170 protein-coding genes and 3 pseudogenes are annotated in these 211,277 nt (G+C 54.2%); 103 read left to right on the forward strand and 70 right to left on the reverse strand.

Annotation, left to right across the window (positions count from 1 at the left end):
• Window positions 1-491 precede the first annotated feature (491 nt).
• From drmD to QQ91_RS13250, 5 genes are all read right to left on the reverse strand, one after another.
• Complete coding sequence (drmD, locus tag QQ91_RS13230) at window positions 492-3,680, reverse strand: DISARM system SNF2-like helicase DrmD (protein WP_166275333.1); 3,189 nt, start codon at window positions 3,678-3,680, stop codon at window positions 492-494.
• A gap of 295 nt (window positions 3,681-3,975) precedes the next feature.
• Window positions 3,976-9,525, reverse strand: a complete 5,550-nt coding sequence (locus tag QQ91_RS13235; protein WP_201277103.1) for a PAS domain S-box protein — start codon at window positions 9,523-9,525, stop codon at window positions 3,976-3,978.
• A 684-nt stretch (window positions 9,526-10,209) separates the two neighbouring features.
• Entirely contained in the window at window positions 10,210-10,749 is a 540-nt protein-coding gene (gene petC / locus QQ91_RS13240) for a cytochrome b6-f complex iron-sulfur subunit (RefSeq protein WP_166275335.1), read from the reverse strand.
• Between the two features lie 104 nt (window positions 10,750-10,853).
• On the reverse strand, window positions 10,854-11,066 hold the full coding sequence (locus QQ91_RS13245; RefSeq protein WP_166275337.1) for a YgaP family membrane protein: 213 nt from the start codon (window positions 11,064-11,066) through the stop codon (window positions 10,854-10,856).
• Window positions 11,067-11,249: 183 nt separating this feature from the next.
• The gene (locus QQ91_RS13250; protein ID WP_201277104.1) at window positions 11,250-11,927 is read right to left on the reverse strand and encodes a Crp/Fnr family transcriptional regulator; all 678 of its coding nucleotides are present in this window, start codon (window positions 11,925-11,927) and stop codon (window positions 11,250-11,252) included.
• Window positions 11,928-12,206: 279 nt separating this feature from the next.
• Between QQ91_RS13250 and QQ91_RS13255 the strand changes: the two genes are divergently transcribed.
• The 4 genes from QQ91_RS13255 to QQ91_RS13270 all read left to right on the forward strand — a co-directional run bounded on the left by QQ91_RS13255 (window position 12,207) and on the right by QQ91_RS13270 (window position 17,729).
• Window positions 12,207-13,451, forward strand: a complete 1,245-nt coding sequence (locus tag QQ91_RS13255; protein WP_166275341.1) for an HlyD family secretion protein — start codon at window positions 12,207-12,209, stop codon at window positions 13,449-13,451.
• A gap of 164 nt (window positions 13,452-13,615) precedes the next feature.
• A complete protein-coding gene (locus QQ91_RS13260) occupies window positions 13,616-15,508 on the forward strand; it encodes an ATP-binding cassette domain-containing protein (protein ID WP_166275343.1) in 1,893 nt (630 codons plus the stop codon).
• Window positions 15,505-16,608 carry an ABC transporter permease gene (locus tag QQ91_RS13265; protein ID WP_166275345.1) on the forward strand — a complete coding sequence of 368 codons (1,104 nt, stop codon included), beginning with the start codon at window positions 15,505-15,507 and terminating at the stop codon, window positions 16,606-16,608. Before QQ91_RS13260 ends, QQ91_RS13265 begins: the two co-directional genes overlap by 4 nt.
• Window positions 16,605-17,729, forward strand: a complete 1,125-nt coding sequence (locus tag QQ91_RS13270; RefSeq protein ID WP_166275347.1) for an ABC transporter permease — start codon at window positions 16,605-16,607, stop codon at window positions 17,727-17,729. Before QQ91_RS13265 ends, QQ91_RS13270 begins: the two co-directional genes overlap by 4 nt.
• Window positions 17,730-17,768: 39 nt before the next feature.
• Here QQ91_RS13270 and recJ read toward each other — a convergent pair whose 3' ends face one another.
• Window positions 17,769-20,171 (reverse strand): single-stranded-DNA-specific exonuclease RecJ, encoded by a 2,403-nt coding sequence (gene recJ, locus QQ91_RS13275; RefSeq protein WP_166275349.1) that lies wholly within the window; start codon window positions 20,169-20,171, stop codon window positions 17,769-17,771.
• A 96-nt stretch (window positions 20,172-20,267) separates the two neighbouring features.
• Here recJ and QQ91_RS13280 point away from each other — a divergent pair, with 96 nt between their 5' ends.
• The 3 genes from QQ91_RS13280 (at window position 20,268) to QQ91_RS13290 (ending at window position 23,440) form a co-directional block, all read left to right on the forward strand.
• Window positions 20,268-20,669 carry a sll0565 family protein gene (locus QQ91_RS13280; protein ID WP_166275351.1) on the forward strand — a complete coding sequence of 134 codons (402 nt, stop codon included), beginning with the start codon at window positions 20,268-20,270 and terminating at the stop codon, window positions 20,667-20,669.
• A 127-nt stretch (window positions 20,670-20,796) separates the two neighbouring features.
• Window positions 20,797-21,621 (forward strand): precorrin-4 C(11)-methyltransferase, encoded by an 825-nt coding sequence (gene cobM / locus QQ91_RS13285; protein WP_166275353.1) that lies wholly within the window; start codon window positions 20,797-20,799, stop codon window positions 21,619-21,621.
• Window positions 21,622-22,084: 463 nt separating this feature from the next.
• Window positions 22,085-23,440: an aminopeptidase P family protein gene (locus QQ91_RS13290; protein ID WP_236095890.1), complete on the forward strand. Its 1,356-nt coding sequence runs from the start codon at window positions 22,085-22,087 to the stop codon at window positions 23,438-23,440.
• 201 nt (window positions 23,441-23,641) lie between these two features.
• On the opposite strand, the gene QQ91_RS13295 is transcribed toward QQ91_RS13290, so the two are convergent.
• Both QQ91_RS13295 and QQ91_RS13300 read right to left on the reverse strand, forming a co-directional pair.
• Entirely contained in the window at window positions 23,642-23,920 is a 279-nt protein-coding gene (locus QQ91_RS13295; protein ID WP_166275357.1) for a peptidylprolyl isomerase, read from the reverse strand.
• A 42-nt stretch (window positions 23,921-23,962) separates the two neighbouring features.
• Entirely contained in the window at window positions 23,963-24,610 is a 648-nt protein-coding gene (locus tag QQ91_RS13300; protein WP_166275359.1) for a class I SAM-dependent methyltransferase, read from the reverse strand.
• Window positions 24,611-24,761: 151 nt separating this feature from the next.
• Between QQ91_RS13300 and QQ91_RS13305 the strand changes: the two genes are divergently transcribed.
• Window positions 24,762-25,874 (forward strand): histidinol-phosphate transaminase, encoded by a 1,113-nt coding sequence (locus tag QQ91_RS13305; RefSeq protein WP_166275361.1) that lies wholly within the window; start codon window positions 24,762-24,764, stop codon window positions 25,872-25,874.
• A gap of 73 nt (window positions 25,875-25,947) precedes the next feature.
• Here QQ91_RS13305 and QQ91_RS13310 read toward each other — a convergent pair whose 3' ends face one another.
• Window positions 25,948-26,748, reverse strand: coding sequence for a MauE/DoxX family redox-associated membrane protein (locus QQ91_RS13310; protein WP_166275363.1), 801 nt, complete (start codon window positions 26,746-26,748; stop codon window positions 25,948-25,950).
• Between the two features lie 502 nt (window positions 26,749-27,250).
• Here QQ91_RS13310 and QQ91_RS13315 point away from each other — a divergent pair.
• The 4 genes and pseudogenes from QQ91_RS13315 to QQ91_RS13330 all read left to right on the forward strand — a co-directional run bounded on the left by QQ91_RS13315 (window position 27,251) and on the right by QQ91_RS13330 (window position 29,580).
• Entirely contained in the window at window positions 27,251-27,646 is a 396-nt protein-coding gene (locus QQ91_RS13315) for a hypothetical protein (RefSeq protein ID WP_166275365.1), read from the forward strand.
• Window positions 27,537-28,515 (forward strand): annotated as a pseudogene (locus QQ91_RS13320) (RNA-guided endonuclease InsQ/TnpB family protein); the annotation flags it as partial. The gene QQ91_RS13315 and the pseudogene QQ91_RS13320, both read left to right, overlap by 110 nt.
• A gap of 42 nt (window positions 28,516-28,557) precedes the next feature.
• A complete protein-coding gene (locus QQ91_RS13325; protein ID WP_166275367.1) occupies window positions 28,558-28,974 on the forward strand; it encodes a heavy metal-responsive transcriptional regulator in 417 nt (138 codons plus the stop codon).
• A gap of 5 nt (window positions 28,975-28,979) precedes the next feature.
• Window positions 28,980-29,580: pseudogene (locus QQ91_RS13330) on the forward strand (response regulator transcription factor).
• Window positions 29,581-29,792: 212 nt separating this feature from the next.
• Here the strand turns inward: QQ91_RS13330 and QQ91_RS13335 are convergent.
• Complete coding sequence (locus tag QQ91_RS13335) at window positions 29,793-31,259, reverse strand: multicopper oxidase family protein (protein WP_236095892.1); 1,467 nt, start codon at window positions 31,257-31,259, stop codon at window positions 29,793-29,795.
• Window positions 31,260-31,526: 267 nt separating this feature from the next.
• The gene (locus QQ91_RS13340; protein ID WP_166275369.1) at window positions 31,527-32,072 is read right to left on the reverse strand and encodes a DUF411 domain-containing protein; all 546 of its coding nucleotides are present in this window, start codon (window positions 32,070-32,072) and stop codon (window positions 31,527-31,529) included.
• Window positions 32,073-32,338: 266 nt separating this feature from the next.
• Here QQ91_RS13340 and dxr point away from each other — a divergent pair, with 266 nt between their 5' ends.
• Window positions 32,339-33,520 (forward strand): 1-deoxy-D-xylulose-5-phosphate reductoisomerase, encoded by a 1,182-nt coding sequence (dxr, locus tag QQ91_RS13345; RefSeq protein WP_166275371.1) that lies wholly within the window; start codon window positions 32,339-32,341, stop codon window positions 33,518-33,520.
• A 66-nt stretch (window positions 33,521-33,586) separates the two neighbouring features.
• On the opposite strand, the gene QQ91_RS13350 is transcribed toward dxr, so the two are convergent.
• The 3 genes from QQ91_RS13350 to QQ91_RS13360 all read right to left on the reverse strand — a co-directional run bounded on the left by QQ91_RS13350 (window position 33,587) and on the right by QQ91_RS13360 (window position 34,599).
• Window positions 33,587-33,775, reverse strand: coding sequence for a hypothetical protein (locus QQ91_RS13350; RefSeq protein ID WP_166275373.1), 189 nt, complete (start codon window positions 33,773-33,775; stop codon window positions 33,587-33,589).
• A 70-nt stretch (window positions 33,776-33,845) separates the two neighbouring features.
• Window positions 33,846-34,337: a DUF2752 domain-containing protein gene (locus QQ91_RS13355; RefSeq protein WP_166275375.1), complete on the reverse strand. Its 492-nt coding sequence runs from the start codon at window positions 34,335-34,337 to the stop codon at window positions 33,846-33,848.
• Window positions 34,324-34,599 carry a TM2 domain-containing protein gene (locus QQ91_RS13360; RefSeq protein WP_166275377.1) on the reverse strand — a complete coding sequence of 92 codons (276 nt, stop codon included), beginning with the start codon at window positions 34,597-34,599 and terminating at the stop codon, window positions 34,324-34,326. The genes QQ91_RS13355 and QQ91_RS13360 overlap by 14 nt, the downstream gene beginning before the upstream one ends.
• Before the next feature lie 273 nt (window positions 34,600-34,872).
• Between QQ91_RS13360 and QQ91_RS13365 the strand changes: the two genes are divergently transcribed.
• Window positions 34,873-37,527, forward strand: coding sequence for a M16 family metallopeptidase (locus tag QQ91_RS13365; protein ID WP_166275379.1), 2,655 nt, complete (start codon window positions 34,873-34,875; stop codon window positions 37,525-37,527).
• Here QQ91_RS13365 and QQ91_RS13370 read toward each other — a convergent pair.
• Together QQ91_RS13370 and QQ91_RS13375 are read right to left on the reverse strand one after the other, a co-directional pair.
• A complete protein-coding gene (locus QQ91_RS13370; RefSeq protein WP_166275646.1) occupies window positions 37,524-38,516 on the reverse strand; it encodes an ABC transporter ATP-binding protein in 993 nt (330 codons plus the stop codon). The two genes, QQ91_RS13365 and QQ91_RS13370, sit on opposite strands and share 4 nt — an antisense overlap.
• 98 nt (window positions 38,517-38,614) lie before the next feature.
• Complete coding sequence (locus QQ91_RS13375) at window positions 38,615-39,814, reverse strand: DUF445 domain-containing protein (RefSeq protein ID WP_201277105.1); 1,200 nt, start codon at window positions 39,812-39,814, stop codon at window positions 38,615-38,617.
• A 258-nt stretch (window positions 39,815-40,072) separates the two neighbouring features.
• On the opposite strand from QQ91_RS13375, the gene QQ91_RS13380 reads away from it, so the two are divergent.
• The 19 genes from QQ91_RS13380 to QQ91_RS13470 all read left to right on the forward strand — a co-directional run bounded on the left by QQ91_RS13380 (window position 40,073) and on the right by QQ91_RS13470 (window position 63,862).
• Window positions 40,073-40,387 (forward strand): DUF2605 domain-containing protein, encoded by a 315-nt coding sequence (locus QQ91_RS13380; protein WP_166275383.1) that lies wholly within the window; start codon window positions 40,073-40,075, stop codon window positions 40,385-40,387.
• Window positions 40,388-40,456: 69 nt separating this feature from the next.
• Window positions 40,457-40,750 carry a DUF2973 domain-containing protein gene (locus tag QQ91_RS13385; RefSeq protein ID WP_445974543.1) on the forward strand — a complete coding sequence of 98 codons (294 nt, stop codon included), beginning with the start codon at window positions 40,457-40,459 and terminating at the stop codon, window positions 40,748-40,750.
• A complete protein-coding gene (locus tag QQ91_RS13390; RefSeq protein ID WP_166275385.1) occupies window positions 40,728-41,990 on the forward strand; it encodes a YcjF family protein in 1,263 nt (420 codons plus the stop codon). The genes QQ91_RS13385 and QQ91_RS13390 overlap by 23 nt, the downstream gene beginning before the upstream one ends.
• 246 nt (window positions 41,991-42,236) lie before the next feature.
• Complete coding sequence (locus tag QQ91_RS13395) at window positions 42,237-50,606, forward strand: type I polyketide synthase (protein ID WP_166275387.1); 8,370 nt, start codon at window positions 42,237-42,239, stop codon at window positions 50,604-50,606.
• On the forward strand, window positions 50,603-51,583 hold the full coding sequence (locus QQ91_RS13400) for a DUF6208 family protein (protein ID WP_166275388.1): 981 nt from the start codon (window positions 50,603-50,605) through the stop codon (window positions 51,581-51,583). Before QQ91_RS13395 ends, QQ91_RS13400 begins: the two co-directional genes overlap by 4 nt.
• Window positions 51,584-51,764: 181 nt before the next feature.
• On the forward strand, window positions 51,765-52,376 hold the full coding sequence (locus tag QQ91_RS13405; RefSeq protein WP_166275390.1) for an esterase/lipase family protein: 612 nt from the start codon (window positions 51,765-51,767) through the stop codon (window positions 52,374-52,376).
• A 93-nt stretch (window positions 52,377-52,469) separates the two neighbouring features.
• Entirely contained in the window at window positions 52,470-52,652 is a 183-nt protein-coding gene (locus QQ91_RS13410) for a hypothetical protein (protein WP_201277106.1), read from the forward strand.
• A gap of 543 nt (window positions 52,653-53,195) precedes the next feature.
• Window positions 53,196-54,089: a hypothetical protein gene (locus QQ91_RS13415; RefSeq protein ID WP_166275392.1), complete on the forward strand. Its 894-nt coding sequence runs from the start codon at window positions 53,196-53,198 to the stop codon at window positions 54,087-54,089.
• 36 nt (window positions 54,090-54,125) lie between these two features.
• Window positions 54,126-54,428: a hypothetical protein gene (locus QQ91_RS13420; RefSeq protein ID WP_166275394.1), complete on the forward strand. Its 303-nt coding sequence runs from the start codon at window positions 54,126-54,128 to the stop codon at window positions 54,426-54,428.
• Window positions 54,429-54,824: 396 nt separating this feature from the next.
• Window positions 54,825-57,158: a PAS domain S-box protein gene (locus tag QQ91_RS13425; RefSeq protein WP_166275396.1), complete on the forward strand. Its 2,334-nt coding sequence runs from the start codon at window positions 54,825-54,827 to the stop codon at window positions 57,156-57,158.
• A 71-nt stretch (window positions 57,159-57,229) separates the two neighbouring features.
• Complete coding sequence (locus QQ91_RS13430) at window positions 57,230-58,393, forward strand: hybrid sensor histidine kinase/response regulator (RefSeq protein ID WP_166275398.1); 1,164 nt, start codon at window positions 57,230-57,232, stop codon at window positions 58,391-58,393.
• A 271-nt stretch (window positions 58,394-58,664) separates the two neighbouring features.
• A complete protein-coding gene (locus tag QQ91_RS13435; protein ID WP_166275400.1) occupies window positions 58,665-59,381 on the forward strand; it encodes a V4R domain-containing protein in 717 nt (238 codons plus the stop codon).
• Entirely contained in the window at window positions 59,381-59,734 is a 354-nt protein-coding gene (locus tag QQ91_RS13440; RefSeq protein ID WP_166275402.1) for a hypothetical protein, read from the forward strand. Before QQ91_RS13435 ends, QQ91_RS13440 begins: the two co-directional genes overlap by 1 nt.
• A gap of 6 nt (window positions 59,735-59,740) precedes the next feature.
• Window positions 59,741-60,241 carry a bilin-binding protein gene (locus tag QQ91_RS13445; protein WP_166275404.1) on the forward strand — a complete coding sequence of 167 codons (501 nt, stop codon included), beginning with the start codon at window positions 59,741-59,743 and terminating at the stop codon, window positions 60,239-60,241.
• 21 nt (window positions 60,242-60,262) lie between these two features.
• On the forward strand, window positions 60,263-60,928 hold the full coding sequence (locus QQ91_RS13450) for a 4-vinyl reductase (protein ID WP_166275406.1): 666 nt from the start codon (window positions 60,263-60,265) through the stop codon (window positions 60,926-60,928).
• A 58-nt stretch (window positions 60,929-60,986) separates the two neighbouring features.
• Window positions 60,987-61,469 carry a 2Fe-2S iron-sulfur cluster-binding protein gene (locus QQ91_RS13455; protein ID WP_166275408.1) on the forward strand — a complete coding sequence of 161 codons (483 nt, stop codon included), beginning with the start codon at window positions 60,987-60,989 and terminating at the stop codon, window positions 61,467-61,469.
• A gap of 35 nt (window positions 61,470-61,504) precedes the next feature.
• Entirely contained in the window at window positions 61,505-61,972 is a 468-nt protein-coding gene (locus tag QQ91_RS13460; protein WP_166275410.1) for a bilin-binding protein, read from the forward strand.
• Window positions 61,973-62,010: 38 nt separating this feature from the next.
• On the forward strand, window positions 62,011-62,829 hold the full coding sequence (locus QQ91_RS13465; protein WP_166275412.1) for a tetratricopeptide repeat protein: 819 nt from the start codon (window positions 62,011-62,013) through the stop codon (window positions 62,827-62,829).
• Window positions 62,830-63,019: 190 nt separating this feature from the next.
• Complete coding sequence (locus QQ91_RS13470; protein ID WP_166275414.1) at window positions 63,020-63,862, forward strand: serine/threonine-protein kinase; 843 nt, start codon at window positions 63,020-63,022, stop codon at window positions 63,860-63,862.
• 55 nt (window positions 63,863-63,917) lie between these two features.
• Here QQ91_RS13470 and QQ91_RS13475 read toward each other — a convergent pair whose 3' ends face one another.
• The 3 genes and pseudogenes from QQ91_RS13475 to hemF all read right to left on the reverse strand — a co-directional run.
• Complete coding sequence (locus QQ91_RS13475; RefSeq protein ID WP_166275416.1) at window positions 63,918-65,351, reverse strand: FAD-binding domain-containing protein; 1,434 nt, start codon at window positions 65,349-65,351, stop codon at window positions 63,918-63,920.
• A gap of 249 nt (window positions 65,352-65,600) precedes the next feature.
• Window positions 65,601-65,771: a hypothetical protein gene (locus tag QQ91_RS13480; protein ID WP_166275418.1), complete on the reverse strand. Its 171-nt coding sequence runs from the start codon at window positions 65,769-65,771 to the stop codon at window positions 65,601-65,603.
• A 477-nt stretch (window positions 65,772-66,248) separates the two neighbouring features.
• Window positions 66,249-67,307: pseudogene (gene hemF, locus QQ91_RS13485) on the reverse strand (oxygen-dependent coproporphyrinogen oxidase); the annotation flags it as partial.
• Window positions 67,308-67,601: 294 nt separating this feature from the next.
• Here hemF and acsF point away from each other — a divergent pair.
• Window positions 67,602-68,660: a magnesium-protoporphyrin IX monomethyl ester (oxidative) cyclase gene (gene acsF, locus QQ91_RS13490; RefSeq protein ID WP_166275422.1), complete on the forward strand. Its 1,059-nt coding sequence runs from the start codon at window positions 67,602-67,604 to the stop codon at window positions 68,658-68,660.
• Here acsF and hetL read toward each other — a convergent pair.
• Complete coding sequence (gene hetL / locus QQ91_RS13495; RefSeq protein ID WP_250833354.1) at window positions 68,657-69,397, reverse strand: heterocyst differentiation pentapeptide repeat protein HetL; 741 nt, start codon at window positions 69,395-69,397, stop codon at window positions 68,657-68,659. The genes acsF and hetL overlap by 4 nt on opposite strands.
• Before the next feature lie 171 nt (window positions 69,398-69,568).
• On the opposite strand from hetL, the gene QQ91_RS13500 reads away from it, so the two are divergent.
• From QQ91_RS13500 to QQ91_RS13540, 9 genes are all read left to right on the forward strand, one after another.
• The gene (locus tag QQ91_RS13500; protein WP_166275424.1) at window positions 69,569-70,429 is read left to right on the forward strand and encodes a prohibitin family protein; all 861 of its coding nucleotides are present in this window, start codon (window positions 69,569-69,571) and stop codon (window positions 70,427-70,429) included.
• Window positions 70,430-70,546: 117 nt separating this feature from the next.
• Window positions 70,547-71,548: a tetratricopeptide repeat protein gene (locus QQ91_RS13505; RefSeq protein ID WP_166275426.1), complete on the forward strand. Its 1,002-nt coding sequence runs from the start codon at window positions 70,547-70,549 to the stop codon at window positions 71,546-71,548.
• The gene (locus QQ91_RS13510) at window positions 71,533-72,048 is read left to right on the forward strand and encodes a TIGR00725 family protein (protein WP_166275428.1); all 516 of its coding nucleotides are present in this window, start codon (window positions 71,533-71,535) and stop codon (window positions 72,046-72,048) included. The genes QQ91_RS13505 and QQ91_RS13510 overlap by 16 nt, the downstream gene beginning before the upstream one ends.
• 107 nt (window positions 72,049-72,155) lie before the next feature.
• Window positions 72,156-74,126, forward strand: coding sequence for a 1,4-alpha-glucan branching protein GlgB (gene glgB, locus QQ91_RS13515; RefSeq protein ID WP_166275430.1), 1,971 nt, complete (start codon window positions 72,156-72,158; stop codon window positions 74,124-74,126).
• An 83-nt stretch (window positions 74,127-74,209) separates the two neighbouring features.
• A complete protein-coding gene (locus QQ91_RS13520) occupies window positions 74,210-75,250 on the forward strand; it encodes an adenosine deaminase (RefSeq protein WP_166275432.1) in 1,041 nt (346 codons plus the stop codon).
• Window positions 75,247-75,789, forward strand: a complete 543-nt coding sequence (gene hpt, locus QQ91_RS13525; RefSeq protein WP_166275434.1) for a hypoxanthine phosphoribosyltransferase — start codon at window positions 75,247-75,249, stop codon at window positions 75,787-75,789. The genes QQ91_RS13520 and hpt overlap by 4 nt, the downstream gene beginning before the upstream one ends.
• A 134-nt stretch (window positions 75,790-75,923) precedes the next feature.
• Window positions 75,924-77,459, forward strand: a complete 1,536-nt coding sequence (malQ, locus tag QQ91_RS13530) for a 4-alpha-glucanotransferase (RefSeq protein ID WP_166275436.1) — start codon at window positions 75,924-75,926, stop codon at window positions 77,457-77,459.
• Between the two features lie 113 nt (window positions 77,460-77,572).
• On the forward strand, window positions 77,573-78,247 hold the full coding sequence (gene msrA / locus QQ91_RS13535) for a peptide-methionine (S)-S-oxide reductase MsrA (protein WP_166275438.1): 675 nt from the start codon (window positions 77,573-77,575) through the stop codon (window positions 78,245-78,247).
• Window positions 78,248-78,252: 5 nt separating this feature from the next.
• Complete coding sequence (locus tag QQ91_RS13540; RefSeq protein ID WP_166275440.1) at window positions 78,253-80,136, forward strand: cation:proton antiporter; 1,884 nt, start codon at window positions 78,253-78,255, stop codon at window positions 80,134-80,136.
• A gap of 131 nt (window positions 80,137-80,267) precedes the next feature.
• Here QQ91_RS13540 and QQ91_RS13545 read toward each other — a convergent pair whose 3' ends face one another.
• Both QQ91_RS13545 and QQ91_RS13550 read right to left on the reverse strand, forming a co-directional pair.
• Entirely contained in the window at window positions 80,268-80,963 is a 696-nt protein-coding gene (locus tag QQ91_RS13545; protein WP_166275442.1) for an esterase/lipase family protein, read from the reverse strand.
• A 13-nt stretch (window positions 80,964-80,976) separates the two neighbouring features.
• A complete protein-coding gene (locus QQ91_RS13550) occupies window positions 80,977-82,233 on the reverse strand; it encodes a tetratricopeptide repeat protein (protein ID WP_166275444.1) in 1,257 nt (418 codons plus the stop codon).
• Window positions 82,234-82,556: 323 nt separating this feature from the next.
• On the opposite strand from QQ91_RS13550, the gene psb29 reads away from it, so the two are divergent.
• The 3 genes from psb29 (at window position 82,557) to QQ91_RS13565 (ending at window position 84,997) form a co-directional block, all read left to right on the forward strand.
• On the forward strand, window positions 82,557-83,303 hold the full coding sequence (gene psb29, locus QQ91_RS13555; RefSeq protein ID WP_166275446.1) for a photosystem II biogenesis protein Psp29: 747 nt from the start codon (window positions 82,557-82,559) through the stop codon (window positions 83,301-83,303).
• Window positions 83,304-83,388: 85 nt separating this feature from the next.
• On the forward strand, window positions 83,389-84,363 hold the full coding sequence (locus QQ91_RS13560; protein WP_166275448.1) for an Npun_F2552 family protein: 975 nt from the start codon (window positions 83,389-83,391) through the stop codon (window positions 84,361-84,363).
• Window positions 84,350-84,997, forward strand: coding sequence for a bifunctional 4-hydroxy-2-oxoglutarate aldolase/2-dehydro-3-deoxy-phosphogluconate aldolase (locus tag QQ91_RS13565; protein ID WP_166275450.1), 648 nt, complete (start codon window positions 84,350-84,352; stop codon window positions 84,995-84,997). Before QQ91_RS13560 ends, QQ91_RS13565 begins: the two co-directional genes overlap by 14 nt.
• A gap of 82 nt (window positions 84,998-85,079) precedes the next feature.
• Here the strand turns inward: QQ91_RS13565 and QQ91_RS13570 are convergent, their stop codons facing one another.
• On the reverse strand, window positions 85,080-85,754 hold the full coding sequence (locus QQ91_RS13570; protein ID WP_166275452.1) for a DUF1997 domain-containing protein: 675 nt from the start codon (window positions 85,752-85,754) through the stop codon (window positions 85,080-85,082).
• A 233-nt stretch (window positions 85,755-85,987) separates the two neighbouring features.
• Between QQ91_RS13570 and QQ91_RS13575 the strand changes: the two genes are divergently transcribed.
• The 5 genes from QQ91_RS13575 (at window position 85,988) to QQ91_RS13595 (ending at window position 94,326) form a co-directional block, all read left to right on the forward strand.
• Window positions 85,988-86,359: a hypothetical protein gene (locus QQ91_RS13575; protein ID WP_166275454.1), complete on the forward strand. Its 372-nt coding sequence runs from the start codon at window positions 85,988-85,990 to the stop codon at window positions 86,357-86,359.
• A gap of 33 nt (window positions 86,360-86,392) precedes the next feature.
• Window positions 86,393-88,138: a phosphodiester glycosidase family protein gene (locus QQ91_RS13580; protein WP_166275456.1), complete on the forward strand. Its 1,746-nt coding sequence runs from the start codon at window positions 86,393-86,395 to the stop codon at window positions 88,136-88,138.
• 218 nt (window positions 88,139-88,356) lie between these two features.
• Window positions 88,357-89,106 (forward strand): peptidylprolyl isomerase, encoded by a 750-nt coding sequence (locus QQ91_RS13585; protein WP_166275458.1) that lies wholly within the window; start codon window positions 88,357-88,359, stop codon window positions 89,104-89,106.
• Entirely contained in the window at window positions 89,106-92,060 is a 2,955-nt protein-coding gene (locus QQ91_RS13590) for a peptidase domain-containing ABC transporter (RefSeq protein WP_166275460.1), read from the forward strand. The genes QQ91_RS13585 and QQ91_RS13590 overlap by 1 nt, the downstream gene beginning before the upstream one ends.
• Before the next feature lie 70 nt (window positions 92,061-92,130).
• Window positions 92,131-94,326: a response regulator gene (locus QQ91_RS13595; RefSeq protein WP_166275462.1), complete on the forward strand. Its 2,196-nt coding sequence runs from the start codon at window positions 92,131-92,133 to the stop codon at window positions 94,324-94,326.
• 96 nt (window positions 94,327-94,422) lie between these two features.
• Here QQ91_RS13595 and QQ91_RS13600 read toward each other — a convergent pair whose 3' ends face one another.
• Both QQ91_RS13600 and QQ91_RS13605 read right to left on the reverse strand, forming a co-directional pair.
• Complete coding sequence (locus QQ91_RS13600; RefSeq protein WP_166275464.1) at window positions 94,423-95,181, reverse strand: phosphoadenylyl-sulfate reductase; 759 nt, start codon at window positions 95,179-95,181, stop codon at window positions 94,423-94,425.
• Between the two features lie 148 nt (window positions 95,182-95,329).
• The gene (locus QQ91_RS13605) at window positions 95,330-95,752 is read right to left on the reverse strand and encodes a Fur family transcriptional regulator (protein ID WP_166275466.1); all 423 of its coding nucleotides are present in this window, start codon (window positions 95,750-95,752) and stop codon (window positions 95,330-95,332) included.
• Window positions 95,753-96,009: 257 nt separating this feature from the next.
• Between QQ91_RS13605 and QQ91_RS13610 the strand changes: the two genes are divergently transcribed.
• Window positions 96,010-97,800, forward strand: a complete 1,791-nt coding sequence (locus tag QQ91_RS13610; RefSeq protein WP_166275468.1) for a TolC family protein — start codon at window positions 96,010-96,012, stop codon at window positions 97,798-97,800.
• Window positions 97,801-97,831: 31 nt separating this feature from the next.
• Here QQ91_RS13610 and QQ91_RS13615 read toward each other — a convergent pair whose 3' ends face one another.
• Window positions 97,832-98,302 (reverse strand): DUF4079 domain-containing protein, encoded by a 471-nt coding sequence (locus QQ91_RS13615; protein ID WP_166275470.1) that lies wholly within the window; start codon window positions 98,300-98,302, stop codon window positions 97,832-97,834.
• Between the two features lie 129 nt (window positions 98,303-98,431).
• Here QQ91_RS13615 and QQ91_RS13620 point away from each other — a divergent pair, with 129 nt between their 5' ends.
• From QQ91_RS13620 to QQ91_RS13630, 3 genes are all read left to right on the forward strand, one after another.
• Window positions 98,432-99,841: an HD domain-containing phosphohydrolase gene (locus QQ91_RS13620; protein WP_166275472.1), complete on the forward strand. Its 1,410-nt coding sequence runs from the start codon at window positions 98,432-98,434 to the stop codon at window positions 99,839-99,841.
• Between the two features lies 1 nt (window position 99,842).
• The gene (locus tag QQ91_RS13625; RefSeq protein ID WP_166275474.1) at window positions 99,843-100,490 is read left to right on the forward strand and encodes a pentapeptide repeat-containing protein; all 648 of its coding nucleotides are present in this window, start codon (window positions 99,843-99,845) and stop codon (window positions 100,488-100,490) included.
• Window positions 100,491-100,940: 450 nt separating this feature from the next.
• A complete protein-coding gene (locus QQ91_RS13630; RefSeq protein ID WP_166275476.1) occupies window positions 100,941-101,297 on the forward strand; it encodes a hypothetical protein in 357 nt (118 codons plus the stop codon).
• 294 nt (window positions 101,298-101,591) lie between these two features.
• Here QQ91_RS13630 and bchB read toward each other — a convergent pair whose 3' ends face one another.
• Complete coding sequence (gene bchB, locus QQ91_RS13635; protein ID WP_166275478.1) at window positions 101,592-103,118, reverse strand: ferredoxin:protochlorophyllide reductase (ATP-dependent) subunit B; 1,527 nt, start codon at window positions 103,116-103,118, stop codon at window positions 101,592-101,594.
• A gap of 366 nt (window positions 103,119-103,484) precedes the next feature.
• On the opposite strand from bchB, the gene QQ91_RS13640 reads away from it, so the two are divergent.
• Window positions 103,485-104,276, forward strand: coding sequence for a pseudouridine synthase (locus QQ91_RS13640; RefSeq protein ID WP_166275480.1), 792 nt, complete (start codon window positions 103,485-103,487; stop codon window positions 104,274-104,276).
• Window positions 104,277-104,387: 111 nt separating this feature from the next.
• Window positions 104,388-104,858, forward strand: a complete 471-nt coding sequence (locus QQ91_RS13645) for a helix-turn-helix domain-containing protein (RefSeq protein WP_166275482.1) — start codon at window positions 104,388-104,390, stop codon at window positions 104,856-104,858.
• A gap of 51 nt (window positions 104,859-104,909) precedes the next feature.
• On the opposite strand, the gene QQ91_RS13650 is transcribed toward QQ91_RS13645, so the two are convergent.
• Together QQ91_RS13650 and QQ91_RS13655 are read right to left on the reverse strand one after the other, a co-directional pair.
• Window positions 104,910-106,370, reverse strand: a complete 1,461-nt coding sequence (locus tag QQ91_RS13650; protein WP_166275484.1) for an FAD-dependent thymidylate synthase — start codon at window positions 106,368-106,370, stop codon at window positions 104,910-104,912.
• A gap of 149 nt (window positions 106,371-106,519) precedes the next feature.
• Window positions 106,520-107,323 carry a hypothetical protein gene (locus QQ91_RS13655; protein ID WP_166275486.1) on the reverse strand — a complete coding sequence of 268 codons (804 nt, stop codon included), beginning with the start codon at window positions 107,321-107,323 and terminating at the stop codon, window positions 106,520-106,522.
• Window positions 107,324-107,536: 213 nt separating this feature from the next.
• Here QQ91_RS13655 and tatC point away from each other — a divergent pair, with 213 nt between their 5' ends.
• Window positions 107,537-108,310, forward strand: coding sequence for a twin-arginine translocase subunit TatC (gene tatC, locus QQ91_RS13660; RefSeq protein ID WP_166275488.1), 774 nt, complete (start codon window positions 107,537-107,539; stop codon window positions 108,308-108,310).
• On the opposite strand, the gene QQ91_RS13665 is transcribed toward tatC, so the two are convergent.
• Complete coding sequence (locus tag QQ91_RS13665; protein WP_166275490.1) at window positions 108,307-108,624, reverse strand: DUF3067 family protein; 318 nt, start codon at window positions 108,622-108,624, stop codon at window positions 108,307-108,309. The genes tatC and QQ91_RS13665 overlap by 4 nt on opposite strands.
• Window positions 108,625-108,904: 280 nt before the next feature.
• Here QQ91_RS13665 and petC (QQ91_RS13670) point away from each other — a divergent pair, with 280 nt between their 5' ends.
• The 6 genes from petC (QQ91_RS13670) (at window position 108,905) to QQ91_RS13695 (ending at window position 116,527) form a co-directional block, all read left to right on the forward strand.
• A complete protein-coding gene (gene petC, locus QQ91_RS13670) occupies window positions 108,905-109,447 on the forward strand; it encodes a cytochrome b6-f complex iron-sulfur subunit (RefSeq protein WP_166275492.1) in 543 nt (180 codons plus the stop codon).
• 81 nt (window positions 109,448-109,528) lie between these two features.
• A complete protein-coding gene (petA, locus tag QQ91_RS13675; RefSeq protein ID WP_166275494.1) occupies window positions 109,529-110,491 on the forward strand; it encodes a cytochrome f in 963 nt (320 codons plus the stop codon).
• Between the two features lie 324 nt (window positions 110,492-110,815).
• Window positions 110,816-112,717: an ATP-dependent zinc metalloprotease FtsH2 gene (ftsH2, locus tag QQ91_RS13680; RefSeq protein WP_166275496.1), complete on the forward strand. Its 1,902-nt coding sequence runs from the start codon at window positions 110,816-110,818 to the stop codon at window positions 112,715-112,717.
• 175 nt (window positions 112,718-112,892) lie between these two features.
• Complete coding sequence (locus QQ91_RS13685) at window positions 112,893-113,705, forward strand: carbon-nitrogen hydrolase family protein (protein WP_166275498.1); 813 nt, start codon at window positions 112,893-112,895, stop codon at window positions 113,703-113,705.
• A 369-nt stretch (window positions 113,706-114,074) separates the two neighbouring features.
• Window positions 114,075-115,910 (forward strand): N-acetylmuramoyl-L-alanine amidase, encoded by a 1,836-nt coding sequence (locus tag QQ91_RS13690; RefSeq protein ID WP_250833355.1) that lies wholly within the window; start codon window positions 114,075-114,077, stop codon window positions 115,908-115,910.
• A gap of 26 nt (window positions 115,911-115,936) precedes the next feature.
• Window positions 115,937-116,527 (forward strand): acyl carrier protein phosphodiesterase, encoded by a 591-nt coding sequence (locus QQ91_RS13695; protein ID WP_166275502.1) that lies wholly within the window; start codon window positions 115,937-115,939, stop codon window positions 116,525-116,527.
• On the opposite strand, the gene QQ91_RS13700 is transcribed toward QQ91_RS13695, so the two are convergent.
• Window positions 116,505-117,638, reverse strand: a complete 1,134-nt coding sequence (locus QQ91_RS13700) for a CapA family protein (protein WP_166275504.1) — start codon at window positions 117,636-117,638, stop codon at window positions 116,505-116,507. The genes QQ91_RS13695 and QQ91_RS13700 overlap by 23 nt on opposite strands.
• Window positions 117,639-117,837: 199 nt before the next feature.
• Between QQ91_RS13700 and QQ91_RS13705 the strand changes: the two genes are divergently transcribed.
• Window positions 117,838-119,358 carry a substrate-binding domain-containing protein gene (locus tag QQ91_RS13705; RefSeq protein WP_250833356.1) on the forward strand — a complete coding sequence of 507 codons (1,521 nt, stop codon included), beginning with the start codon at window positions 117,838-117,840 and terminating at the stop codon, window positions 119,356-119,358.
• 207 nt (window positions 119,359-119,565) lie between these two features.
• Here the strand turns inward: QQ91_RS13705 and QQ91_RS13710 are convergent, their stop codons facing one another.
• Complete coding sequence (locus QQ91_RS13710; RefSeq protein ID WP_166275508.1) at window positions 119,566-121,800, reverse strand: hybrid sensor histidine kinase/response regulator; 2,235 nt, start codon at window positions 121,798-121,800, stop codon at window positions 119,566-119,568.
• 181 nt (window positions 121,801-121,981) lie between these two features.
• Between QQ91_RS13710 and cobN the strand changes: the two genes are divergently transcribed.
• Window positions 121,982-125,800, forward strand: coding sequence for a cobaltochelatase subunit CobN (gene cobN / locus QQ91_RS13715; RefSeq protein ID WP_166275510.1), 3,819 nt, complete (start codon window positions 121,982-121,984; stop codon window positions 125,798-125,800).
• A 67-nt stretch (window positions 125,801-125,867) separates the two neighbouring features.
• On the opposite strand, the gene QQ91_RS13720 is transcribed toward cobN, so the two are convergent.
• Both QQ91_RS13720 and QQ91_RS13725 read right to left on the reverse strand, forming a co-directional pair.
• On the reverse strand, window positions 125,868-126,791 hold the full coding sequence (locus tag QQ91_RS13720) for a CPBP family intramembrane glutamic endopeptidase (protein ID WP_166275512.1): 924 nt from the start codon (window positions 126,789-126,791) through the stop codon (window positions 125,868-125,870).
• Between the two features lie 37 nt (window positions 126,792-126,828).
• Window positions 126,829-127,425 carry a rhomboid family intramembrane serine protease gene (locus QQ91_RS13725; RefSeq protein WP_166275514.1) on the reverse strand — a complete coding sequence of 199 codons (597 nt, stop codon included), beginning with the start codon at window positions 127,423-127,425 and terminating at the stop codon, window positions 126,829-126,831.
• A gap of 269 nt (window positions 127,426-127,694) precedes the next feature.
• On the opposite strand from QQ91_RS13725, the gene QQ91_RS13730 reads away from it, so the two are divergent.
• Window positions 127,695-128,429, forward strand: a complete 735-nt coding sequence (locus QQ91_RS13730) for a precorrin-2 C(20)-methyltransferase (protein WP_166275516.1) — start codon at window positions 127,695-127,697, stop codon at window positions 128,427-128,429.
• Between the two features lie 76 nt (window positions 128,430-128,505).
• Window positions 128,506-129,897, forward strand: a complete 1,392-nt coding sequence (locus QQ91_RS13735; protein WP_166275518.1) for a TldD/PmbA family protein — start codon at window positions 128,506-128,508, stop codon at window positions 129,895-129,897.
• A gap of 42 nt (window positions 129,898-129,939) precedes the next feature.
• Here the strand turns inward: QQ91_RS13735 and QQ91_RS13740 are convergent, their stop codons facing one another.
• A complete protein-coding gene (locus QQ91_RS13740) occupies window positions 129,940-131,346 on the reverse strand; it encodes a TIGR03790 family protein (RefSeq protein ID WP_166275520.1) in 1,407 nt (468 codons plus the stop codon).
• A 221-nt stretch (window positions 131,347-131,567) separates the two neighbouring features.
• On the opposite strand from QQ91_RS13740, the gene QQ91_RS13745 reads away from it, so the two are divergent.
• The 3 genes from QQ91_RS13745 (at window position 131,568) to QQ91_RS13755 (ending at window position 134,381) form a co-directional block, all read left to right on the forward strand.
• Window positions 131,568-133,049 carry a hypothetical protein gene (locus QQ91_RS13745; protein ID WP_201277108.1) on the forward strand — a complete coding sequence of 494 codons (1,482 nt, stop codon included), beginning with the start codon at window positions 131,568-131,570 and terminating at the stop codon, window positions 133,047-133,049.
• Window positions 133,050-133,099: 50 nt separating this feature from the next.
• Window positions 133,100-133,891, forward strand: a complete 792-nt coding sequence (locus QQ91_RS13750) for an MOSC domain-containing protein (RefSeq protein WP_166275522.1) — start codon at window positions 133,100-133,102, stop codon at window positions 133,889-133,891.
• 214 nt (window positions 133,892-134,105) lie between these two features.
• Window positions 134,106-134,381, forward strand: coding sequence for an N-6 DNA methylase (locus tag QQ91_RS13755; RefSeq protein WP_250833362.1), 276 nt, complete (start codon window positions 134,106-134,108; stop codon window positions 134,379-134,381).
• 14 nt (window positions 134,382-134,395) lie between these two features.
• Here QQ91_RS13755 and QQ91_RS13760 read toward each other — a convergent pair whose 3' ends face one another.
• Window positions 134,396-135,625 carry an RNA-guided endonuclease InsQ/TnpB family protein gene (locus QQ91_RS13760; RefSeq protein WP_166275524.1) on the reverse strand — a complete coding sequence of 410 codons (1,230 nt, stop codon included), beginning with the start codon at window positions 135,623-135,625 and terminating at the stop codon, window positions 134,396-134,398.
• A 56-nt stretch (window positions 135,626-135,681) separates the two neighbouring features.
• Here QQ91_RS13760 and tnpA point away from each other — a divergent pair, with 56 nt between their 5' ends.
• The 3 genes from tnpA to QQ91_RS13775 all read left to right on the forward strand — a co-directional run bounded on the left by tnpA (window position 135,682) and on the right by QQ91_RS13775 (window position 137,719).
• Window positions 135,682-136,092 carry an IS200/IS605 family transposase gene (gene tnpA / locus QQ91_RS13765; protein ID WP_166275526.1) on the forward strand — a complete coding sequence of 137 codons (411 nt, stop codon included), beginning with the start codon at window positions 135,682-135,684 and terminating at the stop codon, window positions 136,090-136,092.
• 585 nt (window positions 136,093-136,677) lie between these two features.
• Window positions 136,678-137,343, forward strand: a complete 666-nt coding sequence (locus QQ91_RS13770; protein WP_166275528.1) for a hypothetical protein — start codon at window positions 136,678-136,680, stop codon at window positions 137,341-137,343.
• A gap of 13 nt (window positions 137,344-137,356) precedes the next feature.
• Complete coding sequence (locus tag QQ91_RS13775) at window positions 137,357-137,719, forward strand: hypothetical protein (RefSeq protein WP_166275530.1); 363 nt, start codon at window positions 137,357-137,359, stop codon at window positions 137,717-137,719.
• On the opposite strand, the gene QQ91_RS13780 is transcribed toward QQ91_RS13775, so the two are convergent.
• Window positions 137,716-139,839, reverse strand: coding sequence for an EAL domain-containing protein (locus tag QQ91_RS13780; RefSeq protein ID WP_166275532.1), 2,124 nt, complete (start codon window positions 139,837-139,839; stop codon window positions 137,716-137,718). The genes QQ91_RS13775 and QQ91_RS13780 overlap by 4 nt on opposite strands.
• Before the next feature lie 706 nt (window positions 139,840-140,545).
• Here QQ91_RS13780 and QQ91_RS13785 point away from each other — a divergent pair.
• Window positions 140,546-140,851, forward strand: a complete 306-nt coding sequence (locus QQ91_RS13785) for a hypothetical protein (RefSeq protein ID WP_166275534.1) — start codon at window positions 140,546-140,548, stop codon at window positions 140,849-140,851.
• Between the two features lie 183 nt (window positions 140,852-141,034).
• Here QQ91_RS13785 and QQ91_RS13790 read toward each other — a convergent pair whose 3' ends face one another.
• The 4 genes from QQ91_RS13790 to QQ91_RS13805 form a co-directional block, all read right to left on the reverse strand.
• A complete protein-coding gene (locus QQ91_RS13790; RefSeq protein ID WP_166275536.1) occupies window positions 141,035-141,664 on the reverse strand; it encodes a CatB-related O-acetyltransferase in 630 nt (209 codons plus the stop codon).
• A gap of 25 nt (window positions 141,665-141,689) precedes the next feature.
• Window positions 141,690-142,232, reverse strand: a complete 543-nt coding sequence (locus QQ91_RS13795) for a GrpB family protein (protein WP_166275538.1) — start codon at window positions 142,230-142,232, stop codon at window positions 141,690-141,692.
• Window positions 142,233-142,310: 78 nt separating this feature from the next.
• On the reverse strand, window positions 142,311-142,826 hold the full coding sequence (locus tag QQ91_RS13800) for a DinB family protein (RefSeq protein WP_166275540.1): 516 nt from the start codon (window positions 142,824-142,826) through the stop codon (window positions 142,311-142,313).
• Window positions 142,827-142,851: 25 nt separating this feature from the next.
• A complete protein-coding gene (locus QQ91_RS13805; protein WP_166275542.1) occupies window positions 142,852-143,022 on the reverse strand; it encodes a hypothetical protein in 171 nt (56 codons plus the stop codon).
• 297 nt (window positions 143,023-143,319) lie between these two features.
• Between QQ91_RS13805 and QQ91_RS13810 the strand changes: the two genes are divergently transcribed.
• Window positions 143,320-144,792, forward strand: a complete 1,473-nt coding sequence (locus tag QQ91_RS13810; protein ID WP_166275544.1) for an aminotransferase-like domain-containing protein — start codon at window positions 143,320-143,322, stop codon at window positions 144,790-144,792.
• Window positions 144,793-145,128: 336 nt separating this feature from the next.
• On the opposite strand, the gene QQ91_RS13815 is transcribed toward QQ91_RS13810, so the two are convergent.
• Complete coding sequence (locus QQ91_RS13815; protein WP_166275546.1) at window positions 145,129-146,076, reverse strand: SDR family oxidoreductase; 948 nt, start codon at window positions 146,074-146,076, stop codon at window positions 145,129-145,131.
• Between the two features lie 304 nt (window positions 146,077-146,380).
• Between QQ91_RS13815 and QQ91_RS13820 the strand changes: the two genes are divergently transcribed.
• The gene (locus QQ91_RS13820; protein ID WP_250833357.1) at window positions 146,381-146,773 is read left to right on the forward strand and encodes a helix-turn-helix domain-containing protein; all 393 of its coding nucleotides are present in this window, start codon (window positions 146,381-146,383) and stop codon (window positions 146,771-146,773) included.
• A 130-nt stretch (window positions 146,774-146,903) separates the two neighbouring features.
• Here QQ91_RS13820 and QQ91_RS13825 read toward each other — a convergent pair whose 3' ends face one another.
• Window positions 146,904-147,728, reverse strand: a complete 825-nt coding sequence (locus QQ91_RS13825; protein ID WP_166275548.1) for an SDR family NAD(P)-dependent oxidoreductase — start codon at window positions 147,726-147,728, stop codon at window positions 146,904-146,906.
• A gap of 760 nt (window positions 147,729-148,488) precedes the next feature.
• Between QQ91_RS13825 and QQ91_RS13830 the strand changes: the two genes are divergently transcribed.
• On the forward strand, window positions 148,489-149,811 hold the full coding sequence (locus tag QQ91_RS13830; protein ID WP_166275550.1) for an alpha-amylase family glycosyl hydrolase: 1,323 nt from the start codon (window positions 148,489-148,491) through the stop codon (window positions 149,809-149,811).
• A gap of 115 nt (window positions 149,812-149,926) precedes the next feature.
• Here QQ91_RS13830 and QQ91_RS13835 read toward each other — a convergent pair whose 3' ends face one another.
• The gene (locus tag QQ91_RS13835) at window positions 149,927-150,310 is read right to left on the reverse strand and encodes a hypothetical protein (protein WP_166275552.1); all 384 of its coding nucleotides are present in this window, start codon (window positions 150,308-150,310) and stop codon (window positions 149,927-149,929) included.
• 63 nt (window positions 150,311-150,373) lie between these two features.
• Here QQ91_RS13835 and QQ91_RS13840 point away from each other — a divergent pair, with 63 nt between their 5' ends.
• From QQ91_RS13840 to QQ91_RS13855, 4 genes are all read left to right on the forward strand, one after another.
• The gene (locus QQ91_RS13840) at window positions 150,374-151,054 is read left to right on the forward strand and encodes a response regulator transcription factor (protein WP_166275554.1); all 681 of its coding nucleotides are present in this window, start codon (window positions 150,374-150,376) and stop codon (window positions 151,052-151,054) included.
• 5 nt (window positions 151,055-151,059) lie between these two features.
• Window positions 151,060-152,334 carry a sensor histidine kinase gene (locus tag QQ91_RS13845; protein WP_166275556.1) on the forward strand — a complete coding sequence of 425 codons (1,275 nt, stop codon included), beginning with the start codon at window positions 151,060-151,062 and terminating at the stop codon, window positions 152,332-152,334.
• 84 nt (window positions 152,335-152,418) lie between these two features.
• Entirely contained in the window at window positions 152,419-152,826 is a 408-nt protein-coding gene (locus QQ91_RS13850; RefSeq protein ID WP_166275558.1) for a NirD/YgiW/YdeI family stress tolerance protein, read from the forward strand.
• Window positions 152,827-153,231: 405 nt separating this feature from the next.
• The gene (locus QQ91_RS13855) at window positions 153,232-153,867 is read left to right on the forward strand and encodes a phosphatase PAP2 family protein (RefSeq protein ID WP_250833358.1); all 636 of its coding nucleotides are present in this window, start codon (window positions 153,232-153,234) and stop codon (window positions 153,865-153,867) included.
• 376 nt (window positions 153,868-154,243) lie between these two features.
• Here QQ91_RS13855 and QQ91_RS13860 read toward each other — a convergent pair whose 3' ends face one another.
• The 3 genes from QQ91_RS13860 to QQ91_RS13870 all read right to left on the reverse strand — a co-directional run bounded on the left by QQ91_RS13860 (window position 154,244) and on the right by QQ91_RS13870 (window position 158,786).
• Entirely contained in the window at window positions 154,244-156,421 is a 2,178-nt protein-coding gene (locus QQ91_RS13860; protein ID WP_166275560.1) for an nSTAND1 domain-containing NTPase, read from the reverse strand.
• Entirely contained in the window at window positions 156,418-158,043 is a 1,626-nt protein-coding gene (locus QQ91_RS13865; protein ID WP_166275562.1) for a CHAT domain-containing protein, read from the reverse strand. The genes QQ91_RS13860 and QQ91_RS13865 overlap by 4 nt, the downstream gene beginning before the upstream one ends.
• A 185-nt stretch (window positions 158,044-158,228) precedes the next feature.
• Window positions 158,229-158,786, reverse strand: a complete 558-nt coding sequence (locus QQ91_RS13870) for a YqhA family protein (RefSeq protein WP_166275564.1) — start codon at window positions 158,784-158,786, stop codon at window positions 158,229-158,231.
• 405 nt (window positions 158,787-159,191) lie between these two features.
• Between QQ91_RS13870 and QQ91_RS13875 the strand changes: the two genes are divergently transcribed.
• On the forward strand, window positions 159,192-159,731 hold the full coding sequence (locus QQ91_RS13875) for an O-acetyl-ADP-ribose deacetylase (protein ID WP_166275566.1): 540 nt from the start codon (window positions 159,192-159,194) through the stop codon (window positions 159,729-159,731).
• On the opposite strand, the gene QQ91_RS13880 is transcribed toward QQ91_RS13875, so the two are convergent.
• The gene (locus QQ91_RS13880; RefSeq protein WP_166275568.1) at window positions 159,706-160,620 is read right to left on the reverse strand and encodes a dienelactone hydrolase family protein; all 915 of its coding nucleotides are present in this window, start codon (window positions 160,618-160,620) and stop codon (window positions 159,706-159,708) included. The two genes, QQ91_RS13875 and QQ91_RS13880, sit on opposite strands and share 26 nt — an antisense overlap.
• Window positions 160,621-160,743: 123 nt before the next feature.
• On the opposite strand from QQ91_RS13880, the gene QQ91_RS13885 reads away from it, so the two are divergent.
• Both QQ91_RS13885 and QQ91_RS13890 read left to right on the forward strand, forming a co-directional pair.
• On the forward strand, window positions 160,744-161,805 hold the full coding sequence (locus QQ91_RS13885) for a serine/threonine protein kinase (RefSeq protein WP_166275570.1): 1,062 nt from the start codon (window positions 160,744-160,746) through the stop codon (window positions 161,803-161,805).
• A 118-nt stretch (window positions 161,806-161,923) separates the two neighbouring features.
• Complete coding sequence (locus QQ91_RS13890; protein WP_166275572.1) at window positions 161,924-162,631, forward strand: hypothetical protein; 708 nt, start codon at window positions 161,924-161,926, stop codon at window positions 162,629-162,631.
• 44 nt (window positions 162,632-162,675) lie between these two features.
• Here the strand turns inward: QQ91_RS13890 and QQ91_RS13895 are convergent, their stop codons facing one another.
• Entirely contained in the window at window positions 162,676-162,897 is a 222-nt protein-coding gene (locus QQ91_RS13895; protein ID WP_166275574.1) for a DUF2949 domain-containing protein, read from the reverse strand.
• Window positions 162,898-163,102: 205 nt separating this feature from the next.
• On the opposite strand from QQ91_RS13895, the gene QQ91_RS13900 reads away from it, so the two are divergent.
• Window positions 163,103-164,860 (forward strand): metallophosphoesterase family protein, encoded by a 1,758-nt coding sequence (locus tag QQ91_RS13900; RefSeq protein WP_166275576.1) that lies wholly within the window; start codon window positions 163,103-163,105, stop codon window positions 164,858-164,860.
• Between the two features lie 20 nt (window positions 164,861-164,880).
• Here the strand turns inward: QQ91_RS13900 and QQ91_RS13905 are convergent, their stop codons facing one another.
• The 4 genes from QQ91_RS13905 to QQ91_RS13920 all read right to left on the reverse strand — a co-directional run bounded on the left by QQ91_RS13905 (window position 164,881) and on the right by QQ91_RS13920 (window position 170,133).
• Window positions 164,881-165,282, reverse strand: a complete 402-nt coding sequence (locus tag QQ91_RS13905; RefSeq protein ID WP_166275578.1) for a fasciclin domain-containing protein — start codon at window positions 165,280-165,282, stop codon at window positions 164,881-164,883.
• 92 nt (window positions 165,283-165,374) lie between these two features.
• Window positions 165,375-166,670: a CO2 hydration protein CupA gene (locus QQ91_RS13910; protein ID WP_166275580.1), complete on the reverse strand. Its 1,296-nt coding sequence runs from the start codon at window positions 166,668-166,670 to the stop codon at window positions 165,375-165,377.
• Window positions 166,671-166,728: 58 nt separating this feature from the next.
• On the reverse strand, window positions 166,729-168,234 hold the full coding sequence (locus QQ91_RS13915) for an NADH-quinone oxidoreductase subunit M (protein WP_166275656.1): 1,506 nt from the start codon (window positions 168,232-168,234) through the stop codon (window positions 166,729-166,731).
• 48 nt (window positions 168,235-168,282) lie between these two features.
• Window positions 168,283-170,133: an NAD(P)H-quinone oxidoreductase subunit F gene (locus QQ91_RS13920; RefSeq protein WP_201277113.1), complete on the reverse strand. Its 1,851-nt coding sequence runs from the start codon at window positions 170,131-170,133 to the stop codon at window positions 168,283-168,285.
• A gap of 537 nt (window positions 170,134-170,670) precedes the next feature.
• Here QQ91_RS13920 and QQ91_RS13925 point away from each other — a divergent pair.
• Window positions 170,671-171,201, forward strand: coding sequence for a Gmad2 immunoglobulin-like domain-containing protein (locus QQ91_RS13925; protein ID WP_201277114.1), 531 nt, complete (start codon window positions 170,671-170,673; stop codon window positions 171,199-171,201).
• Window positions 171,202-171,245: 44 nt separating this feature from the next.
• Here QQ91_RS13925 and QQ91_RS13930 read toward each other — a convergent pair whose 3' ends face one another.
• The 4 genes from QQ91_RS13930 to QQ91_RS13945 all read right to left on the reverse strand — a co-directional run bounded on the left by QQ91_RS13930 (window position 171,246) and on the right by QQ91_RS13945 (window position 176,456).
• Window positions 171,246-172,058 carry a nitrate ABC transporter ATP-binding protein gene (locus QQ91_RS13930; protein WP_166275582.1) on the reverse strand — a complete coding sequence of 271 codons (813 nt, stop codon included), beginning with the start codon at window positions 172,056-172,058 and terminating at the stop codon, window positions 171,246-171,248.
• 116 nt (window positions 172,059-172,174) lie between these two features.
• Window positions 172,175-174,145 (reverse strand): ABC transporter ATP-binding/substrate-binding protein, encoded by a 1,971-nt coding sequence (locus QQ91_RS13935; protein WP_166275584.1) that lies wholly within the window; start codon window positions 174,143-174,145, stop codon window positions 172,175-172,177.
• 44 nt (window positions 174,146-174,189) lie between these two features.
• Window positions 174,190-175,029 carry a nitrate ABC transporter permease gene (ntrB, locus tag QQ91_RS13940; RefSeq protein ID WP_166275586.1) on the reverse strand — a complete coding sequence of 280 codons (840 nt, stop codon included), beginning with the start codon at window positions 175,027-175,029 and terminating at the stop codon, window positions 174,190-174,192.
• Between the two features lie 71 nt (window positions 175,030-175,100).
• Window positions 175,101-176,456, reverse strand: coding sequence for a CmpA/NrtA family ABC transporter substrate-binding protein (locus tag QQ91_RS13945; RefSeq protein WP_166275588.1), 1,356 nt, complete (start codon window positions 176,454-176,456; stop codon window positions 175,101-175,103).
• 570 nt (window positions 176,457-177,026) lie between these two features.
• Here QQ91_RS13945 and QQ91_RS13950 point away from each other — a divergent pair.
• From QQ91_RS13950 to QQ91_RS13965, 4 genes are read left to right on the forward strand one after another with little or no spacing between them, the layout of a single operon-like run.
• Window positions 177,027-178,757 (forward strand): diflavin flavoprotein, encoded by a 1,731-nt coding sequence (locus tag QQ91_RS13950; RefSeq protein ID WP_166275590.1) that lies wholly within the window; start codon window positions 177,027-177,029, stop codon window positions 178,755-178,757.
• A gap of 36 nt (window positions 178,758-178,793) precedes the next feature.
• A complete protein-coding gene (locus tag QQ91_RS13955; RefSeq protein WP_166275592.1) occupies window positions 178,794-179,321 on the forward strand; it encodes a phosphate-starvation-inducible PsiE family protein in 528 nt (175 codons plus the stop codon).
• Between the two features lie 28 nt (window positions 179,322-179,349).
• Window positions 179,350-181,116 carry a diflavin flavoprotein gene (locus QQ91_RS13960; protein WP_166275594.1) on the forward strand — a complete coding sequence of 589 codons (1,767 nt, stop codon included), beginning with the start codon at window positions 179,350-179,352 and terminating at the stop codon, window positions 181,114-181,116.
• Window positions 181,117-181,125: 9 nt separating this feature from the next.
• Window positions 181,126-181,983, forward strand: a complete 858-nt coding sequence (locus QQ91_RS13965) for a DUF6671 family protein (protein ID WP_201277115.1) — start codon at window positions 181,126-181,128, stop codon at window positions 181,981-181,983.
• Window positions 181,984-182,035: 52 nt separating this feature from the next.
• Here the strand turns inward: QQ91_RS13965 and QQ91_RS13970 are convergent, their stop codons facing one another.
• The 7 genes from QQ91_RS13970 to QQ91_RS14000 form a co-directional block, all read right to left on the reverse strand.
• Window positions 182,036-183,595 carry a phosphomannomutase/phosphoglucomutase gene (locus QQ91_RS13970; RefSeq protein WP_166275596.1) on the reverse strand — a complete coding sequence of 520 codons (1,560 nt, stop codon included), beginning with the start codon at window positions 183,593-183,595 and terminating at the stop codon, window positions 182,036-182,038.
• Between the two features lie 167 nt (window positions 183,596-183,762).
• Complete coding sequence (locus tag QQ91_RS13975; protein ID WP_166275598.1) at window positions 183,763-185,892, reverse strand: two-component system response regulator; 2,130 nt, start codon at window positions 185,890-185,892, stop codon at window positions 183,763-183,765.
• A 1,014-nt stretch (window positions 185,893-186,906) separates the two neighbouring features.
• On the reverse strand, window positions 186,907-187,920 hold the full coding sequence (hpnA, locus tag QQ91_RS13980) for a hopanoid-associated sugar epimerase (protein ID WP_166275600.1): 1,014 nt from the start codon (window positions 187,918-187,920) through the stop codon (window positions 186,907-186,909).
• 16 nt (window positions 187,921-187,936) lie between these two features.
• Window positions 187,937-188,716, reverse strand: a complete 780-nt coding sequence (locus QQ91_RS13985; protein WP_166275602.1) for an ATP-binding cassette domain-containing protein — start codon at window positions 188,714-188,716, stop codon at window positions 187,937-187,939.
• Window positions 188,717-188,743: 27 nt separating this feature from the next.
• Window positions 188,744-189,916 (reverse strand): ABC transporter permease, encoded by a 1,173-nt coding sequence (locus QQ91_RS13990; protein WP_166275604.1) that lies wholly within the window; start codon window positions 189,914-189,916, stop codon window positions 188,744-188,746.
• A 111-nt stretch (window positions 189,917-190,027) separates the two neighbouring features.
• The gene (mltA, locus tag QQ91_RS13995) at window positions 190,028-191,191 is read right to left on the reverse strand and encodes a murein transglycosylase A (RefSeq protein WP_236095894.1); all 1,164 of its coding nucleotides are present in this window, start codon (window positions 191,189-191,191) and stop codon (window positions 190,028-190,030) included.
• A gap of 25 nt (window positions 191,192-191,216) precedes the next feature.
• Entirely contained in the window at window positions 191,217-191,468 is a 252-nt protein-coding gene (locus QQ91_RS14000) for a hypothetical protein (protein WP_166275606.1), read from the reverse strand.
• A 157-nt stretch (window positions 191,469-191,625) separates the two neighbouring features.
• Here QQ91_RS14000 and QQ91_RS14005 point away from each other — a divergent pair, with 157 nt between their 5' ends.
• Complete coding sequence (locus QQ91_RS14005) at window positions 191,626-192,978, forward strand: hypothetical protein (protein WP_166275608.1); 1,353 nt, start codon at window positions 191,626-191,628, stop codon at window positions 192,976-192,978.
• Window positions 192,979-193,056: 78 nt separating this feature from the next.
• Window positions 193,057-194,112 (forward strand): AI-2E family transporter, encoded by a 1,056-nt coding sequence (locus QQ91_RS14010; protein WP_166275610.1) that lies wholly within the window; start codon window positions 193,057-193,059, stop codon window positions 194,110-194,112.
• Window positions 194,113-194,145: 33 nt separating this feature from the next.
• Here QQ91_RS14010 and QQ91_RS14015 read toward each other — a convergent pair whose 3' ends face one another.
• Complete coding sequence (locus QQ91_RS14015; RefSeq protein ID WP_166275612.1) at window positions 194,146-195,438, reverse strand: serine hydrolase; 1,293 nt, start codon at window positions 195,436-195,438, stop codon at window positions 194,146-194,148.
• 147 nt (window positions 195,439-195,585) lie between these two features.
• Here QQ91_RS14015 and QQ91_RS14020 point away from each other — a divergent pair, with 147 nt between their 5' ends.
• On the forward strand, window positions 195,586-196,743 hold the full coding sequence (locus tag QQ91_RS14020; RefSeq protein ID WP_166275614.1) for an NAD-dependent epimerase/dehydratase family protein: 1,158 nt from the start codon (window positions 195,586-195,588) through the stop codon (window positions 196,741-196,743).
• Here QQ91_RS14020 and rpaB read toward each other — a convergent pair.
• The 3 genes from rpaB to QQ91_RS14035 all read right to left on the reverse strand — a co-directional run bounded on the left by rpaB (window position 196,711) and on the right by QQ91_RS14035 (window position 200,015).
• A complete protein-coding gene (rpaB, locus tag QQ91_RS14025) occupies window positions 196,711-197,460 on the reverse strand; it encodes a response regulator transcription factor RpaB (RefSeq protein ID WP_349306868.1) in 750 nt (249 codons plus the stop codon). The two genes, QQ91_RS14020 and rpaB, sit on opposite strands and share 33 nt — an antisense overlap.
• Before the next feature lie 345 nt (window positions 197,461-197,805).
• Entirely contained in the window at window positions 197,806-198,978 is a 1,173-nt protein-coding gene (locus tag QQ91_RS14030; protein WP_166275616.1) for a F420-0:Gamma-glutamyl ligase, read from the reverse strand.
• Window positions 198,979-199,289: 311 nt separating this feature from the next.
• Entirely contained in the window at window positions 199,290-200,015 is a 726-nt protein-coding gene (locus QQ91_RS14035) for a TraB/TrbI/VirB10 family type IV secretion system protein (protein ID WP_166275618.1), read from the reverse strand.
• Between the two features lie 423 nt (window positions 200,016-200,438).
• On the opposite strand from QQ91_RS14035, the gene QQ91_RS14040 reads away from it, so the two are divergent.
• On the forward strand, window positions 200,439-200,993 hold the full coding sequence (locus QQ91_RS14040) for a hypothetical protein (RefSeq protein ID WP_166275620.1): 555 nt from the start codon (window positions 200,439-200,441) through the stop codon (window positions 200,991-200,993).
• Window positions 200,994-201,106: 113 nt separating this feature from the next.
• Here the strand turns inward: QQ91_RS14040 and QQ91_RS14045 are convergent, their stop codons facing one another.
• Window positions 201,107-201,541: an NUDIX hydrolase gene (locus QQ91_RS14045; protein ID WP_166275622.1), complete on the reverse strand. Its 435-nt coding sequence runs from the start codon at window positions 201,539-201,541 to the stop codon at window positions 201,107-201,109.
• Window positions 201,542-201,652: 111 nt separating this feature from the next.
• Here QQ91_RS14045 and QQ91_RS14050 point away from each other — a divergent pair, with 111 nt between their 5' ends.
• The 3 genes from QQ91_RS14050 to QQ91_RS14060 all read left to right on the forward strand — a co-directional run bounded on the left by QQ91_RS14050 (window position 201,653) and on the right by QQ91_RS14060 (window position 207,310).
• A complete protein-coding gene (locus QQ91_RS14050) occupies window positions 201,653-202,228 on the forward strand; it encodes a PepSY domain-containing protein (protein ID WP_166275624.1) in 576 nt (191 codons plus the stop codon).
• A 298-nt stretch (window positions 202,229-202,526) separates the two neighbouring features.
• Entirely contained in the window at window positions 202,527-204,044 is a 1,518-nt protein-coding gene (locus tag QQ91_RS14055; protein ID WP_166275626.1) for an efflux RND transporter periplasmic adaptor subunit, read from the forward strand.
• 8 nt (window positions 204,045-204,052) lie between these two features.
• On the forward strand, window positions 204,053-207,310 hold the full coding sequence (locus QQ91_RS14060; RefSeq protein ID WP_201277116.1) for an efflux RND transporter permease subunit: 3,258 nt from the start codon (window positions 204,053-204,055) through the stop codon (window positions 207,308-207,310).
• A gap of 73 nt (window positions 207,311-207,383) precedes the next feature.
• On the opposite strand, the gene pgr5 is transcribed toward QQ91_RS14060, so the two are convergent.
• Window positions 207,384-207,581, reverse strand: coding sequence for a cyclic electron transport protein PGR5 (gene pgr5, locus QQ91_RS14065; RefSeq protein WP_166275630.1), 198 nt, complete (start codon window positions 207,579-207,581; stop codon window positions 207,384-207,386).
• Between the two features lie 400 nt (window positions 207,582-207,981).
• Here pgr5 and QQ91_RS14070 point away from each other — a divergent pair, with 400 nt between their 5' ends.
• From QQ91_RS14070 to QQ91_RS14090, 5 genes are all read left to right on the forward strand, one after another.
• A complete protein-coding gene (locus QQ91_RS14070) occupies window positions 207,982-208,668 on the forward strand; it encodes a class I SAM-dependent methyltransferase (protein WP_250833359.1) in 687 nt (228 codons plus the stop codon).
• A gap of 88 nt (window positions 208,669-208,756) precedes the next feature.
• Window positions 208,757-209,638, forward strand: coding sequence for a DEAD/DEAH box helicase family protein (locus QQ91_RS14075; protein ID WP_166275634.1), 882 nt, complete (start codon window positions 208,757-208,759; stop codon window positions 209,636-209,638).
• Window positions 209,635-210,213 carry a Uma2 family endonuclease gene (locus QQ91_RS14080; protein WP_166275636.1) on the forward strand — a complete coding sequence of 193 codons (579 nt, stop codon included), beginning with the start codon at window positions 209,635-209,637 and terminating at the stop codon, window positions 210,211-210,213. The genes QQ91_RS14075 and QQ91_RS14080 overlap by 4 nt, the downstream gene beginning before the upstream one ends.
• 38 nt (window positions 210,214-210,251) lie before the next feature.
• A complete protein-coding gene (locus QQ91_RS14085; protein WP_166275638.1) occupies window positions 210,252-210,479 on the forward strand; it encodes a hypothetical protein in 228 nt (75 codons plus the stop codon).
• 585 nt (window positions 210,480-211,064) lie between these two features.
• On the forward strand, window positions 211,065-211,238 hold the full coding sequence (locus QQ91_RS14090; protein WP_166275640.1) for a hypothetical protein: 174 nt from the start codon (window positions 211,065-211,067) through the stop codon (window positions 211,236-211,238).
• The last annotated feature ends 39 nt before the right edge of the window (window positions 211,239-211,277 follow it).

The following is a 211,277-nucleotide window of genomic DNA, read 5'->3' on the forward strand; positions in this document are numbered from 1 at the left end:
TAGGCATCGCTCATTCCCTCCAAACATTGACAACACTCGAAGCCCCTAGAATAGCCCTCATCCCCTACCCCCTTCTCACAGGTCTGGGCGAAGGGGAACCGTCCAAAGTTGTGCATCCTACCACCTCCCCTCTCCCAAATTGGGAGAGGGGCCGGGGGTGAGGGCCAATACAAAGCGTATCTCCACCTCCCAACGCCCTCAACAGCCTTTCGGCCCATAGGCATCGCTCATTCCCTCCAAACATTGACAACACTCGAAGCCCCTAGAATAGCCCTCATCCCCTACCCCCTTCTCCCAGGTCTGGGCGAAGGGGAACCGTCCAAAGTCATGCATCCTACCGCCTCCCCTCTCCCAGTTTGGGAGAGGGGCCGGGGGTGAGGGCCTATGCAACCAGTTCTGAGCAAAGGGGAACCGTCCAAAGTCATGCATCCTACCACCTCCCCTCTCCCAGTTTGGGGAGGGGCCGGGGGTGAGGGCCTATGCAAAGTCTCTCACCCCCCAACCAAACGCTGCGGCACAATGTAGGTCACCGCCAACGGAAACAACCGCGCTGAAGGCGCAGCAAACCGCGATCGAATGACCGCCGCCTCCTGCTCAATCTCCGCCGGAATCTGCTCCACCCGCTGGCGTAAACTGCCCTGATTGCGTTCGAACTGTTCCTTTTCCGCCGAGTTAAACAGATCCAACTGCTCCACATCCGGTTGCTTTAGCTCCCGTTCGATGTGCTCCTTTAACTCCGTCAAAATTGCCGTCATATCCGCCACTTCCTTCTCACAGCGATCTTGCAACGTCTTTTGCAATGCCTCGGTGCGGGTTTGCTCCCGAACTTCTAGCGATCGCAGCAACGCCTCCTGATGACTCGGCCAAGACTCCACCAATCGCTGCTGAAAGGCCTCTGGAACCGATTCCCCAGATGCCACCGCGATCGCTTGATTCACTTGCCCCACATTGAGTCGGCTAAACCGTCCCTCCTTGAGGCTTCCCCCCGCCGTAATCACTTCCTCATGCAACCGCTGTTGATCGCCCCCCAAAATCACCAACCGTCCATAGGCAATCACCACCGGAAACTCCAGTTCATCACTGGGTACCACCCGCGCCGTCACTCGATTAAGACGCTTGCGACCTTCCCGCGACCATACCTCCGCCCGCAATAGACGCAAACACATTTGCACAAGTCGATGATTCAGATGCACCAGCACCACATCATCCCGCTGACGCGCTAAGTCCGGATCAAACACAATCGGACGAGTCTCACTGGTATGGGGATGCGCCAACCCATCGGCACAGGTTGCCCAACTGCCGCGCATTTCCGGCAACCGGAACACATCGCCCTTAATCCCTTCAATCTCAGCGGGTATCAGGGGCGGCTGATCTGCTAAATCCAACCCCACCTGCACCACGGTGGCAATATTGTCGGGTGTTAAGCGGAGTTCCAGCCGTGTTTCTCGTAGCTGTGTCCGCAAAGCCTCAATGCGATCGCGCACCGACCGCTCAAACTTCAACATCCGCCGCACCGCCTCCGACGACTTCTCCGCCTGAGCCGTATCCAAATTCACTCGCCGCCCCAGCATGGCCTCCTCTACCTGGGACGCAATCACAGGCCCCACCTTGCCCAAATCCTCACGGATGTTGTTCACCTTCAGCGCCGCCCGCATCAAAAACTCTAAATCCCCCTCCAGTTCCCCTGGTCTACTATTCGCCACATTCGCGGCATACCCTTTGCCCACGAAATGATAGATCAACACCTCATGGTGCAAGGTTCCATCTCGATCGACCCAGCCCCGCTGACCGTGCCGATCAATCCGGCCATTGCGCTGCTCCATCCGATTCGGATTCCAGGGAATTTCATAGTGAATCAGTCTGGCACAGTGATTCTGTAAATCCAGCCCCTCCGAAGCCGCATCCGTCGCCAGCAAAATCCTGACCGCTGAGAGTTCTGGCCTTGCCTGGAAAGCCGCCTTCACCCGTTCCCGCTCCTGAGCATCCATCCCCCCGTAAAGGGTCATCAACCGATCCTCACTCGCCAAATCATGACTCGCCAGCAAATCAAACAGCCATTTCTGAGTCGCTCGATACTCTGTAAAAATAATCACCCGCTGGTGCGACCATTCCCCATTAGGCTTGATATAGGTCGAGATCCAGTTCAGGAGTTCTTGAGCCTTAGCATCAGCCCGAGAGGAAGCTTGCTCTGCCCATTGCGCCATCGATTGCAAAAGCTGTTCCTCTTCAGCCGATAGCGGTTGAAACAATCGAGTGGACAAATCCACCGCATCCTCAGTGGACGATTCAAACAACCCATCATCGGCAAACTCTTCATCCACCTGTTCCAACTGCCGCCGCAGAATCCCCACTGACGGCTTAGAAAAGGTTCCCTTTCGTTTCCGCTGAGCCTGCTGAATCGAAGTTCGATGTTGTTCTAAGGTCGATCGAAAGGCTTCCGGTGATGAAAACAGACGCTTTTTTAACAGCTTTAAGACAAACTCGGTGGCATACAGTTCCGTCGCATCGTCCGCTGCGGTTTTGCGTCTCAGCTCCGTATACTCCTTCAGCCAACCATGTACCTGACGTTCCGCATCAGGGTAATCCACCGCAATCGCCTCTAATTTTCGCTCTGGAAAGCGCGATCGCCCGTCAAATTCCGCAGGCAATTCCTGCTTTAAGCGCCGAACCATAATCGTTTCTAGTTGGGTTCGATCCGGTGTTACGCCTCGTGCAAATCGCTGGGCATCCAATAGCTCCAACAACGCCGTAAAACTTTCCGGATAACCATTGTGGGGCGTCGCCGTTAAAAACAACTTATGTTCAAAATGTTGTTCCAAAAGCCGCACCGCCGCCGTCCGCTGGGAATCAATGGCATAGCGCCCCGACCCCGAAGGCGCAACATTATGCGCTTCATCCACAATCAACAGATCAAACCGACGCGGATAAATCGATTCCCCTTCTGCTGGCAGCACTTCCCGAAACAGCCGCAGGGGGCGATCGCGCTTCAAAAAATCAATCGACGTAATCAGTCTCGGAAAATGCGTCCAGGGATTCACATGAATTCCCCGACTGCGCCGCAATTCCTTCATGAGTTGACTGTCCACAATCCGAAAATCGAGGCCAAATTTGTCGCGCATCTGATCGCGCCACTGAATTTGTAATGACGATGGACAGACAATCACAATTCGCCGCACCCGCTGCCGCAGGATCAGTTCTTGGGCAACAAGCCCCGCTTCAATGGTTTTCCCTAAACCCACATCATCCGCCACCAGTAAATTCACCCGTGGCATTTGAATCGCCCGCACCACCGGATCCAACTGATAATCCTCAATATCAATACCGCTGCGAAACGGGGACTGCACATTTTTAATATCTGCGGAAGAGGCTGCCCCCCAGCGCACCGCATCAAGGAACGCATCCAATCGCCACGGATCATCAAAGCCCTTGGGGTCTGGCAATTCTGATTTTTCATACACATGCGCTCCAGGTTCGAGTTCCCAGATCACCTGCAACTCTTGCCCCAAGGCATCATCTTCCACAGAAGACAACGTAACAAGGTGCTGCGATCGCCCAAAGGATTCGATGGCAGGACTCTCTGAAACCTGAGATTGCTGCACATCAGTCACAACAAAGCGACTCTGTCGCACATCCACTAACTGACCTTGCTCGGGGATGGTTAGGGATTGAAATAGGGTCATATTTTTATTAACTCGAAGACAAAATCATAAGATTTACGAATTTTACCCAGTTTAAGCTGATTAACTCAATCCCACAATGGCCTAACGGGTATGCAACCGCTACTCCGTCTCCCCTGACCATCCTCAGGCTGTTTTGGAGATTGCGAAGCGAGGTCCACCCACTCGGTCCGTGGAGATTGGGTTTATTGCTACGGGTGCAGAGAGAGCAGTGAATGTTTTCTGCTGACGCCAGGCAAACCTGTCACAGGCAGCGGAGAGGGGGCCGAGGTGATGCGGATGATAACCGCAAATCCTCTCATGTCGATCCCCTCAGTTCCTGGACTTCAATGGCAGATTCTCCCAAAGTGAAGTAGAAGATCGTCCCCTGATCAAGCTGGCTTTCTGCCCAGATTCTGCCACCGTGGCGGTGAATAATTCGCTTACAGATCGCGAGTCCAATTCCGGTTCCCTCAAAGTCAGCCTGGGCATGGAGCCGTTGAAATGCGCCAAACAGCTTATCGGCATACTCCATCTGAAAACCAACACCGTTATCGCGCACAAAGAGGGTGCCATCCGCTAGCGTACCAATTTCAACTTGAGGAGTAGGCTGATGACAGCTAAATTTAAGTGCATTGCTAATCAGATTACTAAAGACCTGTTGCAGCAAGGTCGCATCCCCTTCCACAATGGGCAGAGCCCCAATCACAAACTGCACCGAGGGCGGTGTTTCGGAATAGCCTTGATGGAGGGCGATCGCTTCATCCACCAGATCCCGCAGTACCACAGGGCGAGACTGCATTGCTTTGCTCCCAAGCCGGGAGAGCATCAGCAAACCATCGATCAACTGTCCCATCTTATGGCTGCTGCTCTCAATGACTTGCAGGTAATGCACCACCTTCGGATCACTGAGTGCCTGGTGGCTATCCAATTGCTGCCGCAGCGCACTGACAAACCCATGGATATGACGCAGGGGCGCACGCAAATCATGGGAAACGGAATAGGAAAACGATTCCAGTTCCCCATTGGTCGCCTCTAGCTGGATGGTGCGATGGGTCAATTGCGCCGTGCGCTCCTCTACCAGCGCTTCAAGGGTACGGTTCAACTGCTTCAGGGCTTGTTGGGCCTGTTCTCGCTCCAGCTCGGCGGCAGCACGGGCCGCAAAGACTCGCAAGAGAACCTCGGCTTGCTCAGAATTCTGGAGACGTTGCTGATCAAGAACACATAGATTCCCAATCACTTGCCCCTGAGCCCCCTTTAGAGTCACTCCTAGATAGCTTTCTGCCTGCATTTGAACTAAATCAACGTCGTCGGGAAACCGTTGCTGAACGGAGTCACTACAGTAAAAGACCCGCTGCTTCAAGGTATACTCGCAGGGGGTTTTCGCGGGATGGTAGCAAAAATTCGGTTGCAAAGATCCGTTTGCCCAAAACGCTAAGGTCTGCAACTCGTCATCCACCAGTTGCGACACAAGGGCATAGGAGACCTGCAATGCCCTGGAAATATGGTTGACCAAGGCGGGAAAAAAGTCTTTGCCCGTGGTTGCGGCGGTGGCTTCCACCAGATTTTGCAGTTGTTGTTCGGCAAATTTGCGATCGCTAATGTCCAGAGACGTGCCCACGACCTTGACAATCTGCCCGGTGTCATCGCGCACTGCCTCTGCTCTGGCTTCCATGTACCCCATTGACCCATCAGCTCTAAAAAATCTCAGATCAATTTCGTAGGAAGTTCCCGCCGTCATCGCCCGCTTGATGACCTGTTCCAGTCGGGGTCGATCTTCGGGGTGAATGTAGGTCATCATCACCTCTGCAAAATCGGGTTCCGGTGCAGCCGGATCAAAGCCAAACATCTGAAACAGGCTATCTGACCAGACCATGGACTGGGTCGCTGCATCCAATTCCCAACTGCCCAGCTCAGCAATCTGTTGCGCCTGGAGCAAAGCCCTTTGACTGTGCAGAAGCTTTTGTTTTTCCTGCTCCACTCGTTGATATAACTGCGCTTGCTGAATGGCAATTTCTAACTGTCCTGCGACGACTTGAGCCAGGTGGACTTGTGCCTCTGTCCAGGTAAAGGGTCGCTGAGGGGTATTGAGGGCAAAACTGCCCCAGATCTTATCCTCCACCTGCAGGGGAATGTGCAGCCAGGCGCCGGATAAGCTGCAAGCAAGATTCTGAGTATTCTCGTTTTCCAGATTATCGAGGGCCTCCACCCGGACAATTTCCGACCGCTTGATCTGGGAGGCAAAGGGATAGTCCAGGTCTGGAATCTCCAAAGGCATGAGACGAGGACTATTGGGACTAGACTGAAATTCTGCGACGTGTTTCCAAACTCCCTGGGTGGGACAATATTGCACCACACAACAGTCGAGATCGGGCATTAATCGTGCGGTTTCAGCGGTGGCGGTGGCAAAGATCACATCCAGGTCAAGGGATTGGCGAATGGCTTGGAAGACCCGATTCAGGGATTGCTCACGCTGTAACCTTTGCTGAAGCGTGGCTTCAAATTGCTTGCGATCGCTAATATCCTGAGCAAAGGACAGCATCGATTCCAGGTTCCCCCCATCATCAAAAATGACGGAAGAGTGCCACTCACAGGTGATCACCGTGCCATCTTTACGATAGTTGCGGTTCTCAAACCGGCAGCGCTTAATCACTCCCTGCCGCAGGAGAACCATTTGATTCGACACCCAGTCAGCGTCCTCTTCATAGACAAACTGCCAGCTCGGGATATCCATGCTTTGAATTTCGGCCTCGCTCCAGCCAAAGATCTGTTCGGCTTCCTTAGACCATCGCTTAATGTTGCGATCGCGATCCCATTCAATGATGGCGAGCAAGGAGGTATCAAAATGACTGTCTAAGGCTTTGATGGACATCCGGAGTTCTTGTTCAATCCGTTTGCGATCGCTAATATCCACGATGACTCCATCCCAAACCACAGCCCCGTTCGGCTGCAGCTTAGGCGACGACTTGGCCTCCAGCCACTTCTGGCGACCCGAGGGGACCGTAAATCGATATTGCCCCTGCCAAGGCTGCAGCGACTGTGCCGAGGCTAGAATGGTGGTTTGCAAACGGGGGATATCCTCTGGATGTATCCGCGCCCAAACCGCAGACATCTGGTTCAGGCACACCTCCAGAGGCATCTCGTAAATCTTCTGGGCATTCTCACTCAGGTAGGTAAACCCATCGCGGCCATCCGCATGCAAAATATAGCGGTAGACAATTGCAGGCACATTGTCGTTCAGCTGCTGCAGGTGATCGCGATTTTCCTGAAGTGCAGTTGTCAGCTGTTTGCGTTCCGTAATATCCCGAGAGACCCCCACCAGTTCAACAACGTTGCCTGCGGTATCAAAGATGGGGGATTTGATCGTGTGGAAGTAGCGTATCGTACCATCGGCCCGTCGATTGGGTTCATCTAAGGTTTCGACGGGTTTTCCGGTGAGAAAGACCTGCTGATCGGCCTCAAGATACTGTTGAGTATGCTCATCATCATTGAAGGAAACATCCCGAATGCCCTGCAGTTGTTCCAGCGTCATACCGTAGTAAGTACAGGTTGCTTGGTTGGCATAGAGCACCTTCGAGTGGGCATCCTTGCAAAACACCATATCTTGCACCGAGTTGAGAATTTGAGCATAGCGGTGTTCACTCGCTTGCAAGGCTTCCTCCGCCCGTTTGCGATCGCTAATATCCACGATGACTCCATCCCAAACCACAGCCCCGTTCGGCTGTCGCTTGGGCGACGACTTGGCCTCCAGCCACTTCTGGCGACCCGAGGGCACTGTAAATCGATATTGCTCCTGCCAGGGCTGCAGCGACTGTGCCGAGTCTAGAATGGTGGTGCGCAAACGGGGGATATCCTCCGGATGTATCCGTTCCCAGACCGCAGACATCTGCTGCAGGCACACCTCCAAAGGCAGCTCAAAAATCTCTTGGACATTTTCACTCAGGTAGGTGAGGGCATCACTGCCGTCGGGATGTAATACATAGCGGTAGACAATCGCCGGGACATTATCGTTCAGCTGCTGCAGGTGATCGAGACTTTCCTGGAGGGCAGTTTCGAGTCGTTTACGATCGGTGATATCCAACACCGTTCCAAAAAAACCAACGGCTCGGCGCGACTCTCCCTCTCCTTCAAATTGCGCCTGTCCCTTGGCTGACACCCAGCGTTCGGTACCATCCTTCCACACCAGGCGGTACTCACTTTCATAATGGCCCTGTGATTGGGGGGCGATCGCTGCATTCACAGCACTGGCGACCCGGCTTCGATCCTCCGGATGCACCCGCTCCATCACCTGGGTTAGCGGAGTCATGGCCACATCCTCGGGTTCATCCCAAATTTCGCGCAATCGTTCGTCCATCTCGACGCGGTTCGTATCCAGGTGCAGCCGCCATCCTCCCAATTGCCCAACCTGAATCGCCAGCCTTGCCCAGGCTTCACTTTCTCGCAGGGCGGCCTCGGCTTGTTTGCGTTCGGTAATATCCGTGTGGGTGCCGATCACCCGCAGGGGCTGTCCCTCGGCAGTCCACTCAATGACCTTGCCCCGGTCGAGAATCCACTTGTAACTGCCGTCTTTACAACAGACCCGATGCTCGTTCCGGTAGACAGAGGTTTCACCTCGAAAGTGCTGCTGCAAATCGGCATAGCACCGGTCTCTATCCTCGGGATGAATGCGACTGTCCCATTCTTCCAGACCGATTCCCACCTCATGGTCAGCGTATCCCAGCATGGCTTTCCACTGCCGAGAAAAGAAAACCTGATTCGTCTGGGCATTCCAATCCCAGACTCCATCTCCTGATCCTTCAAGGGCAAACTGCCATCGGGCTTCACTTTCTCGCAGGGCAGCCTCGGCTTGTTTGCGTTCAGTAATGTCTTCCGAGAAGCACAATAGAAATTCTGGCTGTTGATGGTCATTGTAAAAGGGAATTTTCACGGTGTGGAGTAAACGCCGCCCCAAACTGTAACTATCGATTGATTCTTCAGGAATATCCTCGGGCTGGCCCCGATCAAAGGCTGATCGATCCTTTTGAAAGAAGAAATCCGCTTGATCTTTGGGGAAATGATCATAGTCTGTTTTACCGATGGCCTGATCCGCTGTGAGACCAAACAGTTGTTCGCTCTTTAGGTTCCACAGCAGCATTTTGCCAAAGTGATCCGCTCTGCCATCCTTTACAAAAACGGCAATGGGGAGGTGGTCAAGAATGGTTTTTAAGAAGTCACAGGTCTGCCGAAGGTCTGCCTCACTCTGTTTGTACGGCGTGATATCCTCAGCCACACCGACCACCTGGTATACCTGACCCAAGTCATTGACCATGGGGAAGGAGCGTTCCCGCACCCAGCGGACCGATCCATCGGGACGCATCATTCGATATTCGATCTCAGCTCCCTCTGGATTTTCGCAATTCAGGAGGGTGTCCAGGCAAGCTCGATCCTCAGGATGCACCGCCTGTCGCCATTGCTCATAGGTAGGATTAGAAGTTTGTGGGTCATACCCCAATAGCCGGAATCTTTCATCCGTCCAGGTGAATTGATGAGTGGCCTTCTCCCATTGCCACATTGCCACCTTCGCTGTTTGCAGGGCCGGTGAAAACGGGAGGGCGCTGTGCGGCGGCGCAGGTTCAGTCTGCAGGAGATCGTGAATTTTCTGCTGCAGCTTGGTTTTTTCCTGCTGAAAATCGGTTTGAGCCTGCTGCCAGCGCATCTGGAAACGGTGACGATCCCAAACGTAAAGAACGATGACCCCCAAGGTGACGAGTCCGAGGACAATCGACACTCCATGGCTCAGAGAAGCCAGAAAATCCGTCAGGGTCCCACCGGGACAGAAATTCTGAGAAATCTCTGTCCATCGTCTTGTGGGTAGCACTTCTGCAAACATAGAAAATTGTCTTTTAGAAAACCAATCGGGGAGTAGCCAGGATTGAACCTGAGACGGTCAAGCTGCTGATCTCTGGCTATTATCATACGTAAAAGGCGTCCTCGAAGCGGTGTGATTTAGAACAGTCCAGGCTGGGGAGATTATCCTGCTCTAGAGAGAAAAACCTGCTCCAGAGACTACATTCCGTGCCAATCGGCCCAGCAATAGGCCGCGAAGGGTCCTTCCACCTGCCTTGGCTCCATATCTTCGACTTGTATCAGGGTCTCATCCCCTTACTTTGTATTGCCAGTTTGGCGATCGCCGCACCTCCGAACCAACGAGGCTTGGCGTCACAGGTGGGGAGAACAGCAACGGTCCTCGTTGCGATCGCCCGTAGGGGAATCTTAACGGCGGTAGCGATCTATGCCCCTCTCAAAACCATAGACCAGACCGTATCATGCTTTGAAATAGAGCGACCCAGCATTGAACCGGTCGTCTTCGGCTACAACAAGAGGGCTGAAGGAATATCCCCTCAGCCCAGCGAGACCCAGGACGACGGTCATGCGTCTGTGTTCTGCTGTGATAAGCCTATGGCGTGGCAGAGCTAGAATGACGCTGTCATCGCGGGGAAATGAAACGGAATGTATTTGGGCCGCTGTACAGGTCGACCCAAGATAGCGCAGAGAAAGGCGCTCAGTTTCTAGCTCAGCTCCACCAAGGCCGCTGTCCTGTCCGCGGATCCAGTTCGGTCCAGGGGTATAGCCAGATGGCACCCTCCTTAACCTCAACCCGAGTCAGCTTCAAGGGTAAGGGAGCTGGCCCACGCACCACCTGTCCCCTGGAGTCGTACAAGGATCCATGACAAGGGCATTGAAACTGTTGATCCGTTGGGTTCCAAGGAAAGGTACACCCTAAATGGGTACAGTTGTCCACAATGCCCATGCGGTCCAGGCTGCCGTCCTCTGTAACAGTCAGATAGGTAGGTTCTCCCTCTAACCCTGCCACCAGGGCGCGACTTCCTGGCGCCAACGCTAACAGCTGACCGGCGGGAATCGGATTGCCCAGTTGATCCTTGGCTAACTGTCCCCCGTCTTCACTGGTTTCAGAAATCGGGAGAAAAAATTGAGTCATGGGGTAAAGGGCCGCCCCGGCGGTGACGGCAACCACAGTCCCCGTCAAGAAATTGAGAAATTGCCGCCGGGAGGGAGACGGATAGTCTGATTCGAGCGAATAGGAGTGAGTCATGCGTGCCTCTCTAAACGGGTAGCAAAAGGGATAACCATACCAGTGATGGATAAATATTTATGCCGGTTCTAGTCCATGGAACTGGCGTCTTTAAACATACGTTTCTAAGGACTGGGAGTGGTGTGGCGAGTGCTGATTCCCAGCCATTGATACAGGCCGCAGAATCCAAGCAGGCTCGTTAACAGGGCGATCGCTGCGGCAATATCCAGCCCGACCCCCAGTGCTGAATCAGCAAAGATACCGACCCCCAGGTAAAACAGCCCTGCAGCGAAGAGAAGGCGGATCACGCGATCCATCATGCCCACATTACTGATCATTGTTGACCTCTAAAAGTGATGAGATAAAAGTGATGGGAAACGAGATAGGCCTTGCCTCTGTCCCGGCCCCCCAGGACAAAGAACAATCCCTGAGGTTAGCGTGAGGAGGGGGCCTCTCGATTGGAATACATCCAGGATAGAAAAGCTGGAGGAAGGCGTCTGTGACAAAATCACAGAACCAACTTACTGGGCAAGGTGAGCGAGGGCACGCGGGTTGACCACGCGAATCATCCCGCGTGAAAGAATCAACATCTCTCTTTTTTCCATATCTTTCAGGAGGCGACTCACCACTTCTCGCGAACTGCCCAGTTCTGAAGCGATCGCTTCATGGGTAATCTGAATCTCTGAATGGCTGGGAGACACCAGCGATAGTAAATAGGCAGCAATCCGACTATCCATCCGATGAAAGACCACGTCTTCTAAAACATCCATCACCTGAATTAAACGCTGAGAGAGTAAACCAAAGACATATTGTTGCCAGACCGCCTCATGGCTCATCCAGTGTTGCAGGACCGGTGCAGGCAGCCCAATGCCTTCCACCACTGTTTCTGTGACGGCGAAGGCAGGAAAGGTTTGCGTGCTTAAAATGCACGAAGCGGTCATAATGCAGCTTTCTCCAGGCTCAAGCCGGTAAAGGGTGATTTCGCGGCCTGAGTCTCCCATTTTATAAATTCTCGCGGAGCCCGCTAGCATCAACACTAAATGCGTGCAGGTGTCTCCCTCAAGACAGATAAACTGACCAGGGGGAAGGGTCATCAACTGAGCCTGTTGGCAAAATTCAGCCTGCAATGCAGGCGCCAATTGAGCCAAAAAGGGGAACAGTGGGATCGCCTTCCCTAAAATAGAACTCTTATCCTCCATCACCATTGCCCAACACGCCTTTTTCCAAACTCTGAACCCAAACCTTTCTCAACACCTAGGGGCGGCTCGTCCCTCCTCTGGGCTAGGTCCATTATCGCGCTCCCCTCCCTACAACTTCTCCCCTAGCCCTGATCCTCTGAGTCATTTCACGCTCTGACGGCCTTTGTATCCTTTCCTGGCCAAACTTAAATAAAGGTAACGGTGTGGCTGAGTGTCAGAAAATTGGGTTCCCATAGAAAGAGGAAGCCTCCAGTGGCTGTTTCAACTGCATTCATTGACATGACTGAAGCGCCAACCCCAAAGCGAAGCCTGCCCAAGCCTCTGCGGATTGGGTTACCCATTTTGATCGTTGTCGCCATCGCCGCGGGAGTGGCTCGGCAGTTGCTGCAGCAGCCACAGGAACCGGGATTACAGCTCAGCGGTCGGATTGAGGGCTACGAAACCGATGTGGGGGCAAAGGTCGGAGGCAAAATTGAATCTATTGCCGTGCGCGAGGGCGATCGCGTGCGTTCGGGGCAGGTGATTGCCCGCCTAGAGGACGAGGAACTGCGGGCGGCTTTAACGGGGGCAATGGCTCGAATTGCGGCAGCTCAACAGCAGGTGAGTCAGGCATTCCTGCAGCTTGGAGTAATTGACACACAAATTGCCGAAGCCAAACTCGCCCAGCAGCAGGCCCAGGATGATACCGCCGGACGCATGAATGCCGCAAAGGCGGCGGTGGCGGCGGCGCAGGCGCAGCTAGCCCAGGCCCAGGCCCAGGTGAAGCAGTTACAGGCAGAGCTCAATCTAGCTCAGGCTGACCGCGATCGCTTTGCCACCTTGGTCCGCGAGGGGGCAGTCTCCCAGCAGCGCTTTGATCAGGCTCAAACTCAGTATGAGTCGTTGCGGGAACTGTTACAGGCCCGCCAAGCGGCCGTTACCACCGCCCAGGAGCAGGTCAACGTGGCCCAGGGAAACTTAACCCAGTCAGGCGCCAGTCAGCTGAATCCAGAAATTCGTGCAGCCCAGGTGCAGCGATTGCAAACTCAGCTGGCTCAGGCCCAGGCGCAGCTGCGATCGGCGCAGGCTGAGGTCGAGACGGCACGATCCTATCGGCGGGAGCTAGAAGCGCGTCTGCGCAACCTGGACATTCTCAGCCCCATTGCCGGAATCGTGCTCACCCGCACCACAGAACCTGGGGAAGTCATTGCCGCCGGGAAAACAGTGCTCACGGTGGTGAATTTAGACGAGGTCTACCTGCGAGGATTTATTCCGGAAAAAAACGTGGGGGAGGTGCGGGTGGGGCAAGCAGCCCAGGTCTATCTCGATTCAGACCCCCATCGCCCTCTGGCAGCTCAGGTGTCGGCCATTGATACCGAGGCTTCCTTCACCCCAGAAAATATCTACTTCCGCGATGACCGGGTCACCCAAGTCTTTGGCCTGAAGCTGCAAATTGAAAACCCGAATGGGTTGGCCAAACCGGGAATGCCCGCCGATGCGAGAATATTGCCGGAAGCGTCCTCCCCTTCCCCTAGGGAAGGATGAATGATCCCACCCTCAGGGACCTGCCCCATCTTCCGCCTCCCCTGGGGACCGAAGAGAGGACAGGATTCTGCAATGACAATCTAGACTGGGGAAAGGGGTGAAGGCGGATCAAAACCATCGTCGGAAGAATCTGGGAAAAAGAGAGTTGACCATGGCTCAATAACATGTTTTCCATTCAGGTAAACCAGCTCGTGAAGCACTACGGGCCCGTGGCAGCCGTCAACGGCATTGACTTTACCGTACAGCCAGGCGAGATTTTTGGCCTCATTGGCCCCGACGGGGCGGGTAAAACCACGACCTTTCAAATCCTGGCAGGGGTGATGCAGGCCAGCGCCGGAGGCGTCACCCTCTTAGGGCGATCGCCGCGGGAAGCCCGCCTCGATGTTGGCTACCTGACCCAGGGCTTTTCCCTCTATCTCGACTTGAGCATTTTAGAAAACCTGCGCTACAGTGCTGGGCTGCGGCGAGTGGCACCCGCACAATTTCGCACTCGTGCCCAGAGTCTTCTCACCCGCATGAATCTAGATCCATTTCGCCATCGCCTGGCGCGTCAGCTCTCGGGAGGAATGAAGCAGAAGCTAGCCCTATGCTGTGCCCTGATTGCTCAGCCCCAAGTTTTGCTGCTGGATGAGCCCACCACCGGGGTTAATCCCGTTTCCCGGCGGGAGTTTTGGGACCTGTTGGCGGGGGTGGCGGCCGAGGGCGTCACCATTTTGACGGCCACGCCCTACCTGGATGAAGCTGAGCGCTGTCATCGGATTGCCCTAATTTATGCAGGGCAAATCCAGCAAATGGGCACCTTGACAGAGCTTAAAACCAACCTGGGGCTGCATCGGATTGAACTGCGGGCTGAGCCTCTAGACCCTGTGGAAACTGTGCTGCAGCAGCAGGCTGCCCAACCCCATAGCGCCCTAGCCGATCTGCAGTCCTTTGGGGATCGGCTGGACATCCTCACCCCGGATGTTGATCGCGCAACGCAGGAACTCCAAGCCGCACAGATTCCAATCACCTCGCTGGAACTGAGTGACCCCACCTTGGAAAATGTGTTTGTGCACCATTTGCGTCAGCAGGGGGCTGCCCCTCCCTACCGTCCCTTTCACCACTATCGAGGATCGTTGCCGCGCCAGGGACTGGCGATCGCAGCCCAGGAGTTACAAAAAAACTTTGGCCCCTTTCAAGCCGTGAAACAGGTGCATCTGGCGGTGAAATACGGAGAAATTTACGGCCTGCTGGGGGCCAATGGGGCCGGAAAAACCACCACCATTAAGATGCTCTGCGGGCTTTTGCCTCCCACGGCCGGCACGATGAGCCTGGCGGGAGAAACCCATAACCTGCATCGGGCGGAGGTGCGATCGCGCTTGGGCTACATGAGTCAAAAGTTCACCCTCTACGATGACCTCACCATTCGCCAAAACCTGGAATTCTACTGCGGAGTCTATGGCATTCCCCGCAAGCTGCACCGAGAAAAGATTGACTGGGTTCTGGAAACCTGTGGACTGGCGGAACGAGATCACACCCTGACGGCCAGCCTGCCGGGAGGATGGAAACAGCGGGTGGCCTTTGGGGCTTCGGTGATGCACGAGCCGGATATTTTGTTTCTAGATGAGCCCACCTCTGGAGTAGATCCCCTGGCACGACGACAGTTTTGGCGATTGATTCGAGATTTTGCGCGCCGGGGGACCGCCATTCTGGTCACCACCCACTACCTGGAAGAGGCAGAGAACTGCAATCGCATGGCCTTTATGGTGGCTGGAGAAATTGTCGCCCAGGGAACCCCCACCCAAATCAAGGCCAGTCAGCCCGGACAGCTGTTGGAGCTAACCACAGCCCAAACCCAGCAGGCCTCCCAACTCCTGAAACGACAGATCGAATCCTGGCGAGTTTCGATCTTTGGCGATCGCCTCCACCTGGTTCTAGATCACCCGGACCAAGAGTTACCGCCCCTGATCCAGCATCTTCAGCAGCAGCAGATTCAGATTCAGAGCCAGCGGTCCATTCCCTTTACCCTAGAAGATGCCTTTATTGGTACGGTGCAGCGGACGGAGGGAAAGGAGTGAATCGTGTAATCTCTCAAATTCGGAAGGAATTAGCCCAGTTCAGCCGCGATCGGCTCACCGTCGCCCTGGCCTTATTGCTGCCCCTAGCTATGCTGCTCATTTACGGCTACGCCATCCGGCTGGAATCAAAAAATATCTCCCTTGCGGTCCAGGACTGGGATCAAACCCCCCTGAGCCGCAGCTATATCGAACGCCTCTACGCCACCGGTCAGTTTGTGCCAGCACCGATGGTGGGATCTTCTCCCCTCACGGCTCTAGATCAGGGCAAGGCCCAGGCCACGGTTGTGATTCCGCTGCACTTCGCCCGCGATTTGCGGGCAGGCAGCACCACGGTCCAGGTGCTTGTGGATGGGACAGACGTGAACAATGCCCGCGTGATTCAGAACAGCCTCAAGGGCGTTACGAATTTCTTTATCCAGTCTCTGCCTGACTTTTCTCGTCCAGAGGGAATTGTGGCCCGAACCCGCATCTGGTTCAATCCGGGACGGAAGGAATCGCTGTATATTGTCCCAGGGATTTTTGCCGTGGTGCTCTGGGTCTTTCCTTCTATGCTGACGGCGATCGCCGTGGTGCGCGAGAAGGAACAGGGGACGGCCATTCAGGTCTATGCCTCGGATCTCAGTTCCATGGAGTGGCTGTTGGGAAAGGGCATTGCCTATTGGATCGTTGCCGTCGCGGAGGCCGCCGTTGTCATGCTCGTGGCGCTGGTGTTATTTGGACTGAAGCTGCAAACAGGGCCCGGGCTGCTCTTGCTGGGAACCGGCATCTATCTCGGCGCAGCGGTATGCTTTGGACTCTTTGTCGGCGCCAGAACGGGCAATCAAAATGGGGCGGTGCAGGGAACCGCTATCGTGGGGTTTCTAACCTCCTTTTTGCTCTCGGGGTTTATTTACCGCCTCGAAAATATCCCCTTTCCCCTCTCCCTCGTTTCCAACATCATTCCGGCCCGCTACTACATTTTGCTCACGCGCGACGCCTTCTTGCGGGGAGCGGGCTGGTCGGGCGTCGGGATTGTCCCGCTGGTTATTCTCGGGATTGGACTGGTGCTGTTCATCGCGGCCACTAAAATTCTCAAGCGCATGGAGATCTCGGATTCATGAAGGGGCTTGCCTCTCTGAGGGAAAGCCGATTTTGGGCGTTAACGCGCAAAGAAATTCGGCAAATCCTGAAAAATCGCCAGCTCATTTTTCTACTGCTCTTTCCCCCCACTGTGCAGCTGCTGGTGTTCGGCCTGGCCCTGAGTCCGGTGGTGGACCACCTGAAGTTAGGGGTTGTGGACTATGCCAACTCGGCTGAAAGCCGTGAATTGGTCTCTGCCCTGGTGGAGAATGACGTCTTTGAAGTCACCGCCACGCCCTTCAATCAGGCGGATCTGGGCCATCAGGTCCAGAGGGGGAAGCTCAATGCGGGCCTGGTCATTCCGCCGGCCTTTGATCGCGATCTCCAAGAAGGAAGGTCTGTGGAAGTGCAGGTGTTCATCGATGGGGTCGATGCCAACACCGCCGGAATCACTCAAGGGTACATCAACCAGATCCTCAATCAATACACGCGCCGCCGCCATTCCCAGATCGCCCGCCTCCCTGTGGAAACGGCCACGCGCTTTCTCTATAATCCAGGGCTGATGAGCAGCTGGTTCTTTGTGCCGGGGGTGATCGGACTGGTGCTCACCCTGACCGGATCGCTGGTGTCCTCGGTGACGGTGATTCGTGAGAAGGATGTGGGGACCCTAGAACAGCTCCTCATGACGCCAGCGGCTGGATGGGAAATCTTACTGGCCAAAGTTGTGCCGCTGTTTGTGCTGCTGATGGGGGATGTTCTCCTGGCCTCGGCCATGGGGCGATTTATTTTTCAGCTGCCCTTTCGCGGGAACTATCTCATTTTTCTGAGCCTTTCTGGCCTCTATGTGTTTGTCAGTATTGGTTTGGGAATTTTGCTGGCGACCTTGTCTCGAACCCAGCAGCAGGTGGTGTTGACCTCGTTTTTCTTTAATGTCCCTATTATTCAGTTCTCAGGAGCGATCGCGCCCATTGAAACCATGCCGCCACTGTTTCAATTTTTAGCCTGGTTTGACCCCTTGCGTCATTACGTGACCATCGCCCGCAGCTTGATTCTCAAAGGAGAGGCAGTCGGGGCGCTATGGCCTCACATTGCGGCCCTTTTTGCCTTTGCAGTGGTGCTCATGAGCATTAGCGTCAGCCGTTTTCGCTCACAACTGATATAGAATCGGCCTCCTCCGGATCTAACGGGCCGGGCGGGGGCTTTAGCCCAGGTTCCCCAACAGATGGGCAGGATAGGCATACCAGTCGCGCAGGCGCTGAAACTCCTGCAGCAGTCCCACGGTTTTGGGAAACCCCCGGCAGGGATAGCCCATCTCCCGCAGGGCCGCCACAAGGGTGCTGGGGGCAACCCACCAGGTTTGGCCCAGGGCCAGTAAATTGATCGGCTGGTCGCGATCTTGATTCAGGTAGGTTTGCAGGTGCGATCGCAACTGCTGGGGACTGGGAAAATCGGGCTGGGCATTTCGCACATAGATGGTGCTGGGTTTGCCCAGGGCCAGCAGCCACTGCAGGTGGCTCCAGGAGGGCGGCAAGGTCCAAAGAATCAAGGTTTCACAGGGTTGGGTAGGACGGTCATACTCCACGCCATCCGTGTCCGGGGAGGGGGCTAGCTGCGGTCGATCAAACCCATAAACCAGGATATTTCCCTTGATCTCAGGCAGAAGCTGATCCCAGGGTCGATCTAAGGGCAACCAGTGGCGGGGGCGTTCCGGCCCCTCGGGAAGGGGCGGCTCCGGACACTGTAGCCAGCAATCGGCGGCCGCGGGCGGAGAGGACTGAGGGGCGGAGGGCCTTTCCCCCTGAGGCCAGGAGGGGGCAGCGTCGCTGGGGCGAAACCCCAGCAATTCCAGTTCCAGAGACCGTTCGCCATTCCAGTAGTTGTCCCGGAGTCGATAGGCAATATCAATACAGTCCGGCAAGGGGGCATATTCTCCCCAGCGCCAGGCCATGGCCTTAAAGACGGGCGCTGATTCTGAGGCAGTGGTCACGGTCAGTTTCAGATGGTTGCGCTGTTTTCCCAGTTGGGTCTGTTCAATGACGCGCACATCAGGGGTCCAAAAAACAGGCTCAGGATTGTCAATGCCGCAGGGATGCAACTGATCAATTTGGGTAAACAAATCCCAATTTAAATCCTCAAAGCGGGCCTGGGCATCAATGACGACCAGGGGCTTAAGCTGACTTGACTCCAGGCATTCCTGGGAAAATTCAATGAGCTTACTTCGCAGTTCAGGCAGCTTCTGGGCCGAAAGGGTAAAGCCTCCTGCAGCCCTATGTCCCCCAAACTTATCCAGGCAGTCCCGACAGTGGTTCAGGGCCGCGAAGACATCGAATTCGGGGATGCCCCGCGCCGATCCGCGCAGAAGGTCTTGATCCTCATCTTCTTCATAGGTGGCGATGAACACCGGCACCCCGTAGCGTTCCACCAGGCGAGAGGCCACAATTCCAATCACCCCGTGATGCCAGCCGGCGCGAACCAGCACCAACACGTGATCGCGGTGGGGATGGGGGGCCTCCAGCCCCTCTCCGCCGCGCCGAACCATGGCGATCGCCTGCTGCTCAATCTGGATACAAAGCTGCTGTCGCTCGCGATTGATCCGTTCGCAATCCGCCGCCCGATCCAGGGCAACGCTCCAATCGTCGGTGGTCAGCAGATCAATGACGGTTTGGGGGTCGGCAATGCGGCCGACGGCATTGATGCGGGGGCCGAGGCGAAACCCAATGGTGTCAGGCTTCAGGGCATCTTTTTCCCCCAGGCCACTCCCGGAAACCTGAATCAGCGCCTGCACCCCAGCGTAGCTGGACTGGGGTAACAGCTTCAGTCCGCGCTTGACCCACCGCCGATTCACGCCCGTGAGGGGGGCTAGATCGGCGATGGTGCCTAGCGTAAATAGGGCCAGCAGGGGCGTAATTTGCTTGGTCTGGCCCAAGCGCTGCGCCAAGCAAACCGCCAGCACGTAGGCCACCCCCACCCCCGCCAGGCCCCGATAGGGGGATTGGGCATCGAGCAGCTTCGGATTCAAGATGGCATTGGCGGGAGGCAGCTGAGGCGGCAGATCGTGGTGATCAGTGAGGATGACCGCTAGGCCCAGATCACGAGCGCGGGCCACGGGATCGTAGGCCGCAATGCCATTGTCAACGGTGAGGATGAGTCTTACCCCGTCCTCCGCAAACTCTTCCACAATTCGACGGTTGATGCCGTACCCTTCTGACATCCGGCTGGGAATGGCATAGTCAATCTGGGCACCCAATCCTCGCAGCGCTCGCAATAGAAGGGCCGTGCTGGTCATTCCATCGGCGTCATAATCACCACAGATCGCGATGGCGTCTCCCTGTCGAATCGCCTGCTCCAACAGGTCCAGACTGACCGGTAAATCCCTAAACTCATTCAGGGGCGAGGGGAGCTGTGCCTGTTCAGGATTGAGGAAGATCTCCGCTGCCTCCAGTTCCTCAATGCCATGGTTCACCAGGACCGCAGCCAGCAGGGGGCTTAGACCCGTATGCTCGGCGATGCGTCGAACGGTATCGGGATGGGGGGACTGAATCACCCAGCGCTGCTCCAGGGGGGTGGGCGGGGCAGAGGCAGAGGCGGCGGTAGGCAAGGCCATAAGGAATATTTCTGAGGTTGGGTACTCTAAACTTTAGTGTAGAAACTGTAGTGTAGAAACTTTTGGGTAAACCCACACCGAGATGATGAATCCCCATTGCCCCACTACGTTGCGGATGAGGCCATGACTGAGCGATCGCCCGCGGACCCTTCTGCCTCCTCCCCGGCCGCCTTCGACTTTGATCAGTCGCTGCAGGAAATTGAAGCCAAAATTGATCAACTCAAACAGCGCCGCGAGAAGATTTTATTGGCCCGTCAGGGGCAGGTGGCTCGCCAGGGGCGGCGAGTGGATCCGGAGACGCTGAACGTCATTCAAGACACCAAAGCCATCGCCGAAGACCTGAGCAAGATTGAATATCAGCTTGCCAGTGAGGTGATTGACTGGGTGGGGGAAGACTATCTGTCTTGGAAAACTCCTGGGGAGTCGTTTTGGACATTTTTTCGCTACGCAGGGATTGGGTTCCTGGTTGCGATGGCCTTGCATTGGCTGATTCGCTAATCGGGCGTCATGGGAGAACCGCAAAGATTGTTAAGCTCACCCCCGGGTCTACCAATCAGATCTAGGATCAAGAACAGATTGGACTGCCCCCCTGCGGGGCTCCCCCCTTGCTTCGGATGTGACTGCAATGACTGCCTCTTCCCCTGTGTACTCTCAGCGTGACCTTACCCCTGACCTGGCTCCGGCTGTGTATATCCTCGGAGCTGGCCCTGGCGATCCAGAGTTGCTCACCGTCAAAGCCCACCGCATCCTGCAACAAGCCGATGTGCTGATCTATGCCGATTCTCTAGTGCCGCGCCAAATGCTGGATCTGGTGCGGCCCGACTGCGAGATTATTCACACCTCAAACAAAACCCTGGAGGAGATCTTGCCCCTGATGATGGCGCGAGTGCGATCGCACCGATCTGTGGTGCGCCTCCATTCGGGCGATCCCTGCCTCTACGGTGCCGTACACGAGCAAATGCAGGCCCTGACCATGGCCCAAATTCCCTTTGAAGTGGTGCCCGGCATTAGCGCCTTTCAGCTTGCCGCCGCGCGGCTGAAGGTGGAGCTAACGGTGCCCGAACTGGTGCAGAGCATCATCTTGACCCGGATTAGCGGACGAACTCAGGTGCCCCCCGCCGAGGAACTGGCAGGTTTGGCGGCCCACCGCGCCAGCCTCTGTCTTTATCTCAGCGCTCGCCATGTGGAGGCGGCCCAAACAAAGCTCCTGCAACATTACCCGGCCCAAATGCCCATTGCCATCTGCTATCGCCTTGGCTGGCCCGATGAGCGCATTGTGGTGGTGCCCCTGGCCGAGATGGCGGCGGCGACGGAACGGGAAAACCTAATTCGCACCACCATGTATCTCATCAGTCCGGCCCTCTCTCAGCCCACAAACGAACGGCGATCGCGGCTTTACCACCCTGAGCATGATCACCTATTTCGACCCCAGGGAACTGGCTCCCCTTGACCCCATCGCTGCGGGTCGTGATTAAAATCAAGGGCACCACCGGATCTGGGGTCCAAAAGACTTGCGGACCCGTACGGCTGCACGAGTCCGCAATAGATTCAGACGGTACCTAGACATCTCCCACTAATGGTCGCTCTGAACGGACTTGAATCCTTCATCGGTGGGAACAAAGTAGAGGAAGCGACACAAACTCCACACTGTCTATCGCTACCCTCTCCAGGTTCTGCCTTGTTTAGCGTCCTGACGTCGCTCTCCTTCGGAAGCTAACTACAGGTCACAGCGACATAACCCCTGTCCAACGCAGAAATGCATCGTCTAGAACGAGTCCCCGGAAAGGGATGATTCTTGGACCTCAGTAACAAATTTAAAAATCTTTTATAAACTAAAGTCCACTACATCTATCTTTACCTGGATTCTCCGACCCAATGCTTAATTGATTCTGAAATTCTCAAGATCTATGCCGATGGACGTAACGCCTTTGCCGATTCTCCAGCAGCGACGAGCGCGCCTGAGCGACTGCTGTGCGGAACCGGTGCTCCTGTGGTCTGGAGCGCCAGTAGCGCGTAACTTTGCAGCCAATTGCTACCCCTTTCGAGCCAGCAGTCACTTTTTGTATCTGGCCGGTTTGCCCATCATGAATGCGGTCTTTGCCCTAGCCGCTGGGCGCAGCATTCTTTACTGGGATGAGGCTTCCCCCGAGGACGACCTTTGGCATGGACCCACGCCCACTCGGTGGGACCTGGCTCGATCGGCAGGCATCGATGAGGCCTACCCGCTGTCGGCCCTGGAGCAGTGGCAAGATCAAGCATTTGCAACCCTCCCTGCCCCGGACCTCCTGACCCAGCAACGGCAACGGGATCTTGCCGGGCCAGCGGTCCCTGGTATGGCCCAGCGCCATCAGATCCTGGCCGCTGCGATGATGCGCTTACGTTTGCAGCAGGATGAGTTTTCCCTGGCCCAAATTCGCACCGCGGCTGCGGTCACTGTGCAGGCCCATCAAGCTGGAATGCGGGCCACGTTGCGATCTCACACCGAAGCAGAGGTCCGATCGGCCATTGAACAGGTTTTTATATCCCACAACTTGGTTCCTGCCTACGGCAGTATTGTCACCGTCCACGGCGAAGTTCTACATAACCCCCATTACCACCATCCCCTCCAAGCTGGGGACCTGCTACTGGTGGATGCCGGGGCTGAGACGACCCTCGGCTGGGCCGCTGACGTGACGCGAACCTGGCCGGTCTCTGGCACCTTCAGCCCCACCCAGCGCGAGATTTATCAAGTGGTCCTGGCGGCCCATGATGCCTGCATTGAGGCGATCGCGCCGGGGGTAGAATATGAGGCGATTCATCGCCTCGCCCTGAAGGTCCTGGCTGCGGGTCTGGTGGATCTCAAGATTCTTCGGGGCGATCCCGAGAGCTTGGTCGATCAGGAGATTCCCAGCTATTTTTTCCCCCACGGAGTGGGTCATTTACTGGGGTTGGATGTCCATGACATGGAAGATCTCGGTGACTTGGCCGGGTATGCGCCCGGTCGCCAGCGGAGCCAACGCCCTGGATTCAGGTACCTGCGATTGCACCGGCCTTTGCAGGAAAATATGGTGGTAACGGTGGAGCCAGGCTTCTATCAAATCCCAGCCTTGCTCGGATCCGCCAGGCAGCGGGGGGAATCGGCCATTTGCTGGGACCAGCTAGACAAGTTTCGCGATGTGCGCGGGATTCGCATTGAGGATGATGTGTGGGTGAGCCCCCAAGGCCCAGTGGTGCTCACGGCTGCCCTGGCGAGCAGACCTGAATCAGTGGAGGCCCAGCTGAAATCTTAAATCGGGTGAGCTCGAACCCTGAGGAAGGGGAGAGACCAAGCCGATCCGCGGGCACACCCAGGCACACTCAAACACACCCAAACACACCAGTCAGGGTGTCAATAGTGTTGACCCTAACTTGATGTGTCTGCTTGACTCTTTTTTATCAGCGCTTTTATCAGCGCTTTGTAAGCACTGGGCTGAGGGCAGGCCGCAACTGCCTTAGCTGCGATTGGTCACCTCTAAAAGGTGATACCCGAACTGGGTTTTCACCGGGCCTTGTAAGGTGCCGACGTCAGCACTAAAGACCACCTGATCAAATTCCGGGACCATTTGGCCAGGGCCAAACTCACCGAGATCGCCTCCTCGTCGGCCGGAGGGGCATTGGGAATGGGCCTTGGCGATTTCCGCAAAGTCTGCTCCTCCCTCAATCTGGGCTTTTAAATCTTCACAAGCCTCCAAGGTGGGGACCAGGATATGCCTCGCACGGGCTTTCGCCATAGTGAATCCTCAAATGTATTGAACGGGTTGTTGCTGAGCCTATCATTTTTTCTGAGCCAGCACCGCGTAAAACGGATCGCGGCTCATCCCGCCCATCCATCCCAGAATGGCTGAGATTGCCGAGACAGATTGCACCACCTCGGGGGCGGCGAATCCCGGCGTTTTTTCAAAGTAGGACTGGACCAATTGGACCCGATCGACCTCGCGGGCATCACGCCAGGCCTGAATGGCCTTTTGGTAAAACATGCGATTGGAGAAGCTCACCAGACATAGACCGCCTGGGGTCAGGACGCGGGCAATCTCGCTGAAGACGGCCTCGGGATATTCCAGATACTGCACAGACACGGCAATCAAGACTGCATCGAAGCTGGCCTCGGGGTAGGGCAAAGCGGGGTTTTGGTTGAGGTTTTGGCGGATGTAATGGTCCAAGCGCGGGTTACGGGCAAGCTCCTCCTCATTCATGCCGTGCCCTTCCACATGGGCAAAGGTCATCTCCTTCGGCAGATGTGATACCCAGCTACTCATCAGATCTAAAAGGCGGCTGTTGGGCTGGAGGCGATCGCGGTAGAGGTCCGTCAGTTGCTGGATGAAACTGTCATCGACATGGGTGACAAACCGGGGAATATCATAGAAATCATCATCGCTGGCTGGATCGAGCTTTTGGCGCTGTTCAGGTTTGAGTAAAGGCATGAAGGCAGGATTCATAAACTGTAGAGATGACAAGCGGGGCTGCTGACCCAGGAACAGAGCGTCCTCCCCTACAATCAAAAGGTTGCAATGGGGTGAGACAATCATTCCTATTGATTTTAAGAAAGATTTCAACTGAGGGTGAACCACCGGTATGCTGCCGTTTATTCGTTCTGACTTGGCTCAACTGACGACCTACAAAGCCGATCCAGAAGGATCAGAGCGTCCTCCCACCCAGGGTCGGGTTGACCGCCTGGATACGAATGAATGCCCCTACGACTTACCGCCAGATCTCAAGCGATCCCTGAGCGATCTTTACCAGACTCAAATTGAGGCCAACCGATACCCGAACGGAGATCACCGGGCACTCAAGCAGGCGATCGCCGCCTATGCCAGCGAAGCCCTTGCCGGAGACCTGGACGCCCAGTGGATTTCTGTGGGGAATGGGTCCGACGAGCTGATTCGCTCGGTGCTGATGGCGACCTGTCTTGGGGGCGAAGGATCCGTCCTCGTGGCGCAGCCCACCTTTTCCATGTACGCGATTCTGGCGAAGACCCTGGGAATTCCGGTGGTCAGCGTGAATCGCACCCCTAGCTTTGCTATCGATCTGGCAGCGGCACAGCAGGCCCTTACGGCCCCGCACCATCCCCCGATTCGGGTGGTGTTTGTGGTGCATCCCAATTCTCCCACCGCCAATCCGCTCACCTCATCCGAGGTGGAGTGGTTGGAGAGTTTGCCAGAGGAGGTGCTGGTGGTGGTGGACGAGGCCTATTTTGAATTTAGCCAGCAGACCCTGATCGCCCAGGTTCTGCAGCGACCCAACTGGATGATTCTGCGCACCTTTTCCAAGGCGTTCCGGCTGGCGGCCCATCGAGTGGGGTATGGCGTGGCCCATCCTGAGATAATTACCACGCTGGAAAAGTTACGCTTACCCTACAACCTGACGGCCCTGTCCCTGGCGGCAGCAGAGCTGGCCATGGATCACCGCCACAGGTTACTAGAGGCCATTCCGGGTTTGCTCACGGAGCGAGACAACCTGTTGATGCAGATCAAATCGCTGCCCCACTTAAAGGTTTGGCCGAGTGCCGCGAATTTTATCTATGCGCAAGCGCAAACCCTTGCCCAGTCGGAGCAGATCCACCAGGCAATGCAGCAGCAGGGAACGTCGATACGCTTCACGGGAGGGGGTCTGCGGATCACGGTGGGATCGCCGCCCGAGAACCAGCGAACCTGGGAACGTCTGCGCCAGCTGATGCCGTCGTGTTGAACCCTTGACTCTCTGGGGATTGATGCCGGTTACGCAGATGAAAGTTGCGCAGAGGAAAGTTGCGCAGAGGAAATCAAGCCTGTTCCTGATGAAGTTGAACAATTGCAGGTGGGCGAAATTCCGGCGATCGCGCTGATGCGGGTGTCCCTTCACCAACGGCTGTGAAGATCAAAAACGCTCCCATTCCAGCCATAATCGCGTTTTCAGCAAAGCTCACGATCCCCAGGGGGGTTTTTGTATTGCCTCCCACGCAGGCGCAGTTCAACGCGAGTTTATCAATATAAACTGCCTTGAAGACTGAAATTGCGCCGCTGGTGCCGATCAAGAGGGAACTAATGCCTGTAATCAAGGGAAGCCCACCCGATAGAAATCCAAGACCCATCAGCAGTTCTGCAACGGGATAGACCTTGGCATAGGGCTTAAATCGCTTGGTGATCAAGTCATACTTCTCAAAGCCTTCCATAAAGGCATCCATATCCATGAGCTTCAGCGAGGCCAGCATAGACAGGGACACCCCCATAAAGCCGGTCATTCCCAGGGAAGCGGCCAGGGTAATCAGGCCAGCGGTTGAGAAAAGGGCGATTACCGGGGTGTAGGAATAATCGGCTGATTCTGCTGCAACGTTAAAATATTCGGCGAGGTCAGTGTAGCCCCCAATGCGCTGTTCACCAAAGAAAATCTGAGGGGTAGTGGAAACGTTGTGTTTAGCTTTGAAGGCCTCGACTTCCGCTTTGGATCGCAGTTTGTGGTCTTCAAACTCCAGGCCTTGATCCTGAAGTAAGTGGATGGTTTTGAGTCCCCAGGGGCATTCATGATCTGGCATAGACATGCGATAAACCTTCACAGAGTCCGGGGGTGCAAGTTGATTTGACATCCTTAAAGTGTCCTCGATACGTTAAAGTGTCCTCGATACGTTATTGTCCTCGCTCCTCGTCCCCAGCATGGATCCAGCATCAATTTACTGCGGTTAACATCGCAGGACCGCGCCTCTTGACCGCATTGCCCGTTGAGGGTAACCCCCACGATGGTTCCGAGCGCCAAGGGTGGGCGGGGGGAGCCTGAATCTAAACAGGCGTCAGCGTTGTAGGCAGCCCAAGCCAGGGCCTGAGATCACTGTAAACCCTCTAGTCAACTAGAGGGTCAAGGGTCCCTAGCGGGGTATCCTCACTCAAGATCCATCCCGCTGGAGAAGCCCGGTTCCAGCACCGATATGGATCCCCACTCCTATTGATCCCCACTCACCTGAACGGGGCCAGACCTATCCCACCATTGCCTCTCCCTTTCGTCCAGATCTCCACTATGTACCGGCTTTTCTGTTAGCCGTAGGGCCTGCCCCTGGCATTATTCTCTGCCCCAATCGCCAATATGCCTATGTGGTGAAGCGATCGCTCCGGGACGTCCTGCGGCGGCGTTTGCGATCTCCTGACATTGTTCAGCGGCTGCTCCAGAACAACTCACCTCCGACGCCCTTGGAAGCGAAGGCTCATCCGCTGTATCAACCGCTGCGGGAGACAATGCAACAGCTGGGGATTTCGCGTCGCGACGTGGCAGGGGCCACGGTCCTTACCACCGGAGATCCCGTGGCGGAGACCGCTCAACTCTCGCAGCAGATCCTGGACCGCGACAATCCGGCCATTGAGGGATTGCAGCTAGACCCTGACGAAGTCACCCGTGAATGCTTGTTCGATTCAGCAAGCGTTTCTCTTGCCAGCGGATGCGCCCTTCCCGAATTACCACGTTCAGGCAAAGCGGTTGACTGCGGTCAAGGCTAACTTCCCTAGGCTCAAGACCGTGAATGCTCAGGTGCTTCAGCAAGTTCTCAGGAAGCTCGATGGCGCTTGGGAGTCGTGGCGGTTGAAACGATCTGGCTTCCCTCGGTTCAAAAAGCCGAATCGGATGCGCTCCTTTGGGTTCCCTCAGATGCTCAAGACCTGCATCAGTAATGAAGGGATGAAGCTGCCGCAACTGGGTTGGGTCAAGGTTCGGTGGTCACGGCGCATCCCCGACTTGTTTGAGATCAAACAAGCCCGAATCGTCCGTAAGGCATCGGTTCATCAAGTGCAGGGATGATTTTCGGGGAAGACCTGGAGTTCCGCATGATGGCCAAAGGAATGCTGGGTCAGCATCCGCTAGATGCAGGATGGGGGCAGTTCACTCATCAAATCCTGCCTGGGGTGTGCTTCAAGCGAGAGGTGTATTACGGCAAGGTTGACCCAAGAGGGACGAGTCAGGACTGTCCTGATTGTGGTGCCAAGGTCAAAAAAGACTTGAGTGTCAGAATCTCTCACTGTTTTGAATATGGGTCAATCAAGCCAAGCGCCATGGCTGCGGCTCAAGTCATTTCCGTAGGCAACGGGGAATAGAAAATGCCTGTGGAGTCGGGGGGACAGGGAGTTCAGTCATGAAGTCTAGTCAATTAGCACTGAAGCAGGAAATCTTGGGGGCGACCCCAGGAATCTCTCTCGGTCTCAAGATGGTAGACCCTATACCGGCATCGCCCAGCCGGTGCCCACAACCATACTTTGGGGCTGAGGCTTTGGTGGCAGGTCCGACCGGAGTCATCCCAGCGAAGCGCTCTCTAGAACGGAATTGGCTTTTTAGGCAGGAGTCGCATCCCAGCTTTGACCCTACAGCGGGCTAGAGGGTTTAAAGTGGCAGTATGTGCTTTGGGAGATCAGGGTGAATGCCAGTGGCAGCGCGCTTCAGGATTGGAGAAGTTTCGAAACAAACCCGGACCTCGGTGGGGGCTTTACGCTACTACGAAAGCCTGGGCCTACTGCAATCCGTTCGCGGTGAAAACGGCTACCGCTACTATCCACCGGAGGCAATCCAGCAGGTGCAGTTTATTAAAAAGGCCCAGGCCTTGGGTTTTTCCCTGGAGGATATCCATGAGGTGCTCCATGTCCATCAGCAGGGGGATGTGCCGTGCGAGTTTGTCCGATCGCTGCTGCAGGAGAAAATCGCGCAGCTAGAGGATCAAATCCAGAAGATGCAGGCCTTTAAAGCAGAGCTTGAGGACTATCGCGATCGCTGGGCCACCACCCAGCCTCGCCCCCAACCAGGGGACATTTGTCCCCTAATTTCTACGGTTTCCCTGTAATTCTGATGCGCATTTTACTGGTGGAAGATGAACCGGATCTCGGATCGGCGGTTCAGCGCACCCTGATCCAGGAAGCCTACATCGTGGACTGGGCGCAGGACGGTTTAGACGCTTGGGGCTATTTAGAAAGCTATTGGACCCAATACACGCTGGCGATTTTTGATTGGCTATTGCCGGGACTGTCTGGGATTGAGCTATGCCAACGCCTCCGAGCGCGGCACAACCCTCTGCCGGTATTACTACTCACGGCAAAGGACCGTCCGGAGGACACCGCCGCAGGTTTAGATGCTGGCGCGGACGACTATCTGATTAAGCCGTTTCGTAAAATTGAACTATTAGCGCGCCTGCGGGCACTTCAGCGGCGATCGCCTCAGTTTCAGCCACAAAGAATTTCAGCTTTTGGAATATCTCATGCAGCATCCCCGGCAGATTGTCAGCCGAGATCAAATTCGCAATCAGCTTTGGGGACATCAAGCCGATACCATTAGTAATGTAGTGGCCGCGCTGATGCGTCAACTGCGTCGCAAGCTCTTGGAACTGGGCTGCAACGATGCCATCGAGACGGTGTATGGGATTGGCTATCGTCTTAACGTAGACCATGAATGAGCGCAAGCTATTTCGCCAGACGCGCTGGCGATTGGCAAGCGGGTATACCGGGGTGATGGGCATTATTTTGACGCTCAGCGGATTTGGGGTATATGAAGCCATTGACCATGCCCATCGGACGGCTGCGGACCGAGAACTACAGGCGATCGCATTTCGGCAGGTGAGTCAAACCTGTAACCGTCCAGATCGGCTTTGCCTTTTCACTCCACCTCCTATCCCCTCATCTCAATCGTTCCCATCATTCCCAACTCCTCATGGTCGAGGATGTGACAGTGGTAAACGGTCTTACCGGGATAATCCTTGAACGGAATTCGAATCCGCACCGTCTCTCCTGTTGGGACCAGCACAGTATCTTTCCAGGCGGGATAGGGCGTAGGCTGACCATTCCGGGCGATAACTTGAAAGGGATTTGTGTGTAGATGGAAGGGATGATCCATCACCCCCGTATTGGTAATTTCCCAGTCTTCTATGGTGTTCAAGACCACCTCCGTATCAATGCGCTGCGGGTCAAAGGGCTTGCCGTTCATTAAAAACACCATGCCCTGCCCCGGCGCCATACCGTGATTGAGCACAAATTGACGCACCCTTGTTGGATCGGGCAGAGCCTCCACTGCAATCAACCGCTGCGGGAACGATTGTGGCTGCACCTGCCCTGAATAGGTTAGCGTTGCCAAAACTTGAGGAGCGACAGAGTCGCGATCGCCCCTCATTCCTCCCATCCGGCCCCGCCCCATCATGCCCATCCGCCCCCGCCTATAGGGTAAGTTCAACAAGCGATATTGACCCAATTCCTGGGTTCCCTGAATCAGTACCTCGGCTCGCTCCCCCGGAGATAGGAGCAGTTCGGACAACTCGACGGGAACCGACAAGGGATAACCATCGGTGGCAATGAGATAAAAGGGATGCTTTTCTAGTGATAGGCGATAGAAGCGAGCATTAGAAGCATTCACCAGCCTCAATCGCGCCAATCCACCCGCAGGAATTGAAAACGCAGGATTGACCTGACCATTAACCGTCACCAGATCGCCCTCTCGTCCTGCCATCCGGCCCATCATGGACTGATGCGGCTCAACGATGAAGTCCTTTAGAAACAAAAAGATCTCCTCTGCCGCCTGAATTTCAGGGATATGATCCAGCGCGCCCCGAACCACAAAGATTCCCCCTAGCCCACCTAGAACTTGATCTGCAACATAGCCATGGAGATGGGGGTGGTAGTAGGCCAATCCCCCCCAATGATCGGGGGGAATCGAAAACTCGTAGGTAACCTGTTCCCCTCGGCCAACGCGCAGAAAAACGTTGTCGGCTGGGTCTGTGGGCGGAATGTGCAGGCCGTGGTAATGCAGGTTTGTCGGGTTGGACAGATTGTTTTGCAACCGAATTCGCACCCTATCGCCCGGTTTGGCTTCCAGACGGGGGCCTGGAATCTGGTTGTTGTAGGCCAATACCTCTATCCTTTGGCCCCCTAGCTGAATCTGACTCTGACGAGCCTCCAGATCGAGTTCTAGCACGCCATTGCGGCTGGGATAGAATGTCGATCCCCTGATTGGCGGCTTCGAGGGCGTTTGGGTTTGACCGCGACTGCACTGCGAGAGCAGGACAGCCCCGGCACTGCCTGCCGTCAACGCTAAAAATTGTCTCCGGCTGAGCGATCGCATCTCTTCCCCCTGGTGGATTATCATTACCTCGCAAGTGACATATTCCCGACGCCGACTGCTGAGGCAGTACGGCGCGGACTTCTCCTTCGGGTTGCCCTAGATTCGCGGTTTATCCTAATCGGCGCCCCAGTGAGGATACAAACCGTCCCTGACCTCATTAGGGCACACGATTATGAGATTGAAGTGAAAGGACCGCAAGTCCACCGCAGCCTCCGGTAAGGCTGAGGGGTGACTCGCCACCCTCAGTTTGGGAATTGAAGCCCCAGAGATTAGTGCCTTAGAGATTGCCGCTTAGGTGTTGTGCTCTGCAAACACTGCGGTTTTTCCTGCCTGATCAAAGGTAAAGACCTGGTAGGGTTCTCGGATATTGCCAGACTCCATGCCCGGTGACCCAAGCGGCATCCCCGGAACGGCAATGCCCACCACCTTGGGTTTCTCCGTGAGCAACCGCTTAACGTCCGCTGCCGGAACATGCCCCTCAATAACGTAGCCATCGACGATCGCGGTGTGACAAGCAGCTAAATCCTCAGGCACATTATGATCTCGCTTCACCCCTTCTAAGTTGTCCACGATTTTGTCTTGAACCTGAAATCCCTGAGCTTGCATATGCTCAACCCACGATCCACAGCACCCACAGGTTGGGCTTCTGTAGGTCGTGATTTGTCGAGCTTCGGGAGGGAGCGAGTTGGCGAGGGTCTCCCACCGAACTTCGGCGATCACCGGGTGCGGAACATCAGCGGGTACAAGGAGACTGTAAGCGCCAATGCCAATGCCCCCAGCCACAAGAATTGCCGACCCAAATCGCAACCAGGGGAGTGGGAAAGGTGTATTTGCCATTGTTCGGGAGAAGGTATTCAGGAAAAGGTGTTCAAGCAAGGGAGCGTTGGACGAGAGAACCATACCGCGCTTGAATCGGTGACGATCTCTCTTGGCTCCAGTATAGCCATTACGTCCCTCCTGGCTTGCCCAGATCGTCTCCACACCGTTAAGACCCAGGTTAGGAACATGAGACAGCTTGGCAGACCGCTTCGCTAAGGACAGTCTGTTGGACGAGGGGGCAACAGCGCTTAATATAGTCTTGCAACGCTTTATATTTTGTCGCCGTGAAAGCAATCACCCTCCTTGGGTCCACCGGATCCATCGGAACGCAAACCCTGGATATTGTGGCCTCTCACCCCGAGGAGTTTCGGATTGTGGGGCTGGCGGCAGGGCGAAATCTGGATCTACTCTCCCAGCAAATTGCCCAGTTTAAGCCGGAAATTGTGGCCATCGCCGATCCGACCCAATTGCCAGATCTGCGAAGCGCGATCGCCCAGGTAACACCGCAGCCCACTCTGGTGGCAGGATCCGAGGGAATTGCAGAGGTTGCCGCCTACGGCGATGCCCAGTCGGTGGTGACCGGGATTGTGGGCTGTGCTGGGTTGCTGCCTACCATCGCGGCGATTCAGGCTGGCAAAGACATTGCGCTGGCGAACAAAGAAACCCTCATCGCGGGAGCGCCCGTGGTTCTGCCCTTGGTAGAACAGCATGGGGTTAAGCTGCTGCCTGCCGATTCCGAGCATTCGGCCATCTTCCAGTGTTTGCAGGGGGTTCCGGCGGGCGGTCTGCGCCGCATCATCTTAACCGCCTCCGGGGGAGCCTTCCGGGATTGGCCGGTGGAGAAGCTGGCCAGCGTGACGGTGGCCGATGCCCTCAATCACCCCAACTGGTCCATGGGACGCAAGATTACAGTGGACTCAGCCACCTTAATGAACAAGGGGTTGGAGGTCATTGAGGCTCACTCCCTCTTTAATCTGGACTACGACCACATTGAGATCGTCATCCATCCCCAGAGCATCATTCACTCGCTCATTGAGGTGCAGGACACCTCGGTGTTGGCCCAGTTGGGCTGGCCGGATATGCGCTTGCCCTTGCTGTATGCAATGTCCTGGCCTGAGCGGCTTCACACCGACTGGAAACCGCTGGATCTGGTGAAATCTGGAGATCTTACCTTTCGAGAACCCAATCACGAGAAATATCCCTGCATGGGGCTGGCCTATGCTGCCGGGCGGGCGGGGGGAGCCATGCCCGCAGTCCTAAATGCCGCGAACGAGCAGGCCGTGGCTCTTTTCCTGGAGGAAAAAATTACATTTTTGGAGATTCCCCGCGTGATTGAGGCCACCTGCGATCGCTTTACAGCGCAAAATACCGCAACGCCCAGCCTGGAAGACATCTTAGAGAGCGATCGCTGGGCCAGGGCCGCGGTTCTAGAAGCAGCGGCTTCCCCCACGGCGATAACCCTTTGATTTTTTCTCTTGAGGAGGCTGGAGGGGTTAGCCCTACCCCTCCCCATGTTGAGGGTGGGGATCGGGTTACTCGGGCCGCTGATTTTTTCTAGACTGCCACAGCAAATAAAATAAAATGCCAAACTGGATTGGAATCAGGGCGGCATAGGCCCTCATCCAGTCCATGGGGACATTTAGCTGTTCAAAGCTGGTAAAGTAGGCGGTTCCTGCCAGGGCCAGGGCCAGCAGGAATAACAGACGAACTTCTTTTTTCATCGCGGTTTTAACCGATCATAGCCCACTGGCAAGGGTGACCCTCCCTGGATCGTTGATGATCGCAGCCGCCTTACCAGAGGTGTCCCAGGGGAGCCTGAGCCATCGCGGCGGCCAGTTCGCCACTGGCCTGAAGCTGCCATAGCCGCCAACCATGGTAGAGCAGCAGGACTCCCAAGCTTCCGAAAAGGACAGGCCATTGCCGGGCCATCCGTGAAAGTGGCGTGGAAATCCGCCGCCGCTGTTGAATCTCTAGCATCAGATGTCCGGCAAGGATCACAAAGAGGATCAAGACCAAGGGGCTCAATAAGTGAAATTCCATGGCCTGCTGCCAGTTCCCCTGGGCCATGGCCAGAAACGCCCGCGTCATCCCGCAAGAGGGGCAGGGGATGCCGGTAAAGTGACGAAGGGGACACTGGATCCATCCCCACGGCAGTACAGTTTCAGGGATAAACATCCGCAGCCCAGGCGTTGCGGTCAGCCCTAAGATTCCCCAGCGTCCAAACCACTCCCGGCGGGTTAAGGGCTGCAAGCGCTGCACAGATCCCCAACTAGAACCAGCCACGCTGACTATTGATGTAGGTGGCAACGAATTCCTGGTCACTTTTGGTGAGATAAATAATTCCTTCAATCAAGCCGATAATCCCCATGACCATGGTGGCCACCCCACAGGTGATCACGCCGCCCACAATCGTCACCAGCAGCATAATGAGTCCTTCTGTGGTGTACCCCAACAAAAACTTGTGAACGCCAAAGGCGCCCAACAAAATGCCACAGATTCCAGCCGCCACCTTTTTATCTGCGCCATTGCTTATGGGTCCGGTCATGACTCTTGCTCCTACACACCAATTTTGTCGGGCTTAGTATACCTTGATGTTCGACTATCGATAACGTCGGCTCCTGAACAACCCTGCGAGATCGGGGAGAGGTGCGAAAGTTTGGACGGCCCTCCCCAACAGACACCGGGGGGCATCGGGCGCGATAGAAACAGGGCGCGATGAAAAAAAATCGCCATGACCATATCGCCATGGCCATAAGGACGCGATGGCATTGGGCAATTGCTTCTATGATGAGATGCAACTGCGAAAATTGTGAAGGCTATGGAATCTGTTGCCGTACCTGGCTCATCTGCTTCATCTTCTTTGACCGCTGGGGTTCAGCGTCACGTTCTGACCAACGGCCTGGTGGTGCTCACCAAGCCCATCCACACCGCCCCCGTGGTCAGTGTCCAGGTCTGGTATCGCGTGGGCGGTCGCAATGAGTCGCCCCAGATCAACGGCATTTCCCACCAGCTCGAACATTTGATGTTTAAGGGAACCCGCAGCCGTCCTATCCAGTTTGGACGACTTTTTAGCGCCCTCGGTAGTGCCTCGAATGCCTTCACCAGCTATGACGTGACCGCTTACTACGGCACCGCTCGCCGGGATAAGCTTGGTGCCCTGTTGACCCTGGAAGCCGACCGCATGATCAATACCGTCCTTGACGCGGCCAACTTGGCGGCGGAAAAACGGGTGGTCATTTCAGAACTCCAGGGCTACGAAAATAGTCCCAGCTATCGCCTCGGTCGCCAGGTGATGCAGCGGGCCTTTGGGTTCCATCCCTACGGCCTGCCGGTGGGCGGTACCAAGAGCGAAGTGGAGACCTTTACCCTGGATCAGGTCCAGGACTACTATCGGCGCTACTACCACCCCGGCAACGCAGTGCTGGTGATCACGGGCGATTTTGATCTGGAGGGGGCCTTGGAGCGGGTGGATCAGACCTTTGGTGTGCTGCCGGGGGGGCCGGTGCCCGAGATGGACACCCCGGTGCTGACCCCGGCCATCGCCCAGTCAACACCCCTGCTTTTGGAAGAACCTGGTAGCGTTACGCTTCTGGAGCGGGTGTATCCCCTGGTGAGCAATCAGCATCCAGATGTGCCCGCCCTGGATTTGATGGATGCCGTTCTCAGCGCTGGCCATAACTCTCGGCTGCATCAGGCCCTTGTGGAAACCGGACTCGCCAGTCAGGTCAATACCTATAGCGCCACCCTGATGAATGGGGGCTGGTACGACCTCACCCTCATGGCGCCGCCGCAGACCGATCTAGATCCCCTGGAAACGGCCCTGAATCAAACCCTGCGATCGCTCTGGGAAGATCCCGTTACGGATGCCGAACTCGACCGGGCTCGCCAGCAGCTCATCACCCAGTTCATCTTTAGCAACCGGGACATCGATACCCAGGGCAGTCAGCTGGCCTACAACGAAATCACCACCGATGACTATCAATTTAGCGATCGCTATCTGGCTGCCCTCCACCAGGTCCAACCTCAGGATATCCAGCGCTTGGCCCAGACCTATCTACAGCCAGAGCAGGCCACCCAGGGAATTTTTAAGCCCAGCCAGCTGAGCGATACTCCCCTGCTGGTGAGCGGTGGGCAAACCCAGGAGGACTTTGGTCCTCACCAGCCCGTCGACCCCAGCGAGGTATCCAGCTATTTGCCCGCGGAGCAAGGCCCGGAACTAGAGGCTTCCACCGTTTCTCCAGAGTCCTTTGTACTGGGCAACGGCCTGCGCGTGGTTTTACTGCCAGACCACAGCTCTCCCACCCTCACCTTGGCAGGGCACCTGCAGGCGGGCAATGCCTACGATGCGCCCGGTCAAGGGGGCCTGGCGAGTTTGGTGGCTGACACTGTAATGGCGGGAACGGAATGCCATGATGAGCGCGCCCTCACTGAGCGGCTGGAATCGCGAGGAATTCATTTAGAGTTGCAATCCTATCGAGAGGGCGTTGAGATTGAGGGCTGTGCCCTCTCGAAGGACTATCCCCTCCTGTTAGAGACCCTGGCGGACATTTTGCAAAGGGCCACCTTCCCTGCCGAAAAAGTGGCCCTTGCCCAATCCCAGACCATGACCCAACTGCAGATGGAACTCGACGATCCGGCACGGGTCGGGCGACGCCACTTTCAGCAAGCTCTCTTTCCTGCCCCCCACCCCTTCTATGAATTTCCCACCCTGGACAGCCTGGCCAATCTTCGTCGGGAGGACCTGCAGCAACACTATCAACGAACCTATCGGCCCGAACATCTGATTCTGGCTCTGGTCGGCGACTTTGAGGTGGCGGCTATGCAGGATCATCTCCACCAATGGTTTGGGGAGTGGCAACGGCCGCTGCCCGCCCCGGCCCTGGTTTATCCACCTGTGACCCCGCCCAGTGTGTCCCAGCAGCTAAAAATCCCCCTGGCGGGGAAGACTCAGGTTTACAGCTATCTGGGGCATGTCAGCTTTAAGCGCAGCGACCCCTGCTACTACGGCGCCCTCATCTTGAATGAAATTCTAGGGGGCGATACCCTCTCTAGTCGACTGGGGAACGAAATTCGCGATCGCCTGGGCCTCACCTATGGCATCTATAGCTACTTCAGTGCAGGTCAGGAGACCGGATCCTTTGTGATTGAGCTGCAAACGGCCCCGGAAGACACCGAAGCGGCCCTACAAACCACTCTGAAGCTGGTTCGCCAATTGGTGCAAACGGGGGTCACCGCAGCGGAATTTCAGACCGTCCAGCGATCGCTCTTGAATGCCTATCCCATCGAGTTGGCCAGCCCGGATTCCGTGGCCCAGCGAATGCTACTCAATGCTGTGGACGGTCTGCCGCCGGAGGAAATGAGGCGCGTGCCGGAGCGGATTGCTGCGGTGACCCTCGATCAGGTTCAGCACCTTGCGCCCCAACTCATCTACCCCGACCAGATGATTCAGGTGAGTGCCGGATCCGGTCTTTAGCGGCTGGTGTGAATCCCCCGAGCCCGCAGCTGATGCAGGAAAAAATCCTCCAGGGACTGCCGCATCCGCGAAAGACTTAAGATCTGAGCCTGACCTGCATGGATCCCACGCAGCAGCACCTCAGGATCGCCAACATACTGTCCTCGCCATTGAGAACCGTGGAATTCGACATCCGCCATCAGGTGGCGCAGTTGCTCTGGGTCGCCGCCTTGGCCGGTCACCCGGAAGGAATCCTGCTGCTGCCCCAGGAGTTCATCCAATGAGCCCGCACACAGCAGTTCCCCCAGGGCTAAAATGGCCACGCGATCGCAAATACTCTCCACATCGGAGAGCACATGGCTATTAAAAAACACCGTTTTGCCCTGGGCCTTCAGGGAGACAATGATATCGCGCACCTGGCTGCGTCCTAGCGGGTCCAATCCCGACATCGGCTCATCTAAAAAGATAATCTTGGGATCATTCATCAAGGCCTGGGCCACACCAATGCGCTGCAGCATCCCCTTAGAATATTGGCGCATCTGCTTTTTGCGCGCCGACTTTCGATCCAGAGCCACCAGATCCAACAGCTCCGGAATGCGCGTTTTCTGAACTGACCGGGGAATTTGAAACAGGCGCGCCACAAATTCTAAAAACTCCCAGCCCGTCAGGTAGTCGTAGAAGTAGGCATTTTCAGGCAGATAGCCCAGGTACTGCTTGACCGAGCGATCGCCCAGGGGTTTTCCCAGAATCTGTCCCTGCCCCCCACTGGGATAAATAATGCCCAGCAAAATCTTGAGCAGCGTCGTTTTTCCCGCTCCATTGGGGCCGAGTAACCCAAAGGTTTCCCCGGATTGCACCGTGAGCGAACAGCTTTTGAGGGGGGTCACCACCTTATTGAGCCAAAAGCCGGTGCGATAGGTTTTCTTGAGCTGCGAAGTTCGTAAAATTGGCTCACTCGACGACAGGGGCGGATTGGCATTACCCGCTTGCGGAGCGACATCTTGAGACATAACAGGTCGAGAAATCACGCCTACATCACTCTCCAGAACACGACTGCTGATGGATTTTCCCAGTCACGGGTTGGTTGTGTATTTTTAAGTATTCCCAGCTAGCGCAAAATCAAAATCACAGACTGCAGAACCCCCACCAGCACCCCTAGAATACCGCCCAGGGCCACGATTGCCTTTAGCTCACTGCGCACAATTCCCTGAATCGCCGTTTCTAAATCCTCAGGCGCCGTTGCGTTCACCCGATCCATAATCACCTGATCTAAGTTTAAAATCGGTAAGGCCTGGGCCACAAGTTTTTCAATATCTCGCTCCAGGTAGCGCTCCAGAATACCGGCCAAATCCTGACTTACCAGAGCCAGGGATTCTTCCACCGCCGCCGAGGATCGCAGCCGGTTGAGCAAAATGGTGGCGCTCTCATCCCAATCAACCGACCGACTGAGTTTTTCAATGACCTGCGCCCCGCGATCCTGGACATAGCTGCGCACCCCCTCCCGAAAATTTCGCCTGAGCTGGCGCACAGTGCTCATGGGCAAACTCTGAAGCGAAAAACTCGAGAGCCACTCCACCAGTCGCCGCCGAATCCCCAGCGCCACAATCAGTTCCGCAATGCGCTGATTGCTGCCCACCGGATCATCAATGCAGTAGCTGCGGAGGCGGAACAGGGCGTTGCGAGCACCAAACAAGTTTGCAATGACCCAGTAGGTGCCACTGGTTTTCTCACGCAGATCAAGATCCAAGGTTTGGATGTTGCGATCGGTCAAAAAATCAATCAGCATCATACGCAGGGTATCCGGAGGGATAACCACCTCCAGCACCCAGTCAGCCAGCTTCTCCGATTGGTCCTCCGTCAGGTGCAGACCCAGCAGAACCTCGTCAAAAATTTGATTGAGCTGCTTCTTTAAAAACGATTCCCGGCGAGACAGGGCCAAGCTCAGGCGCGGAAGAGCCTGGTTGACCAGATCTCGCAGCACCTTGGCCAACACCTGGGCTGAAGAATCGGCACTGGGACCACGGCTCTGCTCCAAAGCCAGTTCCAGTAGCCACTGAATCACCATTTTTACCCGCTCAGGGGCTAGCAACCGCAAGGTAATTTTTTGCAGCTCACTCGGGGTAAGCAAGGACCCCATAATACTGTCGGAAATTCTCTGGGCCAGGCGATTTTGATTGCGAGGAATCAAACCAGGCGTGAAGGGCAGGCGCAGCCCCCCCACCTTTAGAGGCCGATAGGGCCGGAATAGCATGGTGATGGCTAGATCATTCGTAAAGTACCCAATCACACCGCCTAACAGCGGCGGCATGACGATTATTGATAGCGTCGACCAGTCCAAGCCTCTTCTCCGACCCCTAAAAATATCCGCGCCGCGTTTTTCCATTTTAAGGGCCGTCGGCCCCCTAGCTTGCAGTCAAGCTTGCAGTCCGTCCCAGGGCCTCCCCCGCAAGGGAGAGGCAACACTAGCTCCTCGCTGGCAGACTCCGCAGCTGCCCTCCCCCAGGATATTAAGAACTATGTATAAAATGAGGAAAGAATTGCTTTGCTCTCTCAGGAAAAGATTGCTATGCGGCCCTTCGACCTCCCCGATCAAGCCCTCCTTAAATCAGTTTTAGAACCACTGTTCGAGGATTTTCAGCATTGGTTTGGCCGCACACAGGTCATTCTGCAAACCCAAACTGTGGATTTTCTCAGTGAGACAGAACAAGCGGCCTTACTCCATCAACTAGATCAGGCGATGGCAGAGGTAACGGCAGCCCAGGCGTTATTTGGAGCCATGGGAGCCCAGGCAGGGGTGGAAACCACGGTCTTGATGAACTGGCATCAACTGGTGACCCAATGTTGGCAGGTGATTATGCGTTCGAGTCAGAGTGAAACGTGATAGCTTGGTAGGGGTAGCCTCACGCACGCTTTCCGTGGGTCATGTCCGGCTAGCTCTGGAGGATCAATCATGATGTGGCAGTTTCTCTATATCATCGCATTTGCGTTTTTGGCGGTGCTAGCCATTGGCAACTTAATGCGCAACCTATTTGTTCTGGGTTTAGATTCTCGGCGGCCCCCCTCGCGCCCCACTGGTCAGAGGTCGTCGGTGTCGCACCCAGAGCTTCTGGACGAAGAGGGTCGGGTCATTAATGAACCTCTTCTGGTAATGCGATCCATGAGCGTCGATGATGCACGCGAGCATCTAGATTCCCTCTATCGCCAGTCTCCCGGATCCAACGATGAAACCCTGGGCGAAGTTTAGACGCTTTTCTCCCCAACGATTAGGGGAATATTTGCCCATTCAAGCGTTGCACATCATTCCAGAGGCGCTTCGTCAGTGGTTTCAGGTAGACGAAGCCCGAATCGCCGAAATTTTAGCGCAGGTGCGCGCCCAGATCCCCACCACCGAGGTGCTGCTCCTGGGGAAACCTCAGTCGGGGAAAAGCTCCGTGATCCGGGCCCTCACCGGAGCCACTCCGGAAATTATTGGCCAGGGCTTTCGTCCCCACACCACCCACACCCAGACCTACACCTATCCCACCCGCGATCTCCCCCTGCTGGTGTTTACTGACACGGTAGGCCTTGGGGATGGCCAGGAAGACCCCGAGAAGATGGTGGAGGAGCTGATGATGCGGGTGTCTCCTCAGACCGCTGATCGCCAGGCCTGTGCCAAAATTATTCTGATCACCGTGAAGGTGAATGATTTTGCCACAGACTATCTGTTAAAGCTGCTTCGATCCATCCGCGCTCAGCATCGCGCGATTCCCACCTTACTCGTGGCCACCTGTCTCCATGAGCTGTATCCACCGAGCCAGAGCGATCACCCCCCCTATCCTCCCCTCCATCCTGAGATTGAACGCGCCGTGGCCACCCTCCAAGCGCAGTTCCAGGGGCAAGCAGATCGCTTTGTTCTGGTGGACTTTACCCTAGAGGCCGATGGGTTTACTCCCACTTTTTATGGATTAGAGGCCTTTGTAGAGGCGCTCTCTGCCCTTCTGCCAGAAGCGGAGTCTCGGCTGATTCATCAGCTTCTAGACCAAGCAGAGGCCGGAAATGCGATTGAATCGGTCTATCGGGAAGCCGGACGACGCTATATCCTCCCCTTTTCCATTGCGGCCGCCACCCTGGCGGCGGTGCCCTTGCCCCTGGCCACCATGCCGGTTCTAACCTCCCTCCAGGTTTCACTGGTGGCGCTTTTGGGCCGACTGTATGGTCAGCCCCTGAGTCCATCCCAGGCGGGGGGGGTGATCAGTGCCATTGCCGGGGGCTTTGTGGCCCAGGCCATTGGTCGAGAGCTGATTAAATTTGTGCCCGGGGTGGGAAGCGTGATAGCAGCTTCCTGGGCTGGGGCTTACACTTGGGCCTTAGGAGAAGGGGCCTGCGTTTATTTCGGGGACTTGATGGGCGGCCACCGCCCCGATCCGCAAAAGATTCAAAACACGATGCAGGAAGCCTTCAGGGCCGCCCAGGCTCGTTTTCGCAACAGTGCCTCAGAAACCTAGGGGCGCTGTTGCGCCCACCACATTGGCCAAGAGAGCATGGGCCGAGTGCAGTAAACTGGATAAGATTAAGGATACGTTACAAATTGATCTGACTGCACCGACAGTGAATCCGGTTGTAATCCCAATCCCTAATCACGTCGGGCGGCGCTGGCCGGGGCTTCGCAAAGATCCACGGCTTGGCACGCAGGGATTGCTTCAGCCCAAGGTTGATCTGCTCCTGATGGTTTGACTGTTTGCCCGGATACTATGCACAACTGCCCCACCTTTGTTGAGTTATTGCGTGAGCGCGCGCAGTCCCATCCTGATCGCCTAGCTTTTTCCTTCTGGTCTGAGGGAGAGGCTGAAACCGATTATCTGACCTATGGAGAACTAGATCGACGCGCTCGGGCGATCGCGGCCCATCTGCAGGCCCGCCAGCTAGCGGGTGCGCGGGCCCTGCTGCTTTATGCTCCTAACTTAGACTTTATTACGGGGTTCTTGGGCTGCCTCTATGCCCAGGTAACTGCGGTACCGGCCTATCCACCCCGCTCGGCGCAGATGATGTCTCGCCTAACCACCATCATTGAAGACGCCCAGGCAGCCATCGCCCTCACCTCGTCCTCTCTACTTGAGACAATTTCCCATCGCTTTCAAGATGCACATCTCACAGCCTTAGCCGACTGTTTACCAACGGACTGCCTGGATTTAGACGCCGCCGACCAGTGGCGGCCCTCCCAATTCACCCCGGAGGCGCTGGCATTTTTACAGTACACCTCTGGGTCCACCGGTCGCCCTAAGGGGGTCATGATCACCCATGGCAACCTCATCCACAACTCCCGGCTGATCAACCACGCCTTTGAAGATACGGTGGAGAGCCAGGGGGTGTCCTGGCTGCCGCCTTACCACGATATGGGGCTGATTGGCGGGGTCTTACAGCCCCTGTTCATTGGATCTAAAACCGTTCTGATTCCGCCCGTTGCTTTTTTACAGCGACCCTACCGCTGGCTGGCCGCCATCTCCAAGGTCAAAGCCACCACCAGCGGTGCCCCCAACTTTGCCTATGAGCTGTGCGCGAAGCAAATTAAGCCCGAGCAGCGATCTGAGCTTGACCTAAGTTCTTGGACCCTGGCCTTTTCGGGAGCCGAGCCGATCCGCAGCGAGACCCTGGATTTGTTTGCCGAAACCTTTGCCTGCTGCGGATTTCAGCGGGAAGCCTTCTTTCCTTGCTACGGAATGGCGGAAACCACACTGATTGTCTCCGGGGCAAAGCGGTGGCAGCGCCCGGTGCGCTGCACGGTTTCGGAGGCGGCCCTAACCCAAAACCAGATCCAGCCGGCCTCCGAGGATGTGCCGTCCAAAACCCTAGTCAGCAGTGGTCACCCTTTATTGGGCTTGAGGGTGACCATTGTGGATCCTAAAACCCATCGCGCCTTGCCCGAGGGACAGATTGGTGAAATTTGGGTTGCCGGTGAGAGTGTGGCCCAGGGCTACTGGGGCCAACCCCAGCAAACCCAGGAGAGCTTTGCTGCCTCCATTGAGGGATCCGACCCCTCTAGCCCAACCTTCCTGAGAACCGGCGACCTGGGTTTTTTGCAGCAAGGGGATCTCTACGTCACTGGGCGACTGAAGGATTTAATCATTATTCGGGGCCGCAATCACTATCCCCAGGACATTGAGGCCACGGTGCAAACGGCTCATTCCGCCTTGAGGGTAGGCTGCGTGGCCGCCTTTTCAGTGGAACAGGCAGACCAGGAAGTGCTGGTGATTGTTCAAGAGGTGGAGCGTACGGCCTTGCGCCGGTTGGACTCCGCAGCCGTCACCCGAGCCATTCGCCAGGCAGTGGTGGAGGCCCACCAGCTGCAACCCTCCGCCATTGTGCTGCTCAAAACCGGCGGAATTCCTAAAACTTCCAGTGGCAAAATCCAGCGGTTTGCCTGTCGGCAACGATATCTGGATCAATCCTTGCCAGTTGTAGGCCAGTGGCAGGCTTCAGATCCAGAGATCCAATCTTCCTCTTCGTTGCCATTGCCATCCGATCCCCCGCTGTCTTCCCCAGGACAGTCCCTCGAAACCCGCGCCATCCAGGACTGGCTGGTGCATCGATTGGCCCAGCAGCTCAACCTCAGCCCTCAAGCGGTGGATATTCGCGAACCCTTGTCCAGCTTTGGCCTGGATTCCCTCGCAGCGGTTCGGCTCACCGCCGATCTAGAGGACTGGCTGGCCCCGCGATCGCCCTGGATAGGCCCCCTCTCGCCCACCTTAATCTTTGACTACCCCACCATTGCCCAGATCTCCCAATATCTGGGAACTTGTGCCTCTCAACCCCAGGCGCCTCCGTCGGCGTCCCCGCTGCCAGGGCTGGCAATGGATGATATTGCCGTGATTGGCATGGCCTGTCGATTTCCAGGTGCAGACACCCTAGAAGCGTTTTGGCAGATCCTAGAGCAGGGGCAATCGGCCATCACGCAAGCTGCTGCGGAGCCTTCTGATCCGGACATGTTAGGGGCTGCGCCGGTGCGGCGCTTTCAGCAGCCCATGAGCGGGGGCTTTTTGCGGCAGGTAGATGGCTTTGATGCTGCTTTTTTTGGCATATCCCCCCGCGAGGCCGAGCATCTCGATCCCCAGCAACGCCTCTTACTAGAGGTGGCCTGGGAGTCCTTCGAGCAGGCTGGATTGCCGCCCCACCAGCTGGCGGGAACGGCAACGGGCGTATTTGTGGGCATCAGCAGCAACGACTATGCGCAGCTTCAGGCCAATGATGCGGCCAGCGTTTATTCAGGAACAGGCAATGCCCACAGTGTGGCCGCCAACCGCCTTTCCTACCTGTTGGATTTGCACGGCCCTTCCCTGGCCGTTGACACGGCCTGTTCCTCTTCCCTAGTGGCAGTTCATCTAGCGAGCCAGAGCCTGCGCCAGGGAGAGTGTGACTGCGCCCTGGCGGCGGGGGTAAACGTCATTTTAGATGAAGCGCTCACGGAGACCTTTCGGCAAGCTGGCATGCTGGCACCCGACGGCACCTGTAAAACCTTTGACGCCGAAGCCGATGGCTATGTGCGAGGCGAAGGCTGTGGGGTGGTGATCCTCAAGCGGCTTACCGATGCCCAGCGGGAGGGGAATCCGATTTGGGGCGTCATTCGCGGATCGGCAATGAACCAAGATGGCCGCAGCAATGGACTAACGGCTCCCAATGGACTGGCGCAACAGGCCGTAATTCGTCAAGCCCTGGCCCAGGCGCGGATTGAGCCCCAGCAAGTTAGCTACATTGAGGCCCATGGCACCGGGACCGCCCTGGGAGATCCCATTGAGGTGAATGCCCTCAGGCAGGTGTTTTTGCCCGATCGCAGGGCGAACCCTCCCTGCTGGTTGGGATCGGTGAAGACAAATGTTGGACATTTGGAAGCAGCGGCGGGAATGGCGGGCCTGATTAAGGTGCTCTTGGCCCTGCAGCATCGAAAAATTCCGCCCCACCTCCATCTAAAGCAGATCAATCCCCTGATTAACCTTGCCGGTACGCCCCTGCAAATTCCCACCCAACTGCAACCCTGGGAGGCAACGGATCCCTATGCGGGGGTCAGTTCCTTTGGCTTTGGGGGCACCAATGCCCACGTCATCCTGGGGGCCGCGCCGGATCGCCCCGCTCCAGCGCGGCCGATGCCCGGCACCGATCGATCCTTCCATTTGTTGACCCTTTCGGCTAAAACGCCAGCGGCCCTGACCGCACTGAAGCAGCGATACGCCGCCTGCCTTGGGAAGCAGGCCTGGGCCGATCTCTGCCATAGCGCCAATGTGGGGCGATCGCCGCTGACGGAGCGCTGCGTGATCCTCAGCCCCGATGTCCAGAACGCCCAGATCCTGCTGACCCATTCCCCAGATTCACCGCTTCCATCCACCCCGGCCAAGCTGATCCAGGGACCGGTGCCGCATGCGACGCCACCCACCCTGGCCTTTCTCTTTACCGGACAGGGAGCACAGTATCCTCACATGGGCCGAGAGCTGTTTGAAACCCATCCCGACTTTCGCGCCATCCTGGAGGAATGCGATCGCCTGCTGCGTCCTGAGCTTGACGGCGTGTCCCTACTGCACTGTTTGTTTTCCGAAGCGGCCCAGGAAAACGGCATTCTGGATCAAACCCGCATCACCCAGCCCGCCCTGTTTGCCCTGGAATACGCCCTTTGTCGTCTCTGGCAAAGTTGGGGTGTGCAACCCGACTGGGTCATGGGCCACAGCGTCGGAGAATACGTGGCGGCCTGCATTGCCGGGGTCTTTCCCCTAGCCGCAGGGTTGAAATTGATTGCAGCCCGCGCCCGACTGATGGAGTCGGTGCCGGTTGAGGGCGGCATGGTGGTGGTCTTTGAGTCGCCCCAGACCCTGCAGGAGATCCTCGATCATCTGGAAGAACCGCTGGTGATTGCGGCCTATAACGGCCCGGAAAACACGGTGGTTTCTGGATCGCAAGCAGCGCTGGTGCGGTTTGAGGCGCACCTGCAGCGACAGGGGATTAAGCATAAGCGCTTACCGGTGTCCCAAGCCTTCCACTCTCCGCTGATGGAACCCATGCTGGCGGAGTTTCGCCAAATTGCCGCAGCCATTGACTACCAGGCCCCACAAATTCCAATTGTGTCCAATGTGACCCGTCAGCCCATTACGGCGGCCATTGCAACCGCGGATTATTGGTGTGAGCATGTGCTGGCGCCGGTGGGCTTCTGGGAAAGCCTGCAAACCCTTGAAGATCAAAAGGTGACGGTTTTTCTAGAGATTGGTCCCAAGCCCACCCTCACGGGCATGGGCCGACGCTGTTTGGCGGGCCAGCACCAGTGGCTTCCCAGCCTGCGTCCAGGCCGATCGGACTGGCAGCAAATTCAAGAGAGTCTAGGGCAGCTGTTTCTCTTGGGGTACGACATTGACTGGCAGGGCTGGGACCGGGGCTATGGTCGCCAGCGAGTGAGCCTGCCCACCTATCCTTGGCAGCGTCGGCGCTACTGGCTTGCCTCCCTGGGACAGCGATCGCCCAGCACTCAGCCCAGTTTCTACACCGTAGCGCTACAGCCCTTGGGGCGTCCGCCCAGTGATGTCCGAGCCGGACAGTGGCTGTTTGTGGGCAGTCCGGAGCACGGTCAGGCATGTGCCGCAGTTCTCCCCGCCCACCAAACGCTACAGTTTTGCCCCGGTTCTGGGAATCGAGGCCGCGAGGATTGGATCGCGGATCTGCGCGGCCTGGATCGCACCGTGCCGCTGCTGGGAATTCTTGAGGCCAGTTCCTTATCCCCAGCGACTCTCCTCGCGCCGGACACAGCCCAGGGGTTTTCGATGGTGGCTCTCCTCCAGGCCCTTGAGGCCCTCGGCTGGCGGTCCCCTCAGCCCCGGCTTTGGATGCTCACTGATCCTGCCTCCGAGCCCCCCGCGCAGTTGGGGCTGGCGGCCCTTGCTGGCCTGGGTAAAGGCATTCAGCTAGAGCATCCGGAATGCTGGGGCGGTTTAATCCAGATGGCGGATCCGCGGTCCCAATGGCTCCAGGTGGTCGCCGAGATCAACAGCGTGCATCAGCCGGAGTCGCGCATTGTGTATCGCCAGGGCGATCGCTATGTGGACCGCTTGCTTCCCTGGAAGCCCCCCACAGATCTAACCTCTCAGCTTCCCCTGTGCCACGAGCAAGGACTGTACCTGATCACCGGGGGGCTGGGATCACTGGGACTACAGACGGCCCAGTGGTTGGTTCGCCAGGGTGCCCAAGCTCTCCTGCTGGTGGGGCGCACGGCCCCTTCTCCCCAGGCCCAGCGGATCTTAGCCAAGCTAGAGGCGCAAGGGGTGGCCCTGACGGTGATTCAGGCCGACATTGCTCAGGCGCAAACCCTGGATCAACTGCGGCGGCAAATTTTTAGCCAGGGTCGGTCCCTACTCGGCATCATCCATGCGGCTGGCGTGATCGAAGACCATGCGCTTTTAAACTTATCGGTGGATCATTGGAAACAGGTGATGGCCCCCAAGGTGCAGGGCGCCTGGCTCTTACATGAATTGAGTTTGGACCATTCCCTGGACTTCTTTGTTTGCTTTTCCTCGGTGGCCTCTGTGTTGGGGTCCCCAGGGCAAAGTCATTACAGCGCCGCCAACGCCGGTCTGGATGCCCTAGCGCACTATCGCCAGAGCCAGGGATTGCCAGCGCTGAGCATTAACTGGGGGCCTTGGTCTGAAGCGGGGATGGCGACCTCGCCCACGGTGCAGCGATCGATCCAGCGCTTTGGCCTGCAGTTTCTCACCCCAACCCAGGGCTTCCAGCAGCTCGATCTACTCCTGCGGGCGGCGCGGGATCCAAAATCGACGGTGCCAGCCCAGATTGGCTGTTTTATCGTGGACTGGGCCACCTTATCCCAAGCCCCAGGCACTCAAGGGCTGCATCCGTTCCTCAGTGCGGTGCTTGATTCGGCCTCCAGGCCACACACCAAAAGCCCATCTCCCCTTGATTTGGACCAACTTCAGCGCCTTTCCATCGATCAGAGCGCCCAGGTCCTGTTGGAGTATTTGAAACAAACCCTGGCCCGGATCCTGCAGGTGCCAGCAGCCCAGCTGCAAGATCAAGATCATCTGATGGAAATGGGGGCAGACTCTCTGATGGTGATGGACGCCATTGCCCAGATCCAGAAGGACCTGGATTTGATGGTCTATCCCCGAGAAATTTACGAGCACCCGCACCTGGAAAGCCTGGCCCGATATCTGGCCCGAGAGTTCCACAGCACTCACGGATCTTTGACACCAGAGGCGTCTGAGCCCCAGGCCCCCTCCCGGATTGCCGAGATCCCCCGCGCCATGGCCCCGCGATCCACCTCGCTGCTGCTGCCGTCCCAAAAGCTGCCGGGGGCGGTTCTGATTCTTTCCAGTCCCCGAGCAGGGTCAACGCTGCTGCGGGTGATGCTTGCCGGGCACGATCGCCTTTTTTCTCCCCCAGAGCTGCATCTGTTGCCCTTTGGCACCATGGCTGAGCGGGAACGGGATCTTTTGGAGTCTCATCTGGGGGAAGGCTTGCAGCGGGCCTTAATGGATCTTTGCCAGCTAAGTGCCGCAGAGAGTCAGGCCCAGATTCAGCGCTGGCAGGAAGAACAAACGCCCATCTACGAGATTTATCGCCAGCTCCAAACCCTGGCAGGCGATCGCCTCCTGGTGGACAAATCCCCCACCTATGCCATGCAGCTCGACACGCTGCAGCGGGCGGAGGCCCTCTTTGATCAGCCTAAATACATTCATCTGGTGCGTCACCCCTACGCCATGATTGAATCCTTTGTCAAGCTGCGGATGGATAAGCTGATTGGGGCGCCAGGGATGTCTCCTTACTCAGTGGCTGAGCAAATTTGGACCCAGAGCAACCAAAATATTCTCCAGTTTCGCGATCGCATTGACCCTCACCGCCTCCATTGCCTCACCTATGAGACCCTGGTCACCCATCCCCGTACCGCCCTCAAGGGCCTGTGTGACTTTTTGGAGATTCCCTTCCGCGACACCCTCCTCCATCCCTATGAGGGCGATCGCCTCACGGATGGGGTGCATCGCCAGTCCATGTCCGTGGGAGACCCCAACTTTCTCAAGCATCGTCAGATTGACGCCACCCTGGCCGATCAATGGCGACGGATTCACCTGCCGCAGCCGCTTCGGCCCGAGACGCAGCAGCTGGCAATGCAGTTGGGCTACGAACTGCCCACACCCGCCCTGGTCAGTCCCCCCCGCGGGGAGAGTCTCCCCGCCCCAGATCCGGCTGCTTCAGCCCCGATGCGAGAATCGGTTTTAAATGTGCGGGGACTGGACCTATGTCTTTGTGAATGGGGTCCTCGGGATGGAGATCCCATTCTCTGTCTGCACGGCATTCTCGACCAGGGGTTAATCTGGGAGCCGGTGGCCATGGAGCTGGTGGAGGCGGGCTATCGGGTGGTGGCCCCCGACCTGAGAGGCCATGGCAAGTCGGACCATGTGGGACCGGGGGGCGGCTACCATCTGCTGGATTTCTTGGGAGATATCGTCACCCTGGTGGAGGGCATGATTGATCGCCCCATGTTTGTGATTGGGCATTCCCTCGGTTCCGTGGTGGCAGGCATCTTTACTCGCCTGCGATCCCAGCTGGTGCGGCATCTTATTCTGGTGGAACCGGTTTTACCCCGTCCGCCCCAGGCGGAGGATGCCCTAGAGGCAATCCAGACCTTCTTGGAATACACCACCTCCCCACCCAAGCATACGGTGATGAAGGACTTGACCATGGCGGTGGACCGACTGCGCAAGGCCATTCCTTCCCTATCCCTGCCCTTTGCCCAACGGCTGGCTGAGCGAGGCACCAAGCCCCACGGGAGCGGTTTAATCTGGCGCTGGGACGCGGTTTTGCGATCGCGCATGAGCCTGACTCAGCAGGGGGGACCCCTGACGCGAGCGAGCTATCTGAAGATTCTCAGCGAAATTCCCGTGCCTCTAACCGCCGTCTATGGCGATCGCAGCACCTTTAATCGTCCCGAGGATCTGGCGGCTCAGCACAGTGCCCTTCCCCACGCCCAGCGAATTATTTTGCCTGGAGGACACAACATTGCCCTGGATGCCGCCTCTGATCTGGCCCAGTGCGTCCTTGATGCAGCCGATCGACTCACCTCTTCCCAGCCAACCCCATGACCCAGTCTGCTTCCTCTGCATCATCCCTGAGATCCGGACGCTTGCTCTGGGAGATGCCTCTGGCAATGGCTTCCTGGATCTTCTTCCACCTCAATAAGTGGATCATTGGCGTGGCCTATCAACAATATCTGCAGCGAAATTCAAAGCGGGCGACCACCTGGCGAGTGCTGAGCCAGGACACCTTAGCCATCCCGATTACGCTGCCCGTGCTGATGACCAAAGGTCCCCGCTGGAACACCCACGGGGTCATTGGCACCCTTGGTCCCTTTGCCCTGCAGCAGCAGATCACCCTTGAGGTGGGTACAGCCCGGCGAAGTGCCCAGTCCTGGACCATGGTCATTTATCGCTATCCAGACTTTAAAACGGTCACCCAGTTAAGCTGGCTGCAGCCCCTGGACTCCCAGGATGTGGCTACCCTGGATCTGCCCGCCGGACGCTATTCTTTGGGAATCCGCTACTACGGTCTGCGCCCCGAGGCTGCGATGCCCGGCCTGATCCTGGATGGGCAGCACCCCATTGAGGGGGTCGCCGTTCCGGCTGATCCCAATCAGGTTTACCAGTCCCTGCACCAGCGCACCAACCTGTATTACCGAGCGCTGCACTATTACATCTACCCCATGCTCCGGCTGAGATCGTACCTGCCGCAGGCCTGGGTGCAGCGCGAGTATTTGCCCGTGGGCGACCCGGATACCACCTTTTTATACGATTTTGTGGAGGCGGGCGATCAGCTTCAAGTGGAGGTGCAGCCCGATCTGTTGCCCCACTATTGGGTCTATCTCACGGGATACAACCGGGCCAGTCTGCCGGTACTCTCCCAGGAAATTACAGCTTCAACGGTAACCTCTCCCTTTGATCAGCGTGGATTTTATCTGGTTCGGATTCGTCCGAAGCGATCAAGGGTACCGGATCTTCAGCCCCAGGATATTCAGATTAGCAGGCAGGTCTCTGCTGCGGCGACGGATCGCCCCCTAGCCTAGCCGACTTCCTTTCTACCCAGTTCAAGGGGGCCTCTCCTCTGAGGAAACCAGGAGGATCCTTGGCTGTCACTGGGATCCCTTAGGCTGTTTGTGTTTCGAGCAGTTATTATGTATTTAACCCCCAGGGTGAACTTAAACCCCAGGGTGAACTCATTGGACCAGGGGCTTCCCAAGCCGCAGCATGAACGTTCTTTTAATCCATGGACTTGGTCGTACCCCGCTCTCCATGGGGGGAGTGGGTCAGGTGTTACGGCGAAGGGGGCACTTCCCTCATTTCTTTGGCTATGCCGCCTGGCAACATTCCTATGGCGACATTGTGATCCGCTTACGGCAGGAGATGGTGCAGATTGCTGACACGGGTCCCTATGCCATCGTGGCCCATTCCTTGGGGGGGGTTCTGAGCCGATCAGCTCTCCAGGACTGGAGTGGCCCTAGACCTGAGCATATTATTATGCTGGGGACGCCGAATCAGTCTCCGCGCCTAGCGGCGATCGCCCAGCCCATTCCACTCTTTCAGTGGTTTGCCGCCGAGTGCGGGGCCAATCTTGCCAGTGCTGAATTCTATCGGCATCTGGCCCCGCCACCGGTTCCCTACACAATTATTGCCGGTACGGCAGGCCCTCAACTATGGCTGAGTCCCTTTGGCGCTGAGCCCAATGATGGCATCGTTGCGCTCTCGGAAACTAAAATTCACGCGGGCGATCGCCCGGTGCAGATTCAAACGCTGCACACCTTTATGATGAATCACGGGAGTGTACAGTCTTTCATTTTAAGTCGGCTAGGTGAGGCCTGAGGGTTCACTTTTCTTAATATAAATCGGGGCTAGTGGACGTAAATATACAGCGCATCAGGGAACTTTAAATAAAACCTGTGTTGAAGATCTAAAATGAAACACCAAAAGGACCCCCAAAGGCACCTTGGGAAAGTCAGCCGTTCCAATCCCGACTCTCTGCCGCATGGCTCAAAAGAGCTGGCAAAAGACTTGTTCGGGCAGTATGTAGATTTGAACTCTGAGAACTCAGGCTTCTTCAGTCAAATCAAGCAAGGCAACGAAATCCAGCATAATTAATTGCGATTGCCCCATTGCCCGCCGTCCTGTAAGGAAGGTAGCAGGATTAACTACTACAGTTGACTGTTTTCCCCTGCAATTCCCGAATAGTACAAGATAAACCGGAAAAATACGGGGAAGAGAAGGAATTTCCAACCTATTGACAATAGGAATCCACAGACCGCTAGAACCTCCTCCGACCCTAGACATCATTTTGGCGATTGATTGCTTAGACCCGCACTTGAGGAGTAAAGATTGGCGTTTGGAAGAAAGGAGAAAACTTATACTTTAGGGCTTTATTGCATGAATACCTGGAATCTCCGTATATCAAGGATCGTCAATTGAGCTGCTTGATTAAGAAACCGTTGCAAAACTAGGCTTTCAGGCGAAAAGTAGAGTCATTATGCAACAAAGCCATATTTCTAGATTAAACAAACTGTCAAGCCTTTTAAGCCGACTATAAAAAGAGATGATTGTATAAAAACAGTCTGGATAACCGAATAGCCGCCATTTCAGGCTATAAACACGAATTATAACCATTAAAAGCTATTTGGCTTTAAAGATATGCATCTTGATTCTTACTTAAGGAGTTACCTCGAAATACCCGTCGTTTTAGGAGTAGCACTTTGTCAAGACAAAAAACCGAAGTATCTTTTTCTTGATAACCAGCTCAATAGCTGTTCAGAGAAAATACGCTTGATGGGGCGCTTGAAAGAGATTCTATTAACAACGGATAAAATTTCTGTAGATGGCGATCCCGTTGAGATGCCTATCTCCAACTACTATCTTTATCTGTACCCATTAGATGAGAAACATGATTTCCTAACCTTGGTATTACATGAAAATAATGTCATTAAGTCATTCCGAGCGAAGCAACTACAAAGAAAGCTTCGTGAGGATATCGCTTTGTCACTTCAGTATTTTCAGGAACTCTCAACCAAACGTTCGATACTGGGACAGCATGTAGGCACTGAAACGAGAGAGAGAATAGCAAGCGATAAATCTAATGGAAAATCTAATGGAAAATCAAATGAAAGAGATTCAGATTTTACGCAGGAAAATCTTTCTATCGATGAAGTACTCACAGCATTGAACGATCTGAGCAGGTTTGTGGCTCGCTACTTGGGTACAAAAATCACTTCCAATTACTGGAATCTCGCAAAGCCAGAAGATAAATACCTCAGCAGCTTTACGATTAGATATTCTGCTGAAATCAGCTACTCAGGTCAGCCTAGTGACTCTATCAATCCCTTAGGGATTTTAGCCTTGAGAAAATGGACACAGAGCTTTATGAAACTCTGCTATGGCGTTGTCAATGATATGCCAGAACGATTTGAAAAGGAAGGAATTAATGAGAAGTATAGAAAAATCATATCGATTTATACTTCCGACTACCTGCACGGAGAAGGCGCAGTCACGGGACAAGAAGAAAGTTTATTTGGGGATTTGCTCATTTAAGTATATGCATTTAAAGGATTGAGAGGACAGCTTGTCATGATTAAGAGTCCAGAAATACCGTTAATGACGAAATATTGGATAAGAAAAATACTGATAAAATATGAAGACAGGATTAACCAAAAACAGTTAGGAAAACCTGAGATCAATGCAAAAAAAATTCAAATTGATCAGCTGCTTGAACGGTTGCATTATAAACCTGAAGATCAACTAATTTGTGCAAAACAGTTAGAATCACTAGTGAATACTTATCAAGTTTATTGTAAGCAAAAGCTTCCACGGGAATCCGAGAAAATCGAACTCAAAATTTTATACGTACTGGGCTATACAGATCAAGATTAGCATGGTGGAACATTCCATAGTTAAAAATCTGAATTCAACTGGTTTTATATAAAACTGGATATCTAGCCAAGCATGCCTTAAGTAGGTAGATATTGCAGTCCTCAAGCAAAAAATCACAAAAAATTGAACCATAATCCACTAATGGTAGGGATCACATGATCTAGTTTACCAAAGCCTTCCTAGTCCTTTTTAGGGCTAGATTAGTTTAATAAACGGATCAAAATTTTAACTAGATTAGCATCCTACTGTTGCCAGAAAGAATCTATATTTTTAATAATTATTTGGTGACTTAAGAGTAGTCTTTTTAGTCGAAAGCTGTTTTGTATACTGCTGATTAGCTTATCTGTTGAGATCTATATGCGGTCACTAACCCTTTGAAAGATAGATTTATTTATAATGTATAAAAACCTGGCAGAGCCCACAAAGGCAAGTATATTAGTCGTTGACGATATTCCCGAAAACTTAGCCGTCCTGAATAAAATTCTCTCCCTCCAAGGCTATGAAGTTTGCATGGCGCTCTCAGGAGAAATAGCCATACAGTCTGCCTGTACAAAGAAGCCAGATCTAGTCTTGCTGGATATTCTTCTTCCTGACATGGATGGTTATACAGTTTGTGAAGCAATAAAGGCGATCCCAGGTTTACAGCATATCCCAATTATATTTATCAGTTCCCTAGAGGATCCTCAAAATAAGGTCCAGGCTTTTAATGTTGGCGCTGCGGATTATTTATCTAAGCCAGTTATTATTTCTGAAACAATATCTAGAATTGAGTATCAGTTAGGGTTAAGCCATCTTTACCAAAGCTTGAGCAATCAAAATGAAAACCTAAAACGAGAAATTGCAAATATCAAATACGCTCTGGATCAGTTTGCAGCTATCGCAATTACCGATGCTAGAGGTTACATTACCTATGTCAACGATAGATTCTGTCAAATTTCTAAGTATGCACCTTATGAGCTGTTGGGGAAAAACCATAGTATCGTAAACTCGGGCTATCACCCAAGGATATTCTTTCAACAGTTGTGGCAGACAATTTCTCAAGGCAATGTCTGGAAAGGTGAGATCCAAAATCGAGCAAAAGACAGCTCCTTATACTGGGTTGATACAGTAATTATTCCCATACTCGGAGAGACAGGAGATCCTTCTCAATATTTCTCAGTTTGCTACGAGATTACAGAACGAAATTATCCTGCAATGGATAAAATTCGTGCAAAACTAGCGAATTGGCATCGAACGCAAGCAGAGGAGCAGCTTCGGCTCTTAGAATCGGTTGCCATTAACGCTAATGATGCAGTAGTCATTACTAAAGCTGAACCCTTTGATCTCCCTGGACCCGAGATTATCTATGTCAATCAAGCTTTTACCCGAATGACTGGCTATTCAAGGGATGAAATAGTGGGTCAAACGCCACGGATTTTACAAGGCCCAAAGACCGACTGCGAAGCTCGCAGCAGAATCCGCAAGGCTTTAGAGTCATGGCAACCTATTCAAGTGGAGCTGTTGAACTATACGAAGGAGGGAACAGAGTTTTGGGGTGAAATTAGTATTACCCCCCTTTGCAATGAGGAGGGTGAGGTCACCCATTGGATCTCCATTCAACGGGATATAACGGAACGTAAAGAGTTTGAACTACTCCTACAGAGCCAGGCTCAAATTATAGACCAAATTCATGACTCGGTTTTAATCTTAAATCTATCGGGTCAGATTAACCGATGGAATTGTGGTGCCGTCAAGCAGTTCGGATATCTGTCAGAGCATATCCTTGGGAAATCTTTCTCAGAGCTAATGGCCGACGAGGATCAGCTTGAATTTGACCAGGTCATTCTTCCACCTCTCCTCACTCATGGTCAGTATGAACTTGAACTATCTTTAAAGACTATTCATAACCATATTTTTCCTGCTCGTCTGTCACTTTCTACCTTAAACAACGATCAGGGAAAGCCGGTCGGTGTAATCGCCTACATTATTGATATCAGTAAAAGTAAAAATGCAGAAGAGGAAATCCTGAAGAGCCTGAATCGAGAAAGAGAACTGAATGAGCTAAAGACCCGATTTGTATCTATGGTCTCCCATGAATATCGGACGCCGCTTACCACAATTCTCTCTTCGGTAGATTTGCTGGAATACTATGATCACTGCTCAGACCCAGAGGATAAACAGGCCTTATTTGGACAAATTAGAACAGCTGTTCAACGGATGACCAGTCTGTTGAACGATGTCCTACTAATGAGTCAGTCAGAAGCTGGAAAAACTTCCTTCAACCCAAAATCTCTTGACCTGATTGACTTCTGTCGTGAGCTAGTTCAGGAATTTCGGCAAAACATAAAAACATCGCACTGCCTTTCCCTTGAATTTGGGGATAGAGCGATGCCACCTGTCGAAATGGATGAGAAGATACTCCGACACATCTTTTCTAACTTGATCGCAAACGCTGTTAAGTATACTCCCCAAGGGGGCACAATAAATTTTAAAGTGGCTTTCCGTGAAGATTCTGTCCAATTCTCTATTCAAGACTCTGGAATCGGCATACCCGAAGATTCACTTCAGCAAATTTTTCAGTCATTCTTCAGAGCAGAAAATGTGGGAAGTATAGCAGGGACTGGGCTTGGCCTTTCAATTGTTAAACGACTCGTGGAAATTCATCAGGGAAGCGTAATGGTGCAAAGCCAGGTAGGTTTAGGATCAACCTTTACAGTGATTTTACCGCTCCAGTTATCAGTATTGGCATAGCCCAGATGTATTCAGAACTGCCCAGTTCACTCATATCGATTTGAGCGCATAATTGAGTAAAGGACCTGTAGATGAAACAAATTCTAGTTATCGAAGACGAACAATCCGTTCGTGCAAATATTCTTAAAATCCTAGAATTTGAGGGATTTAAGACTATTGAAGCTGAGAATGGAGAGGTTGGAGTTAGACTAGCCCGGGAGTTTCTTCCTGACCTAATTTTTTGTGATATTATGATGCCCGTCCTGAATGGTTATGAGGTTCAGATGGAGTTAGGCGAGGATCCTAGAACCAATACCATTCCCTTTATTTTTCTCACGGCAAAAGCGGAACGGGACGATATCCGGTTAGCCATGAACCTAGGTGCAGACGACTATTTAGCCAAGCCGTTTAACAGGGATGAACTTCTTGAAAGTGTATTCTCTCGCTTGGATAAGAACGCTAAGATCCAGAAAAAATTTCGAAAAAAGGTCAATAACATTCGAAATAGTATTACGAGCTCGCTACCTGCAGAACTCTTGGTTCCACTAGGAAATGTGCGACTATTTCTTGAGCAGCTTGAGGGGACTACCGATATTATACTGCCTCTGCCGATGAGGGAAAAACTACAGGAATGTATAGACTCCAGTGTACAGCTAGAGAGAATTATTCAAAATTTCTTATTTTATTCCTTATTAGAAATCGCTAGGCATGATTCTGAGCAGGCAAAGGCCATTAAAGGCTGGAGCACTATAGAAACTTCGCGGGTGATTCGTGAAATCTCTAGTATAAAGGCACTTGAAGCTCAGAGAAGTGAAGATTTGCTTCTAGATCTTCAATCGGCAAAAATCCAAATTTTGGAGGCAAATTTCGTAAAGATTATTGAAGAAGTTTTGGATAATGCCTTTAAATTTTCGTCTCCTGGAAGCATCGTTCAAGTAAAAAGTTCTGTTGACTCTGGAGATTTAAAAATCCTAATTTCTGATCAAGGTCAAGGTCTTTCTGGTACTCAAGTGAATGCCATAGCAACTTGCAAACCTCTGAGCCATCGATTGCAAGGACAGAGCTATATCGGGTTAGGACTACCTATTGCAAAGAGACTTGCAGAAATTCATCAAGGATGTTTTGAAATCCGCTGTGACAACAATTTTACAGAAGTTGAAATCAGATTACCCATTGTGTTGGAGCCTCAAAATAGTGGAGAAAGGAAAGGCAGTGAATGGATAGATTCCATGGAGAGTGTGAGCAAAAAATTTTAGGAGTCTAATGGATTTAAATTACTAATTTTGGGCAATATAGAAGTACAGCTTTCATGACTGAATATTTAAGCACTTCCTCAGGAATAAATTTTTCAAGATTTCTGGCTAGAGAACGAATTCCTTTCTATTCTGGTTAATACTCATGCCTATTTTTATTAACAATGAATAACAATTTACAACAGAGGCAAGGCTAAATAGAGGTAAAGGCCTCTTGTTTTACTAGACAAGCTACGGCAATGATAGTTTGTGATTACCCCAAGGAGTTATAAGAGTGATTGTATCAACCCCAAATAAAATAAATGAACATATTGAATTTCAAGATAGCTTTCATTCTCTAAAGCAGCGATATCCGCACAAAAAAAATCATTATAAGTTTGAAGATTTCTTTCAGCATAATCCTCAGAGTGGAACGATTACAGATTGGAATGGTGCAAGAAACATCATAGCTACAGAAGATTTCATCGTAGCATTGATTGAAGGACTTGAAAAAGAAGTGGGTAGTGCCTCAACGGTATTGCTTTACAATATTGGTCGAGAGTGGGGATATCAAGACACTGAATTATTTAAGAGCTGGTTTGAAACTGAATATAAAGTCTCAATCCAAGAAACTCATCCTTCTTTTTTATTCGAGGCTTGGTGGTGGCCTTTTACAAGTCAAGGATGGGGCAACTGGGAAATTGACCTCAGTGATCAAAGAAACGGATTTATGTTTGTCAACATTTTTGACTCTGCAGTTGCTAGAACTTTGGGTGATGTGGGTAAACCTGTATGCCATCTTTATGCCGGACTGTTTGCAGGCTTCTTTAGCAAGATTGTGAACAAAGACTTGGGCTGCATCGAAATTCAGTGCTATGCGATGGGAGAAACCTATTGTCGATTTTTGCTGGGTCGCAAAGAGAAGATTGATGCAGCCACATTTTGGCAGAATGAGGGTGCCACTGCTAGAGATATTGAAAAACGCCTAGTGAGCGGAGAGTATCTGAAGTGATGACAATATCAACATGGCATTCCTTTACAGTACAGGATTTTTTTCGTCGCATCAATTGGCAGGGACATGGCCTTATTGAGCAAAGCCAAGAAGATTCCAGAAATTTGCCTTGGCATACCCAAACAGTGGCTGAGTTTTTTGCTCTAGGTCTATGGCTAGAGACTGCTTTGGGAGATAAAAGTTCGGGCCAAAAAGTCTTCTCTTGGTCAGATAGTCTCGGAGACTGCTTACAGGCTTTTAGCTGGCATCGGCCTTTTTCTGGCGGGGCGCAGTCAATGACTGAGACGCCTCAAGCGGAACTTCAAACTTCTACTCAGCAATTTAACCTTCAAGATCTTTCAGATTTATTTTAGATTTTTATGCATACTCAACTTGAACAATTTCTGTATCAGGCAGAAGATCGGTATTTATCTTCCCAGGAGATTAACCAGTATAGTGACTGTATTTCAAACCTGGAAAGGTCTCTGACAGCATATAAGCGACTCAGGGATCAAGAAATGCATATTTTTCATATTATTGCTGATGAAGTTCAAAATGAACATCCACACGAAGACAGCATAGATCTTGGTGAATCGATTCTTCAGTGGATGTCCTTGCTTCGCTACTGCTCCATGGCAATGCTAATGAGTAATATCGACTATCTAGATCAGCAGCTGAATGGATGGTTTAAGGAAATAGTTCAGATGCGTAAAGTACAGTTTCTAGATCGGTTGATATTTGAGACTTTAAATGAGGTTGTTCTTGAAGTTTTATCGAAGGATCTAGTTCCTGCTATTCAACCTTATCTACAGCGGTTAGATGAATCTCTATTTGCCAACTCTAGCCAGTCACTGTTATCCAATAGGCTATATGTCCAATAGGTTATATTAAGAGGCTCAGATATGATTGATGTCGCTGAATTACTCAAAGCTCCTCCACTAAAAGGGAATCCCTTTGCACCCGCCACCTACATTCATGGCGAGATTGAACTGGGCTTACTGGAAACTCGTATGGGATCGCGGTTGCTAGCTCTCCCGGATACTCTCTTTAAAGCCATAGACCGAACCCTAGATGATGAAGTCGGGCCTGCTAAATCGCTTATTCAACAACAATGTGGTCGGTGGTGGGGGAAGTCATTCTATCGCCGATTTCTAGAAGAAGTGGGTGAATATTATCAAACTCCGCTTAGGGATTTGACCATGCTCCAGTTTGTGCAGTGCTTTCAGCAATGCTGGTCAACCCTTGGATGGGGAAAAATAAAAATCAGGTTTGACGGCTATCAGTACGGACTCATTGTTTTGGAAGTGCAGGGAGCAGTTTCAGAAACCTATCTTCTTCAACAAGATTCTGTATCTTGTGATATAGAAATTGGATTCTTTGGTGGATTCTTCAGTCAGTTGGCGGGTCAAGATCTTCAGGCGGTCCAAGTCTCGGGAGCATCAACAGACCAAGATAGTTATTACTTTATAGTGTCGGTAGCTGAAAAGGCCAAAACTATTGCAAGCTTGGTTGAGGAGGGCTACAACTACCACACGATTATGGAACGGTTATGCCCAAATCAAGTGTGATGAACTTACTCTTGATCTACTTAAGGAAATCTCAATATCAAATGATTATTCGCTACCCATGAGTAAACTAGTTATCCTTGAGCCCATTGGGGTTGAGTCTGCTGTTGCGACTAACGCGAACCTTCTAACTGCGCTAAATAATGAAAATATTCAGATGGTTCAAGGATGTGGAGGTCGCGGCTTGTGTGCAACGTGCCATGTCTTTGTACGGGAAGGTATGGACAACTTGTCACCCCTAAGTTCCCGAGAGAAGCGAACCTTAGGCGTTGTAACCAGTTGTAATGCTGAATCTCGCCTTGCCTGCCAAGCCCTCATTCAGGGAGACGGGGTTGTTGTTCAAGTTCCCTCAGGTTTGTACGTTACTGAAAGCACAAATTTTGAATCTATGATTGGGCAACGGGCAGAAGAGGACATTCTACATCCAGTGTCGGGGGAGATTCTTGTGGAAAAACGCAAGCTTATCACCCGATCGATGATTAGTCAGTTAGGTAATGTTCGAGACAAGTTTACGGATTATCTCAATCAAGCCTCTAATATCTAACGTAGACATTTTACCCAAATAGTGATTGAAGTACCATGCTAAAGCAGTTTAAGCAATTGGCCCTTGAAACTGAGGGGCGATATGCCACAGAGTCTGAGCTTGATTTTATCCATGTCTTTATTGAGTCTGCTCAGAATCGAATTAAGACCTACGAAAAAATTCGAAATGAGGAAGAGTCTCTGCTCGATGACATACAAGCTACAGCTATAGAGATTGATGCTCATGCCTTCTATCGAGACAATCAGGACATGCAGGCGGTCGGTCGACGCGATCGCAAGTTCTTGTTACGCCATATTGCGGCTAGCCTACTGATTGCTGATATTGACCGCCTTCGGGATGGTCTATTAATTTGGCTCAGCACTATCATGAAGGCACAGCGGGTAGAAAGATTATCGAGTATTCTTTGCCAAGCTGAACGACGAGTGCTGGAACAACGTCTAAGCACAACGGAATTTGAAACGATAAAATCCGCTTTGGCTGTGAGTCAATCTCTGATCGGCTGATTGCAAGGGCCATTTTTCTATACTTTGGAGATAAATAAATGACTAAGATATCACCTAATCTCAAGGATAAACCGTCTTCTAAGCTGCCCCTCGTAATTGATAGCGTCTCCTACGTTGGTATTGTAGGGGGTACAATAGCCTCCCTCGTAACTCAGCAAGCTGCGCTGGCTACTCTTCCGCTGTCGCTCATGTTTGTACTGCAGTTATTCAACCGCCATAGGCTGGGGTCTACGTTAAGCGACCAAATTGAAAGGGTGGATTCATTATCTCACCATAATCAGCTTCATTTAGAGAAACTACAGCTTGAGGCTCACGAAAACCAAACGGAGCTGCGTGGAATCAAAGGTAACGTTGAGCGCAACGAGCAAGAATATCTTGGATTTCAGGAGAGGGTGAACTCTAGGCTCCCGGATAATCTTCCGGAAAAACTTGAGCATTTCGAGAGAACGCTGGATACCCTCAAGGAGATTATTGCCGCGGGGAATCTAGACCAAAACTCAGCTTCGGCAGAGATGTATTTTAATCGGGGTGTTAATCAAGATTATCTAGGACATTTTAAGTCTGCAATTTCAGACTTTACTCAAGCTATTGAAATGTCTCCTAGCTATGCGTGGGCTTATTTTCGTCGAGGAAACGTAAAACTTGCTATTGGCCAAAAGCAATCTGCCTTGATTGATTTGAACTTGGCCGCAAAATACTTTTTTGAAGCAGGTGATCTGGGCAATTATCAACAGGCCAAAGATAAAGCCGCTAGCATTCATAGCCTGGATTCCTTTTCAGATTCGCCGAAGTCTACCAGCTCACCTTCTTCAGAAAACGCAAGGTATGCGAGCGTTAACGTTCTATTTGGTGAATAGCAGCAGACTTAGTTTCCTTTTACAGTCTAATCCTGGAATTCATGCTCAGTTAATGAGTAACCACCAGGTATTTCTCTCCTTTGCCCTAAAGCAGTGCTGATCTCAGCGATGGATCTCTTGAGTGCTGATATCTAGAGGTCTAAAAGATCTCCAAGGAGGAAACGATACCTTTATCTTTGGGATGTTTCCCATGCTATTAGCGCGATATAAAGTTCTCGAAGTGATAGGCCGGGGGCAGTATGGTCAGGTGTTTCGGGGTCAGGATTTAGCTACGGGACAAGTCGTCGCAATCAAAGAGCTCAGCCTCAATCATTTTTCGACCCGTGATTTCATCCGCGAAATACAAGTCTTATCTCGTTTACAGCATCCGAACTTACTGAGCTTGGTTGGGGTCGAGTATGGCCCCGCCACACGCTATATTATTATGGAATATTGCGATGGAGGTACGCTTCGAGATGTCATCGCGAGTCCAGAGCCCCTATCGCTTCTGACCAAGCTGGAGCTCATGATTGATATTCTCCAGGGACTACACTATCTTCATTGCGTTGATGTTTTTCATTGCGATCTCAAGCCTGAGAACATCTTTCTTAGTGATGCGGTTGATCGCAAGGTTGCGAAGATTGGAGATTTTGGAAGCGTACGCACTGATGTTACTTTTCGAGAGAATATAGGCGATCACCAAGGATTAGGATCTCCTGCCTACATGGCTCCTGAACGATTCTATGGTTCCTATTCTAAGACAGTCGATCTCTATGCCTTGGGCATTATTATGTATGAAACTTTCACGGGTGATCGTCCTTTTCTGGGATCGCCCAACCAGCTTGCCCAGAATCATTTAACAAAGCCTATTTCACCTCCTAAAAATCTGCCGCTACATCTACAAACGCTGGTAATGAAGGCTTTAGAAAAGCTACCTCAGCGGCGGTTTCAAACTGCAGAGGAGATGCTTCGATCTTGTCATCTCTCTCACCTAATTCTGATGGCGGAGCAGCGATCTTTTCCAGATCTCAGGGAGGATCTGTTTTCTGAGTGACCGGGTGTGCGCTAGGATCCTCTAGGCGCAAGAGCCTAAGAGATCGAGGATCCGTCTATTTGGGATTGATCGCGTTTTTTTGCTGCTGGTAGAGCCTCTTAAAGGTTTGCTGCTGCTGCTGGTGATTCACAATGGGATCGGGATATCCAACGCGATCGCGCACTGCCTTCGGAAGGTTCCCCTTCACCAGTCGCTCGCTGTCAACGGATTTCAGTTCAGGAATCCACTGGCGAATGTAGTCTGCTTCCGGGTCGAATTTTTGAGCCTGACTGGCTGGATTAAAAATACGCAAGGGTTTTGGATCCATGCCGCTGGACGCACTCCATTGCCATCCACCGTTGTTGGCCGCCAAGTCCCCATCGCAGAGCTGCTGCATAAAATATTTCTCACCCCATTGCCAGTTTAAAATCAAATCCTTAGTCAGAAAGCTGGCCACAATCATCCGGCAGCGGTTGTGCATCCAGCCGGTTTGATTGAGCTGGCGCATGGCAGCATCTACGATGGGATAGCCGGTCATCCCCGCGCACCAGGCTGCAAACTGATCTCGATTCTCACGCCAGGGAAATCCTTTCCAGACGGGACGGTAGGGACCATCAGCTAAGGCTGGAAAAAAGTAGAGCACATGCTGATAAAACTCGCGCCAGGCTAGTTCCTTTTGCCAAACTTCGACGCCGTTACGCTCCTCATCACTGCGGCAGCGGACCAGCACCTGTTCGGCCTGGCGCCAAACCGTGCGAATCCCAAGGGTGCCAAACTTCAGGGCTGCACTGAGGCGTGAGGTTCCAGGCCGAGCGGGATAGTTGCGATCTTCATCGTACTGGCCAATGGTAGTCCCTTGACAAAATTGATCCAGCTGCTGCCGTGCGGCGGCTTCTCCCACAGGAATTTCCAAGGGATTGGTCCAGATCACCTGGAAGGTCTGGGGATCGGGCAGGGCAATGGTTCCTAGCGTCTCTTCTGTCTCGGTGTGGCCTTGGAGAGCTGGAGGGGCCGGGACCGGATCCTGCTTGGGTTGGGCGCGCCAGTTTTTCCAAAAAGGGCCATAGACCGTATAGGGAGATCCACTTCCCGTCAAGATGGTGCCCGGCGGGTGCAAAAGTTGATCCCAGATTTGCTGAACGGCAATGCCCTGTTCCTTGAGCCCTGCGGCTACTTGTTCATCGCGTCGGCGTCCATAGGGTTCCACATCCTGGTTCCAGAAAACAGATCGCACCTTGAGGGCCTTGGCCAAGGCAGGAAGTCCGGTGACGGGGGACTGGTGCAGGATTAACAGATCGCTTCCGAGGCGGGCATAGCCTGCTTGCAGTTCTCGCAGGGAGTCCAGCAGAAAGACCAGTCGGGCCGGAGCCAGGTCCTCTCGATTCAAGATCGCCGGGTCCAGGCAAAAAACGCCGGTGACTTGGCGGGTTCGTTGGCAGGCCGCCGTCAACCCCAGATTATCGGCAAGGCGCAGGTCACGGCGGTGCCAGAACAAAATGCGATCGCTCATGCTTAGAAAATCCCGTTGCGCCTAGAGGATTCTATCACCGTTACACCCGAGAGGTGTCTGCGCCCTCTAGATCCCTGGTCAACCCCAAGGGTGCAGGTGTTCTGTCAAGCGCACAAAAAGGGGGCACCTGGGAAATTCTAAGCGAGCCGAAGGATAAGCCCGTCACAGGTGCTGCGACGGGTTAAGGTGGCAATGACGATCCTACGGGCTGCACCCACGCGTCTGGTTGTCGCCTCGGCAATTGGCGGATTAAGCAGCCGCGTGATTCAGTTCGATATGCAAATCCACGAGATCTGAAAACTCGTGCTCATCAATATCACCGGTGATGAAATGGGCGTAGAACCAGGAGATGCCAGCAATGAGATCGGCTTCACCCTTATGGGAGCAGGCTACTGGGTTAACGTCTTGTGAATTCATCATGAGTCATCCCTCACTGAAAAATGGATCAGTACTGAACCTTGAACAAAACCTCGTTTCGTTGCTTGTCACAATAAGGGGAAAAGGAAGGGGTTGGATCAGCGTAAATACGGAATTTAGGGAATAAAAAATTATTTCATGCCCTGTGCCTCCATGATTGCCCCAGTGCAACCGACATTGAGGCAAAACCGAGGAGGGATGCCTTAGGGATACCTTCATTCTGAGGACTCAGCGCTTCACCCTTGATCTGCAGGGGCTTGGGGTCTGTTACTGCTAATCAGGATAAATTCTCTGAAAATCAGCCACTTCTTCCGCAGAAACCCAATACTTTAAGCTGTCATGGCGCGATCGCAACAGAGTCTGAGCCAACTTAGCCGTCTTCGACTCCGGCAGGTGAGCCATCGCCAGCTCATTCCCTAGCTTTTGGTAAAACTCCTCGATCTCACGGTGCAGCCGAAAGCGGATCTGCTGCTCCACCGGCCAATTCACCCAGTCCTGGGGCCTGAGAAATACCTCGTAGAGTTGGGCCTCGGGGGTGCCTGGTTCCGGACTGTAGTCATACTCCCAGCGCACATCCGGCGGCAATGACATCAAAATGGACTCGGTCCGCCCCTGGGTTTGCAGCCCAAAAATGGTGCCGCGATCGTAGACCAGATTAAATTCCACATAGCGGCCGCGTCGATAGCGCTGAAATTCTCGCTCGCGATCGCCGTAGGGCTGATGGCAGCGCTGTTCGGCAATGGGCAGATAGGCCGGCAAAAATGCCTCTCCGCAGCCCTGCACAAAGCTAAACAGGCTCTCCCAGTCTCGACTGACCGGCCCAATCTGCTGACTCAAGCGAGCCGCTTCGCTCGCCGCCTCTGCACCGCCATAGATCAAGCCGCGATCGCTTTGGTAATCGAAGAAAATCCCCCCAATGCCTCGCTGCTCCTGACGGTGCTTGAGATAGAAATATTCATCGCACCAGGCTTTGAAAACGCGGTAGTAGTCCGGATGAGCCGCATCACAGGCCTGCTTGAGGGTGTGATGAAAGTGAAATGCATCCTCGGCGTAGGGATAGTAGGGCGTCAGGTCAGCTCCGCCCCCAAACCACCAAACCGGGCCCGCTTCAAAATAGCGATAGTTAAGATGCACCGTGGGCACATAGGGATTGCGCGGATGCAGAACCAGGGATGTTCCGGTGCCAAAAAACGGCTGCCCCGCCGCCTCTGGGCATTGGGTCAAGATACTGGGGGGCAAGGTTTCGCCCCAGACCTCCGAATAGTTAACGCCGCCCTGCTCAAAGACGCGGCCGTTACGGATTACCCGCGTGCGCCCCTCGCCGCCGCCGGGCCGCTGCCACACCTCCTCCTGAAAATGTGCAGATCCATCCAGTTGCTCCAGCGCATCACAGATTTGATCCTGAATTTGCTGCATCCATTGCTTCACGCGCTGGCGGGAATTCTGGGGAATGGCAGAAGCAGAGAATTGATCCCCTTTCCGATGGGTCCCCGGATCCGAACCCAGGGCAGACACGGGGGACTGAGCAGACTCAAGCATGGACATCAGACTCCGATAATTAAAGCGTCAACCACATAACCGTATAGCGATACTTAAAGAGTTGATCACCCTGTCGCAAAAATTCACAATCCTAAATCGGGGTAAGGCCAGGGAATGGATTGGGAAGAAAAGCACTCAAAAGTCTTCTAACCCCTACTTTCGAAGGAGAATCTACCAGGGATCCAAAGAATGGTTTAGATGGCTAAATCCTATGGAGTTCACGGGCATAGTTACTGGAACAGAGAATTTAGTGTTTAATAACTGTAGATTGATATAGCGATAGGACAGGTATTCATGCCCCCCACTTCCCTAGCCCCTGAGCAGACCAAGACCCAGGTTGAAGAAAATTTGCTGACGCCGCGGTTTTACACCACAGACTTTGCCAAGGCCGCAGCCATGGACTGGTCGCCCCAAGAATCCGAGCTGCAGGCCATGCTGGCGGAAATGAGAGCCGACTATAATCGCTTCCACTTTGTACGCAATGAGGAATTCAAACGATCCTGGGATCACATTACGGGGGAAGATCGGCAGGCCTTCCTGGATTACCTAGAGCGGTCCTGCGTCTCGGAATTTTCTGGTTTTCTGCTGTTTAAAGAGCTATCGCGGAAGCTTAAGGATAAAAACCCCCTGCTGGCCGAAATTTTTCACCTCATGGCCCGCGACGAAGCCCGCCATGCGGGATTTCTGAACAAGGCAATGGGAGATTTTAAGCTTTCCCTGGACTTAGGAGCCCTAACGAAGCGACGCACCTATACCTTTTTTCCGGTGGAATGGATTATCTATGCGGTCTATCTCTCCGAAAAAATTGGCTACTGGCGCTACATCCTGATTCATCGCCATCTGCAATGTCACCCGGAAAATCGCTTCTATCCCCTGTTCAATTATTTTGAAAGCTGGTGTCAGGATGAAAACCGCCATGGCGATATTTTCAAGGCCCTGCTGCGATCGCAGCCGAAGATGTGGAAGTCCTTGGGCGGAAGACTCTGGAGCCGATTCTTTCTTCTGTCGGTATTTGCCACCCACACCATGACGGTGGAGGAGCGGGCCAAGTTTTATGATTTGCTGGGTCTGGAGGCCGAAGCCTTTGATCGCGAGGTCATCCGCCAAACCAATGACACGGCCGCCCGCTGCTTTCCCATCAAGCTCAACGTCGACCATCCTCAATTTTTCCGGCGCTTATCGCGCTGCTCTAGGCGGAACCAAGCCCTCAAAGCCCTGGCGCAGCAGCCCAGGTTTTGGGGAGTGAAGCTGATGCTCAAGGGAACATTGATGGCGGGCATGATCTGGGATCTGATCTACCTTTACTGGCTCAAGCCCATTGATGTGGAAACCAGTCGAGGCACGATTCGTTAGGCCCCATTGCCCTCTGGCAGAAGGGCCCCGGTCAGAATCGCGTCCTCCAGGAGGGTGCCGGTGAGATCGGCCCCTTGCAAATTTGCCTCTTTGAGAATCGCCCCGCGTAAATCAGCAAAGCTAAGGTCAGCCTTGCTTAAATCAGCCCCGGTAAAGTCCGTGGGAAGGTTGCCCTGCCAACTGGAAAGATTGGCATGGCAACGACAGAGCTTGGCATGACTCAGATTGGCAGCGCAGAGTGAGGCGCCACTCAGGTTCGCGTAACTTAAATCAGCAAAGCTGAGGTCGGCTCGCCCAAGATCAGTGCGTTGATCGAGGGTGGGGCGGAGATCCACTTCAATCATGAGGGCCTGGGACAAATTGGCAGCGCTGAGGTTAACGCCAGAGAGACAGGCCTTGAGCAAACAGGCACGGGAGAGGTTGGCCTGCATGAGCTGGGCCCCGCTGAGGTCGGCCTCACGCATGATTACGGCCTGTAAGTTGGCATCGGATAGGTTAGTGCCCCAGAGCAGGGCTTCGCTCAAGTCGGTTTCCTCCAAGGTGGCGCGACGGAGGTCGGCTCGTCCCAGACGAGCCTGACGGAGATCGCAGGCACTGAGGTGGATTGCAGGGAAGGCATATCCCGTAAGTTCAATTTCAAAGAGATTGAGGTGTGAAAAGTCTCGGCATCCCTGGCTATATTGGGTGCGAAGTTCATCGGCGTCCATGGGTTTCTCCCCATTGCGTTTACCTTGCATAATCTTCCTTTATTTTTTCCTTTATTTTCTGGAAAAGTCGATGGGTTGACACCGGTTCTGTCTCCCCCTCAAAATCCTAAACCTCGGCAGGTTGGCAACCGCGCCCCTTGAGTCCCCAGATCCGAGTCCCCAAGAACTTGGACGTAGCTATCCCGGAGACCTTATTACGGTATGGAACCCAATACGAAGCTGCTTCGGCTCCTTCCCCTGGTGATCGGGCTGATCATTCTGCTTTTGCTGCAGCCTGTGACCCTGGTCGGTCCTGGAGAGCGTGGCGTGGTGACCCATTTTGGCGCAGTCGATCCTCGCCCCCTCAATGAGGGTCTGCACGTAGTTGTCCCCCTACGCGATCGCGTGGTTATTCTGGATGTCAAGGTGCAAAAGCACGAGGTTCCGGCGAAGGGGTCCACCAAAGATCTGCAAGATCTCAAAGCCGTGTTTGCCGTGAACTTTGCCCTGCGCCCCGACACCATTGCCCAAACCTTTCAGCAGCAGGGCAATCTCGGCGCAATTGTTGAGCGCATTGTGGCTCCCCAAACCCAGGAATCCTTTAAAACCGCCGTGGCTCAGTTCACAGCTGAAGAGTCGATTGTCAAGCGTCCACAACTGAAGGAAAACTTTGACCAAATCTTAAGCGATCGCCTGGATAAATACGGGATAGATATCTACGACACCAGCGTGGTCGACATTCTGTTTTCCAACGAGTTTGCCCAAGCGGTGGAGCGCAAGCAGGTGGCCGAGCAAGAGGCCCAGCGGGCCATCTATATTGCCAAGAAAGCGGAGCAAGAGGCCCAAGCTCGCGTGAATCAGGCCACGGGCGAAGCGGAGGCGCAGCGGTTGCTCCAGCAGTCCCTCACCCCAGCAATTTTGCGCAAACAAGAGCTCGATAACCAGCGTCTGGCCATTGAGAAATGGGATGGTCAGCTGCCAGGGGTCAATTCCGGTGCGCTTCCGTTTTTAGAGATTGCCCCCGACGATGAGGAGACGAACCGCTACGGAGGTGGGGCAAAACCGTCCCAGGAAGCTTTGTGATGGCGGTTCAGCCATCCCCGCCGCCCCGCGGGAGAACCTCGGCGAGAGGGCCTCAACGGGATCAATGGCCTCATCCATCCGATAGAGTAAGTGGGTGGGGAAATGGAGAGAACAAAGATGGTGAAACTTGTGCGACTTGTCCCGATGGTACTGGGAGGGATCCTGATAGCGGCCTCGCCCCTTGCGGCCGCCCCCCTACAGTTCAGGCTAGCCCAGGGCGATGATCCTTCGGCGGCAGGGCAAGCTCAGTCCAGCTTGAGCGAAGGCATTGAGCTGTACAAGCAGGGCGATGTGCGTGGCGCCATTGCAGCCTACAGCCGCGCCATTGAACTCGATCCCAGCTATGCCTTTGCCTACAATAACCGGGGGCTCGCACAGCTAGATATGGGCAACTACCAGCAGGCGGTCCAGGATCTCAGCCGCGCCCTTGAGATCAATCCCGGCTATCTGTTTGCCTACAATAACCGGGCCAGAGCCTACGAACGGTTGGGCAACTATCAGGCCGTGGTGGCCGACCTGAGTCAGGTGCTTCGGCTAGATGCGAATCAAGTTGAAGCTTACGAGAATCGCGGCGTGGCCTACGCAAACCTGGGCCAGTATGCAGCGGCTCTGCAAGATTTCAACCAATTTTTAGCCACCCGTCCCCAAAGTTCACGCACCCTCTTTAATCGCGGCAACGTGTTCGCGCGCCTTCAACAGTGGCCAGAGGCCATCGCCAGCTATAGTCAGGCCCTGGTCTTAGTCCCCGGAAATAGCGCAATTCTGACCAACCGCGGCAATGCCTACGCCCGGTCCGGAAAGCTGCAGCGGGCCCTGGAGGATTTTGAAGCCATTCTGGCCATTAAACCCAACGATGCCGTGGCCTTGCAAAATCGCGGGAATGTGTTGTTTGAGTTGCAAGACTTCAAAGCCGCCCTGGGCAGCTATGGACGCGCCCTTGATCTGCAGCCCACCCTGGCCAAGGCGCGATTTAATCGCGGGTTAACCCACGAGAAACTGGGGAATCGGCAGCAGGCGATCGCCGATGTCCAGGCTTCCCGCCAGCTCTTTGCAACCCAGGGAGATGTGACCTCCCAGGCCCAGGCCCAGAAAATCCTGGATCAATGGCAGACTCCGTAAGCCTGCCAGGAGGAGCGCACCAGCCCTTGGTGGGGGTGATTGGCGCAGGCCACGGTGATGGGGGGACCCTTCACGATCTGGCCTACCAGGTGGGGGCCCTCCTTGCTGCTCAGCGCTATCTCCTGATTTGTGGCGGATTAGGAGGGGTCATGGCCGCTGCCTGCCAGGGGGCAAAGGCGGCGGGCGGGATGACCCTGGGACTATTGCCCGGTCGTGATGCTGCTGCTGCTAATCCCTGGGTGGATATTGCCATTCCCACCGGCCTGGGCGAAGCCCGAAATTTAGTGCTGGTTCGCAGCGCCGCCGCGCTGATTGCGCTAGGTGGATCCTACGGCACCCTCTCGGAAATTGCCTTTGCCCTGCAACTGGGCAAACCACTGGTGGGGATTCACACTTGGCAGCCCCTTCGCCCCGGCGCCTCCGGTCCTGATTTTTTTCAGGTTGAAACCGCTCAAGCCGCCGTTGACTGGGCGATTGCCCAAATAAACGCCCGCTCCTAGACGGTTTCCCCTGGTCAAAAGTGTTCCCAATAACCCGCGAGGGGGGGTTAGATCTTGTATCTTAAATAAAATTTGCAAAATAATCTGTTTAAGCAACCCCTATATAAATGTATACAGAAGCCAGAATACCGGCAGAGACCATTTATTTTCAGAGCGCTGACCTCGAAGCATGGCGGAACGGCACCTATTACCACTCCTATGAAAAGCTAGGGGCCCATGTCCGGTCCCATGCCGGTCAGCCCGGCGTGTACTTTGCGGTTTGGGCCCCCCACGCCCAGGCAGTTTCCGTGGTTGGGGATTTTAATGGGTGGCAGTTTGGTCAGCATCCCATGGCCCGGAACGAGGCGGGAATTTGGGAGTTGTTTATTCCAGGCCTTCAGGCGGGAGAAAAGTACAAATACGCGATCCAAACGGGTTGGGGAGAGGTGATCCTCAAAACCGATCCCTATGGTCATCAGCAGGAACTTCGACCCGATACCGCTTCCCTGGTGGCCGATTTAAGCTATCGCTGGTCCGATGAGGCTTGGCTAACGCAGCGGCGGCAGCGCAATCCCCAGGATTTACCCATTTCGGTTTACGAAGTGCATCTGGGGTCCTGGCTCCATGACAGTTTAGATAATCCGCCCTCGGAACAACGGTCGGTTCCGGTGACCTCAAAGCCTGGGGCACGCCATCTCACCTACCGGGAACTGGGCGATCGCCTCATTCCCTACATCCAGGAGATGGGCTTTACCCACATTGAGCTGTTGCCCATTACCGAGCATCCCTTCGACGGTTCCTGGGGCTATCAGGTGGTGGGATTCTTTGCCCCCACCTCGCGCTACGGCACGCCCCAGGATTTTATGGCCTTTGTGGATCGCTGCCATCAGGCAGGAATTGGGGTGATTATTGACTGGGTGCCGGGGCACTTTCCCAAGGACGGCCATGGTCTGGCCCGCTTTGATGGATCAACCCTATTTGAGTACCCCGATCCGCGCAAGGGCGAGCATAAGGGCTGGGGAACCCTGGTGTTTGACTATGGCAAGCCCCAGGTGTGCAATTTCCTACTCTCCAGCGCCCTGTTTTGGCTGGAGAAATACCACATTGACGGCATTCGCGTCGATGCGGTGGCCTCCATGCTCTATCTGGACTATGACCGCGAAGAGTGGCTACCTAACCAGTACGGTGGCCGCGAAAACCTGGAGGCCGTCGCCTTTTTGCGCCATTTGAACGAGAAGATTTTTGAGCAGCATCCTGGGATTCTTTCGATTGCAGAGGAGTCCACAGCCTGGGAAAAGGTTTCCCATCCCACCTATGCCGGGGGGCTTGGCTTTAATTTCAAGTGGAATATGGGCTGGATGAACGATACCTTGCGCTACTTCCAGGTTCATCCCCAGGATCGATCAAACCACCATGGCAGCCTCACCTTCAGTCTCTGGTATGCCTTTAGCGAACACTTTATGCTCTCGCTCTCCCACGATGAGGTGGTTCACGGCAAAGGGCATCTGTTCCAGAAAATGCCAGGGGATGACCGTCAGAAGCTGGCCAATTTGCGATCGCTGCTGGGCTATCTGTTTACCCACCCTGGCAAGAAAACCCTGTTTATGGGCATGGAGTTTGGCCAAACCCGCGAGTGGAATGTGGAGATGGATTTAGACTGGTGGCTCCTGGACCACGATCCCCATCGCCAGATCCACCAGCTGGTTCAAGATCTCAACCGGGTCTATCGCCAGGAATCGGCCCTGTACGCTGAGGACTTTAGCTCCGATGGGTTTGAGTGGATTGACTGCAATGATCAGGCCCGAGGGTTGATTTCCTTTATTCGCAAAGACCCCGCCACCGGGGAATCGGTGGTGGTGGTTTGTAACTTCAAGCCGAATCAGTACCGGAACTACTGGCTGGGCGTTAGGGAGCCTGGACGGTATGAGGAACGGATCAACACCGACGCCGCCTGCTATGGCGGAGACGGGCTGGTGCACCCCCAACCGCTGGAAACGCGCGCCTGGGAGGCCGCGGCCTGGCCCTATGCCCTGGAGGTGAATGTTCCAGCGATCGCCGTGGTGATGTTTAAGCTCCAGAGCCCACAGCAGCCGGGCTAGGGCCGGGTTCGCCTCTGTTCTCCGGCAGGCTCTCCCAGGATTGCACTAGACTTCAGGTAGGGGGCCGTAGGGGGGCACAGACCATGAACGAGTTTATTCTCAAGGTTCCGAAGGTGGAGCTGCATCTGCATATTGAAGGCACTCTGGAGCCGGAGATGATGTGGATGCTGGGCGATCGCAATCAGATTCAGCTTCCCTACCCCTCCGTGGACGCAATACGCCGGGCCTATCGGTTTCAAGATCTCCAGTCCTTTCTGGAGGTGTACTACGCTGGCATGAGCGTCCTGCAAACCGAGCAGGACTTTTACGATCTCACCTGGGCCTACCTACAAAAAGCACAGCAGCAGACCATCCGCCATGTGGAGCTGTTTTTTGATCCCCAGGCCCATACCCAGCGTGGCATTCCCTTTCCCGTGGTCTACTACGGCATTCACCAAGCCTTGCAAGAGGCCCAGAAACAGTATGGCCTCTCCAGCCAGCTGATTCTTTGCTTCCTGCGCGATCGTCCCCCGGCATCGGCCCTGCAAACCCTGGAACAGGCACTGCCCTACCGGGCCGGCATCCGCGCCGTGGGTCTAGATTCTGCCGAACGGGATTATCCGCCCAGTCACTTTCGCTTTGTGTTTGAGCGTGCGCGGCGGGAGGGCTTTCTCACCGTTGCCCATGCCGGAGAGGAAGGCCCCCCCAGCTACATTTGGGAAGCGATTCAGCTGCTGCGAGTCTCTCGAATAGACCACGGGGTGCGCTGTATTGAAGATCCGCAACTGCTGGCTTACCTGCAGCAAACCCAAATCCCGCTCACGGTTTGCCCGCTCTCTAACGTAAAGCTGCGAGTCTTTGATCAAATGGCGGACCACAACCTCAAAACCTTGCTAGATCTGGGGATTGCCGTAACCATCAACTCCGATGATCCGGCCTACTTCGGCGGCTATCTGGGCGAAAATCTGGAGGCTGCTCAAACGGCCCTACACTTAAGTCAAGCAGAGATTGTTCAACTGCTCAAAAACGCCATTGAGGCGGCCTTTGTCAGCGCCCAGCGGCGTACCGATCTGCTCACGGAGCTCGAGTCCTTTGTGGCCCAATCGGGTCCCGTCCCGTCGGAAACGCCCTGGTCTGAGTCATGAATCCTGAACTCCAGCTACTCATTTCCCAGGAGGAAATTGCCCAAACGGTGGATGGGCTCGCCCGAGCCATTAATCAGGACTATCGGGATCAGCCGCTGATTTTGGTGGGCATTCTCAAGGGCGCCTTTGTCTTTTTGGCAGACCTGATGCGCCAGCTGCAGGTGCCGGTGCAGCGCGTTGAGCTGATTCGCCTATCCAGCTACGGCACCCGCACCCGCAGCAGCGGCACCGTACAAGTGCTCCTCGATCTCCCGCCCCAGTTGCTGCGTCATCAGCCAGTGCTGCTGGTGGAAGATATAGTGGACACGGGACTCTCAACGGCCAAGGCCTTGCAGATGCTCCAGCAGCAGCAGCCCGCCTCCCTGCGGCTCTGCGCCCTCCTCGATAAGCCTGCGCGGCGGCAGGTGCCGGTGCACATTGACTACCTCGGCTGCACCGTGCCCGATCAGTTCATTGTCGGCTATGGCATTGACTGGAAGGAGCAGTATCGTCACCTACCTGCCATCTACACCGTGCAGCAACTGGAGGCCGACGCCTGAATTGCTAAGAATTTATATCCGCTTTAGCCCAATCCTGCTGGGGATCTCTTAGGATAATGGGGAGATTTTGCGCCCTGGGCTGATGGGGCCATGATTTCTAGTTGCACCCGTCTGTCATTACATAAGGATTGCCTATGCCCTTCCCCCGTTCCAGTGGGATCATTCTCCACCCGACCTCCCTCCCTAGCCCCTTTGGAATTGGCGATCTAGGACGCGGTGCCTACGAATTTGTGGATTTTTTAGCCCATAGCGCCCAGCAAATTTGGCAGGTGCTGCCCCTGGGGCCAGTGAGCTATGGCGACTCTCCCTACATGACCTACTCGTCGATGGCTGGCAATCCGCTTCTCGTTAGTCCTGAAATCCTGGTGGAAGATGGATTTTTAAGGCCTGAGGATCTGGCCGCCTACCCAAAGATGCCCAGCGATCGCGTCAAGTATGATGAGGTCTCAGCAGCGAAGCGACCGCTCTTTCAGATTGCGGCGCACAACTTCCAGCAGTCAGCTTCTCCGGCCCAGCGCCAAGAATTCCAGGCCTTTTGCCAAGAGCAGGCTTACTGGCTGGATGACTATGTTTTTTACATGGCCTATCGAGAATCCCAGGGCGGCAAAAGCTGGCACCTGTGGGATACCCCCATTGCCAACCGCCATCCCGAGGCGATCGCCCAGGCAAAGGCGGGGCTGGAATCAGCCATCTTCTATCACACCTTCCTGCAGTACGAATTTTTCCGCCAGTGGGCCAATCTGAAGGCCTATGCTAACCAGAAGGGGATTCAAATTTTAGGCGATATCCCAATCTATGTGGCCCATGACAGCGTAGATGTTTGGGCGCATCCCGACAACTACTACCTGGATCGGCAAACGGCTGAGCCCGAGCTGATGGCCGGGGTGCCACCCGACTACTTTAGTGAAACCGGTCAGCTCTGGGGCAATCCCATTTATAAGTGGCGGCGCTTGGAACTCAATGGCTATGACTGGTGGATTCAACGCTTCCGGGCCACGCTCACCTACGTCGATCTGGTGCGCATCGACCACTTTCGGGCCTTTGCCGGATTTTGGATCGTCGAACAAGGCGAGGACGATGCCCGTCGCGGTGCCTGGATGCCGGGACCAGGAGAGCGCTTTTTTAAGGTGCTGCGCGATAAGCTCGGTGGATTGCCGATCATTGCCGAGGACCTAGGGGTGATCACGCCCGATGTCATTGAACTGCGCGATGCCTTTGACTTTCCCGGCATGAAAATTCTGCAGTTTGCCTTTGGGGAAGGCCGCTGTGATGATTATTTTCCCACCAACTTCCCCGATGAAAACTGTGTGGTTTACACCGGCACCCACGACAATGACACCACCGTGGGCTGGTTTAACAAGTTTGAGCCCCAGATGCAGGAAGACATTATGACCGGCCTGGAAACGCTGTACGAAGAAGACGTTCCGGATCTGCGAGAACTGGGCGATCACTGGGTCTTTATTTGGCTGGCCATGCAGTCCATCGCCAATCAAGCGATCTTTCCCCTGCAAGATATCCTGGGCCTGGACAGTGAGGCCCGCATGAACACACCTAGCAGTATGCAAGGAAACTGGGCCTGGCGCTTTCCGGCAGGGGCCTTGACCTCCGCCCTGGGCGATCGCCTTCGGGAGATCACGCTCCAGTGCAATCGGGGACTGCCCCCAGCCTAACTCTAGGTCAGTGGTACGATCACAAAGACCCTCAAGGGATGACCCCTCTGGGTTAATCCTCACTAGTCTTCTCTATCCACTGCCTCCCCTGATGCTTGCAAACCTTGCCCACCATGACTGCTAAACGCTGGTTCTTTGCGGTGCTTCTCTGCGGCCTGCTCCTGTTTGGCTGTCATTCCTCCCATAGTCTGGCAGATCCTAGCCTGGCCAATCGCCCTGAAGCCGCCCACCCTCCTGAGCCTGTTCTGGCGGAAGCCACCTTTGCCGGGGGGTGCTTCTGGTGCATGGAAAAACCCTTTGATCTCCTGGCAGGAGTGGTGGAAACAACGTCAGGCTACACCGGGGGATCAGGGCAAAATCCCACCTATCGCCAGGTTTCCTCCGGGGGCACCGGCCATGTGGAAGCGGTGCGGGTGCGCTATGACCCGGATCGGGTGAGCTATGATCAGCTGCTATCGGTGTTTTGGAAGAACGTGGATCCCCTAGATGCCCAGGGGCAGTTTTGCGATCGCGGCAGCCAGTACCAGGCTCGAATCTTCTACCACAATTCCCCGCAACAACAGCAGGCAGAGGCCTCCAAACAGGCCTTAGAAGCCTCCGGTCAACTTCCTGGGCCAATTACAACCCAAATTGTCGCCGCCACCCCCTTTTATCCAGCGGAAGACTATCATCAAGATTACTATCAGAAAAACCCGCTGCAATATCAGTTCTATCGCCTCTCCTGTGGTCGCGATCACCGGCTGTCTGAGCTGTGGGGGAACGCCCAGTCCGTTAGCCTGCGACCCTAAGACCCATGGAAGGGAATCTAGAAATCACCCTCCTGATTGTGATCACCGTCGTCGCGGGCATTGGTGCCCAAATCGTTGCGGCCCTGTGTAAAGTTCCCAGCATTGTCTTTTTGCTCCTGTTTGGAATTACCCTCGGACGATCTGGGTTGGGAATTGTGCAGCCAGCGCTTCTGGGCAATGGCCTGGAGGTGATTGTGTCCCTCTCCGTTGCGCTCATCCTCTTTGAGGGGGGACTGAATCTAAAGTGGAGCGAAATTTCTGAGGTCTCCGTTAGTCTGAGAAACCTGGTGACCCTGGGTAGCTTGATCACGCTCTTTGGCGCCGGAGCCGCTGCCCATTGGCTGAGTGAATTTCCCTGGCAGTTGGCCATTTTGTATGGATCGCTGGTGGTGGTCACAGGCCCCACGGTGGTGGCCCCCCTGCTGAAGCAGGTACAGGCTGACCGCCGAGTTTCCACACTGTTAGAAGGGGAAGGAGTGCTCATTGACCCCATTGGCGCCATCTTGGCCGTGGTGGTCCTGAATATTGTGCTCCAGGAGCATCCTGCCCCCCTGACGGTGGCCACCGGCCTGATCTCTCGATTGGGGCTAGGGATTGTCATTGGTGGCAGCGGCGGGTGGCTACTCAGCCGCTTTTTGCGACGGGCCACCTTTCTCTCCGATGACCTTAAAAATCTCTCCGTTCTGGCGGGGGTTTGGGGACTGTTTGGCCTCTCTCAATATCTCATTAGCGAATCCGGTCTGATGACGGCAGTGGCCGCGGGCGTGGTCCTTCGGAATGCAGAACTGCCTGCCGAGCGCCGCCTGCTGCGGTTCAAAAACCAGCTCAGCATTCTGGCCATCTCTGTCCTGTTTATCCTGCTGTCAGCCGATCTTTCCCTGCCCAGCCTGGTGGCCCTGGGCTGGGGAGGATTATTGACGGTGGCGGCGTTGATGCTGATTGTGCGTCCGCTGAACATTCTACTTTCCACCTTTCGGAGTGATTTAAACCTTCGTCAAAAGGCTTTTTTATCCTGGGTGGCACCGCGGGGCATTGTGGCGGCTTCGGTGGCCTCCCTGTTTTCCATTTCCTTAACCAAGCAGGAAATTACCGGTGGCGAAGCCATCAAAGCCCTGGTTTTTTTGACCATTATTCTGACGGTTTGCCTCCAGGGCTTAAGTGCTCGCTGGGTGGCGGGCTGGCTCAAGATACGCTCCTCAGAGGCCACCGGCGCCATTATTATTGGTTGCCATCCCCTAGGACGACTGGTGGCAGGGTTAATCCAGGATCGGGGCGAATCGGTGGTGATGATTGATAGCGATCCGGACCGCTGTCGGGAAGCAGAAGCGGACCACTTTCAGGTTTATTTGAGCAGCGCCCTGAATACGGAAGTGCTCAACGAAGCCGGTGTCACCTCCATTGGTTCAGTCTTGGCCATTACCAGCAACGCAGAGGTGAATGCGGTACTGGCCAGCAGCGTCATTGAAGAGTTTTCCCCGCCGCGGGTTTTGGCCTTTTGTCCCGACCAAGTGCGGGACAATGCCAGTGCCCCCAGCCTGGACAAGCGCATGCGGCCCGAGGTCAAGCGGGCCTTTGCTCCAAATTTCTCCGTAAAACGCTGGAATGAGTATTACGTCCAGGGAGAAATCAAGCTGCTCCATATTCCCTTACAGCAGGAGCCAGAAGCCTTTGAGCAGCAGCGGCTTCATTTGCAAGCGCTGATCAATGTGGGGCAAATCATGCCCATTTTAGTGGAGCAGAAAGACTCTCTGCGCATTTGTACTGCTCACCAGGAATGGCATCCTGGCGATCGGGTCATTGCCGCTCTGTACACCCCAAAGGGGTCGCCTGCCACTCGTTTACATCTGGAGATGAACCGGCCCCTGGCGATGCCCCTGATTCCAGATTGACCTCCTTTCCCTCTGACCTTTCAAGGACAGAGAGAGCGTCCCGGGTTCACACCAAAGATGTCCTGCTTCAGTGCCAGGTAGAGGCTTCCTGGCTAGATCCAGGATCTGGCCTTAGCCGGTCCTCTGGGGGATCAATCTAAATACTGCCCCCATTCTTCCAGAGGGGCTTGGGACCCATACCAGCGTTTTTGGGGCTGCGCGGCAGTGGGAGGCGAATGCAGGACGCCCTCAAGGGTCAGATTGTGGCCGCCGGTGAGATGGGCCGCCTGAATCGGCGTGACGCCATCCCCCCAACAGCGGCCCTCGCCGCAGGTGATCTGGTAGCTGTTGTAGGTAAACCAGTCCCCTAGGCGCCAGCTCCGCCGACCTAAAATGCTCTTGCCAGCGACACAAACGTAGTTGATTTGGGGATAAAACGCGCCGGGGTAGTTCTGATTGACAAAGTCAAGATTGTCCTGGGTCCACCGCTCCTGACTGCGGTGCGGGGTTCCCAGGGTGACCAAGGTGCTCACGCAGGAACGTCCCTGCCAGCGATCGCCGCAGTAGGGCTGGTCTCCCAGATAAATGCGGGCAATCCACCCCCCTGCGGAATGCCCAATCAGGTTAATCTGTGCCGCGCCCGTTTCCTGGATGATCTGGCGCACAGTTTGATCGAGCTGCTGGAGAATGGGCGTCACCGGTCGCCCTCCCAGGGTGATCAACCAGTCCTGCCGCCTCAGAGGGACGGTCCGCACCGGTGCCTGGGTCAAGGTCTGGAGGCGGCGCTCAAGGTCTCGATATTCCCGTGCAGCCGCCAGGTATCCCGGCAAAATGACCGTGGGTTTCATGCAAGTTTTAAGGCTAAGGGTTTGGGGTGAGGGTGGGTTCAGGGGACGCTTCCGGTTGATTGGTCGTTGTGCTGGGGGATCGGCCCTGCATGCGATCTAGATCCGCTTGGGCACGCTGGGCTAGGGCGGTATTGCCCGACTGTTCTAGGAATTGCTTCGCCTGTCTCAGGTCGGCCAGGGTGCCAGCCAAATCACCCAGTTTCGACTTTGCAGACGCCCGATAGAGGTAAGCCTGACCATACTTGGGATCAAGTCGCAGAGCCTGGTCATAGTCCAAAATGGCACCTTGCAAATCCCCTTGCCCAATCAGCTTTTCATTCCCGCGATAGAAATAGAGGCTAGCGGTTTCAGGGCCCAGATCAATCGCTTGATTATAGTCGGCAATGGCCTGTTCGGAGTTCTTCAGGGCCGCCTGGGTCAGCCCCCGTCGAAATAGAGCGGTGGGGTTATTTCGGTCTAGCGCCAGGGCTGCATTGAAGTCCTCCAGTGCCGCCTCTTCTTCCCCTAAACTCAGCTGGGCTGTGCCTCGGGCGATGTGGGCCGAAACCCGTTTGGGGTCAAGCCGGATTGCCTCTCCATAGTTGGCCCGTGCCCCCTGCAAATCTCCCTGAGCAAACCTGGCATCCCCCAGAGCCATGTGAGCCGCAGGGTCCCTAGGGGCAAGCTTGAGGGCCTGATCATAGTCGGCGATCGCCCCCTCAATGTCCTCAAACTGGGCCTTAATTTGCCCTCGACGCAGATACAGACCAGCACTCTGCTTGAGATCCAAAGCTCGGTTGAGGTCCGTCAGCGCGCCCTGAAAATTCCCCTGTCCCGCCTTAGCCTCTGCCAGGCCGAGCAGGGCGTTGGTCTGCTTGGGATCTAGCTTCAGGGCTGCCTCAAAATTCGTCGCGGCTGCCGCATATTGCTGACGGACCAGTTTTGCCCCCCCCCGTCCCAGCAAAGCCGCCGTATTTTTAGAATCTAGCTTCAGCACCGTGTCAAAGTCCTGCTCAGCGCCGCTGTAGTTATTCAGGGACCATTTAGCAATGCCGCGATTGAGGTAGGCAACGGCCAGTTTGGGATTAATCTCAATGGCGCGATCATAGGCTTTAATCGCCCCAGCATAGTCCCCTGCTTGATACTTTTTGCCGCCTTCTTGAAAGGCCGCATCTAGGGTTTGGGCCTGGACCTGCGCCACAGGCATGACCGGGAGGGACAAAAGCGCGCTGGTGAATAGCACCCCGCTCCCCACGAAGCTTGCCAGCAGCAGTCGGATGGGTTGCGCCATGGAACGCCGTCCCCAGGAACGGCATGGGGAGGTCAACGGACCCAATTGAGCGTTGAAAATCTGAGACATCATAAAAACTCCCTGGCAATCTTAATGGATTCACGCTGGTTAAACTCTAGTCAAACCCTGTGGCGCGTTATTTTCACAGCGGTCTTAAACGACCCATTTTGAACCTCTGCACCCATTTCCCCCAGGCAGAGATCGGAACAATTTAAACCTATCCTACCGAAAATCAATCCTTTCCTCAGAATTCCTACCTTCCCCAAAATCGGGGAGAAGAAACTTGTTATTGTAAAGAGTGATCCTGATTGCACCTCTAAATTGTGAATACACTGCCTACCGTCTCTGATACCAAGCGTGCGTTTTATAGCCGCCATACCCGCCCTGTCAACTCAGTGTATCGGCGCGTTGTAGAGGAACTGCTCGTGGAGATGCACTTACTTCGGGTCAACGCAGACTTTCGCTACGATGCAATCTATGCCCTCGGGATTGTGACCTCCTTTAACCGATTCATGGAAGGTTACGAACCGGCAGCGGATGTTGACAGTATTTTTGAGGCCCTTGTCCGGGCTGAGGCCCTTGAGCCAGAGACGATTAAGTCTAACGCGAAGCATCTGTTGGAGACGGTTCGGCCTCAGTCCCTGTCTCAACTGATGGACTGGTTTACCTCAGCCGCCACTTCCGGGGGCGGAGAATTTGAGTCTCAAATTAAAGCGATCGCGGATTCTCCTTCCTTCAAATATAGTCGGCTGTTTGGCATTGGCCTGTACACCCTCTTGGAAACAGTTGCCCCAGAAGCGATTAAATCCGAAGAGACCCTTAAGGAGAACCTGACGACCCTGGGCACGATCCTGCCGCTTTCCCTAGACAAGCTGACCAAGGATATTGAATTTTATCGAGCCAATCTTGAAAAGGTGCAGCAAGCCCGGCAAACCCTGGCCGATATTGTCGAAGCCGATCGCAAACGCAATGCCCAGCGCCTAGCTGAGCAGCAATCCCCCCGCGAGGTAGAAGCCAGTTCCGCCCCCTCAGAAACGGGAGAAGAATCCAGCTCTGCGCCTTCCAATTGAGGGGAGGGGCCTGTTACCTTTGGGGCTGGCCTTGAATTCATAACACGCTGAGCCCAGTTACCCCTGACCTCCTTACCTGCTGCCCATGACCCTGCCTACGACTGCAACGGTTAGCTTACTGTCGGCCAATTCCTACGCGCTTGAGGCCCTGCAAGCCCAGGTGATCCGCCTTCTGGCACCTTGGGGGGGAATCGAGTCCTTTGTCAAGCCTGGTCATCGCGTTCTGCTCAAGCCTAACCTGCTGACTGGAGCGAAGCCGGGGCGAGAGTGCACCACTCGACCCGAGTTGGTCTATGCCGTGGCTAAACTGGTGATCGCAGCTGGGGGATCCCCATTTTTGGGAGATAGCCCCGCCTTTGGAAGCGCGCTGGGGGTGGCTCGGGCCAACGGATACCAATTTTTACTCGAGGACCTCAACATTCCAGTGGTTGAATTTCAGGGGCAGCGGTACCAGAGTGTGAGTCAGAGCTTTGATCACCTCCGGCTGTGCAAGGAAGCCATGGAGGCAGACGTGGTGATTAATCTTCCCAAGATCAAGTCCCATGTCCAATTAACCCTCACCCTAGGGGTTAAGAATTTGTTTGGCTGCGTACCCGGCAAGATGAAGGCCTGGTGGCACCTGGAAGCGGGCAAAAATGCCGATCGCTTTGGCGAAATGCTGGTGGAAACGGCGCGGGCAATTGCACCAGACTTGACGATTGCCGATGGCATTATCGGCCACGAGGGCAACGGACCGAGCGGGGGCACCCCTCGTCCCCTGGGTTTGCTAGCCGCCTCTGACCATGTTTTTGCCCTGGACCGAGGGCTGGTGGAAATTTTGGGCGTGGATCCATGGCGGGTACCCACGGTGCGCATGGCCGATCGCCTCGGGTATTGCCCCACGCTTGCACAGATTCAGTTTCCCCTAGCCCAGCCAGAGGCACTGGCGATCACGGACTGGCAGATCCCTGAAAAATTGACGCCCATTGATTTTGGCGCGCCGCGGGTATTGCGATCCACCTTTAAACATCTGTATATCCGCTGGATTCGCGAGCCGCTTGCGGCCTATGCCAGTCGTTAACCCAGACCCACTCCCCTGGCTCGATCGTCTGCGCCAGGCCCAGGCCATCGCGGTCATTCGCACATCCGCCTGGCAGCAGGGGCTGTGGATGGCTCAGGCGGTGGTGCAGGCGGGGTTTTCCATGGTGGAAATCACCTGGAATAGCGATCGCCCGGCCCATCTGGTGAACCAGCTTCGCCAGCGCTACCCGGCGTGCTGCATCGGCGTCGGCACCATTCTCTCAAGCTCAGATCTGCAGGAGGCGATCGCGGCGGGGGCTCAGTTTATTTTTACCCCCCACACCGATCCGGCGCTCATTGCGCAGGCTCGTCAGCGGAACCTTCCCATGGTGCCGGGAGCGCTGACGCCCACGGAAATTATTCAAGCCTGGAGGGCGGGATCTAGCGGCGTGAAAGTCTTTCCGGCTCAGTCCGTCGGCGGCCCCCAGTACATCCACCATCTCCAAGGTCCCCTGGGACATATTCCCCTGATTCCCACTGGCGGCGTCACCCAGACCACCGCTCGCCGCTATTTAGAGGCCGGAGCGATCGCCGTTGGGGTGGCAGGCTGCCTCTTCGACCGCGAGATTCTCGCCAGTCAAAACTCTGCGCGACTGGAGCAACACCTAACGCAGTTTCGGGCCAGCTTACCCTGAGGAACTGCTGCGTCATGCCGCTGAGTCAGACTAGGCAATCATCCTGGAATCATGGATCTGCAGTCTCAGGCACCGGCTCTTCCTAGGCAAGCTGGGTGCGGTGAAAATCATCCTGCACCTTCGCCGTTAAGCGCTTGGAGACCTGACGCACAATTTGCGCCAGTACTTGATCGCCCGTGTACTGGATCAGCTTTTGGGGAAGTCGATGGATAAACTTGGGAAACTGAAGGGCAACGCCCAAATCCAACACCCATTCCACCCGCGTCAGGGGATTGTCAGGGTGAGAACCCGCATCCTCCACCAGTTCCAGGGAGGCATTAAAGTCAACCTGATAGCATTGATGGCTCCCTTCTCCGAGATCCAGCGTCTCAATTCGGTACACCCCTGCTTCCTGAGGCAATAGATGAAGCCCAATCCTTGGCTCCACTTCAAATCCGTGGGATCCGTATCGTCCCACCACAATTTCGTAACCGTTATCGCCCAGAGGATGCACCTGCATGGGCTGAGCGCAGCGGCAAAACCACCCCTGGTGAGCGTCCAGGTAGGTCATCACCGTAGCGCGATCGCCCCGCAGTTCCATGACGCCCTCAAAGGTACTGCGAAACCGTGTGGGGGATGGCTTCACCCCGTCCTCGGTCGCGGCTACCTGAGGAATAAATCCTACCCAAGGAGACAAGCGGGTTGCTGAATCTGGATGATTTGCCTTGGTCAACGTTCTAGTTCCATCTAGAGAGTCACAGACAATATCAGGCTGCATAAGCAAAGCACTTCCCCACAATGATGATACGTTAACCTTGGTTTGGTCTACAATGCCGGAACAAACCGGTCATCATCACAGACCTAGAGAAAGACCCCGTTGACGAATCGGTGGGGACCAGATGTTCCCCATCCCGTTAGTTCACAGGTGGCTTCTCCAACCTGCCTTATTGTTCCTCAACCAGAGGTGATAAGGGTCACTGTTTGCACATTTTTTTGTTTGGGATGAAAAAAATGCTACAGGATACGATTTCGTTCAAAAAGTTAGGGGTGCTGGCAGGACTGACCCTCTGGAGTTTTGCAGGAGGAAGCGTCCTGGCCCAAACCAACGCCAGCGATCTGCGTCCCTGGGAAGGCAGCCAAACCGATAGTACCTCCAACAGTCCCGAACAGGTTTTCAATGGACAGGGAACGCCCTCCTCATTATTTGACCTGATTAATCAGATTCAACAGATGAATGGCAGGAGTCCGGCTGAATATGCCAAGGAGCAAAACCGTCAATTCAACAAAGCGGTGGACAATTTCTATCAAAAGCAGCGTCAAGTCATTCAATCCCAGGAGGAAGCGGCTGGTTCTTCTTCCCCAGATGGGGCAGTTGATCCTTAGGGAAGAAGCTTTCGTATGGGGACAAATTTGGGTATGTCGATTCTTCGGTCCTGCCTAACGGCAGGATTTCTCACCCTCTCAGTGTTGCCGGCCTGGGCAAACACCAGCAGTGGAAATCAAATCATCTTAAATGGTAAAACCTATCCTGGATATTGGTTTCAAAGCTCAGCGGCCGGATCTACTACCCTGGCCATTAGCGATGGGGACCTAGAGGAGGATTTCGGGCTATACCTGTTAGATAACAGCACGCCCCAACAGCAGCCCGTGCAGTGGTATTCTTCCCAAGCGGAAACCCTCTCAGCTAATTTCCCCAAAAATGGAGCGGTGCGGTATCTAGACATTTCGCAGTTTAGCCAGCGCCTGGGGTGGCAAGTCCAGCCCCGCGGGAATGCCCTGGTGATCAATTCGGGGTCGGCTCAAGTACGGACCCTAAAAACCGGCATCCAGCCCTGGGGGCGACGCATTGTGCTAGAGCTGGATCGACCGTCTCCCTGGCGATTAACGGAGTTGACCAACAGTCGCTCGGGAAAAACGGACCGCAACTTGACCCTGACCGTGGATGCCAGCCTGGGCAGTGCCGCAACCCAGGGAGTCAACACCAACCCTGGAGGCGGCCTCCTCTCGCTGGGTATGGCCAAAAGCGGGGGGCAGACTACGCTGAAGGCCTCCTTCGCCGGGGGAATGCGCCCGGAAGTGTGGACCTTGAGTAATCCACCGCGCCTGGTGGTGGATATTCGTCCAGACCCGATGCGATCGCGCAATATTGCCTGGGCACCGGGTCTGCGCTGGCGTGAGTCCGTGATTTCCCTGGGCAGCCAGCGCTTTCCAGTTTCCTGGCTGGAAGTCAATTTAAACCAGGGAGGCTTAAAGCTACAACCCATCTGGGGGAACGATCCCAACCAGCTTGTGGGCACGCATCCTTTACTCTCAACGGCAGCAAGGGCGCAGTCTGCCGCGGCCATCAATGCCGGTTTTTTTGATCAAAAGCGCCAGACCCCCCTCGGAGCCATCCGCCGCAACGGCACCTGGATTTCTAGCCCCATTCTCAACCGTGGGGTCATTGCCTGGAATGATGCTGGGCAGGTGCAGGTGGGTCGGCTCAGTTTACGGGAAACCCTCGCCACCTCCACGGGACAAAGCCTCACCGTTGTCTCCCAGGATAGCGGCTATCCCCAGGCCGGCATTGCTCGCTATACCCCCCTTTGGGGACGAACCTACCGGCCAATCCTGGGCACCGAGCAAATCGTGACCGTCGTGGACAACCGCGTGGTGAGTCAGGTTGCCAGCAGCAGTGCCGCGGAATTTCCCATCCCCCGCAACGGATCGCTCTTGGTGGCTCGATCCTTGGATGTCAAAAGTACCCTGGCTGCGGGAACCACCTACCAGAGTCAGTGGAGTGCAAACCCCAGCAGTTTGGGGGCATTTCCCAATATTATGGGGGCAGGGCCGCTCCTGGTGGCCAATAGCCAAGTGGTTCTGAATGTAGAGGCTGAATCCTTTCAGCGTGCCTTTGAGGCTGCAGCCGCCCCTCGCAGTGCGATCGCCCAGCGTGCCGATGGAACAGTTCTGTTGGTAACCAGTCACAACCGCGTGGGTGGAGCCGGTCCCACCTTAACGGAATGGGCCAGGGTGCTCCAGGCCATGGGGGGCGTCAATGCTCTCAATCTCGATGGGGGGAGCTCCACAACGCTATACCTGGGAGGAAGACTGGTCGACCGCCATCCCGTGACGGCGGCTCGTGTCCAGAATGCCCTCGGCGTGTTTCTCGATTCCAATTAGTGTTTAAGCTTAGTGTTCAAGCTTAGACTTCCAAGAAACCTGCGATCTCTGACCCTGAGATAGGACAAGGGTGTTGAGCGCGACCGACCCTAAAGTGCGAAGTTTCTTAAACTGGGTCAACCGATCTTCGCACAATCAAAAGTACCTTAGGGTAGTCTCATAGGGAATCATGTATGTTTAACTCTATGCCGATCGCGTTCTAAATTCATCCTTGATTTATGACCAGGCAATACAAAATTGGCCAGCGCGTCTTTTCCTCTGAACTTATTATTCCTTTGCTGCAACAGTATCAGCTATTGCCTCAGTTTCTGCGAGAGTGCTTGATTGAGCAGGCCCTAGAGGACATTGATCTGTCTGCCGAAGAGGAGCAGCAAGCGGTACAGGAATTTTGCCTACAAAATCAGTTAGAAGATCCCCAAGCCCAGCAGCGCTGGCGAGATCACTATGGCATGACCCCCAATCAGCTTAAGGCCTTGGCCCTGCGCACCTTTCGGCTCCAGCGATTTAAGCAGCAAACCTGGGGGGCGAAGGTGGAGTCTTTATTTCTCAAGGAAAAGGAGAAGTTTGATCAGGTGGTCTATTCCCTGGTGCGGACTGACAGTTCAGAGATTGCTCAGGAGCTTTTTTTCCGGCTCCAGGAGCAGGAACAGGGATTTTCCGAGGTGGCGGCCACCTACTCCAAGGGGCCTGAAGCGCAAACCGGGGGGCTGATTGGTCCAGTTGAGGTCACCAAGCTTCACCCTAAACTAGCTCAGGTACTGCTCTCCAGCGAACCCGGCAAAATTCGTCCTCCCCTTCGCATTGACCAATGGATTGTCCTGGTCAAACTTGAACGCCTCCTGCCCGCCACTCTGGATGATGGATTACGGGAGCGGCTCGTTGAACAGCAGTTTCAAGATTGGCTTCGTTTGCAAATGGAACAAACTCAACTTGAAGTGATCGACCCCAGTCAGGCCGCAGTCGTGTAATGCAAACCAACTCCAACACCACCGTTACGGACTTCCTTAAAACCGTTCCTGGGTTTCGTGAGATGCCCCTCACGCGCGTCGAGGAAATTGCCGCACAGTTTCAGCCCCTGCGCTATCCTCTAGGCCGCACGGTGCTCACAGCAAAATCGCTACCGACCCAGTTTTATCTGGTTTTTCAGGGCCAAATTCGATTACTCGGATCCGACCCGCGCAATGACCAACCGGTTACCCTCAGCCTCCTCAATCCAGGAGATGCCCTGGGCTGGGTGGGGTTGGTACGTCAGGTGCCCTGCGAAACGGCCATTGCCTCCACAGACACCATCTGTTTGACTCTATCGGCTCCAGATTTTCTGGCGCTCTGTCGCCAGGAAGCAAGTGTGGCTGAATATTACAGCCATCAAATTGGTCTGGTGGAGGTGTTTGATCTGCTGGGAGAGCAGCTCAAGATCCATGCAGAGGGCCAAACCAACCTCAAGGAATTAGCCCTGACCCTTTGGCCCAGGGCGGTGCTGCATCAAGCCTGCGTTTCCCCAGAGGCGGCCCCCCTTGACCCAAGCTTGAACTGGTACATCAGCCGCGGACCAGAGCAAAGGCCGGGTTCACTGCTCACAGAGGAGCAGGTGCGATCGCCGGGGACTTCCCTCCCCAACGGGGACTACCGGCTGGTGGGCCTGCCCAGTTGGACCCAAGAAGCGGCCCGGCAGTCTTCAGCGGTGGTGACCCAGCCCGTGGCCCTGAACTGGGAAAATATTCCGGAAGCACCGGAGCGGCCTGAGCGTGCTGATCCCCAATCCCCCCGTGGGCGCAAAGACTATCCCTTTGTCAGTGGTCGCGGCCAAATTGATGCGCCCCTGGCCTGCTTCCATATGCTCAGCGAGTTTCTGAACCTGCCCTTTCGCCGTGATGTCATCCGCCGAATTTTGGTCAGCCAAATCCAGCGCCAGGGAGAAATCTCCTTACCAGTGTGCGGAGCCATTGCCGAAGTCATGGGCCTGCGTGCCAACCTGGTTCAGGTGCCCGCTAACGCCTTTGCCCAAATTCCTGGTCCAGCTCTCACCCTGGTCGATGGCAGTATCGCGGTCGTGTATGACGCCAACGCAAAGCAGGTGACCCTGGGCATTCCGGAGCATGGCCTGATCAAGCAAAAAACCTCAGCCTTTCTTGAGCATTGGACTCCAGACAGTGGGGTTTTGCTGCTGGAGAAAACCCATCAGACCCCGCAAAGGCGATTTAATCTGAACTGGTTTTGGCCCTCGATCAAAAAACATCGGGGCATCTTAACGGAAGTTTTGTTGGCATCCTTTGTGGTGCAGCTGTTCCAGCTGGCCAATCCCTTAATCACCCAGGTGATTATTGACAAGGTGCTGGTGGAGAACAGCATCTCAACACTGAATGTCCTGGGCATTTTGCTCCTGGTTGTAGCCCTGTTTGAGGCTCTGCTGGGGGCCTTTCGCACCTATCTCTTTGTTGACACCACCAATCGCATTGATCTGTCCCTGGGGGCCGAGGTCATTGATCACCTACTGCGTCTTCCCTTAGGCTATTTTGACCGCCGTCCCGTGGGAGAGTTAGCGACCCGCGTCAATGAGCTGGAAAATATCCGCCAGTTTCTCACCGGAACCGCATTAACCGTCGTTTTAGATGCGGTGTTCTCGGTCATTTACATTGTGGTGATGGTGATCTACAGCTGGCTGTTGACGATTGTTGCCCTCGCCACCGTGCCGCTCTTTGCCCTGCTCACCCTGCTAGTGTCCCCCCTCATTCGACGCCAGGTGCGGGTGAAAGCAGAACGTAACGCAGAAACCCAATCCTATCTCGTTGAGGCCGTATCGGGCATTCAGACCGTCAAGGCTCAAAATATTGAACTCAAGGCCCGCTGGCGCTGGCAGGAACGCTATTCCCGCTACATCAGTGCTGGATTTGACGCGGTGATCACCTCAACGACGGCGGGATCGGTCAGTAATTTTCTCAATAAGCTGTCTGGACTCTTGCTACTCTGGGTCGGGGCCTACCTGGTCATTAGTCAGCAGCTTTCCCTGGGAGAACTCATTGCCTTTCGAATTATTGCCGGGTACACCACCAGTCCCCTGTTGCGTTTGATTCAGCTCTGGCAAAACTTCCAAGAAACGGCTCTCTCCCTGGAGCGCCTGAGCGATATTTTAGATCATCCCCAGGAGGTGAGGGAGGAAGAGCGGGATAATATTCCCCTGCCGCCTGTGCAAGGGGCGATTGTTTACCGAGATGTGTGCTTCCGATTTAAAGACCATGGTCCCCTGCAGCTGCACAATATTAACCTCACCATAGAGCCGGGTACCTTTGTGGGAATTGCCGGACAAAGCGGATCGGGCAAAAGTACGCTGGTAAAACTCCTGATGCGCCTATACGAACCTCTGTCTGGGCAGATTCTGATTGATCGCTATGACATCAGCAAAGTGGAACTCTACTCTCTGCGACGACAGATTGGGATTGTGCTCCAGGATAGTCTCCTGTTTGATGGGACGGTGCGCGAGAATATTGCCCTGTCCCAGCCCGATGCTTCCGATGAGGAAATTATTCAGGCGGCCACGATTGCCTTTGCCCATGACTTCATCATGGAACTGCCCCAGGGCTATAACAGCCGCGTGGGAGAGCGGGGGGCAGCGCTGTCCGGGGGGCAACGCCAGCGAATTGCCATTGCACGCACGGTTCTGCAAAATCCGCAGCTGCTGATTATGGATGAAGCCACCAGCGCACTGGACTTTAACGCAGAGCGCCAGGTATTTCAAAACCTGGGCTCTGCCTTTGCCGATCGCACTATTTTGTTTGTGACCCATCGTCTGGCAACCTTGCGAGGAGCCGATACAATCTTGATGCTCGATCAAGGGCGAATTGTGGAGATGGGAACCCACGCTGAGCTGATGGCTCAGCAGGGTCGCTACTACTGGCTGTATCAACAGCAGGAAGCTGCACTCTAGCCACAAGGTCAGTCTATTCCTAGTGTTTTAATGTCTAGCCCCACTCAAACGGATCTACAAGGAGAAAGTCATGATTCGCATTTTGCTGGCTGACGACAGCATCACGGTTCGTCAGAAACTCCAATATATGCTGGAGCCAGAGGCGGATTTTGAGATTATCGGTACCGCAGATAGCGGCGAGAAGACGGTTGAGCTGGCGGGCAGCCTGGCGCCTGACGTGGCGCTTGTGGATATTGAAATGCCGAACGTGGACGGGTTGACAGCTACCAAACAAATTAGTCAGCGCTACCCGGACGTGAAGGTACTCATTCTTAGCAGTTACGGAGATGAAGCCTATATTCAGCAAGCTCTGAAGGCGGGCGCCCGCGGATATCTGCTCAAAAATACGCCTGCAGCGGAGCTGTTCCACGCCATTCGATTTGTCCAGAAGGGCTACCTGCAGCTTGGCCCCGGCCTATTTGAAAAGTACGCCCATAGTGATGCTGAGTCCCAGCAGGCCCAGGGGTTGACCGATCGCGAAGATCTCTCCTCGAACCCCGCTGACCCATCCCAGGGGCAGGACCTTCCAGTTTCCACCACCGTCCTTACGCCTGTCCCCGCTTCCCTACCGGCAAAGCAAGAGACAACCGCAATCCAGCCTTTACCGAGGGCCGAAGCCACACCGGTTCACGTAGAAGCCTTTGACCGGCCCGTGGTGCTGCGCCAGTCCCCCGTCTGGTCCCGTGCAATCGTATGGCTGATCATTTCGGTGGCGACGCTGACCACAGCCTGGGCCTTTATTTTTAAAATTGAAGAGGCCGTCCCAGCCCAGGGACAATTGGAACCGCGGGGAGCGGTGAAGGAGGTACAGGTGCCCGTGGGGGGGGTGGTGCAAAAAGTCATGGTTGAAGATGGAGACTCGGTTAAGGAGGGGCAGGTGTTGGCAACCCTTGATCCCCAAGCGGCCCAATCCGAGTTGAAAGCCAGCCAGAAGATTCGCCGAGATTTGCTGCAGGAAAACGAATTTTATCGCCGTCAGCTGAAGGGAGAATCGGGAGGCGATGTTAGCGTTGAGATTCCGGCTAAATTTATTTCGCTGACTAAAAATCGTCAGGCCTTGGTGCAGGAGAATGTGCTGTACCGGGCACAGATTAGCGGCACCACGAACCTCAGTCAATTTTCGCCGGAGCAGCGATCGCGGATTATCGCCAGTCGGACCCGCGAGAGCAGTAGTTCGCAGGCTGCCCAGTTACAGGTGGCACAGTTGCTAGAGCGAAAAGCGCAGAACGGATCTCGCCTCCAGCAAATCAAGACCCAGCAGCAACAGAACCTAACGCGCCAACAGGCACAGGAGATTGGCATCGAGAGCAGCAACAAAACCCTGACCTTTGAGAGGGCCACCCTGGTTGATATTACCGATGCCTACGAAAAAGGCGCGATCGCAGGATTACAATTTAAGCGTCAGCAGGATCAAGTTCAGGTGGCTCAGGCCACCTATGATCGGGCGGTTAAGGAACTCAATGAACTCAAGCAAGAGTACCAACGGCTGATCCAGGAAGAAAACCAGATTCGTCGGGAAGGAGACGAAATTCAAAAACAAATTGAACAAGCTCAGGCCCAGGTTGACAACACCGATTCCACCAACCAGGAAGACCTCCTGACCCGCATTGCGGAGAATCAAAAGCAGATTGACGAAATTGACAGTCAGCTCACCAAAGCAATTGTGGAAAACGAGAAGCAAATTGCAGAAATTGATAATCGCCTTAACCAAGCGCGTCTCACGCTCCAGTATCAAGAGATCCGCTCCCCCGTGGATGGCGTTGTGTTTGATCTCAAGGCCAGCAACAACTTTGTGGCCAATACCAGTGAACCGATTATGAAGGTAGTGCCCTCTGAGGATTTAGAGGCAAAACTCTACGTCACCAACCGCGATATTGGCTTTTTGCAGAATAACTATCTGCTGAAACAGGCAAAGGATCAGCCCTTGCCGGTGGATATCCGCATTGATTCCTTTCCCTACAGTGAATATGGAGATGTCAAGGGAGAAATCGTCTGGATTGGATCCGATGCCTTACCTCCCACGGAAACTCGCCCCTATCCTAGTTTTCCGGTGCGGGTCAAACTGGATAATCAACGCCTGCAGGTGCGCAAATCGGAGGAGAAACTGGCGCTGCAATCGGGCATGGCCATTAGCGCTAGTATCAAAGTCCGCGATCGCCCGATTATCAGCCTGATTACAGAGCGATTTACCCAACAGATTGAGAAGCTGAAGTTCCTGCGCAATTGAGATCGAGAAGATCCAACCTCGATTGCGGAGGGACAGCCCCCCGCTCAATATCAGGGTCTGTCATTTACGGTGAGGGGCAATTCAGGGGATTTGGCATTAGAGTGAGCTGGAATCAAAGCTATCTGATTCCTCCTGGGTTTGGGGTAAATGCAGTCCACACTCCTGCTTCATGCCCTGGAAGCGAGTTTGGCGTTCATGCTCATCCTTGTCGGTCATGGGTCGGCTGGAATGCCAGTCGCCCACCGTGGCATAGCCCATGTCCTTCATGGGATGATAGGGCAAGTCATAGGCGTTGAGATACTGATCCACCTCTTGAGCGCTCCAGGCCAAAATGGGATGAATCTTGTAAATCTCCTGCTGACGAGCGATATGTCCCAGATTTTGCCGGTAGGTGGTTTGATCTCGGCGGAGACCCGCCAGCCAGGCCCGGGCGCCCAGATCCTTCAGGGCTCGCTGCATCGGTTCCACCTTCCGAATGCGATCGTAAAGATTGAGCGCCTCCACTGTTCCTTGAGTCCAGAGTCGTCCATGAAGTGCCTCCATGCGGGCCGGACTCAGGGTGGCCTGGAAAACCTGCAAGTTAAGATGTAGCCGATCTGTTAAAGCTTGGGCAAAGCGGTAGGTGGCCGGGGGCAAATAGCCAGTATCAATCCAAATCACGGGAATATCTGGCACAATCTGGGTTGCCAAATGCAGCATAACCGCGGACTGAATGCCAAAACTGGTGGTCATCACCAGCTGAGATCCGAATACATCGGCAGCCCAGGTGATGATCTCCGCAGCACTCCGCTGGGACAGCGTTTGATTGATGGTGTCTAAATTCAATGGGTTGGCTTCGAGATTGATGCAGCTCAAGTGGATTCTCCTAAGACTTGCCCCATAGAACACTCTATTAAATTTTGGGTTCAATGCAGCGATCGTATCTCCGAATTGCCAGGCCCAGCCCGTTGCTCAATGCACTCTCTGAAGGCTCCCCCTTTCTCTCCCCTAGTCCGCCTGCCTTCTAGGTCATTTTAGCTTTAGGTTGGGGTTCATTTTGCTGCTTCTGGCAAGGAACGCACAGCCCGAAAAACTCAAGGGTGTGGTAATAAATCTGAAATTGAGAGGACCGTTGTAGCTGCTGTTCCAGGGCATGAACTGGACACTCTTCGTCCTGAAGCGCAATGGAGTTGCCGCATTGAACACAGGTCAAATGATGGCGGTCAGCCTGGGTGAGACTGTAGAGAGTTTCACCATTGGCCAGGAGGCGAGCCTGGACTGTGCCGCTCAGCTTGAGTCCCTCCAAGGCACGATACACCGTCGCTAATCCCAGAGGATGGTCCGTGCCTCGCAACTGCATATAGACCTGCTGAGCCGATAGTTCAGAATTTTGCTGTTTCAGTAGCTTTAGGACTTTATCTTGACTCCTCGGTCGCCGCGATTTCATGGGGTTCTATCGTTAACGCTACTCCCATTATCACCTGAGACCTTCCCCCCTGCTGCGATCCTTCAAACGGTGGGGTTAGTTGAGGAAGGTCGCACCAAATTTCTGGGATTTGCTGACATCCTCAGCCTTAAACTGCTATGTTTACAGAAGTTTAGATATCTAGCTCGCAAGTGCATAGGGGTCATGCATCGCAATCTCAGTCCGAAGGCAGTCTAGTCCAAAAACACTAGGCTGCAACGTTGTACAAGGTAGCGCTGATGAATGACCTAACCCGCATGGGGAATTTCCGACGAATCGTTGCTCGCCGAGCCTTACTCCTAGGAGGAGTCATCGGTGCTGGAATAATTGGCAGCTCAGTCAGCGTGGTTGAGCCCATGCCAATCTCGCCCATGTTAATCTCGACGCCCTTTGCGCCCGCCCGAGCAGAGGCCGCACCGTCAGTGGCCGCACCGTCAGTGGCCGCACCGTCAGTGGCCCAAGCCCTACCCCCGGCGTCTAGGGATCAAACCCTGACCCTGGAGACCGCCACCGAAATTGCCGAGAGAAACAACGAAGAGCTCAAGGTGGCAAAGCTTCAAGTTGAGCGCAGTCAAGCCGCATTGGAGGAATCCGAAGCCGCCAAGCTTCCCTTTGTGACCGCGAGAGGCAGCGCCTTCCGCAGCGATAATGCTAACTTCAGCCTTAACCCGGCTGCGACACCGGTGCGTTCAGGGGAGCAAGCCCAGGTGCAGCGGCAAACCCAGCTCAATGCTCAGCGTCAGCGTCAGCGGGCCCGGCAGCAGTTTCGTCAGCAGCTGCAGCGGTTACGGGTACTCCTGCGAGGAGATACGGATCTATCTGGCCAGGATAATTTTGACCAGCAGGTCACCGAACTCCAGCAGCGCGCCGGTGAGTCTGCCATTCTCCCTTCCCCCGATACAGTGGGGCCTCTATCTCCCTTTGATTCCTTTTCGCCGACCAGTGTGGCCGCCCTTAACAATCTCATTCAGAACACCATTCGAGCCAGTGTTTCGCTCAATTACAACATTCTGACTGGAGGCCAGCGTTCGGCTACCATTCGAGCCGCGCAAAAACAGCTTGAATTTGCCCAGCTTGACGTTGATCGCTTACGACTACAGCTGCGCCAAAATGTTGCGAATGACTACTACGACCTGCAAGAAGCTCGCGCACTCTTGCGAGTTGCCCTAGATGCCGTGCGCAATGCTCAGGCCTCCTTGCGCAACACGCTCCTGCGAGAACAAGCGGGCGTTAGCACTCAGTTTGAGGTGTTACAGGCCCAGGTGCAGCTTGCCAATGCCCAGCAGGCGCTAACCTTTGCCGAGGGGCTGCAACTCATCGCCCAGCGTCAACTCGCAGAGACCCTCAGCTTACCGTCAACGGTCAATCTTGTGCCCACCGATGCCGTCGCGGCCCGAGGCCGCTGGTCCATGGATTTACCCGAAAGTATTCTTGTCGCCCTGAATAATCGAGTGGAGCTAGATCAGATTCTGCTCACTCGAGAGATTGCCCAGGAACGTCGCACCATTGCTCAGGCCAGTCTACGCCCTCGTCTGCGAACCTTTGCTGGCCTCAGTGCCTCTGCCAGTGACGCGGAGCAGGGCGTGGGCGACCTTGGGTTTCAGGGAGAAGTGGGCTACAACCTCGGTCTTCAGGTGGATGTCAATACCTTTGATGGAGGGGAGTCTCGGGCTCAGGTGCAGGCTGAAGATGAGAATATTCGCATTGCCGAAACCCAGTATGCCGATCAAAAAAATCAGATTCGCTTTGCCGTGGAACAGGGCTATTTTTCCCTGGAGGAAAACCTGGAAAGCATTGAGACAGCGCGCAATGAACGGGATTTTGCCTTGGAAAGCCTAGCCCTGGCGCAACTTCGACTTCAGGCCGGCATTGGCACCCAGTTAGAGGTGATTCAGGCAGAAACTGACCTAACACGGGCCGAAGGCAATTTGATCTCGGCAATTCTTGACTATAATCGCGCCCTGGCAGCGCTCCAGCGAGCCACGAGCAATGATCTGCCGGTGCAGCCCTTCGAACCTGAAAATCCTTGAGGGGACGCTGGAATAGTCCCATTCCCCCAGACTAGGGCAAATATTTCTGGACCACAGACCATCCGGATAGGGAAACCAAAATCAAGGCAACCCCAAGGGCAACATTCATTCGAAGATGAAGGGGTCTTGCCCAGGGGCGCTGGGGATGGATCTGGCTTGCGGACCAGGCGGAGATTAGGGTTAAACCGACCACCGTAAGACCGGCCGGTAAATGCCAGGAATGGCCGAGGCTTCCGTAGTGCCCCAAGGTGCCCACCAGACCGATCAGCAGCAGTCCTAACACCAGGAGGACCAGGAGGACCCCCAACCCAAAGTGGAGACGGCGAATCCAGGGAGAGGTCGATCGTTGGCGTGACTGACGCTGCGATCGCCAGAGTAGCCCCAGCACAGCCAAAAGTCCGTAGCAAGTGACCGAGAGGCCCATGGACCAAGCTGCAATTCTCCACAGCCATAGAAAAGAGGGGAGATTGTCCGGAGTGAGGTTGATCAAGAGTAGCGCCATGAATTAATAAAAAAAGATCATCGCTGGTATCAGTGTTACCTTATAGGATGCAACCAATGCTGTGCTGGCTTTCCCGCAGCCCAGCAAGGCTCGCCTTTGGATCTCTCTCTATGTCCTGCTCCGGCTACCATGCAACCTGAGTCAACGCTGAACCAGCTCAAACAATTATGTCCTTCGGGACAACTCCCCTCCAGCTACGGAGTGTATTTCAAAAATACCCTGGTTGCACTGTGCCATGCCTTAGAAGATCATATTCTTGACACTTGCTCCTCAGATCCCCATCAGCAACCGTTGGTCCTGGTGACCTTTCAGCAGGGTAAGTGGTACTTACAGGAAGCCGACCGCTATTGGGATTTGGCTGCTTGCTGTCGCCATGTGGTGATCGCGGCAGTCCAGGACAGCGGTTTAATTGGACACCGCACTAGCCAGCGTGAGCAGGTATCCCTATGCCCGCTCGATCCCCAGGACTCCCTGGTTAACGAATGGAATCTGGTGATCCTGGCTCCCCAGTATGCGGCAATGGTGCTCTGCCATGAACTGGATGAAGCCGCCTATCATCCCCAGTCCATCCCTGGGGTGGATGCGGAGCGGAAGTTTTACGGCCTTTGGACCTTTGAGCGCGAGCTAGTTGAAGCAGCAGCCCATATCCTCATTGAGCGGATGAGGCCCTACAGTTCCCAGCAGGCTGATCAGCTCCAAGCCTATCAGGCAGCAATTGCCCAGGTGCAAAGGCCAGGGCAGATTGACCTGAGCAATGTGGTCACCCGCATCGTCTCCTATCTGCAAACCAGTCAAGAAAAGCTGGTGACCGTTAGTCGACAAACCCAGGAGATGTGGGAGCTCGAAGGGCAAGCTCTCAAGCTCAACCGCAATCTGGCTGCCAGCAAGCTGCAAGCATTTCTGAGGATGGCGCGGCGGGTCGATGAACAAGATACCGATAATCCCGTTGCCTCGCTACAGGTGGCGGCACTCAGTGAAACACTTGGGCAACTGCTGGATCTGTCCACGCTTCAACTGCGACGCCTGCGGCTGGCTGGGCTGCTGTTTCGCATTGGCCTGGCAGAGGCGCCCCAGGAGCTGTTTTTACGACCGCGGGAGCAGCTAGATGCTTCGATTCAATCCATGTGGCGCGATCGATCCCTCCTGAGTGCACGACTCTTGAGCAGCATGGCGGAACTCGCTCCTATAACCGCGATTGTGCGTCATTTTCTAGAATATTGGGATGGCAGCGGCACCCCGGATGGCCTGAAGGGGGAAGCGATTCCGATCGAGTCCAGAATTTTAGGTTTAGTGAGCTATTTTCAAGAGCTCACCCAGGCACGGGGCGATCGCCCCGCCCTGGGTTTAGGAGAGGCCCTAGAGCAATGTCGCCACCACAGCGCCTCTCGTTTCGACCCATCCCTGGTGGACACCCTGGCGAATGTTGTGCGGCTGGTTGAAATGGGACTGATGGAGCTTCCAAATCAGCCTGGCCAGCTGCCCTCTGTTTGGGTCGAAGACCCGTTAACTCCAGCCAACGCAGCAGCCAAATCCCTTTAAGATGACAGTGATTGAGACCCTCCAAGCCATTCGGGCAGGACAAATCAAAGACCTCCGGGGCGCCAATCTTGCCCAGGTCGATCTCTCAGGAACAGTGCTAACCGGAGTAAACCTGGCCGGGGCAAACCTGGCCGGAGCCAACTTGACCGGAGCCAACCTGGCCGGGGCCGATTTATCTGGGGCTGACCTCAGCCATGCCATCCTGCGCTGCAATCTCCGCGGGGCTGATTTAGGAGGATCTTGCCTGGTGGGCGCGGATCTGCGCAATGCCGATCTGCGGGCCGCGACCTGCCTAGACTGCCAGCTTGCGCAGGCGAGTCTCGCCGGAGCACTCCTCGCTGGCGCAACCCTGAGTCGACTCAATTTATCTCTGTTGGACCTGCGCGGCTGTGACCTGCGCGGCGCAAGCTTAACCCAAACGCTTTTGGTCCAGGCCGATCTTTCAGCGGCAAATGCCTCCGGGGCCGACTTCACTCAGGCCGACCTAGAAGAAGCAGTGCTGGTGCAGACGGTCTTTCGGGGAACTAACCTAACGCGCGCCAACCTATTGTGTGCCCAAATGGATCTGGCGCAGTGGGACGGGGCCTTGCTCATCGACACTTGCCTGGAGGGAACGGCCCTGGATGTGGGATCATCTCCGCAGCCCTGAGAGTCCTCCAGGGATACTCCATGGAGGGGGGGCTGTGTCCCCAGGTCACGGCTTCGACCAGGGCGTTTTGCCCTGCGAAGCGGTTTCGCTAAGGCGTTCATTCCTAGGATACGTGGCCGTTTTGCGCAACACATCTTTATAGACACAGACAGCAGTTTATGTTTGAATAGCGGTTACATTATCTCTAGGATGTTCGGTTAACTCAGGGCTCTGGGCATGATTAGCTTACCTCTGTGGGTGAATCATCCTAGTGTGGATGAGGGAGTGAGATCACGTGAGTTCCCCAGAATAAAGCGCCGGTTCTCGTAGACCTGTCGGTCTGCAAGGTGTGGATCTGCAGTGTGACAGATGGCACAGATTACAACTGACAACCATCATGGGCATTTCCTAGGGTGTCTTTTATTCTGGTAAGAATCAATCGCAGTACGACTATATTTACGGAGTCTTCCCATGAAACACCCGATTCGAGCCTGTGGCGCATTCCTGACCGTTGCCAGCCTTAGTGGAGCCACCGCCATTGCAATGATGGCTCCTCAAGTCGCAAAGGCCGAAACCCCAAGATATACCTATAGTGCTCAGATGGTGGAGCGCTATAATTCTGGCTGCCGCGAAAAACTTCAGGTTCGAGGCTACACCGAGGCTCAAGCCATCAAATTATGTCAGTGCTCCCTGACTCAAATGCAGATGCAGCATTCGCAAACGGCCGCGATTGTGATCTTGACTGGAGCACAACTCAACCCGATTAAGGATCCGCAGCTGGGTCTTCCGACCACCCTCAGCAAGTACTTTACTCCCTGCTTTGGCTAGGTCTGGTTTGGCTAGGATCTGGAGTGGATGGCCCGCTCTTGCACTCCCTGGGATGGGGGGAACCCTGAGAAGATGAAGTATTTCTAAGAGTGACCCATAAAAGTATCCGATGAAACCCTAGGGGCTTCACAGCCCCGTCACTCCAGATAAAATAAACCGCAGAGATTGACGCGAGCCCCCAGTTGGATTCAGCTGGGGGCTAGGTTTAGGGCGGCAAGTCAGCCAATCGCCTGCCCCTAGAGGATGTCCGAGGTCATCGGGCCGCCTTAGCGATTGGAAAGGAAAGGCTGGTCCCTAAGCGCCAACAGCTTCCTTGGCGGCATAAAGCACTTCAATGTTAATTTCCTGGATGCCGCGATCGCGGGCAAACTTTTCTGTATTCCGCTTGACCTTCCCGCGAACAAACCCCGGAATCTTATTTAGCTCCGCCAATCCGTCTGAAGACCAGCTTAGATCTGAATTGGCTGAGATCCCCTTAGTAATCACTTCTTTGGTATCGTGACCGCCAAAAATTTCCAGCAAATGATCCTCCATACCCAGGGTGAAGGAGTTATACACCAGGTCCGCAATTTGGTTGGTTCCCTCGTAGCCTAAAAAGGGTTTGTAGCCCACAGGAAAGTCTTGGATATGAACCGGAGATGAGATGACACCGCAGGGGATTTGCAGACGCTTCCCAACGTGACGCTCCATTTGAGTGCCAAAAATAGCGGCTGGCTCGGTACGGGCAATGGCATCACCAATTTCAGCATGGTTATCGCTAATGAGGACCTGATCACAATATTCACTGACCTGAGCATTGAACCAGTCGGCATCGTGCTTACAGTAAGTTCCCGCCCAGGCTACATGAATGCCCATCTCCCGACTGAGAATTTTAGTCATTGCCGCAGCATGGGTGCTATCCCCATAGACCACCGCTTTTTTGCCCGTTAAGTTCTGGCAGTCGATGGAGCGAGAAAACCAGGCGGCTTGAGACACATAAAGGGTTTGAGTTTCAATGTACCTTTCATAGTCCACCTGCACACCCTGCTGGTTCAGAATCCCTTGAATTCCCCGAATGAATCGTGCGGTTTCCACCACACCCATTGGCGTAATGTCAATCCAGGGCATTCCAAAATGTTCTTGGAGGTACTGCACCGTTCTTTGGCCCACTTCTCGATAGGGACAGAGATTAAACCAGGCCTGGGGCAGTTTCCTTAGGTTCTGTACCGAGGCTCCTTCCGGGATCACTTCATTGACCTCAATGTCGAGATCCGCTAACAGGCGACGAAGTTCTGTACAGTCGTGATGATTGTGAAATCCGAGCGTGGTCATCCCAATGATGTTGGCTGAAGGCTTCGAGGTTTTTTGGTCTGCGACCGTGCCGGTTTGAACCGCCTTCTGGAGATAGAACTGCACGATCTGCTCTAAGGTGCGGTCCGCAGCCTGCAGCTCATTAACCCGATAGTGATTGACATCAGCTAACAGCACATCGCTTTGGGTGGAGAGGGACGCTCGCTCTACGAAGTTTTGCAGGTCCTCTTGCAAGATGCTGGAGGTGCAGGTGGGAGTCAGCACAATCAAGTCTGGATGCTCTTCTGCGTCTTTGCGGGTGATATTGTCGACCACCTTTTCCTGGGAGCCCCGTGCAAGGACATGGCGATCGACAATGCTGGCCGTCACGGGGGTAAAGTCTCGCTCACGCTCCAGCATGGAACGCATCACGTTAAAGTAGTCATCCCCCAAAGGAGCATGCATAATCCCATGCACGTTTTTAAATGAGCTAGCAATCCGCAAGGTGCCAATGTGAGCTGGGCCAGAATACATCCAATAGGCTAGTTTCATGAACTGGAACTCCCTCGTTTCCGAGTTGTATAGTGAAAGCTAAAGCGTGAAGTGTTGTTTCCCTCCTTGAACCCGTCGCAACACCGCACGCCTTTCAGCCTATCGTCTCCCCCAAAACGCCAAGATCCCACGCAACAATATTTGATGTAACCTGCAACATCGATGAAGAAACATAAACCCCGACGGCATTGTGGGGTTGGCCCACCCTCTCCCGGCGACAGAGGCTAGACCTGGCGATCCAGATCAGCGATGCATAGCAGCAATGCAACGGTCCCCTGGGGTATGACCCTTAAATCATTTCCTGAATTGTTTAAGATGGGCCTAGCAATTCCGGATCACGATCCTTGAAGTCTAGGGTTTGAAATCATGGCAGAGCGCTTACAAAAGATTTTGGCTCACTGGGGAATTGCCTCCCGCCGTCAAGCCGAACAGATGATTCTTCAGGGACAGGTGCGCTTGAATGGCGTGACGGCCACCCTGGGACAGTGCGCCGATCCCCAGACCGATCACATCGAGGTTGAGGGCCGATCCCTCACAGCAAAGGCCAAACCTCAGAAGTATTATATTTTGCTCAATAAACCCAAGGGCGTGCTGTCGACCTGCCACGATCCCCAAGGACGGCCCACCGTCCTTTCCTTGCTGCCGCGATCGCTCCAAAACTCTCAAGGATTACATCCGGTCGGACGATTAGATCAAGACACCACCGGGCTATTACTGTTGACCAACGAAGGGCAGCTTACCTTTCAGCTTACCCATCCTCGACATCACATCTCTAAAACTTATCGAGTGTGGCTATCAGGACAACCCGATCCGGGCAAGATAAAGCAGTGGCGATCGGGAATTGATCTGGACGGTCAAAGAACCCTGCCGGCAGAGGTTCAGGTTCTTACGCCTGTCCCCGATCCCCCCCTCTCCCTCCCCCCTTTTCCCAAACCGCATTTCTGCCTACAGATTCGTTTATGGGAAGGGCGCAATCGTCAAATCCGCCGGGTCGCCGCACAACTGGGCTACGGAGTGTTACATTTGCATCGCAGTCATATCGGAACGCTTAGCCTGGAAGATTGGCCCCAGGATCGATCCTCTCAGCACAAAATCTGGCGATATCTAACCCCGACGGAGCTCAAGGATTTAACGCGTCGTCATTCTAAGGAGGAGTAGTATGATGAGAGCATCAATATTTCTTTCAAAATAAAAAATTTTATTCTGGTTGAGTTAACACTGAAAATAAGTCGTCCTTATCACTGTGTCGCTGAATTTGGTTTGTTTCCGATGTACCCCTCTCCCTCCTCCCATTCAGATGCTGCTCAATCCTTTGTCGCTATTGGCCAGCGTTTACAACAGCTGCGTCTTGATCAAGGTCTGGAGCTAGACCAAATTTCCCGTCGAACCCGGATTTCGGTCCGGCATTTAACCGCCATTGAAGCAGGGCAGCGATCCGCACTCCCGGAGCTGGTCTATATTCGCAGCTTCATTCGGCAATATGCCCAAACCTTACAGCAAGACCCGGCTAGCTTTGATCTCTCTTGCCTTGAGACCTCAAATGCGTCCACTCGCGGCAGGAGATTTCTCAACCCCACCACCGGATTAGTCTCGCAGAAAATGCAGTATCTGCTCTATGGGCTGCTAGTGATGCTGGTGGGTGGAGGGCTCATTTACTGGAATAACCGAGAGTTCCAGCCTGAACCGGTAAACTCCTTGAACCAAGTTCCCGTGGTGGAGACAGGCGATTCTCCCTCCTAGATCCCCCTGCTGGTGTTGCAGCTTAGACCTGAGTGCCCCTTAACAGCCGACTTAGGGGGCAAGGGTTCCCTTGCGCCAGCGATGCTGCTCATACCATTCGGCCACCTGGGGCATCCATGCCTTGAAGTGGGTCAACATCATTTCGGTCATGATGCGAGTCTCCATCTGCACGTCAAACTTACCGCGAATATCAAGCAGGTGCAGGATTGACCGAGCATTGCCTGACATCACCCAATGCTGGCGAATATCGAAGGGGACCAGCCCCCTGGCATGTTCCTCCGCTAGCCCTTCGTGAATGCGCTGCGCGTAGCGCTTGCAGCCCTCCATACACCAGGCCAGGTCCTGCTCACGCTGGTCCGGGCTATAGTGGTACTTTTTACCTTCGCGATCGCTGTAGTCCCCCACAGGCCGTAGATAAAAAACCTCCTCAAGATCTGTTTTTCCTTCTGCTGCATCTAGGATGCGTTTGCCCGTATAGCGGAAGGAATTGTGAACGACCATGCCGTTGGCCACAAAGTTGTGCCAGGGATCTTCGACTTCTAGGTCATAGGTCATTTGTACGCCTAAATATTCCACCTGAATCACTGGAATGGGATGGGCAATGAATGCTTTAGCTTTAGGCTGCCACTTTACGGAACTTGAAATAGGCTGAAATTCGAGAGCAAATTTATGTTCTGGGTAATTCTGGTGATATCTAGCTTTTCCCTTATTCCATGGGTTTAACTGTTCTTTTAGCCAGGATCGATGACGGTATAAACCCTTTTCTGCAACGGCCAAACCGTTACACATAACCTCTGCTGTACGGTTCAGATTAACCACATTGCCTGCGGCATCTGTCTCCAGGCCAACAGCGTCTCCCATGGTTTGCCAACCTTGGGGGGTATATAGACGGTGATTTGCGGTGCAATCTATCGCTTTGCCATCGGCTAACGTCACTCGATAAACCGGTTGCAAACCACTGCAAATAACATCTTTAATATGACTGGTTTCAAACTGCCCTGTGGCTTCATTGAGGACACGCAACCGCATTTTTTTAAGTCGTTTCTTGCAGTCTCTCCTGTCGGTCCCAAGATCCTCACCCTTATGACCACGAAGATGACGCTGCCGCTCAGAGGCTTCCCCATAAGTCCAGAGATCATAGAGTTCGCCGATGGTCTTCTTTAACTGAGGCGCTGTACGTCCTTGGGCATCAACGAAGGTGATGACACTATTGGCGGCTAAACATTGCACATCAAAGGACACATTACGGTGCGTGCGCATCTGCTGCATGGTGCTGTGCGGAAAGTAGCCAAAGTTAAGGATGATTTGCGGATGCTCCAACGGCCCATAGTGACCCCGATTTCCCTTGAGCAAATATTTGACAAGCAGCTCGCCTGCCTTTGCTTCATCGGGAAAGCGATCGCGATCTGCCCAGATAAATTCCTCAGCATAATCCTGATGCATGGCCGCATAGGCAACCTGCTGTGGATTTTGGGTTTGGGAGATCACCTCAACTCGAAATCGACTGTCCATGGCACAGACTCAATGGCTTAATCACGATTTGGCATCCTAGCATCGATGCAGTCTACGCTCCCCTGCGACCAAGTAGAACTTAAGAATTGCCAGACTTGCCGTAGACTTGCCGCAGTGAAGGCCCCTCTCGTGGCAATCCCAGTTCTCGGTCATCCCTGGGAAATAGAGAGCTGGTAGTCATCGCGAACGGCGCTGGCGTCGGGCCAGCGCCTAGCGGGGCGGGTTAACTGGGGGGGCATCGCCAAGGGCAGAGTGCGTGGTTCTTCGATGCGATCCGCTAGGCCCGTATCATCCCACCCGGGCAAGTCTTTTAAGGCAGATCGCACTTTAGATCGGATCTGGGGCTCCGGCTCGACCTGCAGCAGAAACTGAAGATACTCTTGAATCTCTTGTAAGTCGCGCCGGGAGAGATCGTCGATACAAAGCGCCTGATGCAGCTGTCGGACGGCAATTAGACGGCGCATGGGATTGTCGTGACCTAACGCCTGAAGGGAGGCTTCCCAGTCTAGAACCCCGGACGCATCTGGATCTGAAACAGCGGAGGAATGGGGGGGACGCCGCAGCCAGATCCCGGCCGCCGTCAAACCTTGCAGCATCAACAAGACAACAATCCAGCCTCGACCTGCGGTTTCGGTGACCCAAAACCCCAGTCCCAGCACCAAACTGGTACTGCCCCCCCACACCAGTGGACGGCCCAGGGGAAATTGGGATAGGCCATCGTAAAAGGTCCGACGGCGCGATCGCCATTCTGGATGGGACTGCTGAATCTGATCGCTCACCCAGCCCACAGCAACCCCACTGCCCAGAATCAGCATGAGCTTAAAATTCAACAGGAAAAGAAAGCACAGACCTATGCCCCAAAGGCCGAGGGTATAACCATTGGATCGGGAAAATTGTTGGAACTGGTCGTGGTAGAGGTCTGCCAGCCAATCCGAAAATAAAGTGGACTTCACGGCACTGTCTGCTGCTGTATGAACGATTGAGAATCCCTGTACTCTCTTATACCATTTCCCCTCGGGTCTGTTTTCCCCATTCCTGGCCCCAGGAACTGAGCTGATGCAACGCCCAGGGAAGAGTAGGCACTTGCGCTTTACAATCTTTGTTACGCTGATGTCCAGAGGCGTCACCCGCGCCAATTCTCTGTGCTGAAATAGCCTGCTTTTGTTATGACCTCTTCGATTCCGAAAGAAACGGACGTCTCTGCGCTCGACGCCGATGATCAGCTCATTGACGATGTGGAAATGTCTTTGTTTGATCATCTAGAGGAACTCCGCCTCCGGATTTTTTACAGCCTTGGGGCCATCTTGCTGGGCATTGGGATCTGTTTCTGGAAAGTGAACTGGATTGTGAATGTCCTAGAGCAGCCCGCCCACGGGGCCAAGTTTCTTCAGCTGGCACCGGGGGAGTACTTTTTCGTGTCTCTGAAGGTGGCGGGCTATAGCGGTGCCCTCCTGGCCAGTCCCTTCGTGCTCTATCAAATCATCCGCTTCGTATTGCCGGGGTTGACGCGTCGAGAGCGCCGATTTCTCGGCCCCATTGTGCTGGGGTCGACCCTTCTGTTTTGGGTGGGACTTTGGTTTGCCTATGTGGCGTTGATTCCCGCTGCGTTGAACTTCTTCATCACCTACGGAGGGGATGTGGTGGAGCAGCTCTGGTCCATTGATCGCTACTTTGAGTTTGTGCTGCTGCTGCTGTTTAGCACCGGAATTGCCTTTCAGATTCCGGTTATTCAGATTTTGCTGGGCCTGTTGGGGTTGGTTTCGGGCGGGCAGATGCTAGCGGCTTGGCGCACCGTCGTTCTAGCAGCGGTGATTTTAGGGGCGGTCCTGACCCCTTCGACCGATCCCTTGACCCAGAGCCTCTTGGGCGGTGCGGTCATCGCGCTCTATTTAGGGGGGACCGGAATGGTGATCCTGTTAACCCGCCACAGATCTGCTTAGAATTCATCCAGCAGCCATTCTGAGGCGCGATCGCCCAAATCCACGGGAATGCTCAGGGCGCGACCCAAGCGCGGCCGTTCGGCAGTTTCCAAAATGGCCTGGGTGACTTGGTCACTCACGCCCCAACCGTTGAGGTAAGTTGCAACCGCCTCCAAATGTTCCTGGTACTCATCGGCACCGATGGGAAAGGAAGCCTGCTCCAGATAGCGCCACATGACCAATACGTAGAGTTTTCCTTGCACCCGACGAAATTGAATATCGTAGGAGCGCCCCCACTTGCCAATGAGCAATTGTTGCAATTCCGTCCCCGTCATGGCTGATTACTCATGTGCAAGAGGTATGTTCATCAATTTAGCGCTCTGATTCGCATTCTAATGGCGCATTGTGATTCGCGCTTCGATCAACCTAGCCCGCATCGGTCTTCACGCTACCCCTCCCCCGTTTTGATCAGTGAGCTTGAGTCCTACGGGAAAGTTGATTTAAGTTAAGAAAGATACTTTGCGTTTATTTACATTTAGGGCGAAACAGCAGCCCAACAAGTGGGATAATACGTCAAGAAATGTTAAAAATGTCCTTCAAGATTCCGCGTAAGTCATGGCTCAAGTCTCAGGATCTCCGGATGTTCCCGATATGGGACGTCGCCAGTTTATGAACCTTTTGACCTTCGGTACGATCACAGGAACTGCCCTTGGGGCTCTGTATCCCATCGTGAAGTACTTTATCCCGCCCTCTTCCGGGGGCACCGGTGGGGGCGTCGTGGCAAAGGATGCGTTGGGGAACGACATCGTTGCAAGTGCCTACCTGGAAACCCATTCAGCTGGCGATCGATCGCTGGCCCAGGGGCTAAAGGGAGATCCCACCTATGTGGTTATCCAAGACGACCAAACCATTGGGGACTATGGTCTCAATGCCGTCTGTACTCACCTCGGCTGCGTGGTGCCCTGGAATGCCGGACAAAATAAGTTTATGTGTCCCTGCCATGGCTCTCAGTATGACAGCACCGGGAAAGTGGTGCGCGGTCCAGCGCCCCTTTCCCTCGCCCTCGTGCATGCCAACGTCTCTGAAGATGACAAGTTAGTCTTTACGCCTTGGACGGAAACGGATTTTCGGACCGGGAAGGAGCCCTGGTGGGCATAGAGGCTGAAGTTTTGCCCACCCCGGACAACCCAGGTTCGAATTCACTGATTTCAAATCAAGCTGGTTCTATTTGAGTGCACGATGAAAAAAAAGTTTTTACCGCAGGTTTGGAGCCGCGGTGCCCAATTTCTCTCTGCTTTGGCCCTGTTCCTTGCCAGCAGCCTTGTTTGGCCCCAGCCGGCTCAAGCCTATCCGTTCTGGGCCCAGGCTGCCTACGAAAATCCCCGTGAACCCACAGGCCGAATTGTTTGTGCAAACTGTCACCTGGCCGCTAAGCCCACGGAATTGGAAGTTCCCCAGTCGGTCAAGCCCGACACGGTCTTTAAGGCAGTGGTCAAGATTCCCTACGAACAAGGAGCGCAGCAGGTGCTCGGGGATGGGTCTAAGGGGCCTTTAAATGTGGGTGCCGTGATGGTACTGCCAGAGGGGTTCACCCTAGCGCCCCAGGATCGCCTTTCAGAGGAGCTTCAAGAGGAAACTAAGGGCGTTTACATTCAGCCCTACGCAGAAGACAAGCAAAATATTTTAATTGTGGGTCCGCTGGCAGGGGACGACCACCAGGAAATTGTCTTTCCCATCCTGTCGCCGAATCCCGCCGCAGATAAGTCCGTGAATTATGGAAAATACTCCATTCATGCAGGGGGAAATCGTGGCCGCGGGCAGGTCTATCCCACCGGTGAAAAATCCAATAACAATATCTTCACGGCCTCCACGGCTGGGGTTATTTCAGAAATCTCCGCCTCCGATGCCGGAGGATATCAAGTTGCCATTCAAACTGCCGCAGGGGAGACCGTGACTGAGTCGATTCCTGCCGGTCCAGAACTGCTCGTGTCTCAAGGGCAGTCCGTGGCTGAAGGCGATGCCCTCACGTCTAACCCCAATGTGGGCGGATTTGGCCAGCACGATACGGAAATTGTGCTGCAGAATCCCACAAGGGTGCTGTTTTTGATTGTGTTCTTCATTGGCATCATGCTGTCCCAGACCATGCTAGTGCTCAAGAAGAAGCAAATCGAAAAGGTCCAAGCTGCGGAAATGAATTTTTAAGCCTGCTTGGACAAACTAGCCCGACCCTGACTCTGAGGGAGGTCAAGAATATGAGGCGGTGGATCAGCATGGGTGACTCCACCGCCTCAGTTTTTTTAGAGCGCGGTGCTCGGTTGAATTCGTTGGGCGGAACGCAAGCAAGCCGATATCATAGGGCTAGCCCATCCCCGGTTAGGCGCCCAGGACTACATCCCCGGTGGCATGGAGCTTCCGCATCGTTAATCCCTTCTCCCGGATGCAATGCAGCCGAGGTTGCCAACGCCAGGAGTTGTCTTAACTCTGAGAATTACGTTAAATTTAGTTAAGATTTGTGAGCTGAATGATATGAAATCCTCTTGGAAAACGATTTTACTTTGGGTCTTGCCAATCTTGCTGATCGGATTTTTTATCTGGCAAGCAAGTTTTGCCTCCATGCCCGCTGACAACGTCAAGAACTCCGCCAATACACGCCTGACCTATGGACGCTTTTTGGAATATCTCCATGAGGGGAAGGTGGATCGAGTCGATTTGTTTGACGGTGGCAAAACCGCCATTGTGGAGTTGGGAGACGATCCCGATACCCTGTCAGGACAGATGAGTCGTTTTCAGCGCGCGAGGGTTGATCTGCCTGGCACCACGCCCCAGTTAATTGATGAGCTGTACCAGGAAAATGTGGATTTCGATGTCCATCCAGCTCGTAATACCGGTGCAGTGTGGGGCTTAATTGGGAACCTTATCTTCCCTGTCTTTTTACTGCTGGGTCTGTTTTTCCTGTTTCGCCGATCGAGCAATGTTCCCGGTGGCCCTGGACAGGCGATGAATTTTGGTAAGTCGCGGGCGCGCTTCCAAATGGAAGCAAAGACCGGCGTGATGTTTGACGACGTCGCCGGAGTCGAGGAAGCCAAGGAAGAGCTTCAAGAGGTGGTGACCTTTCTCAAAAAGCCGGAGCGTTTCACGGCTGTGGGGGCTCAAATTCCCAAGGGGGTTTTGCTGGTGGGGCCGCCAGGGACGGGTAAAACCTTGCTGGCGAAGGCGATCGCTGGCGAAGCCGGAGTCCCCTTTTTCAGCATTTCCGGCTCCGAATTTGTGGAAATGTTTGTGGGCGTGGGGGCCTCTCGGGTTCGAGATTTATTTAAAAAGGCAAAGGAAAACGCGCCCTGTATCATTTTCATTGATGAAATTGATGCCGTTGGGCGGCAGCGGGGAGCCGGTATCGGCGGTGGAAATGACGAGCGTGAGCAGACCCTGAATCAGTTGCTCACAGAAATGGATGGCTTCGAGGGCAATACTGGCATCATTATTATTGCCGCCACCAACCGTCCTGATGTCCTCGATAGCGCTCTCCTGCGTCCGGGGCGGTTTGATCGTCAGGTAACGGTGGACGCACCTGACATCAAAGGACGGCGCGCAGTGCTGGAGGTGCATGCACGCGATAAAAAGCTGGCCGAGGCCATTTCCCTTGAGGCCATTGCGCGCCGTACCCCTGGATTTACAGGGGCCGATCTAGCGAATCTTTTAAATGAGGCGGCCATTTTGACCGCGCGTCGTCGCAAGGAGGCCATCACCATGGTGGAAATCGACGATGCCGTGGATCGCGTTATTGCAGGAATGGAGGGCACTCCCCTTGTAGACAGCAAGAGCAAGCGGCTGATTGCTTACCATGAGGTGGGTCACGCCATTGTGGGAACGCTGATTAGGGAGCATGATCCCGTGCAAAAAGTCACCCTCATTCCCCGAGGTCAGGCGAAGGGACTGACTTGGTTTACCCCCTCCGAAGATCAAGCGCTTATTTCGCGATCGCAATTGATGGCGCGCATGGCTGGTGCTCTGGGAGGACGAGCAGCCGAGTATGTTGTGTTTGGCGATGCTGAGGTCACTACCGGCGCAGGCAATGACCTGCAGCAGGTCACGGCGATGGCCCGCCAGATGGTGACTCGATTCGGAATGTCAGATCTTGGGCCGCTCTCCCTTGAAAGTCAGCAGGGAGAAGTCTTTCTGGGTCGAGATTTAATGACCCGATCGGACTACTCCGAAGAAATTGCGGCCCGGATTGATGCTCAGGTGCGCGAGTTAATCCAGCACGCCTACGAAGAAGCGATTCGCATTGTTCGGGACCATCGGATTGCCATTGATCGGCTCGTAGAGCTGCTGGTTGAGAAGGAAACAATTGATGGTGAAGAGTTTCGACAGATTCTTGCTGAATACACGGTGATTCCCGAGAAGGAGCGCTTTGTTCCCCAGATCTAATCCAAGGTCTGAGCTTTTAGGCTAGCTTGAGAGCCGCGCTGGGCAGTCCAGGGCGGCTCTCGCTATTCAGGCCGTAGGATCTGAAATCAGGGTAACCTGTGCTTCAAGCATGCTAGGCTTTTGGGGTTGAGCATGCTTTCTTTGTTAGAACGGTTTAGGCTAAGAAGAAACTTTCATGAAATCCTATCTAGCGGCAGCAGTGCAGATGACCAGCTTGCCAGATTTAGACCATAACCTGGCTCAGGCGGAAGATCTGATTGAACTGGCTGTCCGACGCGGTGCAGAGCTGGTGGGGCTGCCAGAGAATTTTGCCTTTCTGGGAGATGAAGATAAAAAAATTGCCCAGGCGGAGGGAATTGCCCAACGAAGCGAAAAGTTTCTCAAAACCATGGCTCAACGCTTTCAGATCACGCTGCTCGGCGGTGGGTTTCCGGTTCCAACGGAGCATGGAAAAGTTTACAACACTGCCCTACTCGTATCTCCCAGCGGTCAGGAATTAGCCCGGTATCAAAAAATCCATCTGTTTGATGTGGATCTTCCCGATGGAAATGTCTATCACGAATCCCAAACCGTTTCCGCAGGAATTCAGTTGCCAGTGCCTTACCATTCTGATCTATTGGGTAAACTAGGCCTGTCTGTTTGTTACGATGTCCGCTTTCCGGAACTGTACCGATCCCTATCCAAGGACGGTGTGGATGTATTGTTTGTGCCCGCCGCCTTTACGGCCTTCACCGGGAAAGATCACTGGCAGGTACTTCTCCAGGCGCGAGCCATAGAAAATACAGCCTATATCATTGCTCCCGCCCAGACAGGATACCACAACTCCCGGCGTCAGTCCCATGGGCATGCGCTCATCGTCGATCCCTGGGGAGTGATTCTTGCCGATGCCGGAACTGAGAAAGGGGTGGCCATTGCGCCCATTGAACCGTCTCGGTTGCAGCAGGTCCGCTGTCAAATGCCCTGCCTCAAGCATCGGGTGGTGGGCTAGGCAGAGGACTATTCCGGGAAGGTGGACATTTGCGGGAAGTTTGATGCTATCTTAGATGCCTGTTCAGAGGGCAGGGGCTGAGGGGCTTTTCCAGAAGGGTCTTGAGTTACATCGACTTCTCTCCTGGGATAGATGTCATCAGACAGGGCTGTTCTTTGTAATCTGAGGAGCTGAAAGGCTGGGCGGACCAGGTTTGCTTCTGCAAGCTTTGAAACTTCCGGTGAGATTTCTGCGTCCTGACATCCTCTATCCACAGCGTTCCTCACGACGCTATTTCGAACTGAATCACATGAACGGAGTTCTGCAATGCGGTATTGGCTAGGGTCTACCCCGACCAAACAACCTCTGAAACAACAGGTCTGGTTATGGTTGCTTCCTAGCTTACTGGGAGGGTGGCTGTGGACAGAAATAGCCCAGGCGGCAGAGTTGCAGTTTTGGCGCTTCGAACCGGCTCAAAATCGGCTTGTCTTCAGTACCGATGTTTCGGTTCAGCCCCAGGTGCAGCTGATTCCAGATCCCACGCGCTTGGTGGTGGACCTGCCTGGAATTCAGCTGCGACAACCCACTGTGCGTCAAAGCTTGTCAGGCACCGTCCGTTCGGTCCGGGTTGGCCAGTTCGACAACTTTACCACTCGAATTGTGGTGGAACTTGATCCTGCTTACGTTGTGGACCCCAACCAGGTCAAAGTGGAAGGCACTTCGGGCAATAATTGGTCCATTGCGCTACCCACGCCTCAACGCATTGGGAGTACCCTGACGAGATCGCCTGTGTCTCCAGAGGCAGTGCAGACGCCGATTCTTCCCAGCCCCCCTTCCCCCGCTCAAAGGGCCACACCCCCTCGCGACACCGCCCCCCCTGAGATTTCTGCGCGCCCTGATCAGCCGGGATTAGAGGATATTTCCATCACCCAGGATGGGCTGTTTTTCAAAACCACGGGGAACACGCCGGAGGTCTCTGTCCAACGCAGTCGAAATCGTCGCCAGGTGGTTGTGACCCTGCGCGGATTGACGGCCAACCCCGAACTGACCCGGCGCACCTTTAATCCAGACTACTTTGGCATCCAACAACTGAAGGTTCGGCAGTCCCAGAATAGTCCATCCCAGACGGAAGTAGTCCTGGATGTCTCTCGATCTAGCCCTAACTGGTTTGCAAGCGTCAGTCGCTTTGGGGGCGTCAGCGTCTTACCCCAGGTGCGCGATCGCGCCCCACGTCCCACCAGCACCGTGAGCCTCTTGCAGGGAGAGACCCCCCAGGCTCCGGCCGCCACCTCACTGGCTCAGGTCACCCAGGTGCGGGCTGTGCAGCTCGGAGGCGATCAAATGCTGGTGCAGGCCGATCGACCCATTTCCTACCTGACAGCCTGGGAAGGATCGCAATATCGCCTCACCATTCGTGCGGCCCAACTTGCCTCTGGAGTGCAGCCACCACGGGTGGGCCTTGGCAGCCCCCTGAGTGCGGTCCAGTTCCGCCAGGATCAAACCGGGCTTTCAATTCTCTCAACCCCCGCCACAGGAGTGAGAATTGTGGGTGTCCAGCGGCGCTCCTCCGATTCCATTATTCTGCGGTTGGCCCGCGCCGGTTCTCCCGCCTCCACCGTCCAAATTCCAACGCCCGCGCCGACGCCCACAGCCCCCACGACTCCCCTACCTCGACCGGGGCGCAAGGTGGTGGTCATTGACCCTGGCCATGGTGGCAGAGATCCTGGGGCCATTGGGATTAATGGTCTTCGGGAAACCAATGTGGTTTTGCCGATTTCCCTGGACGTTTCCAGAATTTTGCAACAGCAAGGATTAACGGTCTACCTAACCCGCACCGATGAGCGTGAGATTGATCTTGAACCGCGTGTGTCCCTGGCAGAGCGGGTGCGAGCTGATGTATTTGTGAGCATTCATGCCAATGCCATCAGCATGAGTCGGCCCGACGTGAATGGGCTAGAAACCTACTATGCTCCGGGGTCATCCGCCGGGGCCAGACTTGCCCAAAGCATTCACAATAGCGTTTTGGGATCGATTAATATGGGCGATCGCGGCGTGCGGTCCGCTCGATTTTACGTCATTCGCCGCACCTCCATGCCTGCCGCGCTGGTAGAAACGGGGTTTGTCACCGGCGCCATTGACAATCCTCGTCTGGCTGATCCAGCCTTCCGTCGTCAAATGGCCGAGGCCATTGCCCGCGGTATTCTACGCTATCTCTCCGGCTCTTAAGGCAGTCAGGGATCCGTGATTGACTCGTGAATTTTTTGGCCCATCTCTATCTGGCGGAGGACTCCGAGGATCTGATGCTGGGCGGTCTCTACGGAGATTTCATGAAGGGAGTGCAGATCCAAACCTTCCCGCCTGGGATTCAGCGGGGCATTCGATTACACCAGTATATTGATGGCCAAACTGATGCCCACCCGGTCTTTCGCCGCAGCAAGCGACGGATTGCGGCGCCGCGGCGGCGGTTTTCTGGGATTCTAGTGGATATTTTTTACGATCATTTTTTAGCGGTTCACTGGGAGGACTATGCTGCGATGCCCCTATCCCCCTTTGTGGAGCGCGTGTACGCGCTGCTTGCAGCCCAAGGGGCTAATTTACCAGGACCGTTACAGCGGGTGGCTCCCCGTCTCATTCAAGAGGACTGGCTCTCATCCTATGCCAGTTTGAAGGGAATCGCGCTTACCCTCCAGCGCCTTACCCTCCGGATCACTCGTGAGAACTCGGTGCATCTTGGACTGGAAGATTTGCTCCGGAACTATCAGGAGTTAGAACAGGACTTCAGGCTATTTTTTCCAGAACTCCAGGCCTCCGTTCGCAGCTTCAGAACCGCTGACTTTGCCTGAGGCTGAGAGGGGACGGACAGCCGGGGCAAGAGGTTCCCAGGGGCAGAATGATCCCTTGATCATTTTGGATCTGCATCACGGTGCCCAGTTCGGCGGATTTTTGCTGGAGATCACGGAGCAGGGTTTCAGCCCGAGTTCCCCGTAATCGATAGGGACGAATCACATCGCAGCCTTTGCCAGCAATCGGCAACACCGTAATGGTGCGGACTGCCCGAGGCTCTAGCGTCACCTGGACCAGCATATTGTCGGTCCAGCCGGGTCTGCCGTAGGAAAAAGCCAGATTACCCAGGGAATAAAGAATCGGCTTGCCCTGGTGTAGCTCAATGCCGTAGGGGAGAGGGGGATGATGTCCAACAATAATGTCTGCTCCAGTCTCGATTAGCCGATGGGCGAAGGCTCGCATCTGGGGAGAAGGCCGAGCCTGGCCAATCTGTCCCCAGTGCAGCGAAACCACGACGGTCTCCACCTGCGATCGCACCCGGAGAATATCTGCCTGGATCAGCCGAGGGATCAGGGGGGCCGCCCCAGGACGCGTGGAGGTGGCCAGGCCTTGGAGAGAATTGTCCGTGGCGGTGTACGCGAGAAATGCCGTGCGACCGTTTCGGTGGGCAAGAATGGCTGGCTGGCGAGCCTGGGTCAGGGAAGCCCCGGTCCCCACCGTCCGCAAATTGGCGGCGGCCAAGGTGTGCAGGGTGTGCAGCACTCCAGGTTCCCCGGCATCAAAGGCGTGGTTGTTTGCCGTAGACACCACATCAATGCCAGCCTGCTGAAGCAGTAAGGCCAGGTTAGGATGGGCTTGGAAGGTGGGGGCCCAGAAGAGTGAAGACTGGCTGCCGGGGGGGGCAATCGGTGTTTCCAAGTTAACAAACGCAAGATCGGCTGACTGCAAAAGATCGATCAGGTCGGAAAAAAGGGGGGCAGCCTGAGTGAACCGGTTGACAGGCAAGGGAGGGCAGGCCAAGGTAGCGTTACCGTTCTTCACCAATGGCAGCTGGATGGTTTCGGTCCAAGCGATATCCCCCCCAAAGATGAACGTACTGGGCTGGCTTTGGCAGGGGTGAGGCCAGAGAGCCAGGGTTGTCGCTGCGAAACGTAGCAGTTTACAAATCATCAACTGGCGAAACGGTCGTGCCGAACGGCCCTGTCCCCAAGGCGAAGGCGCGCCCCCATCTAGTGACCTTCGTGGGTTTGAAGAGGGGTGATAAACTCGTTGCAAGCAAAAGTGCACGGGGCTCTTGTTCCTTGGGACAAGGGAGGGGGTAGATGGGAGTGTTCAGGTTATAGCAGGCGATTGTTGAGGTTTTCCGACGGTGTCAAATCCAATTCGTTTATTTCCAAACGCTCTCGTTCCTTTGGCTCAACTTGACGTCACAGAGCCAGAGGCGGCCCAGAACGGGATTGCACTTTCTGATAATACCCGCGTGGGTCCCTATAGCGTTTTACTCAAGGATGCGTTTGAACGGGCTAGGCCGGGGCAGGTGCTGGACCTGACACAGGGCGAGGGCAGCCTCGGTGAGCGGTTTGATCTGGTGGCCCTGACGCGCCCCTTGAGTCTGGCGGAGCAGCGTCAGGGGCTACAGCAGATTCCAGTCACCCGTGAAAAAATTGCCATCATTGTGGGACCTGACAATCCCTTTCAAGGCAGCCTTTCCCTGGCGCAAGTTGCCAAAATTTTTAAAGGGGAAATTCAAAACTGGCAGCAGGTGGGAGGCCCTGATCGGGCAATTCAGCTGATCCATCGACCCGAGTCTAATTCGGCCCGGCAAGCCTTGGATCGCTATTCAACCTTACTGCCCGTTACAGCGACGGATACCGTCATTCCAGAGGATCGAACCTCGGTCCTGATCGAGGCGCTGGGAGAGGGCGGCATTGGCTATGCCCCCGCCAGTGAAGTTCAAGATCAAGTCGATGCTCGGGTGGTGCGCATTGACGGGGTCAGCGTTGATAATCCCCTCTATCCCTTTTCCCAGCCACTGAATTACGTCTACGCCAATGCCCAAAATCCTCAGGTTCAAGACTTCTTGACGTTTCTCTCCTCAGCCGAGGCCCAAGACGCCCTGGAGTTTGCCCAGCGCCAGCCTGCGGACCCCACCCGTCTGCCCCTGGCCCCCCAGCTGGATCAGTTACAGGCTCCCAGCGAGGGCAAGGCTGAAGTTCCCCGCTCCGAAGAAGTCAACACGAACCTCTCAGCCCCCCCGACTTCGGCCCCCCCGGCTTCGGCTCCCCCGGCGCGAAGTCCGCTCCTGTACGAAGTCCTCCCGCTGTTCATCCTAGCCCTGGGACTGGGGATGATAGGGTGGTTAGCCGCCATGCGCGTGAAGCTAGAGGCAAAACGGCGGCGATCGCCGCGACCGGCCCCGAATTATGCGGCCCGGCTCCAGGCCCAAGGGCTACGAACAACACCATCAAAGTCGGCCCCGACGCAGACGGCAACCGTCCCGACATCAACGGCCACGGCTTCAAAGCAGCCATCCACCCAGGATCGATCAATGGATACGGTGATCCAGGCGGGGGAGCCCCCCCAACGGTCGGAACCAGCCCCGAAATCTGTGCATCCAGGGCATCAGCCGGATATCGACGCCGTAGACGAGGATGCCACCGTTCTACAGGGCTTCTTTGAGCCGCCAGACCCGTCGGGACCAGAAACCGTTCTCCAGTCGGCAGACTGGGACCCCTTTATCGGGCAAGACGGTGATCAGTCTTGGGTTGGAGCACCCGAGCCTGAGACAGATTCCGCCAGCCGCAGCGGTCCTGGGAACCATAGCTCCTCTGCCCCTCAATCTCCGGGCTGGAAGGAAATGGTAGATCCCTGGGAGGACTTGAAGTCCTAAGACTTCAGAAGACTTCAGAAGACTTCAGAAATCCCTTTCCCCACCCCCTTGAGGATGTCATGGTTCATCTCACCACGTTCTAACGATAGAGGGGCAAGGCTTGCAAAGGATCGCCCCGTTATCTTCCCTAGATCCCCTTGTTTAGGGGGGGATTAGGACGGAGGAGATTAGGCCATTGAGCCGCCCACAGGCATCATCAAAGACGGATTAGGCCGAAACAGGGCTGAGCAACCGATCAAGCGTGTGCAGGAGCTGCTCTGGGAGAATGGGTTTTTCCAGATATGCATCGGCTCCTGCATTTAAAAAGGGATGGGGGGCCGCTGTTAAATCTTCTGGAATCAGCACCAGCAGCTTGGTTTGGGCGATCGCGGGATCCTGCCGAATCTGCTGGATGAGGCGCAGGCAATGCTCCAGGGAGGGCTGAATATCCAGAATCACCACCAGGGGTTGCAAGATTTTCACCTGGGGAAAGGCCGTGGCCCCTTCAATCATCCAGATCAGCTGATAGCCCGCTGCCGTCAGAATGTCACAGATTAACCCCGCACTTTCATCCTGGTTTTCAATGAGCAAAATTCTGCTGCTCTCCTGGGCGGGGCTGAGTCGGGGAGCCGGAGCGGCGTGGGGGAGCCTTGGCGTTTGGTCAGGGAGGGTGACTGTAAAGATCGATCCCTGGCCTTCAGTGGATTGCACCTCAATGGATCCGTGGTGCATATCCACAAACTGCTTCACCAAAGCCAACCCCAGGCCCACACCTTCATAACTACGGTGGTAGGAGGTGTCCAGCTGCTGGAACTTTTGAAACAGCAGGGGCTGTTGCGCCTCTGCGATACCGATGCCCGTATCTTCCACTTGAAAGGTTACCGACTCCTCAACGCGCCAAACTCGCAGGGTAACGCTACCTCCAGCGGGGGTAAACTTGATGGAATTCGAAAGGAGATTAAATAAAATCTGCTTAACTCGCCGGGCGTCGGCTGTGAAGCGATCGCGGCCCGCTGAGAGGTTAATCTGGGCCTTGAGGGTAATGCCCGAACTTTGGGCGCTATCCCGCAGCATTTGCAAACTCTGATGGGCAAGGGAGGAAATGGAGAATAGCCCCATCCTCAGGCTGCCCTTTCCGGCCTCCAAATGAGAGAGATCAAGAATGTCGTTGATCAACTCCAGCAGATGTTCGCCGCTGTCGTGGATGGTTTGCAGGTAGCTGCGTTGCTTATCGGTGAGCGGCCCGAGGGACCAGCGTAACAGCGTAGCCGACATGCCGATGACGCAGGTGAGGGGCGTGCGCAGCTCGTGGCTCATGGTGGCCAGAAACTCACTTTTGGCCTGATTAGCGGCCTGCACCACCACAAGGGCCTCTTGCAGCTCTTGGGTGCGTTGCTGCACCTGATTTTCCAGGGTTTCCTTCTGTTTATGGAGCTGATGATAGAGCTGGGCCTGGGCGATCGCCACGGATAAATGCTCGCTAATTTGCTCTAGAAACGTAATGTCTGAGGGCTGCCAAGTGCGGGGATAAGAACATTGATGGGCAATGAGGAGTCCCCACAGTTGAGACTTGACCAGAATGGGCACAGCCACCTTAGATTGGACCTGGAGTTGCTGCAAGAAAGCCTGCATGCAGGGAAAGTCTTGGTAGCGGTGCTGAACATCACCAATGGATAGCACCTTCCCGCGCTGAAATTTTTGAATGGATTGGCTGGTGGGATTCCAGCAGTAACTCTCCTGGAACTCGAGAGCCGAGATCAGATCTTCATCGGCTCGCGATTCGTAGGTAACGCTCCCCAGGCTAGCGCCTGATTGTGTCGCCTTGTCCCAGGCGCGATCGTCCAATAGCCCTGGGTCGAGGGTCTGGAATTGATAGATTACCAGGCGTTCCACCCCCAGAATCTGACGCACCTGATGCGCCGCGGTGGCGAGAATTTCTGGCAGCTCTAGGCTTTGACGGATCTGGTTGGTGACGCGGTGAATCAGCCCCTCCTGGGCCAGCTGCTGGGTCAGGGCTGCATCCACCATGGGTTGACAAGTCGCGAGGGTGGGAGCTGCCGCGGTGTAGGCCTGCATCCCCCAGTCCAGCAGACTGTAGAGGAATCCTTGGACTGAGGATGAAATGACCTGGGATGGAGATTGGATCTGCGGGAGGAGACGGTGGATCTGCGCCTGGAGATCCGCCTGCCCAGGCTGCAGCTGGGACAAAACCTGCCCCACCTCCTCTGGGTCCAGATAAACCTGAACCTGAAGGAGCTGATCGGGAGACTGAGCTTGAACCTGCATTAAAATGACAAGGTCAGGGGCGATGACTGCGCAAAAGGTCCCTACTTGCAGCGCAAGGGCACAGGCTTGATTCGGAGAAAAAAGAACTTCAGCGGAGGCCGAGGCGGCCAAATCCAGCACCTGTGTCAGAAGTTGATCGAGACAAGAACGGGGAACCCAGCGTTCAAAATTGGCCATGGCTTCAGCTTGGAGGGAGTCGCCTTTACGACGGTGCGAACAACAATCGAGCCGAGAGCAAAAAGAACTCCCCTTAGTTGTAGCCTGTCGAGCCAGTAACCCAGGGAATGCACCAATTCCTTTAATCTTGAATAAAGATAAAGTTGCAGTCCTCTACAAATCGTAAGAGAGAAATTTCAGAATGCATCGTTTAGCGGCCATCCCCGGCGGGTTTGATCCGTCAACTCAGGCCGAAGGCGTCATTTTTATTGATCAAACGCCGGCCCCCATCGTGATTTTGACCGCTGCGGATACCGACATTCAGATGCTCGCGGCGGCCTTACCTACGCTGCCACCGAAGTTTCCGGCGGTGCGGGTTGTCAATCTGCTACAGCTCCAGCAGCAGATCACCCTCGACACCTATGCTGAAGCGGTGCTAGAGCAGGCACAGGTCATCATTGTGCGGCTTCTGGGAGGAAAAGCCTACTGGCCCTATGGCCTGGAAGTGATCCAGGACACTGCGGCTAAAACCCAGGCCGATCTCTGGGTTTTGCCAGGAGATGAGCACCCGGATCTAAGCTTGATGGATTGCTCAACCGTGGCCTGGCAGGACCTCAATCAGTTCTGGCGCTATTGGCTAGAGGGAGGCATCGAGAATCTTTGTCAGGGTCTTCAGTTTGTGGCCAATCGGAGCTTACAAGGGGCCTTTACCCCAGCGGCCCCCCAAAAAATTCCCCGGGTAGGCGTCCTGGCGGATGTCGCTCCGTCTCCGGTGGATCGGCCCTGGGGATGTGCCGCAGTGCTGTTTTACCGCGCCCATTATCTGGCCGGGAATCTGAGCCCCATTCGTGCCCTCTGTCAGGCCTTAGCACAGCAGGGCCTAGTTGCGTTGCCCATTTATGTGCAGTCGTTGCAAGATCCTGAGGTGCAGCAGCAGGTTCTTCAACTGATTCACACTCAGTCTCAGTCGGGAGCGCCCGTGGCGGTGATGGTGAATACCACGAGCTTTTCCCTGGCGAGGATCTCGGGGGAAACGCTGAATTTATCCCTGTGGAAACAACTCAACATCCCAATCTTGCAGGCGATTTGCAGCAGCGGCACGGAGATCCAGTGGCAGCAACAGCTCCGTGGACTTTCTCCCCGAGATATGGCAATGAATGTGGCCCTGCCGGAGGTGGATGGTCGAATTATTAGCCGCGCAATTTCCTTCAAAGGTGTAGAGCACTTTACCCAGGGGCTGGAAACAGCGGTGGTGACCTACCAACCCGTGAGCGATCGCATTGAGTTTGTGGCTGCCCTGGCCAAGGGCTGGGGGAAACTCCGGCAAACTCCGGTGGATCAAAAACGCGTGGCACTGGTGCTGGCCAACTATCCCAATCGAGATGGACGGCTGGCAAACGGAGTGGGCTTAGATACTCCCACCAGCTGTGTACGCATCCTACAGGCCCTGGATCAAGCGGGTTATTTCCTTTCCTCTGTGCCGGCTGATTCAGAGGCGCTCATGCAGGCGTTAACCGCTGGTATCACCAATGATCCCGAGGGCCGGGACTGGCGACCCGTGCATCAGTCCCTTTCCCAGCAGGATTATCTAGCGTATTTTTCGCAACTCCCGGAGGCGGTGCAGCGGGGCATTTGCGATCGCTGGGGGGCACCGGATCCGGCAGCGATCGGCTTTCCCATTGCCGGACTCAATCTGGGCCATGTGTTTGTCGGCATTCAGCCGGCAAGGGGCTACGACCTTGATCCTAGCTTGAACTATCATGCCCCAGATTTAGTCCCGCCCCATGCCTATCTGGCCTTTTATTTCTGGTTGCGGCACCAGTTTCAGGTTCAGGCAGTGGTGCATGTGGGCAAGCATGGCAATCTGGAGTGGCTCCCTGGTAAGAGCATTGCCCTATCACAAAACTGTTACCCGGAGGCGGTGTTGGGACCCTTGCCCCACCTTTATCCCTTTATCGTCAATGATCCGGGGGAGGGGGCCCAGGCAAAGCGGCGGTCCCAGGCCGTCATTATTGATCATCTCACCCCGCCCCTGACCCGCGCAGAACTCTATGGTCCTTTGCAAACGTTAGAAGCCCTCATTGATGAATATTACGATGCCCAGGCCCTCGATCCGCGCCGCCTGTCCGTCATCCGCGATCGCATTCTGGCCCTGATTGCCCAGGAGCAGCTGCACTACGACTTAGGGTTGAGCGCGTTAGGTTTGGGCACCCCAGAGGTCTCAGCCCCTTGTGATCTCGATGCATTCCTCAACCAGGCCGATGGCTATCTGTGTGAACTGAAGGAGGCCCAAATTCGAGACGGACTGCATATTTTTGGCCAATGTCCGCAGGGTCGGCAGCTGCGGGATTTAATTGTCTCCCTGGCTCGTTGTCCTGGCGCCCAGCGGCTTGGGTTAAGGGAAGCGATCGCCCAAGCTTGGTCTGTGGTCCTAGATCCAGGGGATCTGGGCGATCTGCTTTCGCCAGATCAGATCGATCGGTTTCGACAGCAGGGGGTTGAGGCTCCCCTGCGCAATCGCGGGGATGCGGTCGCACACCTAGAGGCAATGGCGGCGACACTGGTGGATCGCCTGCTGCAGGGAGATCCCCTCGAGTCCCTGATCAGCGGTGCGCCGCTGTTTCTCTCTCCCCAGGCCCCCCAGACACAGGGCCTCCGGGAAACCCTACAATGGCTACAAGCGGATTTGATTCCAGCCTTGCGCCAAACCCACGATGAAATCACGGCGCTGGTGCGTGCCCTGGCCGGAGAATATATTCCCAGCGGTGCTTCTGGTGCTCCGACGCGGGGTCGGCCCGATGTGTTGCCCACCGGACGAAATTTTTACTCGGTAGATATCCGCGCCCTGCCCACCGAAAGTGCCTGGGATGTTGGGCGAAGGGCAGCGGCGGCGGTAATTGAGCGCTATACCCAGGAGCAGGGGGAATATCCTAAAACCCTCGCCCTCTCGGTCTGGGGAACGGCCACGATGCGGACCGGGGGCGATGACATCGCCCAGGCTCTGGCACTGCTGGGCGTTCAGCCCCTTTGGGATGGCCCCTCGCGCCGGATGGTTGATTTCGAAATTATTCCCCTGACCGTACTGGGGCGTCCGCGGGTGGATGTCACCCTGCGCATCTCTGGCTTTTTCCGCGATGCGTTTCCCAATCTCATTCAGCTCTTTGACCAGGCCGTCCAGGCGGTGGCCCAACTGCAGGAGCCCGAGGATCAAAACCCGCTAGCGGCCAGGGTGAGCCTGGAAACCCAAACCTGGCTAGCAGAGGGGTTGTCCCTAGAGCAAGCCCAGCTGCGATCGCGCTTTCGAATTTTTGGATCTAAACCTGGAGCCTACGGGGCGGGACTGCAGGGGCTCATTGAGTCCCAAAATTGGATCAGTGATGGAGATCTGGCTCGGGCGTTTATGACCTGGAGCAGCTACGCCTACACTGGTCAGGCGGAGAGTCATGCCGCACCCGAGGCCTTGACCCGGCGTCTTGCGGGCCTGGAAATTGTGCTGCACAACCAGGATAACCGTGAGCATGATGTACTAGATTCCGACGATTACTACCAGTTTCAAGGAGGACTCACCGCCGCGGTGCGATCGATCCAAGGGCAAAATCCCAAAACCTACTTTGGTGACCACTCGCGGCCAGATCGTCCCACCGTGCGATCGCTTTCCGAGGAAATTGCGCGGGTTTACCGCTCTCGGGTGATCAATCCCAAGTGGATTCAGGGGGTCATGCGCCATGGATATAAAGGAGCCTTTGAAATGGCGGCAACGGTGGACTACCTGTTTGCCTACGATGCCGCAGCCCACTGCGCGGCTGATTTTATGTATGAGGGCATTGCCCACACCTATCTGCTGGATGAAACGGTGCAGGCCTTTGTGCGTGATTACAATCCCTGGGCACTGCGGGATATGGCCGAGCGGCTCTTGGAAGCCCACCAGCGAGGACTGTGGTCAGAGGCCAGCCCTGAACGGTTAGAGCAATTACGCAATCTCGTGCTGGAGGCTGAAGGGGTCATTGAGGCCAAACTGTAACCTGGCCCGCACGGCCTGCCCCCCTAGAATGTTGGCTGATGGCTTGACCAATGGCAGGAGACTGGGCTTAACCGAGGACGCGCTTCTCCGCTTGCCAATCTTTAAACAGCTTGAGAACGCTCAAAACCGTCACCGTAAGCCCCAGGACCATTGCCCCCAGAACCACAAGGAGCAAGCCATAGTCCAGGGGGGCCAAAGTCACATCCTTGGACTGGTAGAGCACCTGTTGCTGAAGTTGATCAGACCCAAGCAACAGCACCAGTAAGGGCGTGGTGACAATGAAATTGTGCAGGGCGTGGGTAAATACCGCCCACCAAAATCCATACTTCAGGCGAATATAGGCCAGAAAAAAGCCAAGGGTAACTTGGGGGAGGACTAAAACCGGCGCAAAGGCCCAAGCCCCCCGATGGTAATTGGTAATGTGGATCAGACCAAACAGGATGGCACTGCCATAAATCAGACCCTTGAGATGTCGAGCATACCAGCGATGGACATGATCCGTCCTGGTCCGCTGGGCCAGGCGAGCACCGAGACAGAAACTCAACAGAATAATCCCCAAAAGAACGCTCAGGAGAATCCAGGGCGCAGCCTGACCCAAAAAGAGAGGGCCAGCCAGACTCAGGACCAGGATGAGCGCAATGGAGAGATTGAGGGGAGAATAGCGCAGGGGCAGGCGAAAAATACTTTCCTCAAAGATCGGAGCAAACACCACCGCCAGAAAGACAAACCCCAGGAGGGGCATATTTTGCAAGATGTCTCGAAACTTATTGTCATCGAGCTTGATCACCGTGCTGCTGAGAATCTGGATCACGATCACGATGGGAATCAGCAGGGCGATCGCCAAGGAGTAGAGGCGCATGACATTGCCGAGGATTTGTCGCGGCATCAGTCCTGTCTCGGGCGCGTATCGAGGCTGGCGCAAAAAGCGGAAGAACTTCCCCAGTAAACTGCGGGTGAGGGGGGGGGAAGGGTTGTGGTGCAGGGATGTCATAGGGCTCTAAGCTACCCAGCCAAGCGGGCGCACAGGACTATAGTCGAGATTGCAAGGAAGATTTTCGAGATCGTCCTAGCCAGTAGGCCATTACAATACCGCCCACAAGCCCAAAAAAGTGGGCTGACCAGGAAATACCACGACCCGAGGGGAAGACTTGCCAAAGGATACTGCCATAAAACAGGCCAACCGCCAATGAGATTAGCGCAGAGCTGAACCGGCGTTCAAAGAAGCCGCGCAGCAGCAGGAACCCAAAATAGCCAAAAATAATACCGGATGCTCCAACGGTGATCGTCCAACCGGGGCTGACCAGCCAGGTTCCGAAGCCGCTAATTAGGGCACAGCCAAGGGTGACGGTCCAAAACCGTTGAGATCCCGAGGCGGCAATGAGTCCCCCAAACATTAAAAAGGGGGGGGTATTGGCCATAAGATGACTCCAGGAGCTATGGAGCAGGGGAGACACCAGAATACCCATTAGACCATTTACGCTGCGGGGATGAATGCCAAACCAATCCAGGCGAATCCAGGGAAAGAACCAGTCCACCAGTTCAATTCCCCACATGAGCGCCGTCAAGATGAACAGGCCATAGAATCGGGACCACAGAGCGGGAGACCGAGGAAATTTCTCATCCATAGGGGGTGTTGCAAGGACCGAAGGGTTGTCGCGGCGGGATACACAGGGCAATCGGAGCGTCGCGAAGAAAGTCCATGGCTCGAACACCAGATCTTTATCCCGACCCTCTCCGGCGCAAGAGGGTGCCGTCGACGGAGATCAATCGAATTCGCTCTCCATTTTAATGAGTCTTCCTGGCGCTTGCTAGTTCTCGCTTCATCTGGAGGCGATCGCCGTTGCGTGAGGGCCGATGGTATGGTAGATCCGCCCTCACGCAACCGACTTGCTAGATGTCTGCGATATCCCCCCGCCTCGGCCAACTTTACGGGATTAGCGTTGGACCTGGCGATCCTGAACTAATTACCGTCAAAGGTCTCAAGCGCCTGCAAACCTCCCCGGTGGTTGCCTTTCCCGCTGGGGTGCGAAGCCCTCTGGGGGTGGCCCAACGCATCATTCAGCCCTGGCTACAGCCCCATCAAACCCTGCTGCCTTTGGACTTTCCCATGGTTCAAGATGCGCCGCAACTCCAGCGCGCCTGGGATCAGGCGGCCCACAGATCGCTGCCCTATTTACAACAGGGGCAAGATATCGCCTTTGTGAGTGAAGGGGATGTGAGTTTTTACAGCACCTACACCTATCTAGCTCTCACCCTCAAGGGTCTCTGCCCGGACTTAAAAACAGAGGCAATTCCCGGCGTTTGCTCTCCCCTGGCCGCGGCGGCAGCCCTGGAGATTCCCCTCACCATCCAGAGCGATCGCCTGGTGGTGCTTCCGGCCCTTTATCAGGGAGAAGATCTGGCCGCGGCCCTGGAACAAGCAGACGTGCTGGTGTTGATGAAGGTGGGGGCGGTCTATGCTCAAGTTTGGCAACTTCTGCAGCGACTACATTTGCTGGATCGCAGCGCCCTGATTGTCCATGCCAGTCAGCCGCAGCAAAAAATCTACCGCGATTTAACCGCCTATGCCCACCTGGCCCCCCCCTATTTCTCATTGATGATTGTCCAAGTTAAGGGTGCAAAATTTTAATGCCCCTGATCTGGTTTGCCGTTGTCGGCTGTCCCTTGACGGTGGACAATAGGGGCTATCCAAAGGGGAAGTTTGCATGGCACAGGTGCTGGCCAATGCTAAAGCGCAGATTTTAGAGCTGATGCGTCGTTATCGGCATCGAGTTGATTTTCTGTCTATTCGTTTGGAAAATTCCCAATCTTCCCAGATTTTACTGCGCGGACAGCAGCCCGAGATGCTCAGCGAAACCAGCGAAGTGGGTGGACAGGTGCGGGCCTGCTACCGCGGGGGCTGGGGCTTTGTGAGCTTTAACCGTATTGACGCCCTAGCGCCCTACGTGGAAGAGGCGATCGCGGCGGCCCGAATTTTGGGGACTACCCGAACCCGTTTGGCGGCCGTTGAACCCGTGCAGTTCCATCAGCCCCTCACCATTCCTGGGAAAAATCCCCGAGAGGTTTCCATTGGCCAAAAGCAGATCCTTTGCGATCGCTATGCCCAGATCATGCGGGACTATTCCCCGCTCATCACCGGCACGGCGGTGCGCTATGGCGATAGTTTACAGCGGGTCATCCTTATTAACTCCGAGGGAACTGTGCTCGACCACAGTTGGGTCGATCTGGAGATGCGCTTCGCCGCCACCGCGAGGGATTCGCAATCGGTGCAAACCGGGCGCGAAACCACCGGATCACGCAGGGGCTACTGCGATCTGGAGCATCTTGATTCCATGGTGAAGCGGGCCGCCCAGCGGGCCGTTAACAGTTTGAGACTGCCCACGGTCAAAGGCGGACTCTATCCGATTGTGATCGATCCGGTTCTGACGGGCCTCTTTGTCCATGAAGCCTTTGGCCACCTGTCAGAGGCGGATATGATCTACGAAAATCCCGATTTACTAGAGGCTATGCCCCTGGGTCACCGCTTTGGCCCACCGGACCTGAATATCTATGATGGGGCGGCTCTCGAAGGCCATCGGGGAAGCTATCTTTACGACGACGAAGGGGTGCCTGCAACCATCACGCCCCTCATTCAAAACGGAATCCTGGTGGGGCGGCTCCATTCCCGTGAAACGGCGGGTGCTCTGGGGGCAAAGCCCACCGGTAATTCCCGCTGCCTGAACTATCACTTTCCGCCACTGGTGCGGATGACCAATACCTGGATTGGCCAGGGAACCACCCCAAGCCATAGTCTGATGGATGGGATTCAGGAGGGCCTCTATGCCCGTAATTGGCGCTCCGGTATGACCAATGGAGAAATGTTTACCTTTTCGGCCGGGGAGGCCTGGCGAATTCGCCACGGCAAGCTGGCGGAGCCGGTGCGCGATGTGACCCTGTCTGGCAACGCCTTTCGGACCTTGGCAAATATTGAGGCCATTGGAGATGATCTGGCCTGGGATGAGTCGGGCGGCTGTGGCAAGGGGGGACAAGATGGTCTGGCGGTTGGCTGCGGAGGGCCGAGCCTGCGGATTCGCGATGTGATCATTGGGGGAACCTGACGGGGGGCTGGCTCACTGGGATCTTGCTCACTGGGATCTTGCTCACCGGGACTTGCTTACCGGGGCTGGCTCATTGGGTTGCACGGCTTGGGAGGTCAGGAAATAAGAGGGGTAGCGGCAGTCTAGAGTCATCTGCACCACCTGGGGATACGCCAGGCTCCAGGGCTGGCCCACTGCGACGCGCGGCTGGTTCTGAGTTGGGGCACCGTAAAGCTGATAGCGCTGACCCGGTGACAGGCTTGCAAGCCTCACCTGCAGTTGATGGTGCTTGAACACCCGCTTTGCTCCCATGGGTTGAGCCAGCGGGTCACCCACGAATAAACCTTCCTGGGGCGAGGCCACGGATTTCCAGTAGGCTTCGAGCAGGGTTTCGCCTTGAAAATAGTGGGGAACTAGCACGTTAGGGTCGGGAAATTTTTGCGGATAGTTACAGGGTTCCACCACAGTTCCATAGCTGCCGGTAACCCCTGCTTCTAGCCAGCGCAGGATGCTCATTTGGGGACTGGTCAATAGCTGTCCGCCTAGGGAGGTCAGGTGATCGGCGATCGCACCGGGGAGATAGCGATTGGTCTGCAAGTCCGGCACCCATTTTAAACCCGTGAAATAGAACAGAATGTTGCGACGATGGCGCAGGACATCGGTTTTGCGACTGGGCGTTTGCGCGCCTAGAAACTGCACCTGCCAGAGATGGGGGGAGGGCCACCGCTGCTTGAGGTAAAAAAACTTGCCAAAGCGGACGCTGCGGGATGCGTCGGTGGTGTGAACCAAAAAGATCTGTCCTGCCGGGAAGGACCGATCGGATCTAACCCCACGGTCAATGAGATCCTTGACCTGCGCAATATTCCTGCCCGCCAGCATCATGGTGGGGCGAATCCCGTAATCGTGAAAGGGGACATGAGAAGCAGCCTGGTAGGTGGGAATGGATTGCGGAAGGCGACAAGCCGAGGGGCGCTGGCGCGCACAAAAGTTGGGGTCATAGCCTAGGGCAAAGGCACTGGTGATGCTCATGCAGTTAACCCGGATGGGTTGGGAAAAACTCAGGGCGATCGCCTCAATTTCAGTTCCCAAGGCCGCTTGCACCTGAGCATAAACCGGGGCAAACTGGGCCGGGGACAAAGTCTCTTGATCTACCGGCAGATCAATGTGAACCAGATTCTGAGGCGGAATACGGCGCTGGGTCTGATAATAGCGAGCCACCTCAACCGACTGGGGATCACGGTCGTTCACCAGCAGGGCTAAATTTTGAGCGCTCCAGGATTCCGGGGGAAGCTGAACCTGCGGCGGCCTTTGGCAGGACTTCGCTCCCGCCGCGGGAAGGGTCACCTGGAACGGTGGAGGCGGGGGATCTTGATCTGGGACGACCGTGTGATTTCCCCAGAGCAAGATCCCCATCCCGGACACCATCAACAGTCCGACCAGCATAAAAATCCAAGGCTTGCGCGTCAACATCGCAGTATCAATTCGTCAGGGTTTCTTGGGATCGATTGATCCCATCGATCATGACAAATCCCTGGAGGATTTTTCCTGATGCCATCGGGGGAGATGCCTTTGGGCGGGTGGGGTTATGGGTTGGTTTCAAAATTTGCAACCCAGCGATGGGCGGCCTTATCTCTGGATACAGTGGGGGCAGTTGCACTCAAGGAGAACTTGAAAGGGCCATGCATCAGCACATGTTTCTTGTCGGTACACTGATTTCGCTAGGAGGGCTGCCGCTGCTGGCCCAGTGGAGTCCCTTGGCCTCATCCCTCAGTCCAGCTTCCGGTGCAGCCCCCATCAATCAGACCCCCACTATGGGAGCAGATTCCCTGCAGGCCAGTACCGTCTTAACCGGCCAAAACCCAACCGACGACCCTGGCTACCTTGGGGTCATTCAGCGAACCGTGTCCATGGTCTCTAACACCTCCGCCCAGAGATTGGCCGATGAATTGGGTCTAGATATTTTAGACATTACCTGGGAAGACACGGGCCGATTTAAAAATTCTGCCGTGGGGCCTAATATTAGCGACATGACGATTCAGGTGCAGCATAAAAACCCTCGGAATGATTCCTATTCCTTGCACCTGATGCCGGTGATTCGCTTCCCGAACTTTGCCGATAAAACGGCCGATATTCCCCTGGATCAGCTCTATATCAATGTTGGCAATGAAAAAGGGCGATCGCTGCGGAAAGTTCCCCTGCAGGACGTGCTGGGAAATCTGCGGCGCTATCTCACCCGACCCAGTTCCTGGAAAGGCCAGGAAACGTCGCTCCTGGCTCCTCGGGATAGCCACGCGCTGGTAAGCGCCCAGGCCGCCTTCTTGCCTATTCCCAAGGGCGGGGAGGCCCAGTTCAACCCGGTGCTATTTAACTATCAGTCCTACGCTAAAAATCCGGCGGTGTTGACGCTGCTGGCAACCCGCGAAGGGACGAGCGTCACGGTCATTGACAACCAGCGTGACGGCTTTGAAGCCGGACGCACCTGGGGGCAGCGCCTGTTTTTTAATCAACAAGGAGAGCGAGCCAGCTTTACGGGCCAGCGAATCAGCGACTTTCAGTCCTCAACACCCGGCGGCAATCGCCCGAATCAAGATCCCGATGAGACGGAGGGATTGAATATGGTCATGCTGATTCAGGTGCCGCTCAAGCAAAAGCCCCAAGCCCGCCAGCAGTTTAGTGAGGGGGGGGGGGGCGTGATGCCCCTAGCCGCACCAACCATGGAAAAATCCGCTAGCGATGTGGAGGCAGCCGTCATCGGTCATGGGGAGGTCGAAGGCCCCTTCACCGAGATTGACAACCTGGCCATCGAGCGCGATCCGCGCTTCCCCATTCGAGTGACGGTGCAATTTTATAAAGGCACCAGCAACGGCGAAGTTTCCCGCGCTGATCTGCAGCAAATTCGCGATCAAATTGATCAGGTCTACGCCGATGCAGACTATATCGGCAGTTTGGTGGTAGAGGGCGAGACCCGTCGGCCCACGGAATACGAGGGACCCAAGCATGAGCCACCCGGCTGGTGGGATGACTTCTGGCGACGCCACGAGGCCAACACGGGGCAGTCTCGGGAAGAGGCGATCCAAATGCTGCGCAAGCTCCGGGGTAAAAAGTGGTACCCGCTTACAGAAGAGGAACTGAACCGCAATTTGCAGCAAATTCCCCAGCGCAGCCAGCAGTAAGATTCCGTGCTATACCTGGAGATCGCAACACCTGTAGGGGATGATCATCCATGGGAGTCACCGCGACTCTGAGCAGAATTGATCTGTTTCCGATTAAGTCCCTCGACGGCATCAGCGTCTCTGAAGCGCGAGTGACCACGGGGGGAAGTTTGGCCATGGATCGCGAATTTGCGCTGGTGGATGCCGAGGGCAAGTTCGTCAATGCCAAGCGCACCGCTAAAATTCATCGGGTGCGATCCCGGTACCAGATTCCCCAAAGACTCGTTACCCTCTCTACCCCGGAACTGTCGCCCCAAACTTTTTCCCTCGATCAGGAGCGATCGCAACTCGCGGATTGGTTCAGCGATTTTTTTGGGTTTCCGATTACGCTGGTGCACAATCCCCACGCCGGATTCCCAGACGATCGCAATGCGCCAGGGCCAACGGTGATCAGCGCAGCCAGTTTGGCGACGGTCGCTTCCTGGTATCCAGAGGTGAACCTGGCCAATCTGCGATCGCGCTTTCGCACCAACCTGGAATTTTCAGGCGTGGCCCCCTTTTGGGAAGATGCTCTGTTCAGCTCCCCACTGCTGGAGTCAGGGTTTCACGTGGGGGAGGTGCGGATGCGGGGGATTAATCCCTGTCAACGCTGCGTTGTCCCCACGCGGGATGCCCAAACCGGTGCAGTGCTTACAGGGTTTCAGCAACGGTTTATTCAGCAGCGCCGCGCCTCATTACCAGACTGGGCCAACCGCAGCGCCTTTAATCACTTTTACCGCCTGGCAGTCAATACAGCGATCGCTGCCTCCGAGGCTGGAAAGGTGTTGCGCGTTGGAGATGTGCTTTCAGGCGAGGATTCTTAAAAGACAGCTGATCCTTTAAGCTAGGGGCATCCAGCCAATTCAACACTGAGTAACGTCCCAATCCTTCCTTTCAGACACACTGTTCTTGATCGACAAAAACTCCGGGGAAATCGAAAATTTGCAGACTATTTGCTGCTTTATAACAGCGATTTCCCATTGGCAATCCGAAGAAGTCCACATCCTCAGCCGCTTCTATGAGCGGATGCTAAAGGAAATGCGGGACGCTGCCGGAGATTCCGGGGAATTTTATACCCCTCGTCCGGTGGTTAAGTTCATGGTGGAAGTGACAGATCCGTACCATAAAACGGATCGGTTTAGCCGAACGTACCGGGCGCGGGGTAGACCTGATCTTTCAAGGCTTACTCCGCTATGGCAGACCCGAACCGGACTATTCCGGCAGCGATGCTTCCACCGTTCAAGTCGTACTGAGTTCCACAAAAGCCGATCTGCCCTTCCTCAAAATGATTATCGAAGAGGAAAATCGCAGTGACATACTCCCGACGCTCATGCTGACGCATAGAGCGCGGGCTTCTCAGTGACTCCTGCTATTGCATCGGACGTTGCCTGAGCTTTATTGACGGAATGCCCTACCGCCAAATGTTTGATATTAATTGCTGCATTGTGGTCACGGTCAATCGTCAGTCCGCATTCAGGACAAGCATGAAGCCTATCCGAAAGCATTTTTGGGACTTTTGTACCGCATCCAGAGCAGTTCTGAGACGTACCGTTTGGATTCACTGCAATCGTCAGCAACCCAGCTCTTTCAGCCTTGATTGCGAGAATTTGCAGGAATTGACTCCACCCAGCATCATTAACCGACTTGGCTAACCTTGACTTAGCCAATCCTTTGACATTCAGCTTTTCATGTGCAATATGTTTCCCCTGAGACAAAAGTTGTTTGGCAGTTTTGTAGTGAAAGTCCTTGCGGGTATTTGAGACTTTCAGATGCACCTTGGCAACCCGTTTAATCGATTTTTTGCGGCGATTAGAACCTTTCTTCTTGCGAGAGAGTGAACGCTGCAACCGCTTCAGTCGCTTTTCCGCTTTGCGATAATGCTGCGGGATAGCAACTTCTTCACCCGAATCATCCATGAGAAACGACTTCAGCCCCATATCAATCCCGATAGTATTCTCCATTTCTGGAGTATCAGGGCTGAGCATGGGAACAGTTGAATCTTGAAGCGACAGCGTGATGTAATAGCCGTCTACTTTCTTGATGATTGCAGCCGTTTTAACTTTGAAGCCATCGGGTAAAGGACGGTGCAGAATCATCTTGAGCTTCCCAATCTTCGGAATCTGGATGAACCTTCCGTCGATATGTTCTGGCTTAACGGGGTCAGGAAACGCAATCGAACGAAACCGACCCTGTCCCTTGAATCGTGGTTTGCCGCTACGCTTGCCATTGCTATCCCCACTTAACCATCGGTCAAACGTCTTCTCTACCCGTGCAACCACATCTTGCAAGGTGTGAGAGGGAAGTTCTTTATATTCAGGAAACAGCTTTTTCGAGTTCACCAGATCCCGCTTCTGTGAATAGAAATCAGGACGGTCTTTCAACTCTGGTAGATGACAGATTAGCGCACAAGCATTAATGTCACAGCGATTTTGCTCGTACCAGTTGAACCTCTCTGCCAACCGATAATTGTATTGACGACGACACAGCTCAAGCCAGTCATCGACGGTGGCTTGCTGTTGTCGGGTCAATCTTAATCGGTACTGGTAAGCGACTCTCATATCAGCGTAGCAAATTTAACTTACACTGATTATAGCAAGTGAATCGAAAAGCATCAATGAAAAACGATTTTGTCTCCAGTGGTCGGTCTGTATCTGATATGAAAGCCCATCTGGTCTTGACGACCAAATACCGTCGTAAGGCTTTCACGGGCGAGATGTTGACTCGGTTGCATGAAATCCTGTCCGATCTATGCCAGAAGTGGAACTGTAAGTTGATTGAGTTTAATGGGGAAGAAGACCACATCCATCTGTTGTTTCAGTACTATCCACAGATGGACTTAGCCAAGTTCGTCAACAATATCAAGTCTGTATCCAGCCGAAGGGTTAGGAGCGAGTTTGCCGAACACGTCAATAGCTTTTACTGGGAGGACGTGTTGTGGAATGAGTCTTACTTCATCGCTTCTTGCGGCGGTGTCACGGTATCAGTTTTGCGCCAATACATCGAAAGCCAAAACACCCCAGACTAAAGCTTATGGGAGTGGGTTCGTCTCGTCGTCGGTGTCTTTCCTGTTGGCTTACGCCAAAACGGTCAGACACCACTCCTCGACTCACTCGCATTCTTCCCGACGCTCATGCTTCCCATAGAGCGCGGGGCTGCTGCTGTTAAAGCTCAAATCACGCCACCTAGATCGTCCTACCCAGGGCTTTTGCGGGGAAGAGGGTCAATTTTTTCCCATTGTGCGTTTGTCAAGTGCACATGAGGGGTTGCTCTGGGATTGGGAGCGCCCCTACAAGCTTCTCAGGAGTTTTCTGTGTAAACAAGACTAGATTGGTCAGGGAAAATACGGACTCCAGATATAGGAATAAAGTCTTTCATATAACTACATACGAGTGATCACTGATTTTTTTATTATTCCAAAAACAAATAAATATAGAGCGATAATTACTGTTTGTCTCTGATTAACTTGGGAACTATAAAATTGAACATAAAGAAACAAAAACCACAGAGGCTTAGGGATAAACAGATTATCAAGCCAGATAATTGCATCTGATCATCTCCCTACCTCTTGCGAAATCCATGCTTTTAGATGATACGCATAGGGATGAGTTATATGTTATTGATTGAGTCAAAAAATCAAGAGAAATACATTTCTGACTATTTGGAAGTTGACTTGCCAGATATAGTTCATGAAGTCATATCAGATCAAAAATCCGATAAAAGCAGTCGTAGCTTATTTAAGCAAGACAGAAAAAATGACGACGCATCGCAAAGAAGCAGTTTCAGTTTAAAGCAACGTCTCTACTTAGAAGATATTCACAACTTAATTCCTGAGAGAGCCCCAGGATTAAGAATTACAAAAGCTGCCATTTGTGAAATTGAAGGAAGTCTATCAATCATTGCACCGTTTTATGTGTCCGAGGTCGATTGTGAAGGCCACATGCCTGGTTTTCCATTTTTACCTTTAGCTGAAGCTGGACGTGTTCTGGCCCAGGCCGGTGCTATTTTAGTAAGCTATCACGCAAAAGTAGTTGAAAACAAGTCTGATTGGATGACTCCCTTAGTTTATAAGGTGGGAGAAGTGCTATCAGGACAGCAGGGATATTTATTCCCCAATAACACAGTCTGTATTATTGCAACAATCAAAAAGCTAAGAGGACCACTCTACAGTACCGAGTGCCACGGATATTTGGATAAAAAACATATCTTTTCAATGCCAAAAATCCAATATTTTTTGTCCGATGATTCGCGTCTTTGGCGTGGAATTAAGTCTGTGTAAGTAGAGGAATCAAATGATACTTTTTGTCTACGACTTTCAAGTTCAAGTGAATCGACTCGAAGAGTTTCAGCAGTGGGCCGCTTCAAAGGGTATGAAATTTTGGGAAAAACAGGCAGGTGTCATCCGCTACCAAACATTTCGAAAAAATACAGCATCTCTGATGAGTCATAGAAATAAGCTATTGGGTTCCGTTAAATCTCTTGACGTTTTCAGCGAAGTTGAGATTCAAGATGAAGATCATCTTGAGCGGATTATTGATAGTTCAGAATTTCAGCAGATGCAGGAAGAATTATCCTATTTCATTGATCCCAACTCTTTGACCCATTCTGTTTTACACCAAGCCTATGACTCAATGGAAAGTCGTTCAGTTGCTTAAGAGTGAGTGGATTCCAGTCCCAAGGAAGGAAAAACATAATTGCAGATAAATTCATGGGTCTGATCTGCATTTAGCGGCTTAGAAAACCAAAAACCTTGGCCAAATTCGCAGCCGATGTCCTTCAATAGATCAAGCTGATTCTGCTGCTCAATGCCTTCTGCGATCGCGTAAATACCCAGATTTCTCACTAGCGTTACAATGGCTCTCACAATCTCTGTATCGCTAGAAGAAGATGCACCAGTTCCAGCCTGATGAATGTGGCTGATAAATGAACGATCAATCTTAATCGCATCTACAGGAAATCTTTGCAGATAACTCAGTGAGGAGTAACCTGTCCCGAAGTCGTCCATAAAAATTTTGATACCAATATCCTTTAATCGTGAAAACAATGTTGCGGCGTTGTCAGGACTTTGCATCAGGGTACTTTCAGTAATTTCCAGGCAGAGGTGAGTGGGAGAAATGTGATTTTCCTGAATCGACTGAAGAATTTCAGTCATTAATTCAGGTCTTCTAAATTGACGAGCAGAAATGTTAATGCTTACGTATAGATCCGCATATTTTTCTCCGAGCGTATGCCAGCGCGTTAATTGTTTTGTTGCTGTTTGGAGTACCCACCAACTGAGAGCATTAATGAGACCAGTCTCTTCCGCAATTGGAATAAAAAAGCTTGGGGAAATCAAGCCTTGATGAGGGTGTTTCCACCTGAGTAAAGCCTCCATTCCCCTTAGCTCACCAGTACTGATAGAGATGATCGGCTGATAGTGAACCTCTAGTTGCTCGGAGCCAATGGCTCTGGTTAACTCTGTTTCCATCTTCAGAAAATTAACAGCCTGCTGATGCATCTCAGCGTCAAAAATTTCGTATCGTGTCCGCCCATTTTCCTTAGCCCTATAAAGTGCTGTATCTGCATCGCGCAGGAGTTCTTCTGGGTTTTTTTGGCTATCGATCGTGGAAAGTGCAATACCCATGCTGGCTGAAGTATAAACCTCCCGCCCCTCCAGGGAAAAGGGTTGACTCAAAATACGACTAATGCGTTCAGCAACTTGAATTACCTGCTCAATTTTAGAAATATTGGTTAGAAGTAACGCAAACTCATCCCCCCCAAATCGTGCAATCGTATCAGATGGCCTCACACACTGCTGAAGGCGCTGGGCGACCTGCTGAAGAAGCTGATCTCCGGCAGCATGGCCCCAGCTATCATTAATCAGCTTAAAGCGATCTAAATCAAGAAAAATAAGGGCAAAAATATAAGACTTATCTCTTTTTCGTATACCAAACTGATTTTCTAAGGATTGCGAGAAAAAAGAACGGTTGAATAAGGTTGTAAGGGGATCTTTCCAAGCCAAAAACTGAAGCTTGCGCTCATCTAGTTTTCTTTGGTTCACATCCCTCGCATTAATCAAGATGCCGCTGACTGAGGAGTCATGAATCAAATTGATCCCTGTTATTTCAAAGATATTCCACGAGTTCTTTTTACTTTTCAGTCGGATTTCTGTGATCCGGGAGCTTCCATGATGCCTGTTCAGATTCAAAATATTTTCGTTAAATAGATCCAGATCTTGGGGGTGAATTAATTCTTGAATTTTAATACTATTGAGAGAATTTTCTGCATAACCTAAAATTGAATTCAATGACTGATTACTATAAAAAATATTGCCATTTTTAGAAACAATTAAAATAATATCAGTACTATGCTCGATTAAGGAACGAAATTTAGCCTCACTCTCTGCAAGCGCTCTTTCAAAGGCTTTACGATCAGAGATATTTCTGGAGTTGATCACTATGCCTTGTATATTTGGATCCTCTAACAGATTTGTCCCAACAACCTCTAGATAACACCAGTCTCCTGATTTCGTCATAAATCTAAATTCTGATGTATGTGTTTTATCTGGATACTTCAGAACCGACTGAAAATCTTCTATCACTGCATTTAAGTCTCCAGGATGAATAAACTGGAATACACTTTGATTCTCCAATTCATCAGGGGTAAATCCTGTGATATCCTTCACAGAGGGACTCTCATAAAGAATGATCCCATTCACATCTAAAATTGTAATAATATCAGTACTATGCTGTATAAGAGTGCGAAATACGATATCGCTAACCGGAGGCTGAATCATAATATTAAACCACGATTTTCCGTATTAAAAATGAGAGAAATCTACATAGTCTCGTACCCAACTAGATATTACTTTGGTATCTTTTAATACCAAACTCGACGCATACAGATGAATTAATAATAGCGAAAAAATACGATAGATATTCTTGAAATTTATAATAGAAAATTCTTTAGCTAAATTATAAGTCTGCATTTCGCGGCTTCGGTCTCCCAGGGGCGATTTTAGTTTTGTAGCCCTCTAATGATAGAGTGTAAGTCTTTATACTGACGCTGCCGACAGGGTTGCGTGGGCAAGTTGCAACCTTACCCATTGAATTGTGAGCCCCCTACACCATCTCATTTATTATCTCTTTTTTGGCCCCCTGCAAAGCATCGGTTCCAGGGAGGGGGAGGGCCGCGAAGCAAAAATGAGGGTTCCCTACTCTAGGGCAAACATCGCGCCTCTCTGTGATGAACTTCACCAGAATCTCCTAATTCGCAACACAGACCCTGACCGATCCTTCCCGTAAAGTATGAAGGCTGCTATCAAAGTTGGAGAAATGTAATGAGAGTAAAACGCTACCCACTACAATTTTTAGGGTCTATTACACAACACTCCGGACAGTTTTGAAAACAGAACCTGAAACCCTTGATTTTACGTTGGAGCTAAAACGCTGAAACCCTCATTCTACCGTTCAGAATTTAAAAGTGTCCGGACTATTGTTACAGTGATTACGTCTTTACTCAGTCTGACCTTACCTGGCTACGGTCAAGTCAAAGTTAATCAAGGTAACAATCAGCAACTTATCCAAAGATTGGAACGGACGCAGCCGAATTCAGTGCGCGGGTTTAAGCTGAAGGAAAATTCCTCAGTGCAAGATATCAGTATTCAAGATTGTCAGGTGCAAAATGATGGATCGACTTGGTGTAATTACAATATTGACGGAAATTTAAAGTGGGCCTGCTACTCTGACTGGGATGGAGGCTACTGTAATGGTGACGAGAGTGATGATAATGTCCCCGGTCCGAACTAGCATCAGGGATCTTCTTTCGGTCAACCTGTCGGGAAAAGCTCACTGCAGGCGATTGGGCAGCGTAGCCTGATCGCCCCTTTTCGGTGACCAGGGGTCCATCACAATCTGTGGCGATCGCGGCGGATCCAATCGGCTTCGATCTCTCACCAGGTGTTCCTGATTCACTGGCGGGTGGAAATGAGATCAAAGCAAACGGCGCAAGGCGTCCAAGTCAGATCCGCAGAGAGCCTTAAGGTGACGGGTGATCTTTGCGATATCCCAGTGCCACCATTGGAGTTGGAGAAGGGTTTGAATGCTGTCCTCATCAAAGCGTTTTCGAATCTCGCGAGCCGGGTTACCCCCAACCACCGTGTAGGGATCCACGGATTGGGTCACCACCGATTGGCTGGCAATAATCGCCCCATCCCCAATTTGTACGCCCGGCATCAGCGTGGCGCCGTAGCCGATCCATACGTCGTTGCCGATGACCGTATCACCCTTGTGGGGCCACTCCTCCGGCATGGCTGACTCCCAGCCCTGCCCAAACACCGGAAAGGGGTAGTTGGTGAGCCAGTCGGTGCGGTGATTGCCGCCATTCATGATGAATTTTACGTCGGAGGCAATGCAGCAAAACTTGCCGATAATCAGCTTGTCGCCGATAAAATCAAAGTGGTAGAGTACGTTGCGCTCAAAGTTTTGGGGGTTGTCAACGTCGTCGTAGTAGGTGTAGTCCCCCACGATGATATTGGGGTTGGTGACCGTGTTTTTCAGATACACCAGGCGGGTTTGGCCAGTAATGGGATGGCGCGTATCGGGAGTAGGGCCATGAGTCATAACAAAATCTCAGGGGGGTTAGAGTTCAGATGGATTCATCAGATGTATTCAGTTGAATCCATTCCAAGGATTTTTGCTCCATCGCTTTGATGAAGCTATCTTTGCCATCCATGTAAGCCTCAATATCATCGGGATAGGCCACGGCAAGGCGTTGTTTGAGCTGGCTGTAGGCCTGGGCCGCTTCAGGATGGGCAATCATATAATCTCGAAAGGCCAGATGGCGCAGAACCTCTGCTGATCCGGTTGAGAACACATGGAGATGATGGGTGCGGACGCCCACTGCGTTGTGTTTGCGAAAGTAGCGCCGTCCTGGAATGCCGTACTCTCCCATGGCTTCGTAGCCACGGGTTGTCAGACGGGGAATTTGAGCATCGACCCGGTCAAGGTCTGCAACCTCTGCCAGAATGTCGATGATGGGTTTGGCGTGAATGCCTGGAATGGCGGTGCTGCCCCCATGGTGGAGGCGGACCAGGTTATTGGCTAGTTCCTCCCGAAGGATCTGACCTTCCTGCGCAAACTGGCGCGACCAGTTGGGATGATGGGGCACGACGATCACCTGCTTGATCATGGATCAGACTCCGAGGGGGATTTGCCCTTTCTAGCCTCAGTTATTTGACCGGTTGGGTGCAAGGATGCGATCGCATGGCTAAACCCGTTCCGAAGCCTCAACCCATCTGGGCATCCAGGGTAAATCCGTACAGCCAGGATCATAGCGAAGCTGCGTTAGAAGTGTCGTTAATTGACCCCGATGATGGGTTTGATGATTGAATAGATGGGTAACCAGCAGCCATTTAGGCTGCGTGCGAGTGATCCCATCCATGCTGCTTGTCCACTGGAGTGGCTGATCAAGCCAAGCTGAAGTCAGCGTCTTACTCCAGTCCAGAATTTCACAATCCGTAATCTTTCGCTGATCCCAGAGTTCGTCAAAATTGCGATAGAGATCTTCCCGCAGCTGCCCCGCAAAGGGTTTTCCGGTGAAGCGTTCCATCCAGCGGCGATCGCCAAACAGGATATGGTTGAGCGTTCCGTGAATAGATTCAAAAAACGCACCCAAATTTTTCCTGCGGACTGGATCAGGGATTTCTGCACATAACCCGTAGAGCTTTTGGTTCATCCACTGGTTATATTGTGCCAATAGGGGATAGATATTCGCTGAAGGCATGGGTTTAAAGGCCGAAGAGTTAGGTTCAGCGTGAGTATCGCTGCTCGATCCAGTACCTCACCTCTGCCTCCGACCCAAAGGATGTCGAGCGTCTAGATTGGGGATCGTAGACTTGGTAGTAGGTATTACCGTGGCGATCCTGACGCTTCTTAATTTGGGGATCGGAATGGCTGTGGATAAAGCTGGTGATCGCCATTTTAAGGTACTCCCTGACCCCGGCTAGTCCTGTCCCGCGCTTGGGGTGGATGGATGGGGAGAGGCATGAAGCGATAAGCGACGTAGGCTGCACTGAGATCCGTTCACAATTCATAGTGCTTACTGCCGATCCGGGATCGGGTCCTTCTTTAGTTCCTTAATCTTCCTCGACTTCCGCATTGTCAGCCAGAGACAGCTAAGATGAATTGTTATGAGTACAGCCTTTTTTTATCAACTGTTATGCTCGTGAAACAGGCTGATTGTACTGACACCAATTTGAGCTGAGGAGAAGAGGGGGATGATCAATCCTGAACTACCCAGTAAGCAGCGACCTCTGACACTGTACGAACAAGTCTCTGAGCGAATTCGGAACCTGATTACGGAAGGAACGCTTCAACCCGGCGATCGCCTCCCATCGGTGCGTAAACTACACCAGCAGTTATCAGTGAGCGTATCCACCATCTTGGAGGCCTATCGACTCCTCGAAGATCAAGGCTGGATTAGTGCTCGGCCCCAGTCAGGCTATTACGTCAAGCAAGTGTTAACACAAGCACCTGAAGAACCCAGTCAATTGACACTCCTGCATTCTGAGCAGCCAGTGGAAATTTCCCTCGCCTATCGGGTCTACGCTAGCAAAGGGGATTCAAGCTTGATCCAGCTTGGGGCTGCAATCCCCAGCACCGAGTTATTTCCAGTGGCGGCCTTAAATCGCCTGATGGGTCAGGTGATTCGAAGTCAGCCTCAATTGGTGCATAACTACGAAGTCCCCTCCGGTTGCGAAGCGCTCCGACATCAAGTGGCACGTCGGCTCATGGAAGCCGGCTGCTCCCTGAGCCCCAATGAGATCGTCATTACCAATGGAACGACTGAAGCACTGTCGTTGTCCTTACAAGCTGTGACCCAACCTGGCGATACCGTGGCCATTGAATCCCCGGCCTACTACAACCTCATTGAGGTTTTAAATGCCCTCCATTTGAAAGTTCTAGAATTGCCCACGCATCCCCAAGAGGGTGTTTCATTGCCAGCCTTGGAATCGGCGCTACAGCGGGATCAGATTTCGGCCTGTGTTTTAGTCGCCAATTTTAATAATCCTCTGGGAAGCTGCATGAGTTCAGATAAGAAGCGGCAGCTGGTAAAACTGTTCAGTGCCTACGATATTCCGCTGATTGAGGACGATATCTACGGTGACTTAAACTTTGAAGGAACTCGACCCAAGGCGCTAAAAGCCTTTGATACATCAGGAATCGTGCTTTACTGTGCTTCGGTGAGTAAAACCCTTTCACCAGGATTACGCATTGGGTGGAGCGCTCCAGGGCGCTATCAGAGCAAAATTGAAATCTTAAAGATGTCCATGAATTTGAGTACAGCGCCCATTCCCCAGTTAACGGTGGCCGCCTTTTTATCCAACGGGGGGTATGACCGTCATCTCCGGCACATTCGACGGGTATTCCAGCTTCAAATTGCCCAGATGACGCAGGCCATCTGTTCCTACTTCCCCTCCGAAACCAAGGTAACAAGACCAAAGGGCGGGTTTATCCTGTGGCTACAATTCCCGGATAACTTTGACGCACTGGCGTTGTACGAGGAGGCCCTCTCCCACGGCATCACCATTGCTCCAGGGGTTATGTTTTCTCCCTCAGGCAATTATCGAAACTGCTTACGACTCAATTGTGGTCTACCCTGGTCGCCCAGAATTGATCAGGCAATGCAAACCCTGGGTCATTTGTGCAAGCGTCAGTTGGCCAAACTTTATTTAGCTGCTGAACAGTAGCAAATTCCCCATCCTCTCCTCGTAGAGGCACGGCAGGGGGTCGGGTTACGAGGTGACCGGGTCTAGATCGAGGGGAAAGCGATTGACATAATGGTGAAAATTTAAAGGCTAGCTTGCAGATCAAGAGCTTATCGTCTCTGGGTTTATTCCCTGATTAAATTTTAAGACAGTCGCCTCTAGCCGCGCCAAACCACCTGGCGTTCAGGAGTAAAATAGCCGTTCAGGAGTAAAACAATGGCTCAATCAACCCAATTTTGGGACGATATCGCCAGAAAATCAGAACTCTCTTCGGGCTTTCGGGTATCTGGGAGACCTGGCGGATGATCAGGAGTTTGGTTAGGTTAAGGCCTCAGGAGAGGGACACTGAGCGATCGGGGAAATAGCTCGCTCAGCGTCCTCTAGAGAGAGTCCTTGGGCCAGATGGGCAAAGAAATCCTCTAAACGCCGCCATCCAATGGCTGTTCCCGTGGCATCGGGCGTGCGAGCAATGAATTCGAAGAACTTAAACAAGGCATAGGCATTGTGATTGAACGGGCGGATGACTGCCGCTAACAGACTGATGACCCAGGCTGGCAGGGTTTGGATGTGAGGATCCTTCTGGAGAGATTGGAAGGCAAGTTCCGCGATCTGACGATGGGTAAAGGTTTCCCTCCCACCAATCTCATGAACCGTGTTTTTCAGCGCTGGCTGGCGGATGGCCTGAACCACCACCTCTCCAAAGTCCAGGGCACTCAAGGGGTTAATCCGCCCTGTACCATCCCCAAACAGCAGCAGTTTTTCCCGCCGTTGAGCTGCGAAGAAAAATTCTGCCATGTCATTGAAGAAGCCCGTGGGAGCAAAGATGGTGTAGTCCAGGCCTGAGGTTTTGACAGCCTGAGCCACTTGTTCGCGGGCCTTGGCAATTGGACTGAGGCGGGCCATGTCAGCCCCCTTCACCACGGAGACAAAGATAAAATGCTTGACGCCTGCTTGTTTGGCGATCGCCAGGAGGTTCAGATTAGCCTGATAATCCACCTCCCAAAGGGATGGGGTGCGGCGAAAGGAACGGGTGCCAATGGATGAAAAGACAACGTCGATCCCTTGGCACAGACCGGCAAGGGTCTCAGGACGGGTAGCATGGCCGACAAAAATGTCATCACAGTGGGATGGATCGCGGAGACGACTGGGATCGCGGCAGAGGGCTCGCACCCAAAAACCATGCTGGTGTAGCGCCTCCAAAACACCGCCACCAATATATCCAGTCCCGCCGGCCACTAGAACCCTGGGTAACTTTGTGGGAGTCATGGTTTTGAATTCCATTCTTACTTTCCAGTGTAGGGGGGATCACCTTTGAATGGCCAAACCCCTGCGCCTGCTGTTGTGCTGGTTGGAGTGTGGGAATGCATGGGCGCAGTTTCCGCACCCTCCGCTGAGGAGAACAGCTTCTAGGGGCAAACCCCAAATGCGGTTGCTCCTGGACAGCCCCATTCAGTAAGACAAGCCTGGCGTCTGGTAGAGGGAGGACTGATCGCAGAGTTGCTTCAAAATAAAATCCGCCACGTCAGAACGTAATCCTAATGGGGCCTTCTATCTAGACTCACTCGCAAATGTGCTAGCTGTGCAACTGTTGCGTCACTATGGATCCGTCCCAGCCTCGTTGCCGGATTATCGGGGCGGATTACCGGATTACCAGCTCAGGCAAGTTCTCAACTACATCGAGGCCAGTTTGGCGGAGGAAATTCAGCTAGCCGATCTGGCAGGATTGCTGAACATGAGCCCCTTTCATTTCGGCCGCATGTTCAAGCAATCCATGGGGATTTCGCCCCATCAGTACCTGATTCAGCAGCGGCTAGAACGCGCCAAATATTTCCTGAAACATAGCAACCTTGCCATTCTTGACATCGCCTTGGAATGTGGGTTTAGCAGTCACAGTCATCTCAGCAAACAATTTCGTCGAGTACATGGCACAACGCCCAACACCTTTAGAAGGCAGTCGATTTAGAGATGGAGGGTCAGACAAATAACGGTTTACGTTTTGGCTCGACAGTGAACAGCCTCGCCAGAGGAGTCCTGGAAAGGTGGTTCATTGCCGAACCAGAATGGGGATCTCCGCATCCCACAATCTTCAAGACCTAGCTGTGAGTTGTTCCTGCAGGACGCATAACCAAAGGAGATGCATTTTGCTTCTCCTCACCGGGTGCTGCCAACCGAATCAGCCAGGCTAGGAGACCTGGGGCAATGCGATGGCACCACACCGCCAAGTGGCTTTGCCAGCCGACCAGGATTTCAGCGGTGTTCCGATCTAAACTGGCAACGAAAGCCTGGGCAACTTTCTGAGGTGTCATGGGAATCACCCAGCGAAATAGCCTCAGATCGCGAGTCATATCAGTATCCGTTAACGAGGGCAGAAAGGCCATGACCTGGATATTATGCGCTGCCAATTCACTACGCAATGCCTGAGTAAACCCAAGCAGGGCAAACTTTGTGGCGCAATAGGTGGCCATTGTGGGTGCGGCTAGTTTACCCATCAGGCTAGACACATTGACAATGCGTCCTTCTTCCTTGCTAACCATCCGCTTCGCAATTAGACGTGTGACGGTGTAAGTTCCAATTAAATTAAGGGCAATTTCTTCTTGGGCCTGGGATACATGAGCCTCCAAAAAGGGGACTTGATGCGCTATGCCAGCACAGTTCACCAGTAGATGAATGGGGCCATGTCGTTGCCATGCCTGGGCAATGACAATATTGACAACCACAGGTTGAGTTAAATCGAGGGGCAGCGAGACCGCCTCCACACCCAGATCCGTAATCTCTGCCGCAACCTCAGCGAGATGTTGAGCATTTCGAGCCACCAAAATGATGCGATGCAGTCCCTGCTGGGCTAATGCTAGGGCAATGGCTCGACCAATACCCCGAGACGCTCCGGTCACCAGAGCCGTTTTACCTTGAAAAGACATGTCAAATACCTCCGCAATTGAGGTTTCATGGGAGGAGGAACGGTTCCGGGTCCACAGTTGAGACCGGACCAGACTCACCACTCATGAAACGCAAACAAACGTACGAATGGAGAAAACTAGAGATTAAAGTTCGAGATTCCTAAGCGCTCAGGTCCGGTTCGGAACCGTCAATGGGGGCTTCGCCTGAGCTGCCATGAGAGAACCGAATAGTGATCAATGAGGATGAAATCATCAAACAGACCGCCCTTGGGAGAGTTGAGGATCCAGATGATGACTGAAAACACGGTAGGCTGTTTAGATTCGATCCGTGCTTTGCAAGAGTGGATTTTAGCGTAAAGCAGTAGTGTTGTTGGATGAGCCGTTGCTGATCACTGGATTTGAGATCAAACAAGCCGTAGAGAATTGCAGAGAATGTAGGACATGGACTTTAGACCTCCTAGATTCGAATAATCCAGCAGAATAACTTCACTGCCATACCCTAGCACCCGAAACAAGAACCTGCAACATTTCTTATTAAGCATTATTGAATCGTAACAACCTTTGTCTCCTGGGGGTTGACAAGGTTCCCTCCGAGAATGTTCCCGCCCCTGCCAAGGGATAGGATTTGACCGTTCAGAATAATTGGGGAACTGGGTAGATCCCTCCAGCAGACTCAGGGCGGTCCGGATCCGTGAGCAAAAATTGACACAGTATAATTCGAAGGGGATCTTCCTTGGGATCTGGCGCTATCACCTTCATCTGCTCACTGGGGGCCATGGCTATGCATAATGTTACGCTTCACGCCTTTAATTGGAGATATTCAGAAATTATCGACAAGCTCGACGCCATTCGATCTGCTGGGTATGGGGCTATCTTAATTCCGCCACCGGTTTATACTGAGCCGACTGGCGCCCCATGGTGGCAACGGTATCAACCCAAGGATTACCGCATCCTTCTTTCCTATTTGGGCGGCAAGCGCGACCTGGAACGCCTCATTGCTGCCTGTCACAGTGGTTTACCTAAATTGCAGGTCTACGCCGATCTCGTAATTAACCACATGGCCAATGAAGACCGGCCCGATCGGTTTAATTTTCCAGGGGAAGCTGAACTGGCCCGCTACCGGCAGCACCCTGCCCTCTATGAAGAGAATCGGCTGTACGGGGATCTCAGCCATGGTCTTTTCTCTCCCTGGGATTTTAACCATGCCGGTGAAATTGATCCCCATGAATGGTCCGATCGCAATTCAGTGCAATTTCAAAATCTGTCGGGGCTTCCAGACTTGAAAGACGCGGATTGGGTCCTGGAACAACAGCGGAACTTGGTGAGCGCTTTGATCGAGATGGGGTTTGACGGCTTTCGCATTGACGCTATCAAGCACATTACTGAACGCATGATTGATAACATTGCAGACCCAGCCCAGTCGCGCGATCGCTTTTGGTTTGGAGAGGTTTTGACCGGCAGCGATCGCGATGAGGACATTTTTTTAGATCCCTTCTTAAGGGAAACCTGGATCTCAGCCTACGATTTTCCCCTCTTCCAAACGATTCGGGAAGCCTTTCGCTTTGGCGGATCTCTAAGACTCCTGGCCGATCCCCAGAGCCAGGGAAACGCGCTGCCATGGAATCGCGCCGTCACCTTTGTGGTGAATCACGATATTCCCCATAATGATGGCTTTCGATTTTGGCTCTTAGATCCCCAGGATGAGCATCTTGCCTATGCCTATATCCTGGGCCGCGATGGCGGAGTTCCCCTGATATATTCTGACCACAATGAATCCCATCACCCGGAGGATCGCGATCGCTGGTTTGAGATTTACAAACGACCTGACCTTGTTGCCATGATTCATTTCCACAATGCAGTCCATGGGCAACCCATGCAGGTTCTGGCGGTGAACGATGTCGTTTTAGTGTTTCGCAGGGGAGATCGAGGAATCGTCGCCATTAATAAAAGCGGGACTCAGCAGGAGGTTAGCTTTAATACCTGGGGGTTGACCAACCCCGGTCAATATCATGACCTGATCCATCCCCAGGAACTGCAGTTATCCGGTCATCATTGCACGCTGGCGATCCCCGCTCGCACGGCTCAGATGTGGCTATTGCGTTGAACGGAAGGGAGAGACTGGGATATTCGGTCTGGGGCGTGCAGGGTTTGGAGCGTACAGAGTCTGGAGCGTACAGGGCCAAGAGAGGCCTCCATCCACCGTCCCCCCTCGCCCCTCCTCAGGAATCAATGCGATAGCGGATGAGCCTGCGAATGGTCGGCAGCGATAGATGCAGCTCATGGGCGATCGCAGCTTCAATCTCCGTAAATTCAACCAGCGGATATTCAAACTCAAGTTCCTGAAGCGCACTACCGCTGGTTTGAACGGTTACCTCGGTTCTGCCTGAGTCGCGATCAATCTCGGCATCCAGGGAGGTAATCGTCAGGGATAGGGACAGCGTAATCGGCGGCTGGACCTGAGTGCTGAGTCTTTCCGGATCCCTAGCGGGTTGACCCATGACCCAATGACTGAGCCCCGCTGATCCCAGCCAGAAACCAGCGCCGATCAGGGGAAGCGGTAACCAGAATTCCAGGCCAAGCAGGGGGAGGATTCGTTTCGCCATGATATTCCAGGGGCAATTCACACGTTAAATTGATGATAAAGCCCCTCCTCCTGGCGTTCGCAAATGAAAATTTTGTTGGTTGAAGATGATCCCATTCAGCTTGATCCGCTCAAGGCTGCGCTCCTCAAGGCCGGACATGGGGTGGATGCGGTGGAGGATGGGGCGATGGCCCAGGATTTAATGGACCAGATCGACTATGATTTGCTGATTTTAGACTGGATGCTGCCAAACTACAGCGGCGTTGAGCTTTGTCGGCGCTATCGCCAAGGGGGAAAGGTGGCACCTGTACTGATGCTAACCGCCAAAGATGCGATTGCCGATCGCGTCACTGGTCTCGATGCGGGTGCGGATGATTACCTGGTCAAGCCCGTGAATCTAACGGAGTTTTTAGCGCGGGTGCGGGCCTTGGGACGGCGATCGCCTCTCTGGCAAGGGGATATCCTTACCCTGGCAGACTTACAGCTCGATCGTCACACCCTGACTTTGCAGCGACAGAATCAGAGCCTTCGCTTGTCCAACCGCGAATTTCAGCTGATGGAATACCTGATGCGCTATCCCCGGCAGGTGTTAACCCACGCGCAGATTGAACAGGCGCTTTGGGAATGGGATCGGGTGCCCGATAGCAAGGCCATTGTTACCCTGGTCTACCGTTTGCGCCAGCGCCTGCAAACACTAGGCGCTGAGGACTGGCTGCAGTCCATCTACGGCATGGGCTATCGTCTGGCGGAGCCGGGAACGGTGTAGTCTGGATGTTTGATCGTAGCCGCCGCCGCTTGGCCCAATGGTTTACGCTGTCCATGGGCAGTATCTTGATTCTTTTCGCGGTGCTGCTTTATCTGCGAGAAGCCCGCGATCGCTTACAAAACTTTGACAGCACCCTCTATGCCACCAGCCAAACCATGATGGGGGGTCTCGAAGAGCTTGAGTATCAGGGGCAGCGGCAGGTTGATCTGGAAGATGTGCCCCTGCTGGGCCAAGACTCTCGCCTGCTTGAGACCCGCCTGATCTTTGCCCGCTGGTACAGTTCCCAGCGACAGGTGCAGCAATTTTTCGGCCCCTTTCCTCCCGAACAACTCAGGGCCCCCATGGGCTTTGTCACCCTGTCCGATCCAGACAGCTCCGATCGATTACGGCAGCTGACCCTGCCCGTGTACCGGGGCGATGTCCTACTGGGGTATGTGCAGATTGCGGCTTCGCTGTCCTCCGTCCAGGTTCCCCTCCAAAACCTCCAGATTTTTCTGACCCTGGGGGTGCCGGTGGCGCTGGGGACCATCGCGCTCACGGGCTGGTGGTTAGGCGGACGAGCCATGGCCCCCATTCGCCAGTCCTATCAGCAACTGCAGCAGTTTACCGCTGCGGCCTCCCATGAACTGCGGGCGCCGCTAGCAGGCATTATCAGCAACGCCCAAGTGGGCCTGATGGACCCCATTGATCCCCAAGAACAGTCGACTCGGCTATCCACGATTGCAGCCGTGGCCGAAGAGATGAGTCACCTGGTCAGTCAGCTTCTGTTTCTGGCTCGCCAGCCGGGCACCTTACCTGCTAACGTGCTGCAAACGGTCGATGGGCAGCAGTTTCTGCAGCAGGTCATGGACACCCTTGCCCCCCAGGTCATGGCCAAACCGTTAACCCTCCAAACGAGCTTTCCGGCATCCCCGGTGGACTTAACGGTGGAGTCTGATTTAATGCGGCAGGCGATCGCCAATCTACTGAGCAACGCCTGTCGCTACACACCCGCGGGTGGAACCATTACGGTTTCGTTGAAGCCCTCGCACCGCTGGATTGTAATTGCCGTTGCGGATACCGGTATCGGCATTGCTGCCGCCGATCTGCCCCATATCTTCGATCATTTTTATCGCTGTGATGGGGTGCGATCGCGTCAGACCGGGGGCTTTGGATTGGGACTGGCCATTGCCCGACAGATTGTTGAGGCCCATCAAGGAACCCTCACCGTCACCAGTGCACCGGAGGTTGGATCCACCTTTGAGATTCGCCTCCCCCGCACCACTGATATTTTTCTGTGACTTTTGCCTGTCACACTAAATCATCCTAGATCATGCGTGATCCCGCGGGGATCTCGCGTCTCTCACATCTACTGGAGGTGTCTCATGAAGAAACGATTCATCGGCGCAGGGGTGGTGCTGGCCGCTGCGATCGCCATTCCCACCATCGCCCTCACTCAAAGCGGTCCAGACAGCCGAGGGACTCGCCAGGCCGCAAACGTTCCCCTAAAGCCCACCGGAACCCTGGCTCAGACCCACACCAGTATCGAAGACGCGCGGGCGCCGCACAGCACCACCCTATCGGGTACAATCACCCGCATTTCTGGAGATGACTTTATCCTGGATGACGGCACTGGGAAAATTTGGGTTGAAGCAGAGTTGCGCCCCCTTCGTCGCGCTAATCTGACCGAAGGTGAAACAGTGAGCGTTACTGGCTATCTGGATGAAAACGAGCTCGAAGCCTATCGCATCACCCGCGCCAATGGCGAAACCATTGACATCCTTGATGACTAGGGGGACTCAGAGGACTGGGGGGACTCCCCAAAGGGAGCCCCCCAAGGCACGCCCATCCCTAAGCTTGCTTCTAAGCAGTAGATCGATGTTTGGGGTGGCTCTAAAGAATAGGGCAAAGAAATTTAGTGAATCATCCATGACATTACCCCAATAGCCGTGTTGAGGGGTGGATATGGTTGTTTTCTTCATTGATTGCCCCTTGCTCACTGGCCTCAGTTCCGGTTTTCTAGGGGGATTCCCGGCCTTCGGCAGGGTGTCCCCTGGGTGGGCCAAGCCCTTACTGAGACTACCCAAGCTACGGGTTGTTAGATCCTCTGTCCCCGTTTCCCTGTGATGATGAAGCGTTTTCTCCCTCAACTGACTAGGTTTTGGCACACCAGGATTCGTTCTTCCCTGGCTGTCCTCATGTCCTGCGCCAGTGGACTCTGGTTCAGTATTTGCCTGTTGGTGCTCTACGCTCTTGCTGAGCTTTCGGATGAAGTGTTAGAACAAGAAGCCTTTGCCTTCGACAAAGCTATTCTGCTGTATCTACATCAGCACGCAACTCCAATGCTGGATGCACTGATGATCCACATTACGCGGCTGGCCGATCCCAAAACCGTCGTGCCGATCGCGATCGCTGTCTTCCTCTTTCTACGATGGCGCCACCATCGTTTAGAAGCCAGGTTCTTTGCCCTCAATGCGTTGGGGGGTGTGGTTCTGAGCTATGGACTCAAACTCATTTTCAATAAGCCCAGACCCCAACTTTGGTCCCAAATGATTTCCGAAGAATCCTTCAGCTATCCCAGCGGCCATGCCCTTGGCTCAGTGGTGATTTACGGCTTTCTGGCTCATCTCCTCGCCTATCTTTATCCCCCCTATTGCTTCCTATTTTACGGCATTGCTGGGGTGCTGATCGTCGCAATTGGGTTCAGTCGCCTTTACCTTGGAGTTCACTGGCCTACAGACGTTCTCGCTGGTTATGGAGTGGGATTTCTATGGGTTTCGGTTTGCCTTATGCTGATGCGGCTCCAAAAGATAAAGGATTCAGATCCAGCGTAAATTAAACATTCTGCGCTGGAGAAGGATCGCCTATCTGCTCTTCGGACTCTCCCTGGGAATCCTGTGTGCATCCTACTGTTGCCATGGCGAATTTTCCTGCCCCGATTCTCCTGCCCCGGTATGCCTCCCAGGCGCAAAATCCCTTGATGGATCAGACGGTTTGCGTCAACTAGCACGCTACCGAACTTGGCCCACAGCTTCAGCTCTGTAACCTTCACAGGATTAAATCCAGGCAACCGCACCTAAAAAGGGTGCAAACTTAACGCACGCAAATCTGAGGGGAAAGCCCACCCCCCAGCCCCTCTCCAATTTCAGGACCCAGGAGCCGCGCACCTGGATCAAGGCAAACACAGATTTTATGAAGCTGGATCTTGCCTTAGGGGATCGCGTCCACCAAATGGGCCGCAATCCAGCCATCCTGAGAGTAACCCGCAGGAGCCTTAATCTTATACCAGCGATAGTTCCCTCGATCTCGCCCGTTATTATCGAGAACCTGAATCGGCGTGTTGCCCCTGAGCTGGTAGAGAACGGGGTGGTCAGTGCCAGGCCCTTGACGCACATTTCTCAAATAGCGGGTGGGGCCAGTCACCTTGTAAGCAGTCGGGTGTTGCGGCGTCTGACTCCCCTGGGAACTCAGCAATAAACTAGCGTTCATGGCCTGTAATTTCTCAAGGGCCAACTGTTCTTCAATCTGTTTCGCCTCAAGCTCTTGAATAATCCGATTGATTTCTTCAATCTTACCGGTTTGCTTCTGCAGAGCCTCCAAGGCTCCCCGAATTTCATTGCGCTCGTATTCCACTTCCTTGCGAGCGGCGTCGGTTTTTTGGCGGGCGGCCTCAGCTTCTCGCCATTTAAACGTGGCAAAGAGACTTAACCCTAACAGTAGACACCCCACCGAAATCACCGCGCCTGTGAGCATCCGGGTTTTCATTTGTGCAGCTTGTTGACTGCGTTGCACAAATCGGGATTCTAGATCATTTAAATCAGTATACGTTTGCGCTTCTTCCAGCAAGGATCCCCGCAGCAGCACGTTGGGATCACGTTGGCGTTCCTTCCACTGCTCGGCAGCTGCGCTTAAACTAGACCGACGCCGCAGCGAAACTCGCTCGTCCTCGATCCACCCTAAAAATCGCGGCCAGTTGCGAATGAGCGCTTCATGGGAAATCTCTATTTGATTATTCTTGGCCGTTTTATGACTCGACTGTCGGATCAGTTGGACCTGGTCTAACTTACTCAGGACCCGATCAATCCGGTCATTATCGTCCGGAATCGAATATAGGTCTTCCTTCACAATTCTCTGGCTGGTGACTTCTAAGCCCTGATTGACCCGAACCATCCGCAACAGGATTCGTTTGGCCGTTTCCCGATCCTCTGGAATGAGCTGGTTATAGAATTCATCTGCACTGTGGGCCAGCGCTTCCCGAGCTCCTCCGAGGTTTTGGTAGGTCGAATAGGTGACAACATTCTGCTCCCGCTGCTCCCAAAGTTTCAGCAACACAAATTGGAGCAGAGGTAACGCAGCAGGTTCTCCCAGCACATCGGCAATTAATCGATCAACCACACCCTCTTCAAACTTGAGTCCCACCTTTTCCGCCGGCTTTTGAATAGCATCTCGAAGCTCAGCGGCATTGAGGGGCAAAACCCGAATCTGGGCCGTTTCAAAGAATTGATAAAAGTTAGAGAGCAGGGCAACCTTGTTTTCAAAGTCACTCCGCATGGTGAGAATTAGGTAGATCTGGGGCTTCGTTTCATCCTCTAGAAGAGCCACCAAGCTGTCAATAAAGGGGGAACGATGGGCTTGCTGGCAGAGGGTAAAGACTTCTTCGAACTGATCCATGACCAACACTGCCGGGCGATGGGCAGAAAGTTCTCGGATGAGGTCGGGCAGGTCCCCTGGCTGGTGACTCAGTCGCAGAGTCTGCGATTCTATCCAGCCTGACTCAGTTTGGTCCGGTGGACACAGGCCCTTCACCAGACTACGAATCGGATCGTTGCCAGGAACCATTGCCGGGAAATAATGCCACTGATCGCTGTGATCCAATCCTCCCGCTTTAAGGTTTGGAATAAGTCCTCCCAGAACAATTGAGGATTTTCCGCTGCCAGAGGATCCCACCACAGGAAGCAAGCGTTGGGATTGGAGGCGAGTCAACAACATTTTTACCATTCGCCGCCGACCAAAGAAGAAGGGGGCATCTCCTTCTCCGAAGGCGTTGAGCCCCCGGTAAGGGCAATCTTGATCCGCTAAAAGCGGGGCCAGGGCAATATCAAATTCTGCCAGAGAGACGTCCTGACTGGCACAGTTGGCTCGTAATAAAACGGAATTCCAGTAATCTAGCAACCCCTGGGCCGCAAGGCGATCCTCATCGTTATCGAGGAAGGTTCCTGTTTCCCGCCCTTGGAGGATAAAGCGCTTAATTTCAGAAAAGAGAGGCTTGTGCGCGGCAATACGGTTGAACTTTTGCAGTAAGGCTCGATGAGCAATTCGCATGGCTGAAAAAGAGGGAAAAGAGACCTCCTTCGCCGGGATCTCTGGGGGAGGGACGGGATGATTCATGAGATTTTCGTGACGATTAACTCAAGGGTGTGGCCAATTTTTTGCAATTCATCGCAGAATTTAACGAGGCGCAGATCCACGCTGGAAAAGCGCATGAGTGCCACTCGGCGGTAAATCCAAAAGCAGTGACGAATTCTGCTGGGATTCTGGATCTCTAAGGCTTGGTCTAGGTTCTGCTCCGCCTGTTGCAGCTGGAGGAGATCGGCCTCAGAGTCCTGTTGGCAGAGGGTGGCAATCTTTTCCTTAATATCGGTCCAGGACCACTCCAATTCCTCTGTATCACGGTTTAGATTGGTTTCAATACGGCGCAGGATGGAGTCAAGGGTTTGCCAACCGTCGTGGGTTTGAATCAGGTGATTGAGCTGTTGGTTGAGATTTTCGAGGGACTGTATGCCTGCTTGCAGGGGCTGCAAGCTACTGGGATTGCCAGCGATGAGCATCAGCAGGTCCTGGTGGAGTTGATTTAATGTTTGAGCGAGACTGGCTAATCTTAATGCCTTGGCGGTGGTGGTTAAGGCCATATTTAAGCGAATTGGCTGATCGGCTAAGAGAACGGTCATGAGATAAATGGTTTTCTTCAACCGTCTTTGGTCCAACTGGGTGATAGCAGCCTGAAGTTCATTACAAGCTTCTTCTAGCTTTGCAAGCCAGGCGCAATCGTATCCTGAACAAGCGGGTTGGACAACAATAGCCTGAGCCTCATGGATCACCGCCCGCAGGGCCAATTCATACTCATAAAAGGTGGTGACGGTAATGTCATCCTCGGGAAAGAGTCGAGCGGACTTAACCAGTTCCCGGTAATATTGAATTTCAACTTGGTGGAGCAGATCGTGCAATTGTTTGTAGAATCTCAGCCACATAATTTGTGCGCAAATGGCGCTAAATTCTGACTGAAATAGCGTTACCCTACTATTGACATCAGGAATCGACAGCAGCCCCACTAAAACATCTAGTCCTTCCTGGACATCTTGCCGCAAGGAATCGGGAAAGGCAGTAAGGGGGTCTTTAATCAGGAGGATGGGTAAGTGAGAGGCGATGGCGGCCTGCGGTTCTGGGGATTCTATCTCAGGAGCCAAAATATCGCGGGGTTTTTCTAGGGTACAGCTCTGGACCTGGATTTCCAGGCAGCCTGCTTCATGGGCACTGGGAATCGATCGGCCTGCCCCTAAGGCTCGGTAAAAACCATTGGCGTAGGCGATCGCCGCTGCATCGGCAATGGTAGAGTTGGCACCAATGACGTAATTTACATGCCCCTGGATCGCCTCTGCCTGGGCCTTAGAATAGCAAGCATTCAGAAGCACGCATTCCAATGTATCTGCAACCTGCTTAAACAATCCTGCAAGAATCTCTCCGGACAGGAGAACGCTCTGGCCTTGCTGGTTTTCAATAACCAATCCGGCTTGACCCGCACCATGACCACAAAAATGCACAATGCGTGGCTTCAGTTCAAGAATTGCCCGTTCCAGATCCTCCCAGCGCACTGCGTCTCTGCGTTCGCACTTAAAATCGTCTCGGTATTTTGATTTTTTGAGTTCTTCCTCCTGAATGTTGCGCAGTTCTCGATTGAGCTTTAAAGCAGCGGTATCATCAGGATTGGCCGCAAGAAACAAAATTGTTTTCATAAATTCACCTGGACCTCAAGATCCTGCACCGGTGCATCGATTGAGGAGGGCGGATCAATCATCAATATCCATGATTGACTAGGGAACGGGGAGACTCACTGGGAAAGGGCAGGACTGACGACGAAAAGGGGAATAAATTTAAAATAAGGCGATCGCCCCGAAATTCCACAGCATTGCATACAAACTTAAAAAATGTCAGACCGATGGCTTTCCTGGGGGTCCCCGGTCTTCACTTTTTTATACTGTGACTGGAGTAAAAAGCTACTCAATGCAATCAGCAAAATTGCTCCGGCAATGTAAATTAACTCAATCGCGCTCGTCACATTCAGCCCCAACATCTTTTTGAACAGGTTTACAATCAACGCCACCACAATCACCTGCACCAGCTTGGTTTTGAGCTCCTCCAGCGATTGACTGAGCAAAATATTGATATCCTGTTCAAACCGAATATCAATTTTGGAAATGAATAGCTCATAGATCCCAAAGCTGAAAATGAGCAGAACAATTCCAATCAGGTAGTAATCGATGCCCCCAATCACATAGGAAACAATTTTGTTGGTGACTCCCCCTTCCGGATCTTGAAGATCAAACTCCAGCACCAGCCCGGCCCAAATCTCCAGTGTGCCGATCACAAAAAATCGCACTGCACTAAACAATCCAAAAATCGTCGGCAGCAACACAAAGAACCGGAAGTTCCAGATGGTCGTTTCAAAGACTCTTTCGACTTTGCGCTGAAAGCTCATGGCATCTCTCTGTCAACTAAATCGGTCTGGCCATTGCGGCGAAGGCATCCCTGCCTCACTTTTCACCCCCTTGAACCTCTTCAGTGTCTCACGTGATTGTGCCCCACCGACTTGCGGCCCCGCTGGGGAGGAGGCGATCGCAGATCTGAGGCTAATCTGCGGGAAGAGTCACCGGCCTGGAGATCCAAGGCTCTGTCCATTGCCACCACCTCGGCGGTCCAATCAAACCGGTGTTCGTAGCGATTCGCGAATCTCCATAGATCCTCCTAGTTCTGCGCGCAGCGATGAAGGGTGCATCTCCAGAGGGCTGTATGTTCAGGATAGATGAGGCATCTCGTCAATTGGAGCAAGAAGTCGTTAATATCAGAGCAACGTAGCGATTTACCGCCCTAGAAGGAGGTTGAGATGGATCGACTGCAAGTGATCACCGCCGACATCACGCAACTTCACGTGGATGTGATTGTGAATGCGGCCAACGAGCGGATGTTGGGCGGCGGTGGTGTGGATGGGGCCATCCATGCGGCGGCAGGTGCGGCGCTGGTGGCGGCCTGCCGCGCGGTCCCGGAGGTGCGTCCGGGGGTTCGCTGCCCCACGGGAGAGGCTCGCATCACCCCAGCGTTTCAGCTTCCGGCTCGGTTTGTGGTGCATACGGTGGGGCCAGTTTGGCAAGGGGGGCAGTGCGGTGAACCCGATCTTTTGGCGGCCTGCTATCGCGCCTCCATCCAGATGGCGATCGCCCATAATGCTCGTTCCATTGCCTTTCCAGCAATCAGCACCGGTGTTTACGGTTACCCGCTACCTGCGGCCAGTCAAACTGCGGTGCGCGAGTGCGCGCAGGGACTGCAACGCCATTCCTCCCTGGAGAAAATTTTGCTGGTTGCTCGCCGCCAATCCCAGGCAGATCAGATCCAGCAGAGTCTTATGGACTGGTTTTCAGGTGCTTAGCAAAAAAGGCCAGAGTTTTTTCCCAGGCATCGTTGGCGGCCGCTGGATTATAGTTTTTCCCCGAGGGGTTGGCAAAGGCATGATCGGCCGCGTCGTAGAGATAAATCTCCGCGGGTTTATCGAGCGTGTTTAAGGTTTGCTCAAAGGCGTTGACCTCAGCCACTGGAATGCCCGCATCCTGACCGCCAAAAAATCCGGCAATCGGCATTGTTAAGGGCTTTAAGATCTGCGGATCCGTTTCCAGGCGCCCGTAGTAAATCACCAGAGCATCTAGCTGATCAGGCAACAGCAGCCCCGTCTGTAACGACCAGGCCCCACCAAAACACCAGCCAATGGATCCAACCTGGGGGGACTGTTTGTCCTTGACCAAATAGTCATAGGCCTGCCGCAGGTTCTCCTGGGCAGGCTGCGGCTGGCCCATCACGCGTTGCATCAGCTGACGGGCTTGATCGGGATCCTGGGCCACCTGACCGTCGTACAAATCCACGGCAAGAACGCTGTAGCCTTCCCCGGCTAGGCGCTCAGTGACGGCCTTGATGTTGTCATTCAGGCCCCACCATTCATGGATGGCAATGATTCCCGGCAAGGGGCGATCGGCCTGGACGGGCTGGGCAAAGAAGCCTTCCACCGGCTGGCCATTGACCGTTGCATACTTCACCCTTTGGGAGGTAACGGGCTGGGCCGGGGACTGACGGGCCATTTCGGTGGCTTCGGGTTTGTCGGTTCCATGGATCTCACTCATGCGGTCTGTAAAGCTTTCTCCAGCCTCAACGGAAGCTTCGGGGCGGGCGCAGGCCGTCAGACTCAGGCCCCACAGACCCAGCAGCAAGATACGCCAGAGTTGAATTCCCTGTGCATTGCGCCAGGGGCGATCGCCGGCCACCATCATCGATTTCCTCCAGAATTACGGGTGAGGTTCCTACGCTATCACTGGTTTGACTGACTGCGATCACTGCCGGAGCGCCGAACTTCCAGGATTCTAATCCCAAGAGAAGATCGAGAACCAGGGGCTATGTTACTACAGCATCGATTTCAGATCCATCGACTTCTGTATCAGGGCGGCTTCGGAACCACGTTTCTTGCCGTTGATACCCATACTCCTTCACGGCGGCTGTGCGTGGTTAAGCAGTTCTGTCCAGCCCTGCCCAACCAGCCATCGTTTCAGATTGCCCTACGCAAGTTCCAGGAGGAAGCGGCGGTGCTAGAGCGACTCGATCATCCTCAAATTCCCCGCCTCTATGGATATTTTGAGCATCAAGGGCAGTTTTACCTGAGTCAGCAATGGATCGAGGGACAAACGCTGGGATCGTGCCTTGCTCAGGGTCCCATGCCCGAGATAGAGGTAATTCGCATTCTAAGCCAGCTTTTACCCGTATTTGAATATCTCCACGCCCATCAGGTGATCCACCGCGATGTTAAGCCCGATAACATCATCCTGCGCGATGGAGATCGCTGTCCGGTCCTGATTGACTTTGGATCGGTTAAACAGCATGGCCAGGCAGCGGTGCACCCCTCCCAGGGCGTTGCCTGTTCGGTGGTCATCGGCACCGAGGGCTTTGTCTCCCCAGAACAGGTGGCTCAGCGGGTTTCCTATGCCAGCGATCTGTACAGTCTGGGCATCACCGCCATTTGTATGTTGACGGGTAAAATGCCCCACGAAATTCCCCTGCATCCGCAGACGGGCCAGTTTTTGTGGACCTCGCTGGTGCCTGGGGTCAGCCTGGCCCTGCAGGCCTTGCTCAACAAGGCAATCGCCTTTGACCCCTGCGATCGCTATGGTTCTGCCACCCAGATGCTGGCGGCCCTGCGCGCAATAGCTTCTCAGCCACCGCCAATCACCGTGCTTGAACCAAACGGTGTCAAGTCGGGGCACCCAGGTCAGGCGGTCCGGATCGCCCCCGCGGCTGCGCGTCGACTCAGGTCGCCGTCCCTGCCCCTGAGCGTGGCAGGACTCGCCATGGTTCTTTCAGGTCTCTTTTCCTTTCAGATAGGGGTGACCGTGACAGCCCACCGTTCCGATCCAGCACCGAGCGAAATCACGGCCCTCGAGGCGGCCCTGCAGCCGGACAATTAACTCCAGGGGGCAGGCACGAAACTCTTGCTTGACAGTATTGCCAGAGAGACTATATTGGACTCCAGGTTAAAGTTTTGTAACTAACCTGAACAAGAATTACTGTGCGAGGGGATAACCCATGGACCTGCAACGAGAATTTTTTCCCCGGGTACGAAAAACTGTGATGCCGCGTCCCTACTTTGCGGAGGAGACGGACGTTCTGGGGCAAAGTGGGTCGGCTTGGGCCGTCGATGCGGCAATTTATGGCCCAAATTGGACCCTAGATCGCGATCAGGGATTGATTGAGATTTACGGCGCAGGGGCGGCAATTAGTTTCTATCATCTGCTGCCGCGCAAAAATAAGTACGAAAAGGAGGGCCTGTACTTGCGGCTGCGGCTGGCCTATCGCACCACCGAGAACGCCAACGTGAATATTCGTACTTTCTCGGGCAATCATGTCACCCTTCCTAACAGCGTGGCCGGTCACATGTACGACGATCCTGAAAACTACTGGTGGGTGACCGACGATCTGACCCTGAATATTAATTCCATCTACACCGGCGAAAAACTCTGGCTGCAGCGGGTGGACTGGGAATGGACCAGTCAGGAAGTCGTTTATGCCGACGAAGTTCCCGATCAAGAGGCCTACCTGGAGCGATCGCCGGATGAGGTGTCTCAGCTTTACGGTGCCTCCGCCATTACCGAAGATTCAGTGAAGCAATTTTTGGTGCAAAAAATTCAGTCGGATGAAGCCTTTGCCAAGCGCTGCCTAGCCCTACTCACTCAAGAGCAGCTGCTGCAAAAGGACCTAACGGAAATTTTTCAGTACAGCCGTTCTGAAGGTTAGCGAGGAGAGGCGGACCACTGTCGAGGAGTGAACAGACTGGGGCCTCAGGACAATGGCGAAATTTGATCGGAAGCAGGGGCATTTTCCAGCCAGTCAAACATAGTGTTCAGTTGCGTCAGCGTCACCAGGCCGTACTGCCACAGGATGATGGGGAGATGGTTCAACAGGAGGGCCTGCTGTTTTTGGGCCAGTTCAACCACTTCCGTCGACAGTCCCAGGTCTGCATGCAGAAACTCGATGAAGGGATGAAAGTCGGAGGAGTTCATGGGTCGCAGCGGGATTTGAGTGAATTGCGATTATTCTGGCAGCTGGGGGTGGAAGGGGGTGTGATATTCCTCACTGGGGGCAGATGTGTGAGCGTAGAGGTGATTTAAACAGCAGGGCTGGCGCGGGAACATCTCCTAGACTGGTGCTTGTGTCCCTGTGGTCCCTGATGAAACAGCAATCTGGGGTGTTGCCCGGATCGAATGGATGAACCGATCTCAACTGATGTGGCTGCTATCATCCCTGTTGCTTCTGGGTTCCCGGTCAACTCAGCCCCTGACGCCTGCCATGCCTGTGCTCCAACTCCTCACAGATCCCTTTCTCCAGCTTCCCACCTCAAATTCAGTGCGAGTGGTTTGGTTTACAGAGTTTGAGGGAACGCAGCATCTGGTCCAGTACGGTGATCAACTGCACCATCAGGTGCGGGCCACCACTCAGATGCTCAGCAAAGTTCGCGAAGATCAGCGATCGCAGGTGGGTGGGCCGAAGATCAACAGCCAGGGAGATCCCCCACCGGTCAAACGTCAGATCTGGCGACATGAAGCCGTTGTTCCCGCTCCGCCGGATATCCGCGTTCCCTATCGGGTGGTGAGCCAGGCTGCAACCGGTCAAGTGGTCAGCGATCGCTTTACCCTCTCCGCCCTGCCCACACCGGGATCTCCACAAAAAATCCTGCTCACCTCCGACCATCAGCTCAAGCCCATGACTCCGGCCAACCTGCAAAAGGTCGTTGAAACCGTGGGCCAGGTAGATGCCGTTTTCTTTGCGGGAGATTTGGTCAATATTCCTGATCGCGCTTCGGAATGGTTTGACGATCGCCGCGGGAATGCTTTTTTTCCCACCCTTCAGGGACGGGCTCACTTTAAGTTAGGGTCGACCCTATATCGTGGCGGGGCGATTATTCAATCTGCACCTCTGTTTCCTGCCATTGGCAATCACGAAGTGATGGGACGCTTTTCGAAAACTCTCTCCCTCGCAGATCAGTTCAACGATGCCGTGCCTCGCGCCGTGGCTGAGAAACGCTACCATCAGAACGTCGGGGGTTCCTCTCCAGGGCAGGGGGTGCCCCCACAGGCCTGGATTCAGGATCATTCCTTTAATGTTGATACCTATCGGGAACTGTTTAGTCTCCCCACTGAATCACCGGGCCAGGAACGCTACTATGCCCTCACCTTTGGCGATATCCGCTTAATTTCTTTATATATCACCCACATCTGGCGACCACCGGGCCTCGGGCCCCAGACCAAGGGGCGCTACCGGGAGCGGGAAAGCGACCTAGCCCATCCAAACCGATGGGGACATGGCCAGCATATTTTTGAGGCGATCGCGCCGGGCAGTCCCCAGTCGGAATGGCTCCAACAGCAATTACAGCATCCTGCGTTTCGGCGGGCTAAATACCGGGTGGTGATGTTCCACCACCCGCCCCATACCCTGGGAGACAATGGCGTCCCTCCCTACACCGATCCGGTGCCTACCGTGAAGCGTGACCCCGACGGGACGGTAAAATCGGTGCGATATCAATACCCACCCGAAGCCGACAACCTGCAGCATCATCTGCTGCCCCTACTAGAGGAGGCCGGGGTGGATCTAGTCTTCTATGGGCATACCCATCTGTGGAACCGCTTTATCAGCCCCAAGGGGATGCATTTTTTAGAAACCTCCAATGTCGGCAACACCTATGGAGCCTACACCGCTACCAATGGCCAGAGGCGCCAGATTCCGCCAGAGTTTGAGGGGCACTATGCTGCCGTTGGAGACCCCAACGGCTTAGCACCCGTCGTTCCCACCCTTCGCCCACCGGTGGACGCCCACGGACAGGTACAACCCTACATCGCTAGCAACGACATTACCGTATTCAGTATTTTGGAAACCCAGACCGGAGCCATCAGTAGCTATCAATTTGATACCCGCCTGCCCGATTCCCCAGTGATCAAGTTCGATGAGTTCTATCTGGGGCGCCATTAGCAGGGGGGTGGGGGACTCCCTTATCCCATGAGGAGCACGGTATCGATACAGTGCACAATGCCGTTTTCCAGCTCAATATCGGCTGCAACGACCGCCGCATTCTTGACTTCAAAGTGATCCTGGGACTGCACCGAGAGGGGAGATCCCTCCACGGAAATTAACGTCATGCGCTCTTGAAACCGAGATTCGCGCCACAATCCCGGCACCACGTGATAGGTCAAGATGCGGCTGAGCTGAGGGATATTTTGCAGCAGGGTTTCAACGGTGCCAGGCGGCAGTTTTTCAAAGGCACTATCGAGGGGGGCAAAAACGGTGAAGGGGCCGGGGCTCTTCAAGGTGTCCACCAGTCCAGCGGCCTTCACAGCGGCCACGAGGGTCTTTAAATGGGGATGGGCGATCGCCGCATCAATGATATCGGGCATGAATAATTGTTCCAGGTATGAATTGAGCGATGAAATCAATCAGGCTCCTCTCCTTCCCTGGGGAATTGTTCCACGGGAAGCAACAGTGAGCCCTAGCGATAGCGGGCGCTTTGAATATCGATCAACCGCGCCTCAGGACGCTGGAAGCGGTCCAGCTGAGCCTCAAAGAAAGATCGGTTGGCCCGCAGATGCTCAGGGTTCGGGTCGTCCAGGGGATAGAGCAGTGCGGTGCGGAGCGCCTGGATGACCGCCGAGGTAACGCAGTACATCGACCGCTGAAAACTAATCCCGAGCTGGACCAGCATGTCGTCCTCACCCCGACAGTGCTGTTGATAGTAGTCCACCAGGTAGGGGGGGAGAAAATGCAGCATGTCTTGCATCAGTTGAGTGGGGGGGATTCCAGCGGTGCCCACCGGAAAAACATCGGCATAGAGAATGCCGTAGTGGAAGTCCTGCTGCTGCGCGGGCACCTGCTTGACCTGAGCATTGTAGGATTTTGTGCCGCGGAAGGGAGCCGTGCGGTAAAAGATGGCCTCCACGTAGGGCAGCGCGGCCTCGTAGAGCCACATAAACCCTTTGGATTTAGGAATCAGCTCGTAGCATTCCCCGCGAATGTGGACCTGATGGTAAATGGGCCGACCGGCGATCGCAAAGATGCCATTCACCAGGAAGGTCATGGCCTCAGGCACCGTGGTCATCTTCCCTTCATCGTAGAGATCAGACATCTCTAGAAACACCGGTGCCATGACCTCCCAAAATAGACCCAGGTTGGCATAGTAGGACATTTGGCGACACTGCTCTAAAAACATGTCCGGAAAGAGGCGATAGAGTCCGAGCATGGCCGGATTGCCTCGAAAGTAAGCGCGAATCGCACGGTCCGCATTGGCCCGATATTCCTCACTATCGAGAAAGGCATCAAATTTACCTAAGCCCATATCTGGCCCATGCCAGAGCATGGACCGCATACAGGCTTCGGCAAACTCCATGTTGATGCGATCATGCCAGAGATGATGCAAGATTTTGGGCATTTTGCGGGTTTCTCCAGTGGCGATAAAGGCCCGCAGTTCGGGATGAGCATCGGCCTCCCCCCGCCAAATTCGTAGATCCGCCCCGTCTCCGGCATAGTGATTGGGCCGATCCAGGTAGGAGTCGGGCAGAAAATATTTAAAGAAGGGGAACGGGTTCAGGAACACCTGCTCTGCAATGTAGAGCAGATCTCGCCAGTAAAAATCCATCGGCACAGCATAGGCCTTGTAAATGCCGATGATCTGCATCAGATTTTCAGGGGAATCCGGCAGCATGGCTCCCCCAGCTTCCAGGCGGTGAATCACCTCGGCAAACTTATGGGTGGAGGGCGGTAGTCCGTTGGTGGGTGGGGCTTGAACCATAGTGTTGATTTCAAACAAGAGTGGCAGAGGAGAAGGAGGGGCAAACTAAACGGCGGGTCTATCCCTGGGGGAGGGTGGGAGCGGTGGAAGAAAGGGCCGCGGCCATGGGCGCAGACCTGATTTGGGCCACGATGGCTGCAGAGGTGCTTTCACTCCACTGGGTCAGCCACAGGGGCTGTAGACCTAAAAACAAAATCGAGGCCATCAGGAGCAAGGAGGGGGCCTGTTCTGCGAAGGTCACCTTGGGGTAGTAAGCGGCGTGGCTATCTAGGCGCCCGAAGCAGGTGCGGTTAATCAAAATCACAAAGTAAACCGCCGTCAGGCCAGAGGAAATGATACAAAGGAGGGTTGGAATCGGGAAGCGGGCAAAGCTTCCCTGAAATACCAGATATTCCGCGATAAAGCCCACCAGTCCTGGAATTCCGGCGCTGGCCATTCCAGCCAGCACTAGCAGGGCGCTGGTCAGCGGCAAACCGCGAATCGGATTCATCAGGCCGTTGAGACGATTGAGATCGCGGGTGCCCACCTTGGCTTCCACAATGCCCAACAGGTGAAATAGCAAAGCGAGGATCAGCCCGTGACTGACCATCTGGGTGATGGCTCCGGTCAGACTCAAGGTATTGCCAGCGGCGGCGGCTACAAGAATGTATCCCATATGGCCAATGGAACTGTAGGCCACCATGCGCTTAACATCGCTTTGAGCGATGGCACTCATGGCCCCATAGATGACGCTCACCGTGCCAATAATGGCTAGACCCGGGGCCACCAAATTCCAGGTGTCTGGAAACAGCTCCAGGCCAAAGCGGATCAGACCGTAGGTCCCTAGCTTTGCCAGTACCCCCCCCAATAAAATGGCCACAGGGGGCGAGGCTTCCACGTAAACATCCGGCTGCCAGGTGTGCAGCGGCACCAGCGGCGTTTTAATCCCAAAGCCCAAGAGCAAAATAGTGAGCAAGATTAGCTGTAGTCCTTGGGGAATGGTGGTGGTATCCAGACTGCTGTAGTCGAAGCTGCTGCCCTCTCCGAGCCAGGTGAGTCCCAAAAACCCCATCAGAATCAAAATTCCAGACAGGGCAGTGTAGAGTAAAAACTTGGTGGCCGCGTAGCCCTTGCGCTCTCCGCCCCAAATGGACACCAGCAGGTAGAACGGAATCAACTCGAGTTCGTAGAACAGGAAAAAGAGCAGCAGATTCTGCGCTAGCAGCGAGCCTGAAACGCCAATATTGACCAGAAAAATGAGGCTGTAGTACAGTCTGGGACGATCCAGCTGAGCAGGACTGCTGAAAATAGCAATCCAGGTAAGGCTACTGCTGAGCGCTAGCAAGGGCATCGATAGACCATCGACGGCGAGGGCATAGTTCAGGCCCAGATTGGGCAACCAGGGCAAGAATTCGCCCATCTGAAGCTGGGCTTGGCCGGTCTGAAACAGACTGAGGGCATAAACAGTCCACAGCACTACCAGACTGGCAATGCCCTTAGCCAGGGACTGAACCTGGGACTCTTGGGGCCAGAGGGCAAGGATGATGGCCCCGAGGAGCGGAATGAGAAGAAAGGTACTGAGTATCATCGAGTTGGGCCTATCGTCAGGTTGATCAGCAGAAAAAACAGGGGATTAGGACAGGATTGGATAGGTGACCAGAAGCATCAAGAGCGATAGCCCAATCAGAATGGTGAGAATATAAAACTGCCCAAATCCGGTGTTGTTGTATCGGAGCGCCTGGCCACTAAGCAGCGTGGTGAATCCGACTCCATTCACCAGGCCATCTACAAAGTAGCGATCGCACCAATCAATCAGACGCGATGCCTGCTGAACGACCCAGATGATGGTGCCGCGGTAAATTTGGGCGGTGTATAGATCCTGGGCAAAGAAATCTTGCAGGGCGGGCCAGAATAGCCGAACCGGCTGTTGCGCCCAGTGGCGGCCGTAGATCACCCCGGCCAGTCCCCCCCCCATCAGGCAGGACCAGATCAAGAGCAACGCAAAGGGGCTGGTGACCACAGAGAGGGCCGGGACAATCGCCGCTCGGTGCAGCAGGAACGGCAGATGCAGCACGACGCCGCCGAGCACAGTCATGGGGAGAACCATGGGCCAGAGCACCTCTGGCGAGCGCACCGTCATCGGTCCGGGTTGACCGAGAAACACGCGGAAGAAGACGCGCATCAAACTGAAGGCTGTTAAGCTGTTGACCCCCAGCACAACGCCCACCAGGATGGGATGGCGCATCCAGAGGCTATCCATCAAGGTCAGCAGGCTCCAGAATCCTCCTAGAGGCGGCAATCCCACCAAGCCGGCCCCGCCCACCAGAAAACACAGGCCGGAAATCGGTCTGCGGGACCAGAGTCCCCCCATTTGGGTCAAGTCCTGGGTGATATTGCTCCAGATTAACGTTCCGGTACTCATCACCAGAAGCGCCATGGAGAGGGTATAGGTGAGCATCAGCACTAGGGCTGCTTGACTGTTGCCGCTGCCAATGGCGATGAACACGAGGCCCATGTAGGCGCTCACACTATAGGAGAGCGTTCGCTTTAGATCAATTTGGGCGATGGCGATGAGCGTCGCGCCAATCGCAGTGATGGCCCCAACCCCAATCACCGCTGCCGAAGCGATGGGAGAGAGGGCAATGACAGGCTGGACCTTAATCAGGACCCAGGCGCCTGTGCCCACAACCACAGCATTTCGCAGAATGCTGGCCGGTAGCGGTCCTTCCATCGCTTCATCAAGCCACAGATGCAGCGGAAACTGGGCGCACTTACCCAAGGGACCGGCCATGAGCGCGAGACCTACCAGCGTGAGTGTGTGTGGCGCAACCTCGGCTTGGGCCGCCCATTCGGCTAGCTCCCCATAATGCCAGGTGCCCGCTAAGGGCCACAGAGCCACCACCGCCATCAGCAAAATCAAGTCTCCGACTCGCTTGGTGAGAAAGGCATCTCGGGCGCCGGTCACCACAAGCGATTGATTAAACCAAATTCCAATCAGTAGATAGGTCCCCAGGGTAAGAATCTCCAGGATGACGTAGCTAAAAAAGAGGGAGTTGCACAGGGCCAGGGCGCACATACCCGATTCAAACAGACTCAGGGAGGCAAAGAATCTCGCCCAGCCCCAGTCCGTTTCCAAATAGCCCACTGCATAGAGCTGTGCCAGGATATTGAGCCCGGTGATCACGGCAATTGCCCCAATGCTCTGACTGGAATATTCCAGGGGAAGCAGGAGCTGGAGATCGGCCACTTGCAACCAGGTAAAGGACACCTGCTGCGCGGGCTGGCCCCAAATGGCGCCTAGCGCTAACAGACTGTGGGTAAAGCCCAAACTGGCCACGAGCAAATTTAAGTAGCCTGCTGGACGCGGTCCAGTGCGTCTAAAACAGGCTGGGGACCATAGGACCGATGCAATTCCGCCGAAAAGAGTATAAAGGGGAATCCACAGCACAGTGTGAAGACTAACCTGAAAAATCGCCTGATCCATAGTGATTCGCAGAGGAGGGAAACAGCGCTTGAGTTGTCTTTAGCATGGAACGGCCCCAGGATGATCGCCTCGCCTTAAGATTGACGATGAAATCTCCAGCCGCAAAGAGGGTAAACGCCCAAGCCTTTCAACCATATCGAAATTAATTCCGGCGTTGAATACAACAGAATCTATGGTTACCATATATTTTTATCTAGTCTTGCCGAGAAAACGCGCCCTGACTAAGCGACAAAAGCCTTATGGTGTAGGCCTTATCGGGATTAATACCGGGTTCTGTGCGGTCGACCCGAGATCTAAACTTAAGTCAATGATATTTGTTTATTAATAGATTTAAGTCTATTTATGAGCAGAATGACCGTGGGGTGGGGGTCGGGCCTGTGTCCTGGAATGGGGGCTAGACTACAAGCAGGGTGATCACCCCCAGACAGGGAGATCCACAGCTAAACAAGATAAATACAGGAGATCCCCTGAATGTCGACCTCATTGAAGCTGAGTAAAGAAGCGAAGTAAAACAGATCTCTTCCGGGAGGCTACCGCATGATTGTGAACGAAATTCAGCAACCACGTCCCTTTGACTTGGTGGGGAACCCAATTTTTATCGGCGGCCTGGGTTCAGGCTTTGAGGCAACCCTCAATTACCGGGTCCATGACGGACATGATGAACGCAGCGGCTTTTTTAACGTGGGGGGTGGAACCGGGGAGCATGGACAGTTCCAGATCTCGGTGGATGTGTCCGGGGCAAATTTCCAGCTCGATCGCCTTTTCATCGAAATTTTTGAAGTTAGCGCCCAAGACGGATCCGAAATCAACAAGGTGATTGTGCCGGTGATTTATGGACCACGGATTATCCAGGGGTATTTTGGCTATCGGCTGCATTCAGTGGTTCGCGGAGAGACGCTCTCGCAGATTGCCCGCACGAACTACGGCAATCCCAGCCGCTTTAATGACATTGTGCGGGCTAACCCGATGATTCTGTCCGATCCTAATCTCATCTTTCCGGGCCAGGTTCTCAAAATTCCCATGGGCACCGGAGGCATGCCTAAGAGAAATCCCTCAAGCAGGGAGTAGATCTGCTTGAGGGAGGATGGAGATCTGTCTGGCCCTGGGGTGACCTAATCTTCGTGGGCGAACCGATGATAGAGGAAATCCAGGGCGTAATTGCGCAGTTCGTAATACTGGGGATCTTCCATGATTTGCACGCGATCGCGGGGGCGCGGAAAGGGAATTTGCAGAATCTCACCAATTGTCGCGGATGGCCCATTGGTCATCATGACGAGTCGATCGGCTAAGAAGAGTGCTTCGTCAATGTCGTGGGTAATCATCAAGACCGTGCAGCGGTGATCGTTCCAAATCTTGAGCAGTTCCTCCTGCAGTTCTTCCTTCGTGATCGCATCCAGGGCGCCAAAGGGCTCATCTAAAATCAGCACCTCTGGACGAATGGCCAAGGCGCGGGCAATGGAGACTCGTTGTTTCATTCCCCCGGACAGTTGATCGGGCTTTTTGTCAGCGGCCTCCGCTAAGCCCACCATGGCCAGATGGTCCCTAGTGAGGGCGCGCTTTTCTGCGGTCATTTTTTTCGGATAGGCCTTATCTACAGCCAAGTAGACATTTTCAAAGGCGGTGAGCCAGGGGAGCAGGGCATAGCCTTGAAAAACCACCATGCGATCGCGTCCAGGCTTTCGAATCAGATTCCCCTTCAGAAACGCCCCTCCCTGCGTGGGTTGGTTAAAGCCGGACACCATGTCTAAAAGGGTCGATTTCCCGCAGCCCGAATGGCCAATGACGCAGATAAATTCCCCTTCCGCCACATCCAGATTAATATCCGCAAGGACTGAAAACTCTCCCTTGGGCGTGGGATAGACCTTAGAGAGATTTTGAATAGAAAGAAACGGGATCGTTTCAAGGGTACTGGAGTTAAGGGCCATAGATCTTGAGATAACTTCTTCGTGAAGCTTTGAGGCAGTACTTCTGCGGTTGGTTGTCATGGGGATGCTCCAAGGATGGGTCAAGAACAAAAAATATGCCAGGAACCGCTGTCCTGCTAAGCTGCCAGAGAGGGCTGATCTAGGATCACATCAGCCATGGTGAAATCCTGTCGAATTTCTAGCTGATTGAGGTAGTCAATGGGATTGTCGGCATTAAAGCGACTGCCATCAAATAGCTCAATGGGGTGACGTTGATAGGAGGTATCTAAACCCAACTCTCGTGCAGCGGTACTAAACACGCTAAGGCGGCAAAGGCGTTCTAAAATTTCCACCCAGTTACGCGGGAAGGGCGTATCGCCCCAGCGGGCCAACTGCACGATGTGCCAAAGCTGTTCGGTGCGACTGGGTCGGCAGAAGCGATCAAACAGATGATGCGAATCGTGAGTTTTAGCGTGATCTGCAGGATTGAGACGAATATAGGCAGCAGACATGCCGAGGTACTCTCGACCTGCGAGGATTTCACAAATCTCAGCTGTATGGCTGGGATCGGCACAATATTGTCCAGCTTGCAGCAATGCTTTCACCAGCGCAATGTGGGTATTGGGGTAGGCGTTGGCCCAGTCCTCTCTGACGCCCAGGACCTTTCCTGGATGGTTAGGCCAAACCTCTAAATCGCTGGCAATGACCCCCCCGATGCCTTCGAGTTCTGCCCGCAGATTCCAGGGGTCTCCCACGCAGAAACCATCGATGGTTCCCGCCTTGAGATCCACCAGCATTTGGGCCGGAGGAATGGTTTTTAGAACGACGTCTCGATCTGGATCGATGCCGCCTGCAGCGAGCCAATAGCGTAGCAGCAGATTATGCATGGAGGATCGATGCACGATGCCAAATCGATGGGGGCGATCGCGGGTTTCCTTAAGATAGGCCCGAAAATCTGTGGAGGTTTGAATCCCTTGATCAATGAGGGTTTTACTGAGAGTGATGGCATTGCCATTGCGGGTCAGGGTGAGGGAGGTCACCATGGGAGTGGAGGGCTTATCGCGGGCCCCGAGGGTGAGCCAGAGGGGCATTCCGGAGGGCATCTGAGCTGCATCGAGATACCCCCCTCGCATTCCGTCAGTAATGCCGCGCCAGCTGGTCTCACGCACCAGGTTAACTTCATCCAGGCCATGCTTTTGAAAGAACCCCTTTTCCTTGGCAATTGCTAAGGGGGCACAGGCCACCAAGGGAACATAGCCAATGTCCAGATTCACCTTTTCCAAGCCGTGACGTGCGATCGCTCCGAGGGGTCTAGCGCGCAGTTTCTTAATCCGCTTCTGCTGATTTAAAAAGTAGATCATTTCGCTGCGCAAGCTGTAGTAGCTGGGATGCTCGACCACCTCCATTCGCTTGCGAGGACGGGGAATATCGACCTCTAAGATCTGCCCAATCTTGGACCCAGGACCGTTGGTGAGCATCACGATGCGATCGGACAGCAGCACAGCCTCATCCACATCGTGGGTCACCATGATAGAGGTGACCTGGTATTCCTCACACATGCGCATCAGTTGCTCCTGCAAGTTCCCTCGAGTCAGGGCATCTAAGGCCCCAAAGGGTTCATCCAAAAGCAAAAGCTTGGGCCGAATAGCCAGGGCCCGCGCGATCGCAACGCGTTGCTTTTGTCCCCCCGAGAGCAAATCTGGGCGCTTGTCCGCATGGGCCTTAAGACCCACCATCTCAATCTGCTGCTCGATCAGGGCGCGGCGATCCTCCTTAGACATTTTGTCCATGACGCGATTAACCGCCAGGGCAATGTTCTGTCTCACCGTTAACCAGGGCAGAAGCGAATAGTTCTGAAACACCACCATCTTATCCGGGCCAGGTCGAGAAATTCGCTGGCCCTCCAGGGTGACCACCCCCTCGGTGGGTAAATCCAACCCGGCCACCATGTTGAGAAGCGTGGATTTACCGCAACCAGAATGGCCAATCAGAGAGACAAATTCTCCCCGTTTGATGGTTAGATCAATGCCCTTAAGCGCCAAATATTCCCCCCCTCCGTCGAGTTGAAAGACCTTTTCCAGCTGGTCAACTGCCACTAAGACTGACATTCTATTGCCTCCAAAATACTGTGACGACTTCTCAATTGCGCTGGCTACTTCGCTTTACCAGGGGCTAAAACCTTCTGTAAATAGGTCATTCCACGATCTAAGAGCAATCCCACCGCCCCAATGTAGACCACGGCCAACAAAATCTCACTGACATAGTTCTGCTGGTAAGCATCCCAGATAAAGAACCCAATGCCGACGATACCGGACATCACAATTTCCGCGGCAATGATCGCTAACCAGGCCAAACCAATGGCAATTCTGAGTCCCGTAAAAATATAGGGTAGAGCTGCCGGAATAATCACCTTAAAGAAAAACTCCTGACGAGACAGCTGCAACACCCGTCCCACATTGACGTAATCCCTGGGAACCTGGCGCACGCCCTCTGCGGTGTTAATTAAAATAGGCCACACAGAGGTAATAAAAATCACAAAGATCGCTGCCGGTTGGTTTTGCTGGAGTGCGACGAGGGCAATGGGAACCCAGGCCAGGGGAGCAACCATCCGTAGGAACTGAAAAAGCGGGTCCAGGGCTTTGTTTAAGATCGGGCTGGTGCCCACCAGTAAGCCGGTGCTAATGCCCACGAGGGCGGCTAGGGAATACCCTTGCGCCACTCGCCCTAAACTGGCAAGGGTCTGCCAAAACAGTCCCTTATCCAGGCCCCCGCGATCGTAGAACGGATACATCAGCAGCTCGCGCGTTCGGGGGTCGGTCCAAACACTTAAGGGACCTGGGAGGCGCGTAATGCCAGACCAGGAGATCAGCTGCCAAAGCGTTAAAAACCCTAAAATACCCAGTAAGGGCGGCACAATATCGGGCGCTTTCTTTTGCCAGTAGGACTGCAGGGCATTCGGCCGTGGGCGTTTGAGGGTGGAACTAAGGGTCATGGGTTGTTTCCTCGATTTCAAGTCAATCGTTCATGCAGAAAAAAGGCTTAGGAGTCATGCAATCAAACGGTCTAGGCTCGTTTGATCTTGAGGCTGTTGAGATAGGCCTGGGGATTTTCTGGATCAAATTTGATGCCATCAAAGAAGGTTTCAATGCCACGAGAGGTGGAAGTCGGAATGTCTGCGGCCGGGAAACCGGCTTCCTTTGCCGCCTCTACCCACAAATCCTGACGGTTTACCCGATCAATCATCTGCTTGATTTGGTCAAAATCCTTGATCTGTCCCTGGTGGAATCCCCAGCGAAGACTTTCGGTTAAAAACCAAAGATCGTGGCTTTGATAGGGATAGGAAATACTATTCCCGTCTGGATCTTTCCAGTAGAGGGGGCCAGCGTTAAAGTCATCAATGGCAGGCTTTCCATCTCCCATTTCATATTTGCCAGCGTAGGGAGGTTCAAGGATGGGAGCCGGAATGTTGAAGTAACTTCGACCTGCCACAATTTGAATCAGCTCAGCTCGATTTTCCGGCTTGTCGCACCATTGCTGAGCTTCCATCAGGGCTTTCAGCACGGCTTTGGTGGCCTTAGGGTTTTTATCCACCCAATCCGCTCGAATGGCCAGATATTCTTCAGGATGATACTTCCAGATTTGGGCGGTGAGCGCCGCCATGGATCCGATTTTATCGGCAACGATGCGATAGGGCCAGGGATCACCGGTACTGAAGGCATCCATTGTGCCATTGCGCATGCCCTGAACCGTCTCAGCCGGAGGAACAGCTAGCAGGTCAATATCTTGATCGGGGTCCACGCCTCCGGCAGAAAACCAATATCGAATCCAGAAATCTTGGTTGACGTTCGGGAAGGTATGCGCGGCCTTGAATTTGCGACCATTGGTCGATTGGAAGTTCTTGATATAATCAGCGGCCTTGGAAATATCGAGTCCTAAGCCCTTGCCTTCATGAATCCCGGCGATCGCAATTCCATTGCCCTGAGTTTCAAGCTGGGCCAGAACATACATTGGGACTTTCTTGCCATTGGTAATAATGCCCTCACTGATCAAATGGGGCATGGGCATTTGCCATTGACCTCCATCAATTCCACCGCCGCCAGAGCCAATGGTGACATTATCACGAGCAGAGGCCCAGTTCGCCTGCTTGGAAATTTCAACCTCCGTCATGCCGTAGCGGGCAAAAAATCCTTTCTCCTTGGCGATAATCAAGGCCGCCGATTCCACAATGGGGATATAACCCAGTTTGACAGTCGTCGTTTCGGGGGCCTCCCCACCCCCAACATTCACGGCCGGGGTCACCTGGCTCGATGAACTCTCCGGAGCGGGGGGATTGCCCAGACAGCCCTTCAAAAAAATAGTGCTAGCCGCAGCAGTGCCAGCGGTGAATAAAAATTTGCGACGAGACCAGTTAGGCTCCATAGTGTTGCACTTTCCTTTAAGCAGAATGGTTGTTAGGTCATCACCGGCAGGGAATCGGAAGGATCTATCCCACAGCCTGGGTAAAATCAAAAGCTCAACCCGACACGACTCATAGAAATAACAAATCCTTTAAGTCTTGAGTTTGATTGCTTCTTGAAGTTTATTCTTGGTCCCGAACTTGTGAGGATCCCTTACCTGTCCGCCACAAGCCCAAAGCTTCGTTGAAAACCTAACGATTATGACAATACACGAAATGCAAAATAGATAAAATATAATGTTTTTTAGATTGAAGATAGATATAAGTCTATTATAAGTAGAGATTATTATTTAGATGATATTTTCGGGTTAAACAGGTCGCCACCCTAGAACTGAAATTCTTTTCTGGCAAGTATCTCAGCGATCTACACCGACCTAACATAAGCCAGAAGGATAACTGATTAGATTAATTATTTTTTTTACTTATAACCTGAATAAAAGATTGACATTTTACGATTTATGATATCCAAGGCAATATAAAAGCGTTGATTGGATTCCTCCATTGCTCAGTTCAATTCTTAAGGAGCAAACCCTATGGCAACGTTGACATCCACTATTGCCCCCCAGGTAAACCCAGGTCGTTGCACCATTCAAGTACAGTCTATTGCGTCCGATATTACTGCTTTCCGCTGTCTGGACTGGGATCGCGATCGCTTTGATATTGAATTTGGTCTAGATCATGGAACCACTTACAATTCCTTTTTGATTGAGGGTGAAAAGCGAGCCCTGGTGGATACCAGTCATCGTAAGTTTGAGTCAATCTATCTCGATGCGATCGCGCAACACTTGGACTTGTCCAAGCTTGACTACCTGATTATTAGTCATACAGAACCGGATCACAGCGGCTTGGTGAAAGAGATTTTGGCCCAAGCTCCCCAGGTGACGGTGGTGGGGGCAAAGATTGCCATTCAGTTTCTGGAGAACATGGTGCACCAGCCCTTTCAATCCCAAATCGTGAAGCAGGGCGATCGCCTCGACCTCGGTCACGGCCATGAATTGACCTTCATTTCCGCCCCAAACCTTCACTGGCCAGACACCATTTTGACCTATGACTTACAGGCGCAGGTTCTCTTCACCTGCGATGTGTTTGGCATGCACTATTGCAATGATGTGATCTACGACGACGAAGCGGATTTGCTTGAACCCCATTCCCAGTATTACTACGATTGTTTAATGCGGCCCAATGCGCGATCGGTGTTAAGCGCCTTGAAGCGCATGGAGGGATTGGTGATTCAAACCATTGCCACAGGTCATGGCCCCCTCTTGCGCCATCATATTCCCCACTGGTTGCAGCTGTATAAACAGTGGAGCGAGGCGCAGGTGCAGGTCAGCCAGCTCGCGGTCCTGCTCTATGAGTCTGGCTATGGCTATGGTGAGCCCCTAACTCAGAGCATTGCCCAGGGCATTCTGAAAACTGGGGTGGAGGTCGAATGTATTGATCTAGAATATACGGATGCCCACGACCTGCGAGAACTGGTCCAAATGGCAATGGGAATCGTGATCGCGATGCCCGCTCAATCTAATCCCAGCAATACCGCTGCCCTGAGTACCATTCTCACCAGCGTCCATTCGAAGCAAGCCCTTGGCTTGGTGGAATCCGGGGGCGGAGAAGATGAACCTATTTATCCCCTGCGCAATGCCTTGCAAGGTCTTGGCGTTGTCGAAGCCTTTGCGCCTATTCTGGTAAAAGATCAGCCCGATCAAGCTCTGTTGCAGTTGTGCGAAGAGGCCGGTACTGACCTAGGACAATGGCTGACCCGCGATCGCACCATTCAGCAAATCAAGGCCATTGATACAGACTTAGAAAAAGCGCTCGGACGCTTGAGTGGAGGGCTCTATATTCTCACCGCCCAAAAAGAGGGAACCTCCAGCGCAATGCTGGCCTCTTGGGTGACCCAAGCCAGTCTTGAGCCTTTGGGCGTTGCCATTGCCGTGGCCAAGGACCGGGCCATTGAATCCCTGCTGCAGGTGGGCGATCGCTTTGTCCTCAATATTTTAGAAGAGGACAACGTGCAGCCGCTGATGCGTCATTTTCTGAAGCGGTTTCCCCCCGGTGCCGACCGCTTTGCCGGCCTTAAGGTTTATCCCGCCCAAAATGGTGCCGCCATCTTAGCTGACGCCTTAGCCTACCTCGAATGTCACATTACCCACCGAATGGAATGCCACGACCACTGGCTCGTCTACAGCACCGTGGAACTCGGTCGAGTTTCTAAACTCGAAGCCCTCACCGCGGTCCATCGTCGAAAAGTAGGGAGTCACTATTAAGTTCCCTGACCACACTACCCTCTGGAGATCAATCCCATGAATCACCTTGAAGCTTCCCGTCCCAACGTCCTGGGTTGGATGAGTCGCACACATCTCGTGAATTCCCTCGAACTGATTCAGGATTTGATCGTGATCTGTCTGTGCATTGGTTTATTTAGCTTTATGGTTTTGCAGCTCAAGGCAATGTTTATGTCGCTGTTGCCTCCCCTAAAGCTGCAAGTTGTAACCGCTGATATCCTGTTTCTGCTCATTTTGGTGGAGCTGTTTCGGCTCCTGATTATTTATCTGCGAGAAAAGCGCGTGTCCATTGGCGTTACCGTGGAAGTCTCGATTGTCTCGGTCTTGCGGGAGGTCATGGTCCATGGGGTTCTCGAAATGCCCTGGGTACAGGTCTTAGCCACCTGCGTCTTCCTCCTCTCACTGGCTTTGATCTTGGTGGTACGAGTCTGGTTGCCCCCCACCTTCGAAGGGATTGATCCCGAGGAAAGTATCTCCCAACGTCGCTTAAGTGAATTGGCCTCTGAGCATCGGTCGCCCAAGGTCCCTCTCTCCTCTCGCATTTAAACTGCCGTCTTTTACCCAGCCTCCCACCATGCAAACCAATCTTGTCTGCTCAACCTTGACCACTCGCCCGCGCGATGTGCAAGTGGAAGAAATTGCCCCTCAAACCTGGGTGCTGCGATCGCGAACCTGGGAGCCCCTCAAATTTGAAGTGGAATATGCCCGACAGCAAGGAACAACCGCCAATGCCTACCTGATTCGATCGGATAAAACGGTCTTGATCGACCCTCCGGGGGCCTCCTTTACCGATTTATTCCTGGAGGCCCTGCGGCAAACCGTTGCCCCCCATGCCATCGACGCCATTATTGTGCAGCATGTGAATCCCAATCGGATTGCCACGCTGCATCAGTTGCTCCCCCTCACCCCCAAGGCACAGCTAATCTGCTCAAAACCAGCAGCCATCGCGATCCAGCAGGCGATGCCCGAATTTGGACAGCAGATTCAGGTGGTGCGCGGCGGAGATTCTCTGCCCCTCAGTCACGATGGCCAAGGGTCAGGCGAAGGGCCGAGAGCCTTGCAATTTTCCTTTGTTCCCACTCCCCGGTGGGCGGATGCGCTCTGTAGCTTTGATACCCACACCAAGGTTCTATTTACGGATAAGCTGTTTGGGGCACATCTGTGTGGCGATGAGCTGTGGGATACTCAATGGAAACGGCTACAGCCTGACCGACAGCACTATTTTGATTGTCTCTTTGCCCCGCAGTCCAAGCAAACCGAGGCGGCTCTTGCCCGGATTGCGGACTACCCTGCCCGGATTTACGCCCCTGGCCATGGTCCGCTCATTCGCTACAGCTTGAGCCGTCTCACCCCAGAATATTGGCAATGGTGTGCGCAGCAGCAACAAAAAAACCTGAGTGTTGCCTTGCTCTATGCCTCTGCCTACGGGAATACCGCAACCATGGCCCAGGCCATCGCCCAGGGGTTAGTGCAATCGGGCGTTCAAGTGCAGTTGATTAATTGTGAAGCCATTGACCCCCTTGAACTTCCTGCAATTCTGGAGGAGGCAGATGGAATCATTATGGGATCGCCAACCTTAGGTGGGCACGCACCGGTTCAAATTCAAACAGCCCTGGGCATCATTCTGGCCTCCTCTGCCAAACGGAAGCTAGTTGGGGTCTTTGGATCCTACGGCTGGAGCGGCGAAGCGGTGGATTTCCTTGCGGCCAAGCTTAAGGATGCCAGCTTTAAGTTTGGCTTTAAACCCCTACGGATTCGCTTTAGTCCAACGCGCGAGGATTTAGACACCTGTCGCCAAGTGGGGGACACCTTTGCCAAGGCCTTGCTCAAGAGTAAAAAGCCCCGCAGCGTGGTCCGTCCGCTTGTGACGGCTCAGGTGGATCGCACGGCCCAAGCCATGGGACGCGTGATTGGATCGCTGTGCGTGATCACCTACGCCACCCCAGAAGGCTATCGGAGTTTGATCACCTCTTGGGTTTCCCAGGCCTCCTTCTCTCCTCCGGGGATTATGCTGGCGATCGCCCACCAGCAGGGCTTAGAGGATGTGGCGCAGCCCGGATCCGCCTTCGTGCTGAATCTATTGCAAGAGGGCAAAAACGTCCGACGTCACTTTGCTCGGGCGCGGGTGAGTGATCCTAGCCAATCCGAGATAGCCACGGCCTATACTGCGCAGGAGGGACTGGTGCTGCAAGAGGCCTTGGCTTATCTGGAATGTCGCACGGAGCAGCGCGTCCAATGTGGCGATCGCTGGCTGGTCTATGCCACGGTAGAATGCGGTAAAGTACTGGACCCCCTGGGTCAAACGGCCATTCATTACCGTGCCTCGGGACGGGAGGAGTAAGCAACATTGGTGGGGCAACCGCTTTGGTTTCAAAATCGTCAGGCTGTCATTGCAACCATGCATCAAAAGGAGGCGGTGATCACTCCCCTGTTAACCGAGGCCTTAGGGTGCTCCACGGTGGTTCCCCCCAGGTTCAATACCGATACATTGGGCACCTTCACCCGTGAGATTGAGCGACAAGGGTCACAACTGGACGCCGCTCGCGCTAAGGCAAGGGCGGCCCTGGAGATCACGGGAGAAACCTTAGCGATCGCCAGCGAAGGCAGTTTTGGACCCCACCCGCAATTGCCCTGGGTAGCGGCAAATTCAGAACTGGTGCTTTTGCTCGATCTGCACCATGGCTTTGAAGTCCATGCCACGCAGATCTCCCTGGACACGAATTATGCCCAGAGGCAGGTTGCCACCTTGGATGAGGCGGTTGCCTTTGCGGATCAGGTGCTGTTTCCCAGCCATGGCCTAGTGTTGAGCAGCAGTGCCCACCCCGACGCTGCCAGGGTAAAGGGAATTCAATCTTGGGATGTTTTGAAGCAAGTGTTTGCCAGAATGAAGGCCATGGCCCCCACGGGGCAGGTGCACATTGAAACCGATATGCGGGCCATGCACAATCCCAGTCGCATGCAGGTGATTCACCAGGCCACTGAACAGTTGATTCAAAAACTCCAGCAAACCTGTCCGGTGTGCAACACACCGGGCTTTTCCGTGATTGAAATTATTGCTGGATTACCCTGTCAATGGTGCAGCACCCCAACCTCCCTACCCCTGCACGAAGTGTTGGGCTGTCAGAGGTGTGATCATCAAGTGACCCGAACTCCCCCCCAAGGGCCAGCCTTGGCCGATCCTGGATCTTGTCCGGTGTGTAATCCTTAAGGGCTCGGCCTCAACAGGGATCGCCCCAAACCCGTCGTGCGCCCATGCACCTCTAGGCTTCCTGGGGAGTTCCTTCGAAGGCAGACAGATCTAAGGCGCTAAACTGCTGGAAAAAAGGCCGCAGGCGCTGGCAAATCAGGTCGATTCCTCCCGCACAATTGGATTCTATGTTTAAGGGCAGCACCGGATCATGGAGAGAAAGCCGCAGTAAAAACCACCCGGCTTCCTGCGGCGCAGCGCATCGAATCCGCACGCCTTCGTAGTTGTCAGGAACCACCTGCCAATCCGCTTGTGCGGCGCAGAACGCGGTCAGCCGTTCCATGACCTCATTGCCATAGGCCTGAAAATCTGCGGCCTGAATTTTCAGCCGCAGTTCCTGACTTTCCGCCGGTTCTTGCAGATCCTCAATCAAAGCGGTCAGCGACTGTCCGGTCAGCTGGCCTTGCGCGAGCTCAATGAGGAGCTTGCTGACTAAATAGGCGCCATCGTCGAGAAAATAATTTTCGCGCAGCGCCCCATGGCCTGAGGTTTCGATGGCCAGCCAGCACTCTTGCCCCGCTTCATTCAGGCGCTGCGCCTCATTAATTACATTTTTATACCCCCGTTTATAGCGGTGATGCCGACCCTGGAGCGTTTCTTCAATAAAGGAGGTGAGCCCTTCGGAGGTGATGGAATCAGTGACCACCGTAGATCCGGGATGTTCGCGCAAGACGATTGCCGCGATCAGGGCAATGAGGCGATTGCGGTTAATCTCTCGCCCCTGGGCATCCACGGCGGCGGCCCGGTCCACATCCGTATCAAAGATGATGCCAAAATCCGCCTGCTGCTCCGTCACCGCCGCGCACAGGGTCGCGATCGCCGCGGGGTCTTCCGGGTTAGGACTATGGTGGGGAAAGTGGCCATCGGGATCTAGGAACTGGCTGCCCTCCGTCCGCGCGCCGAGGGGCTCTAAAACGTGGCGAACGAAAAATCCGCCCGATCCATTCCCGGCATCTACCACAATATGCAGTCCCTGGAGCGGCCGATCCCAATCCTGGGGGTGGCGCACCCCCTCTCGAATCAGTTGCACCAGTCCAGCGGCGTAGGTTTCCAGAAAGGGATCTGATCGCACCTGACCTGGAGTGGCAGCCTGGCTAAACTCTCCGGCTGCGGCGTAGGTTAATATAGCGCTGATGTCTGCCTTTCCAAGACCGCCCACTGCGGTGAAGAACTTGCAGCCGTTGCGGTTAAAGGGCAGGTGACTGGCGGTGAGCATGATTGCCCCGTCCACCTGGAGTCCTGAGGAAAGGGTACTCATAAACATGGCCGGGGTTGACGCCAGACCCACATCCACGACGTTACAGCCCATCTGCGTCATCCCCTGGGCGATCGCCTCTAGGAGTACAGGTCCCGAAAGTCGACTATCGCGGCCCAGGGCCAAGGTCATGGATCGAGGATCTTGGTGGGTTTGCTGGCTTAACCACTGTACAAAGGCCTGACCAATTCGCCGGACGATAGCGGGGGTGAGGGTGACCGGTTCCGCCACGATTCCCTCTAGGGCAACTCCGCGAATATCAGAGCCATTTTGCAACTGTTGCCAGTTGAAGTTTTGCAGCATTGCCCCTTGGCTCATCAAACGCATCCTGTGAATCTGGTTCCTTCATCATGCCTGCAACCTTGCCTGGACCCCCAGAACCTACAGATTTTTTCAATACTGTTTCTGCTGGAACTGGATACCCCTTGGCCTCAGGGGTTTTCTCCATGAGGCGTCAAAGCGAAACCAGCCCCTGCTATCCAGCCCTAGGCCATGATGGTCAGGGTTGCAGCATGATTCATAATCCAGGCGGTTGCCTCGGCTTCGGGGAGCGGCTGGGAAAAGTAGTAGCCTTGCACCATGTCGCAGGCCATAGACCTGAGATATTCCGCTTGCTCTAGAGTTTCGACCCCTTCGGCAACAGTGGTCATGTTCAAGGTTTTGGCCAGGGTGGTAATGATTTTTACAATTTCGCGGCTCTGCTGGTCTGTCTCAATCCGGTTAATAAAGGAACGGTCAATTTTTATCTCATTGAGGGGAAAGCGATGCAAATAGCTCAAGGATGAATAGCCGGTCCCAAAGTCATCCAAGCTGAGGGTGACTTGGCGCTTAAGCAAAGACCGAAACAGGGAGGTAAGCGACTCGTGATTTCCCATTAAAATGCTTTCGGTGATTTCCAACTTCAGATACTGCCCGGAAATCCCGGTGGTGGTCAGGGCGCGATCGAGAGTTTCAACAAATTTCGCGTTTTGCAGTTGCTTACTAGAGAGATTAACGCTCACTGAGAGGTCCACGAGGTGAGGAAATTGCGTCAGCCACTGCTTGATTTGTCGACAAGCGGTCCACAGAATTTGATCTCCCAACGGTTCAATCAGGCCACTTTCCTCCGCAATGGGGATAAATTCTGCGGGGGAGACAAACCCTCGGCGGGGATGTATCCAGCGGACTAAAGCCTCAAATCCAAGGAAACGACCGGTTTCAAGGTGGATAATCGGCTGATAATAGAGAGAAAAGTCCTGATTCTCTAGGGACAGTCGCAGGTCCCGCTCCAGTTCTAGCTGACGCAGCGAACTTTCATACATGGACGGGTCAAATAGTTGCCAGCTGGCTTTGCCTCGCTTTTTGGATTGATACATGGCAATATCCGCATCTCTGAGCAATTCCTCCGCGCAGGCATAGTGGGGCGTGGCCATGACAATGCCAATGCTGGCGGTGGTAAAGAGCAGCTGTCCCTCAATCTGAAAGGGGATCGCCAATCGTTGATTAATGCGTTCCGCCACGCTAATGGCATCGTTGGTATGGTTGACCCGATCCAGTAAGACTGTAAATTCATCTCCCCCTAGTCGGGCAATGATATCTGCTGGACGAAGGGACTGCTGCAGGCGTTCGGCAACTTTCTGAAGTAGCTGATCGCCCAGATGATGGCCCAGGCTATCGTTAATGCTTTTAAAGCGATCGAGGTCAATAAACAGAACGGCAAAGCTTGAACCCGGTTCAATGCGGCTCTGCACTAGCCGCTGGGTGAGGGTGTCGATAAAGCAATTTCGATTGATCAGGCCGGTTAAACTATCGTGGTGGGCTTCATGGATGAGCTGGGTTTCGATCTCCTTGCGATCGCTGACGTCGTAGAGAATCCCATCGATCCTTAGCTGATTAGGTTTCTCGCGGGCGGCCTCCTCTAGGGTGTGGTCGTGAATATGCTGAGCCCTCACCCGGAGCCAGCGCGTGGATCCCTGTTGCGTAAGAATGCGATATTCCAGCTCAATGGCCGGAGTTTGGGTCAAGGACTCGAAGGCTTGCTGGACTGTACATCGGTCCTCAGGATGAACCATGTTGAACCAAAGCTGGGGATTGGCCATAAAGTGCGCCGCTGGGTAGCCTGAGATGGGTTCAATGGCGGGATTAATGTAAAGAAACTGGAGGGGATCCACGGTAACCGACCAGACCACTTCCTCCAGGGAGTTTAAGATACTTTCGAGTCGAGCTTCACTGCGGCGCAGCTTCTGTTCCGTTTGCTTGAGCTGCAAATGCACATTTACCCGAGCCAAGACCTCCTGCTCATGAAAGGGTTTGGCAATATAGTCCACAGCACCTAGCTCAAGGCCCTTAATTTTGCTGCCAGTATCCGCAAGGGCCGTCATAAAGATAATGGGAATGTTTTTCAGTCCCAGATCTTGACGAATGATCTGACAGGTCTGAAACCCATCGCAGCCCGGCATCATCACGTCCAGGAGCATGAGGTCGGGTTGACGGCGCTGGACCTGCTGGATGGCTCGTTTCCCACTGGTGGCGATCGCCACTTCATATCCTGCATCGCTCAGCGTTTCGGACATTACCTCTAGATTTGTGGGGTTATCATCCACAATAAGAATTAATGCTGCGTAGGAAGGAGGCATAGGACTCAGAATTTCTCTAAAGGGAGATTTCAATAATGTTGAACGCCGGTGATGGGTTGCGTTTGTAGGGATCTAGAACCGGACTTCATGAGCACTGGGAACTTAAGATGAGCAACGTCCGCGGCAAAGCGCCTGATTGTCCGTCATCCAGGCATTCTGTTTGAGTGCTGCAGTTTGAGTGCTGCAGTTTGAGTGCCGCAGCTGTGCACAGGCAGAGCAGACAAGCTCAGCTTGCACCAGGGCTGAGCCTCTGTGGGTTGATCGCATCTTCAGTCCATGGCACTCTGGAGAATCCGGTTGGGCAGAGGGAGAGAACGTGCGTTTACATCCCTCTTTCTGGGCCAAGGCCAATCCCTGTGACCGCCTTTGGACGCCCGGCCAGTCGTCTCTCCCCTGAAGTTGATCGGATCGCCGACTTGGGCCATGAATGACCTGGACGCAGGAAAGGCAGGGCATCGGGGTCTGACTGGCCCTGGAAGGATGAGCGATCCCAGAGACCTTGCAATTGCGGACGCCCCTTAAAACCCTGTCCACTCCCTCCACAACTCTATTCATTGAGCGCCCCCCGGTCGCCGGAACTTTGACTGTGTTCATTGTTCCCCGGCGGATCGAGTAACTGTCAGAACACTAATTTGGCAGTGCTGTAGCAAACCGCTCAATTTCAGCCCTCTCCCCTTGCTCCCAACCCTGACAGCGACCAAGATTGCGATTCGGAAGGGTTTATCGGGTCGGCTTCCGAATGTTGCACAGTGAAAAAATAGCGGAAATCTCTTTTAAAGTCCTTTCCTGTAAAGTCTTTTCCGGCCTGGGATCAAGGTAGACCCTCTTAAGAGGGAAAAGACCCTGGCTGATGAGATTGTTTTGTATTTTATCTAAATAATCTGGGGGATTGGAGGACTCAATGCAGAGGAAGATTGTTGTGAATAGGGACAAAAATTGATCTTTAGTTTGGGATCAGATTGATGATTTTTTTCAAATGAAACAAGAAATTCCGGCAAGGCGGTCCTGCTGGCCTTAGGCACCGATCCCCTTCGTCGGGCCTGAGGCGGGAACATATCCATGGGTTTGAAACCAAGTCACGGCATCTGCCAGGGCCTGTCGAATGGGGGTTTGAGGCAGTCCCAGGGTTTGGATGGCCCGATCCGAACAGTAAAACATATTTTGACGGGCCATCTGTACCCCAGACACCGGAACCGTAGGCGATTTGCCCAGGGCCGCCAGCACATATTCATCGATCCAGGCTGCGATCAGGGGAATCCAGAAGGGAACGGCATAGCGTGGCGCTGGCAGGCCAGTCAGGTCGGCCAGGATGTGGAGAATGTCCTGAAGGCTCAGATTTTGATTGCCCAGGATATAGCGATGGCCCGTCTTTCCCCGATGCAGAGCTTGAAGATGCCCCTGGGCCACATCTCGCACATCAATGAGATTCAGGCCTGTATCTAAATAGGCGGGCATCTGACGACGCAAAAACCGGAGAATAATTTCGCCCGTGGGGGTGGGCTTGATATCCCAGGGGCCAATGGGCGTACTGGGATTAACAATGACGATATCCTGACCCTGATCACTGGCTTTGTGGGCTTCCTGCTCAGCCCAGTATTTTGATTTTTTATAGGCTCCAATCAGCTTCTCTGGGGGGCTTTGATAGGTTTCGTCAGCAATATGACCATCCGCTGGCACCCCAATGGCCGCCACGGAGCTGGTGTAAACCGTGCGCTCAATGCCGGCGGCGCGAGCGGCCGCCAAGATATTGCGCGTTCCCAACACGTTGGACTGATAAAGCGCCTCGCCATCGCGTCGCCAAAGGCTGTAGTGGGCAGCCACATGAAAAAGCACCTGACAGCCGCGCAGCTGTTGCGCCAGCGCCTCATCATTGAGGGTGGCCGTCACCGTTTCCACCTCCAATCCCGTCAGGTTGTCCAAACAGCTATGGGGACGCACCAGCGCCTTAACGGTGTATCCCTGACTCACCAGCAATCGAATTAAATTAGCCCCGACAAATCCGGTGCCCCCGGTTACAAAACATTTCATGGTTCAATCCCCTATGCTATGGCTGCGCCTCGTTCATATCCACTCCCTGGGGGGGCTGTTGGGGAATCCTCCCGTCTTCGAGATACAAGACCCGATCCGCTAAATCCATGATCCGGGCATCGTGGGTGACCATGAGTACCGTGCAGCCCTCCTCCTTAGCCAGGGCGCGCAGCAGCTCTAAAATGGTTCGTCCCCGCCGCGAGTCGAGGGCTGCGGTGGGTTCGTCCGCCATAATCAGCGGCGGCTTTCCGGCCAGGGCGCGGGCGATCGCCACGCGCTGCTTCTGTCCCCCAGACAAATCCTGGGGTAGGCTATGGCGCTTATCGTCGAGTCCCACCTGGTTGAGCATGTATCGGGCCTGATCTTGGGCCTGCCGCCCCTTGAGTCCCTTCAGATTAAGGGCCACTTCAATATTCTCCACGGCAGTTAGCGCTGGAAACAGGTTAAATCCCTGGAAGATAAAGCCAATATTTTGAATCCGAAACTCCGCCAAGCGCCGCCGAGACAGACGAGTGATCTCCACGCCCAACAGCCTGACGTGACCGGCCGTGGGCGTCAGAATGCCTCCCAGAATGGACAAAAGCGTGGTTTTGCCGGACCCCGAAGGTCCCATCAAAAGATGAATGTCTCCACTGCGAATCTTTAAGTCAATCTCCGTCAGCGCCTGAAACACCAGATCTCCGTTCCGGTAGGTCATGGACACCTTCTCCGCCACAATGGCATGGGTTGGACGCTCCTGAACGGGATTCAACACAGGTTGGGAGATAAATGCCGGATTTAACTTAGACAAAAACATGAAGACGTGGCAGCTCAGGGGGAATCCCTAGGACTTGAACACAATAGCAGGATCGAGACGCGTCACTTTTTGAATGGCAAAAATCGCAGCCCCGCTGCACATCACCACCGTCACCACAAAAACCGCAGCTGCTGTGACCGGATTAATGAGAATCTGAATCGCTTGGGCATTGAGGGTCCAGGACCCTACGCCCATACTCAATAGCATACCGGGGATATACCCCAGCACCGCCATCCACAGCGCCTGTTCTAAAATGACCCGGTAAATAAACCAGTCTGAGGATCCCATGGCCTTGAGGGTGCCAAACTCCCGAATGTGGTCTGCAACGGAGGAGTAGAGGATTTGCCCCACCACCACGGTCCCCACAATCACCCCCACCACCGCTCCTAGGCCGAGAATGTAGCCGACACCGGTGCTATTGCGCCAGTAGTCCTGGGTAATTTGGGCCAGCTCGGCCTGAGTCACCACCCGACTACCGGGGAAGGTGTTCATTAAGCGCTGCTTGAGCGCCGCAAGGGAAGTATCTGACGTTGCCCGAATTAAGACAAAGCTAATTTCGCTCTCGCTAGAAAGGGGCGGGGGAGGATCGGGACTGTCTGAGGCGGGGGCGATGGGAGAGTTGAAGGCGTTGGCATTTTCCAGGGATGTAAAGACAAAGGGATTGGAGACAATGGAGCGAACCCCGTCGGTAATCCCCACCACCCTGGCGCGGTAGGATCCAATTTCCGCCGTATGGTTAATGCCGCTCACATCTAGGGATTCTTGGTCTAACGCATCAACGGTGATGGTGTAGGGCTGGTCGAGATCGGATAGCTGGCCTGCCACTAGAGGTTGGGGATTAAACAGATCCCCTTGCGGATCCAGGCCGATAATCCGAATCACGGAGAGTTCTCCAAAGGCGTAGCGCCAGATGGATCCTCGGCTCACTAAGGCCTCTGCCTCTGCAACCCCTTCCACGGTTTTGGCTTCGGTAGCCCATCGATAGGGAATGGGTAAGGTGAGATCCAGGTGTCGCATGTCTTCATGGGCCATCCACAGATCCGCCTCCGCGTGATCAATGAGGATCGTAGAGGAGCGTGTAAATCCGTTGTAGATCCCGGTTTGGATGGTGACCAGCCCCACGGCAAACATGATTCCGGCTTGGGCTACAATGAACCGCGGCAGGTCGAAAAACAAATTTTTGCGGGCAATCGAAACCATGGGCACAAGGCGCAACAACAGCAGTAGAGCTTACCTATAAGCTTAACGGTCTTTGCCGGGGGTGAGCATGCCTCCCCCCGGATCCGGGCAGTCTTCAAACAGCCCGGCTGGCTACTGTTTCAACAGCAGGTAGTAGAGTTTCCCAACATGATTTACCAGTCCTGCGCGGGTGCGAGCTGGTTCGCCTGTTCCCATGAAAATATCTACCCGCCCCGGTCCCTTGATGGCGCTGCCCGTGTCTTGGTCCAGAACAAAGCGGCTAATGGGTTGAAACTCAATTTGGCCTGGGGCAGTATAAACCGGTAGCTTGGTTTGCACCAGGGCTAAGGCCCCCGGCGGCATGAGGGATTTGTCGGTGGCGATGGATCGTTCGGCACTGACCGGAACGCCCAGGCTGCCTGTGGCCGGTGCCCCGTTGGTTTCTCTGAAAAAGATAAATCGGTTATTGCGCGGAATGTAGCTATCCAGCTGTTGGGGATTCTCTGTAAAATATTGAATCAGCTTCGGCAAACTCAGCTCATCGGCCTTAAATCGCCCATCTTGAATGAGCTCTTTGCCAAGACTGACGTAGTCGTAGTTTGTTTTGCCGTCAAACCCAATGCTCATGGTGCTGCCATCGGTGAGCTGCAGACGAGCCGATCCCTGCACCTGGACAAGATAGGCTTCCAAGCGATCCTTGAGCCAGACCAACTCATTTCCGCGCAGTTTTCCCCCCAGACCGTCCTTCCCCTCTAGCGTGGCTCGGGTGGGATGGGGCTGGGGCCAGGAAGATAGATCGCGGGGGGCGCGGTAGAGGGGATAGCGATAGGTTGAGGTGCGAATACGGCTGGCGGAATAGGTGGGCTCAAAATAGGCGGTAAACTCCACTCTCCCCTGACCATCCTTACCCACGGATTCGTAGAGTACAAATTCTTGTTGTACCCTCTGGGCTAGGTCCTGAGGCGTTTTGGCCAGGCGCACCAGTTCTCGAAAGCGACGCAGACTGCGGATGACGCGATCGCGCGTGAAGTCGGGGAGCGCATAGTTTTGATAGGCTTTAACGGCGGAGTCGGTGCCCAAATACCTCAGGCTATGGTCAATGGATCGCAGGAGGGTTTTGTAGTCCCCGCGCGATCCTGAGGCATAGGTCCACAGCTGCGTATCCACCAGCTGATCGGTGGACCAAGGACGGACGGTTGTCTGTCTCAAAGGCGCGGCCTGCACCTGGATGGCCCCTCCTACAGCCAGGTTTAAACTACAGACTAGAACAGCAGCGGATTTCAGCCAAACACTCAAGCGGACACCTCACGATTTTGCGCCATCAGAAACGGTCGACGCTAGAAGTGAAGACCGGTTCCACGCGAATTGCAACAATTTTTGAAGGCCGCACCACCATATACTCTCCCTGGATAGTTTTCAAGGGAACGTTAATAAACTCTTGGGAATCCGACCGCGGCACAATTTCATTGCTGTACCACTGCTGAAACTCCTGAATTGTGGCAAATCGAACTTCTTCACGGTGTCCTCCCTCCAGGATCAGGTGGACAGCAAATGCGTTGGGGGTACGGGCCATATGCGAGATCTTAAACTGGGTGAATTGAACTCATTATGCGCAAAACCCCTGCCAAAATTATCGTTAGGCTGGGAGGGATGCGGTTATCACCAGCCGCCATCGGTGCGGTGATGGATTGTGTCCATTGCAGCAACCCTCTACAGGAGTGACACCCAGTATGTCTTTGACGGAATCCCTGGCCCAAGCTGGCCATCTGCGGCAGCAGGTCCTTGATGCCCTTTTAGAGGCGGAGGGGACCGCAGCCGTTGCCCTGGAAACCTACAGCGCCCAGAAAATGGCTCAGCTCTCCCAGTCTGCCTACAAGGGCAGCGATCGCACCGAATTTGTCCTGGATCAGTTTTTAACCGCAGGCCGTATCGACGGGCAATCTCCCCTAGACTGGTACCTGAGCCAGCATGCAGAGCTATCAGCCCAGGCGCGATCGCAAATTCAATCCTGGCAGCAGGGATTTTTAGGGCTGTTTCAGGTCATGGATCAAAGGAATAATCTCACCTTTGAGGTGATGAACTGGCTGACCGCAAAGCGATATGCCCTGGGGGTCTTCCCCGCCCAGAGCCCGGCTAGGCCGCTGCAGGTGGGGGAAGTGATTCAAGGTCATCTGGTCCCCCTGGACTCCACCCTTTGGATGTTCACAGGGCCACAGCTGCGTCTGGGTAAGCTGGGCGAGGCGAAGCTGGCTGTGGTCATCGGGAGTTTTCGCCAGAACCACGGTGAGTTCCTGTACGGGGATGCCCCGGATTTACTCGCGGCGGCTTGGGCCTCGGTGGAGCGCAGCCACCAGAGTTTCATGGACTTTTTTGGCGGACCCGTGGTGACGCTCTCGGGTGCCCAACTGCATCGTCAGCTGGAGGACTTTCAAGCCCATTTAGCCCAGCAGCAGATCGACGCCAGCGGGCTGGACGGATCTAAAACCCTGCAGGATCTGTCGGCGGAGGCGGGGCAATCGACGCATGAAGTGACCTCCCGGCTTGCGGCCCTGGGCCTGGATGCTCAGGCTAGCGAGCGACTGATCTCGGAGCGATCGCTGGCCCAGATGATGCGCCCCACCCTGGAACTGCCCCCATCGCTGCGCCATGCTCCCCAGGTGACCGTGATCACCGATGCTCGGGGCGGCCAGGTGTTTCTAGAGAACTATCAGGCCCTGTGCCAGACCCTGGCGCAGATCGACCAAACTCCACCGGACCAGCTTCAGACCCTGGCCCAGGCTTACCTAAGCGATCCCAACTTTAAGCCCTTTGTTTGGCAGCAGCTGGCCGAAGCGAGGCCCGAGGCCCTGGAGCAGTTTTTGCGGCGGGGCCTCAATCAGCCGCAGTTTGAGCTGCATCGAGATTTGGCGTCTTTACTGGCCCAATCTTGGGATGATCTGAGGCCCCAGCTGCCTGAAACGGCCAGCGTCCCACTGCATCTGCATGAATTGTTTCAGCGCGCCGTGGCAAAGGTGGGGGCACCCGCTGCCTCCAAGCAGTCTAGAAACAAGAGACCGTCCAGGTCCAAAGGTGGCTTTGGCTAGGATGATGCTGCATCTGTGTAACTCCAAGCCTCAGGAAAACTGATTTTTCCGGCTTGACCGCAACGGTTTGTGTCCACCATGTCCCAACCCTTCTTTGATTTGCTCAAGCGCCTGGATAACTCGATCCTGCTGCGATTTTTGCTGTTTTTTGCCTCTGGATGGGCCTTAATTTTACTCCTCAATTATTTGCAAACCGTCGTTATCATCTTTGTCTGCGCCTCAATTCTCTCGTTCTTGCTCAACTATCCGACGCGCTGGCTCCAGCGGTTTGTGCCTCGTCCGGTGGCGGCGCTGCTGGTTTTCTGGGTGGGGGTCATCCTGCTATTGGGAATTTTAGTGACGGTGGTGTTTGCGGTGGTGGCCCAGGGACCGGCCTTTGTGAACCGGGTAACTGAATTTTTCAACGCCCTCACGGATCTGGCAATGCAGGCCGAGCTGTTCTTTAAGGCTCGCGGAATTACGCTGAATATCGATGGCATTGAAGAGGGGTTTCGCAATCAGGTGCTGAGCCAATTGGGTTCGGGCTTTACCTTAATCACAGAAATTTTTAGTAATGTGGTGGGTCTGGTGCTCATTCTAGTAATTTCCTTCTTTATGCTCCTGGACTACGAGAATTTTTGGGCTACTGCGCGGCGTTTTGTGCCAGTAGCCCACCGCGATCGCCTGGCGGCCTCCCTGGAGCGAAATTTCCTGGGCTTTTTTCTGGGGCGCTTTCTGCTGGCGCTGTTTTTAACTGGCACCAGCTTTATTGTGTTTGTTGTGCTGAAGATTCCCCAGCCCCTACTGCTGGCCTTAATTGCCGGGGTGTTTGATTTAATTCCTGGGATTGGGGCCACGCTGGGCATTACGCTAATCTCCCTGATTCTGCTTCCCCAGGGACCCTGGAAAGCTGGCCAGGTCCTCGTCTCTTGCATTGTGCTCCAGCAAATTGAAGAAAATATGCTGATGCCGCGGGTCATGCAACAGTCTTTGCAAATGAGTCCGGTGGTGGTGTTCCTGGCCTTGTTAGTCGGGGCGCGCATCGCCGGGCTATTTGGACTGTTTTTAGCCATCCCTCTGGCGGGCGTGATCCTGAGCTTAATCGATCCTGGCCAGGCCTCCCTCTCCGCCAAGGAGGACCCCTGCGAAGATTAGGCCGGACCGGGAGATCTCCCCAAAGGCGATCCGCTAGCGGTTCAGCCCCTTGAAGTAGGCATAGACCGTTTTCGACACCCGCTGCACATAGTCGCGCCCGCGGGGATCGTTATAGGGCCGCCGCAGTAGGACGGAGATGACGTAGTCTTGTCCCCCCGGCATAAACACAATGCCGGCATCGCCAAGGGCAAAGCCAATATCCCCGGTTTTATGGGCAATGCTGGCTCCCCGGCCAATCCCCGGCACCAAAAGCGATCGCGTCTGGGTCAGCTTCAAAATGTAGAGGGCTCGCTGCCGACCCTGGGACGACAATAGATTTCCCTTAACCACCTTCGTCAGGACTGTGGCCAGATCGTGGGAACTCACCGTATTGGTGCCGGACAGGTCCGGCAACCAGTTGCGAATTTGGGTATCTTTCAGGCCCCAGCTTTGGAAGCGCCGATTCAGGTAGGCTGGCCCTCCCAGTCGGTGAATAATCATATTGGTGGCCGTGTTGTCGCTGGTTTCAATCATCTGGGTGAGGGTGTAGCGAGCCGAGAATCGACTCCAGTCCGGCAAGTCTTGCATATAGCCGGACCCGGAGGCCACCAGTTCGGGCCGCATCACCAGTGTTTCATCCAGGCTCACTTTGCCCGCATCAAGATCCTGCAGGTAGGCAATCAAAATCGGTAGCTTGATGACGCTGGCGGCAGGAAAGGGCGCACCGCCCTGGAGATCGGCATAGTCCCCATTGTTGAGATTTAAAACAAACACGCTGGGATCAACCACGGCATACTGGCTGTGCAGGGCCGCCAAGCGCTGGGTGAGCCAGCGCATTTCATCGCCGGCCTTGAGCACCCCTCCAATGGTGCCACCGCTCATAAAATTAGGCAGCACGCGGGGCACTGCGACATCAACGGGGCGATCGGGCAAATATTTCTGCGGTTCGGGGCCAGGCAGCTGAATGGACCATTTCTGGCGCGTGGTGGCCCTCACCTGAATCTGCTTTGGATCTAACCCGTAGCCGCTGTTCAGTTCCACCACAAGTCGCGTCGTTTGGCTATTAAACTGGCCGCTGCGCACTTCCTTGACATGGTGCAAACTCACGGGGCGTTTCGTTTTCAGCCGTCCAAGCTTGATCCCCGGAAGATCAACAATGAGCCGCGTTGGCGATCCAATCAAGCGAACCTGGGGACTAAACTCTTCGTCTGCATGGACGCTCAAAATTTTGCGCTGGCCATCGTAGTTCCAGCTGGTGAGCCGATTGGCCTCGACGGGATCACCGGATCCAATCACCAGCAGCAGCGCTAAACTGAGAGGCCAGGGTCTGTGCTTGAACCATGCCATGAGACTCTCCTTCTCGCTTTTCCTCCGCCTGAACCGGATGCCCCCCGCCATGATCGCGTGGTGCGCACCCCTCGGGACGGCCGCTGAGCGATCCAGTCTGGTTCCCATTATCCCGGTCAACCTCCGGTAATCGCTTTAAAGTTTGTTATGACCTCCTCTCACCCGGCTGATTTGGGCCTGAATCCCGCTGATATTGGGGCCTGGTACCGTCAAAAGGCCACCGCCGATCCCCTGGCTCCTCGTCTGCGATCGCTGCTGTCCTCGCGAATCTGCATCATGGGTGCTGCAGGTCAGGTGGGGTCTCACCTGGTGGCGAAGCTCTATGAACTGGGGATTGACCTTGAACAGATCGATCTCAACGACAATCTGAGCCTGGGACGACGGGATAATCTGCCGCCGCCCTGCCGCGAGGGTCTGGTGGTGCGATCGCACCGGGATTATGCCCTCAATCCTCCCCATCGTCCCGATCTGCTGCTATTTGTGGGCGGGCGATCCAGCGCCCCCCACTTTACGGGTTTAGCAGACGTGTTGAGTGAGCTGGAGACCTGGGCCACCCTGTTAGACTGGTGCGTGGCGGAGAACATTCGTCTGGTCTTTGCCTCCACGAGCAGCCTCTGTAAACAGCGCCCCTCCCGTGAGGATCAGCGCGTTTGGCCCGGATCGCTCTATGAGCTGTGCAAACTGATGATGGAGGACATGGCCATTCAGCAAAGCCTGGATCGGGGACTTCAGCTGCAAATTTGCCGATTTTTCTCAGTCTATGGGGTAACCGAGGCCCACAAGGGTAAATTTGCCAATCTCTACACCCAGCTACTCTGGCATGCCCTGGATCAAACCCCCTTTGAGGTGTGGGGACAACCCGATCACTTTGATCCCGGTGAGCAGACCCGCGACCTCATCTTTGCACCGGACGTTGCCCGGGCCATGCTGCACCTGCTTACCCTGCCCGTGCCGTCGCCCCATCTACAGGATATTTCCGACCTGGTTTACAACATTGGTCAGGGCAAGCCCCTCTCCGTGAAGGAGATGATTGCCCACATGGAAGCCATTTTGCCCCCTCCCCTTGCTCCGAAACTGCAGACAGTGGAGGTGCCCAGCACCCTTCCTAACTACGTGGTCCACACCTGGGGAGATCCGCAAAAGTTGATCAACTCCGGCTATCAACCCCTGTTTCCTGAAAATATTGACAACCTGAAATTTATTAGCTGCGCTCTATTTTTACCACCCGATTGGTATTGGGATCAGTTAACTCAAGTTCGCCAGGCAATCCTATCAAGCACTGGCAACCTGGGAGGAGGTGCTTGAGGTGCCCTGGAAGAAGTATCCCGTCCCCCAGTCGGTGTGAATATATTCAGGGTTTTTGGGGTTATCGCCAATCTTGGAGCGCAACCGGGAAACATGCACATCCACCACCCGCATGTCCGCATAATGCCGGGGACTATAGCCCCACACCTTCTGTAAGATATCGGCGCGAGACACGGTTTTGCCAGCATTGCTAGCCAGCAGCTCCAGCAGATCAAATTCCATTCCCGTCAGGCTAATGCGCTTGCCCTTGAGGAAAACTTGGCGCTTGTAGACCTCAATGCGCAGAGGACCCGCTTGGAGAATACCCGGTACGTCATCTTGACTGGCGGGATGGGGCACTCCTGGCTTTTTAAAGCGCCGCAGAATGGCATTGATGCGCTCTTCGAGTTCTTTAGGAGAAAAGGGCTTGGGCAGGTAGTCATCGGCCCCAAGCTGAAGGCCAGTAATGCGGTCTGCCACATCCCCCAGGGCCGTCAGCATCACAATGGGAATATCCGTGATTTTCCGAAGTTCTTGACAAACCTCTAGCCCGTTAAGCTTGGGCATCATCACATCCAAAACCACCAAATCTGGGGACTCTTGCTTAAAGACTGTTAAGGCTTCCTCACCATCCGTTGCCAAGACCACATCATAGCCAGCCATAGTTAAGCGTGTCGAGAGAATCCGGCGAATCATGGGTTCATCATCGACAATTAGAATTTTACTCTTACTGCTCACTAATTTTGCCCCAACACTTTTATTAATCGTTTTTTGAAAATAAGCTTGTAGCGATCCTTTAATCCTTTCGGGTAGGAAACAGGTTTATAGGGGTTTGCCAGTCTAGATTTGTGATAACCCTCCATTTTTGCTGGAATTAAAGATTTTACTCATTGATTCACAGTGCTAAGGCAAACTAAGGTTTGTATATACTTGATTACAAATCATAACAGACTTTCGGCGGCCTCTGGAGGGAATTGAGAACGTTTCCCTGCCCGGATTTCCGCTGATTGCATCAATCCGGGCGGTGCAAGCACTGGTCTCCTCCAGGGGCGATCGCGCCGGGGGGAGGGGGCCAGTTTGGGTTCAGTTTGAGGGACGTTTGGGGCGGATCAGCACCACCGGGGTTTGCTCATCGCCATTGCCTGCGGGATTATCGCGCAGGGCGGATTCTAAAATGTTCAAGGAAACATCTGAGGAGGCCGCCAGGGTTTTCACTCGCTTCAAGTCATTCACATCCACGATGGCCGCCCCCAGTTTTGTGGCAGTTTGAATCTGATCCACCACCTGATCCGGCTGATCCGGACCCAGGACGATAAATTGGTCAAAGGGCGGCAGGGTTCCCGTAACATCGTCAATTAGACGGGCCTGCTCTCCGGCCAGGCGATAAAACATGCCAGGAATGCGGAAAATCTTGGCAACCGATCCCAGCAGAAATGCCAGCAGGACGCGGCCAGGTCCCACAATATCCACCAGGGCTTGCATACCGCAGGCTGTGGCCAGACTGGAGGTGGGCATAAAGAAATAGCAAAGGTGGGTCGCAACCCATCCGGGCTGAATCTCGCTAGGATGGCGCCAGCGCCCCTGCATGATGGCAATGGGAGTTTCTCCAATGGCAACAATGTCGCCTGGTTGGGCGTGGGGGACCACGTAGCGCTGCACAATTTCCACGTAGTCATCGAGAGGGTTCAGGAGGTGAGTGGGAATGGGCAAAATGTCCGCCTTGGGGGTGGACTTCCAGGCAGGCATGGCCTGGGGGTCAGGAAACTGCAGGGGAATAACCGCGTGCTGGGTTTTAGATAAGCGCCCCCTGGGACCGTAGGAAATATAGTGCAGCTTGACCCAAATGGCTTTGAGCGCTTCCAGGTTAGACCCTCGCAGATCCAGGGTGACTTTAATCTGGGTTTGCTTTTTCCGCTTGACAATATAGGCGAACCAGTAGTCGTCCTGGCGAGCGGGTTCATCCGGGTGTTGGGGAGTGACGGTGATTTCCGGGGTGATACCACGCACCGAAGCCTTAGACAACAGCTGAATCTCTGGCTTGAGTTCTGGAATCATGACCTCCAAATCATCCAGGGGGTTTCGGAAGGTTTGTATTCCCACCAGTTGATAGTGGTCTGGATCTTGCCGTGTCAATCTCCATTCCCCAGGCGGCACCTCCAGGGTGTTGCCCCGATGCCGCCGATACGGAATTTCCAGACCAATCCACCCGAGCAGAACAAGCGCGCCTGCCCCAAGAGCAATAATCCCCTGAATCATGAAATGTTTCTTCCTGCCTCACAATGAACTCAAGCCACGATCTTGCCCGCCAAGGGCATGGATTCACCCTAGGGGGGGCAATCTATACGATGCTCCCAAGCCTCCAGGGTTACTCCGAGGGGGGGAGGAAAGCATGGGCGACCGGCGCTGATCGTTGAACAGCTAATACCTTACAGAAAGAGGTCAAAGTTTGAAAGTCCTAGGACGCTTCTGGGTCTGAGATCGGCTTGGCCAGAGATAAAAAAGCCTGCCCAAAGGGACAGGCTTTGACTGGCATTCTTCAAGGTGAAACGCAATGATGGGGGACGGCCTCAATCGATTTCAAAGTCTTTGGTGAGACGCAAGTCCAGGTCTCGGTTTGGATCAATGGCGACCAGGTCATCGCGATCGCGACGGCGGAGGTCGCGGGATCGGCCAAATAAATCGCCGCCTCTGCCTAAGACCTCCCCAAGCCCTTGCCTCCGACCCAGTTCGCGGCTGAGAATAGTCCCGAGAATCACCGTTGCCACGTCTGAGGAGGGTCCGCGTCTAGCTTGCCGATACCGGGGATAAATCGTCTCGGATCGCGCGTTGAGGTTGTAGCGACGTCCGTTGGGCAGCCGGACATAGTCTGCTTCGTAGCGGATGCCGCCATCGTGAGACCTGAGGCGCCCTTCAATTTGGCTGCCCTTGGGAATCAGGATGTTGCGCGTCGTATCGCTGCGAATGTCCCGCTCCACCAGCAGGGTTAGGGACTCGGAGTCGTTTTTATCAATTAAGATGCGATCGCCGTAGCGCGACACGGTGGGGATTAAGGCCCCCTTATAGAGTTTGCCCTCAGGATTGTAATAGCCCCAATCTTGACGGTTTTCAGGCCAATTTCTCTCAAAACGGTCATTCCTTGGCCAGTTACGTTGATCGCGATCCTTGCGATCCGATCGCTGACAGAAATATCCACCGCTAATGCGCTCGCAGCGGTCGGTCACCTCATCAAACCAGTCATTGTCATCGGCTCGCGCTACGCCCGTGGTGAAGCTCAGCACAGAACTCAGCGCCATGATGCCCGCCAGCATCTTTCCCAATGTTCGGTGTGATCTGGTTCGATGTGATCTGGTTCGGTGTGCCGTTTTCATAAGCAATCATCCCCTTTCTCTAGAACCCGCATAAAAATTCTTGATGTACTTTACTGACGCACAAATCATTCAGAATGTTGCCAAGTCTTGGAGAGCCTTTTGATTCGAAGATTAGGGGTAAGTCCACGCCGAAAGATCTCTGGGGGGGCCGCGGTCCATTGCCGGTTGACCCACCTTCCTTAACGGGTAATGATAGGAGTCCGTACCCAACTGCATCAGCGCCGTCCTCGCAGCCTTCGAGGCAGCCTCTGTGTCCTCACGGCGGCGGGCAGCGCCAGCCCCCTGGGCGGCAGGATCCGGTGAGTTCTCTGAAGTCTTTATTTGTCCTCTTTCTCGGAGATTTTTTATATGAGTAGCCCCTTAGAGAATCAGGCGAAGGTTTGGGTACAAACCCTGTCGAGCCAACAGACTCTTTCTGCCTATCAAGCGGTTCTGGAATCGTTGCTGGCCACCCTTAGGGCTCTGTGGGAGGCCCTCAAGGTGACCTGGGATATTCTCAAGGAAACTGGCAAGCTGCTCTGGCTAGTCCTGTGTTTGGGCCTGGTGGCCTTTGACTGGATCTGGGATGGTGGAAGTCAGCTGGTGTCCAAAACCAAGGCGATTACAAAGCAAGCGTCAAATCCCAGTAGTGAGCACTACTTTGCAGATGCGAGTAAAGCCCTGCTAGAAGCGAGCAAGTCCAGTGCCGTCAAAGCGGTTGCCCAGGCCCGAGAGCAGCTGGGTCTACCGCAACAGGACCGCCCGGCTCGACCGGATCCTCAGCCGGGAAGTGCAGCGGTAGCGGTAGATCGTGTCAAAAGCGTGAAAAGTTCAGCGGCACCGGAGCCAGCCGCCGATCCCCAGGAGGCCAAAGCAGATTCCACTAAAGATTCGGCTACTTCCCCGGAAGCCGCAGATGCTTGATCTGCTTTTTTGTGGACTGAACTTTCACCGGTAGCCCCTCTGCCGAAATCCAGCCTGCTCTCAACCCCTGGGGCTAATTCCATCAAGGCCCTAGGCGTTTTGAGAATCTGGACTTAAGCGCCGCTTTGCAGCTTTGACAGAAAGGCTTCAAGGGCACGCAGGTGGGGTTGACCAATGGGTTGAATCTGGCCAGATTTTTGAGAGTAGCAGGCCCCTAACTCTATCTGAGACCGTGAGAGCAGGGCCATATCCCACCCTTCCTGCAGGATGAGGCTCTGGATCGGCACTCCAAGCTCGGCAGAAAACACGTGGCGATCAACCTGGCGATCGCCCTTGTTGCCCAGGTAGATAAGCTGATCAGGACGGTAGCAGATTTCCTCCCAGAGCTCACGGCGCAGTCCCTGCTCAGGGGATTCCCCTGGCTCTAGGTGCCCTCCAAACAGACCCCAGTGACCAGGGTAAACGATGGTGGGTAGGGGATCACGCAGCTGCATGAGAAAGCGCCAGGGATTGCGCTGATATAAAATGGCGATGGCAACGCGCTTCATCCCAGTTCTTGAGCCCTCCGTTGAACTTGAGCCCTCGGTTTGACAGGAGTATCCTAGCAGAATCTTCCCCGCTGGATAATTTCCCCTTGACATCCTTCATCGTTGCCAACCATGAAACAGGTCGACTGGTCTCAGGTCCGTAAAATTCATCGCAAGATAGCCCCTCTCCTATTCCTGCCCCTGTTGATCAGCGCGGCCACCGGAGTGCTGTATCGGATTGGACGCAGCTGGTTTCAGATCCCCCTGGCTTGGGCAAATTTGCTGTTGAATCTGCATCAAGGGGAGTATTTAGGAGAAAAATTGGTTCCCGTGTATGTCCTCTCCCTTGGATTAGGGCTCTTAGGGCTGCTGGTCACCGGATTGGTCCTCTTCTTTCGGCGCAATCATCCCCTACGGATTGCGCTCAGCAGCCCATCAAGACGGCAAATTCACCGGATGGCCGCAATTCTGGGGGCGATTCCCCTATTTGTTAGCGCCATAACCGGAATCGCCCTCCGCATTGGAAAAGATTGGCTGGGGCTGGCCCCATCTCAAACCGCACTGTTGCTCAAGATCCATCAGGGATCCTATTGGGGCGATCAGGGACGGCCCTTCTATATTCTGTGGGTGGGGTTGACCCTGGGGCTGTTGCTGGGGACGGGTCTTCCCATGACGCGAATTTTCTCGTTGCCTCGCCGGATCCGCTAGCGGCTTAGGGTATCAGTTTTAAGAGGAAAGGATCTAGAACTTAAGGACTATTTTAACCTGGTCCTTAAGTTCTTTCATAAATTCGATCCACTGGTCCTTGCTGTGACCGTGAGCGGGGATTAGCATAACCGTAAAACTTTGCTCACGCCCTATCAACGGGGCTATAGTAGCTAATGATTCTTTATTTTTGAAAAGATCTGTTTTATTTCTTTGGAAAAGCATTCCAATAGCCTTTTTTCACAGTTGAGCAGATGAAACTGTTATGAGCGAGCGTTATCAGCGTCTCAGATGGAGATTGATGGGCAGGGGTGTGCTGACCACTGCGCTCTTCGTCGCCACGGCTGGGTGTTCCGTGGTTCGCGATCAAGCCGTGGAGGCCCAGGGGCCTTCCAATCGGGGACGTCGGCAATCGGGGCCGGTGTCGGTGGATGTGGCGATCGCCCAACAGCAGCTGCTCAGTCCACCCGTTCAATACACAGGAACCACTCAACCGCTGCGTGAGGTCTCTCTGCGCGCTCAGGCAGAGGGGAAGCTGCTGTTTTTAGGCGTAGATGTGGGGGACCGGGTTGAGGCAGGCCAAACGGTTGCTCAACTCGATGACAATTTACTGCAGGGTGCCTTAAATGAGGCGCGAGCCGAATCCGCAGCCCAGCAATCTGCAGTCTTAAGTGCTCGCAGCCGGGTCGGCAGTGCCACCACTCAGGTCGGCCAAGCGCGCCTGTCCCTAGAGCAAGCCCAGGGCAATATTGCCCGCTTAAAAAACGCCTGGCGCGCCCGCATCGAAGATGCCAAGCTTGAAGCCCAGCAAACCCAGAGTGATGCCCAGCGGTTGACCACTCTAGCCACTCAGGGAGCCGTCCCTGAGCAGCAAGCAGAGCAGGCCCGCACCGTGGCCCGACAGGCTCAGCAAGCGCTTCTCGATCAGCAGGCCCAGGCCAGTCAGGAAATCACTCAGTCCCAAACCGAAGCAAACATTGCCCAGCAGTTGCTGCAGGCAGCCCAAGCCCAAGTGCAAATTGAACAGCAGGGAGTCACTGCCTCCCAAGGCCAGCTTGCTGCAAGACGGGCTTCCCAGGCCCAAGCGGAGGAGCGACGTTCCTACGGCACCCTAACCGCTCCTCTCAGAGGTGTGGTGTTGGCGCGAACCACTGAAGAAGGCAACTTAGTGCAGGCTGGCAATGAAATCTTAAAAATCGGGGACTTTAGCCAGGTCAAGGTCATCGTTCAAGTCTCAGAGCTGAATTTACAAGATCTCCAGGTCAATCAACCCGCTCAGGTGCGGCTCGATGCCTTTCCAGATCAAACCTTCTCAGGTCGAGTGAGCCGCATTTCTCCAGCCGCCGATCCCCAAACCCGGCTTCTGCCCGTGGAGATCACCCTGCCCAACCCCTCCGGAAAAATAGGCAGTGGTCTTCTCGCGCGAGTCACCTTTGCCCCGGAAACGGCACGGGTTGTGATTCCCGAGACAGCCCTGACTGCAGGAACGAGGGAGCGTCGTGGCGGCGGCGGCCCAGCGGCCAACGCCGGGACAGCACCGCCTCAGGCCAAACGGCAACCCTCCGATCAGGACAAAAAAACGCCCTCCCCGGCCAGCAACGACCAAAAGCCCCGGATCTTTCTCCTGAAATCTCGGGATGAAGACCCGCTGGTGGAGGCCCGCCCCGTTCAATTGGGCAAACGGGCCAATGGCGAGGTGGAAGTGCTGTCCGGTCTCAAGCCAGGGGAGTTCTTTGTGGTTCGCAGTAGTGGCCCTTTGCAATCGGGAGATGCCGTGCAGCTGAGTTTTCTTTCTCCTTCACCACAGGGGGCAAAATAGCGATGGGCATGTCTTCCCAAGGCTTTAGCCTCAGCGGTCTATCGATTCGGCGGCATATCGGCACCTTGATGTTAACGATTGCCGTATTTGTCATCGGTTTATTTATCATCTCCAGTCTTCAGGTGGATTTGTTACCCACCATTACCTATCCGCGCATTGGAGTTCGCGTCAACGCACCGGGGATTTCTCCAGAGGTTGCCGTCGATGAAATTACTCGTCCCTTGGAAGAAGCCCTGTCTGCAACCGAGGGCGTGACCCAGGTCTATTCCCAAACCAGGGAGGGAAGAATTAGTCTGGATTTATTTTTTCGCCCAGGCGGAGATATTGATCAAGCTCTCAACGAAGCCACCGCAGCGCTGAACCGAGCCCGTGGATCCTTGCCGGATACGGTGGAGTCGCCCCGGCTGTTTAAGTTTGACCCCTCCCAACTCCCCATCTATGAGCTAGCCCTCACCTCGCCAACCCTGCCGGGAAGCGAACTGCGTGCCTTTGCAGAGGACCAATTAGCGCGGGAGCTACGGGTCATTCCAGGGGTTTCTTCGGTGGATGTGAGCGGATCTGCGGCTGAAGAAGTACGGGTCATCGTAGATTTTAATCGCCTGCAAGCCTTGGGAGTGGGCTTGACCGATGTCTTGAATGCCCTGAGAGAACGAAACCAAGATATTTCCGGCGGGCGGATTCAGGGCGAGATTTCAGAACCCTTAACTCGAACGCTGGGGCGGTTTCAGTCTGCCCAAGATCTACGAGATTTGCCCCTCCCTTCCGGTGAAGCGACGGATCTGCCGGAAAATTCCCTTCCGCTGTCTGGACTATCCCCTCGCCGCCTTTACCTTCGGGATGTGGCCCAAGTGATCGATGGAACGGAACAGGAGCGAGTGTTTGTTTCGTTGAACCAACAGACGGCGGTGAAGGTCAGCATTCAAAAGCAGCCAGACGCCAATACCATTGCCGTGGTTGATGAGATTCAGCAGCGGTTGGCAGAACTTCGAGAGGCGGGAATCATTCCAGCCGATGCGGTGTTGACCTCAACCCTGGATGAATCAAAGTTTATTCGAAATTCCATTGCCACCGTGCTGGGGTCAGGCCTCTCGGGTGCCGTTTTGGCGGCCATCGCCGTGCTGCTGTTTCTTGGCTCGCTGCGCCAAACCTTGATTATCGTGCTGGCCATTCCGTTGGCAACCCTGGCCGCCGTCATTTTAATGGGACTCTTTGGGCTGTCCATTAACGTTTTTAGTTTAGGGGGCTTGGCCTTGGGAGTGGGCATTGTGGTGGATAATTCCATTGTCATGCTGGAAAATATTGCCCAGGGATCGGGGATGACGCCGGGCCAAGATGCCGTGGCCCAGATCAGGCCCCTCCAGTTTTTGCGCCAGTCGGCCCAGAGTGCGCGGGAGGTGGAATCCGCCCTGGTGGCTGCGACAAGTACCAACTTGGTAGCGGTGTTGCCCTTTCTGTTACTGGGGGGATTTTTTGCGCTGCTGTTTCGGGAACTCATTTTAACGGTCAGTTTTGCCATCGCAGCCTCGATTCTAATTGCCATTACCGTGGTGCCCATGGCCACCTCAAGACTGCTGGCCATTCCAAAGGTGAGTGGCTTGAACCAGTTCTGGTTGCTGGTGCAATTTAATCGGCGGTTTCTGGCTGCAACGAACCGCTACCGCCAAGCCTTAGCCTGGGTGCTCCAGCGGCGTCTAAGCGTGATTCTTGCGGTGATACTGGTTTTGGGAGGCAGCGGCTGGTGGATGGCTGGGCAACTTCCCCAAGAAATTTTGCCCCGGATTAACACCGGTCAGGCAAGACTCATTGCGCGATTTCCTGCAGGCACGCCCCTAGAGTCAAACTTGCGGGTCATGGCGCAGGTCGATGAGATTTTGATGAACCAGCCGGAAACTGATGACGTGTTCTCCACCGCGGGCGGATTTTTGTTTGGCACCAGCACCAGCGAAAACCCCCTGCGCGGCAGCAGCACCATTACCCTGAAGCCCGGTACGGATGTGGATGCTTATATCGAACGAGTGTCTCAGGAATTTGATCAACTGAACTTGGTAGACGTTTTGCTGCGCTTGAGTCCTGGGGAAGTGCGCGGTCTAATCACCAATAACTCTCCGGTGCGCGGGGCCGAAGTGGATATCGGTTTGCAGGGGGAAGACCCCGTTGCCTTAGCAGCGGCTGGAGAACAGGTTTTGCAAGTCCTGGAGGAGCAGGTGTCCGCAGCTCGGTTTCGCCCCGATGCCGACGAATCTGAATCTGAATTTCAGATTCGGCCCGATTGGGATCGGGCTGCTGCGGTGAACTTAACCGCTCAAGAGATTGGGGCTACGATTCAAACCGCCATTGAAGGATCTGTGCCCACCCAATTGCAGCGCGGGAATCGTCTCATTGATGTGCGGGTAGAGCTAGATGAGGCAGCAATTTCGTCGCCGTCCCAACTCAATCAGCTTCCCCTCTTTGTTGGCAATGGGCGCGCGGTTCGCCTAGGAGACGTGGCCAGCATTGAGGAGGGACAGGCTCCTAGCGAAGTTCAGCGGATCAATCAGCAGCAGGTTTTCCTGATGGCGGGCAACCTGAATGAAGGCGCCAGTCTCAGTCAAGCCTTTGCTGAGGTGGAGCAGGCCCTGGCTCAGGTGGAACTTCCGCCGGGCATTTCTCTGCTGCCCAGTTCAGCGGCAGAGACCAACCGTCAGCTACAATCAGCGCTGCAGATCCTGGGGGGACTGGCTATCTTCCTGGTCTTTGTGGTGATGGCCGTTCAGTATAATTCGCTGGTGGACCCCTTAGTGATTCTGTTCACCATTCCACTGGCAATGACGGGGGGAATTTTGGGGCTTTATGTGACCCAAACAGCCGTTGGCGCAACGGTTGTGGTTGGCGCTGTGCTCTTGGTTGGGATTGTGGTGAACAACGCCATCATCATGATTGAGCTGGCGAATCAAATTCGTGAACGCGAAGGCATAGATCGCCAAGCCGCTATTCTCAAAGCTGCTCCCCAGCGGCTACGGCCCATTTTAATGACCACCATTACCACGGTTTTGGGCATGTTCCCCCTGGCCTTGGGCATTGGAGAAGGGTCAGAGTTTCTCCAGCCCTTGGGGATTGTGGTCTTTTCCGGCCTATCCCTAGCGACGGCGCTCACTCTATTTGTGATTCCTTGCTTTTACCTGCTTCTACATGGGGGGCCGGGGAACGGGAAAGAATCTCTAACGGCTGAGTCCCCATTCATTGCAGAGGAAGAGGAAGCAGCCCCTTCCCAAGCCCTTCCCCGGTAGAACGGATTGCTGGGCAATGTGCAGTGCCTTTGCCAGGCCGTTTGGAGACTGGTTTGAGACGTCTCCCAAGGGGCTATGCGAGCAGGCCCAGGATTTTTCCGTTATCGCGTGCCATGCGGATGTAGTTCTGGCGCTCGGTGCGATCGATGCCCAAACGGTTACAAACGTTGGTGATGACCTTCGAGTGCAGCGCGATCGCCTTTCCACGCAGCTTTATAAATTGAGTCTGTCCCATGGCGCTCTTGAGGATGATCACGAGTGGTGCGAACATGTCGGACTTCCTTTGCTTGTAAACTTATGTAAATTATCGTAACAAAAAGTTTACAAAAATGCAAAAACTCTAAAATCCTTTACTGGCAAGGAATGGGTGGATTAAATCTTGATCGGTGCTGCCGGAATTCCTGTGGGAGGTTGACAAAATGCTATCGCTTTAATAAGCGAGAGTGATTATTCTGCACCTTAGGAGACCCTCCGCTTCATCCGCGGATGGAATCTTAGCCTGGGTTCTGGCAGGTTTTGACCAGGACGATTCCCTTAGGTGCCGCGTCACTGGGGCTGCCGGTTGCGAAGCTGAACGCTCTGGGCTTTCCCTGCGCCGAAAATCCGGTGCGGTAGGATATCAGGGCCTCACAATTGATCGTTTCACCCGCGGTTCTATGGGTTTTAGTCAAGTGCCTCAACTTCAGAAGGTGGCTGGTTTGTTTGACCAATGGGCCAGCAGCGATCGCGCTGCTCAGATGGCCGATGGTCATGGACATTTGATGCAAGCCCTGCTCGCTGACCTTGATTCCGGTTTGACTGCTCTGGGGACATGCTTGGACCTGGGTTGTGGACCTGGGCGGTTTCTGGGGCTAGCTGCGGATTTCGGTTTTCAAGATCTCTGCGGCATTGATGCCTCTGAGCAAATGGTGGCTACGGCCCGGCAAGCTGTGCCCCTGGCTGATATTAGGGTTGGCCCCTTTGAGGCCCTGCCTTGGCCGGAGCAATCCTTTGATCTGGTAGCGTCCATCGAGGCGCTGTATTACTGTTTACAGCCCGATCTGGCACTGCGGGAAGTCCATCGAGTTCTCAAACCCGCAGGACGCTTTGATCTAATTATTGACTATTACGCAGAGTCTTCGGGGACCGAGTCCTGGCCGGAGGGGCTGGGCTTTGAGATTACGCGATGGGCCAGTTCAGACTGGCAGGCGGCATTGGAGCAGGTGGGCTTCCAGGTGTTGCGATCGCAACGAATTTATCATCCCCAAGCCTCGGAGATAGGGAAAAGGTGGACCCCATCGGTATGGTTTCCCACTGCTCAAAGTTATGCCCGTTACCTCAAGGATGGGGCTTTGTGGATTACGGCCAAGAGCGGCTGAGGTGACAGTCATCTTCCAGGAATATTCTCTAGAAAAAGAAGTTTTTCCTGTATTCCTTGGGGTAATTTAGCATTTAAGATGCTTTAGTATGAGCAAAACTTTCTTTAGCCATCCGATTCTGAACTCGCCCTACGACTATCCGGGCAAACACTGGGAACTCGATGCTGATGGGCAGCCGACCCAGAAAATTATTGGGACTCGGCGAGAGGCTAAGTTTCAAGCCCCCATTCCTAAACCCAAAAAGCGCAGTAAAGGGCAAACCGATGCTGAACAGCAGAGCCTAACCTTTGAGACGCAGGGGCTATCGGATGAGTCGCAAAAGTATGATTTGTTTTACTTTATCAACAGTATTCGGGCTAAGGTCAATGCTTGGCGGCAGATACCAAATCCGAGTGATTGGAAGGTAACACCGGAAACGGTTCGACTGCTTCAACATTGGCGGCATCACAATTTTCAATCCATCCGACCGTTTTTTTGTCAGGTGGAGGCGGTGGAAACGGCCATTTGGTTGGCGGAAGTTGCGCCGAATGGCGGCGTTCAGGATAAAGCGTTTTTAGACCATATTTTGTCAGTCAATGGAGAGGCGAATCCTGAGTTGCTGCGAGTTGCCCTGAAGTTAGCGACGGGGGCGGGCAAAACAACTGTGATGGCGATGCTGATTGCGTGGCAGACGATCAATGCGGTGCGGCGTCCTCAAAGCAGACGGTTTACGCGCGGTTTTTTGGTGGTGACGCCTGGGATTACGATTCGCGATCGCCTGCGGGTGCTTCAGCCCAATGATACAGAGAGTTACTATGCCCAGCGGGAGTTAGTGCCCACCAGTATGCTGCCGGATTTGCAAAAGGCCAAGATCGGAATTACGAACTATCACGCCTTTAAGCAACGGGTGTGTCTCCAAGGGGAGTTTACCGAGTTTGTTCAGATTGAGTCAGAATTTAAGCAGTTGAATGAGAGGTTTCGTCAGCCATGACTGTCGCAATTTCACCCCCAAAAACTTACACCGCAGCAGAATATTTGGCGTTAGAGGTTGAGTCTGCGGTACGGAGCGAATTTCGGAATGGAGACATTGTTGAGATGACGGGCGGCACACCGGAACATAACGAGATTACTGGGATGTTAATTTTTCTGCTGAGGGCGAGTTTACGGAAAAAGCCCTACAGCATTTTTGTGACGGATCAGCGGTTGTGGATACCGGAGGCCAATCTTTATACCTATCCCGATGTGATGGTGACGCCGCGACCGCCAGAGCTACAACCGGAGCGAACCGATACGGTGATGAATCCCATGATGATTGCGGAAACGTTGTCTCGGTCTACGCAAAGCTATGACCGGGGGGATAAGTTTGCAGCGTATCGGACGATTGAGGCTTTGCAGGACTATGTGCTGATCGATCAGTACCGTCCGCAGGTGGAACATTATGTGAAACAGGCGGAAAATCAGTGGTTATTGACGACCTACAGCGGTTTGGATGCAACCTTTAGGCTGGATTCGGTGGGGGTGGAGGTTGCATTGGCAGAATTGTATGAGGCGGTTGAGTTTGAGTGAGAAGTTTTCCCGCAAAGATTTGTGATTGGGAGGTCTTGATGCTGAAAAGCTATGAAGCAATTTACAAAAATGGTCAGTTCGAGTGGTTGCATGAAGAACCAGCCGAGCGATCGGCTCGTGTGATTGTGACGGTTTTGGAGGTTATCGATCCAGAGCAACCGATCCGACGCCGCGTTCCCCCTGCCTCGATTGCGGGGAAGGCGCAAATCTTAGGGGACATCGTTAGCCCAATTGTGGATGAGGAAGATTGGGAATGTTTGAAGTAATCAATCGAGCTGGATGCAAATTATTTGAAGGAGTACTGTAGACGACGGTGACCATATATAACTACCGAATGTCAAGCCTAGTCATTTTTTATAAATAAAACCATGGAATTTTGGGTCGGAGTTACAGACAATAAATGGTATAATTTCTTGACAGATCTGAGGCCAGATGAAGTTAATTTCTGGCAGCCTAGCGGACCCCCCCATTAAAAAAAAGAATAGAGCTATTTCTTTTTAAGTTACATAGTCCTCTGAACTATATTGCTGGAGGTGGTTATTTTGTGGACTATACTAATCTGCCAATTTCACTAGCTTGGGAAGTTTTTGGAGTTCAGAACGGAGTTGACAATTACTCCGAATTTCGACAGAAAATTCTCGATTATAGAGAGTCTCATGGACGATTTCGTGGGATTGATCCTGAAATTGGTTGCAGCATATTGTCACAACCCTTCTTCTTTGATCGAGAGGACTGGATTCCCATTCCAGAAGATTGGAAATTAAATATCGTCAGAGGAAAAATGGTAACCGTCCCAGGGTCGAACGAAAAAATGAGCGTTTTAGGGTCGCCAGTCGATTAAGATACAGAGCATGAGTTCTTCGATCACCATTGCGGGGATTGACATCCCTCAAGCAGACTGGGATGCAACGCCAGAGAGTGTCAAACTGCTGGTGACAGTGTTGAGTGAGCGATTAGCCCATATCGAAGAGCAACTGCACCAAAACTGTAACTACTCAGGCTTAAAAAAATCAGGTCATTTCTGAAGATTGCGAAAAGAGGAGATAAGCTAGTTTTGCAAGACA

The sequence above is a fragment of the Lyngbya confervoides BDU141951 genome, from assembly GCF_000817775.3.
GTDB lineage: Bacteria > Cyanobacteriota > Cyanobacteriia > Thermosynechococcales > Thermosynechococcaceae > Lyngbya > Lyngbya confervoides.

Coding starts and splice junctions, on each gene's coding strand:
- drmD (WP_166275333.1), bottom strand. CDS start 3,680: ATGACCCTATTTCAATCCCTAACCATCCCCGAGCAAGGTCAGTTAGTG.
- QQ91_RS13235 (WP_201277103.1), bottom strand. CDS start 9,525: ATGTTTGCAGAAGTGCTACCCACAAGACGATGGACAGAGATTTCTCAG.
- petC (WP_166275335.1), bottom strand. CDS start 10,749: ATGACTCACTCCTATTCGCTCGAATCAGACTATCCGTCTCCCTCCCGG.
- QQ91_RS13245 (WP_166275337.1), bottom strand. CDS start 11,066: ATGATCAGTAATGTGGGCATGATGGATCGCGTGATCCGCCTTCTCTTC.
- QQ91_RS13250 (WP_201277104.1), bottom strand. CDS start 11,927: ATGGAGGATAAGAGTTCTATTTTAGGGAAGGCGATCCCACTGTTCCCC.
- QQ91_RS13255 (WP_166275341.1), top strand. CDS start 12,207: ATGACTGAAGCGCCAACCCCAAAGCGAAGCCTGCCCAAGCCTCTGCGG.
- QQ91_RS13260 (WP_166275343.1), top strand. CDS start 13,616: ATGTTTTCCATTCAGGTAAACCAGCTCGTGAAGCACTACGGGCCCGTG.
- QQ91_RS13270 (WP_166275347.1), top strand. CDS start 16,605: ATGAAGGGGCTTGCCTCTCTGAGGGAAAGCCGATTTTGGGCGTTAACG.
- recJ (WP_166275349.1), bottom strand. CDS start 20,171: ATGGCCTTGCCTACCGCCGCCTCTGCCTCTGCCCCGCCCACCCCCCTG.
- cobM (WP_166275353.1), top strand. CDS start 20,797: ATGACTGCCTCTTCCCCTGTGTACTCTCAGCGTGACCTTACCCCTGAC.
- QQ91_RS13290 (WP_236095890.1), top strand. CDS start 22,085: ATGGACGTAACGCCTTTGCCGATTCTCCAGCAGCGACGAGCGCGCCTG.
- QQ91_RS13295 (WP_166275357.1), bottom strand. CDS start 23,920: ATGGCGAAAGCCCGTGCGAGGCATATCCTGGTCCCCACCTTGGAGGCT.
- QQ91_RS13300 (WP_166275359.1), bottom strand. CDS start 24,610: ATGCCTTTACTCAAACCTGAACAGCGCCAAAAGCTCGATCCAGCCAGC.
- QQ91_RS13305 (WP_166275361.1), top strand. CDS start 24,762: ATGCTGCCGTTTATTCGTTCTGACTTGGCTCAACTGACGACCTACAAA.
- QQ91_RS13310 (WP_166275363.1), bottom strand. CDS start 26,748: ATGTCAAATCAACTTGCACCCCCGGACTCTGTGAAGGTTTATCGCATG.
- QQ91_RS13325 (WP_166275367.1), top strand. CDS start 28,558: ATGCCAGTGGCAGCGCGCTTCAGGATTGGAGAAGTTTCGAAACAAACC.
- QQ91_RS13335 (WP_236095892.1), bottom strand. CDS start 31,259: ATGATAATCCACCAGGGGGAAGAGATGCGATCGCTCAGCCGGAGACAA.
- QQ91_RS13340 (WP_166275369.1), bottom strand. CDS start 32,072: ATGGCAAATACACCTTTCCCACTCCCCTGGTTGCGATTTGGGTCGGCA.
- QQ91_RS13350 (WP_166275373.1), bottom strand. CDS start 33,775: ATGAAAAAAGAAGTTCGTCTGTTATTCCTGCTGGCCCTGGCCCTGGCA.
- QQ91_RS13360 (WP_166275377.1), bottom strand. CDS start 34,599: ATGACCGGACCCATAAGCAATGGCGCAGATAAAAAGGTGGCGGCTGGA.
- QQ91_RS13365 (WP_166275379.1), top strand. CDS start 34,873: ATGGAATCTGTTGCCGTACCTGGCTCATCTGCTTCATCTTCTTTGACC.
- QQ91_RS13370 (WP_166275646.1), bottom strand. CDS start 38,516: ATGTCTCAAGATGTCGCTCCGCAAGCGGGTAATGCCAATCCGCCCCTG.
- QQ91_RS13375 (WP_201277105.1), bottom strand. CDS start 39,814: ATGCCGCCGCTGTTAGGCGGTGTGATTGGGTACTTTACGAATGATCTA.
- QQ91_RS13380 (WP_166275383.1), top strand. CDS start 40,073: ATGCGGCCCTTCGACCTCCCCGATCAAGCCCTCCTTAAATCAGTTTTA.
- QQ91_RS13385 (WP_445974543.1), top strand. CDS start 40,457: ATGATGTGGCAGTTTCTCTATATCATCGCATTTGCGTTTTTGGCGGTG.
- QQ91_RS13390 (WP_166275385.1), top strand. CDS start 40,728: ATGAAACCCTGGGCGAAGTTTAGACGCTTTTCTCCCCAACGATTAGGG.
- QQ91_RS13395 (WP_166275387.1), top strand. CDS start 42,237: ATGCACAACTGCCCCACCTTTGTTGAGTTATTGCGTGAGCGCGCGCAG.
- QQ91_RS13400 (WP_166275388.1), top strand. CDS start 50,603: ATGACCCAGTCTGCTTCCTCTGCATCATCCCTGAGATCCGGACGCTTG.
- QQ91_RS13405 (WP_166275390.1), top strand. CDS start 51,765: ATGAACGTTCTTTTAATCCATGGACTTGGTCGTACCCCGCTCTCCATG.
- QQ91_RS13410 (WP_201277106.1), top strand. CDS start 52,470: ATGAAACACCAAAAGGACCCCCAAAGGCACCTTGGGAAAGTCAGCCGT.
- QQ91_RS13415 (WP_166275392.1), top strand. CDS start 53,196: ATGCATCTTGATTCTTACTTAAGGAGTTACCTCGAAATACCCGTCGTT.
- QQ91_RS13420 (WP_166275394.1), top strand. CDS start 54,126: ATGATTAAGAGTCCAGAAATACCGTTAATGACGAAATATTGGATAAGA.
- QQ91_RS13425 (WP_166275396.1), top strand. CDS start 54,825: ATGTATAAAAACCTGGCAGAGCCCACAAAGGCAAGTATATTAGTCGTT.
- QQ91_RS13430 (WP_166275398.1), top strand. CDS start 57,230: ATGAAACAAATTCTAGTTATCGAAGACGAACAATCCGTTCGTGCAAAT.
- QQ91_RS13440 (WP_166275402.1), top strand. CDS start 59,381: ATGACAATATCAACATGGCATTCCTTTACAGTACAGGATTTTTTTCGT.
- QQ91_RS13445 (WP_166275404.1), top strand. CDS start 59,741: ATGCATACTCAACTTGAACAATTTCTGTATCAGGCAGAAGATCGGTAT.
- QQ91_RS13450 (WP_166275406.1), top strand. CDS start 60,263: ATGATTGATGTCGCTGAATTACTCAAAGCTCCTCCACTAAAAGGGAAT.
- QQ91_RS13455 (WP_166275408.1), top strand. CDS start 60,987: ATGAGTAAACTAGTTATCCTTGAGCCCATTGGGGTTGAGTCTGCTGTT.
- QQ91_RS13460 (WP_166275410.1), top strand. CDS start 61,505: ATGCTAAAGCAGTTTAAGCAATTGGCCCTTGAAACTGAGGGGCGATAT.
- QQ91_RS13465 (WP_166275412.1), top strand. CDS start 62,011: ATGACTAAGATATCACCTAATCTCAAGGATAAACCGTCTTCTAAGCTG.
- QQ91_RS13470 (WP_166275414.1), top strand. CDS start 63,020: ATGCTATTAGCGCGATATAAAGTTCTCGAAGTGATAGGCCGGGGGCAG.
- QQ91_RS13475 (WP_166275416.1), bottom strand. CDS start 65,351: ATGAGCGATCGCATTTTGTTCTGGCACCGCCGTGACCTGCGCCTTGCC.
- QQ91_RS13480 (WP_166275418.1), bottom strand. CDS start 65,771: ATGATGAATTCACAAGACGTTAACCCAGTAGCCTGCTCCCATAAGGGT.
- acsF (WP_166275422.1), top strand. CDS start 67,602: ATGCCCCCCACTTCCCTAGCCCCTGAGCAGACCAAGACCCAGGTTGAA.
- hetL (WP_250833354.1), bottom strand. CDS start 69,397: ATGCAAGGTAAACGCAATGGGGAGAAACCCATGGACGCCGATGAACTT.
- QQ91_RS13500 (WP_166275424.1), top strand. CDS start 69,569: ATGGAACCCAATACGAAGCTGCTTCGGCTCCTTCCCCTGGTGATCGGG.
- QQ91_RS13505 (WP_166275426.1), top strand. CDS start 70,547: ATGGTGAAACTTGTGCGACTTGTCCCGATGGTACTGGGAGGGATCCTG.
- QQ91_RS13510 (WP_166275428.1), top strand. CDS start 71,533: ATGGCAGACTCCGTAAGCCTGCCAGGAGGAGCGCACCAGCCCTTGGTG.
- glgB (WP_166275430.1), top strand. CDS start 72,156: ATGTATACAGAAGCCAGAATACCGGCAGAGACCATTTATTTTCAGAGC.
- QQ91_RS13520 (WP_166275432.1), top strand. CDS start 74,210: ATGAACGAGTTTATTCTCAAGGTTCCGAAGGTGGAGCTGCATCTGCAT.
- hpt (WP_166275434.1), top strand. CDS start 75,247: ATGAATCCTGAACTCCAGCTACTCATTTCCCAGGAGGAAATTGCCCAA.
- malQ (WP_166275436.1), top strand. CDS start 75,924: ATGCCCTTCCCCCGTTCCAGTGGGATCATTCTCCACCCGACCTCCCTC.
- msrA (WP_166275438.1), top strand. CDS start 77,573: ATGACTGCTAAACGCTGGTTCTTTGCGGTGCTTCTCTGCGGCCTGCTC.
- QQ91_RS13540 (WP_166275440.1), top strand. CDS start 78,253: ATGGAAGGGAATCTAGAAATCACCCTCCTGATTGTGATCACCGTCGTC.
- QQ91_RS13545 (WP_166275442.1), bottom strand. CDS start 80,963: ATGAAACCCACGGTCATTTTGCCGGGATACCTGGCGGCTGCACGGGAA.
- QQ91_RS13550 (WP_166275444.1), bottom strand. CDS start 82,233: ATGGCGCAACCCATCCGACTGCTGCTGGCAAGCTTCGTGGGGAGCGGG.
- QQ91_RS13560 (WP_166275448.1), top strand. CDS start 83,389: ATGACCCTGCCTACGACTGCAACGGTTAGCTTACTGTCGGCCAATTCC.
- QQ91_RS13565 (WP_166275450.1), top strand. CDS start 84,350: ATGCCAGTCGTTAACCCAGACCCACTCCCCTGGCTCGATCGTCTGCGC.
- QQ91_RS13570 (WP_166275452.1), bottom strand. CDS start 85,754: ATGCAGCCTGATATTGTCTGTGACTCTCTAGATGGAACTAGAACGTTG.
- QQ91_RS13575 (WP_166275454.1), top strand. CDS start 85,988: ATGCTACAGGATACGATTTCGTTCAAAAAGTTAGGGGTGCTGGCAGGA.
- QQ91_RS13580 (WP_166275456.1), top strand. CDS start 86,393: ATGTCGATTCTTCGGTCCTGCCTAACGGCAGGATTTCTCACCCTCTCA.
- QQ91_RS13585 (WP_166275458.1), top strand. CDS start 88,357: ATGACCAGGCAATACAAAATTGGCCAGCGCGTCTTTTCCTCTGAACTT.
- QQ91_RS13590 (WP_166275460.1), top strand. CDS start 89,106: ATGCAAACCAACTCCAACACCACCGTTACGGACTTCCTTAAAACCGTT.
- QQ91_RS13595 (WP_166275462.1), top strand. CDS start 92,131: ATGATTCGCATTTTGCTGGCTGACGACAGCATCACGGTTCGTCAGAAA.
- QQ91_RS13605 (WP_166275466.1), bottom strand. CDS start 95,752: ATGAAATCGCGGCGACCGAGGAGTCAAGATAAAGTCCTAAAGCTACTG.
- QQ91_RS13610 (WP_166275468.1), top strand. CDS start 96,010: ATGAATGACCTAACCCGCATGGGGAATTTCCGACGAATCGTTGCTCGC.
- QQ91_RS13615 (WP_166275470.1), bottom strand. CDS start 98,302: ATGGCGCTACTCTTGATCAACCTCACTCCGGACAATCTCCCCTCTTTT.
- QQ91_RS13620 (WP_166275472.1), top strand. CDS start 98,432: ATGCAACCTGAGTCAACGCTGAACCAGCTCAAACAATTATGTCCTTCG.
- QQ91_RS13625 (WP_166275474.1), top strand. CDS start 99,843: ATGACAGTGATTGAGACCCTCCAAGCCATTCGGGCAGGACAAATCAAA.
- QQ91_RS13630 (WP_166275476.1), top strand. CDS start 100,941: ATGAAACACCCGATTCGAGCCTGTGGCGCATTCCTGACCGTTGCCAGC.
- bchB (WP_166275478.1), bottom strand. CDS start 103,118: ATGAAACTAGCCTATTGGATGTATTCTGGCCCAGCTCACATTGGCACC.
- QQ91_RS13640 (WP_166275480.1), top strand. CDS start 103,485: ATGGCAGAGCGCTTACAAAAGATTTTGGCTCACTGGGGAATTGCCTCC.
- QQ91_RS13645 (WP_166275482.1), top strand. CDS start 104,388: ATGTACCCCTCTCCCTCCTCCCATTCAGATGCTGCTCAATCCTTTGTC.
- QQ91_RS13650 (WP_166275484.1), bottom strand. CDS start 106,370: ATGGACAGTCGATTTCGAGTTGAGGTGATCTCCCAAACCCAAAATCCA.
- tatC (WP_166275488.1), top strand. CDS start 107,537: ATGACCTCTTCGATTCCGAAAGAAACGGACGTCTCTGCGCTCGACGCC.
- QQ91_RS13665 (WP_166275490.1), bottom strand. CDS start 108,624: ATGACGGGGACGGAATTGCAACAATTGCTCATTGGCAAGTGGGGGCGC.
- petC (WP_166275492.1), top strand. CDS start 108,905: ATGGCTCAAGTCTCAGGATCTCCGGATGTTCCCGATATGGGACGTCGC.
- petA (WP_166275494.1), top strand. CDS start 109,529: ATGAAAAAAAAGTTTTTACCGCAGGTTTGGAGCCGCGGTGCCCAATTT.
- ftsH2 (WP_166275496.1), top strand. CDS start 110,816: ATGAAATCCTCTTGGAAAACGATTTTACTTTGGGTCTTGCCAATCTTG.
- QQ91_RS13685 (WP_166275498.1), top strand. CDS start 112,893: ATGAAATCCTATCTAGCGGCAGCAGTGCAGATGACCAGCTTGCCAGAT.
- QQ91_RS13700 (WP_166275504.1), bottom strand. CDS start 117,638: ATGATTTGTAAACTGCTACGTTTCGCAGCGACAACCCTGGCTCTCTGG.
- QQ91_RS13710 (WP_166275508.1), bottom strand. CDS start 121,800: ATGGCCAATTTTGAACGCTGGGTTCCCCGTTCTTGTCTCGATCAACTT.
- cobN (WP_166275510.1), top strand. CDS start 121,982: ATGCATCGTTTAGCGGCCATCCCCGGCGGGTTTGATCCGTCAACTCAG.
- QQ91_RS13720 (WP_166275512.1), bottom strand. CDS start 126,791: ATGACATCCCTGCACCACAACCCTTCCCCCCCCCTCACCCGCAGTTTA.
- QQ91_RS13725 (WP_166275514.1), bottom strand. CDS start 127,425: ATGGATGAGAAATTTCCTCGGTCTCCCGCTCTGTGGTCCCGATTCTAT.
- QQ91_RS13730 (WP_166275516.1), top strand. CDS start 127,695: ATGTCTGCGATATCCCCCCGCCTCGGCCAACTTTACGGGATTAGCGTT.
- QQ91_RS13735 (WP_166275518.1), top strand. CDS start 128,506: ATGGCACAGGTGCTGGCCAATGCTAAAGCGCAGATTTTAGAGCTGATG.
- QQ91_RS13740 (WP_166275520.1), bottom strand. CDS start 131,346: ATGTTGACGCGCAAGCCTTGGATTTTTATGCTGGTCGGACTGTTGATG.
- QQ91_RS13745 (WP_201277108.1), top strand. CDS start 131,568: ATGTTTCTTGTCGGTACACTGATTTCGCTAGGAGGGCTGCCGCTGCTG.
- QQ91_RS13750 (WP_166275522.1), top strand. CDS start 133,100: ATGGGAGTCACCGCGACTCTGAGCAGAATTGATCTGTTTCCGATTAAG.
- QQ91_RS13755 (WP_250833362.1), top strand. CDS start 134,106: ATGCGGGACGCTGCCGGAGATTCCGGGGAATTTTATACCCCTCGTCCG.
- QQ91_RS13760 (WP_166275524.1), bottom strand. CDS start 135,625: ATGAGAGTCGCTTACCAGTACCGATTAAGATTGACCCGACAACAGCAA.
- tnpA (WP_166275526.1), top strand. CDS start 135,682: ATGAAAAACGATTTTGTCTCCAGTGGTCGGTCTGTATCTGATATGAAA.
- QQ91_RS13770 (WP_166275528.1), top strand. CDS start 136,678: ATGTTATTGATTGAGTCAAAAAATCAAGAGAAATACATTTCTGACTAT.
- QQ91_RS13775 (WP_166275530.1), top strand. CDS start 137,357: ATGATACTTTTTGTCTACGACTTTCAAGTTCAAGTGAATCGACTCGAA.
- QQ91_RS13780 (WP_166275532.1), bottom strand. CDS start 139,839: ATGATTCAGCCTCCGGTTAGCGATATCGTATTTCGCACTCTTATACAG.
- QQ91_RS13790 (WP_166275536.1), bottom strand. CDS start 141,664: ATGACTCATGGCCCTACTCCCGATACGCGCCATCCCATTACTGGCCAA.
- QQ91_RS13795 (WP_166275538.1), bottom strand. CDS start 142,232: ATGATCAAGCAGGTGATCGTCGTGCCCCATCATCCCAACTGGTCGCGC.
- QQ91_RS13800 (WP_166275540.1), bottom strand. CDS start 142,826: ATGCCTTCAGCGAATATCTATCCCCTATTGGCACAATATAACCAGTGG.
- QQ91_RS13805 (WP_166275542.1), bottom strand. CDS start 143,022: ATGGCGATCACCAGCTTTATCCACAGCCATTCCGATCCCCAAATTAAG.
- QQ91_RS13810 (WP_166275544.1), top strand. CDS start 143,320: ATGATCAATCCTGAACTACCCAGTAAGCAGCGACCTCTGACACTGTAC.
- QQ91_RS13815 (WP_166275546.1), bottom strand. CDS start 146,076: ATGACTCCCACAAAGTTACCCAGGGTTCTAGTGGCCGGCGGGACTGGA.
- QQ91_RS13825 (WP_166275548.1), bottom strand. CDS start 147,728: ATGTCTTTTCAAGGTAAAACGGCTCTGGTGACCGGAGCGTCTCGGGGT.
- QQ91_RS13830 (WP_166275550.1), top strand. CDS start 148,489: ATGCATAATGTTACGCTTCACGCCTTTAATTGGAGATATTCAGAAATT.
- QQ91_RS13835 (WP_166275552.1), bottom strand. CDS start 150,310: ATGGCGAAACGAATCCTCCCCCTGCTTGGCCTGGAATTCTGGTTACCG.
- QQ91_RS13840 (WP_166275554.1), top strand. CDS start 150,374: ATGAAAATTTTGTTGGTTGAAGATGATCCCATTCAGCTTGATCCGCTC.
- QQ91_RS13845 (WP_166275556.1), top strand. CDS start 151,060: ATGTTTGATCGTAGCCGCCGCCGCTTGGCCCAATGGTTTACGCTGTCC.
- QQ91_RS13850 (WP_166275558.1), top strand. CDS start 152,419: ATGAAGAAACGATTCATCGGCGCAGGGGTGGTGCTGGCCGCTGCGATC.
- QQ91_RS13855 (WP_250833358.1), top strand. CDS start 153,232: ATGTCCTGCGCCAGTGGACTCTGGTTCAGTATTTGCCTGTTGGTGCTC.
- QQ91_RS13860 (WP_166275560.1), bottom strand. CDS start 156,421: ATGAATCATCCCGTCCCTCCCCCAGAGATCCCGGCGAAGGAGGTCTCT.
- QQ91_RS13865 (WP_166275562.1), bottom strand. CDS start 158,043: ATGAAAACAATTTTGTTTCTTGCGGCCAATCCTGATGATACCGCTGCT.
- QQ91_RS13870 (WP_166275564.1), bottom strand. CDS start 158,786: ATGAGCTTTCAGCGCAAAGTCGAAAGAGTCTTTGAAACGACCATCTGG.
- QQ91_RS13875 (WP_166275566.1), top strand. CDS start 159,192: ATGGATCGACTGCAAGTGATCACCGCCGACATCACGCAACTTCACGTG.
- QQ91_RS13880 (WP_166275568.1), bottom strand. CDS start 160,620: ATGATGGTGGCCGGCGATCGCCCCTGGCGCAATGCACAGGGAATTCAA.
- QQ91_RS13885 (WP_166275570.1), top strand. CDS start 160,744: ATGTTACTACAGCATCGATTTCAGATCCATCGACTTCTGTATCAGGGC.
- QQ91_RS13890 (WP_166275572.1), top strand. CDS start 161,924: ATGGACCTGCAACGAGAATTTTTTCCCCGGGTACGAAAAACTGTGATG.
- QQ91_RS13895 (WP_166275574.1), bottom strand. CDS start 162,897: ATGAACTCCTCCGACTTTCATCCCTTCATCGAGTTTCTGCATGCAGAC.
- QQ91_RS13900 (WP_166275576.1), top strand. CDS start 163,103: ATGAACCGATCTCAACTGATGTGGCTGCTATCATCCCTGTTGCTTCTG.
- QQ91_RS13905 (WP_166275578.1), bottom strand. CDS start 165,282: ATGCCCGATATCATTGATGCGGCGATCGCCCATCCCCATTTAAAGACC.
- QQ91_RS13910 (WP_166275580.1), bottom strand. CDS start 166,670: ATGGTTCAAGCCCCACCCACCAACGGACTACCGCCCTCCACCCATAAG.
- QQ91_RS13920 (WP_201277113.1), bottom strand. CDS start 170,133: ATGGATCAGGCGATTTTTCAGGTTAGTCTTCACACTGTGCTGTGGATT.
- QQ91_RS13925 (WP_201277114.1), top strand. CDS start 170,671: ATGATTGTGAACGAAATTCAGCAACCACGTCCCTTTGACTTGGTGGGG.
- QQ91_RS13930 (WP_166275582.1), bottom strand. CDS start 172,058: ATGGCCCTTAACTCCAGTACCCTTGAAACGATCCCGTTTCTTTCTATT.
- QQ91_RS13935 (WP_166275584.1), bottom strand. CDS start 174,145: ATGTCAGTCTTAGTGGCAGTTGACCAGCTGGAAAAGGTCTTTCAACTC.
- ntrB (WP_166275586.1), bottom strand. CDS start 175,029: ATGACCCTTAGTTCCACCCTCAAACGCCCACGGCCGAATGCCCTGCAG.
- QQ91_RS13945 (WP_166275588.1), bottom strand. CDS start 176,456: ATGGAGCCTAACTGGTCTCGTCGCAAATTTTTATTCACCGCTGGCACT.
- QQ91_RS13950 (WP_166275590.1), top strand. CDS start 177,027: ATGGCAACGTTGACATCCACTATTGCCCCCCAGGTAAACCCAGGTCGT.
- QQ91_RS13955 (WP_166275592.1), top strand. CDS start 178,794: ATGAATCACCTTGAAGCTTCCCGTCCCAACGTCCTGGGTTGGATGAGT.
- QQ91_RS13960 (WP_166275594.1), top strand. CDS start 179,350: ATGCAAACCAATCTTGTCTGCTCAACCTTGACCACTCGCCCGCGCGAT.
- QQ91_RS13970 (WP_166275596.1), bottom strand. CDS start 183,595: ATGAGCCAAGGGGCAATGCTGCAAAACTTCAACTGGCAACAGTTGCAA.
- QQ91_RS13975 (WP_166275598.1), bottom strand. CDS start 185,892: ATGCCTCCTTCCTACGCAGCATTAATTCTTATTGTGGATGATAACCCC.
- hpnA (WP_166275600.1), bottom strand. CDS start 187,920: ATGAAATGTTTTGTAACCGGGGGCACCGGATTTGTCGGGGCTAATTTA.
- QQ91_RS13985 (WP_166275602.1), bottom strand. CDS start 188,716: ATGTTTTTGTCTAAGTTAAATCCGGCATTTATCTCCCAACCTGTGTTG.
- QQ91_RS13990 (WP_166275604.1), bottom strand. CDS start 189,916: ATGGTTTCGATTGCCCGCAAAAATTTGTTTTTCGACCTGCCGCGGTTC.
- QQ91_RS14000 (WP_166275606.1), bottom strand. CDS start 191,468: ATGGCCCGTACCCCCAACGCATTTGCTGTCCACCTGATCCTGGAGGGA.
- QQ91_RS14005 (WP_166275608.1), top strand. CDS start 191,626: ATGTCTTTGACGGAATCCCTGGCCCAAGCTGGCCATCTGCGGCAGCAG.
- QQ91_RS14010 (WP_166275610.1), top strand. CDS start 193,057: ATGTCCCAACCCTTCTTTGATTTGCTCAAGCGCCTGGATAACTCGATC.
- QQ91_RS14015 (WP_166275612.1), bottom strand. CDS start 195,438: ATGGCATGGTTCAAGCACAGACCCTGGCCTCTCAGTTTAGCGCTGCTG.
- QQ91_RS14020 (WP_166275614.1), top strand. CDS start 195,586: ATGACCTCCTCTCACCCGGCTGATTTGGGCCTGAATCCCGCTGATATT.
- QQ91_RS14030 (WP_166275616.1), bottom strand. CDS start 198,978: ATGATTCAGGGGATTATTGCTCTTGGGGCAGGCGCGCTTGTTCTGCTC.
- QQ91_RS14035 (WP_166275618.1), bottom strand. CDS start 200,015: ATGGCGCTGAGTTCTGTGCTGAGCTTCACCACGGGCGTAGCGCGAGCC.
- QQ91_RS14040 (WP_166275620.1), top strand. CDS start 200,439: ATGAGTAGCCCCTTAGAGAATCAGGCGAAGGTTTGGGTACAAACCCTG.
- QQ91_RS14045 (WP_166275622.1), bottom strand. CDS start 201,541: ATGAAGCGCGTTGCCATCGCCATTTTATATCAGCGCAATCCCTGGCGC.
- QQ91_RS14050 (WP_166275624.1), top strand. CDS start 201,653: ATGAAACAGGTCGACTGGTCTCAGGTCCGTAAAATTCATCGCAAGATA.
- QQ91_RS14055 (WP_166275626.1), top strand. CDS start 202,527: ATGGGCAGGGGTGTGCTGACCACTGCGCTCTTCGTCGCCACGGCTGGG.
- QQ91_RS14060 (WP_201277116.1), top strand. CDS start 204,053: ATGTCTTCCCAAGGCTTTAGCCTCAGCGGTCTATCGATTCGGCGGCAT.
- pgr5 (WP_166275630.1), bottom strand. CDS start 207,581: ATGTTCGCACCACTCGTGATCATCCTCAAGAGCGCCATGGGACAGACT.
- QQ91_RS14075 (WP_166275634.1), top strand. CDS start 208,757: ATGAGCAAAACTTTCTTTAGCCATCCGATTCTGAACTCGCCCTACGAC.
- QQ91_RS14080 (WP_166275636.1), top strand. CDS start 209,635: ATGACTGTCGCAATTTCACCCCCAAAAACTTACACCGCAGCAGAATAT.
- QQ91_RS14085 (WP_166275638.1), top strand. CDS start 210,252: ATGCTGAAAAGCTATGAAGCAATTTACAAAAATGGTCAGTTCGAGTGG.
- QQ91_RS14090 (WP_166275640.1), top strand. CDS start 211,065: ATGAGTTCTTCGATCACCATTGCGGGGATTGACATCCCTCAAGCAGAC.